Here is a 228,896-nt window from a genome sequence, read left to right as displayed (position 1 = left end):
CGCGCCCAGATAGCTCGCGATGAAGCTTGCGAGGCTGTCCAGCCTTGCACCTGCCAAGAATGCCGCGCGCTCGATCGCGCCTATCCGCACGAGGGCGTCCAGCTTCCACTTCTTCACTGCGAGCAGTCCGATGCGACACGCCAGTCCGCAACGCCCAGGGGAATCGCAGAATGACTGCTCCAATCGTCAAGCTCGATCAGAAACTCAGCCGCGCCGTCGATATTGGAAAGGGCGTGCGCCTGGAGCCGCCCGATCTCGACTTGCTTGCGAGCCTCGGCGTGTTCGAGGTGCTGCAACAGGCGAAGGCCGAATATCTAAAGGAACAGGGACGATGCCGGCACGCGCGGCGCCAATCTATCGGCGGGGGAAATACTGGCTCGATTGGGACCGGAGCGCCGACGGAGTTCTCCGGTCGCCTAATCTCACAATCTTCTGGTACGATCCCGATGCAGGACGTGTCCGCAGCGCTTCTGCGCGCACGGCGGAAGAGGGTGCCGCAATCCTAGCGCTCGATCGCCGCTACCTTGCCGACGCTGAGGAAGCGCCCGCGTTCTGCCACGCGTGCGGCCAGCCGATCGCGCGCGCCGAATCGTATCTGCTGACCGACGCCATCGCAGACTACCGGCTCGAGCACGGCGATCATCTTGCCTCCGCGACATCGATCGAAGCCCGGCTGAAGCACGTGCTCGACTTCCTCGACGCTGAGGAAGCGCTCGGAGGCGAAGGGCGGTTCGGCATCGCGACGACGTGTGCAGCCGCGTGCACGGCGACCTTTGCGAAGACGTTTCGCGCCTGGTCGGCGAAACAGCCCGCCGTGTGGCGCAACGGCAAGGGCGAGATCACAGTTTCGCGCCCGCGTTCCGCATCATCGACTGAGATGTCAATCGCGCAGGTCGCGGCGGTGCTCAACCACGCCGCTAACGCCGATCCGCCGCGCTCGGACAAGCGGCCGGTCTTCAAGCCGAAGGCGAGCGAGAAGGTTCAGCGAACGCGGCGATCTAGGATTGGCCTTTCTGAGCTGGCGACGATGCTGCGCTACGCGGCCGAGCCGGGCAAGTCGCGCGAATCGCTGCACGCATTCCTGATCGGCTCGATCTGCACGATCGCGCGGCCCAGCTCGGTGACAGACATCTGCGTCGATCCGGAGCGATCGCAGTGGGCTCCGGGCCTGCCGTTGATCGATCTCAATCCCACCGGGCGTGTGCAGACGAAGAAATTTCGGCCGACACTCCCGGTGCTGCCGCTGCTGAACCGCTGGCTCGATGAAGACTACGCGACGTACATGGCGCTCGCGCCGGAGAAGCGCGTCGGCCGAGGCTGGCTGGTCAACTACCACGGTCGCGCAATCAAGTCGGTCGATCGAGCTTGGGATACGATGCTCGCCGAGCTCGATCTCCCGACCGGCCGCGAGTGGCGCTCATACATTCTACGGCACAGCCTGGCGACGATCGTCCGCAATCGCGGCGCTTCCGCCTGGGATCTGCAGGGCTTCATGGGGCATCGCAGCCCCAGTCAGACCGAGGTCTACGCAATCGGCGAGTTTGGCACCGTCGTGACGGCGCTGAATGAGGTGATCAGCGAGCTTGAGCGCCTTGCGCCCGGCACGTTGCACCGGAAACACACCGGAACCGCTCCGCGCACGATGGCAGTAAAGGAGGAAAAAATGTCACCATAAACCAACGCCTTGTGGGTTGGTGGAGCTGAGGGGAATCGAACCCCTGACCTCTGCAGTGCGATTGCAGCGCTCTCCCATCTGAGCTACAGCCCCGTTCCACCCGGTGGACGCGGTAGATCGCGTTTACCTGCGGTTTCCGGACGATGCAACCAGTCTCACGCGCAAAATGCCTTGCGGCAGGCTGCATCGCTCATGCGGCGGCGTGCGCGACGTTCGCCACTTGATCTGGAACAATCGGCGCGCTCATCCCTTCTTTTCGTAGCACCTGGCAAACAGGCGATGATGCCGGGCCAGACGCCAGGACCGTCTCAGGAGGACGCCATCATGGGTTACGAACGCTACCCCAACAACAGCAACGCCGACGATTATTACACGCGCCCCGATCCCGATATCCAGGGTCGCGACTACGGCTCAGGCCGCGACTATTCCTACTCCAGCGCCCGCGACTACCAGGCTGCCGGCGCATATGATCGCGACCGCGGTGCGGGCTATGGCCAGCGCGGCGGGCAGGATCGCAACCGAGATTACGGACGCGACTCGTATCCGCAGCAGGGCTATGGCCGTGACGGCGGTTACGCGCGCGGCCAGCGTCAGGGCGGCGGTGAGTATCGCGGCAGCTACGGCAGCGGCGGCCACCGCTACGTCGAGGAACGCGATCGCCCGGCGACTGGTCGCGACTATGGTCGTCAGCCGCAAGGCTATGACTATGAGGATCGCGGTTTCTTCGATCGCGCCGGTGACGAGGTTCGCTCGTGGTTCGGTGACGAGGAAGCCGAGCGTCGCCGCAACATGGACGCGCGCTATGACGGCCGTGACGACCGCAGCAGCAACGATCATAGCCGCTATGGCGCGTCGGCACATGGACGCGACGACGACTACCACCAGTGGCGCCGCAGCCAGATCGACGCGCTCGACCGCGACTATCACGAGTATCGCACCGAGAACCGCTCCAAGTTCGAGAACGAGTTTGGCAGCTGGCGTACCGAGCGCCAGACGCAGCGTAGCGCGCTGACCAAGGTCGAGGAGCATATGGATGTCATCGGCTCCGATGGCGAACACATCGGCACCGTTGACAAGGTGCGCGGCGATCGCATTCTGCTGACCAAGAATGATCCGGCAGCGGGTGGCCATCACCATTCGATCCCGTCGCGCTGGATCGACTCGGTTGACGGCAAGCAGATCACCGTCCGCAAGACAGCGGCCGAAGCCAAGGCGCACTGGCGCGACGAGGAACGCAACACCGCGTTCTTCGGAGAGGGCAACGCGCAAGATCGCAATCAGAGCGGTGATACGGCGCAAGGTCCGCGCGGGCTGAATCAGAGCTTCTCGGGCACGTACTGAGAAGCGCCCGGCGTCTGGTGCGCCGGGGATTGCCTAGTTACCGAAAGCGGGTGCCGTTCGCGGCGCCCGCTTTTTTGTTGCAGATTGCAAACGGGGCAGTGCCAATTCGGCGACGTTACGTAATGTAAATCGTACGGCTACGGCAGGCTATCGTGTCACATCACGGCGATTAGCGTTCGCAAAGTGCCGTTTGGGCGAGGCTACGCCAAGCTATATACGACTACGCGATAGCAATTTTCAGCTAAGGTTCGCGAACGGAACGTTAAAACGGCGGTCAGTGAGCAGTATTCGTCCCGCAACCGGCACGAACACCGCTCACTCTTTGCGGCGATACAAGTTCGGCAGCGTGTAGGCCATCGGCCGGACACGCTTGTCTGCTCAAATATCTCCAGAGAAGGTATCGCACTGCGCGGGGTCGCCGCTGTCGAGACCGGTCTTGAGCCAATGCTGACGCTGCGCCGACGTGCCGTGGGTGAAGCTGTCCGGCACGACCCGGCCTTGCGACTGCTTTTGCAACGTATCGTCGCCAATCGCCTGCGCGGCGGTCATGCCCTCCTGCACGTCATCCGGATCGAGCCGGTCGCGGTTGTGCGCGGCCCATACGCCGGCGAAGCAATCCGCCTGTAATTCGAGCCGTACCGACATCCGATTACCCTCGGTCTTGCTACCCTGCCGCTCGGCCTGCGCAACCTTGTCGGAAGTGCCGAGCAGGTTCTGGATGTGATGGCCGAATTCGTGTGCGATCACGTAATCCTGCGCGAAATCACCCTTCGCGCCGAAGCGATTGGCAAGTTCGTCGAAGAAGCTGGTGTCGAGGTATATGCCGCGATCCTCCGGGCAGTAGAATGGCCCCATCGCGCTTTGCGCGGCGCCACAGCCCGACCGGCCGTTGCCGGAATAGAACACCAGCTTGGGTTGCGAAAACTGCTGGCCGGACTGCTGGAAGATCGCCGCCCAAGTCTTGTCGGCGGAACTGAAGGCGTTGCATGCCACCTTGCTGCCCGCATCGAGGGTGCAGCTCGATTTGGTATCGGTGCCGTGGCTCGCACTCTGCTCGCTCGGCGCGCTGGAGTGCCCGCCACCGCCGCCGAGGCCGCCCAGGCCGCCGAACACCGCCATCACGATCAGCAGCACCACTACGCCGCCACATCCGAACCGGCTCATCACGAGGGGCAACAGGCCGAACAGCATGCCGCCGCCACCGCCGCCGAAACCACCAAGGCCACCACCGCCCTGCCCACGCTGATCCTCGACGTTGATGTTGGGATCGAAATCGTCGAGACGCATCGCGCTGGCCCTCCTCACGCATGACATTCGTTGCGGGCTGAATGCGCGGATGCCAAAGACGTTGCAAGGGCGTGACGAATTCGCGTCCACGCCAGCCGTTCGCGCGCCGCCCTTTCATCACATGAACGACGGAAGATGACATACTTTACATCGGAACGGTGCCGTAATTGGATCGTTTCGGGCCTATCCATTTTGGAGTGCTCACAATGAAGGCCTTTCTGACGCTCGCCGTCCTGCTGCCACTGGTTGCAACTGCCGCGCAGGCACAGTCCAGCCCGCAGACCACGCAGTCCGCCAATGCCGAGGCTGCGGCGCACGCGGCGATGCCGACCGCCGCCGACGCGATCAACGCAGCGAACCAGGCGCAATATCAACGCGACGTTGCCGCGTACGAACGCTCGGTGCGCGCGAACCACCGAGAGGCGATGCGCGATCAGGCGCATTATCAGCATCAGCGCCGCGCTTACGCCGATGCGATGGCCGCGTGGCGGGAACAGGTCTACGCCTGCAAGCATGGCCGGACCCGCGCCTGCAATGCGCCGACGCCGAACCCTGCCGATTATTACTGATCGAACGGCGAATCAGGACATTGCCGCCTGTGCCGTGAGAATGACGCGGTTGTCATCAAACTGTCGTTGATCGCCGCGTCGCTCCGGCGCATGCCCCCGCCATGGCCGATCGCGAACCCCACCAGCGCCCGAAACGCCACGCCAAGGCACTGCCGCTACCCGAGACGGTGGCGCTGGTGTTGCAGGGCGGCGGCGCGCTCGGCAGTTACCAGGCCGGCGTGATCGAGGGGCTGGCCGACAGCGGTATCGAGATCGACTGGGTGGCGGGCATCTCGATCGGCGCGGCCAATGCCGCGATCGTCGCGGGCAACCCGCCGGGCAAGCGCGTCGAGCAGCTTCGCGCATTCTGGGCGCTGCTGACCAGCGGCCTGCCGAGTTTCCCGATCTTCCCCAACGATCACATCCGCGAGGCACTGCACGAATGGTCGGCCGGGTTCGTGCTGGCGACAGGCGTGCCGGGCTTCTTCGCGCCGCGCGCGGTATCGCCGGTGTTCGCCGCGGCCGGAACGGCGGAGGCGCTGAGCTTCTACGACTCAGGCGCTCTGCGTGATACGCTCGATGCGTTCGTCGACTGGGATCTGCTCAACCACGGGCCGGTGCGGCTGTCGGTCGGCGCGGTCGATGTCGAGAGCGGGAACTTCCGCTTCTTCGACACCGCCACCGATACGATCGACGCGCGGCACATCATGGCATCGGGCGCGTTGCCGCCGGGCTTGCCGCCGGTCGAGATCGACGGTCGACTGTGGTGGGATGGCGGCATCGTCTCCAACACGCCGCTGTCCTACGTGCTAGACAACCAGACGTCTGACCTGCTGGCGTTTCAGGTCGATCTGTTCTCCTCGATCGCGGAGCGGCCGCGCACCATTATGGACGTGATGGCGCGGCAGAAGGAGATCCAGTTCTCCAGCCGCACCCGGCAGGTGTCCGACCAGTATCTGCGCATCCGCAAGGACCGTGAACTGGCGCGCAAGGTGCTCGCCAAGCTGCCGACGGACCTCGCCTCCGATCCCGATGTGCTCGCGCTGGCGGCACGGTCGCAGGAGGATGCGGTCAACCTCGTGCAACTGATCTACCGTGCCAACGCGTGGGAGGGTGGCTCACGCGATTTCGAGTTTTCCGCGCGCACGATGGAGGAACATTGGCGCGCCGGGCTGGCGGCGGTGCAGGAGACGATGGCCAACGCCCGCCTCGTCGCGGAGAATATCGAGACCGGCAAAAGCGCCGCGTTCGACCTGACCGCCCACCCGCAACATTCCCTTAAGACAACGGAGAAAAGCTGATGTTCCTCAAGGGCAAATCCGCGATCGTCACCGGTTCCACCTCGGGCATCGGCCTCGCCTATGCCAAGGCGTTCGCGGCGGAAGGCGCGAGCGTGGTCATCAACGGTTTCGGCGATGCCGGCGACATCGAGAAGGAGCGCGCCGCCCTGGAGGCGACCAGCGGCGCCAAGGCGCTGTACGACGCCGCCGACATGACCAAGCCGGACGAGATCGCGGCGATGGTCAAGCGCTGCCACGACGAGATCGGCGGGCCGGACATCATCGTCAACAACGCCGGCATCCAGTACGTTTCGCCGATCGAGGATTTTCCGATCGAGAAGTGGGACGCGATCATCGCGATCAATCTCACTTCCGCGTTCCACATGATGCGCGCCGCCGTGCCGCTGATGAAGGCAGCGAAATGGGGGCGGATCATCTCCACTGCCTCGGCGCACTCGCTGGTGGCTAGCCCGGGCAAGTCGGCCTACGTCACCGCCAAGCACGGCCTCGCCGGCCTGACCAAGACGATCGCGCTGGAAACGGCGACGTTCGGCGTGACGGTGAACTGCATCTCGCCGGGATACGTGTGGACGCCGCTGGTCGAGAAGCAGATCCCCGATACGATGAAGACACGGAACATGACGCGCGAGCAGGTGATGAACGACGTGCTGCTCGACGCGCAGCCGACCAAGCAGTTCGTGACGGTGGAGCAGGTCGCCGCGTTCGCGCTGTACCTATGCCGCGACGAGGCGGCGTCGATCACCGGCGCGAACCTGTCGATGGATGGCGGGTGGACGGCGGCCTGATCGTTTCCCCGCCCCCTGCAGCACCAGTCGGAACCACGCACGCGGCCTTGGCAAGCTGCCGCGTGCGTGGTTAGGTGCTGGGGTGATGACAGGAAAGACGGTCGCTTGAAGACAGCCACGCTCGCCACCCTTCTCTGCGGCTGCGCGGCGCTGCTCGGCTGCGGGGCGAAGACGCGCGTCGAAACCGCATCGTCGGCCGCGCCCACTGCGCCGACGGTCGCGCCGGATGAGAACTGGCAACTCGTCGCCACCGACGAGGATCGTGATCGCGTACGCGGCTGGCGCGACACCTGGCTCGCCGCCGTGGCGAAGGCGCGCAAGGGTGGACGCGGCGCCGATATCGACCGGCTCGGCGAACTGGTCGATCCGGACCGTGCCTTGACCGATCCGCTGCCGCCCGCCGGTGCCTATCGCTGCACCGTGTACAAGATCGGCGCGGCGGGAACCGCGATGGCGGATTTCACCGCCTTCGAGCCGTCCGACTGCGAAATCGCGCCTGCCGGCGCGCTCACCGCATTCCGCAAGACCGGGGGCGTGCAGCGCCCCGCTGGCCTGCTCTATGCCGACGGCCCGCGTGCGATCTTCCTCGGCACGATGGTGTATGGCGACGAGATCAAGCCGTTCCGCTATGGACAGGACCGGTTGCGCGACATGGCCGGCTATATCGAGCGGATCGGTGACAGGCGCTGGCGGCTGGTGCTGCCCGCGCCGCGCTTTGAATCCATGCTGGATATCATCGAGATCGTGCCGGCCTAGGCGTTCCCGCTTGCTGGCGCATCGACCGGCAACATCGCGGCGTTTTCGCGTTTCTCCGGCCGGATGTAGATCGACGACAGCATCGGCAGGCGCGTCTTGAGATCGGTTTCGATCGTCTCGATGATCGTCTCGGCGTCACCCATCGTGACATGATCCTCGAAATCCGCGCTGATCGCGACGAACACGCTGTCGGGCGCGGTGTGGATGGTGCGGACATGGTTGACGGATGTGATGGCGGGATAACCGTCGACGATCTTGCGCACCTCCGCCACGATCGCCGGGTCCGCGCCCTCTCCGATCAGCAGACCCTTCGCCTCGCGCGCGAGCAGCATCGCGATCAGCCCGAGCAGCACGCCGATCAGCACCGAGGCGACGCCGTCGATGCGCGGATCGTTGAAGTGGTGGCTCGCCCACACACCCGCGGCGGCGATGACGAGACCGGCGAGCGCGGCGGAATCCTCGAACAGCACGATGAACCCGGCCGGATCCTTTGATCGGCGGATCGCCGACCACCAGCCACGCCCGCGATTGTCCGCGCTGAACTCGCGCATCGCGAGGACCCATGATGTCCCCTCCAGCGCAAACGCCACGCCCAGCACGATATAGTTGACCAGCGGGTCCAGCAGCGGCTCCGGCTCCTGGATGTGGACGAAGCCCTCGTACACCGACACGCCGGCGCCGACCGCGAAGATCAGGATCGCGACGACGAAGCTCCAGAAATACAGCTCCCGGCCATAGCCGAACGGATGATCGACATCGGGCGGGCGCTTGCCGCGATGCTGGCCGTAGAGCAGCAGCACCTGATTGAGGCTGTCGACGACCGAGTGGAACCCCTCCGTCAACATCGACGACGACCCGCTGACCGCCGCCGCGATGAACTTCGCAACCGCGATGCCGAGGTTGGCGGCCAGCGCCGCGAAGATGACGAGGTTCGATTCCCCCTGTTTGGACGACGACATGCAGTTCTCCCGGTTGCACGCCCGGGGTAGCGGGTCGGCAGAGCTTGTCCAGCGCCGCGGCGCAGGCGGCCGGGTTGAGGATTTCCCCAACTGCTTTAACGAACAGCGGCCATGTCGATCCTTGCCGCCCATGTTGACGATCTTGCCAATCTCGCCGCGCGCGACCGGCTGCGCGCTCTGATGCCCCGGCGCGGTGCCGACTTCTCCTCGAACGATTATCTCGGCCTTGCCGACTCACCCCGGCTACGCACCGCGATTGCGGAGGCGCTGGCGCGGGGCGTGTCGGTCGGATCGGGCGGGTCGCGCTTGCTGCGCGGTAACGATCCCGAGCATGACGCGCTGGAGGCGGACGCGGCAGCGTTCTTCGGCTGCGAGGCGACTTTGTGGTTCTCGAGCGGCTATGCCGCCAACGCCGCGCTGCTCGGCACCTTACCGCAGCGTGGCGATCTGGTGGTGCACGACGCGCTGATCCACGCCAGCGCGCATGAGGGGATGCGGCTTGGCCGGGGCGAGGCGGTCGCGGCGGCGCATAATGATGCTGGCAGCTTCGATGACGCGATCACCGCGTGGCGCGCGCGCGGCGGCACTGGCCGGGCGTGGATCGCGGTGGAGAGCCTGTACAGTATGGATGGCGACCACGCGCCGCTCGCCGAACTCGCCAGCGTGGCGGCCCGGCACGACGCATTCCTGCTGATCGACGAGGCGCACGCGACCGGCGTGTTCGGGCCGGGCGGGCGTGGGCTGGCGGCAGCGTACGAGGGGCGCGAGAACGTTGTCACCTTGCGCACCTGTGGCAAGGCGCTCGGCTGCGAGGGTGCCTTGGTCTGCGGGCCGGCGACGGTGCGCGACTTCCTTGTCAATCGCGGGCGCGGTTTCATCTTCTCGACCGCGCCGTCGCCGCTGATGGCGAGCGCGGTACGCGGCGCGCTGCGCATCCTCGTCGACGAGCCTGAACGGCGCGACCGGTTGCATGCGCTGGTCGCTTACGCCGAGCATAGGCTGGCGGTGTGCGGGGTTGCGGCTACCGGATCGCAGATCCTTCCGCTGGTGTTGGGCGATGACGCGACGACCATGCGCGTGGCGGGCGCGGTGCAGGCCGCCGGCTACGACGTGCGCGGCATCCGCCCGCCGACGGTGCCGGTGGGCGCGGCGCGGCTGCGGATTTCGGTGACGCTCAACACGGATGAAGCGGCGATCGATGGGCTGGCGCGCGCAATCATGGAGGCACTGGCATGAGCACGATCGTCGTTACCGGCACCGACACCGATGCGGGCAAGACCGTGTTCTCCGCGGGCCTCGCCGCCGCGCTCGGCGCGACCTACTGGAAGCCGGTTCAGGCGGGGCTGGACGACGGCACCGATGCTGCGCGCACCGCCGCGCTTGGCGTGACGAAGATCCTGCCCGAGGCGTACCGGCTCAACACCCCATGCTCCCCGCACCGCGCCGCCGAGATCGACGGGGTGACGATCGATCTCGACCGGCTCACCCCACCTGTGGTTGACGGCCCCCTTGTGGTGGAAGGCGCTGGTGGCGTGCTGGTGCCGGTCACGCGCACGGTGCTGTTCGCCGATCTGTTCGCGCGCTGGGGGCATCCGGTCGTGCTGGTCGCCCGCACCGCGCTCGGCACGATCAACCACAGCCTGCTGTCGATCGAGGCGCTTCGCGCTCGGCGCGTGCCGATCCTCGGCATCGCGTTCACGGGTGATGCCAACGAGGATAGCGAGGCGACGATCACGGCGATCGGCAGGGTGAAAAGGCTCGGGCGGTTGCCGCGTCTCGATCCGCTCGACCCCGCTACGCTGCGCGCAGCATTTGCACAGCATTTCCAGCTGGAGGATTTCGCGTGACCGACTCCCCCGTCTGGCACCCCTTCACGCAGCATGGCCTCGGCGAGCCAATCCCGCTCGTCACGCATGCCGAGGGGGCGGCGCTCTACACGGCGGACGGGCGGCGGATCGTCGATGCGATCTCGTCGTGGTGGGTGACGACGCATGGCCACGCCCACCCGCGCATCATGGCGGCGATCGCCGAACAGACGACGAAGCTCGATCAGATCATCTTCGCCGGCTGGACGCACGAACCCGCCGAGGCGCTCGCACGCGGCCTCAACGACCTGCTGCCGGACGCGCTGACGCGGGTGTTTTATTCCGATTCCGGGTCGACCAGCGTCGAGGTCGCGCTGAAGATGGCGCTGGGCTATTTCGCCAATCGCGGCGAAGCGCGCAGCCGCATTCTCGTGCTCGAACACAGCTATCACGGCGATACGATCGGGGCGATGTCGGTCGGCGCGCGCGGTGTGTTCAACCGGGCCTATGCGCCGCTGTTGTTTGAGGTAGGCACGATCCCCTTCCCCGCCGCCGGTCACGAGCAGGCGACGCTAGACGCGCTGGAGGCGGCGTGCCGCGAGCAGCCCGCCGCCTTCATCGTCGAGCCGCTGCTGCTCGGCGCGGGCGGCATGCTGATCTATTCGCCGCAGGTGCTGGCGGCGTTGCGCGACATCTGCACAGCGCACGGCGTGCTGTTCATCGCCGATGAGGTGATGACCGGCTGGGGCCGCACCGGCACGCTGCTGGCGTGCGAACAGGCGAGCGTGGTGCCCGACATCCTGTGCCTGTCCAAGGGGCTGACCGGCGGCGCGGTCCCGCTCGCGGTGACGATTGCGAGCGAGGGGGTGTACCAGGCGCATCTCTCACAGGACCGCGCGGCGATGTTCTTCCATTCGTCAAGCTACACCGCCAACCCGATCGCCTGCGCCGCCGCGCTCGCCAATCTTGGTGTTTGGCGCGACGAGCCGGTAGCCACCCGCATCGCCAGCCTGAGCGCGCGGCAGGCTGCGCGGCTGGCGGCGCTCGACCATCCGCGTATCTCGGCGAAGCGGCAGATCGGCACCGTCACCGCGCTGGAGATCGCCGATGCCGGCGGCGGGTACCTGTCCGCGCTGGGCCCGCGTCTGCTGGCGTTTTTCGGCAGCCGCGACCTGCTGTTACGGCCGCTCGGCAACACCGTTTACGTGATGCCCCCCTATTGCATCGACGATGCCGACCTCGACGCGATCTACGCGGCGATCGGCGAGGCTTGCGAGACGCTGGACTGAGGCGCGCTGAGCGTGCGGGTGCCTCACTTCCCCGCCGCCGGCACCGCGAAGCTCGGGTTCTGCCCCTTCACATAGGCTTCCCACGACGCCGGATCATGGAAGTCGCGGCCCTTGCTCCACGTCGCACCCATATAATAGACGAATGGCTTGCCCGGCGTGACCTTCACCACGACGAGGTAGTTGTCGGCATCCTCGGTCACTTCGGCGATCTGGCCGGGGTCGACCATCAGCGCGACACCCATCGCGCCCTTGTCGGGATCGGTCGGCCCCCAGAAGGTGAAGCGGCCGGTCGCCTTGTCGGCGACGTAGCGCGCCGGTGCGTTGGCGGTGGGACGCTTCTGGATGCCGATGCCGACCAGCAGCGGTGCGGGACTGTCGGATTGGAAGGTCGACACCATCCGCGTGAAGTTGGTGCCGGTCGGCAGCGTGAAGCGACGCGACTCCCACACCTTGCGGCCGACATCGACCGGCCACGGCGCATAATCGACGCTGAAGTCCGCCACATCTGGCCCATCCTTCAGGATCGTGTGGTGCGCCCAATTGCGCGAGGTCCACAGTTTGTGATCGTACCACACGCCAAGGCCGCCGGCGCCACGGAAGGTGTTGACGTTGTAGAAGTCGATTCCCTCGCCGTGGAAGTCATGCTGTTTGCCGGTGGCGAGCTGGCGTTCCATGAACGGCCACGCCACCAGCTTGCCCCACGCATCAATGCCGGAGCTTGACGGCGGCTCCTCGGCCTCCAAGGCGGGGCCGTAGATGCGATGCGCGGTGCGGTCGTTTTCCCACAGGATATCGTCGAAGCGGTACGGCGCGAACCGCACGGTGGCGCGCGCGGCCTGCTGGTCGGGGGGCGGCGTCTTCAGCGGCAGCGAGATGCGCGGATTGACGATGCCGTCCGCGCGCGGTGGCTGCGCGCCCGGCATGTCGCGCGACGGCTCGAACGCAAGGTCGGCGACCGCCTGATGCTCGGCGATGCGGCGTTGATAGGCGGCGCGCTGTTCGGGCGTGGCATCGGCGGGGACCGGCGGCGGCGCCCATGCCGGCGGCGCGGGCTGGCGGCGCGGCTCGGCGAGCGGCAGCGCCGTGACCGGCTGACCAAGCTTCATCACCTCGAGCCCGGCGAGGATCAACCCGGCGGTGCCGTACATCGCGTGATCGTCCGCCTTGGTTGGCCACGGCTGATCGCCCGGCAACTGCACATAGCCGAGCAGACCGTCGGGCTGCACCGCCCCCGCCAGCGCCGACCAGCCGCGCAGCACCACCGGCAGGTAGGCTTTGCGATCGAGCAGGCCGTGGTTGATCCCCCAGGCCATCGCATAGACGAAAAACGCAGAGCCAGAGGTTTCCGCGCCGGGAGGATCCTGCGCATCAAGCAGATTGGCGCTCCACAGGCCGTCGGGGCGTTGCAGCCTCGCAAGACTGGCCGACATGGCGCGCAGCGTGTCGACATACTTGTGGCGGCTCGGGTAATCGGCCGGCATTGATTCGAGCACGCGCGCGATGCCGCCGACTACCCAGCCGTTGCCGCGCGACCAGAACACGCGCTTGCCGTTCTTGCTGCGGCGATCGATGAAGCGCGCGTCGCGGAAATACAGGCCATCGGCGGGCGACCACAGCCGCTCGGTCTGCCGCCACCACTGCGTATCGGCGGCCTTGAGATAGGCCGGATCGCCGGTCAGCACCGACATGCGTGCGAACACCGGCGGCGCCATGAACAGCGCGTCGCACCACCACCACACCAGCCGGTTCGGCGCGGGATCGAGTTGGAGATACGGCGTGACGTAGTCGAGCCGCTGCTTGAGCGGCGCGAGTTCGCCTTCCCAGCCGCTGCGTGCGTACAGTTCCTGATAGGTTTCGCCGAGCGCGATGTTGTCCGCATCGAGCATCGAATGTGCGGACTGATTGCCTTGCAAGGCGAAGTTGAAGTGCTGCGCGGTATCTTGCAGCATCGCGTTGCCGCCCGACGCATCCGAAACGCGCGTGAGCCGCGTCAGCGCGGTGAGGAACGCGGCGGAGATCCAGTTGGCGGTGAGCGTCTGCACCACATCGCCGGTTAGCGCGAGTTTGCGATCGCGCAGAACGGCGATCTGCTTGGCCGCCGTAGCGTCGAGCAGCGCGAGCACCCGCGCAGGCTCGGGAATGTGCTTGGCATCGAACGTGGTTGCCGTCGCCGGCGGCTGCACCGGGGCGGCATGGCCCAACGCCGGTGAAAGGAAAACCAGCGGCGCGGCCGCCGCCAGCAGAACTGCGTGCCTGAACCCGTGCCCCGTTGTCACATGCCTCTCCCGCTGGCCGGGCATCGCTGTACCCGGTGTCATTCGGGATAGTGTTGCATATTATGGCAATGCGCAACACACTTCGGGATGAAGTTCTACAAAGCGAGCGAGGTAGATCAGCCTATCAAGCGCGCGTGCGGCATCACCCATACGGGCTGACTGCGGCACGTGCGCCGTCCTGCTCCAGCACGTCGAGGTGTGCGACGATCGTCTGACGCAGGTCCGCGTCGGCGGCGAAGCCGAAGAAGCCCAGCAAGGCATCGACGCGCTCAGCCGCATCGGCCGCGCCAGCCGACAAGGCACCAAGGTGCGCGGCGGCCGGATCATCGACTGTAAAGCGCTCGCCGACATCCGTTTGCCCGGACTGCCAGCGCATCCACGCCGCCACCGCCAGCGCCAGCGCATCGGCGGACTGGCCCGCCGCGCGCCGCCCGGCGATGGTCGCGAGCAGGCGTTGCGGCAGTTTCTGCGATCCGTCCATCGCGATCTGGCGGGTGCGGTGCTGGAGCGCGGAGTTCGCGAACCGGCCCATCAGGTCAACGCGATAGGCAGCGATGTCGAGCCCGTCGGGCGAGTTCAGCGTCGTCTGCGCCTCATCCCACAACGCCTCCACGAAGCCACGCCCGGCGGGGGTGGCGACGAACTGGTGGACGAAATCGTCGCCGGCCAGCGCGCCGAGATAGGCAATGCCGGAATGCGCGCCATTGAGCAGGCGCAGCTTGGCGTCCTCCCAAGGCGCGACCGATTTGGTGAGTTGCACGCCAAGCGCACTAAAGTCGGGCCGTTCGGTCACGAAAGTGTCTTCGACCACCCACTGCGTGAAAGGTTCGGTCTTGACCATTGCGCGATCTTCAACACCGAGATCGGCGGCAAGCGCGGCAATATCCTCCGGCGTGGTGGCCGGCACGATGCGATCGATCATCGAGGCGGGGAACGCCACTTCGTTCGCGATCCAGTCTGCCAGCGCGGGATCATTGGCCCGCGCCACCGCCAGCACCGCATCGCGCAGCAGCTTGCCGTTGTGCGGCAGGTTGTCGCACGAAATCACCGTCAGCGGCCCCAAACCTGCCGCCCGACGCGCGGCGAGGCCGGCGGCAAGGAAGCCCGGCGCGGTACGCGGCGCCGCGAGCGAGGCGCAGTCCGCCGCCACATCCGGATCGTCCGACAGGAGCGTGCCGGTGGCGCGATCAAGCTTATAGCCTTTCTCGGTGATCGTCAGCGTGACGATCCGCGCGTCCGGGTGGGCGAGCGCGTCGATCACCGCCTGCGGATCTTCGGGCGCGACCAGCACCGCCTGTTCCGCACCGACAATCGCGGTGGTGCGGGCATCACCATCGCGCACCACCAGCGCATACAGGCAATCCTGCGGCGCCAACTGGTCACGCACGCCCGCCGAGCGCAGCGAAACCGAGGTGATGCCCCAGCGCAGATCGCCCGCCGCAAGCGCCGCCTCGAAATACGCCGCTTGGTGCGCGCGGTGGAACGCGCCGATGCCGAGATGCACCACGCCGCGCTTTACGCCCGCCCGGTCATAGGCCGGGTGGGCTACGGTGGCGGGGACGCGCCCTAGCGTTTCATTCGACAACCTCACAGCTTGTACGCCGCCTTGGCGAGATCATAGGCAAGCGCGTGGACGACTTCGTGCGCCTCGTCCTCGGGCAGGCGATGTTCGGCGACGAGCTGCGCGAGCCACACGCAGTCCATCCGCCGCGCGACATCGTGCCGCGCCGGGATCGACAGGAAGGCGCGGGTATCGTCGTTGAAGCCGACCGTGTTGTAGAAACCGGCGGTCTCGGTGGTGCGCTCGCGGAAGCGACGCATCCCCTCCGGGCTGTCGTGGAACCACCATGGCGGGCCGAGGCGGAGGCAGGGATAATGGCCGGCGAGCGGCGCCAGTTCGCGGCTGTAGGTATCCTCATCCAGCGTGAACAGGATCAAGGTGAAGCGCGGATCGGTGCCGTAGCGGTCGAGCAGCGGTTTGAGCGCATCGACGAACTCGCCCTCGGTGGGGATATCGGCGCCCTTGTCGCGGCCGAAGCGCGCCAGCACGGCGGCGTTGTGGTTGCGATGCACGCCGGGGTGAAGCTGCATCACCATGCCGTCCTCGGTGCTCATCCCCGCCATTTCGGTGAGCATTTGCGCACGGAACAGCTCGGCGTCCTGCGGGCTCGCGCCGGCCAGCACGCGCAGGTACAAAGCGGCAGCATCCTCGGGCGACAGGTCGGCGGTGCGGGCCGAGGGGTGGCCGTGATCGGTCGAGGTCGCCCCCGCCTCGCGGAAGCGCGCACGATGGAAGCGATGCGCGGCGAGATAGCCGTCCCAGGTCGATACGTCTTCGCCGGCGGTTTCGCCGAAGCGGCGCACATTCTCGGCGAAGTTGGCGGCCTCGGGATCGACCACCGGATCGGGGCGATAGGCGGTGACGACGCGCCCGCCCCAGCCGCTCGCGCGGATGGCGGCGTGGTGGACGAGCGGATCGAGCGGGCTTTCGGTGGTGGCGATCGCCTCGATATTGAAGCGTTCGAACAGCGCGCGCGGGGCAAACTCGGGCGTCTTCAGCGCGGCGTCGATCGTGTCGTAGTAGTGGTCGGCGGTTTCGGGATCGAGCAGCACGTCGAGCTTGAACACCTCCGCGAACACCCAGTCGAGCCACATACGTGACGGCGTGCCGCGGAACAGGTGATAGTTCGCAGCAAGCAGATGCCAGATTTTCCGCGAATCCGTGCTCGTCAGGCTGCCGTCGACGGTCGGCACGCCGAGCTGCTCCAGCGCGGTGCCCTGGCTGAACAGCATGCGGAACACATAATGGTCGGGCACGATCAGCAGCGACGAGGGGTCGCTGAACGGTTCGTTGTTGGCGAACCACGACGGATCGGTATGGCCGTGCGGGCTGATGATCGGCAGATCCTTGACGCCGGCATACAGCCGCCGGGCGATGTCGCGGACGGTCGGCTCGGCCGGGAACAGCCGGTCGGGGTGGAGCGTGAGCGGTTTGGTCATGCAGGCGGGCCGTTTCGCGAAGAGGAGCAGGAATGCGCCATCCTTAGTGGGACGGACGCGGTGCGGAAAGGGTGGTGCCGTTCAGCGCCTGACGCGGCGGCAGGCCGAATGCGTCGGCGATGTGGCTGCCGACGACGGCGGTGTTGTTGGCGGCGCTAGTCTCCGTCGGCGTACCGTCGAGCGTGAGCGTCACGCGCAGGCCGTTCGCCGCGACGCCGCGTGGCAGCGGCAGCGCGACGGTCGCGGTCTTGGGGAGGAGGTCGAGCGGCGCGGCGAGGCCGGCAAAGCGCGCGCTGCCGATCGTGCGGCCGGTTGCGTCGGTCAGCGTGGCGGTGCCGGGCGGCGTCGGCTTCGCACCGAGGCTGTGCACGGTGACCGAGAGCTTGCCGCGCGCAGGCGTAAGGTCGTCCGCCGACAGGCCGATGTCGGGGCGGGTCGCGGGTTCGTCGCCGGCGCGAATCCGTTCGAACGCATAGGTCGCGGTCTGGCGCGAAGGCAGTGTGAGCGCCACACCGCGACCGTGTTCGAGCGTCACCTCCCGCACCACCGGCGCGGCATCGCCGTCGCGCTCGGTCAGCCGCCAGGTGCCGGCGGCGAGTTGGTCGCCGGTCATCGTCGCGCTAGCCGGGGTCGCCGCCATGTTGAAGGTGGTGACGGTGAAGCGTTCGGGATCGCCATTGGGAATGAGGATGCCGACCTGCTCCGCCGACACTGCGCCATCGAAGCGCCAGCGCACCAGATTGCCCGGGTAATAAGCATTGCGGCGATGCGCGACGCCGCCAAGCCGGGTGCGTTGCAGGATCTCGCTCGGCACCGCCACGCGGTCCGACCACAGATGCGCATCGGTGAGGACCGGCATACGGTGGCGATCGGCAAGGATTTCCGCGCCGTACAGATCGGCGAGGATGCCGGTGTCGCCGCGCTGCTGCCAGGTCACGAAGCGTGCGAAGTCCTTGTCGGTCGATCCGCCGAGATTGCGGTCGATCGCGCCACCCTCGCCCGCTACCTTACCCGCCGCCACAGCGGCCGCGAGCGCAGGGCCGTCCGGCGTGCGCGCCATCAGATCGGCGTTGAGCGCCGACACCGCACTGAGGTCATGTCTCGCCATGTCGCTGGCCATCGGCCGCAGATAGCGCGCGTCCCCAGTCCAGTCCCATGCTGCCCAGAACGCATTCGCGGCGCTCGCCACGCCATTGCCGGTGGCAGCGTCGGTCTTCCATTCGATCTCGGCAGGGAAGCGCCAGTTGCCCTTATTGTCCTGCTTGCCATGCGCGAGCCAGCCGTCGAGCACACCCAGCACGGTGGTCTTCACTGCCGGTGCGCCGTTGTAATCGACCAGCAGCAGCCCGGGGTGCAGCACCAGAAGGCTGTACGGCTTCTGCCACCCCCACACGCCTTCGCGGACGATATCGGTGCCGCTGTAATAGGAGGTGACGAAGTGGCGGTGCCCGGCGGGATTGACCTCGGTCAGCCGCTGATAGTTGCGCGCCACCGCCATGCCGCGCTCGATCGCGCTCGGGTCGCCCCAGTCGAGCTGCATCGCCTGCGCGACGGTGTTGATACCATCCTCGTAGCTGTGCAGTTCGTCGGCGCGGATGCGGCTGAGCCCGTCCGACCACATGCCGTTCTCGAACGTTGCGTCGAGCACCCGCCGCTGCGAGGCGGCGAGCCGCTCCGGCTCGACCCCCATCAGCGCGAGCGGCACCCACTGGTTGACGAGATCGGTATCGTCGGACAGCCCGCCGCCGAACTCGCCATCGGCAATCTGGCGATGGTCGATCCACCAGTCGACGAACTTGCGGTAGAGCTTTAGGTCCTCGGTCTGGCGGAACGCCCATAAAGGCACGCCGGCGGGAGCTGGCTCCAGCGCGAGCGGGGCGTAGGGCTGATCGGGGTTCTTCTCGACCCAATAGGCGCGCGCCACCGCGTTGTCGGGCTCGACCCGCAGCACGTCGCCGATGTCGCGCGCGTAGCGGGTGAAGATCGGATAGGTGTCGGTGTTGGGCTGTTCCTCGACCAGGAAGGCGAGGTTGTCGCGCGCCTGCTCGAGCCGGTCGGCGACGTGTTCCGGCTTTGCGGCGGCGGCCGGTTTGTAGACGAGGCGGACGTGTGTGCCGGCGAGTGCTGCGGCATCGAAATCGGGCGCGGCCGAGGCGATGACGATGTGCAGGCTGGCGCCTTCGGGCAGGATACGGTCGCGCGTGTCGAGCCACAGCGTCCGCGCCTCGCCCGGCTTCACCGCGACGTTGATGTCGAGCAGGTCGCGGTCATCCCACGTCGGGTCCTTGACGCGGATGTTGAGCGGCACGAGGCCGTCCACCCCCGCCGTCACCTTCAGCGCGGGCAAGTCGATCGCCACGCCGTCGAGGCCACCGCCGAGATTGACCGCACCGTAGGAGAACCGCCCGCCCTGCCCGATCCGGCTGGTATCGCGGAAATCGCCGGGGACGAGGATGTGAACGATCGGCATCCCGTCGCTAGCGCTGGCAACGACAGGCCGCCGCAGCGCACCGGCAGGCAAAGCGACGGCGATGCGGCGCTCGTCCGCGACGAAGCGGCCGGCGATATGCGCGCGCACATCGTCGAGCGGCGGATAAGCCGACGGGTCGGCGGTGGGGTCGACCACATAGTCGAAGCTGGCCAGACCGGCGGGCACTTGGCCGGGTGCGACGTGGTAGACGCCGATCTCCTCGATCGGAGTTTCCTGCGCGGTGTTGTCGAAGCGGATCACGCCGCCGTGGCGTTCGCCGCCAAGCTGGGTGGAGGTGCGTTCCAGCCCGGCGGCGCGGGTCAGCACGGTGGCGGCGCCGTCGCCGCTTTCGCGCGCCAGCGTGCCATAGGCGGGGCCGTTGATCTCGACGCGGTTCCACGCCTCGTCGGGCAGGGTCAGCGTGTAATGCTGGCCGCCGGTCGCGTAGACGTTCCAGTCGGGCAGTTCGAAATAGTCATGCCGGCCGAGCAGACGCGAACGGTTGTAGACGCCGGGCCATGTCGTCTCGCGGATGCCATCGGCGCCGCGGAACATCTTTTCCTTCTGGTCGCGCGTGTCGGTGAACTCGACCTTGCGGATCGCGGTGACCGGATCGGCGAGGTACAGCGGCGCGCTCGGTTGGTTCCAGCCGTAACGCTGCGCCCAGTCGGCCCGCACCGCCGCATCGGCGAGCGCGCGCGGCGGCGCTGCGGCGGCGGGCGTCTCGGCTTGGGCGAGTTTCGCGACGGCGGCGTCGTCGAGCGCATGGTCGTAGACACGCACCTCGTCGATATCACCGGTGCGCAGGTAATTGTACGCGCTCTGCACCTGATAGGGGGCGATGACGCGCTGAAACGGGCCGAAGCCGAACAGCCCGGCGTCATACACCGCCTTGCGCTCGTTCCGCGCGACCGGCTTGCCGTCGATCCACAGCCGAACGCCGCCCTGCTCGTCCCACGCGAAGGCGATGTGCGTCCACGCATCCGGCGCGGGCGGCGTGGCGACCCGGAACGACACGCGGGTGCGCGCGAGGCCGGTGTCGGTGACAAAGGCGTCGAAGCCGTGGCCGTTCCAGTCGATACGCAGGAACGTCATATCCCAGCTCGTCCCGTCCGCGCTGCCCGCGCGGAAGATCGGGAACGGGGTGGTGCCGACCGGCGTGCCGGCGCGGAAGAAGAACGACAGCGTACCAGCTTGCGCATACATGTTGCCGGGCGCCGGCCACGCCAGCGCGAAGCCCGACGCCGGACGCAGCGCCTTGCCGACGCGCCCGTCGGGCGTGGTGCCGACCTTCCTGACGATCAGCGGCGCGGTGCCGCCACGCCCGGTCTCGGCGGTGGTGCCGTGTTCGCCCGACAGCGAGAACAGCAGACCGTCTTCGGCGGATTGCGCCATCGCCGCGCCGGACCAGCAGGCGGTGGCGAGGATGGCGATGCGAAGCGTGCGAGCGAACATGGGCACCCCTTCAGCGATGGTGTCAGGCGGGGATCGTCACCCGCGCGAGGCGTGGCGAGAGGACGTGCACCACCAGCAGCGCGACGAAGTACGCGGCGGCGGCGACCAGGAAGATCGGCGCGTAGCTGCCGAGCTTGTCGAGAACCTGCCCGATGTACAGCGAGAAGATCATACCCCCGACCCCGCCGAGCGCACCGCCGATGCCGATCACCGATCCGACCGCCGAGCGCGGGAACAGATCGGAGGGCAGCGTGTAGAGGTTGGCCGAGAATGCCTGATGCCCCGCCGTCGCCAGCCCGATGATGCCGACCGCCACCCACAGATTGTCGACCGACTGAACCGCGAAGATCGGCAGGATCGCGAACGCACAGATCAGCATGGTGGTTTTCCGCGCGGAGTTGACGCTCCACCCCGCCTTCATCAACCGTCCCGACAGCCAGCCACCCGCGATCGAGCCGATATCGGACAGCAGATACACCACCACCAGCGGTGGCCCGAACGATTTTAGATCAAGATGATAGCGGTCGCCGAGATAGCCCGGCAGCCAGAACAGATAGAACCACCACACCGGATCGATGCAGAACTTGCCAATCGCGAACGCCCAGGTTTCCCGAAAGCGCATGATGTCGCGCCAGCGCATCGGCGTGGTCGGGTCGGCCGGGTCCTGCTCGATCCACGCCAATTCTTCCGGCGTGACGCGGCTGTGCTTGGCGGGCGAACGGTACATGATGACCCAGGCGATCAGCCACACGAAGCTGACCACGCCGGTGATGACGAACGCCGGGCGCCAGTTGCCGCCGTAGATCGCCACCAGCCACGGCACCAGCAGCGGCGTAACGATCGCGCCGACGTTGGAGCCGGCGTTGAACACGCCGATCGCCAGCGCACGTTCACGCGCGGGAAACCATTCAGTGACGGCGCGGATCGCGACCGGGAAGCTGCCCGATTCGCCGATGCCGAGCGCGAAGCGCGCAATCGCGAATTGCGTGATGGTGTTGACCGCGCCGTGCGCGATGTGCGCCAGCGTCCAGATCGTGAAGGCGACGGTATAGCCGATACGCGCGCCGACCACATCGACGAAACGCCCGAACCCGATATAGCCGATCGCATAGGCGCACTGGAACCAGAACACGACGTTGGCATAGTCGATCTCGGTCCAGTGGAGATCGTTGGCGAGCACCGGCTTCAGCACGCCGATCATCTGGCGATCGACATAGTTGATCGCGGTGACTGCGAACAACAGGCTGCATATTACCCAGCGGTAGCGGCTGGACGGGGGCGCCATTGCGGCAGCACCATTGCCGGAAACCGGTGTCAATGCTTCATCGGCCGAACTGCTCATCCATCTCCCTTCCACGTGTCTGGTCGGTTCTGTGTCGAAAGCTGTTCGCCTCGATCTGCCGATTCATCAGTGATTTCCAATATATGGGCTGTTCGCCAGATACTGCTGTTTTCCGGCGCTGTATAGCCGTTTCACCGGCGTCAGGCGCGCGTCACAGCGTAACGCCACGTTTCCAGATTGCCAGCCCGCGTTCCTCATTCCGTTCGTTGCGGGTCGGTTCTCCGGAGGCGATTGCGACGATCCGATCGAGCAAGCGATCTGCGGCGACGTCGAGCCCGTCGTCGAGCACCGCGCCCGCATCGAAATCGATCCAGCCGGGCTTGGCGGCGGCGAGCGCGGCGTTGGAGGCGATCTTGACGATCGGCACCGGGCTGCCGAGCGGCGTGCCGCGCCCGGTGGAGAACAATGTCAGCGTCGCGCCAGCCGCTGCCAGCGCGGTGGTAGAGACGGCATCGTTGCCGGGCGCCTCCAGCAGCGTCAGCCCCGCACGTCGCACCCGCCCGGCATAGGGCAGCACGTCGGTGACGGGGACGTGGCCGCCCTTCTGCACCGCGCCGAGCGACTTCTCCTCCAGCGTGGTGATGCCGCCACGGATGTTGCCGGGGCTGGGATTCTCCGACACCGGCTCACCGTTGCGGACGAAATAGGCTTTGAAATCATTGACCAGATCGACCAGCGCATCGAACGTCTCGCGGCTGGTGCAGCGGTCCATCAGCATCTGTTCAGCGCCGAAGATCTCGGGGATCTCGGTGAGGATGACGCTGCCGCCCGCATCGCCCACCCGGTCGGCGATGCGGCCGATCACCGGGTTGGCGGTAAGACCGCTCAAGCCATCCGAGCCGCCGCACTTCACCCCCAGCGTCAGCCGGGAAAGCGGCACCTCCGTGCGCACATCCTGCGCGGCCAGCGCGACCAGTTCGGCGATCGCGGCCTGCCCCTCCGCCATCTCGTCCGCCGAGGCCTGTGCGCCGACCACGCGGATGCGGTCGCGCCGTTCTGCCGGGATCAGATTGAGCATGCCGGTCAACTGATTGGATTCGCATCCCAGTCCGACCAGCAGCACACCCCCGGCATTGGGATGCGACGCCAGCCCGCTGAGGATCCGCGTGGTGCCGGCAAGATCGTCGCCAAGCTGCGAGCAGCCGAACGGATGCGGGAAAGCGACCACCGCATCCACCCCGGCGGGCAGTCCCTCGTTCGCGCGCGCGGCGATCCGTTCGGCGGTGCGACCGACGCAGCCGACCGAGGGGATGATCCAGATTTCGTTGCGCGTGCCGACCGATCCGTCGGCGCGGACATAGCCCCGGAAGGTCGCCGTGCTCGGCGCCTGCACCGGCGCAGGCGGCGCCGGATCGTAGCGATAGCTGCCGTTGGTGGCGAGCGCGGTGGCAACGTTGTGCGTGTGAACGTGCATGCCGGGCGCGATGTCGGATCGCGCGGTGCCGATCGGGAAGCCATAGCGCAGCACCGGCTGACCAGCTGCCACCGGTGTCACGGCGAACTTATGGCCGGCCGGAATTGCATCGGTCAGCACCACGTCGGCGTCGTGCACGTGGATCACCTCGCCCGCCGCGAGCGGCTCCATCGCGACTGCGACGTCATCCTCGTTCTTGACCTTGATCGCCCGCATTTCGCACCTCTTTTGTCTGAGTAATCCGAGTAGCCCTGGTTTTCAAGCAGCGCGGTCATGCACCCAAGACGGTTCGCGTATCGTCCAGCGCGAGCGACACCAGTGTCGTCATCGTCTCACGCGCTTGTGCGGCGTCCCCCACCGCGATCGCTTCGAACACCGCGCCATGATCGTCGATCGGACTGCGCGGAATCGCGTTCTTGCGATACTTGAACACCGTGGTCCACCGCACCGCCGCCGTGATCGTACTTGACAGTGCGGCGAGCGGTTCGTTGTCCGCCGCGAGCAGGATCAGATTGTGGAAATCATGATCGGCCTGACGCCCCGCCGGCGTGGAAAGGCCATGCCGCCCCATTTCTTCCAGCGCATGACCAAGCTTTGCGAGCTGCGCCGCGCTGCGACGCGTCGCCGCCAGTGCCGCCGCCGCCGGTTCGATGATGAGCCGCAGTTCGAACAGGCTGCGCACGAATGCCTCAGGCGGCTCGTTGACGAACGCCCAGGCGAGTACTTCGGGATCGAGCATGTTCCAGCGCGCCCGTTCGCTAACGCGCGTTCCGGTCTTGGTGCGGCTTTCGACCAGCCCCTTGGCGGCGAGGATCCGCACCGCCTCGCGATAGGCGCTGCGCGATACCTTGAGTTGCGCGCTGAACTCGACCTCACCGGGCAGGATATCGCCCGGCTGATGCTGACCGCTAACGATCGCCACGCCGAGGTCGCGGGCGATGGTGGTGTGGATACGCGTAACCGGCTGCCTGCCGGACGCGCCCAGTTCGCGCCCGCTCGACCTGTCCGTCACGTCCGATTCCTCGCCATGCCCCGCTATGACCATGCCGGAACCGGCTGTCGAGGCCACCGCGCAGGCGGTGCCCTCGACGCCGGCGGAGCGCGGTCGATCAGAAGCGGTACGATGCACCGAAGCTGATCGTGCGGCCGATGTTGGTCTGGAACAGCGTGTCCTGCCGCACGCTGTCGGTATACAGGTTGTTCTGTTCGTTGGTCAGGTTCTGCCCCTCGACGATCACCTTGATATGGTCGTTGAGGTTGTACGAGGCGGAGGCGTCGACATAAAGCGTCGGCGCATTGCCTTGCAGATCGCTGCCGGTCGAGGCCGGGATGCCGCGGATGAAGCGGTCACGCCAGTTGGCCGTGCTGCGGATGCTGAACTTGCTGTCCTCGTAATAGATCGTGCCGGACGCGGTATTGCGCGACAGGCCGACCAGATCGGCGGTGGTGGTGACGGTCGGCACGCCGTTCACGCTCGCCAGGATGTAATTGATGTTCGAGGTGACGTGCGTGTAGTTCCCCAGCACGCCGAGGTTGTGCAGGAAGCCCGGCAGGAAGGTGAGCGGCACCTGCGCGTTGATCTCGACACCCTTCAGCTTGCCGCCCGGCGTGTTGAACGGCTGCGTCACCGTGAACAGTTCGTTCGGCGAGGTGTTGGTGTTGTTGAGCAGCGCCACCGGCAGACCGAGCTGCGTGAACGGCACCAGCGACGTCACGTTCTGCACGAAGCTGCCGATGTCCTTGTAGAAGAACGCCGCCGACAGCAGGCCGCCCGGCCGGTAATACCATTCCAGGCCGGCGTCGAAGGTCTTGGCGCGGATCGGGTTCAACTGCGGGTTGTTGATCGTGCCGGTGCGCGTCACGCCGTTGACGCCGCTGGTCGGGGTGAGCACGCCGAGTTCCGGCCGTGCCAGCACCTTTGACCCCGACAGGCGCAACAGCACGTTGTGGATCGGCTCGATCACCAGATTGGCAGAGGGCAGCCAGTCCTGATAATCCTTCTGCGCGGAGGCGAACTGGCCAATCACGCCGGTCGGCGACGCCGCATTGGCCACGTTGATATAGCCGGACGAATGCATCTCGGTCTTGATGTAGCGCACGCCCGCGTCGCCGCGGATGCCCCAACCGATCACGTCGCCGAGGTTGAACTCAGTCATCGCATAGGCGCTCGATTCCTTCTCGAACACGCGTGAGCGCACCCCGCCGCAGCGGTAGTCGCAGTAGCGCACGCCGGCGAAGTTGAACGCCTGTTCCCACTTGGTGTGGTCGATCACCGCCCAGCTTGCCGGTGCGCCATTGCCCCACAGGTTGTTGACGCCGCTGACCTGCGTGGTGATGCTGGCGAGCGACGTGCCGGCCGGCAGCGCCTTTACCGCGAGATCGGCGGTGTATGGTGCCAGCGAGCTGGCGAGATAGTTGCTCGACCGGTACTGGCCGCCGAACTTCAGCTTCACGACCGGCGAGAACGTCCAGATGCCGTTCAGTTCGCCGGTCAGGCCGGTGGTGCGGTTCTTGGCGGGACGCGCCTGGAAGCTGAACCCGCCCAGGACGGTGCCATCGCTCCGACCCGGCGCATAGTTGAAGTTGTTCGGGTTGGAGACGTCGAAACCGAAGCCGAGCAGCGGGGTGCTGCCGCCATTGCGGTAATCCAGCGTGAACGGCTGGTCGATCGCATCCATATAGGTTTGCAGCCGCTCCTTACCATCGAGCAGCGACTCGTTCATGCCGAACAAACCTGAAATCTCGAGGTGCTCAGTGAAGCGGTGATAGAAGTTGAGGTTGGCCTGTTTGAAGGTCGAGACGAAGTGATCGTACAGGCTCTCCGCGCGGACATCGACACCTTTGAACGCGCCGTACACGATCGAGCCGTTCTTATCGAACTGCACGTCCGTCACCGACGTCATCGGCTGGCCGTTGTTCGAAGCCGAGCGACCGAACGACACCGCCTCGATGTAGCTGTCGGTGCGCTTCACGTCGAAACGCGAATAGAGCAAGTCAAGCGAGATGTCGGTGTCTTCGTCCGGCTTGAACTGCAACGAGACCGTGCCACCGATGCGCTTCTGATCCTGCTGCGAGTTGAGATACCGCGGGATGCGCGGGAAGAACGCGCCGCTGCCGGGTGCGCCACCATTCTTGGTCAGGGACCGGATCGTGTTGTACGCCGCGACGCTGCCGCTGCGCGGATTGCCGGTCGAGCAGTTCGCCGCGTCGGTGCCCTTAACCACGCTGGTCACTGGGTTCTGAGGCGTCACGCCGATCGGCGAACAGAAGCCGCCGTTAACCGTCGAGGGCAGTAGATCGACCGCCGAATATCCGACTTCGCGGATGTCACGCTGCTGATAGGCACCCGAAGCGAGGATGCCGAAGCCGGAATCGCCGAACTTCTTGGAGATCAGCCCCGAAAAGCGCGGGTTCACCTGCTTGGAGAGCGTGTTGTAGACGCGCTTGCCGGTGGCGGTGAACACGAAGTCCTGCTTGCTGTCAAACGGCTTGGGCGCCTTCAGATCGACCGTCGCGCCAAGCGAACCCTCTTCCACGTCGGCGGACGGCGTCTTGCGCACCGAAAGCTGCGAGAAGATCTCGGACGGGAAGACGTTAAAATCAAAGCTGCGGCCGACCGCGCCGCCGCCGTAAATATCCGACGATCCGGTCTGCGACGTACCTTCCATGCCGTTGATGCGGATGCGGGTGAAGCCGGCGCCAAGGCCGCGCACCGAGATGTTCTTGCCCTCGCCGCCGTCACCGCGGGCCAGCGCGATGCCGGGGATGCGCTGCATCGATTCGGCGAGGTTAGTGTCGGGGAACTTGCCGATGTCCTCGGCGACGATGCTGTCGATCGCAGCCGTCTCAGTGCGCTTCTCGTTGAGCGCGGCGTTGAGCGAGGCGCGGAAGCCAGTGACGATGATGTCCGGGGTCGCGGTATCGGATGCTGGCGGTGCGCCGTCCGCTGTCGGCGGAGCAGGTTCGGCAGGCACCTGCGCCGGGCCGGTCTGCGCGACAGCCGGATTGGCAAGCGCGATCATCAACGCGAAACCGGAGACGGCAGCGCAATAGACGGCAGACGACGTGACTTGCTTCGACACTTGCAGATCCTCCCCATGTAATCCCGGCGTTTTCGCCGGCGTGCCATTCACGTCTCGTGACAGCAGGCGCCACTATGCCGAGCCAACCATCCCGATCAATCATGTTTTGCAACCAAGTACCATAAAGTGGTACTAAACGTGACAAAATAGTCACGTATGGCAGCCTCTCGGAAAAATTGTGCCGGATCGGCTCGATTCGTGCTCAGCCCAGCCCGACTGCCGCCACTGCTTGACCACTGCCTAGCCAAGGACTTCGGGACCTAAGTTAGCGCAGGTGCCGAGCGGAATATGTCAATCGAGCACCAACTGCTGTTGCCAGGACCGCAGACGTAGCGCTGGCATTTTGCGAGGTCGTGTTCCTACAATATGGCGGACTCGTTCAAAACGTGAAAACAAGCTGACGGCTACGAGAGGAAATCCATGGGCTTCCCTGCTGCAATCGCATCTGTGCTGCTCATGCTGGCGGGGGTCACCCCTCCGGTCAGCTTCGCGCTCGATGGAAAAATCAGCGGCCCTGCTTACGAAGCCGGTACCGCCGGGTTCGAACCAGGCGGCGATGCGGGCGGCTTCCTGTGGTCGGCGCCGGTCGCGGAGGGCAACTACCGCGTTACCGTGACACTTGGAGATCCGCGACACGCCTCGCTGACAACGATCAAGGCGGAATCGCGGCGGTTGATGCTGCGAAACGTCGTTACCCGACCGGGCCAGATCCTGACCCGCAGCTTCATCGTCAACGTGCGCCGGCCGGAACTCGCGCCACCGCCGCCGACCGCGCCGGGCGGCACCGGCGTCCGCCTCAACGCGCGCGAGGATGGCAGCTATGATTGGGATGAGAAACTGACGCTTGAGTTCCTCGGCAATCCCAAGGTGCAGAGCATTTCAATAGTGCCCGTCGACGTGCCGACGGTTTACCTGGTCGGTGATTCAACGGTGACCGATCAGCGTTTCGAGCCGGCGGCAAGCTGGGGGCAGATGCTGCCCGCCATGTTCGACACATCCGTCGCGGTCGCCAATCACGCGGAATCGGGGGAGACGCTGAAGTCGTTCATCACCGAACTACGGCTCGACAAGGCGCTGTCGCGGATGAAGGCAGGCGATTACCTGTTCATCCAGTTCGGCCACAACGACCAGAAGCAGCAGTGGCCGCAGACCTATGCCGATCCGAAGCTCACCTACCCCGCTTATCTGCGTGCCTATATCGCCGAGGCGCGGCGGCGCGGGGCGCAACCTGTCCTGGTGACGCCGCCCGATCGCCGCAACTTCGATGCGGCCGGCAAGATCACCTCGACACTGACCGAGTATGTCGCCGCGATGAAGCGCGTGGCGGCGGAAGAGCACGTGCCGCTGATCGACCTCAACGCCGATAGCCGCATGCTGTACGAAGCGCTCGGTCCAGCGGTGTCGCCACGCGCGTTCAACGATGGTGGTGCGGACAAGACGCATCACGACAATTACGGCGCGTTCCTGCTGGCGAACGCGGTGGCGACGGACATCAAACGTCAACTTCCGTCGCTCGCCGGTCACATCATCGCCGCACCGCTCGATCCCGCACACCCGCCGTTACCCGACGCGCTGATGATCGCGCCGAGCCTAGCGCGTAGCGCACAGCGCCCGGCGGGAAGTTGAGCCCGATCGGCAACAGTTCGTGACAAAAGCTTCATCAATCCACATTGACGCACCCGAACCATTGACCTACAAATTATAGAATATAATCCCATTTATTGGGAGACTAAGGAGGGGCAATGTCGATTCACGCCTTCAGGATGCAGCTCAAGCCGGGCGTGCTCGACGAATATCGTGCGCGCCACGATGCGATCTGGCCCGAACTCTCCGCCCTGCTTACGGCAAGCGGCATCTATGATTACTCGATCTTCCTCGACGAACAGACGCTGAGCCTGTTCGCAGTTCTGAAACTGGCCGAGGACAATGATCGCGATGCGCTGCCTGACCATCCCGTGATGAAACGCTGGTGGGACTATATGGCGCCCTTGATGGAGGTCGAGCCCGACAACCGGCCCAAGGAATGGCCGCTCCCGCTGATCTTCCACCACGCATGAACGCGCGTCGCATGCTAACCGCCGCATTGCTCGCCGCAAGCGCTCTGCCCGGCATCGCCACCGCGCAGGTCGCCCGACCGGTGTTCAACGCGCACGCACCGGTCAAGACGTTCGGGCGCGTGTCGTACGACAGCCGCTCGCTGATGATCGACGGCAAGCGCACGATCATCTGGGCGGGCGAGTTCCACCCGTTCCGCCTGCCCAGCCCCGACCTGTGGCGCGACGTGTTGCAGAAGATGAAGGCGAGCGGCTTCAACGCAGTGTCGCTGTACTTCGACTGGGGGTATCACAGCCCCAAGCAGGGCGTGTACGACTTCAGCGGCATCCGCGATATCGACCGGCTGCTCGACATGGCGGCGGACGAAGGGCTGTATGTCATCACCCGCGCCGGGCCGTATGTGAACGGCGAGCTGACGCGCGGTGGCTTCCCCGGCTGGCTGGTCAACCAGAAGGCGCGGGCGCGCACCGACGATCCCACCTACATGGCGGCCGCCGACGAGTGGCTGCACCGCATCGACGCGATCATCGCGCGCCACCAGATCAACGGCGACGGCAAGGGCCACAAGGGCACCGTCATACTCCACCAGATCGAGAACGAACTGTCGGTGACGGGCGCGTCGCAGCGCCGCTACATGGACCACCTCTATGCCGGAGCGCGAGCGGACGGCATCAGCGTGCCGATCTTCCACAACGACCAAGGCCGCAACGGCTATTGGACGCCGCAGAGTAGCACGGTCGACAAGGTGGTGACCGGCCCCAACGACCTGTACGCGTTCGACGGCTATCCCGGCGGCACCTGCACCGTCGGCGGGCAGCCGACACGCGGATCGGCCGCGCCGGACTGGGGCTATTACGGCCCCGGCGGCGCGAAGGGCGGCGCCTCCGCCTCGCCAGACACGCCCGGCTATCTGGCCGAATTTGGCGGCGGCTGGTTCGATTACTGGGGATCGAACGGCGGGTACGAATGCAACGCGGTGCAGCGCGGCAAGCGTTTCCAGCGGGTGTTCTACGGCACCAATCTCGCCAACGGCATCGGCATGCAGAGCTTCTACATGACCTATGGCGGCACCAGCTGGGGCTGGTTGCCCGCGCCAGTGGTGTTCACCAGCTACGATTACGGCGCGGCGATCTCCGAGGCGCGGGTGCTGCGACCCAAGGCGGCGGAGATGAAGCAGCTCGGCGAACTGATCGCGGCGGTGCCCGATCTCGCCGGGATCGTGCCGGCGGCGCCCGTCGCGGTGAGCGGCGGCGCGGTGCAGGTCTATCACAACCGCAATCCCGAGAGCGATGCGCGCTTCCTGCTGGTGACGCACAAGCCGTCTAACGGACCGAGCAACGACGCCTTCACCATAACTGCCGATCTGCCGGACGGGCATTATGCCTTCCCGATGCAACTGAACGGCTTCGACGCCAAGTGGCTGGTGGCGGGGGTGAACCTCGGCGGGCAGCGGCTGGTCTACTCGACGTCGGAATTGCAGACCGCGCTAACTGTCGATGGTGGCGATGTCATGCTGCTCTACGGCCGCGCCGGTGAGCCGGGCGAGACGGTGCTGCGTTACAAGACCGCGCCGAACGTCACCGTGCTGTCTGGACAGGTGACCAGCGCGTTCGATGCGGCGAACGGCGATCTCAAGCTCGGCTACACGCACAGCGGCCTCGCCCGCGTGCGGATCAGCGGCGGCGGGCGTCCTGCGCTGACGCTGCTGCTCGGCGACGAGGCGGCGGGCGTGCAGTTCTGGCGCACCGACAGCAATGCCGGGCCGGTGCTGGTGCGCGGACCGACGCTGGTGCGGCATGCGGTCGCCACCGGCGGCGCGCTAGCGCTGACCGGTGATACCGAAGGAGACAGCCCGCTCGAAGTCTGGGCGCCGAAGCTCGCGCGCGTGACGTGGAACGGCGCGGCCGTGGCGACCGCACGCACCGCCTCCGGCAGCCTAGAAGCGACCACGCCCCTGCCCGGCCCCGCCGCCGTCGCGCTGCCGGCGCTGACCGGCTGGCGAAGCGCACCCGGCTCGCCCGAGGCGGCACCCGGATACGACGACAGCGGCTGGCAGTCGATCGACCGCCGCGCCAACGCCTCGACCACCGCCGCGCCCGATGGCCAGCCCAATCTCAGCATGGACAGCTACGGCTTTCACGACGGCGACGTGTGGTATCGCGGGCGCTTCACCGGCACCACCGACGCGCGATCGGTGAAGTTCACCTATGGCGGCGGTGGTGCCGGCATGATGCAGGTGTGGATCGACGGGGTATTCCTCGGCCAGCATGAGATCCCCACCGGTCTGCCCCGCCCGATGACGCTCGGCGCGGCCGGGTTCGATCTGCCGCCTTCCGCGCAGACCGGCGCGCATGTGCTGTCGGTGACGGTGCGATCGAACGGGCATAACTGGGATCTCGACGCGGACGACTTCCACAAGGAACAGCGCGGGCTGATCTCCGCCTCGATCGAGGCACCGGGCGGGCGGTCGTTCGGCGTGCCCATCGCGTGGAAGATCCAGGGCAATCGCGGCGGCGAGGATATCGCCGATCCGGTGCGTGGCGTGCCCAACAACGGCGGCCTCGCCGGCGAACGGCTCGGCTGGTATCTGCCCGACTTCGACGATGCGCGCTGGGCGAGCGCCACCATACCCGCCGCCAGCGCGAGCGCCGGCACCACCTGGTATCGCACCGGCTTCGACCTTGCCGTGCCGACGGGGCAGGACGCGACGATAGGCGTCAGCTTCGGCGATGCGAGCGTACCGCGTTCGGTGGCGCGCTACCGGGCCTTGATCTTCGTTAACGGCTGGAACATGGGCCAGTTCATCGCCCATATCGGCCCGCAGCGGACGTTCCCTATCCCGGAGGGCATTCTCAATCATCACGGCCACAACAGTATCGCGCTGGCGGTAACGTCGGACGGTGCCGCTGGCGATGCGCTGGAGGCGGTCAGGCTGGTGACGCTACACAACGCCCGCGGCGGTGTGCCGGTGAAGATGGTCGCTGCACCCCGGACACCCGCCGACCTTAAATAACCCTCAAGATTTACCCCCAGGAGACCCGATAGTGGCCGCGCTCACGCACGACATCCCCCGTACCGAAATTACCCGTCAGATCGCCAAGCTGATCGACAACCTCGTCAACATCAAGGACGAGACCGGCGAGTTCCTGCTCCGCCTCGAAGACGGCCGAGTAATCGACACCAAGGGCTGGAACGACTGGGAGTGGACGCACGGCGTCGGCCTGTTCGGCCTGCTGCGCTATTACGAGCAGACCGGCGATCTCGAAGCCTATGACGTGATGGTCAACTGGTTCGAGGATCGCTTCGCCGCGGGCACCCCGACCAAGAACATCAACACGATGGCGCCCTTCCTGACGCTCGCCTACCTGTACGAGCAGAGCGGCGAGCAGCGCTATCTGCCGTATCTCGACACCTGGGCCGAGTGGCTGATGGCCGACGACGGCCTGCCCAAAACCGAGGAGGGCGGCTTCCAGCACATCGTCTTCAACGACGAGAACCCCGGCGAGCTGTGGGACGACACGCTGATGATGTCGGTGTTGCCGCTCGCCAAGATCGGCCAGTTGCTCGGCCGCGACCATTATATCGAGGAGGCCAAGCGCCAGTTCCTCATCCACATCAAGTATCTCTACGACACCAAGACCGGGCTGTGGTTCCACGGCTGGGACTTCACCGAGCGCCACAATTTCGCGGGTGCACTGTGGGCGCGCGGCAACTGCTGGGTGACGATCGCAATCCCCGAGATTCTCGAAATGCTCGATCTGCCGGGGGGGGATGCGTTCCGCACCTTCCTGATCGATACGCTGAACGCGCAGGTCAAGACGCTCGCCAAGCATCAGGACGAGAGCGGGCTGTGGCACACGCTGATCGTCGATCCGACCAGCTATCTTGAAGCCTCCGCCACGGCGGGCTTCGCCTATGGCATCCTGAAGGGCGTGCGGAAGGGCTATCTGCCGCGCGAATACGAGCAGGTCGGCATCAAGGCGGTGCGCGCGGTGCTCGCCAATATCGACGACGCGGGCGAGCTGAAGCAGGTCAGCTTCGGCACCGCGATGGGCAGCACGATGCAGTTCTACAAGGACATCGCGCTCACCTCGATGCCGTACGGCCAGAGCCTTGCGATCTGCGCGCTCGGCGAGTTCCTGCGCAGCTACATCTGATACCGACTGCCCCTGCCCCGCCGCCGCGCGGGGCAGGGTTTGCAAAGGCTCCGCAACGAGGGCCGACGCCACAACCACAGAGGAGAGAGCGCCGTGATCGATCGTCGTCTGCTGTTGGGAGGGGGCGCCGGATTGCTCGCCGCCACCGCTTTACCCGCCTTCGCCAAGCGCAAGCCGCTCGTCGCGGCGCTCGGCTTCGTCGATGTGCGCGATCATGGTGCCAAAGGCGACGGTGTGACGATCGATTCCCCAGCGATCGACCGCGCGATTGTGTTTGCGGCGGCGCGCGGCGGCGGCACGGTGTATTTCCCGCCCGGCACCTACGCCAGCTATACCATCCACCTGATGAGCAACATCACGCTGCACCTCGATCGCGGTGCGGTGCTGCTCGCCGCGCCGGTGCCGATCGAGGGCACGACCACCGGCGGCTACGATCCCGCCGAACCGCAGGACGCAAGCATCGAGCCGTTCCAGGATTATGGCCACAACCACTGGCGCAACAGCCTGATCTATGGCGAGGGGCTGCACGATATCGCCATTACCGGCGAGGGGCTGATCTGGGGCAAGGGGCTGAGCCGGGGCCACCCCGATCCCGGCGTCGCCCGCGCAGAGATGCCCGGCGTCGGCAACAAGGCGATCGCGCTGAAGACATGCCGCAACGTGCAGTTGCGCGACTTCTCGGTGTTGAAGGGCGGGCATTTCGCCTTGCTCGCCACCGGCGTCGATAACCTCACCATCGAGGGGCTGACCGTCGACACGAACCGCGACGGGTTCGACATCGATTGCTGCCGCAACGTGTTCGTGTCGAACTGCCGGCTCAACACACCGTATGACGATGCGATCTGCCCCAAATCCTCGTTCGCGCTTGGCTATGCGCGCGCCACCGAGAATGTCGCGATCAGCAACTGCCATGTGACGGGCGCGTATGAGGTCGGCTCGTTCCTTGATGCGAGCTACCGCCCGCTGGTCAAATCACGCGACACCTGGCTGACCGGGCGAATCAAGTGCGGCACGGAAAGCAACGGCGGGTTCAAGAACATCACCGTCAGTAACTGTGTGTTCGAGAAATGCTGGGGCCTCGCTCTCGAATCCTGCGACGGCGCGGTGATCGAGGACGTGGCGATCAGCAACATCACCATGCGCGATTGCCAGAGCGCGCCGATCTACATGGTGCTCAACAAGCGGATGCGCGGGCCGCAAGGTGCTGCGATAGGCGCGATCAGGCGGGTGCTGATCGACAATCTCACCTGCATGAACGCGTCGGCGTACCCCGCGCTCATCACCGGGCTGGAAGGCCATCCGATCGAGGACGTCAAGATCGCCAACGTCTTCGTCGAACAGGCGGGCGGCGGCGACAAGGCGATGGCGGCGCTCGTCCCGCCCGAGCTGAAGACGACCTATCCTGATCCGGATCGCTACGGGCCGCTGCCCGCGACCGGCTTCTTCGTGCGGCACGTCCGCAATCTCGAGATGAGCCATGTCGAGGTGCGCACCCGCGCGGCGGATGCGCGCGCGGGCTTCTGGTTGCGCGACGTGGACGGCTTCGACGGGTCGTTCCTCAAGGTGCCGGCTGGGGCGGCCGCGTTTTACCGCGAGGGCGTGCACGATTTCCGCGCGGTCGCGAACGGGGCGAGCGTATGACGATCGACCGGCGTGCGGCGCTGCTCGCGCTGGCGGCGGCGGGTGTGGTGCCGATGCTGCCGGCGCAGGCGGCGCCCGGTGGCCGGCGCTTCCTGCTCGGCGCGGACGTGTCGTGGCTGCCCGAGGACGAGGCGGCGGGCGCGGAATATTGGTACGGGGGCAAGCGCTGGGATCTGCTCGCGCTGCTCGCCTCGGTCGGCTTCAACGAGATCAAGGTGCGGGCGTTTGTCGATCCGTCCGCGCCGGACGGCTATTCGGCGGATGCGCCCAAGGCGGGGTGGACCAGCCTCGCCCACGCGATCGCGCTCGGCAAGCGCATCACGCGCGCCGGCATGGGCTTCACCCTGTCGCTCAACTTCGCGGATAGCTGGGCCGATCCGCAGGGCCAGCCCAAACCGCTGGCGTGGCGCGATCTGCACGGGGCGGCTCTCCAGCAGGCGGTGCACGATTATGCGCGCGCCACCCTCGCCACGGTGCGGCGCGCGGGGCTGCGGCCGACGATGGTCTATGTCGGCAACGAGACCACGTTCGGGATGCTGTGGCCGGACGGCCGCGTGCCGCTGTCGCGCGCCACCGGCAACCCGGTGACCGACAAGACGCATCTCGACCCCGGCAAGGTGGGCGGGATGGAGGGGTTCGCCGCGCTGCTCAAGGCGGCGATCGCCGGCATCCGCGCCGCTGATCCCACGACGAGGATCGTCGTGCATAACCACCTCGGCCGGCACTGGCTTATCCTGCGCGACTGGGTGGATGCGCTCCGCGCCCACGGAGTACCGTTCGATGCGGTGGCGCTGTCGTGTTATCAGCAGGCGGCGGAGGGGGATTGGGCGACGAGCTTCACCAACTTCTGCACGCGCTATCCCGGCACCGGGCTGATGGTGGCGGAATATTCGAGCCGCAAACGCTACCTTAACGATCTCGTCCATGATCTGCCGAACGGTCAAGGCTGGGGCACGTTCATCTGGGAGCCGGTGCACTATCAGGAGGCGCTCTTCGACAAGGACGGTCGATCGGCTGGCGAAGGCCCGCGCCCGAACCTGATCTCGCAAGGCATGAACAGCGCTGAGGCACCCGGCGGCGGCGCGCCCAAGCCGGTGAAGCCGGAGCCGAAGCATTTCGGCGTTGGTGGCCGGTTCGAGGGGAATGCATTTCTGGACCTGTATCGGCGCATTGCCACGGATTATGGTTTGCGGACCGCTTCATGAGCCTTCCGTCGAGTAACGAGAGGAGGAGCGTCGCCCCCCGCTTGCACATGTTCCACATATTGCTAGTATGCGCCACATAATGACGGCTTAGCCGTACATCATACGCAGGGTCCTGCGTGAAATCGCAAAGCGCGGGAGCGGACGATGGCAGAGCCACACGGTATGATAGCGGCCACCGGCCCCCGGCCGGTCAAGCTGGTCAACTACCTCGCCTACGGGTCGAACGACGTGCTCGGCGCGGGATCGATGGCGGTCATCTCCGGCTGGGTGCTGATCTTCTACACGCAGTTCTGTGGGCTTAGCGCGGGTGAAGCGGCGACGATCTTCGCGGTGGCGCGCGTGCTGGATGCGTTCGCCTCGCCGATGCTCGGCTACCTGTCCGACAATTTCGGCGGCACGTGGCTGGGCCGCAAGTTTGGGCGGCGGCGGTTCTTTATCCTCGCCGCGATTCCGCTGTTGCCGAGCTTCGCGCTGATGTGGCTGCCGGGACAGACGTTCTGGTATTATCTCGTCAGCTACGTGCTGTTCGAGCTGGTCTATGCGATGGAGATCATCCCCGTCGAGACGCTCGCCGCCGAGATGTCGAGCGATTACAGCAGCAAGGCGAAGTTCGCCGGCTGGCGTATTTTGTTCGGACAGGCTTCCGCGATCCTCGCCGGGTTCCTGCCGCTGTGGCTGATCGGCTATCTCGGGCGCGACAGTGCCGACACGTTTTTCTACATGGGCGTCCTGTTTGCCGCGCTGTTCATGGCGACCGCCACCTTCCTGTACCTGTTCAGCTGGGAGCGGCACATGCCGGGCGGCATGGCCCCGGCGCGGTCGGGTGCGGCACCGACCAGCGCGTTCGCGGCGTTCAATGCTTTGTATCGAAACCTGTTTTCGACCATGCGGATCCGGGCGTTCCGGCTGCACCTCGGCATGTATCTGGGCGGTTACATCAGCCAGGACGTGTTCAACGCGGCCTTCACGTTCTTCGTGATCTTTGCGCTCGCCGGCACGACCGCGCTCGCTTCGGGCCTGCTTGGGACGATGTATATCCTCCAGTTCGTGTCGGTGCTGCTCGCGATCAATCTCGCTTTGCGCACCTCGCCCGCCATCGCTTATCGGTTGGCGGCGGGGTGTTTCGCGGTCGGCGTGGTAGTGCTGCTCGGCCTGTGGGCGGCGGGCGTGCTGGCGTCGAGCTGGCTGCTGTGGATCCCGATCGGACTTGCCGGGCTCGGGCGCGGCGCGCTCAACTACATCCCGTGGGCAACCTACAATTACATGGCCGACGTCGACGAGATCGTCACCGGGCAGCGCCGCGAGGGCAGCTTCGCCGGCGTGATGACCTTCGTGCGCAAGGCGACGCAGGCGGTGGCGGTGGCGGGCGTCGGCTTCATCATGGAAGCGGGCGGGTTCGTCTCCAAGGCGAGCGTGCAGACACCGCAGGCGATCCTGACGATCGCGCTGCTGCTCGGCATCGGCACGATCGGACTGCTCGCGTTCGGCGTGATCGTGTCGCTGCGCTTCCGCCTCGGGCCGGTCACGCACAGGATCCTGATGGAGGAGATCGAGCACCTGCGCACCGGCGCGACCAAGCCGACCGATGCCGCACACCGGGCGGTGGTGGAAGATCTGTCGGGCTGGCGCTACGATCAACTGTGGGGCCGCAATTCGGTCGCCGCGCCTGTCGCATGACGCTGGGGAGGAAGTCCATGAAAGCCGGATGGCCATTGCTGATCGTTGCCGTGGGCGCGCTGCCGATGCCTGCCGCCGCGCAATTCTGGTCCCGCAGCTGGGCGGTGGCACCGCAAGCCGCCTCCACGCGCGACCCGCTGCCGGACCTCAAGGGCAAGACGCTGCGGCAGGTCGTGCGGATCAGCAGCGGCGGCACGCGAATCCGACTGCGGCTGAGCAACGAACTGTCCGCCACCGCGCTGAAGATCGGTAGCGTGCACGTCGCGCTGGTGGACGCCGGCGGCGGGATCGTACCCGGCAGCGATCGTGCGGTCACGTTCGGCGGCGTCGCCGCGCCGGTGGTACCGGATCGCGCGCCGCTGGTGAGCGATGCAGTCGCGCTCCGCGTCACCCCGCTCGCGCATATCGCGGTCAGCCTGTACTTCCCGGACGGTGCCGCGGATGCGACCGTGCACGGCTATGCCGCCGCCACCGCCGCGATCGCAAGCGGCGACCAGACCGCCGCCGCGACGCTGACCGACGGGACGCCGTTCAAGCAGCGCATGGTCGTCGACGGAATCGATGTCGAGACTGCGCGGCCCGGATCGACGGTGGTGGCGTTCGGCGATTCGATCACCGATGGCGTGCGCGCCACAGCGGATGCCGACACGCGCTGGCCCGATGATCTTGCCGCCGCGCTTCAGAAGGCGGGGCGCGCGGATGTCGGCGTCGCCAATCTCGGCATCAGCGGCAACCGCGTGCTGGCGGAGGGCGCGGGCCCCAACGCGCTCGCCCGGTTCGATCGCGACGTGCTGGCGACCCCCGGCGTCAGCCATGTCATCGTGCTGGAGGGCGTCAACGACATCGGCGGCGCAACCCGTGACAAGAAGCCGATCCCGACCGCCGCCGACCTGATCGGCGCGTATCGCCAGATGATCGCGCGCGCGCACGACCGGCATGTGAAGATGATCCTCGCGACGATCCTGCCGTACAAGGGCGCGGGCTACTGGGGCGCCGAGGCGGAAGCGGTGCGCAAGCAGGTCAACGCCTGGATCCTCACCAACCACGAAGCGGACGGCGCGGTCGATTTCGCGCACGCGGTGGCCGATCCGGTCGATCCCGACAGGTTCGCGCCCGCGTATAACAGCGGCGACGCGCTTCATCCCAACGATGCGGGCTTCCGCGCGATGGTGGCCGCGATCGACCTCAAGCTGCTGCGCTAGTCCAGAAAGCCGACCTGCCGCAGCCATGCCTCGCATAATGTAGGCCATACCGAAACCGGCAGCCCCGGCGTATCGAGCGCAAAGCCGTGCGGCGCATCGCCGAACACGTGGAGTTCGGCCGAGCCGCCTTTCGCCTCGAACGCAGCATGCAGCCGGCGTGCGTTCTCGACCGGGACGACGGGATCGCTGCCGGCATAGACGATAAACGCCGGGGGCGGATTATCCAGCAACTGCGCGTCGGGCTGGAGCCGGTCGTACATCGCCTGCTTCTCGAGCGGCGGCAGCGGCGGCTTGTCGGCGACGATTTGCCGCCCGGCGGCGTTGGTGGAGATAGGGGCGTAACCGATCACCAGCACGTCGGGAGGCGCGCTCGGTGCCCCGCCCCACTCCGGCGGGTATTCCGCCGCGAGGCATGCGGCGAGATGCCCGCCCGAGGACAGGCCAACCACGCCCAGCCCCTTCGCCGCCGTGCCGCTCGCGCGGATCGCCGCCAGTGCCGCGCGGGCATCTTCCAGCGGCGCGGAGAGGCCGTGTTCTGTGTTCGGGAAGCGATGCACCAGCACGTACGCGACATAGCCGAGCCGGTTCAGCCAGCGCGCCACCTGCACACCCTCGCGCCCGACCATCAACTCGACGTAGCCGCCCCCGCCGAGCACCAGCATCGCACGGCCATTGGGTCGTTCGGGCAGATAGCCGAACAGGCGTGGCTCCGCGACCGTCTTGACCACCGCCGCCGTGGGTGCGGCATCGGGATCGGCGAGCGTGAAGGCGACGGGAGCGTCGCCCGCGCCGTCCATCCGTAGCGTCAGATCCGCGCCGAGCCGGTGTTCCATCGCAATCCCCTTCGTTTGGTCGGCCTTATGCGGCGAGGCTGTTGCCGTAGCCGATCACCACCGTCGCCAGCACGAGCAGGCCGATGCCGCCCCACACCATCGCACGCACGCGCGGCGCCGCCGCCTTCCACTCGTTGAACGCGAAACCCCACAAGGTGCCGAAGATGATGATGCTCGCCATGTGCAGCGTCCAGCTCGAAAAGCCGAAGCGGCCCATCTGGCTCTCGCCCATCGTGTAGAAGAAGAATTGGAAATACCACATCGTCCCGGCCAGCGCGGACAGCAGGTAATTCTTGGCAAGCGGCGCACCGGCAGCGACCGCGCCGCGCCCGAGCCACTGCCCGGCGCTGCGGTTCTTGGCGATCAGCCACGCGCACCACAGTCCGTTGGTGACGAGCCCACCGAACATGACGAGGCACAGGATCGGCAGCCCGGTCCACAGCGGGCCGGTGCCGGCCTGCGCGGAGATCGCCTTGATCGGCTCGCCCGCGGCAAGGCCGAACGCGAAGCAAGACGACATGATGCCGGAGAACACCGCCACCGCGACGCCCTTGCGAAAGTTGAATTCGGCGACCGTCTCGGCCTTCTCCGCATCGCTCAACGCCGCATCCTTGCGCGCACCGGCGAAGGCAACCACGCCGATCCCGGCGAGCGTGATGGCGAGGCCGAGCAGCACGATCAGCCCGGATGGCGTATCGAGCAGCTTGGCGGCGAAATCGCCCTGCACCAGCGGCGGGATCAGCGTCCCGAACACCGTGCACAGCCCAAGCACCACCGCCATGCCGAGCGATAGGCCGAGATACCGCATCGTCAGCCCATAGGTCAGCCCGCCGAACCCCCACAGCAGCCCGAAAACCACCGGCCACAGCAATGTCGGCGTGGGCGCGCGTCCCAGCACGCCGAGCAGATCCTCCGTCTGGACGGACGCGAAGAACCACGGCGCAAGCAGCCAGGAGAAGATGCCCCCGGTCAGCCAGTAGATCTCCCACGACCAGCGCTTCACGCCGCGATACGGCACGTAAAAGGTCGCCGACGAGAAACCGCCGAGCCAGTGGTAGATCACGCCGATCAGCGGGTTCGGAGTGCCGTTCATAGTGTCAGGCCCAGTCGATAGATGCGGTTGGCGTTGGCGGCGAACAGCGCGTGCTGTTCGTGCGGCGTGAGGTCGGCGACGATGTCGGCGTAGGTGTCGAGGTGCTGGGCGAAGCTGCCGAACAGCTTGTCGGTCGGGAAGTCGCTGGCGAACATCGCGCGGTTGCTGCCGAACAGGTCGATTGTGGTACGGATCTGATCGCGCGCGAGGTCCGCCGACCAGCGGCGATCGCTGAAGCCGATGCCGGAGAGCTTGACCGAAACGCTGGGCAGCGCGGCGAGCGCGGCCATGCCGGCGCGCCACTCGGCTTGCTCGCCCGGCACCATCATGCCCATGTGGTTGATGATGACCGGCGTTTCGGGGTGACGCTCGATCAGCGGCACGAGACCTGCGAACTGCCCGGCATATCCTTGCAGATCGAAGCTGAGGCCATGTCTGCCGAGCGCTGCGAAGCCCGCCGCCCACGCCTCATCCTGCGTCACGTCGCGCGGCGTGTACGTGCGGTTGGCCTCCGCGTGCCAGTTGACGATGTGGCGAATGCCGCGAACGTTCGGGCGCTTCGCATGCGCCGCCAGCAGCGCGTCCACATCGGGATCGTCGAGCGCGGCAAAGGCGACGATCGCGTTCGGCATGCCGCGTTCATCGGCGATACCCTGCAACCAGTCGGTTTCCGCCAGCGCATCGTCCGGGTGCGCGCCGGCATCGATATGGACGATACCGCGCACGTCCCAACCTGCCGCATCGGCGAGGTAGTCGTCGAGCCGGTACGTCTTGGCGATCGGCTCGACGCTGCCGTTCGGCCCGGCGTCGCTGAACGGCGGGGTCAGCCACGCATAGCGCAGATGCGCCAAATCCCACAGATGGACATGCGCGTCGACGAAGGGCCGTGTGTCAGGCAATGCGCTCTCCCGGGGAGCTTAGGGCGCGCCGTCTCTTGGCGGACGGCTGCGCCCGTGTCGGTTAGAAGGTAGTGCGGCCGCCCGACGTGTCGAACGTGGAGGCGGTGGTGAAGCTGCACTCCTCGCTCACCATGAAGCACACCATCGCCGCGCTCTCATCGACTTCGCCGAGGCGCCCCATCGGAATCTTGGAGCGCATGTAATCGACCTGGCTTTGCGGAAGCTGCGCGAGGATCGGACTCTCGAACGTGGCGGGCGTTAGCGCGTTGGCGATCACGCCCTTTTCGGCCAGTTCCTTGCCGAGCGACTTGGTGAGACCGATCACGCCCGCCTTGGAGGCCGAATAGGCTGAGGCGTTCGGGTTGCCTTCCTTGCCCGCCACCGAGGCTAGGTTGGCGATGCGGCCGTAGCCGTTGGCGATCAGGAAAGGCACCACCGCGCGGCAGCAATAGAACAGGCCGTTGAGGTTGATGTCGATCACGCGCTTCCAGCTATCGAGCGGGAATTCGTGGACCGGCGCGGTCGCACCGGTGATGCCGGCCGAATTGACGAGGATGTCGATCTTGCCGAGCGCGGCGTTCGCGGCGGCGGCCGCTGCCTCGACCTGCGCCTGATCCGACACGTCGAGCGCGTACACGTCGGTCGCGCCGGTTTCGGCCTTGGCGGCTTCCAGCGCATCGGCGTTCACGTCCCACAACACGGCCTTGCCGCCCTCCGCGACGATGCGCTTGGCGACAGCCTTGCCGAGGCCCGACGCGCCGCCGGTGACGATCGCGCAGCGACCGTCGAAACGTCCCGCGTAGTTCATGCCAGCGTCTCCGCGCCGAGCTGCTTCCACGCCACGACCTGCTGGCGCTGCATGCCGAGCTTGTCGATCGCCAGTTCCATCACGTCGCCGGCCTTGAGATAGATCGCTTCCGGCTTCTTGCCCTCGCCCACGCCCGGCGGGGTGCCGGTGATGACGAGATCGCCCGGATACAGCGTGATATATTCGCTGACATAGGCGATGAGCTGCTTCACGTCGAAGATCATCGTCTTGGTGTTGCCGGTCTGCATGCGCTCGCCGTTGACGTCGAGGCTCATGCCGAGATCCTGGTGGTCACCCACCTCGTCCGGCGTGACCAGCCACGGGCCGGTCGGGCAGAAGGTGTCGTGGCCCTTGCCTTTCGACCATTGGCTGCCGCGCTGCTTCTGGTTGAAGCGCTCCGACACGTCGTTGACCAGCGTGAAGCCGGCGACGTGATCGAGCGCCGCATCCTCCGACACGTAGCGGCAGGTCTTGCCGATGATAACGCCGAGTTCGACTTCCCAGTCACCGTGCGTCGAACCCTTGGGCAGCATCACGTCGTCGTTCGGGCCGGACAGGCTCGACAATGCCTTCATGAACATCATCGGTTCGGTCGGGATCGGCAGGTTCGATTCGATCGCATGGTCACGGTAGTTGAGGCCGATCGCGACGATCTTGCCGATGCCCTTGATCGGCACGCCGTAGCGCGGCGTCCCCTCGACGACCGGCAGCGACGCGGCGTCGGCGGCGAGCGCCTGCGGCAGCGTCTCGATCGTCAGTTCGGGGATCACGCCCGACAGGTCGCGGATGGCGCCATCGGCATCGACGATGCCCGGCTTTTCCTGGCCCAGCGGGCCGAAGCGGCAGAGTTTCATGTGTTAGGTCTCGCTGTCTGTAGATCAGTGTGTGTAGGGGCGGTGCTTGGCGATCTCGGCGTTCCATTCGACGCCAAAGCCCGGCTTGTCGAGCGCACTTGCCTTGAGGCGGCCGTTCTGCGGTACCGGTTCGCCGAGCAACTGCGGCGCGAACATCGGCACCACCTCGGTCGGTCCGGGGTGCATCATCAGGAACTCGGCGAACGGCGAGTTGTGGCGGGTGATGACGAAGTGGTAGCTGTAGACCGACGATCCGTGCGGCACGACCATCTTGCCCTTGGCATCGGCGAGCGCGCTGATCTTTAGCAGCTCGGTGATGCCGCCGCACCAGCCCACGTCCGGCTGAATGATGTCGCAGCAGTCCATCTCCATCAGCATGCGGAAGCCCCAGCGGGTCGCCTCATGCTCGCCGGTGGTCACCAGCATGCCCTTCGGCACGTTGCGCTTCAATTCGGCATAGCCCCAGTAATCGTCGGGGCTGATCGCCTCCTCGATCCACTTGAGGCCATATTCGTGCGCGGCGATCGCGAGGCGGGTGGCATACTCCACGTCGAGCGCCATCCAGCAATCCCACATCAGCCAGAAGTCCGGCCCGACCTTCTCGCGCATGTCGGCGAGTTCGGCGATGTTCCTCTTGAGGCCCTCGACGCCCTCCGCAGGTCCGTGGTGCAGTGCCATCTTGCCGCCGATGAAACCGAACTCCTTGGCGAGATCGGGACGCGCGCCGGTCGCGTAGAATTGCAGCTCGTCGCGCACCGCGCCGCCAAGCATATGGTACACCGGCTCCTGCCGCAGCTTGCCGAGCAGATCCCATAGCGCAAGATCGACGCCCGAGATCGCGTTGATGACGAGGCCCTTGCGCCCGTAATATTGCGTCGAGAAGTACATCTGATCCCAGATCTTCTCGTACTCGAGCGGCGAACGCCCTTCTAGGAAGCGCGCGAGGTGTTTCTCTACGATGTAGCACGCCGGCTCGCCGCCGGTCGTCACCGCGAAGCCGACCGTGCCGTCCTCCGCCTCGATCTCCACCACCAGCGTGCCGAGCACGTTGATGCCGAAGCTCTGCCGGCTCTGACGGTATTCGGGATAGCGGCTCATCGGCGTGGCGATGTGATTGTCGATCCAGTGGCCTTCGCCCTGATCGTGATAATCGGCACCGCCGCCGCGCACCGTGAAGGCGCGAACATGCTTGATCTTCGACAGGGTCTTCAAGGTCACCAGCTATCTCCCGACAAGGGCAATGTGTTCATATCCAGTATGTGAAAGGAATCGCCAGCCGGTTTCACATTATGATACATTGATCCCGCAAGTGGACGTTGCGGGACCGTGTGGATCAAAAAGCGGCTCTGCTCCCCCGGTTTACTGTTTACTTTCTCACTTTATGGGATAGGATATTAGGTGATGAGACAAGGCGCGTCAAACGAAGAATCCGAAGGCGGCGAGGAACGCTCCAAGATTCAAGGCAGTCAGACGCTGTTGCGTGGCCTCGACATGCTCGACAAGGTGATCGACGGGCCGATCAAACTTGCCGATCTGTCGGCAGCGATGGGGCTGACCCGCTCGACCACGCACCGGCTCGCCAATGCGCTCACCGATCGCGGCTTCCTCACCTTCCTGCCGCGCGAGGGGTATCAGCTCGGGCCGAAGCTGTTGCAGCTCGGCTTCCTCGCGCAAAGCCAGGCCGACGTGGTGCAGATCTCCCGCCCACGGCTGGAGGAGCTTGCCGCCAGGAGCGAGGATACCGTGCATCTCGGCCGGCTCGACGTCGATCTCGCGCTGTACCTCGACAAGATACCGGGTCGCCGCCGCGTCGATATCTCCAGCCGGATCGGCGATCGCCACCCGCTCACCTCCACGGGGCTTGGCAAGGCGCTGCTGCTCGACACGCCGGAGAGCGCGTGGCGCGGACTGTTCGAAACCTCGCGGCAGCACGGTGCGCCGGTCACCGATTACGATGTCTGGGCGGAACGGATGCGCGGCTATGTCGCCAGCGGCCACGCTTACGATCTTGAGGAAAACGAGGATCTGGTCCGCTGCGTCGCCGCGCCGGTGCGCGATGCGTCGGGCCGGATCATCGCCGCGATCAGCCTGTCGAGCGCGGCGCAATATCTCGACGACGACCGCATGAGCGCGATCAGCCAGGACGTGCGTGAAACCGCCGAGCAGATCAGCGCCGACCTCGGCTGGATCGCCGGCACCCGACCTCCCCGCCGCCTCCCGCGGCGCTAAACACCCGAGAAGGAACGCGCACCCATGAAGCTGCTCGAAGGCAAGACCGTCCTCGTCACCGGCGCATCGACCGGTATCGGCCGCGCCGCCGCGATCGGCGCGGCGCAGCATGGCGCCGATGTCGTCATCAACTATCACAGCCGTGACGACGATGCCGAGGCGTGCGTGGCGGCGATCGAGGCGACCGGCCAGCGCGGCCTCGCCGTGAAGGGCGACGTGGCCGAGCCTGAAACCGCCAAGGAGTTCGTTGCCAAGGCGGTCGAGCGCTTCGGCAAGGTCGACGTGATGGTCAACAACGCCGGCATCTGCCCGTTCCATGCCTTCCTCGACATGCCGGTCGAGACGTTCGAGCGCACCATGCGGGTCAACATGCACGGCGCGTATTTCATGGTGCAGGCCGCCGCCAACCAGATGGTCGCGCAAGGCAATGGCGGGTCGATCGTCGCGGTGTCGTCGATCTCCGCACTCGTCGGCGGCGAATACCAGACGCATTACACGCCGACCAAGGCGGGCGTGCATTCGCTGATGCAGTCCACCGCGATCGCGCTCGGCAAGCACAAGATCCGCTGCAACTCGCTGCTGCCCGGCACGATCCTGACCGAAATCAACAAGGAAGACCTCGCCGACACGAAGAAGCGCGAGGCGATGGAAGGCCGCGTGCCGCTCGGCCGGCTGGGTCAGCCCGAGGATATGGTCGGGCCGATCGTGTTCCTCGCCTCCGACATGGCGGCCTATGTCACCGGCGCGGCCTTGCTGGTCGATGGCGGCCTGTTCGTGAACCTGCAGTGATGCGCGCGCGCCGCTTCGCCCTGCTCGCCGCCGCTGCCGCGTTGCTGGTCGGCGCGGCGCCAGCACCCGACCCTGCCCCGGCGCCGGTGCTACCGGGTTTCGGCAAGATCCTGATCGCGAGCGACTCCACCGCGTCGGTCTATGGCGAGGATCGCTATCCGCAGACCGGCTGGGGGCAGATGCTGCCCTGCGGCCTCGACGCCGGCACCGAAGTGGTCGACCTCGCCATGGCGGGACGCAGCACCAAGACGTTCATCGGCGAGGGCCGCTGGGACGGGCTGATGGCGCGCGTCCAGCCGGGTGACGTAGTACTGATCCAGTTCGGCCATAACGACGCCTACAAGGCAAAACCGGAACGCTATGCCGATCCGGCGACCACCTATCGCGACAATCTGCTGCGCTTCATCTGGCAAGTGCGCGGCGCGCGCGCGATCCCCGTACTGGTGACGCCGGTCGGCCAGCATATGTTCGGACCGGACGGCAAGGCCAAGGCGAACTTCGCCGACTGGTCGGCGGTGATGCGTGAGCTTTCCACCCCCACGCAGACGCCGCTGATCGACCTAGAGGGATTGTCGCGCGCGTGGCTGGACCAAACCGGTGAGGCGGCATCGCGCGGCTATTACCTCCACGCTCCCGCCGGTGCGTTCCCCGGCTTCCCCAAGGGGATCGACGACGACACGCATTTCAGCGAACTGGGCGCGCGACGTATCGCCGATCTCGTCGCCGGTGCGTTGAAGGAGCTGAACCTGCCGCTGTCCGGGCATGTGCTGGCCGAGCGCCCGCTGTTGCTGCGCACCACGCCGCTAGGCCGCCGGGGATGCCAATGACGATTGATCGCAGGACGTTGATCGCCGGCGGCGCAGCGCTTGGCCTTGCCGCCGGTGCCGCACGCGCCGCGACGCCGGCTCCGGGCGAGACGCTCAGGCTTTGGCCGGCGGGGCCGCCGGGGGGCGTGCCGGCCGGCCTGAGGCAGGAGGACACCAACCCGCTCAACAAGGCAGGCGTGCCGCAGCTGCACGTCGCGCATACCACCAATCCGACACTGACCGTACAGCGCGCGGCCAAGCCAAACGGCGCGGCGCTGCTGCTGATCCCCGGCGGCGGCTACCGGTTCGACTCGCTCCAGCACGAGGGGTTCGACGTCGCCGCACGGTTTGCGCAGGATGGCTATACCTGCTTTTCGCTCACCTACCGGATGCCCGCCGATGGCTGGAAGGCCGGGCCGGAAGCGCCTTTGCAGGACGCGCAGCGCGCACTGCGGATGATGCGGTCACTCGCCGGCCGATACGGCTATTCGGCGGACCGGATCGGCGTGGTGGGTTTCTCGGCGGGCGGGCATCTCGCCGGCTGGCTGAGCACGCGCCAGTCGCTCGCCACCGAGGCGGTGAACGATGCGATCGATCGCGAACCGCTCTCACCCCGCGCCACCGCGTTGATCTACCCAGTCATCACCATGACCGGGCCGTTCGGGCATAGCGGCTCGCGGATCGAACTGCTCGGGCGCGATGCCAGCGTAGAACAGCGCCGCGCCTATTCGCTGGAAAACGGCATCGAGCCGACCACCCCGCCGACCTTCCTCGCGCAGGCGATCGACGATCAGACGGTGCCGGTCGAGAACAGCCTGATGATGCTCGCTGCGCTCCGTGCCGCGAAGATCCCGACCGAGGCGCACCTGTTCGAAACCGGCGGGCACGGCTTCGGCCTGACGCTGCCCGACGGCACCGCCTCGCCGTGGCCCGACCTGTTCAACATCTTCGCCAAACGTCACGGATTGCTGTGACGACGCCTGCCCCCTCCCCACGTGTCGCGCTGTTCGTGACGTGTCTGGTCGATCTGATCCGCCCTCAGGTCGGCTTCGCCGCGCTGCGCACGCTGGAGGCGGCGGGCTGCACCGTGATGGTGCCGAGCGGGCAGACCTGTTGCGGCCAGCCTGCGCTCAACTCGGGCGCGCGCGACGAGGCTGTCGCCATCGCCAAGCGCACCATCTCGCTGCTGGAAGGGCATGACGCGGTAGTCGTGCCCTCCGGCTCCTGCGCGGCGACGATCCGCGTGCATTACCCCGAACTGTTCGAGCATGACACCGCGTGGTTGCCCCGCGCCGAGGCGGTCGCGGCGAAGACCTACGAGATCATGGCCTATCTCGACGAGGTGCGCGGCTGGCGGCCCGACACCACGCTCGCCGCCACCGCGACCTATCACGACAGTTGCTCGGGCCTGCGCGAACTCGGCGTCAAGGCGCAACCGCGCCGATTGCTGCGCGGGGTCGAGGGGCTCACCCTCAAACCGCTCAAGGGCGAGGAGACGTGTTGCGGGTTCGGCGGCACATTCTGCGCGAAATATCCGGCGATCTCCAACGCGATCGTCACCGAGAAGGCCGATGCGATCGATGCGAGCGCGGCGGACCTGCTGCTGGCCGGCGATCTCGGCTGCCTGATGAACATGGCGGGCAAGCTCCACCGCGAGGGATCGGGCGTGCGCGCGTTCCACGCGATCGAGGTGATCGCCGGCATGGGCGACGGCCCCGCGATCGGCGAGGACGCATGAGCGCGACCGCCTTCACGCGCCGCGCCGATGCCGCGCTGGCCGACCCGATCCTGAAGATCGCGGTCGAGCGTACCGCCGGCAACGCGGTGGCGAAACGCGCCATCGCGGTGGAGAACTTCGCGCATTTCGAGGAGGCGCGCACCCGCGCCGCCGCGATCAAGGATCATGTCGTCGCGCACCTCGGACACTATCTCGAACAGTTCGAGGCGGCGGCGACGGCGGCGGGTGCGCAGGTGCATTGGGCGCGCACCGCCGATGAAGCCTGCAAGATCGTCGTCGACATCTGCAAGAGCGCTGGCGCGAAGACGGTGGCACGATCCAAATCGATGATGGGCGAGGAGATCGGCCTGCCGCACGCGCTGGCGGAAGCGGGCATCGGCCGGATCGAAACCGACTTGGCCGAACATATCATCCAGTTGGCCGACGAGCGCCCCTCGCACATCGTCTGGCCGGCGATGCACAAGACCAGCGAGCAGGTCTCCGCGCTGTTCAAACAGCATCACCTCGAACCCCATGTCGAGGAGACGATCCCGGCGATGGCGGAAAGCGCGCGGCGCCACCTGCGTGACGGGATGCTGGCGGCGGACGTCGGCATCTCCGGCGCAAATTTCCTCGTCGCCGATACGGGCGCGGTGTGCACCGTCACCAACGAGGGCAATGCCGAGCTGTCGCTGGTGCCGCCGCGCGTGCATATCGTCACGGCGGGGATCGAGAAGCTGGTGCCGTCGATGGGCCATGCCGTACAGTTGCTGCGGCTGCTCGCGCGCTCCGCCACCGGCGCGACGCTGACGCAATATACCACCTTCTACACCGGCCCCAAGCGGCCCGCCGATGCGGATGGCCCGGACGTGATGCACATCGTGCTGATCGACAACGGTCGCTCGGCGATGCGTGACGACGGGCTGGCGGAGATGCTGCGGTGTATCCGTTGCGGGGCGTGCATGAACCATTGCGTGGTGTTCCGGCAGATCGGCGGCCATGCCTATGGCGGCACCTATCCGGGGCCGATGGGCGCGGTGCTGACGCCGGCGCTCGATGGGTTGGCGAAGAACCGCGATCTGCCCAACGCCTGCACGCTCAACGGCAAATGCCAGGAGGTCTGCCCGGTCAAGATCCCGCTGCCGACGCTGCTGCGCGGCTGGCGCGAGCGGAGCTGGCGCGAGGGGCTGGAGCCGGTCAGCGTGCGGCAGGGCATCACCGCCTGGGCATGGGTGGCGCAGCGGCCCCGGCTGTACCGGGCGGCGGTGCGCGCGGCGATCTTCGGAATGCGGCGGTTCGGGCGCGGCTGGATACGGGCGTTGCCGATGGCGGGCGGCTGGACCGCGCACCGCGACCTGCCCGCGCCGGCCCGTGAGAGTTTCATGGCGCGCTACGCCAAGGGCGAGCGATGAGCGCGCGGGGTGACATTCTCGCAAAGCTCGGCACCACCGCGCCACCGCCGGGCGCGGCCGACGCGTTGCTCGCCGGTCCGGTACGGCCGCTAGTGGCGGGCGATCTCGTCGCGACCTTCCTCGCCGCGCTGGAACTGCCGGCGAGCGGCGCGACGCACGACCGGATTGCCGACCTCGCCGATCTACCGCGCGCGGTGGGGGCGTATCTCGACGGGCATGGGCTGGCACGCGCGGTCTATCTGCCGCCCGATCCGCGTCTTGCCGCCGATTGGTCCGGCTTCACGCTCAGCCCGGCGATCGCGCCCAACGAGCCGACCGTGCTGGCGGTGGCGCGGCTTGGCATTGCCGAGACGGGGTCCTTGGTGTTCGAGACGGGTGCGAGCGCGCCGATGCTGCCGAACTTCCTAGGGCTGCATCATATCGTGATGCTGCCGGTGGCGGCGGTGGTCGCGCATCTGGAGGATGCCGCGCTGCCCGGCGAGCAGCCGCGTGCGCATTACTGGGTGACCGGCGTCAGCGGCACCACCGATATCGAGGGGCAGTATATCCGCGGCGCGCACGGGCCACGGTTTCTGCACGTGGTGCTCGCAGGGTAACGCCTTCCCCGGCGCGGACGGGGAAGGCGAGGTGATGGCTTCAGCGGCGAACGTCGAACTCACCGGACAGAAAAGCATCGATATCGCCCTGCCCGAACAGGCTGGCATCACCGGGCAGCGAGTGTTTGAGCGCGGTCAGCGCGAGGCCGGATTTCGCAGCGCCGTCGAGATCGTCCGCGCTGCGCAGCAACCCGTGCAGCACGCCCGCCGCGAACGCATCGCCCGCGCCGATCCGGTCGACGATGCCGGATACGGCGATCTCGTCGGTCTGCGCGACGCGATCGCGGGTTTCGACACGGGCGGAGAGCAGGTGCTGGTCCGCCGCCGCGACATGGCGTGCGGTCGAGGCGAGCACCTGGACGTTGGGGAAGGCGGCGAACAGCGCCGCCGAGGCCGCGCGGCGGCGTTCCTCGCCGTCATTGTCGAACGACGTGCCGAGCAGCAGCGCGATATCGCGGTGGTTGCCGAACATGATATCCGCCAGCCCGACCAGTTCGCTGAGCGTCGCGCGCGGGTCGCTGTCCCAGGCCGCCCACAGCAGCCCGCGATAATTGCCGTCGAAGATCACGCTTAGCCCGCGCGCCTTGGCGGCCTTTGCCGCCGCGATCGCCAGCGCCGACGATACCGGCCCGAGTGCGGGGGTGATGCCCGACAGGAACAGGTGCGTCGCGCCGCCCAGCACGGCGTCCCAGTCGAAATCGTCGGCGCTGGCGCGCGCGAACACGCTGCCGGCGCGATCGTACACCACCTCGGACGCGCGCAGACCAGCGCCAGGGGTGAGGAAATACAGCCCCATTCGCCCCTCGCCCTTTGCGACGTGTGCGCAATCCACGCCTGCGCCCATCAACACCGATCGTGCCATCTGACCGAGCGGGTTGGCGGGTAGTCGGCTGATCATGCGCGTGGCACGGCCAAGGCTGGCGAGGCCGATCGCCACGTTCGCCTCCGCGCCGCCGACCGCGAGATCGAGGCTGCGCGCGCTGCGCAGCAACATCTTGTCAGGCGGCGACAGCCGGACGAGCAATTCGCCGAAAAAGGCGAGGTTCGGCGCGGGCGTGGATGCCATCAGCGTGCCAGCCAGCCGCCGTCGACCGCGAGGATGTGGCCATCGACATAATCCGACGCCGACGACGACAGGAACACCGCCGCCCCACCGAGATCGGATGCTTTGCCCCAGCGTCCGGCCGGGATGCGGCCGAGGATCGCGGCGTTGCGATCCTGATCCTCACGTAAAGCCGTCGTATTGTTGGTCTCGATATAGCCCGGCGCGATCGCGTTGACGTTGACGCCCTTGGCCGACCATTCGTTGGCGAGCAGCTTGGTGAGCCCGCCCACGCCCGACTTGGACGCGGTATAGCTCGGCACGCGGATGCCCCCCTGAAAAGTCAGCATCGAGGCGATGTTGATGATTTTGCCGCCACCTTGCGCGATCATGTGCTTGCCCGCCGCCTGGCACAGGAAGAACACCGATTTCAGGTTGGTGTCGATCACCGCATCCCAGTCCGCTTCGGTGAAATTGACCGAATCGGCGCGGCGGATGATGCCCGCGTTGTTGACGAGGATGTGCAGCCCGCCGAGCTGTGCCACCGCCTGTTCGACGATGCCGTTAACCGGCGCGATCGTCGACAGATCGGCCTGCAGGAACACCGCTTTACGCGCCAGCGCCTGCACCTGCGCGACCGTCTCGTCGCACGACGAGCGGCCGACTGCGGCGATGTCCGCACCCGCACCGGCCAGCGCGAGCGCGATCGCCTGGCCGATGCCGGTGTTGGCACCGGTGACAACCGCGACCTTGCCCGAAAGGTCGAACATCCCGCTCATGCGAGCTGGCAGATGTCGAGGACGTTCATATCGGTATAGTCCTGGTTCTCACCCGCCATCGCCCAGATGAAGGCATAGGCCTTGGTGCCCGAACCCATGTGGATCGACCATGGCGGCGAGATCACTGCTTCCTCGTTCTGCATGACGATGTGGCGAGTCGCCTCCCCTTCGCCCATGAAGTGCATGACGCGATCCTTGTCGAGATCGTCGAGCTCGAAGTAGAAATAGATCTCGCTGCGGCGCTCGTGGATGTGCGGGGGCATCGTGTTCCACACCGAGCCGGGCTTCAAGACGGTCAGGCCCATGACGAGCTGCGCGCTGTCGCACACGCCGGGGATGACGAGCTGATAGATTGAACGCTCGTTCGATTCCTCGAGGCTGCCGCGATCGAGCTTGTTGGCGTCCGCGATCGACAGTTTCCGCGTGGTGAAGCCCTTATGCGCGGGGCACGAGGCGAGATAGAAGCGCGCGCCGTCGCCAGAGAATTGCACGTCCTTTGCGCCCATCGTGACGTAGAGGCAGTCCTTGTTGCCAAGCGTGAACGTCTCGCCATCGACGGTGACGGTGCCACTGGCCTTGCCGACGTTGACGATCGCGAGTTCGCGGCGTTCTAGGAAGGGATGGCCGGCGGCGGAGGCCGGCTCGGTCTGGTCGGGCAGCTTGACCGAACCCGACGCGACCGCGACGCCACCGATCACGAAACGCTCGGCATGCGTGTAGTTCAGCACGCATTCGCCGTCGCGGAACAGACCCTCGATCAGGTAGCGGTCGCGCAGTTCGTCGTTGCTCACGCATTCCATCATATCGGGGTGCGTGCCGTAATAGGTTTTCTCGAACATGGGCATTCCTCGCATTGGCCTTTGTGGCGGCATAGCGGCAAAGCCGCACGACTGCCAACCCGAGCCGACCGGATTTCGGGTGAAATCGTCCGATTTCTGGCACCCCGTCCCAAAAACAGAGAAACCGGTGTCAGATTGCAGGCAGCGATTCGATCCTGCCGGCTAATCCTGCATTCACACCACGGCATGCACCGGTGTGCCCGCTAAGAAGGAGCCGCACCATGCCGTTGTTGAGCCTGATGATCGCCGCCCAAGCCCTCTCCGCGTCGGCGGCGCTGCCGCCCTGCCGCCTGTCCTACCTGCGCGTGTCGGTGGGCGGGCGTGACGGAGACTTCAACGGCATGTCGCATTCCGGCACCGCGCTCATGATCCGCAACCTCGGCGCGGACTGCATGTTGCCGGCGCTTCCGGTGATAAGCCTGCGCGATGCGCACGGGCGCGCACTGCCGGCCATGCGCCGCGCACCCGTCGGCATGCATCCCGGCCCAGTGATGTTGCCGGTCCGCCTTGCCGCCGGTCATCAGGCGGAGACGGATTTGCGCTGGGTGGCGGGTCCGGTGTTCGCCCACAACCGCGCGGTGAAGCCGACCCGCCTGACCGTGCAGATCGGCGCGGGCACGCTGCACACGCCGATCACGGCGACGCTGTACGGTGAAGCCGGCAAGCCGGTCGCGTTCGAGCAGACGCCGCTGCACGTCGTCGAGGGCATGCCTGCGAGGTAGCGATCCGGAGATTGATATGTTGTAACATCGTCTGCCATGCGCTAGGTCGCCGCGCATGGCGGGCGGCACGGACATGGCGGGAGGTATAGCGCACACGGCGGCCAGGCGACGGCGCTCCGTCCATGCGGTCGTGCTGTTCGTGCTGCTGCTGGCTTTGTCGTGGCAAAGCTTTCTGGTCGGCACCCACGCGCATCGGCCCCCGGCGTTATCGGCGACTCCTGGCGAGACGCTGCACCGCGCGCCGACGCAGGACCGCCGCCCGCCACTCGCCCCCGATTCCTGCCCGATCTGCCAGCAGATCTCGATCGCAGCCGCCTATCTTCCCGCGCCGCCGGTCGACTTCGCAGCGCCGGCGCGAGCCGTCGCCTGGTATGGGGCAAGGGCGGCGCTGGATGCGCTTCCCCGCCAGCGGTCGCATGGCTGGCGCAGTCGCGGGCCGCCGTCCGCTTCGATCCCACTCTCCTAACGCGCCGGGGCGGCTTCCGCCCGGCGCACCCGGCCGCCGGCACTTTAAGACCGGCGCCGCTCCAAGGTTCCCGGAGTTTTCCCATGCGACACATGCTTCTCTCGGGCGCGGCCTTCGCCGCGCTCCTGCCCGCCGCTGCCTTTGCGCAGAGCGATACGCCCGCGCACGATCACACCACCGCGCACGCCGCCGGTGCCGCCGCCGTGCCGCCGGTGCCGCGCGACATCATCGTCACCGCCTCCCCCTTCGCCCTGTCGCGCGATGACGTGCCGACCATCGTCGCCAAGGTCGACCGGCAGCAGATCCTGCAATCGGGCGGGTCGAGCATCGCCGATTCGCTCGCCACCGTGCCCGGCATTTCCGCGACCGGCTTCGCGGCCGGCGCGAGCCGCCCGATCATCCGTGGCATGGACGCGCAGCGCGTCCGCATCCTGGAGGACGGACTGAGCAGTTCCGACGTGTCCGACGTCGGACCCGATCACGGCATCCCGATCGATCCGCTGTCGGCGCGCAGCATCGAGGTGGTGCGCGGCGCCGCGACGCTGCGTTACGGCAGCCAGGCGATCGGCGGCGTGGTCAACGCCATCAACGATCGCGTGCCGCTCTCGCTGCCGTCGCGCGCGCTCACCGGTGAACTGGTCGGCAGTTACGGGACCGTCGCCAACACCGGCGAAGGCTCGGCGCTGATGGACGGTCGCGCCGGGGACATCGCGGTGCATGTCGACGGTTTCTACCGCCACACCGACGATTACGACACGCCGCTGGGCACGCAACAGAACTCGTTCTTCCGGGGCTATGGCGAGACGGTTGGCGCGTCGTATTTCTTCGGACCCGACAAGGCGAGCCACGTCGGCGCGGCGATCATCCAGTACAATGCGCAATACGGCATCCCCAGCGACGACACCTATATCGACATGCGCCAGACCAAGGTGCTCACGAAATCCTCGTTCGAGCTCGGCTCGGGCGCGGTGCGCACGCTCAACATCGACGGGAGCTACGCCGACTACACGCACAGCGAGGACGAGCCGGACGGCACCGTCGTCACCACGTTCCGCAACAAGGAGTTCGACGGACGCGCGGAATTGTTGTTCGGCAAGCTCGGCTTTATCGACAACAGCGCGCTTGGGGTCGAGGTGCAGAACCGCAAATTCCAGGCGATCGGCGAGGACAGTTCGTACCTGTTCCCCACCGAAACCCAGTCCGAGGCCGGCTATCTGTTCACCGAGACGCAACTCGTCAAAGGGCTGAAGGTGCAGGCGAGCGGCCGGGTCGAGCATGTCCGCGTCACCGGCACGCCGCTGTCGGACCAGTTCACGCGCGTCGGCTATACGCCGATCAGCGGCGCGATCGGCGCGCTGTACGATGTCGGCAGCGCGGTGAAACTCGGCCTGACCTTCTCCAGCACCGGTCGCGCGCCGGGCATCACCGAACTGTTCGCGCGCGGTGGGCACGACGGGCCGCAGACGTTCGAGACGGGCGATCCCACGCTGAAGATCGAACGTGCCGATTCGATCGAGGGCACGCTGCGGTTCAATAGCGGCCGGTTCCGCTTCGAGGGCAGCGCGTACAGCACGTGGTTCAACAACTACATCTACGGCGATCTGACCGGCCGCACCTGCGACGATGACGGCGTCTGCACGCTCGGCGACGGCGGTGAGTTGAAGGAACTGTTCTACCGCCAGCAGGGCGCGCATTTCCGCGGGCTGGAGGGTGAGGCCAATTACACCTTCTTTGACACCGGCACGGGCAAGCTGGAGGGCCGCGCGATCGCCGATTACACACGCGCCACGCTGGACAACGGCGGCAACGTGCCGCGCATTCCGCCGTACCGGTATGGCGGCGGGCTGACATGGACCAGCACTGCGTTCGACCTGGGCTTCCTGATGCTGCACTCGGGACGGCAGGACAAGTTCGGTGCGTTCGATACGGCGACGCCAGGCTTCAACGCGCTCAACGCGCATGTCTCCGTGCGGCCGTTCAAAGCCTATCCCGGCATCGAGCTGGCGGTGGTCGGCCAGAACCTGACCAACGACGTGCAGCGCGACGCGGCGGCCCTCAACAAGGATCTGGTGGTGCTGCCGGGCCGCAACATCCGCTTCGTCCTGAAAGTCGCAACCCTGTGAACACCATGCCGCCGCCGCCACGCACAGGCGGCGGCGGCATGGACCAGCATTACTATTGTGGCGTTGACCTTGCCCGGTTAAACCAAGCGGCTGCCGTGCCTGCGACAGGGCCGACGTTGAAGTGGTGGTTCGCAGAAGTTTTAGGGGGAGAAAAGCCGCCCCTGCGATGGCAACCGACCGCAGCACTCCGACCCGCGCCATCTTGCCAAATCCCGGCCATGGCGTACTCAACGCCGACACAGCAATCCCTGGAGGCCGCGTGGACAAACCCGATCGTCGGGCGCGAAGTGCCACGATCATCGACGTAGCAGCACGCGCGGGCGTTTCCGCGATGACGGTCTCGCGCGTGATCAACAATCGCGAAGGCGTCCGCCCCGAAACCCGCGAGGCGGTGGAAAGCGCGATCCAGGCGCTGTCCTATACCCCCAACGCCGCCGCGCGCAGCCTCGTCACCTCGGCCGAGCTGCGGATTGGCGTCGTTTATTCCAATCCCAGCGCCGCGTTCATGAGCGAGTTCCTGACCGGCATCTTCGAGGAAGCGTCGACACGCGGCGCCCGCCTGATCCTGCTGAAAGGCGACGGCGGCGCGCCGCCGCACCGCGACGCGCTGGAAAAGCTCGCCAACGCCGGCCTGTCGGGCATCATCCTGGCGCCGCCGCTGGGCGAGGCGGCGATCGTCCGCAATGTGCTGCGCGGCATCGGCCGACCGCTGGTGGCGGTCGGTGCCTATGACGTGGCCGACGCGACCTGCGTGCGCATCGACGATCGCCGCGCCGCCTGCGAGATGACGCGCCACCTGCTCGAACTCGGCCACCGCCGGCTGGGGTTCGTGCTGGGCAACCCGGATCAGGCGGCCAGTGCCGAGCGGATGGCCGGCTTCTACGATGCGGTGCGCGAGGCGAGCAACGTGGAGGTCAAGGTGGCGCAGGGCGACTTCAGCTACGCCTCCGGCCTGATCGCGGGCGAACAGCTCCTCGACGGGCCGTCACCGCCGACCGCAATCTTCGCCAGCAACGACGACATGGCGGCGGCGATCGTCTCGGTCGCGCACCGCCGCCAGTTGCACGTGCCCGAGGCGCTGAGCGTGGTCGGCTTCGACGATACCGTCGCGGCGGTAACGCTGTGGCCGCCGCTCACCACCGTCCGCCAGCCGCTGCACCAGCTTGCCGCCGAGGCGCTGGCGGCGGTCGTGGCGGGTGGCGACGTGATCGCCCGCAAGGCGCGTCGCCAACCGGACCGCGTGCTCGATCACAGCATCGTCACGCGCGCGTCGAGCGCACCGCCCGGCAGCTAGGTCGCCGCCGCGTCCGTCGCTTCGTAGCGGAAGCTCTCGAAATCGGCCGCCAGTCCGGTGCCGGACACATCCTGGCACGCCATGCCGATGAAGGTGCCGGTGAAATTGGGCAGGCCCGGCGCGGTCACCTCATCCGACAGGATGCTCGCGTCATAGACCTTCGCCACGTTTTCCCACACCTCGGCACCGGCAATGCGCCACGCGAAGGTCAGCGCGTCCGCCGCGATCGTCGCGCGCAGATCCATCACGCCGTCGGGCAGCGCCGGCACGATCACGCTCGCCTCGCACCCGGCATCCGGGCTCGCGCTCAGCATCTGGAGCTGGCGAACGCCGTCATCCACCGTCACGTTCAGGTAGAAGAACTTGCTTGCGTTGTAATAGCAGATCAGCCCCGCCGCCTGCTGGAACGTGACCGGCACGAACGCCATGCGCGTGGTCGCGACGCAGTGAAAATGCTCCTGCCGCCGCGCGATTAGCGCTTGCCGGAAGTGGCTACCGACCGTCTCGCGCCCGTACAGGCGCAGCCAGCCCGGTCGCTCGGTCAGGCTGAACAGCGCGGACGGATCGGGCGTGCGCAGCCACTGGAACGCTTCGGGCAAATCGGGCTGGTCGAACCGCCCATCCCACGCGCGCTGCGGCCACGGCGCGGCTGGCAGCGCCGGTGCGACCGGCGCCGGATCGGGCGCACCACTGCCGTCAAGCGTGCGCAGCCAGCCGTCCTCGCCCCAAACCACCGGCTGGATCGCGCTCTCGCGACCGAGCACGCAACGCTCCCGCCCCGGCAGCGGCCGACCGCACAGATACGCAAGCCAACTGCTGCCGTCCGCCAGCTCGACGAGATCACCATGCCCTGTCCGCGTGATCGCACCGTCGCGTGCGCCGTTCGCGCTCAGCACCGCGCCATCCGGGTGGACCTCGTACGGCCCGAACAGCGATCGCGATCGCGCCATCACCACGGCGTGATCCCAGCCGGTGCCACCCTCGGCGACCATCAGGTGATACCAGCCATCGCGCTTGTAGAGGTGCGGCCCCTCGGTGAAGCCGCGCTCGGTGCCGGCGAAGATCAGTCGCGCCTCCCCCACCAGCCGCAGCGCCGCGCGGTCGAATTCCTGGAGGACGATGCCCGCGAACCGGCCGCGACCGGGCCGATGATCCCACAGCATGTTGAGCAGCCAGCTACGCCCGTCGTCGTCGTGGAACAGCGCCGGGTCGAAGCCGCTGCTGTTGAGGAACGCGGGATCGGACCATGGGCCTTCGATCCGGTCGCTCGTCACCACATAATTGTGGAAGTCGCGCAGCGATGCGCCCGCCGCACCGTTCACCGTGGTCTGGCCGTAACGCTTTACCTGCGTGTAGATCAGCCAGAACTTGCCGTGGGCGTAGCTGAGATCCGGCGCCCACACGCCACATGAATCGGGGTCGCCGCGCATGTCGAGTTGCGCCGCGCGGTCGAGCGGCCGCGCCGCCAGCCGCCAGTGCACCAGATCACGGCTGTGGTGAATCTGCACACCGGGAAACCACTCGAACGTGGAGGTCGCGATGAAGATGTCGTCGCCGACCCGCACGATCGACGGATCCGGGTTGAAGCCGCGCAGGATAGGGTTGTGAAGTCGGGTCATGCGGGTTTGCGTACCAAAGTCCAAAGCAGGATGGCACCGGCGAGATCGAGCCCGCCGAGCAGGATGAAGAACGGCCCGTAGCCGACCACGTCGACCATCCGCCCGAGCACGAGCGAGAACACCAGCACGCCGAGGTTGCCCGCCAGCCCGGCGAGTCCGGCGGCGGTCGCCACCTCGTTACGGCGGAACAGGTCCGACGCCATGGTGATGACGGTCACCGACAATGTCTGGTGCGCGAATCCGCCCAGGCACAGCAGTGCGATCGCCGCATAGGGGCTGGTGACGGTGCCGACCAGCGCCATCCCGGTCATCATCACCGCGCCGAGCGTAAACGCGCCGCGCCGTGCATTGACCAGCGACACGCCGCGCCGCCCGAGGAACGCCGCCACCGCCGGTCCGAACAGGCAGCCCAAATCTGCCGCGAGGAACGGCAGCCACGCAAAGATCGCCAATTGGGTCAGATCGAAATGGCGTACCCGCACCAGATACAGCGGCATCCAGAAGGACAGCATCCCCCAGGCGGGATCAGCCAGAAGGCGCGGCAAGGCGATGCCCCACAGATTACGTCGCCGCAGCAGCGCGAGGATCGATGGCCGCTCGGTATCCGCCGCAAGCGCCACCTCCTGCCCGGCAAGGATATGCGTGCGCTCCGCGTCGCTCAGGCCTGTGTGGCGCTGCGGCGCGTTGTACCAGCGCAGCCACGCCAGCGACCAGACCAGGCCGAGCAGGCCGGTCACCACGAAGGCGAGCCGCCAGCTCTGTACCGCCACCGCCCACGCGACCAGCGGCGGTGCCAGCACCGCGCCGAACGACGCGCCGATATTGTAGATGCCGCCGGCCGCACCGCGTTCGCGCGCCGGGAACCATTCCGCCACCAGTTTCTGCCCGGCCGGTTGCGCCGACCCTTCGGCCAGCCCCAGCAAGCCGCGCAACGCCGCGAAGCTGACCCAGCCGCCGGCAAAGACGTGCGCCATGGTCACCAGTGACCAGATCGTCGCGCACAGCCAGAAACCGATACGCAAGCCCGTACCGTCGAGCAGATAGCCGGCGAGCGGCTGAAGCATGACGCCGATCTGAAACGCGCCGGTGATCCAGCTATATTGCTGCGTGCTGATCGACTGTTCGGCGAGGATGACGGGAGCGGCCACGCCGAGCACCGAGCGGGCGAGATAATTCAGGATCATCGCGCCGACGAACAAGGCGAGAATCATCCAGCGCAATCTTGGCATTCGCGTCAATCGCAATACCGCCTCCGTTAACGTAATCATCAACATACCCGACTTGGGCACGTCCCGTCCCCTACTTGTCATCAGGCAGGTGTGATCGTCGATATGGCACCGACCTAAACGAGCCCGCATCGTCTTGACAAGTGAAACCGTGGAAACTAACAACAAATATGTTAACGTAAACATTGTGCGTTGCACAAGATAAGCTTCAATGGATCGCCGTCATGGCTGTCGAACGGACAGGCGGAAATCGATCCATTTGAGACGGGGGAGAGTGATCGCTGTCACCGCGCAGCCTGAAATGCAAGATCTACACTTTACCGCCACGTCGTGAACACCACGGCTGGCATGATGATGAGACGAACGGCCCGTCAGAGGCCGAAACGAGGCACCGCCCAAAGGTCGCTCGCACGCGGCTGCCGGGCTGGGGAAATTAACACAGGGGAGATCAAGATGCCGTTGAAAGCTTTGGATTGCCGCAAGTCCCTTCTGCACAGCGCTTCGCTGGCCGCAGTCGCGATATGCCTGCCGTTGCCCGCCTTTGCGCAGGCGCCGGTCCTGCCGACCAACCAGCCGCCTGCCGCCGAGGCTCCCGCCGCGCTCGACCGCGCCGGGCCGGAGGCGTCACGTGCCGATGCAGCAGCCAGCGATATCGTCGTGACCGGCTCGCGGATCGCGACGCGGGGCTTCACCGCACCGACGCCAACAACCGTGATCGGCGCGCAGGACATCGCGCAGAACGCGCAGCCCAACATCTTCAACACGATCGCGCAGTTGCCGTCGCTGCAAGGCTCGACCGGCACGCAGGTCAACACGTTCAGCACGTCGAGCGGCCAGCAGGGCCTAAGCTCGTTCTCGCTGCGCGGCCTCGGCGCGATCCGCACGCTGACGCTGCTCGACGGCCAGCGTGTCGTCGGCGCGAACGTGACCGGCGTACCCGACGTCAGCCTGTTCCCGCAGTTGCTGGTGCAACGTGTCGACGTGGTCAACGGCGGCGCGTCGGCCTCCTACGGCTCGGACGCGGTCGGCGGCGTGGTCAACTTCATCACCGACACGCGCTTCACCGGCATCAAGGGCAACGTCCAGGGCGGCATCACCACCTATGGCGACAACAAGCAGATCCTGGCGCAGCTCGCGATCGGCCACGCCTTCGGAGACGGCCGCCTGCATTTCGTCGCCAGCGGTGAATATGCGCATGACCAGGGGGTCGACGGCGGTGATTACGGGCTGAAGATGGCGGGCGGCCGGACATGGTTCGACCAGACCTCGATGATCGATCGCGGCATCCTCAACGACGGATCGCCGCAGTTCATCATCCGCAACAACGTCCAGTCGAACAGCTTCACCAAATACGGCCTCATCACCGGCGGCCCGCTTCAGGGGACCGCATTCGACGCGTCGGGGCAGCCGTTCCAGTTCCAGTACGGATCGAACGGGACGCCGACGCGCAAACCGACCGGCGGCGTCAACGGCTGTTTCGGTGGCCTCTGCCTGGGCGGCGATCTGTCAGGCAACATCGATGTTGGCCGTTCGCTGCAATCGGCGCTCCAGCGCGTCGGCGGCTACACCCGCGTCGGGTTCGATATCGCGCCGGATAACGAGCTGTATTTCACCGTCAACGTCGGGCAGGTGAAGACCAACAACCAGCCGGTCAACGGCATGAACAAGCCGGGTCTGACGCTGCAATGCGCCAACCCGTACGTCCCCGCCTCGATCCAGGCGGCGTGCGCGACTGCCGGCATCTCCAGCTTCCAGTACGGAACCAGCAACGCCGAACTGGGCAACACCCGGGTCTATACCAACCGGCGGCAGTACCGCTTCGTCGGCGGCGCGAAGGGCAAGGTGCCGTTGCTCGGCAGCGAATGGTCCTACGACATCTATGGTGAGCACGGAACGAACTACACCAGCGTCGATGTGAACAACATCCTGCTCACCCCGCGCTTCAACGCCGCGATCGACGCGGTGCTGCTGAACGGCGCGATCGTCTGCCGCAGCGCGGTCGCACGCGCCAATGGCTGCCAGCCACTCAACATCATCGGCAACAACCCGTCCGCCGAAGCGCTGAGCTATGTCACGCCCGACGCTGGGCCTTACCAGCGCACCCGGCAGACGCAGGACGTGTTGAGCCTCAACTTCTCCGGCGCGCCGGTCAATCTGTGGGCGGGCCCGCTCTCGATCGCGTTCGGCGGCGAGTTCCGGCACGAATTCTACAAGGTCCGTGCCGACCCCTATGGTGCGGGCTTCGCCAACAGCGGACCCAGCAGTGACTATCCGCTCGATCCGATCCTCAACGCCAGCGGCAACGGCAACTGGTATGCGGGCACCTACAAGAACGGGCGCGGCGCCTACAGCGTGAAGGAAGGCTTCTTCGAGGCCAATTTGCCGATCCTCGACTCCGAAGCGCTGGGCAAGGCGAACGTGAACGCCGCCGCGCGCTACACCGACTACAGCACCTCGGGCGGTGTATGGGCGTGGAAGGTCGGCGGCACCTGGGCGCTGCCGATCGACGGCTTCCACATTCGCGCCGTAACATCGCGCGATGTGCGTGCGCCGAACCTTTCGGAACTGTTCGCGGCCCCTGTCACACAGACGCTGCCGAACTTCTTCGATCCATATACGCGGACCAACGTGCTGGTCGTGCAGAACCAGATCGGCAACACGGCGCTCAAGCCGGAAATCGCCCGCAACACGACCGCCGGCATTACCCTGTCCAATCCCAAGTGGTTGCCGGGCCTCAACCTGTCGTTCGATTACTATAAGATCAAGATTAACGGCGTGATCTCGGGGCTTGGCGCCAACGACATCGTCAATTTCTGTTTCCAGAACATCCTCACCTCGACCTGCAATTCGTTCAACCTGAACCCGGCCAACGGCCAGACCTTCATCAACGTGCAGTCGTTCAACCTGGCGTCGATCGACACGGATGGCTTCGATATCGAGGCTAGCTACCGCTGGGCGCGACCGCTTGGTCTGTCGGGCAATTTCACGGTGCGTGCGCTCGCCACCCACGTCATGAAGTTCGTGACCGACACCGGCCTGCCGGGCACCATCCCGGTCGACAGCGCTGGCGACAACACCAGCAACACGCCCGACTGGAAATGGCTGGCGATCCAGAGCTACGATACCGACAAGTTCTCGTTCCTGTTGCAGGAACGCTGGTTCAGCGATGGTACGTTCGGCAACAAATACATCGTCTGCGCACCCGGCTCCTGCCCGGTGTCGAACAACAACCACCCGACGATCGACCAGAACTTCTACCCCGGCCGATTCTACATGGACGTCGGCGGCAGCTACAACATCCGCAAGGATCTGACCGCCTATTTCAAGATCGACAACATGTTCGATGTCGATCCGGCATCGTCGACGATCTTCAACAACCCGTCGCTGTATGATCAGCTCGGCCGGACCTTCCGTCTGGGCGTCCGCTTCAAGATGTAACTCCCCCCGGAGCTTGGGCGCGGCACCCCCGCCGCGCCCTTTTTTTCCCATCTGCCACGGGACCGACGACCATGAAAGCGATCCTCGCCACCGCCTCCGTCGCAGCTCTGGTCGCCGGCACGCCGCTTGCCGCCGCGCCTGCGCCGGTCGCGGTCCACATCGACACCGCCCGGCGCGCAACCCCGGTCAGCGCGCACGAATACGGGATGTTCATCGAACCGATCGGCGGACTGGTGAACCGCACACTTTGGGCCGAACTGCTCGACGATCGTAAATTCTATTACCCGGTCGTGTCGCCATCGCACGACACGCCGCCACCGCTCAACGCGGAGGGCAAGCCCGGCGTCGAATATCGCAAATGGCGCCCGGTCGGCGCTGACGATGCCGTGACGATGGACACCGCCGCGCCGTACGTGGGCGCGCAAAGCCCGAGCGTGACGCTCGCCGGCAGCGCACCGCGCGGGCTGGCGCAGAGCGGCTTCGCGGTGCTGGCCGGCAAACGCTACACCGGCCATCTGTGGATCAGCGGTGATGCCGGCGCGACCGTGCAGGTCGCGCTCGTGTGGGGGACGCGTGCCGACCAGCGGCAGAGCATCGCCCTGCCCGCCCCCGCCGCCGGCTGGCATCAGGCGGACTTCGCCTTTACCCCCACCGCAGGCACCACCGATGCACGGCTGGAGATCACCGGCACCGGCACCGGCGCTTTCCGTATCGGTGCGGTGTCGCTGATGCCGGCGGACAACATCAACGGCTGGCGCGCGGATACGACCGCGGTGGCGCGCTCGCTGAAATCGGGCTTCTGGCGGCTGCCCGGCGGCAACTTCCTGTCCGACTGGGACTGGCACGAGGCGATCGGCCCGCGCGACCAGCGCGCGCCGATGTTCGACCATGCGTGGAGCGCGATGCAGACCAACGACCTCGGCATGGACGAGTGGATGGAGCTGTGCCGCATCATCGGCGTGGAGCCCTATGTCACCGTCAATGCCGGGCTTGACGACGCCAATTCGGCGGCGGAGGAGGTCGAGTATCTCAACGGCGCCGCCACCAGCGACTGGGGCGCCAAACGCGCCGCCAACGGTCATGCCGAACCCTATAAGGTGAAATGGTGGAACATCGGCAACGAGCCGTTCGGCTGGTGGCAGATCGGCAAGACCTCGCTCGATTACTACACGATCAAGCACAACGACTTCGCCGCGAAGATGCGCGCCCGCGATCCATCGATCGTGCTGATCGCGTCGGGCGCGATGCCGGACCAGCTCCATGCCAAGGGTGTGAAGCAAAACTCCACGCTGGAGAGCATCCAGCCCAAATTCGGCACCGAGGAGGATTGGACCGGCGGGCTGTTCGCCAGATCCTGGGGTAATTTCGCCGGCATAACCGAACATTGGTATGATCGCGGCGAGGATCGCCCCAATGCCCCGCCTGCCGACGCGTTGATGGAGTTCGTGCGCTCACCCTCCAACCACATCCGCATGGAGGCGCTGGAATGGGGCATCTACCAACAGCGTTTCCCCAAGCTCAAAGAGTCCGGCGTGTTCCTGTCGATCGACGAATATGCCTATATGGCTGGCCCGCCGACGCTGAAATCCTCGCTCGCCTACGCGACCGTGTTCCAGGAAATGCTTCGCCATACCGATTTCCTGAAGATGGCGGCGTTCACCACCGGCGTCTCGACGATGGACATCACACCCGAAGGCGCGACGCTCAACGCCACCGGCATAGTGTTCAAGCTGTTCGGTGAGCATTTCGGCGAAGGGACCATCCCGGTCGCGCTAGACGGCGCCTCGCCGCAACCGGAACCCCTATACCCGGTCGGCTACGCGCATCCGAAGGTGGTCGCGGGCAGCCCGACCTACCCACTCGACGTGATCGCCGGCCTCTCGCCCGATGGCACGATGTTGCGCGTCGCCGTGGTCAACGCGACCTTCCAGCCGCAGCGGCTCGCACTGTCGCTTGCCGATGCGAAGCTGCGTGGCTCCGGTACGCGCTGGCTGCTCGCCGGCAAGACGCTGACGGCGGAGAACAAGGTCGGCAAACCGGCCGGCGTGACGATCCGCGAGAGCAAGGTGAGCGGCGCGGGTCGCGGGCTGATCGTGCCGCCCACGTCTGCGGCGATCTACGAACTGCCGCTGACGCGGTAACTGGGCGCGGCCTCCCGCCGCGCCCGCGATTTAAATCGCCGTCGCGTACAGCGCGTGATGGGTGAGGATGAACAACGTCCGCCCGTCACGCCCGCCCAGCACCAGCTGCAGCGGCCGCTCGGGCGTATCGATCCGCCGCAGCTCCTTGCCGTCCGCGCCATAGACGAACACCTGCCCGTCGGCCACGTACAACCGGCCATCCGGGCCCTGCACCGCGCTCTCGCCGCCGCGCGGCGCGATGATCTTGAGGTCGCTCAACGCCCCGTCCGCGCCGACCAGCCCGCTATAAGTGCGATCCTCGGAGGAATTGGCCAGCACCACGCGCGATCCGGTCGCCGCCCCGACCAGCCCGTAGGCGTCCAGCGGATCGGACCAGCGCCAGCCCTGCTGATCGTCCGGCCCCTGGTTCCACACCCGGAAGGCCGGCAGCACCAGCGATCCGTCCGGCGACACATATTGCCGTGCCTTCGCCTCTCCCATCTTGGTGGTGAAGAAGTCGGCCAGCGTCGGGTAAACGTAGGTCTTGGGATCGATACGGTCGTCGAATTCGCCGTTCGCCCACACGTTACCGGGCAACAAAGTCGTCGCGCTGGCGTGCGGTGTGGTGTCGGTCGGCGCGATCACGTGCACCTGCGCCGGCTGTTTGGGGTCGATGCTGTACACCGTGCCATCGCGCCCGGCAGAGGATAGCACCAGCAGCTTGCCCGACCGGTCCACCGCCAGGCTGACCGGATCGAGCGGCAGATCGGTCACCGTCGTCAGGCCGGCGGCCCGCGTCCAGCCGTGGATACGGTTATAGAACCGGTCGATGAAGTAGAGCTTGCCCTCGGCATCGACCGCAGCGCCCGCGATCGAGTAGAATCCATCTGCCAGTTTCTCGACGCCCGGCGTGACCGGCACGCCGCTCGCGGTTGCCGCAGCGCCTGCCGCCGGCACGTCCAACTGCGCGAAGTTGCGTTCGCGCACCTGTACCTGGCGGGTCACGTCGGTGATGGCATTCTCGAACGGATATTTGCTCGCCCGCGAAAACGTGCCGCAACCCTTCATGTCGCAACTGGCGAAGCCGCTTTCGGCGTTCACCAGCACGTTGCGGAAGCGGAGGTCGCCCGAGTTGAACAGCCGCACCGCAGTGTCCATCGGCTTGGCGGTGCGCGTCACGCGGTACGAGTGATAATTGGCGAACAGGATGTTGCGGGAATCGTGAAACCCGGTTGAGATCGCATTGACACCGTCGCGCACCTCTTGCTCGGTCTGGGGCGCGAGGAACTCCCAGTTGGCGACATTCTCCAGCACGATCTCGTGCCGGTAGTGATGTTCCGCCGACAGTTCGTAGACATGGCCCGGCGTGGTGGTGTTCGACACCCGGAAGCCGGCCGAGGCAAGCGTGTTGGGCGACCAGATGCCCGAGAAGGTACCACCGCCGCCATCCGTCACCCAGATGCTCGCCTGCTGACCGTCCGGCCGCACGCGCGGATCGCCAGGCTTGGCCTGCGTGGTGCCATCGCGCAGCATCGGACCCTCGATCCGCACGTCATCCACCAGCGAGGCGGCACCCGCCCTCCACACCAAAGCACTCGCACGCGGGTTGATGCTGCCCGCCCACAGGCCGAGGCCGGACACGATCGCAGCGCCGCCCTTCGCGCTTTGCAACAGCGCCTTCGGGCTGCCCACGCCGGCAAACGCGGCCTCGTCGTCGCGCAGGAACAGCCGGGTGCGCGCGGGGTGCAGCGCGATCAGAACGCTGTCCGGCCGTAGCGTCAGCGTATCGCTGATCCGGTAGCGGCCACTCGGCAGGTACAGCACGCGGTGGGTGTCGATCGCGCGCTGGAGCGCGGCGGTGTCGTCACTCTCGCCGTCGCCCCGCACGCCCAGATCGCGCGCGTTCGCCCACTCCGCTACCGGCGGCAGCGGCCGGATCGCCGGTGCAGGCGCGGCCGGCATCCGCGCGAGCGGCACGATGCTCGCCTCCGTCGCGTACGCGCCCATCTGCCCAAGCGCGCCGATCTTCAGCCCATAGGAGAAGTCCCGTACCCGGTATTGCGCACCCTTGCCCGGCACGGTTACGCCGCTTTCCCGCATCCGCGCGAACACCGGCACGCCGCGTGCCACCGCATTGTCGAAGCCGATCTGGGTGTGGACGTTGTTCTCGTTGGAGATCAGCACGGCTGCGTTCGACACGTTGTCGAACCGCACGTCCCTGCCCCAAAGCGAATCCGAATAGCCGCGATCGATCTCGATTCCGACCGGCGTGTTGCTGATGCCGACGTTGACGAGCGTCAGCCCGGCCTCATGCTCGCGTATGGCGGCGTCACGCTGGCCCTCGAAGGTCGTGTCGAGCAGCGTGAACGGCCACATCGGCGCGGTCTTTTCTGTGACGATACCGTAGCGCCCGCCGAAGAAGTGCAGGTCCTGGCAAGCGTTGCCGACCTGATACACGCCCGCGAGACCCGACCCCATGTGGAAGTCGATATGCCGCAGATAGGCGTGCTGCGCGACGCGGAAGCGCACCGCCACCGCGCCGGCATTGCCGCTGCCGACCTCGAAATCGACGTTGGCGAGGGCCGAGTAGAAGGTCGTCTGCGTCGCGTCGAAGATAGTGGGGTCGAACGGCACGGTGGTACGCGGCGGCACGGCGGGTTTGCCGGAGCGGAACTGATCCTCACCGGTAAAGGCGACCATCGCGGCGACGCCGCTGCCGAACCCCGGCGTATCGTCCGCCAGCACGATCACCGGCCGCGTCTTGCCAACCCCGAACACGCGGACGCCCGAGCGCAGCAGGATGCTCCGCGTGATCCGGTAGCGCCCGCTCGGCAGGAACACGAGGCCGCCACCGTCCGGCGTTGCCGCCGCGTCGATCGCGCGCTGGATCGCGGCGCTGTCGTCTGTCCGGCCATCGCCGATGCCGTGCACGGTCACCGCGCGCGCATCCGGCGGGGCGGTGCGATAGACCGAACCGGTTTGCGCTGCCGCGATCGAGGGCGTTGCCGCCGCCAACATCGTACACACCAGAAAAGCTGCCTTCATCGTCGTCTTCCCCTGTGACGCCGCGTGAGCAACGCTTTGAACATCCGCCTCGATCTGACACCTAGTCGATGTTAACGTCAACATCTTGTCTGCGACGTCGGTGGGGTTCTGCTGCACCTCGCGGACCCCACGCTTGCTTTCAGTAGGACTAATGAAACACAATTGGTTAGGAACCGCATCAAGGTCAGATCAATGGCCACGAGAGGGAGGGCGACGGATGCTGAGGTTCTGGGCCATGATGGGCGGTGCCGCGCTCCTCGTCGCGCCGATCGCGGCGGCAGCTTCGGAAACGCCGATGGCTGCGCCAGCGCAGAAGCAGCGCTTGATCGTGCTGAGCGATATCGAGGCAGACCCGGATGATACGCAAAGTTTCACCCGCCTGCTCCTGTATGCGAGCGAGATCGACCTGGAAGGGCTGATCGCGACCACCTCGGTCCACATGAAGACGGCGATCCACCCCGATTCCATCCGCCGCATCCTTCACGCCTATGGCAAGGTGCAGCCGAACCTCGCGCTGCACGAAACCGGCTATCCGGGTGCCGATCGGCTGCTCGCGCTCGTGCGCGACGGGCAGCCGGGCTACGGTATGGCGATGGTCGGCGCGGGCAAGGACACCGCCGGCTCGCGCCTCATCATCGCGGCGCTGGAGCGTACCGATCCGCGACCGCTGTGGGTGACGGCGTGGGGCGGCGTGAACACGCTGGCGCAGGCGCTCTACACGATCCGCGAGATGCGCAGCCCCGCCGAGGCGAAGCGGCTGATCACGAAGCTGCGCGTCTATACCATCTCGGACCAGGACGACAGCGGCGCGTGGATCCGCCGCACCTTCCCCGACGTGTTCTTCATCGTCAGCCCCGGCGGCTACGGTGCCGGCACGTGGACCGGCATCAACACGCTGATCGACGGCGCCGACAACACGACGATCAGCAACACATGGCTGCGCGAGCATATCCAGCAGGGCCACGGCCCGCTTGGCGCGGTCTATCCCGATGTCGCTTACGGGATGGAGGGCGATACGCCGTCCTGGCTGTCGCTGATCCCCAATGGCCTGAGCGTGCCCGATCATCCCGATTGGGGCGGCTGGGGCGGCCGCTACGAATATTACACGCCACCGATCGCCACCGTCGATCCGAGCGGGTTCAGCAACGTGCCCATCGAACCGGAGACGCGCCCGATCTGGACCAACGCGATCGACAGCTACATGCCTTGGCAGCAGCGCGAGTATGGCCGCGCGCAAACTCCGTCGGATCGGCAGATCAAGGATTTCCGTGCCGGCATCTGGCGCTGGCGCGACGATTTCCAGAACGATTTCGCCGCACGCATGATGTGGACGACCGAGCCGTTCGCCCACGCCAACCACCCGCCGGCGGTCAAGCTCTCCACGCCCGAGCGGATTACCGTTAAATCTGGCCAGCGCTTCGTGCTGAGCGCGATCGACAGCACCGATCCCGATGGCGACAGCCTCAGCTTCCAGTGGTTCCATTATGCCGAGGTCGGCCATTGGCGCACGGTGATCCCAAATGGCATCGCCGCCAACATCCATACCGTCGATTTCACAGCGCCCAAGGTGACCGAGCCGCGCGAGGCACATTTCATCGTCCGCGTGAGCGACAAGGGCTCGCCGCCGCTCACCCGCTACGCCCGCGTGATTGTCACCATCACGCCCTGATCCGGGAGACTTCTCCATGCCACGCCTCGCCCGCCTGTTCGCGCCCGCGCTACTTGCTGCGGCAGCGCCGCTTGCTACCGCGCAGGCGAGCGCGCCGATCATCCAGACGCGCTTCACCGCCGATCCCGCGCCGGTGGTGCATGACGGCGTGGTCTATCTCTACACCAGCCACGACGAGGACGATGCCGAGGGTTTCAGGATGCTCGACTGGCGGCTGTACAGTTCGACCGACATGGCGAACTGGACCGATCGCGGCGTGGTCGCATCGCTCAAGACCTTTCCCTGGGCGAACCAGACCAACGACGCCTGGGCGCCGCAGGTGGTCGCGCGGAACGGCAAATTCTATCTCTATGCGCCGATCACCGTGGCGGGATCGCCGCGCAACGTGATCGCGGTCGCGGTCGCCGACAACCCCGCCGGGCCGTTCCGCGATGTGCTCGGCAAGCCGCTGATCGCGCCGGGCGAAGGCTATTTCGATCCGACGGTGTGGATCGACAGGCAAGGTCAGGCCTATCTCTACTGGGGCAATCCGGACCTGTGGTACGTCAAGCTCAACCCCGATATGGTGAGCTATTCCGGCCCGATCACCAAGGTACAGCCCCGCATCACCGATTATCAGGAAGGTCCGTGGTTCTACGGCCGCGGCGGCCATTATTATATGGCCTTCGCCTCGACCTGCTGCTCGGAAGGCATCGGCTATGCGATGAGCGACCGCCCTACGGGTCCGTGGACGTACAAGGGGCCGATTATGGATCACGATACGCGTGCGACCGGCAACCACCCCGGCATCATCGACTATAAGGGCGGATCATACCTGTTCGGCTTCAGCTACGAGCTGAACTTCGCGCTTACCCCGGTTCACCACGAGCGCCGCTCGGTCTCGGTCGCGAAGTTCGATTACAATCCGAACGGCACCATCGCGAACCTGCACTGGTGGGACAAGACCAGCGCGCCGCAGATCGGGACGCTCAACCCCTATGCACGCGTCGAGGCGGAGACGATCGCCTGGACCTCACGGATCAAGCGCGACCGTGATCGGCCCTATGCCTGGACGTTCGGCGTCACCACGGCGCAGGACGATAGCGGTACGGTGTACGTGACGCGGACTGCCGATCGTAGCTACATCAAGATCGCGGGTGTCGATTTCGGCGTGAGCGGCGCGAAGGCGTTCCGCGCGCAGGTCGCCCACGGTACCCCAAACGCGACCATCGAGTTGCGGCTCGACCGGACGGACGGGCCGGTCATCGGCACTCTTCCTGTCGCCGATGCGCGCGCATGGCAGGAGAAGACCGCTGCCGTTTCGAGCGCGAGCGGCGTCCATGACCTGTACCTGATCTTCCGGGGCGGCGGCGCGCCGTCGCTGGTCGATATGGATTACTGGCGGTTCGACCGCTGACGTGAACGGAAAAGGAAAACGCATGAAAGCACGCTGGATCGCCACCGCCGCCATGATGGTCGCGGCGAGCCCCACGCTCGCGCAAGGCCCTGCCGCGCCGACGGGGCTCGATCCGCTTGGGCAGATGCAAGCGGTCGCGCCCGCCAAGAATGCGGCGTTCCACTTCCAGCGCTTGCGGAACGGCGTGCAGTTCACGCTTGGCGGGGTGACGAAATCGGTGATCTTCTATGCACCCGGCGTGGTGCGGGTGACCGCCAATCTCGGGCAATCCTACTGGACCGCGCGCAGCCTCGTCGTGATCCGCACGCCCGGCGACGTGCCCTTCACCATCACCGAAAGCGCCGACACTCTCACCCTCAACGGCGCGAAACTGCGCGTCACGATCGACAAGCGCAGCGGCGCGGCCAGCTATTACGATGTCTCCGGTCGCCTGCTCACCCGCGAAAAGGCGGACGCACCGCAGACGATCAGCAAGCGCACGATCTCCAATGCGCCGACCTACGAGGTCGAGAACCGCTTCACGCTGAAACCGGACGAGGGCATTTACGGCTTCGCTTTCACCAGCGACAACGACGTGAACCGGCGCGGCAAGGATCTGCTGCTCGTCCAGACCAACGTCGGCATCATCATTCCCGTCATGGTCTCGACCGAACGCTACGGCGTGCTGTGGGACACCTATTCGCAGATGCGCTTCACGGACGATGCCGATGGCGCGCGCCTGTGGGCGGAAAGCGCGCCGGGTGGCGTCGATTATTACATCATGGCCGGCGACACGATGGACGGCGTGGTCGGCGCGTACCGCTGGCTGACCGGCGACGCGCCGATGTTTCCCAAGCAGGCGTTCGGCCTGTTCATGAGCAAGGAACGTTACCCGACGCAGGATCGCATCCTTGAGGTTGCCCGCACTTTCCGCCGCGAACAGTTCCCGCTCGATTACATCGTGCAGGACTGGCAATATTGGGGCAGCGACAAGGACGGCACCTGGTCGGGCATGATGTGGGATCCGAAACGCTATCCCGACCCGGCGGCGATGAGCCGCGAGATCCACGATCTGCACATGAAACTGATGGTGTCGATCTGGCCGTCGGTCGGCAACGACACGCCGCTCGCGCACGAACTCGACCGCTACGATCTGCGCTTCAAGCCGCTGCACTGGATCTCGAAACAGGCGCGCGTGTACGATGCGTACAGCCCGCTTGGCCGCAAGATCTACTTCAAATATGTGAAGTCCGGCCTGCTCGACAAAGGCGTCGACGCGCTGTGGATGGACGGCACCGAGGTCGAAGTCAGCTCGGCGATGTGGAACCCGGTCGACAACGTTCGCGATACCAAGGCGCTGGGCAGCAACGCGCTCGGCGACTTCACGCGCTATCTCAACCCCTATTCGCTGATGACGACGCAGGGCACCTATGACGGCGAGCGCGCGACCAGCGACAAGCGCGTCTTCACCCTCACCCGCTCGGCCTGGGCGGGCGCACAGCGTACCGCTGCGGCATCCTGGTCGGGCGACATCTACGCCAACTGGAAGACGTTCGCACAGCAGGTTTCGGGCGGCGTCAACGTCACCATTACCGGCAATCCGTACTGGACGCAGGACACCGGCGGCTTCTTCGTCAGCGATTTTCCCGGTGGCGAGAAGAACGCGGCGTGGCGGGAGCTGTTCGCGCGCTGGTTCCAATATGCCACGTTCAACCCGATCATGCGCGTGCACGGCACCAACGTCGAACGCGAGCCGTATATCTTCAAGACGCTCGATCCGGCAGTGTACAAGACGCTGCTCGACAGCGTGCACCTGCGCTACCAACTGCTGCCCTATATCTACAGCCTGAGCGCGAAGGTGACGTCGGACGGCTATACGCTGATGCGTGCGTTGCCGATGGACTTCCCCGATGATCCGGCGGTGCGCAGCATCAACGACAGCTTCATGTTCGGATCGTCGCTGCTCGTTCACCCGGTCACGCGGGCGATGTACAACATCCTGCCTTCCGCAGCGACGACGGTACCGGCGGACGTGCTGCGCACCGCCGACGGCAAGCCAGGGCTTAGCGTGCAGTATTTCGCGGGCGAGAACTTCGAGAAGGCTGCCGGGACCGCGCTCGACGCGAAGATCGACCACACCTGGCCCGACCCGCCGCTTGCCGAAATGCCCGCCGGCCTGACATCGCTCAGCCACTTTTCCGCGCGCTGGCAGGGCGATCTGATCGCGCCCGAGGATGGCGAGTATGAGATCGGGCTGACCGGTAACGATGGCATGCGCCTGTTTCTGGCCGGCAAGCCCGCGATCGACGACTGGAACCGCAGCGCGACACGCTCGCGCGTGGTGCGGTACACGCTCCGGAGGGGCGAGCGACTGCCGGTGCGGCTCGAGTTCTTCCATCCAGAGGGCGGTCGCGTGTTCCGCTTCATCTGGCGCACGCCGAGCGAGTTGAAGCGCGATGCCGCGACGCTCAGCGCACCGCGCGACCTGACGGTGCGGACCTACCTGCCACGCGGCAGCGAGTGGTATGATTTCTGGACCAACCAGCGCTATCGCGGCGGCGAAACCGTCACGCGCGAGGCGCCGCTCGACGTGGTGCCGCTATACGTGCGCGCCGGTGCGATCGTGCCGATGGGCCCAGTGCTGCAATATGCCACCGAACGACCGGATGCGCCCTATGACGTGCGCATCTATCCCGGCGCGGACGGCCGCTTCACCCTGTATGAGGATGACAACGAGACCTACGCCTACGAAAAAGGCCAGTCGGCGCGCTACGATCTGCGCTGGGACGATGCCAAACGCACGCTGACGATCGGTGCGCGGCGTGGCACCTTCCCCGGCCTCGTCAAGCAGCGGATGTTGCGGGTCGTGGTGATGGACCGTCCCGGCGACGCGGCGACGACGCAGCCCGAGATGCGCACCGTCCGTTATGACGGCAACGCGCTCACCCTGCCCTTCGGCAAGGGAAACTGAGGATCCCTCGTCGCGCTGCGGCCCTGCCTCCCGGCAATCGGGATCGCGTCGATGCCAACCGGTCGATCTTCCCGATCGTGCCGCGGCGAAGCTGGCAGAAGATGCAGCGATCGCTGCTGGCCCACGCGTCGACCCGGCGCGGATCTGTACGGGCTGCCCAGCGTCGCAGTCCCCGCGCTCAACCGAGGGCACAATGATGCGTTCCGCTCACACACACGATGCAGCGCAGGTCGAACGTCAGACACTGCGGCCAAATCAGCCCGGTGCAGACGCGACAGCCACGGGCAAACAGCATTTCGAGGTGCTTGACGGCCTGCGCGGATCGGCTGCCCTGCTCGTCGTGCTGTTCCACATCCAGGGGATCACCGTCGGCTGGCAGGGCTCCAAGATCCTGCTGCATCACGGCCCGCTGGCGGTGGACTTCTTCTTTGCCCTGTCCGGCTTCGTGATTGCCTATGCCTATGACAATCGCTGGGGCGGAATGCGCGTCCGCCAGTTCCTTACCTTGCGATTGATTCGCCTGCACCCGATGGTGATCCTGGGCGTGCTGCTCGGCTTTGCCAGCTACCTTCTCGATCCATTCGCCGGCGATGCGCAGGCGGCGTCGTGGCGGATGGTGCTGGTTGCGCTTGGCATGGGGCTGCTGTTGCTGCCGACCTGGTCGCTGCCGAACCGGTTCGGCGATACGCACACCTTGAACGGCCCGTGCTGGAGCCTGCTCCAGGAGTATGTCGGCAACTTGGCCTACGCGCTCGTGCTGCGGCACCTGTCGGCGCGGGTGCTCGCCGTTCTGGCGGTGCTGAGCGGTCTGGTGCTGGTTGCCTGTGCCGGCGCGCTGGGATCGCTGGATCAAGGGTCCGACTGGCGCAGCGTCTGGATGGCACCGGTCCGTCTGTGTTTCCCGTTCCTGACCGGTATGTGGCTCTTTCGCGTGAAGGACCGGCTGCCTTGCGTGCGGCTGGGATGGCTTCCGCTCACCGCGGTGATGATCGGCGTCATGGCGCTTCCCACATGGCCGGAGGTAGGCGGCCTCAAACTCAACGGGCTTTATGAAGCGGCCTGTGTCGTGTTCGTGTTCCCGGCCATGCTTGTCCTCGGCGCGCATTCCGAGCCAGGCAGGGGCATGCTCGGCCTGTGCAAGGCGAGCGGACGCATTTCCTACCCGATCTACATGGTCCATTTCCCGTTCCTGTATGTCTGGATGAACTACGTCGCCAACGAGCACGCCACGTCCGCGCAGTTGGTCGTGATCGGGCTGGCGCTGGTGCCATTGGTCCTGCTCGCTTCCGGGGCGGCCTACGAATATTGGGACAAGCCGATCCGACGTCGTCTCCGGATGTGGCTGCATGATCGCCTTGCGATCACGCAGCGGCCCTGAATGGCGCGTCCGGTACCCCCATCCTGCTTTCGCCTCCCGTTAGACCTGGCGAGCGTGGCAAACTTGGGCTGCTGTTCGACGATATTAGCTGCCGGTTAACATCGATCGGGCATGTAGCACGCAACCTGGAGTGCCTGTGCCGATGTCGGAAGCTAGCTTTGAAACGGTCGCCATCGGCGATCTCGACGGAATGACTGCGGACGAGCGAGACGCCCTGCCCTTCGGGGTTGTCGGCTTTGGCGCAGACACGAACGTTGCGATCTATAACGCAACGGAGGCGCGCATGTCGGGCCTTGACCCCTCGACGGTTGTCGGCGTGCCGTTTTTCGACGCGGTCGGACAATGCATGAACAACTTCATGGTGGCGCAACGGTTCGAAGACGAAGCCGCGATCGACGATATCATACCCTATGTGCTGACCCTGCGCATGCGCCCGACAAAGGTTCGCCTTCGTCTGCTCGCAGATCAGGAAATACCGTATCGTTACATACTGATCGAACGATGAGGCCATAACCATGACCGAGAAATCGAGCGAGGAGCAGCTTCTAGAGTTCCTTTATGCGTGCCCTGTCGGCTTGATCGAATGCGATGCTGCCGGCGAGATCGCGATGATGAACCCGCATGCCATGCAGCATCTGTTGCCGCTCGCGGGTACGCGCGATGCCAGCAACCTGTTTGCCGCGCTTGAGCAACACGCCCCGGAGTTGCGCAGCCTTTGCGCCGCCTACACGCCGGCCGCCGGCAAAATTTGCGACGGGCACCGCATTTTCGTCGATCTGGGTGGGGGCCGGGGCAAAACGGCGCCAAAAGTGCTCGCATGCACGATGGTCAAGCTTGGGGCCGACCGTCTGATGGTGACCTTGTCGGACATCAGCCAGCAAGTTGCCCAAGAGGAACGGCTGCGACAAGCCGATACGTGGTTCGCAACCCTGCTGGACGGCGTGGCGGAATATGCCGCACTTTCCATCACCCCGGACGGCCTCATCACCTCCGCCAATCCCGGCTTTACGCGGCAAACCGGCCACGACTGCGCAACGGTCATCGGCCAAAAGCTGGCAGAGGTCCTGCAAACGGACCCAACGGGCGGGGATTTGCGCCTTGAGGAGCAGGTCGAGATCGCGCAGCGAGACGGCTGGCATCTTCAGGAGGGATGGCAGCAGCGCCGCAATGGGGGACGTTACTGGTGCCAGCGCCTCGTCGTGGCACGGGCGGATGATGCCTCATCGCTCCCGACCGGCTTTTCCGTCGTGCTCCGCGACGTGCCGAGGCGTGAAGCCGCTGCCGAGGATATTCGCCGCCTGCTGACCTGCGATCACCTCACCGGCGCGTCGAACCGGAGACATTTCAGCCAGGTAATGGAACGCGAGCAAGCGCACTGGCGCGAGTTGCGCCATTCGCTGGCGCTGGTGGTCCTCGACCTGGACCATTTTAAAATCGTCAATGATCGATACGGGCACCCCGTCGGCGACGCGCTGCTCTGCAAAGTCGCTGAAGCCTGTGCGGCACTCCTGCCGCCGCGGGGCATCTTTGCCCGTCTTGGCGGAGAGGAATTCGGGGCACTGCTGCCGCGTTTCGACCTCAATCAGGCTCTGAACCTCGCCGAAGACATGCGGGCGGCAGTCGCGGATTTGTGCATCGATACACCGATGGGCAAGCTGGGCGCGACGGCAAGTTTCGGCTGCGCCACATTGGAAGAAGCCAACGGTTCGATCGACGCCTTGATCGCCTTGGCCGATCGCCGGCTCTACGCGGCGAAACACAGCGGTCGGAACCAGGTGCATCGGCCCCAAGCCCGCGCGGCATGAGTTCGGCGCTTCCCCGCTCGGCGGTACAGCGGATCGCCCGCGCCGTCGTCATGGCGGAAGTCGGGCGCTTGCGCGAACGCGGCCAGCCGGGCCTGCCAGCGGATATTTGGCCTGATGCAATGCCGATCGGTGACGACGGCCTCGGCCTGGACTCTCTGGAGCAATTAGGCGCGCTTGGCGCCTTGGCGGAGATGTTCGGGCTGGACGACCACCTGCTCGGGCCGGAGCCACCGCGCGTGGTCGGAGCGTGGGTGGACTGGATCATGGCCCGCCACGACCCTGGCGACGACGAACTGACGGTGATGACCTCCGGTTCGACCGGTCAACCCCGGCCATGTGTCCATGCCATCGCGGACCTCCTGACGGAGGTTCGGTTTCTGGCGACGCAGCTCGGCGGCCGGCGTCGTGTCGTGGCCTTGGTGCCTGCCCATCATCTTTATGGCATCATCTGGACGGCGCTCCTGCCGACCGTGCTGAAGGTCCCGGTGGTGGCGCGCACGTTGGGCGCCCCCCTCGATCTCGCCTCGGGCGATCTGGTGGTCGCTGTTCCCGATCAATGGCGCGCCATGGCTCGGCTGGTCCGCTCGTTCCCGGAAGACGTCGTGGGATGCAGCTCGGCCGGCCCGCTCGACGCAGCTCTCGCAACGGACCTGCTCGCCGCCGGGCTGAGCCGGCTCCTTGATGTCTATGGATCCTCCGAAACCGGCGGGATCGCCGTTCGCGATCTACCTGACGACGCCTACGATCTGCTGCCGCGTTGGCGGCTGGCGCCCGCGGGCGAAGATGATTGGCAATTGTACGATGCCAAGGGGCGCAGCTACAGCCTCCCCGACCATGTCGAGCGGATCGGAGAGCGCAGGCTCCGGCCGATCCGTCGACGGGACGGTGCGGTCAAGGTCGGTGGCGAGACCGTGTGGCCCGCTCGTGTAGCCGACACGTTGCGGCAGATCGATGGAGTCGCCGATGTGGCCGTCCGGCAGCATGACAACGGCCGACTGAAGGCCTTCATTGTGCCGGATGGCACCCGGGAACCGACCGAACTCTCCGCTGTGATCGAAAACATCTGTGATGTTCGATTGTCCCCTGCCGAACGTCCGCGCAGCGTCCGGTTCGGCGCTGCGTTGCCCCGCAACATAATGGGCAAACTGGAAGACTGGGCATGATGCCGGCCACCGGTCCTGCGCCGGCGCCCCGCTCTTTTCGGCCCCCTAACCCGCCGCTCGTTCAGATCACGACACCATAGCCTCCGCGTGCGAAGACCGCGCGTCGATGACCCTGTGCCGTTGCGGCCCCGTCAGGCTTTCGCAGGCGCATTATCGCCAATTTTCCAATAGGTTGCGTAATGTTCATGCGCCACCTGATGGTAGGGCTTGAACTCGACAGGCTCGCCCCGCGCATCCGGCATGGTGAAGGTCAGCGGGTCGGCGCCCGGCCGGACTGCCCGCGCGATCGCCTCCGGATCGCCGTCGCCCAGAGACGGGACGGGAACCGGCGTGTTGAGGTACTCGCCGTATTTCCGCTCGTTGACGACAAGGTCGCTTCCCGCAGGAATACCGGCGTTCCCGAACGCTCCCGCCAGCACCAGCGGGCCATAGGTGAGCGCGAAAATGTCCGGTGCGGACGGCAGCGGCGCCGCTGCGACGTGCATCGGCAGGGACAGGTCGATCGTGTCGCCGCTGTGCCAGACCCGGTCCACCGTGACATAGCTGCCCGGTCGGTCCGCGTGTGCCACCACCTCGCCGTTTACCCGCACCTCGACGGCCGGCGCCCAGGCGGGATGCCGCAGGTGCAGCGCCAGCGACGTCGGCCGCGCGAGGGTCCAGCGCAGCCGCGTCGAGGGCGCCTCGGGGAAACGCGTGGTCTGCGTCAGCGTGGCGTGTTGCTGCCGCCAGGTCACCGCAGACGGGATGAACAGGTTGACCCACAGCGCGCGATCATTGTGGAAGTAGATCGCCTCGCCGTATTTGGCATGGTTTTCCATGCCGGTACCGGTGCAGCACCAGAAGGAATCGACGGCCGTGCAATACAGCTTCACATAGCCCGGCCGCGCGCCCTGGAAGTAGGTAACCATCCCGCTCTTTGGGTCCTGCGACGCCAGGATGCCGTTGTAGAGTGCGCGCTCATAGAAGTCGGCGTACGCAGCGTCCGGCCGCTGCAGGAACAGCATCCGGGTCAGCTTCAGCATGTTGTAGATGCCGCACGTTTCCGAGCCTTTGGCGGAGAAAACGTGCTGTGCCGCATCCACGACCGGGTAGAAATGCTCGGCATCGCCGTGCCCGCCGGTCGCATAGGAACGGGTCTGCACAACGGTGCGCCAGAAGAACTCGGCAGCGCTGTGATAGTCCGCGGCACCCGTCACCTCGGCGACCCGCTGGAAACCGACGATCTTGGGGATGGTCGTGTTCGCGTGCACCCCGTCGAGGTGATCCTGCGCCTTTTCCAGCGGCACCAGCGTCGCCTTGTGCGAGAAGCGCGTCGCCATCGTGCGGTAGTCGGGATTGCCGGTCAGCGCGAACAGGTCGGCGAAGATCTCGTTCATGCCGCCATGCTCGACCCCGAGCATCGTCTCGAAGCGTTCGTCCGACAAGGAACGGGTCGCGACCACCGCCCAGTCCGCAAAGCGGATCAGAACGTCGCGCGCCTGCGTGCTGCCGGTTTGCTGATAGGCGTCGCGCAGGCCCGCGTAGACCTTGTGCAACGTGTACCAGGGCACACCCGTCACCTTGCTGTCGTCCGCGATGAACGCGGCGACGAGACCCGGCCCCTCCGGGAACGCGCAGAGTAGCCCGGTGTCACCCGCCTTCTGACAGGCGGCGAGCTCAGCGACGATATAGTCGACCCGCTGGCGCATCCGCTTGTCGCCCGTTGCGGCACTCATGAACGCGACGCCGGAGAGATAGTGGCCGAGCGAATGCCCCTGACAATGGATGTCGGTCCACGTCGGGGCGGACTCCCATCCGCCGTAGATCGGCGCTTTGGGCGGCAGACCGGCATTGACGCGGAAGCTATGCAGCAGCCGGTCGCAATCCAGGCTGAGCAGATAGGCAGCGCTCAATCGCTGCGCCTGCAAGAAGGGGCCATCGAGCAAACGGACATCGCGAAGTTCAAAGCCGCTCAGCGTGCTGCCCGTCGCTGTTGAACCGGTATCGGCGGCAAGGCTGGGGGTGGTGCCAACAGCCATCCAGGCTGAAGCGAGGCCAAGTACGCTGGCTGACCCAAGCTCACGGCGGTTTAAGCCGCCATGCTTGCAACACGGCTGATCGAACACGCTCTCTCTCCCAAACGGCTTTGCGGCCTTATCCGGTTGCGCCCACGATTTGGCAACCGCGACGACAGAGCGAAGATCAAGCCGCCTAGCCGAGCCCTTGCGCCTGCGCCCAGACGGCGAACATGTCCTTCCAGTGCCGCGCGGGCTCTCCTGCCGCGCCCGGCAACCCCAGGCCGTGCCGGCCGGCGGTGAACAGATGCGTCTCAACCTTGACGCCCGCCATCTTGAGCGCGGCGCGCATCTCCACGGTATTCTCGACCGAGACGGTCGTGTCATCCTCGGCATGGGCCATGAAGACGGGCGGCGTCGCTGCGGTCACGTTATGCGCCGGGCTATGCGCTCGCTGGGTCTCGACCGACGGGTTTGGACCCAGCAGCATGTCGCGCGAACCACCATGTGCGAGCGGCGCGCTCATCGACTGGACCGCATAGATCGGCGCCGCGATCGCTGGCCGCGCGCTCAGCCGATCCGCCGCATCGACCGGCGCATACACTGTCGCGTCATAGCGGGTGGCGAGATCGCCGCAGACATGACCGCCAGCCGAAAAGCCGAGCGCGCCCACCTTGGCGGGATCGATGCCGTAGGTCGGCGCGCGCGACCGGATCAGTCGCATCGCGCGCTGCGCGTCTGCCAGCGGCACATCCGCGCGGTGCGCCCAGCCTTCGCCCGGCAGCCGATAGTATAGGACGAACACCGTCCAGCCGCGCTCGGCGAGCCAGGGTCCGATCTGATACCCTTCCACGTCGATGACGATCACCGAATAGCCGCCGCCGGGCGTCACCAGCAGCGCCGCGCCGTTGGGCCTGGAAGGCCGGAACACCTTCATGCGCGGGCGAACGATGCCCTTGACCATGCGGCCGTGATGCTGGGCGTCGCCGGTCTCGATCACCTGTTCGACCGGCAGGATGGCGGGGGCACCAGGCGGGATGCCGGGCCACACGTCGATCTCCTCCGTGGGGTAAGCGGGCCAGGCGCCAGGGACCGCCGCGCGGGCCGCAGAGCTTAGCAAACCGGTGGCCATGCCGGCCAGCAGCGTTTCGCGACGATTCAACATAGGCGCTCGTTGCCCCTCTCCGACACGATCATCACTGCCAGATCGGCACATGTCAAAGCCAATGCTGCTCCTCGCTGATGCGGCGACGGCAACACGCTTGCCGTTCGGGGGGCTTTTCTAACGGCTGAGGAGACGCATTGCATTGGCGCCCCCGCTAGTGAACCCGCTCCCTTGTGTCCTGTACGTCTGTCTCCGAAGCTGGCTCGCCCGCACACGTGTGCTCCACGGCACCGCAGGGCCGGAGGAACCGGGCAGGTCGATAGGCCGCAAAGCGCGCGGTCGGCCCCGCTGATCGATTCAGGCTCGATGCCAAAAGCGCGGCGTCGTCCCAACGGCCGGTCGAAATGCGCCGGTCTAACACCGTGATCGCGGCCACGGTCTCAGCGGCATTGAAGGTGCAATGGCCGGTCGCCTGAACATACACCTGGCGCAGCATCTGCCCGGAGGCAGCGCGGCGCACGATGTCCTGATATGCCTGCTCATACGTCACCATCGTCGCGCCGTCTCCGATGGTATGCAGCGTCAGGACAGGGCGAAGAAGCTTGCCGGTCGGAACGAAATTCGCGCGCATATAGGCGACCGCCTTCGGATCGGCGGCGATGCGCGGTGCTTTGGCAAGCGTCGCGAGATCGGCGGCAAGCGATAGCCCCGCGCGCCGATACAACGCCTCCACCATCGCCCGCTTGCCCGAGGCTGCAAGTTGCGCCGCGTAATCGACGTCGATGTTCCACGACGCGTTGCCACCGGCGCGGCGCTCCTGTTCGAAGCGGGGGAAGAAGACCCCCATCGCGAACCAGCGCGCATAGGCATCGACCCGCCCGTCGAGATCGGACGAGCCCGCCGGCGGTGCCTTCGCATCGGGCCGGTCGGGCAGTTGTGCGAACACCGCGGCAAGCGCGAGGCGGGCGCGGCCTGCCGGCGTGGCAGTCGCTTTGGCGAGCAGCGCGTCCACCGCCGGGCCTTCCTCGCGGATCGGGGGTTGCGGGGCGCCGGGATGCCAGACGCCCACGATGCGAAGCGGTGCGCCGGGATCGACCAGCGTCCTCAGCGCCCATGCGCCGTCGAGCGCCTGGTTCTCCATGCCGAGCGTGCCCGATAGCGACGCGCACATCGGCATCGCCCCGTCGATCCGGTCCGGATGGCGCTCGACCAGCGCGGCGGTGACGAGGCCGCCCATCGACTCGCCATAAGCGATGACGCGACGCGGTTTGCCGACGGCGCGCGCAAACGCGTCGAGCGCGTCGATCTGGTCCGGTACGGCTTTCTCGACCGCCCAGCCGGTTTCGCGGTACGAACTGCCGAGCAGCGCATATCCGCTTGCCAGCAACGCCTCCGCGCCTTCGTGCGGGCGATCGCGCGGCGGGTTGGCCGGGCCGGCGCTGAAGCCATGGCTGAACAGCAGCACCGTGCCGTTCCACTGCGCCGGGATGTCCGCCGCCCAGACGTTGCCGGTATCGAGCCGCGCCTCGACATGCCGCACAGCCGGCGCCGGAGCCGGAGCCGGAGCTGCGCCGATCGCCAGCAGCGCTGCCAGCGCGATCATCGTGCGAGGCATGTCATTCTCCTTCAATCGCGCGCCAGCAGCATGGCGACGTTCGTATCGCCGCCAAGCGACAGCAGTCGTTCCGCCAACGCCCCCGCCGCTGCCGCACTGTAGGGCAGCGCCGCCTCCCCCGCACATGCCACGAATTTGTCGATCAGCGCCGCGGTCGCGATCGGGCGGTCAGGATGACCGAGCGGGACCATCACCGCCTCGCGCAACACGCTGCCGTCATCGAGCGTGACGGTGACGATGCCGCCGAACGCGGTCGCCACCTGCGCGGTGTCATGGATCGCCGCCATGCGGGCGGTGAGCGCAAGCAGATCGGCATCGGCCCGCGCGCCACCGTCGAAATCCTGCAGTCCGACCGCGCCGCGCACCAGCGCGCACGCCACCGTGTAGAAAATACTGAACTTGGCGTCGATCGCGGTGGCGGGCGCCTGCTTACGGGCCGGCGGCTCAACCAGCATGCGCTGCACGTCGCCGACCGTGATGGTGATCCCCGCAATGCGCTGCCACGCGCCACCAAGCCGCTCGCGCAGGCGCAGCGCCGCCTCGATATAGGCGTGCGTGCCGCGACAGGCCGGCCAGCGCTTGAAACTGAGCTGTTCGCCGTGCACCCGCTCGCCCAGCCCGTCGAGCAGTACCGCTTCATCGAACATGCCACCCGCATAGAGGCGATAGAAGCCACCTTCCCCCTCCAGCGGCGACTCGAAACCGATCACGCCGCTTTGCGCCAGTAACGCCGCCGTCACCGCCGCCTGCGCCGGGAAAGCCTCCCGCACGGCACGTATCGTAGTGGCGACGCTATGCTTGATCTCTCCGGGCGCGGTCGCCTGACACAAAGCGAGCGACAGCGCCGACCGGGTCTGCGCCGCATCGAGGCCGAGCAGCCGCGCCGCGCCTGCCGTCGCGCCGAACGCGCCCAGGATCGGCGGCGGATACCAGCCGCCTGCCTCCATCGGTACGCCAAGCGCGAGTGCCATGCGACAGGTCAGGTCACAGCCGATCGCCATCGCCGCGAGAAACTCCGTGGCGGTGACGCCGCGCGCATCCGCCAGCGCGAGCAGCGCGGGCACCAGCGCGGCATTGGGGTGGCAGGGCGCACGGTCGAACGCATCCTCAAAATCAAGCGCATGGGCGAGCGCACCGTTGGCGAACGCCGCTGCGGTCGCCGGCACCCGCTTCGTACCGCCGAGCAGTAGGCTCGGCCCGGTGCCGCTCGCCAGCGAGAGATCGCGGAACGGCGTCGCCTCCGGGCTCAGCCCGCTTGCCCCCAGCATGACGCCGATCGCATCGAGCAACGCCAGCCGCGTCATGTCGAGCGCGTGCGGCGACAGCGCCGCGTACGACATCTCGGCGATGTGCGTGGCGATGCGGTCGCTCAGCATGTCAGCGGTACGCCGCCAGCACGGGATCGAGCACACATCGGTACGATCGCGCATCCGCCTGATCGCCGCCGGTATAGCGCGCGCTCTGTGGGAACGCGCACAGCTTGCGGGTGAACACCGGCACGCCCGCCGACAGGCGCGTGCCGATGACCGCATCGGGCGTGCGGCCATGCTCGACCCAGTCGATCACCGACCACAGCACGTCGCCCTGCGGATCGCCGGGTGCGGTGGCCTGCCCCGAGCCCCCGAACTGGTCGACACCGGGGCCGCCCTGACAATGGTACATGCCCGGCACCATCATCAAACGCACCGATTGCCGAAGCGCGGCCATCCCGCCCTGTGCGGCGGCAAGCCGGCGGTAGAAGTCGATCGTCGGCCCGGCGATGACCGAAGGGTCCTGCCAACCCTGATAGATGATCGCCTTGCCACCGCGCGCGAGGAACGGGGCGATGTCGGTACGGTCGGCGCGCAACTGCGGCATCGCAGTATTGGCGGCGGCGAGATCGGCGCTGCGCCGGAACGTGTTCTCGTCCCAATCCGGGTTGTTGTGCACCGCATCCGCCCACATCTGGCGCAGCAACGGCGACGGCGGGCCAGGCCGCGTCCGCACGCCCGGCAACAGGCCGCGGTCCATCGGCCGTCCGTGTTCATCGGGCATTGCGCCGACGATGGTGGCGAGCATCCTCACCTTCGGCGCGGACAGGCAGCCGCCGCTCTGGCCGGGCTTGCAGGCGAGCGCGGCCGGCTTGAACCCGCACGTCAGCGGGTTCTCGACCACGCCGTCGCGCACTCCGTCCTTCGCGTCGCAGGCTGCAAAGGTCGCCTTCTCGTACAACGACCAGTCGGCGTCGCTCAGCGCCGCAGCCGGTTGCTGCTTCTGAAGCAGCGAGGACCACATCATCCGCACCGAAATCAGCGGCATGTACGGCCCCGGCGCACCCGCGACGATGCCGTCGTAATCGGCGGGATATTCCTCCAGTTCCTTGAGGCCCTGCCGCCCGCCGCCCGAACAGCCGAGGAAATAGCTGTGCGTCGCCGGCCGCGCGTAGAAGCGCGCGACGATGGCTTTGGCGGCCAGCGTGGCGAGGTGCGTGGCACGGTGTTCGTAGTCGGTGCGCACCTTCGGGTTCATCATCCAGTGCGGCTGGCTGCTCCTGTGGCCGCTGTCGGTGGTGACAGCGGCGAACCCTTCGGTCACGCGGCGGCTGAGGTCGTTATAGTTGAACACGCCGGCATCCCCGCCGACACCGGCGCCGAGCAGCCGGCCGTTCCACGCACCCGCCAGCGGCAACCATAATTCAAAGCCGATATCGCCCTCGATCGTACCCGCGACCCGACATAGCGGTACCCGGACGGGCAACGACTTGTACCCGCCCGGCGTATCCGGCTGGAACGGCTGCGCAGCGTTCGCATGAACCGCCGCCGCGTTGGTGACGACGACCGCGCCGGCGTATGTTCCCGCCAGGCTCGCGCAATCCTGTGCCGCCGCCGGCACCGCCCAACCGGCCGCGACCAGGCCGGCGAGACACCAGCGGCGGCGCATCAGAACTTGACCCCGGCGGTGACCGAGATCAGCCGCGGGATTGGGTTGGTGGATTGCGGATCGTAGCCGCGCACCTGATCGACGAACGGCGGGTTGCGGTTGAACAGGTTGCGCGCATCCACCGACAGCGTGAAGCGCGGCGTGATGTCGAAGCCGAGGTACAGGTCGACCGTGTCGTAGGCGCTGATCCGCTGGTACGGCGTCACGCCGGTGTTGGCGTAACCGCTCAGATGGTTGAGCGTGACACGCCCGTGCACCGCGCCCACCGTCGCGCCGACATCCGCCTGCATACGGAATTTCTGCGGAAAGTTGATGGTGTTGACGACGTTGGTGAAGGCGGCACCCGGCACCGGGATGTAGCCGTAATGCGTGAAATAGGTGCCCTGCACGCCGCTGTCGATCTTCACCGCGCCGAAGCTGTGCGCATAGTTCAGCCCGAAATCGAGCCCACGCACCAGCGCCTCGCCAAGGTTCTGCCGTCGCCCGTCGACGATGAACGTCACCGTTGATGCATTGATCGCCTGGTTGATCGGCAGGCCCGAGCCGATCAGGGCCGCGACCTGCGCCGCACTTGGGTTCAGCGTGACGAACGGCGCGTAGAGCGGGTTGGTGAGGATGCCGGACGTGCCGCGCAACGCGTTGATCTGGTTCTTATAGTCAATGTCGAAATAGGTCGCGGTGGCGACCAGCCCGGGCACGAACGACGGCGCATATTCGAAACCGGCCGACCACGTCGTTGCCGTTTCCGGTTTCAGGCCGGGGTTGCCGCCGGCGATGCCGATGCCGGTCTGGTTGCCGGCCGCGCCGGGCAGCGTATCGTAATACAGGCCGGCGCCGCCAGCGACCTGCGAGATTTCGGTGAAGGTCGGCGCGCGGAACGAGGTGCCGTAGCTGCCGCGCACCGTCAGATTGTGGATCGGCTTCCATGTCACGCCGACCTTGGGGTTCTTGGTATCGCCGAAGTTGCTGTAATGCTCATACCGGCCGGCGAGCGACACGGTGAGTTGCTGGAAACCGGGAATGGCGTTGGCCGCGCCGAAGATCGGCACGTACAATTCGGCGAACACCGCCTTCACGTCGCGGCTGCCGGCGTCGGCGATCGTCCGCTGCGCGGCGCTGTTGCCCATCACGAGGCTGGTGAAGGTATATTCCTTGCGATATTCCCCGCCGATCGCGGTGCGGACGTTGCCGCCGGGTAGGTGGAACAGCGACCCGGTGAATTGCAGGTTCGCGACGTCGAGCCGGGTCGCGCCGACGATCTGGAAATAATTGTCGTGGATGCTCGCCAGCGTCGCCGGGTTGTTCGGGCCGCCGAACACGTTGAGCGCGGTCGCCGGGTTGGGGTCGGCCAGCGCCGTCGCCAGCGCCGCCGCGTTCACGCCGACACGCCGGTCGGACACGTCCTTGGACTCGCCGTGCTGGTAATAGGCCGTGGCGGACCAGTCGCCGAACAGCTTGGCCTCCGCGCCGCCGGACACGTTCCACGAATAGCCGTGGTACGGGTTCTGGTCCGCGCCGAGTTCGGGCAGCAACGAATAGGCGACCGTCTCCGATGTCACGCCAGCGGCAGGCGCGACGAAGAACGGGTTGGTGTTGCGCACGGTCGCGGTGAACGTGTCGTTGATGCCGGGCGTGATCCCGTCGCGGTAGGAATAGAAACCGTCCGCGAAGATGCGCAGGCGCGAACCAACATCCTGGCTGAAATTGACGACCGTGCTGATCCGCTGCTGTTCGGGGATGACCGCGTCGTAGCCATTGTAATCGCACTTGTTGCTCGTTCCCGCGATCAGCGAAGCGGCGTTTGCGGTGGTGACGCCGCCGGCGGGAATGGCATAGCTGCGGCCACCGGCGGTGATCGTGCCGGGGTTGCAGAACGTAGTGCGCAGATCGCGCCCGCTGCGGTCGCGATTGTCGTCGCGGTACCAGGGCAGGCTTGCGCCGTAGAGCGCCGAATTGTGCGTATATTCGGCGGCGAAGGTGAGATAGCCCCCGTTCCACTTCTTGCCGAACAGGCCGGCGACCTGCTGTTCGCCGTAAGCGCCATCATCGGTGAAGCCGCTGCGCGCGCGCAGTTCGGCACCGTCGAAGTTCTTGCGCAGGATGAAGTTGACCACCCCCGCAATCGCATCCGACCCGTAGATCGCCGATGCGCCGTCCGCCACCACCTCGACCCGGCTGAGCATGATCGACGGGATCACCGACGGGTCGGTATATTGCCCCTGCGTGCCCTGCGGCGGCAGGCGCTTGCCGTCGTACAGCACCAGCGTCGCGTTGGTGCCGATCCCGCGCAGGTTGATGCCGGACCCGCGCGTTGCATTGGCCGCGCCGTTCTGCGCGGTGCCGCCGTTGCGGTTCTGCCCCAGCCCGACGACCTGCGGCACGCGGCGCAGCAGATCCGCGCTCGACGTCACCGGTTCCTGCGCGATTTTTGCCTGATCGACCGAGATCACCGCCGAGCCGACCGCCGCGACGCCCTTGATGCGGCTGCCGGTGACGACGATGTCGCTGTTGGTCGCACTGCTGGCGGACGCCGGCTGCGTCTCGTCATCCGCCAGCGCCGTGGCGGGCGCGGAGCCGGTGGTCGGCGTTGGATCGGCCTGTGTCACCGGCTGCGCGGTCTGCGCGGCGGCAGGCGTCGCAAGGGCGATGGCCCAGCGCGCCACACGCGATGCCCGACAAGGTGTGCGCAAGACGTCGTTCGACGAACGAAAGCATGTCAGTCTCCTCTCTCTGAACCGGTCGCGCCTTCCATCGGGCGCGTACCGGAGGGTGTGTTCGAGCTATTGTGCCTCCGCGCGTGCGGGCTTCAGCGCGCGTGAAAACCGCGGCGCCAGCGACAGCAGAACGATCGCGGCGATCAGGATGGCCGCGCCGACCAGATCGGGCGTGCTCGGCGCGGGAAGGCCCCAGCCGACCGCCAGCAGGATCGCGCCGCCGATGCCGGCGACCAGGCTGGAGGCGCGCTCCAGCGGCACGCAATAGGCGTTCTCGCGCGCGTCGAGCAGGATCACCGCCGAGAAGATCGAGATGATCGTCAGCGTCACTGCGATCGCGACTAAGGACCAGATCACCGGATCACCCCACACGCCAAGGAAGCCGATACCGAGTTGCCCCGCCTGCCCGCCGATCCCGCTTGCCGACAGCACCGCCAGCGCCACCACCGCAAGCGGCAACGCGACGATCTTCTCCTCGACGAAATAGCGGCGGATCGAGGCGGGCTCGCCGGTTTTGGAAACCCGCGTCATCACCGCCAGCCGGATGAAGTAGCCGAGCGTGTACAGCACCACGTCGAGCAGCGCGAGCGGCGGCAGCGCGAGGCCGCCACGCGCATGGATGGTGATGAACAGCGCCACCGCCACCATCACCAGCGCGGTCCAGCTCCACCACCGCACCTTGCGCCCGAACATCAGGTCGACCAGCGGCGCGATGATGAGGATGTCGCCGCGCATCAGCAACTGGATGAAAGGGATACTCACGCCCTGGAACGTGAACGACAGCGGCACGGTGAACAGCACCAGCGCGGTGCCGAACGCGGACAGCAAGGTGTAGCGGGTCGGGAACGGTACCCGCAGCCCGGCGACGGCAACCGTGTTCGCCTCGCGGTACCAGCCCGACAACCAGATGAAGACGTACGTCATCACCAGGTTGAGGATCAGCGAGGCGGGCAGCGTTTCCAGCCCGGTGAGCGGCCCACCGAAGCGCGCGTTGGGCTGCGTCGTCACCAGCTTGGTGATGATGACGTTGGGTAGGTACGCGAGGAAATAGAGGAAGACGATCCCCTCCAGCGGGAAAGCGCGGCGGCTCACGCGACGATCTCCACCATGTCGCCCGCAATGACATAGCGGGCGTTCAGCCCAGCCTCGCGGGTAATATCGGCCACGTACGCAACCACCTCCGCATGATGCGGATCGTCCTGCCCGACGATGCGCGGCACCGCGTCGCGGCCGATGTAGAGCGGCAGGAAGCCGCTACGCACGATGCGCCCGCCGGCGACTTCGAAGCGCGCCACCATCGACAGGCGTGACGCGGTCGGGAAGTTATACAGCCCCTCGAAATCCGGCTCCCATTCCTCCGCGAGCACGCGGATCTCGTTCCAGCTTTTCGACGCTGCGTGGGCTGCGCCCATCTTGAGATCGGTCGCGAAGTTGCACAGCGAATGGAACACCGGCCGCCCGTCGATCAGCTCGCACCCTTTAAGGATGTGCGGATGCCCACCGAGGATCGCGTCCGCCCCCGCCGCGATCGCCGCGCGGGCGACGTCGCGCGCGTAATCGGGGATGCTCGCCCGCACGAAGTGGATACCCCAGTGCAGCGAGACGAACACCACGTCGGTATCGGCCTTGGCGGCGCGGATATCCGCCTCCAGAGCGGCGAGATCCTCGCGATGCGGGAAGCTGTGCGTCCGTGGCGGCGTGCCAGGCTGGTCGTGCTCGATCTGCTCGTACACAGTGAAGGCGCGCATCGGCGCGCAGCCGGGGCGACGCTCGTCCGCCCAATAGTTCATCGGCAGGATGCTCGAATAAGCGAGGAAGGCGACCGTCGTGCCGTCCGCTAAAGTATAGCGGGCGGGCTTGCGCGCCTCCGCGATGTTGGCACCGGCGCCGACCACCTGCATGCCGGCTTCCTCGATATGCGCCTTGGTCTCGAAGAACGCGTCGTTGCCCCAGTCGAGCACATGATTGCCCGCCATCGAGATCAGGTCGAACCCCGCGCGCGCCAGTGCAGCGGCCCCCTCCGGCCGCGCCAGCACCGCATGGCGTGCTTGCGGTGCGCGCACGCCCGCCGCCGCGAAACTGGTTTCGAGTTGCCCGAACGTCACCTCGGCGTCGGCGAGCACGTCGCGCGTCGCGACGAAGCTCTCGTCATAGTCGGCGCGGTCCATCGCGAGATCACCGACCGCGAGGACCACGCCGCTCATGCCGCCACCCCGAACCGGATCGGCGCCGACAGCGCGCCGATTTCGGGAAAGCGCGTCGGCTTCGGCTCGCCCGCCAGCGTGAACGACGGCGCGGCGGCGAGCAGTTCCTCGATCGCCACGCGCAATTCCAGTCGCGCCAGGGCGGCACCGACGCAATTGTGCGGCCCGCGACCGAACGCGAGCGAATCCTTCATGTTCGGCCGGTCGATACGGAAGCTGTCGGGCTCGTCGAACACATCGGCATCGCGGTTGGCGGAGGCATAGACCAAAGCGATCGGCTCGCCTGCGGGGATGGTGCGCTCCCGAATCGTCACCGGGCACGTCGCGGTGCGCGCGAAACCGCGATACGGCGCGTACAATCGCAGGAACTCCTCGATGGCGGCCGGCATCAGCGACGGGTCTGCGCGCAGTTCCGCCTGTAGATCGGGGTGACGCGACAGATGCACCGCGATGGATCCGATCACCACGCTCGGCGCGATCAGCCCGACCACCAGCACCTGCCGGATCGTACCGACAATCATCTCCTCAGGCAGCGGCTCGCCATCGACCCGTACCGCCAGCAGCGCGCTGGTCGCATCCTCGTCGACCGGCAGCGGCGTGGCGCGACGGTCCGCCACCACCTCACGCGCCATGTCGTAGAGCAGTGAACTGGTTTCCTTGGTGGTGTCCATGTCGGCGGACTGCACCGCGACATTGTAACGCCGCCCGGCATCGACCAGCGCGTCGATGGCGTCCGAATCGAGGTTCATCCAGTGCGCGAACACCGCCACCGGCATGTGCGCGCCATAATCGGCGCAGACGTCGCCGCCGCCATTCGCGACCATCCTGGCGACGAGATCGCGGCAGATCGTGCGCACCACCGGTTCGAGCCGCGCGATGCGCCGCTCGGTCAGCAGCGGGCTCAGCGCGCGGCGATACGGCGTGTGCTCCGGCGGATCTAGATGCAGCGGCGGCCGACGGCCGGTGAACGCGACCTTGGGTACGACGTTCTGCTGCGAGGTGATGTAGGTCTGCCACTCGGTCGCTGCGGTAGCGACGTCGTCGTGCTTCATCAGCGCCCAGAAACCGCCCCACGTATCGCTATGCACGACCGGGCACTGCTCGCGCAGCCGCGCATAATCGGCATGAGCACTGTCGAAGCTTTCAGCGGCGAGCGGATCATAGTCATGAGACATAACAATCTAGCTATGCGGCGATGTAAGCGCTTGCAAGCGCTTTCTTGCACAAAGCTTGCGCAAGGGTAGAAGCGGCGCATGATCGCTCGGGCTCCCCGTCTCGAAGACGTCGCTGCGCTCGCCGGCGTGTCCACCGCGACCGTCTCGCGCTTCCTCAACAACCCCGGCGTCGTCGCCGCCGCGACGGCGCGGCGGATCGAGGCGGCGGTCGCGCAGACCGGCTATCTCCCAAACCTCAATGCCGGCGCACTCGCGTCGAACCGCTCGCGATTGATCGCGGCGCTGGTGCCGGACATCGCCCAATCGATCTTCAACGACACGATGGAGGCGATGATCGAGCAGCTCTCCGACGACGGCAACAGCGTCGTCATGTCGCTGACGGGTGCTGACAACCGCCGGCTCAACGCGCAGATCAACGCGGCATTGTCACGCCGGGTCGATGCGATCATCCTCACCGGCATCGTGTCCGACCAGCACACCCGCGAGCGCCTGCGCAGTCACCCGATCAGCGTCATCGAGACATGGGGCCTGCCGGAGGATCCGATCGACGTTGCAGTCGGCTTCTCGCACGCCGCGGCCGGGGCGGCGATGGCGGACTTCCTGCACGAGCGGGGCTACCGCCGGCCGCACCTCATCGTGCCGCGGTCGGCGCGCTCGGAACGGCGCGCTTCGGGGTTCGAGAAAAGCTGGTGCGCCACAGGGGCCGAGCCGCCGACGCGGTTCGAGGTCGCCGTGCCAAGCCACTTCGGCCAGGGTCGCACCGCGTTCCTCGCCCTGGCTACACTGCCCACCCGGCCCGACGTGGTCGTCTGCGGATCGGATTGGATCGCCCAAGGCCTCATTGTCGAAGCGCAGGCGGCGGGCGTGCGCGTTCCAGAGGCCCTTGCCGTCACCGGGTTCGGAAATCTTCGGCTTGCAGACGACATGCGTCCGACGATCACCTCGGTCGATATCGATGGGTCGCGGATCGCAACCGAGGTCAACCGTATCCTACGTCGCCGGGCCGCGGGGGAGACGGGTATCGAAAGGCATGTCGATGTCGGCTTCAACATCGTTCCTCGGGAGAGCGCCTGAAATCCGCCAGCGAGCACCGGCGATCGATCAGGTCTAGGCGAGAGCAGGATACTCCATCACGGCGAGATCAGTGAGGAGGTCGGGGCCAGTCGGCTCCCACCCCAGCCGTGCCCGCGTCCAGGCGTTCGATGCGATCATGTCAAGCGCTGCGAAAGGCGCCATCCACCCAAAATAATGCTCGACCTCTTCGGTCGCGACCGAACGGACCGGCAACCCCGTACCCTTGCCGATCGCCTCGGCGATGGCCCGTGCGGTGACGCCCTCCTCTACCGATGCATTGTATCGCGCTCCCGGCTCACCCTTCTCCAAAGCCAGGACGTAAAGCTTCGCCACGTCGCTGACATGGGCTGCGGACCAGCGGGTCTGCCCCTCGCCCACATACGCTACTGCGCCGGCACGCCGCGCCTCGGCGACCAGCGGCGTGATCAACCCGGCCCTGGTGGTGTCGTGCACCTGCGGCAGCCGGATGGTACGCACGTCGATGCGTCGCGCGATCAGCGCTGCGCCCGCAAGCTCGGTCGCGATGCGCGGATTGGCGTGGCGCGGGTTGAGCACGTCCTCGGTCGCCAGACCACCGCCCAACGGTGTGCCGATGCCGACACCCGAGGTAATCAGGAACGGCTTCTGCGTGCCTTCCAGCGCCTCACCCATTGCGGCGATGTTGCGTTCGTCCTTCTTGGTATTTTCGAAGAAGGTCTCGAAGTTATGGTCAAACGCGCAGTGGATCACCGCATCGACCGCCGCTGCGCCGCTGGCGAGCGTCTCCGGCTGGTTGAGGTCACCGCGATGGACCTCCACGCCGGCCTCTTCGAGCCGACTGGCGCCAGCGTTGGAGCGGGTGAGACCGAGCACCTGATGGCCGCGATCGAGTAGCTCGGGAATTACGTGCGAGCCGATGAAGCCGGTCGCACCGGTCAGGAATACGCGCATGGGGATCTCCTTCTTGCCAGCGCGGCGTATCCCGACCCGATCGGACATGGTAAAGTAGTGTCGTTATCATGGTATAGTCTGCAACAGGATCGATCATGGCAAGCGATGCGCCTAATCAACTCGGCACCTATCTGCGTGATCGACGCACGCGTCTCGATCCGGTCGCATTCGGTTTCGCCGGGGGCCGAAGGCGCACGCCAGGCTTGCGCCGTGAGGAAGTGGCAAGCCGCGCGAACATCAGCGCGACTTGGTATACGTGGCTGGAACAGGGGCGCGGCGGCGCGCCATCGGCCAACGTGCTTGATCGCATCGCCAAGGGCCTGATGCTGACCGAGCCGGAACGCGAGCACCTCTACATGCTGGGGCTCGGCCACCCGCCTGAGGCACGCTACCAGCCGGTCGACGGCATTAGCCCCCGACTACAGGGCGTGCTCGACGCAATGCTGCTGAGCCCCGCCATCATCAAGACCGCGATGTGGGACGTCGTCGGCTGGAACAGGGCGGCTGCGGTGGTGCTGACGGACTATGCCAAGCTGCCGCGCGAAGGACGCAACATCCTTCGCCTCATGTTCGGCAGCGACCACGTCCGGGCTCGCAACGAGGATTGGGACAGCATTGCCCGCTTTGTCGTCGGCGCCTTCCGCGCAGACGTCTCGCGCGCGGGCGCGAACAACAGTGCGGCGGCCAGCGAGCTCGTTGCCGAACTTTGTCGCCTCAGCCCCGAGTTCGAGAGGCTGTGGCAGGATAACGACGTGGTGGCGCACGGTGAGGGTGTGAAACGCATCCACCACCCCGACGCGGGGCTGCTCGCGATGGAGTTCTCCTCGTTCGCAGTGGAAGGGCGGCCGGAACTCGGGATGATCGTCTACAATCCCGCATCGTCAGCCGATGCCGAGCGATTGCGCGCGCTGCTGGACATGCGCGAAGCCTGATCGGGAGACGGCGCCGAGGGCGCTTGGCAGTGCGCCTAGACCGTGGAGGAGAAAGCAGCGCTGCTACGAACGTGTCGGCATCGATCGACGTATGCACTGGCGGAGACGGAGGGATTCGAACCCTCGATACGGTTTCCCATATGACGCTTTAGCAAAGCGTTGGTTTCAGCCACTCACCCACGTCTCCGGCGCACGGCAGAGCGGGGCTATAGCGGCGCTTTTCGGAAGGATCAACCGCATGTGTTGCGCGCATTTGCCGTAAAATCGACTCGCCTCGGCGTGCGGTTCATTGTGGATAAAGCAAAACAGGCGCTACGCTCCCGCGACTTGAGTTCGGGGGAGTTGCGCGATGCGCGGTGGTTTTGTTCGTTGTTCGATGATCGCGGGTGCGCTCGCCACGGTGGTGGCACCCGGCTTCGCGCAGGTGCGGACGGTCGATCCCAACGAGGCGATCGATAGCGACCTTCGCAATGCTGGCCCGCGTACGCCGACGATGAGCAACCCGGCCGCGCGTACGCAACCGGCGCCGGAGCGTTACCCCGACACGCCGGTTCCCGCCGAAACCGATTCGCGCGTGTCGGCCGGCACCAGCTACGACGCACCGCCCGCGCGGCGCGATACCCGGCCGCCAGCGGCACCGGCTGAGGGCGGGTTCGACACGCGCGACCGGGCCGAGGCCGCTGCCGCCCGCCCCGATACGTTCAAGCGCGAGGAACTGCTCAGCGCAGCCGAGGGCACGTTCGGTAAGGGCGCCGCCGGCCTGTCCGGCATCCTTGAGCGCACGCTCAAGGAACAGGGCGAACCCAATGCCTATATCGCCGGCAGCGAGGCTTCGGCGGCGGTGGTGCTCGGCCTGCGCTATGGCAAGGGCAAGATGTTCCATAAGATCGAGGGCGAACGTCCGATCTACTGGACCGGCCCGTCCGTCGGTTTCGATCTTGGCGGCGATGCCAACAAGGTGTTCGTGCTGGTCTACAATTTGTATGACAGTGAGGAAATCTATCATCGCTTCCCCGCCGCCGAGGGGCGCCTATATTTCGTCGGCGGGTTCGCCGCGACATATCTGCGCTGGGGCAACGTCGTGCTGATCCCGATCCGGCTCGGCGTCGGCTGGCGGCAGGGCGTCAATGTCGGTTACATGAAGTTCAGCCACAAACAGAACTGGTTCCCATTATAATCCGGTCGCAGCCAACGCTGCCGCGCCGCCTGGAGCGGATGCGGACAGGCGCGCGCTGGGTGCTGGCGGCGGTGTACCTGACAGCGGGCGTGCTGCATCTGCGCGACCCCGCGCCGTTTCTGACGATCGTGCCGGCGTGGGTGCCTGACCCCGCGGGTACGATCGCGGTCACCGGCCTATGCGAAATCCTCGGCGCGATCGGGCTGCTGGTGCCGCGCCTGCGCTGGTGGGCAGGGGTGATGCTCGCGGCGTATGCGGTGTGCGTGTTCCCCGCCAACATCAAGCACGCGGTCGATTACGTGACCCTTGGGCGTGGCGGGTTGAGCCTATGGTATCACGTGCCTCGCCTGCTGTTGCAGCCGGTGATCGTATGGTGGGCGCTGTTCGCCGGGTGCGTGATCGATTGGCCGCTGCGCCGGCACAGCTATCCGCGCAGTTCCGCGTTCCGATAGCGACGCGGCGGTGGCGAACGAACGGTTCGCACGGTAAGGCATCGCCATGACCGACGATCCCTTTGCTCTGTTCGACGCCTGGTACGCCGAGGCCCGCGAAACCGAAATCAACGATTCGAACGCGGTGGCGCTCGCCACCGTCGACGCGCAGGGCTGCCCTGCGGTGCGGATGGTGCTGTTGAAGGGGCACGGGCCGGAGGGCTTCGTGTTCTACACCAACCGGCAGAGCCGCAAGGCGGATGACATCGGCGCCAATGCCAACGTCGCCTTGCTGTTCCACTGGAAATCGCTGCGCCGCCAGATCCGCATCGAAGGCGCGGTGACGCAGGTGTCGGACGCGGAGAGCGATGCCTATTTCGCCAGCCGTGGCCGCGATTCGCGGCTCGGCGCATGGGCGTCCGACCAGTCCCGCCCGCTTGACGCGCGCGAGACGTTCGAGGCACGCTTCGCCGAGATGGAGGCGCGCTTCGCAGGCGGCGACGTGCCGCGCCCGCCGCACTGGGGCGGCTACCGCGTCGCGCCGGAGCGGATCGAATTCTGGCAGGACCGCGCTCACCGGCTGCACGAACGACGGCTGTTCACGCGCACGGCCGGTGGCGGCTGGAACGAGGGTTTGCTCTACCCGTGAGCGTGGACTCGCGCCTTTCGCTCAGCAAACTGCCGCTGGCGGCGCGCGGAGCGCTTGCCAGCGTGGGGACCGCGTGTTTCCTGCTGGCGTTGAAGGGCTATGCGGCATGGTCCACCGATTCGGTGGCGATGCTGGGGTCGCTTGCCGATACCGCGCTCGATCTCGTTGCGTCGTGCGTCACCCTGTACGGGGTCCATGTCGCGACCATCCCGGCGGATCATGACCATCGCTACGGCCACGGCAAGGCGGAGGCGCTCGCGGCGTTGTTCCAGGTCGCGTTGATCGCGGTGTCGGCGGTCGGCATCCTGTGGGAGGCGATCCGCCAATTCGGCGCGCCCGCCACCACGCATGATGCCGGCACCGGCATCGGCGTGTCGGTCGCGGCGATCGCCGTGACGCTCGTGCTGGTCGCCTATCAGCGCCGGGTGATCGCGCAGACCGGCTCGGTCGCGGTCAGCGCGGACAATGTGCATTACCAGTCCGATCTGCTGCTCAACGTCTCGGTGATCGTCGCACTGGTACTCGATCAGGTGATGCACCTGCGCGGCGCCGATCCCGTGTTCGGCGTCCTGATCGCGCTATGGCTCGGCTGGGGGGCGCTGCGTTCGGCCGGCAGCGCGATCGAACTGCTGATGGACAAGGAATGGCCGGTCGAGGAGCGCGACCGGCTGATCGCGCTGATCGCGGATCATCCCGAACTGCGCGGGCTGCACGACATCCGCACGCGCCGGTCGGGCACGCACGATTTCGTGCAATTCCACATGTACGTCGCGCCAGAGATGACGGTGGCGGACGCGTACGAAGTCGTCGAATCGGTGACCGAGCGGATTCACGTCGCCTACCCGAAGGCGGACGTGCTGATCCACGTTGATCCGGGCTGGCGGCTCGATGCCAATAATCCGCTGATCGAGCCCGACGTGATCGGCAAGCCCAAGGAGCGCGCATGAGACTCCCCTTCACCCAAATCGACGCCTTCGCCAGCACCCCGTTCGAGGGCAACCCGGCGGCGGTGATGCCGCTGTCCGAGTGGCTCGACGACGATGTGCTGCTGCGCATCGCCGCCGAGAACAACCTGTCCGAAACCGCCTTCCTCGTCCCCGATGCGAGCGGCGACAGCGACTTCGAATTGCGCTGGTTCACGCCCACCAACGAGGTAGTGATGTGCGGGCACGCCACACTGGCGAGCGGCCACTTCGTATTGAGCGCCGACCGCAATCGGGAGCGCGTCACGTTCCGCACGCGGCAGGCGGGCACGCTGGCGGTGGCGCGTGCCGGCGCCGATTACCAGTTGTCGCTGCCGGTGTGGGCGCCCTCACCCAAGCCGCTGCCGGAGATCGTCGCCGCGCTCGGCGTGACCCCGGTGGAGACGCTGTGGCACGAACATCGTTACGGGCTGATCGTGCTCGAGAACGAGGCGCAGGTCCGCGCGGTCGAGCCCGACTTCCGCAAGCTGGCGCGCGAGGGCGATTGGCTCACCATCGTCAGCGCGCCCGGCGACACGACCGATATCGTCAGCCGCGCCTTTGCGCCGGGCGGCGGCATCGACGAGGACCCGGTGACCGGCTCCGCCCACGCGGTCGCGGTGCCGTATTGGGCGAAGCGGCTTGGACGCGATACACTGACCGCCTATCAGGCGAGCGCGCGCGGCGGGCGCCTGACCTGCACGCTCGATGGCGATCGCGTGGTGCTAGGCGGCGCTTGCGTGACGGTGATCGAGGGGACGTTCTTCCTGTAACCGGCGGACCTGCGGTCGCGCTGGCGCTATGCCGCGACCAGCGCCCGCTCGGTTTCCTCGATCCAGCCGCCGCCCAGCACCCGTTCGCCCGCATAAAGCACCGCCGCCTGCCCCGGCGCGACGCCATATTCGGGCGCATCGAACCGCACGCTGTCGCCGTCGAGCCATGCGGGCACCGGCTTGGCGAGCGAGCGCACCTTGGCGGTCAGCGGCCCGGCGAAATCGCCGCCCAGCCAGTTGATCCCGGACAGCCGCGCCGCGCTGACGCCGAGCGCCGCGCGCGGACCCACCACGACCTGCCGCGACGCCGCGTCCAGCCGGATCACGTACAGCGGCTCGGGCGTGCCGCCGATCTCCAGCCCGCGCCGCTGGCCGACGGTGAAGTGGATCAGCCCCTTATGCCGGCCGAGCACACGCCCGCCCTCGTCGACGATCTCGCCGCTGGTATCCGCCTCCGGCCGGAGTTTTTTTACGAGCGAGGCGTAATCGCCATCAGGCACGAAGCAGATGTCCTGACTGTCCGGCTTCATCGCCACGCCCAGCCCAAGTTCCGCAGCCAGTTCGCGCACGCGCGGCTTGGGCAGGCCGCCCAGCGGGAAACGCAGATAATCGAGCTGACTTTGCGTGGTCGCGAACAGGAAATAGCTCTGGTCGCGCGCAGGATCGGCGGCACGGTGCAGTTCGGCGCCCTGTGCGCCCTCGACCCGGCGGACGTAGTGGCCGGTCGCAAGGCAGTCCGCGCCGAGATCGCGCGCGATCTTGAACAGATCGGTAAACTTCGGCCCCATGTTGCAGCGGACACACGGGATCGGCGTGCGACCGGCGAGATATTCGTCGGCGAACCCGTCGATCACGTCGGCGCGGAAGCTGCTTTCGTGATCGAATACGTAATGCGCGATGCCAAGCCGGTCGCACACGCCACGCGCATCGCGAATATCCCGCCCCGCGCAACAGCTTCCCGCGCGCCCGACCGCCTCGCCATGATCATAAAGTTGCAGCGTAATGCCGATCGTCTCGGCCCCGGTCCGCGCGGCGAGCGCCGCCACCACCGATGAATCGACACCGCCCGACATGGCAACGACGATGCGACGACCGGAAAGATCGGCGCCAAGCTGGAAATCGGCTTCGGAGATCATGGTCACAAGATAGGCCTTCATACAGGCCGATGCAAAGCACCTCTGCATCGCGACGCGTGCGACGTCCCTGCGAACACGCCCGAACTACGCAACTTTTCTTTGCGAGCTTTACCAGCCCTTTAGACGCCGCGGCTAAAGCTCTCTTCTCGTCGAAGCGATCGGCGTGCGTGACCAGAGGCGTATTCGAGTGGATCTGAGTTTCTCCAGGTTTGAACACGACGGTCGCGTTACGGGCCTGCCGCCGGATCTGGCGGTGCTGATGGTCGGCGTCACCGCGCGGCAGGCCGCCAGCCCGACCGCGATGATCCATGCCCGCCTTTCGTCGCATGTCGTGACGGACACGCCGTTCGCGCCATCGCACGGCGCGTTCAATGCACGCGTCGCCGCGCTGTTTACCCGCTGGAAGGGGACGTGAAGGCAGCGTTTACCACGCTGCTTTAAACGCCCTTCAATCCGGCAAGATATTGCCGTTTCGAGTTTGAGAGGGGGCCCCCGCCCCGATCGAGGTGATGATGATCGAGAACCAGAAAATTCGTCCGGCCAAAGTGATCGGCCCGCTCGGGGAGCCGCTGACGCTCGAGTCGTTGCCCCCGCCCGAGACGACGCGCTGGGTCGTGCGCCGCAAGGCCGAGGTGGTTGCCGCGGTCAACGGCGGGCTGCTGAGCGTGGACGAAGTGTGCGAGCGCTACAACCTGACGGTGGAGGAGTTTGCCGGCTGGCAGCGGGCGATCGACCGTTCCGGCATGCCCGGGCTGCGCGTGACCCGCATCCAGCATTATAAATCGCTCTACGAGCGCCAACAGAAATACTGAGCACGACGGATTGTTGAATCGCAACCGGAACAAACTTCCCGCCCATACGTCTTTGTCTATGTCAACCCCGACGTTGGGGAGCAATGGAGGGACATATGGGATTCATTATCTGGCTCGTAGTTGGTGGTATTGTGGGCTGGCTGGCCAGCATGGTCATGCGCACCGACGCTCAGCAGGGTATCATTCTTAACGTCGTCGTCGGCATCGTCGGCTCGGTGATTGCCTCGTTCATCTTCGGCGGCGGCATCAACGAAGGCATTACTGTAATGACCTTCATCTATTCGTTGATCGGCGCGATCATCCTGCTCGCGATCGTCAATCTGGTGCGTCGCGGTTCGCTGCGTTAAGCGCGAAAGACGGATCAAGCCTGAGAGGGCCGCGCGGTTACGCCGCGCGGCCTTTTTGCGTTATTTCAGCAGGAAGCGCACCGAGAGCGTGGCTGATACCCGCGATTCACCGGCCGCAAGCGGCGTCGGCGCGGCCTTTGCAGCGCGCATGAACACCACCGGACCGGGTGATGTGCCGTCATTGGCGCCATTCTCCGCGATCGACACGATCCGCGCCACCGACATGCCCGCCGCCTTGGCATAGAGCTCGGCACGGGCCCGCGCGATCTTCACCGCATCTGCCCGCGCCTCGTCGAGCGCAGCATCGGGATCGTCCAGCGCAAGCGTCGGCCCGTCGATCTGGTTTGCGCCCACCGTGGCGAGCGTGTCGAGTATCGCGCCCGCCCGCGCGATGTCGCGGAACCGCACCGCCACCGAATTGCTCGCCTGATACCCGGTGATGGCCGGCGCCTGACCATCGGCATAGCGATATTGCGGGCTGAGGCTGACTGTCGCAGTCTGAAGATCGCGTGCCGCCACGCCCGCCTTCTTCAGCGCGTCGATCACGCGCGTCATGCGCTGCGCATTTTCGGAAAGGGTCGAAGCGGCGGTGTTTCCTTGCGTCACCACACCGGCCCGGATCGTCGCGACATCCGGCGTCCGTGTCGTGCTGCCCTCTGCGGTCACGTCCAGAAGCGTCCCCTCGGCCAGGACGGTCGGCGCCGCACTGGTCTGCGCCGCGGCCGGCAGCGGAGCGAACGGCAGCAGCGTCAACGCCGCGACATGAAGAGGAAAACGCATCGTAATAATCTCCCGGTTGAACAAGCGACAAGGCCCGTGGCGGCTCTATTCGCATGCGTCGGAAAAACCGAAGATGAACGGAACGACCGCGCAACAAAATGCTGAAACCACGCGACCGTTGACAATATGTAACAGGATTCGCCGCTGAGACTGTTCGGGAGATATTGCGGCGTCGCGCCGAAACGTTCATTCTACGAGACGTAAAGCGAACGGCGCTTGAGCGTGGTGCATTATTCATGTAACACAGCCCCTAGTGCGCGGGACCGGCCGGGGCGAGGACGTGGCAGAGATGAATTACGAAACGCCGTTGTTGGGCAATGACGGCACGCTTGCGCTGCCCGCGCCGGAGCGGCGCTATCGGCGGACGCTGGTGATCGTGTCTGTCGTCGCGATCCTGCTGGTGCTGGTCGGCGGCTGGTGGTGGATGCACAGCAAGGCGGCCCCGCAGGCTGCCGTGGTGGAGCAATTACCCACCGTCACCGTGTCGATGCCGGGCCGCTCGACCGTCTCGCAGGTCATCTCCGCCACCGGGTCGCTCGCGGCGCGGCGCGACATGCCGGTCGGCGTGGCGGGCGAAGGCGGCATGATTACACGCGTGCTGGTCGAACCCGGCCAGTGGGTCGGCAAGGGCCAGGTGCTCGCTACGATCGACCGTTCGGTACAGACGCAGACCGGCGATTCGCTCGCCGCGCAGATTCGCGCGGCGGAAGCGGATGCAGGCATCGCCAAGTCGAACTACGACCGCGCGCTGGCGCTGGTTGATCGCGGCTTCATCTCCAAGGCCGATCTCGAAACCAAGGCCGCCACGCGCGACGCAGCGGAAGCGCGCGTGAAGGTGGCACGTGCGACCCTGAAGGAGCAGCTCGCCCGCAACGGACGGCTCGACATCCGCGCGCCCGAAGCGGGATTGATCCTGTCGCGCGGTGTCGAGGCGGGTCAGATCGTCGGATCGGGATCGGGCACGCTGTTCCGCATGGCGGAAGGCGGCGAACTGGAGATGCGCGCGCAGTTGAGCGAGGGCGATCTTGGCAGGATCCATGTCGGTTCGGTCGCAACCGTGCGCCCGGTCGGCAGCGCCACCACCTACCCGGGGCATGTCTGGCAGATCTCACCCGTCATCGACCCGCAAACGCGGCAGGGGATCGCGCGCATCGCGCTCGGCTACAATCCAGCGCTGCGGCCGGGTGGCTTCGCGGCAGCGGAAATCGGCGGTGGCACCACGCGCGCACCGCAACTGCCAAACTCCGCGATCCAGAGCGATGATCGCGGCAATTTCGTGTACATCCTCGATCCGAACAACAAGGTGGTCCGCCGCGCCGTGACTGTTGGTGAAGTTTCGGACGATGGCGTCGCGATCGCCAGCGGGCTGGACGGCAGCGAGCGTGTCGTGCTGTCGGCGGGTGCGTTCCTCGCGCCCGGGCAGAAGGTCGTCCCGATCGTCCAGAAGCCGGTCCTCCAGAAAACAGGCAGCTAACCCCCTCATGGGCTTCCGCAACATCTCAGCCTGGTCGATCCGCAACCCGGTCTTCGCGATCGTCCTGTTCTTCATGCTCAGCGTGGCGGGGATCGTCAGCTTCATCAGGATGGACGTCAACAACCAGCCGGATATCGAATTTCCGGTGGTGATCGTCGAGGTGTCGCAGCCCGGTGCCGCGCCGACCGAACTCGAGACGCAGGTCACGCAGAAGGTCGAGGCGGCGGTGCGCAGCCTGCAAGGTATCGACGAGATTGATTCGACCGTTACCGAGGGCCAGTCGGAAACCGTCGTCCAGCTCGCCATCGGCACCCCGATCGACCGTGCGGTGGAGGATGTGCGCGGCGCGATCCAGCAGATCCGCAGCGATCTGCCCGACGGCATTCTCGAACCGCAGGTGATCCGCGCCAACACCACCGGCAACGATCTCGCCAGCTACGCCGCGATCGGCACCGACATGACGGTCGAGCAGCTGAGCTGGTACATCGACAACACCGTTTCAAAGGAACTGCTGTCGGTCCCCGGCATGGCCGCGGTCGACCGCAACGGCGGCGTCAGCCGTGAGATCCGCGTGATCCTCGATCCGCTCAAACTGCAGGCGCAGGGCCTGACCGCGAGCCAGGTCAACCAGCAGTTGCGGCAGGTGAACCTCAACGCCGCCGGTGGCCGCGCGGAAATTGCGGGCTCCGAACAGGCGGTGCGCGTGCTGGGCAATGCCAAGAGCGCCTATGATCTCGGACAAACGCAAATCTCGCTCGGCGACGGTCGCTCGATCCACCTCGCCGACATTGCCGACGTGCGCGATCTGTATGCCGAGCAGCGCTCCTCGTCCGAGCTGAACGGCCGGCAGGTGCTGAGCTTCGACTTCCAGCGCTCCAAGACCGGCTCGGACGTCAACGTGTTCAACGGCGCGGTCAAGAAACTCGCCGACCTTGAAAAGCGCAATCCCAAGGTCAAGTTCAAGATGATCTTCAACTCGGTGAAATACACCGAGGCGCAGTATCACTCCGCGATGGAGGCGATGGTCGAGGGTGCGTTTCTCGCGGTCGTGGTGGTGTTCATCTTCCTGCGCGACTGGCGTTCGACGATCATCTCCGCGCTGGCGATCCCTTTGTCGGCGATCCCGAGCTTCTGGTTGATGGATCTGATGGGCTTCACGCTCAACAATATGACGTTGCTCGCGCTGAGCCTCGTCGCGGGCGTGCTGGTCGACGATGCGATCGTGGAGATCGAGAACATCGTCCGCCACATGCGGATGGGCAAGACCGCCTATCAGGCCTCGATCGACGCCGCCGACGAGATCGGCCTCGCCGTGCTGGCGACGACGATGGCGATCGTCGCGGTGTTCTTACCCGTAGGACTGATGCCGGGGCTGGCCGGTCAGTTCTTCAAGAACTTCGGCCTCACCGTCGTCGTCTCGGTGCTGATGAGCCTCGCGGTCGCGCGCCTCATCACGCCGATGATCGCCGCCTATTTCCTGAAGTCGCACGGTCACGCCAGCCACGGCGAGGGCCCGGTGATGGACCGCTATATGGCCACGCTGCGCTGGACGCTGAAGCATCGCTGGTCTGCGATCGTCGGCGCCGCCGTCGCGCTGGCGCTGACGGTGGTGTGCTTCTCGATGATCCCGCAGACCTTTCAGCCGGACCGTGACAGCGACAGCAGCCGCGCGATGATCGAGATGGTGCCCGGCACCACGCTCGCCGAAACGCAAGTGGTGGTGCGCAGGGTCGCCGACTTCCTCGGCAAACAGCCCGAGGTCGACTCGACCTACTCCAGGTCGCTGGTCGGCAGTGGTCGCGTTACCGCGATTTTGAAGCCGCGTGGCCAAGGACGCGACGTGACCAGCGTGCAGTTCGAACGCTCACTTGCGCCGCAGCTTGCCAAGTTCGCGGATGCGCGCGTCTCGTTCCAGTCGGGCAACGGCTGGGGCAGTTCGGGCCGTGATTTCACCGTCACGCTCGGTGGTGACGATCCCGCGATCCTGCTCAAGGCGGCACAGACGCTCGTCGCCCAGATGTCAAAGGTGCCGAGCCTCGTCGCGCCGCGCATCGCCGGCGATCTCGAACGGCCGGAAATCGTCATCCGGCCGCGCATGGATCTCGCCGCCAATCTCGGCGTGACGACCAGCGCACTGTCGAACGCGATCCGCATCGCCACGCTTGGCGATATTGACCAGAACAGCGCGAAATTCTCTCTGTCGGATCGTCAGGTGCCGATCCGCGTCGCGCTCGCGCAGGATTCGCGTCAGAAGCTGTCGACCATCAAGAACCTGCCGGTTTCCACAGCCTTGGGCAGTTCGGTGCCACTCGGTCTCGTCGCCGACATCGGCTTCGGCGCCGGACCGACCAAGATCGAGCGCGTCGCGCAGCAGCGCCAGATCACGATCGGCAGCGATCTTGCGCCGGGCGTGGTGAGCGGCACTGCGAACAAGCTGGTGCATGATCTGCCGATCATGAAGAACCTGCCGATGGGGGTTAAGGAACTCATCCTCGGCTCGTCGAAATGGCAGCAGGAGATGATCTCCAACTTCATCGTCGCGGTGTTCGCCGGCGTGTTCCTGGTGTTCGCGGTGCTGGTGCTGCTCTACCAGCGGCTGCTGCCACCGTTCGTCAACATGGGCTCGCTGATCCTCGCGCCGCTGGGCGGGCTGATCGCTTTGCTCATCACCGGCTACCCGGTGTCGATGCCGGTCTATATCGGCATGTTGATGTTGCTCGGCATCGTCGCCAAGAACTCGATCCTGCTGATCGACTTCGCACTGGAGGAGATGAAGCACGGCGTTCCGGTGCGCGAGGCGATCCTCGACGCCGGCCACAAGCGCGCCCAGCCGATCGTGATGACCACGGTGGCAATGGTGGCGGGCATGATGCCGACCGCGTTCGGCCTCAACGGCGACACGTCGTTCCGCGCCCCGATGGGCGTCACCGTGATCGGCGGGCTGACGCTGTCGACCATGCTCACGCTGCTGATCGTGCCCGCACTGTTCAGCCTCGCGGTCGGCGTGGAGCGCTGGGCGGGGCCGCGGCTCGGTCGCCGCTTGCTCACCTACCGCCCCGGAGACGATGGCCAGCCGGTGATCGAGCATGACGAGAAGCCGTTGCTGCCGCCGGCCCCGCACGCGGCCGAGTGACGAAAGCCTGAGCGCCGGACTTGAACTATCCGGCGCGTCGGGCTTTTCGTACCCGATGACGAAAGCCCGCCGCCTGAGCACCGAAGCCGCCCCGCCGGGTCTCGTCCGCATGCGGCTGATCGCCACCGGCCTGTTGCTGGCGATGGCGGCGGTGTTCCTGGTTTCCCGCACCTACGATCAGCGCTGGCCGGCGCTCGGCTTCGTGCGCGCCTTCGCCGAGGCGGCGATGGTCGGTGGCCTAGCCGATTGGTTCGCGGTGACGGCGCTGTTCCGCCACCCGCTTGGCGTGCCGATCCCCCACACCGCCATCATCCCCCGTAACAAGGACCGGATCGGCGACACACTCGCCACCTTCCTGCGCGATAATTTCCTGATCCCGCGCGTGGTTGCGCGCCGTATGCTCCGGCTCGATGTCGCTGGCGCCGCCGGACTGTGGCTGGCCAATCCGCTCGCCCGCGACGGACGTATCGCGCGTGGTGCGTCGGCGATGACGATCAGCATGCTTCAGGCGCTCGATCAGCAGCGGCTCGGCGGGATCGTCCGGGGGATGCTCGGCAAGCGGCTCGCCGATCTCGACGTGGCGCCGCTGCTAGGGCAAGCCCTGACCGCCGCCATCGCGGAGGAGCGCCACCTGCCGTTGCTCGACGGCATCGTGCGCTGGGCGGCGCGCATCCTTGAGGCCAACGACCATCTGATCCGTGCGATGGTGCATGACCGCGCCGGGTCTATCATGCGCTGGACCGGCCTCGACGAGACGCTCTCCAACAAGATCATCGCCGGCCTGAATGGGCTGCTCACCGATATGGCGGACAACCCCGAACATCCCTTGCGTGCCAAGGCTGACGAGGGGCTGGCCAGCCTCGCGCACGACCTGATGCATTCCCAAGAGATGCAGGCGCGGGTGGAAGCGATCAAGGCCGAGATCATCGCCAACCCGGCGATGCAGCGCTGGCTCGACGGCGTGTGGGAACAGGCGCGGGTCGGAATGATGAACATGGCACGCGATCCGGACCGGGTGATGCGCGGCCCGATCGGCGACGCGCTGCGTCAGCTTGGCGAAACGCTTGGCCGTGAACCGATGCTACGCGCGACGATCAACCGTTTCGTGCGCCGCGCCGTGGTCGGCATCGCGGCGGATTACGGCGACAACATCGTCCGGCTGGTGTCGGAGACGGTAAAGGGTTGGGACGCCGACACCATCACCAGCCGATTGGAGAATGCGGTGGGGCGCGACCTGCAATATATCCGCATCAACGGCACGCTGGTCGGCGGCCTCGTCGGCCTCGCGATCCACACCGTGGATGTGGCGCTGGGCTGAGGCGGCCACATCTTGCGTCGGCGACACAGGATACGTCACCGCAACGACGCGACTCACCGCTCGAAGTCGAGAATAGTCCATCCCTTCAGCTTCGCCAGCAGCCGCAGCGGCCCATGCGCGTTGACGGCGAATGCCTCGTCCGCCCACTCCAGCGTCGGCGCGTCGGACACATGGTCGGTATAGAAGCGGACGATCGCGTCATCCCGCGCGATCCCCTCGCCTGCCAGCCACGCCTCGATCATCCGCAACTTGGCCGCACCGTAGCAATTCTCGCCCTCGATTCGGGCGCGAACCTTGCCGTTGTTGCGCACCACACAGGTGCCGATCACATCGTCGAAGCCAAGCCGCTCGGCGATTGCCCCTGCGTAGAACGCGTAGGATGCGGTGGCGAGCACGATCCGCCGCCCCGCCGCGCGGTCCGCCGCGATCGCCGCCCGCGCGCCGGTGTAGATACCGTCCGCGATCACACCATCGGCGAAGTCGGCGACCGCGCGCGCGACCCGCGCATCCTGCCAGCCGTTGCCGAGCAGCAGGCGTTGCGTGATCTGCTTTAGCCGCGCGCGGTCCACCAGTTTGAGCGCGTAGCCGAGCGTCGCCACCCCGGCGAGCGGCAGCAGCGCCAGCCGCCACGGCTTCTGCGCCCGGGCGCTTGCGATGAGAAAGGCGGTCCACGTCGGAGCATGGGTGATTGTCTTGTCGAGATCGTATATGGCGATGGCGTGCATCGTCTCACCCTAGCAACAGCGCGGCTTGCCGTTCCAGCGGGATTGTCGCAAAGATGCGCGCGATGAACGACCCAGCCGCCTTCACGCAAGACCGTTCCGGCGATGGCGATGTCTTGCGCTTCACCGGCAGCCTGTCGCTCGCCCAGATCGGCAACCTGCCTGATCGCCTGCGCAGCTATACCGGGAAGGTCGCTACGGTCGATCTCAGCGGCGTCGAACGGATCGACACGGTCGGCGCGTGGCTGATCCACCGTTTCGCCGCGCAGCACGGTGCCAGGATCGAGGGCCTGGATCAGGACGGCCAGCATCTGCTCCAGCAGGTCGAAGCCGCCGATCAGCCGGTCGCGATACGCCCTGCTTCGGTCGGCGGCATCACCCGCGTGATCGGCGAGGTGGGCGACGCCGTCGTCCTCACCGGCAGGACGCTGGTCGGGCTGGTCGGCTTCCTCGGCGCGACGATGATTGCTTTGTGGAACGTCATCGTCCACCCCTCGCGCTTTCGCTTCAACGCGACCGTCACCCGGTTCGAGGTGGTCGGTGTCAAGGCGCTCGGCATCGTAGGGCTGATGAGTTTCCTGATCGGCATCGTCATCGCGCAACAGGGCGCGGTGCAGCTCCGTCAGTTTGGTGCGGAGGTGTATACGATCAACCTGCTCGGCCGGCTCACGCTACGTGAACTCGGCGTGCTGATGACCGCGATCATGATCGCGGGCCGCTCCGGCTCGGCGTTCGCGGCGCAGCTCGGCACGATGAAGCTGACCGAGGAGATCGACGCGATGCGCACGATCGGCGTTTCGCCGATGGAGGCGCTGGTGCTGCCGCGCGTGATGGCGGTGGTGGTGATGATGCCGCTGCTCGGCATCTACGCCTCGTTGATCTCGATCATCGGCGGCGGTCTGCTGTGCTGGGTCTCACTCGGCATTCCGCCCGTTACGTTTGTGCAGCGCCTGCGCGAGGTGGTGCCGATGACCGATCTGTATGTTGGCCTCATCAAGGCGCCGGTGTTCGGCGCAATCATCGGCATGGCCGGCTGTTTCCAGGGCATGCTGGTCGAGGGCGACGCCGAACAGGTCGGCACCCGCACCACCGCCGCCGTGGTGCAGGGCATTTTCATGGTGATCGTGCTCGATGCGTTCTTCGCGGTGTTCTTCACCTGGGTAGGCTGGATATGAGCACACGCCCCCCTGCCGATACGCCTGACGATGTGATCGTCGTGCGTGGCCTGCGCAACACGTTCGGCGAGCAGGTCGTGCATGACGGGCTCGACCTCGAGGTGCGACGTGGTGAGATCTACGGCGTGGTCGGCGGCTCGGGCACGGGCAAGTCGGTGCTGATGCGCTCGATCATCGGCCTGCAAAAGCCCGATGCCGGCGACATTCACGTGCTTGGCGACCCCACGATCGACCGTGAGGAGACCGAGATGGTCGACCTGTCGAAGCGGTGGGGCGTGCTGTTCCAGGGCGGCGCGTTGTTCTCGACCCTGACCGTCGCGGAGAACGTGCAGGTTCCGCTGCGCGAGTTCTACAAGAAGCTGCCGCCCGCGTTGCTCGATGAAATTGCCGCCTACAAGGTGGTGATGACCGGACTGCCGGCCGATGCAGGCCCGAAATATCCGTCGCAGCTGTCCGGCGGCATGAAGAAGCGGGCCGGCCTCGCCCGCGCGCTCGCGCTCGACCCCGACCTGCTGTTCCTCGACGAGCCGACCGCCGGACTCGACCCGATCGGTGCGGCGGCGTTCGATGATCTCATCAAGTCGCTCCAGCGCACCCTCGGCCTCACCGTGTTTCTCATCACGCACGATCTCGACACATTGTACGCGATCTGCGACCGGGTCGCGGTGCTGGCCGATCACAAGGTGATCGCGGTGGGGACGATCGACGAATTGCTCGCGACCGATCATCCCTGGATCCAGGAATATTTCCGGGGGCCGCGCGGTCGCGCCGCGAGCGCGACCTTGGAACATAATGAAGCGAACGAGCCTGCAGGGACGGAAAGCTGATGGAAACGCGCTCGAATCACGTCCTTGTCGGTACTGTCGTGCTGATTCTGATCGCCGTCATGGCGGTGTTCCTGGTGTGGATCGCCCGCTTCGGCGGGGCGAGTGACAAGGAATACGACATCTTCTTCAAACAGTCGGTCGATGGCCTCGCCAAAGGTTCGGCGGTCGCCTTTTCGGGCGTGCCGACCGGTGAGGTGAAGGAGATCGCGCTCACCAACGATCCGCAGTTCGTGCGGGTGCGGATCAGCGTTAAGGACAATACGCCGATTCTGGTCGGCACCACCGCCACCATCCAGGGCAGCTTTACCGGCACCAGCACGGTCCAGCTCGACGGTGCGGTGAAGGGCGCGCCGCCGATCGCCTGCCCGGACACCAACCCGCAGCTCGATTGCCCCAACGGCCTGCCTACCATCCCGGCCAAGGCCGGGGGGCTCGGCGCGCTGCTCAATTCCGCACCGAAGCTGCTTGAACGCATCTCGACGCTGACCGAACGCTTCAACGAACTGTTGTCCGACAAGAACCAGCAGTCGATCACCGGCATTCTCGCCAACACCAACCGGCTCACCGGCGCGCTCGCGGATCGCGGGCCGGAAATCGCCGCCACGCTGGCTGAGATGCGCACCACGCTGAAGCAGGCGAGTGACGCGGCCAAGCAGATCGGCGATCTTGCCGGATCGACCAACGTGATGATCAACGAGGACATCCGCCCGGCGACCAAGAACCTCGGTGCAACCGTGGCGGCGGCGCAGCACAGCATGGAGACGCTCGATTCCGCGATCTCCGATGCGCGGCCCGGCCTGAAGGCGTTCTCGAAGGAAACCATCCCGGAGGTTGGCGCGCTCGTCCACGATCTGCGCAACATGTCGCAGGCGCTGACGGCGGTTGCCGAGAAGCTCGATCGTGGTGGCGCCAGTTCGCTCGTCGGCCAGTCCAAGCTGCCCGACTACAAGCCAAGCAAGTGAGGTCTTCGATGCGTTCCTTCCGTCCGAAAGCGCCCGTCAAATCGTCTCTCGCCCTGCTTGCGCTGGCGTCGCTGTCGGGCTGCATCAGCTTCGCGCCAAAGCCGCCGCCACAATTGCTGACGATCACGTCGACTACGCCCGCAGCGATCGGGCAGGACCAGAGTTCGGCGACGCAGCCGACGATCGTCATCCAGGTGCCGGCCGTTTCGCAGGCGCTTGCCGGTACGCGCATTCCGGTACAGATCAACGAGACTTCGATCGCTTATGTCGCCAAGGCGCAGTGGGTCGAACCGCCCGCGCGTCTCTTCGCGCGGCTGCTGTCGGACACGGTGACGACACGCACCGGCCGCGTCGTGCTGAGCGTCTCGCAGTTCCGCGCCGATCCGGGCGCGCGGCTGTCGGGCGAGTTGCGCAGCTTCGGGATCGATGCGACCTCGAAGCAGGCGGTGGTGGCGTTCGACGGGTCGTTGATCCGCGATGACAAGAACGTGATCGACAAGAAGCGTTTTTCGGCAAGCGTGCCCGTCTCCGTCATCGACGCAAATGGCAGCGCGGCGGCTCTGAATCAGGCCGCCAACCAGGTTGCGGTGCAGGTAGCGGACTGGGTCGGGCGATAACGCGGGAATAACGCGTACCGGAGTTGCGCGGCAAATGCGTTGCTGTGACCAAACTCCGGGTTTGCGGATCGATCGTGTAGCGCCGTGCACGTAATCGCCCGAGGTCGAAACCGAAAGGCGGCGCAACGCCACCCGCAACGACAGTAGACCGACAGCGGGCGGTGTCTCAAGATCGCCCCACCATGGGTTGGGGTCCGGCAGCATCTATCGCGGCGACGTTCGCCGTGGACGTCGACCAACGCAGGTCCGTTATCCTGCTGCCGAAGCACACATGCCACGGCATCCACGGGGTAGCCTTTTAGTCGCGATGCGATCCGCTTGTTGCAGTCACCTAACCGCAGGATCGTACACACGCGGGCCGATAGAAATGTCAGCGCGCCGTCATTTGACCTGCTGCTTCTCCAGCTTGCGCGCCAGTGTTCGGCGGTGCATGCCCAGCCGCCGCGCGGTTTCGGAGATGTTGAAGCCGGTCTCCGCCAGCACCTCGTGGATGCGTTCCCACTCCAGCGTCTTGATCGAGGTCTGCCGCTCGCTGATCGGCGCGTCGATATCACCCGGCACCTTGTGGAATGCCGCTTCGATATCGTCGGTGTTCGATGGCTTGGCGAGGTAATGGGATGCACCGAGCTTGATTGCTTCAACCGCAGTCGCGATGCTCGCGTAGCCGGTCAATACCACGATCAGCATGGCCGGATCATGCGCGTGCAGCGTCTTGACGCACGCGAGGCCTGACGCCTGACCGAGCTTGAGATCGACCACGGCATAGCCCGGCCGGTGATCTACCAGCAACGCGTCGAGCGCCTCGGGGCTGGCGGCGGTCAGCACCACATAGTCCCGTCGCTCGAACGACCGCTTCAGCGTTCGTGCAAAGGCGTCATCATCCTCCACGATGACGAGCAGACGTTCAGCCGTCATGATCCCCCTCCCCAACCGCCCTGACGTCACCCTCGAAGGCCAACGACGCGATTGGCAGTCGCATCGTCACCTCCGCACCACCATCGGCGCGGTTCCTCGCCGCCACCGATCCGCCGAGATTTCGCATGACATTGACCACCAGGAACAGGCCCAGGCCGCCGCCCGGCCGCTGCTTGGTGGATTGGTAGGGCTTGCCGAGGTTGGCAAGCATTTCGGGCGCGAATCCCGGTCCGCAGTCGCTGACGGTCAGGCGGATCGCGTCACCCTCCCGCGCGATCACAAGCGCAATGCCCTGCGGAGAGACTTCGGCGGCATTGTCGAGTACATTGCAGATCACCTGCTTCAACGCGGTGTCGGACACGATCGGCAGATCAGGCCCGAAATCATTGTCATAATCGATCGGGGCGGTGTGGCGCGCCGCCCAATAATCGACCAGATCGTCGAAAAAGCCATGTACGCTGGTGATGGCGGGCGCCTCGCCGCGCGCCTCGCCCGCCGACATCAGGATGCCGGTGACGATCGCCTTGCAGCGTTCGACCTCGGCCTGCATCTCGGCCATGTCTTGCGCAAGCTGCGGGTCGCTGGCGAGGCGCGGCATCCGCCGCCAGTCGCCGAGGATCACCGCCAGAGAAGCGAGCGGCGTGCCGAGTTCGTGGGCGGCGCCCGAGGCGAGTAACCCGATCTGGATGATGTGGTCCTCATCCGCCGCCCGCTGGCGCATATCCGCGACAAAGGCGTCGCGCGCCCGCAGATTGCCGCTGACCCGCGTGACGAACAGCACCAGCAACACCGCCACCAACGCAAAACAGGCCAGCGCGCCGAGGATGTGCAGCCCGAAAGGATCGGTCGCGAGCTTCAGCGGCAGCGCAAGCGGGCTGAACCGACGCATCAGCAGCGCGAACGCTGCCGTGGTGACGAGAACCAGCGCCCAGCTCGACCAACGTTCCAGCAGGATCGCGCCGAGCACCACCTGGAGCAGGAACAGCGATACGAAGGGATTGGTCGCCCCGCCGCTCAGCGACAGTTGCAGGGTCAGTGCCGCCACGTCGAGCAACAGCGCCGCCAGCAGTTCGCTGTTCGAAATCGTGCGACGTTGCCGCACGAGGTAAAGGCTGAACAGGTTGAACGCGACCAGCCCGGCCAGAACCGCGATCATCGCGTGCAGCGGCAAGACCACACCCATCGCGAACTGGACGACCAGTATGGTTGCGAACTGTCCGACGACGGCCAACCAGCGCAGCTGGATCAGCAACACCATGTTCTTGCGCCCGGCGGCATCTGCCGACAGCAGCGCGCTCATCAACGCGGTGCGGGTCGACTCGCGCGGCGGTGTCGCTTCGATCGTCATCGCAAGGAGGCGCGGCGGATGCGCAGTTCCTCGCGGATCACCACACGCACCCCAAGCAACAGCAGAGCGGCGAGCCCGAACCACGTCAGAGCATAGACAAGATGGTTGTCGCTGAACCGCACCACCGTCATGCCGCCGATCGGGCCGCCGCGCTCGGAGGACGCAGCATCAGCGTCGACGAAATATGGAGCGACGGCGCCAATCCGTTTTGCGCGCGCGATGGCGGTGACGTCACGCGAATACCAATGATCGCCGGCGGGATCGTTCGAGCGCAGGAAGCCGCCGCCCGGTTCGCTCACCCGCAACAAGCCGGTGATGTGCATGGCACCGGCGGGCACGGACGCCTTCGGGTGCGCCACGAAGCCACGGTTTACGAGAACGGTGAAGCCACGCACGGTTCGGAACGGCGACACCGCCCAGAAACCGGCGCCGTGAGCGGTAACCGCCTTGACGAAAACGTCACGCCCCGACTGGTAAACACCGTCGAGAGCGACACGCCGATACGCATCGGCAGCGGTGATGTGCGGCCATGCGTCCGGACGCGGCGCAGGCACGGGCGCGGCATGAAGCCTCGCATCGATCTGAGCGATTAACGCGTGCTTCCACGCGCGTCGCTCGATCTGCCACACCCCGAGCCCGACGAGAGCGACAAACACCAGCGCCGCGATGCTGCCGAGCAGCACCAGCGTCGCCAGCGATCGCGGCGGCCGTTCCATCGGGCCGCCGCGTGGCATCACGGCATCTGTCGCATGTCCTCGACGGACATCGGCATCATGTTGGTGTTCATGTTGTACATCACCCATAGCGAACCGCTCAGCGTGATTATGAGAACGACGAGCGTAAACACCAGCGCCATCATGTTCCAGCCGCCTTCGGACTTGGTGTCCATGTGCAGGAACAGGATCATGTGGACGATGATCTGAATCGCCGCAAACGCCATGATGACATAGCCGGTCGCCTGATTGGGCAGCACGTGGCTCATCACCAACCAGAACGGGATGGCGGTGAGCACCACCGAAAGGCCGAAGCCGAGCAGATAGCTGCCATAGGTGCCGTGCGAGGCACCGTCGCCGTGACGATCGTCATGACCATGTGCGACGTCCTGGCCATGGCTGTGCGCGGGTGCGCCGTCCTGCGTGGTCATCGCAGCATTCCCATCAGATAGACAAAGGTGAAGACGCCAATCCAGATGACGTCGAGGAAGTGCCAGAACAGGCTGAGACACATCAGGCGGCGGCGGTTGGCCTGGATCAGCCCCTTGCGGCCGATCTGCACCATCAGCGTGAACAGCCACACCAGACCGAAGGTAACGTGCAGCCCGTGCGTGCCGACCAGCGTGAAGAACGACGACAGGAAGGCGCTGCGCTGCGGCGTCGCGCCTTCATGGATCAGCGAGGCGAACTCGGTCAGCTCGATCGTGAGGAACGCCGCACCGAACAACGCGGTCACGAACAGCCACAGCTGCGTCTGCCCGACCTTGTTCTGGTTCATCGCCAGCATCGCGAAGCCGTAGGTGATCGACGAGAACAGCAGCATCGCGGTGTTGAGCGCGACCAGCGGCAGTTCGAACAACTGCCGTGGGCCAGGACCGCCGGCGTAGCTGTGTCCCAGCACGCCGTAGGTCGCGAACAGCATCGCAAAGATGAGGCAATCGCTCATCAGGTACATCCAGAAGCCCAGCATCGTGCTGTAGCCCTCGGGATGCTCATGCTCGTCGAGGTCGTAGAACACGTCGAGGTTCTCGCCGCCCGCGGTCATCGAATTTGCCGACATGTTATGCCTCCACCGCGAGCGCTTTGGTCCGCTCGGCTTCGGTACGCGCCACGTCCTCGGCGGGGATGTGGTAATCACGCTTGTAGTTGAACGTGTGCGCGATCGCGGTGGCGATCAGTGCGACGAAGCTGATCGCCGCAAGCCACCACACGTACCAGATCATCGCCACGCCGAACACGACGCTGATCCCGGCGAGAACGATGCCAGCCCACGTGCTGCGCGGCATGTGGATCGCCTTGAAGCCTTCGGTCGGACGCATCGCGCCGCGCTCCTGCATGTCCCACCACGCATCCGTGTCGTGCACGACCGGCGTGAAGGCGAAGTTGTACTCCGGCGGCGGCGACGAGGTCGACCATTCCAGCGTACGGCCGTGCCAAGGGTCACCAGTGATATCGCGCAGCTTCTCGCGGTTGATGATGCTCCAGCCGATCTGGATCAGCATGGCGGCGATCCCGGCGGCGATCAGCAGCGCACCGAGTGCGGCGATGATGAACCAGATCTGCAACGACGGATCGTCGAAGGTGCGGGTGCGACGCGTCACGCCCATCAGGCCCATCACGTACAGCGGGGTGAACGCGACCCAGAAGCCGGGAACCCAGCACCAGAAGGCAACCTTGCCCCAGAACACGTCGAGCTTGAAGCCGAACATCTTCGGGAACCAGAAATTCACCGCCGCGAAAACCCCGAACAGCACACCGCCGATGATGACGTTATGGAAATGCGCTACGAGGAACAGCGAGTTGTGCAGCACGAAGTCGGCCGGCGGCACCGCAAGCATCACGCCGGTCATGCCGCCAATGATGAAGGTGCAGATGAATGCGATCGTCCACATCATCGGCAGTTCGAAGCGGATGCGGCCACGATACATCGTGAACAGCCAGTTGAAGATCTTCGCGCCCGTCGGGATCGAGATCACCATGGTGGTGATGCCGAAGAAGCTGTTGACGCTGGCGCCCGACCCCATCGTGAAGAAGTGGTGCAGCCAGACGACATAGGCGAGGATGGTGATGACCAAAGTCGCGTAGACCATCGACGAATAGCCGAACAGCCGCTTGCCCGAGAAGGTCGAGGTAACTTCCGAGAACACGCCGAACAGCGGCAGGATCAGGATGTACACCTCCGGATGGCCCCAGATCCAGATGAGGTTGATGTACATCATCGGGTTGCCGCCGAAGTCGTTCGTGAAGAAATCCGTGCCGACGTAGCGATCGAGGCTGAGCATCGCGAGCACCGCGGTCAGCACCGGGAAGGCCGCGACGATCAGAATGTTGGTGCACAGCGCGGTCCAGGTGAAGATCGGCATCCGCATCAGCGTCATGCCCGGCGCGCGCATCTTCACAATGGTCGCGATGAGGTTGACGCCGGACAGCAGCGTGCCGACACCCGCGATCTGCAAGGCCCAGATATAATAGTCGACCCCGACACCCGGGCTGTAGGCGATGCCCGACAGCGGCGGATATGCCAGCCAGCCGGTGCGCGCGAACTCACCGACGAACAGCGACATCATCACCGTTACCGCGCCGCCGACCGTCATCCAGAAGCTGAAGTTGTTGAGGAACGGGAAAGACACGTCGCGCGCGCCGATCTGAAGCGGCACCACGAAGTTCATCAGGCCCGTGACGAACGGCATCGCCACGAAGAAGATCATGATGACGCCGTGCGCGGTGAACACCTGGTCGTAATGGTGCGCGGGGAAGATGCCGTCATTGCCGTGGAACGCGATCGCCTGCTGCGCGCGCATCATTAGCGCGTCGGCGAAGCCGCGTAGGAACATGACGAGACCAAGGATCATGTACATGACGCCGATCTTCTTGTGATCGACGGACGTGAACCACTCTTTCCAGAGATAGCCCCACAATTTGAACCACGTCAGCGCCGCGACGAGCGCGATGCCGCCCACCGCGACGCCACAGAAGGTGGCGACGAGAATGGGCTCGTGGAGTGGCAGCGAGTCGATCGTGAAGCGACCGAAGATCGGGCTGATCGGAACGAACTGTGGGGCTGACATGGGTTTCGCTTTTTAAGAACGGGGTTGGCTGGCGGCAGCGGCGATCGCCGTTCCGACAGACGTTGCAGTCGGCTTGGGCAGGCCCGCGCCGGTCAGCAACGCGGTGTTCGAATTGGTAGATCGTGACGGCGTGGCGGCAGCACCAGGCATCGGCATCGGGCCGTGTTTCTGCAATTCATCCGGCGTGCTGTCGGACGCCGCATCGCGCCGCATCATATCGTCCGCGCACATCGCACCGGGCTTGACGCACAGATTGACGGCGGCGCGGAACAGGCTTGTATCGACAGCGGCGAACCGCTGGACCGGCACATGCTCGCTCGGCTGTTCCAGCTTCAGGTACGTCGCTCGGTCGAGCTTGGCGCCTGCGGCCTTGTTGCGCGCGATCCAGCCGTTGAAGTCGGCGTTGCTCATTCCGTAGAACCGAAAATGCATGCCCGAGAAACCGGCACCGCTATAATTCGCCGACAGACCCGCATAGTCGCCGGGCTTGTTGATCACGGCGTGGAGCCGCGTCTCCATGCCGGGCATTGCGTAGATCATGCCGGCGAGTGACGGCACATAGAACGCGTTCATCACCGAGGAGGCGGTGATGCGGAACGCGATCGGGCGATCGACCGGCGCGGCCAGTTCATTCACCGTGGCGATGCCATATTCCGGGTAGATGAACAGCCACTTCCAATCGAGCGCGACCACATCGACCTCCAACGGCTTGATGTTGGCGGCGACTGGACGCCCCACCCCCACGCGCTCGATCGGACGATAGGGATCGAGCAGGTGGGTGCCGACCCAGGTCACCGCGCCGAGGCAGATGATGATCATTAGCGGCGCCGCCCAGATCACCAGTTCGAGCTGAGTCGAATGGTCCCAGTCCGGCTCGTAATGCGCATCCTTGTTGGTGGCGCGGTACCGCCATGCGAACAACGCCACCAGCGCGAGCACCGGCACAATGATCAGCAGCATCAGCACGGTGGCGATGATGAGCAGATCACGCTGCTGCGCAGCAACGTCGCCAGCCGGGTGAAGGACGACCATGTTGCAGCCATTGAGCATCATGCTCGTCGCCAAGATCATGATCGGCCGCAACATCGTGCGGACTCGGAATTTCGGAGCACTTTCGGGCATGGGTTGGCGCCTAGCATGTGTCCCGCAGCGCAACATAGGACATTTTGTCCAATCCCGCAGATGCGAGCAATAATCGAGAGGCCGGCTTGACCGCGCGGACCCGATCCGCGATCGACTCGCCGTGCGTTCTTTGCGCGGCGCGCCGCCATACCGGAGTCGTGATATGAGTACGAAGACCATCGGCAACCAATCCGGCAGCGCCCCGCCCGGCGGCCACGGCACCGATGCGCACGCCGATATCGGCAAGCACGGCATCGCGCCGGCCGAAATCGCGATCGGCGTCATCATCGGGCGAACGTCGGAGTTCTTCGACTTCTTCGTCTATGCGATCGCGTCGGTGCTGGTGTTCCCGCAGTTGATCTTCTCGGACGTGGACCGGCTGACCGGCACCTTCTATTCGTTCGCGATCTTCGCGCTGGCCTTCATCGCGCGGCCGATCGGGTCGATGATCTTCATGACGATTGACCGGATCTACGGGCGCGGGACGAAGCTGACGATCGCGATCTTCATGCTTGGCGGCGCCACCGCGCTGGTCGCGTTCCTGCCGGGCAGCGAACAGATCGGCAAGGCGGCCGGCATCCTGCTGGCGCTGTTCCGCATCGGCCAGGGCATTGCGCTCGGCGGCGCGTGGGACGGCCTTGCCTCACTGCTCGCGCTCAACGCGCCCGAGAACAAGCGCGGCTGGTATGCGATGATCCCGCAACTCGGCGCACCGCTCGGCCTGATGGTGGCGAGCGCACTGTTCGCGTTCCTCGTCTCGACGCTGTCGGCGAACGACTTCATCGAATGGGGCTGGCGTTATCCGTTCTTCGTGGCGTTCGCGATCAACGTCGTCGCGCTGTTCGCGCGGCTGCGCATCGTCTCGACGCCGGATTACCGCAACCTGTTCGAGTCCCGCGATCTTCAGCCGGCGCCGGTGTTCGACACCGTAACCAAACAGGGCCGCAACATCATCATCGGTGCGTTCGCGCCGCTTGCCAGCTTCGCGCTGTTCCACATGGTGACGGTGTTCCCACTGTCATGGGTGTTCCTGTTCACCAAACAGAGTCCGGCCCGCTTCCTCGAGATCGAAATCCTTGGTGCGGTCGTTGGTTTCGGCGCGGTGCTTGCGTCGGGGCTGCTCGCCGACCGGTTCGGCCGGCGCTACGTGCTCGGCGTGTCGGCGATGGCGATCGCGGTGTTCAGCGGCTTCGCGCCACAACTGCTCGCCGGCGGCGATGCGGGCGAGATCGTGTTCATGGTGCTCGGCTTCGCGATCCTCGGCGTCGGCTTCGGCCAGTCCTCGGGCGTGGTTGCGGCGAACTTCACCAGCCACCATCGTTACACCGGCTCGGCGTTGACGTCGGATCTGGCGTGGCTGTTCGGCGCGGCATTCGCGCCGCTGGCCGCACTCGCGCTGGCAAGCCACCTCGGGCTGCTCGCGGCGGGTGGGTACCTGCTGTCGGGTGCGCTCGGCACGATCATTGCCCTGTACGTCAATCGCGAGCTTGGGCAGAAATTCTCCTGAGCCTTGGCTGATACGGTCAACAGGCGGCCCGCTCTCCGGCAGGAGGGCGGGCCGTTTGCTTTGGCAGACCCGGACAATAGCGGGCTAGGGCCGCCGCGCCATCCGCGACAGCGCGGCGTCCAGCGTCGCATCCTGTTTGGCGAAACACAGCCGGACCACGTTCGTCACCGGCGCCTCGGCATAGAAGGCACTGACCGGGATGGTGGCGACGCCCGCTTCGGCGATCAGCCATTCTGCGAATGCGACGTCACCCATCTCCACGCCCGACGCGGTCAAGTCGATGTTGACGAAATACGTCGCCGCGCACGGCAGCACCGTATAGCCAAGCGCGACCAACCCGGCCGTCAGCCGATCGCGCGAGCGCTGGTAGTCGGCTCGCATCGCGTCGAAATAGGTGCGTTCCTTGCCGAGACCATAGGCCGCGCCGGCCTGAAGGTTTGGCGCGGTGGTGAAGGTCATGAACTGATGCGCCTTTGCCAGCACCGCCGCGATCTGCGGCGCCGCACACATCCAGCCGACCTTCCAGCCCGTCAGCGAGAAGATCTTGCCCGCCGATCCGATCTTGACGGTGCGCTCGCGCATGCCGGGTTCGGCGATCAGCGAGCGGTGCTGCGCGCCGTCGAACACGACATGCTCCCAGACCTCGTCGCAGATCGCGATCGCATCATGCGCCACGCAGAAATCAGCGAGCAAGGCCCGTTCCGCCGCATTCACCAGCGTGCCGGCGGGGTTGAGCGGGCTGTTCAGGATCACCAGTCGCGTCCGGTCGCTCGCCACCGCCGCCAGCGCATCGGCGGTGATACGCCAGTGCGGTGGTTCGAGCCGCACCAGCTTCGCCACGCCGCCGGCCCGCTCGACCAACGGCAGATAGGCGTCGTAGAGCGGCTGGAACATCACCACCTCGTCCCCGGGGGAGACCAGTGCAAAGATCGCGCAGGCCAGCGCTTCGGTCGCGCCGGAGGTGACGATCACCTCCTCCAGTGCAAGGTCGAGTCCCTGATGCGCGCGGTAGTGATCCACCACCGCCTGTCGCAGCGGCGCGGTGCCGAGCATCGGCGGATATTGGTTCGACTCCTCGATCAGCGCGCGCGCCGCCTCCGCGAGCACATCCTCAGGCCCGCGACCGTCCGGAAAGCCCTGGCCGAGGTTGATCGCGCCGCTCGCCCGCGCCCGAGCCGACATTGCCTCGAAGATGGTGGTGCCGAGCTGGGTATAGACGGGGTTCATGCAAACGCCTTCAGATCTTTGCGGTCGGTAAGACGCGTTACACGAACAGGCGCGGCAGGAAATCCCACCCCACCCGCATGGCCGCATCCGCCGCCGCACTGCCCCAGCGTGTACGTTGCCTCCGCGCGAGCAGCCGCTAAGAACGGGTGCATCATTGCCCCATGGGAAAGACACCGCATGCCCAGCCTCGTCCTGATCCGCCACGGCCAGTCCGCCTGGAACCTCGAGAATCGTTTCACCGGCTGGTGGGATGTGGACGTGACCGAGCAAGGCGCGGAAGAGGCGCGTGCCGCCGGCCGGCTGATGGCCGAAAAGGGCCTCGATTTCGACCTGTGCTTCACCTCCTTGCAAACCCGCGCGATCAAGACGCTCGATCTGGCGCTGGAGGAAATGCGGCGGCTGTGGCTGCCGGTCGAGAAGGACTGGCGGCTCAACGAGCGGCATTATGGCGGACTAACCGGCCTCAACAAGGCAGAAACCGCTGCCAAACACGGCGACGAGCAGGTCCATATCTGGCGCCGCAGCTTCGACGTGCCGCCCCCGCCACTCGAACCGGGCAGCGCGTTCGACCTGTCGTCGGATCGCCGTTACGCCGGCATCGCCATCCCCGCCACCGAGAGCCTGAAGGATACGATTGAGCGCGTGCTGCCATATTGGGACAGCCGCATCGCACCGGCCCTGAAAAGCGGTCAGCGCGTGCTGATCTCCGCGCACGGCAATTCACTGCGCGCGCTGGTCAAGCATCTGTCGAACATTCCGGATGATGAAATCACCGGGCTGGAGATCCCGACCGGGCAACCGATCGTGTATGACCTTGATGACGATCTTGTTGCGACCGACCGCTATTACTTGAACGAGCGGTAACATTCTGACGTAAAGGTCGCTCACCTCGTCTCTTTATTGCCCCATTATGGGGTAATCAGGAGCGAGTTGGCAGTTTGTTCCATAGCTTAGCGTGCCATTATTGGCCACATCGACACTGTCGCAGTGGCCTTAAGTAGTGCAGCGGAATGGTATTCACAGGCACCATCGGATACCAGCAGGCATGACAGACGTGCCCATCTCCAACCCGCAGACGCGTAGCGTTTTCGCGGCGGCGGTGGGTTTTGCGCTGCTTGCTGCGGCAACGGCGTTGGCAACCGCAGGCCTGACCTCCCTCGCCGAGCTGCGCAATATTCCGACACCGCTGTTTCCGGCGATCGGCGTTGCGCTGGCGGGGCTGGTAGTCGGCGGCCGCCGGCTCTGGCCAGCGGTGGTGATCGGTGCCGTCGCTGCGCTGTTGGTTCATCCTCATACCTATCCGCCGATGCTGGAGGTACTCGCCAGCCTAGCGGGCGCGTCTGCGGCGTGGCTTGGTGCGAGCCTGATCCCAGCGGAGGGAGATGTTAGGGCGCTGCAACCGTCGTTGCTCGCGTTGCTCGCCGCCGGTGGCGCGGTGGTCATCACGTGCGCGGCCGGTGCCGTGCTCGGTGCACTGCTGCGTGGTTCTTCGCTCGACAGTACCGATGCCGTCCGGGAGTTCGCGATCACGGCACCGGTCCAGACCATCCTCGCCCTCGCGCTGCTGTTGTGGCCAGCGCGCGCAACGCGCCGCCCCGGGTTAGCACCCGTGCTGCTCGGCGCGATCGGGCTGCCGCTGCTCGCGCTCGCCGCATTGTCGATGCTCGACATCCGGCCGGGCGCGTGGGTCGTTGTACCGCTGCTGTTATGGGCGGGAGTCGCTTACCGCCGTAGCGCGATCGGCGCCGCGCTGATCCTGCTGCTGCTGAGCGGCGCTTCGCTAGTCATTTTCAGCATCACCGCAGGCGCACCGCTCACGGCCGACTTGGTGCCGTTCCTGGCGCTGAGCGCCACCGCCGCGCTGATGATCGATGCGCTGGGCATCGCCGGCCGCGCTACGCTACCGGCCCACACCCGGCGCGCCACCGAGATGACGGCGTTCGTCGCCGACGCGCCGGTCGCGATCGCCGCCCTTGATGCGGAACTACGCTATCGGGTAGTGTCGCGCCGCTACCTGCGCGACCTGCGGCTGGAGAACGAACCCTCGATCATCGGCCGGCGCCCGGCCGAGGTGCTGCCGCCGTACGCCGCGCACCTCGGCGATGGCGCGGTGCGAGCGCTCGCCGGCGAGAAGGTTTCGCGCCCCGTCAGCAAGGTACGGATGGCGGATGGCTCGTGCGAGTATCTGCGGTCCGAATTGCAGCCGTGGCACGATAGTGACGGCGCGATCGGTGGCGTGATGGTGTTCGGCGAAATTGCGACGGAGGCGGTGAGATCACGTGCCGCGCTGGAGGAGGCCGAAACCCGATATCGCGCCGTCTTCGAACAGGCGGCGGCCGGTTTCGCCCGCACCGGGCTGGATGGCCGTTTCCTCGAAGTGAACGACCGCTTTTGCGAGATCGTCGGGCATGATCGCGCCGCACTGCTGACGAAGTCCTATCGTGACATCACCCACCCGCTCGATCTCGGGGCGAGCGACGCGATCTTGCAGGCGATGATCGCCCGCTCCGACGAGCAGTTCTCGGTTGAAAAGCGGTATTGCAGGCACGAGGGCCAGGTCATCTGGGTGACCATGTCGGCCACCATGATCCGGGACCGCGACGGACAGCCACTCTACGCGGCGTCGGCCATACAGGACATCACCGCCCGCAAGGATGCGCTCGCCGCGCTTGCCAAGAGCGAATTGCGGCTGCGGCTCGCGCAGTCGGCTGCGGGCGCCGGACTGTGGGAAATCGATTTCGAGCGTGACGCGATCATCGCCTCCGCCGATATGCTGCGCATGCACGGCGTCGCGCCCGAGCGCACCAACGGCGTACCCCTTCGGGAATGGCGTGCCTTGTTCGACCAGCCGACGCTCGATCTGATCGACAGCAGCGGATTCGCCTCCCGCGAGGTTGCCAATCATGACATCGTGTACCCGGTGGTGCGGTCGGACGGCACACTGCGCTGGATCCATAGCATGGGTCGCACCTATCGGACCACCGACGACACCAAACGCATCATCGGCCTCTCCATCGACGTGACCGCCGCGCAGGCGGCGCAAGCGGAGCTGCGACACGCACAGGCAACGATGCTGCGCGTGTCGCACCTGAGCGCGATGGGCAGCGTGGCAGCAACGCTCGCACACGAACTGAACCAGCCGCTTGCCGCGATCGTCAACTACATCGAAGTGTGCGTTCGCATCCTGAAGGCGCAGGCCGATGGTCACCCGCCGCAACTGCTCGACGCGGTGCTGCAGGCGCAGACACAGGCGATGCGCGCGGGACAACTCGTTCAAAAGATGCGGCAACTGACACCGAACAGCGCCGCCACACGCCGCCGCGAGCCGATCGGCAACATTATCGAGAACGCTTATACCGCCATCGCCCCCGATGCCGTGGCCGAGAACGTCACGGTGCAACGCAATTACGAACACGGCAACGAGGAGATCCTGGCCGACCGGCTCCAGATCGAACAGGTGCTGATCGGTATCTTCCACAATGCCATCGAGGCGATGCGCGGCTACGAGACCAAGCGCGTCGACCTTACCGTCGCGCGGCGCGGCGACACCCTCATCATCCGCATCGCCGACACCGGCGTCGGCGTGGCGGCGGCGGCCATCCAGCAGGTGTTCGAACCGTTCGGCGATCCACGCGATCGCGGCTCAGGACTGGCGTTGCCGGTGTGCCGCACGATTATCGAGAGCCACGATGGCAAACTGACGGCCGAATCGGCGCCGGAGGGCGGCGCGGCCTTCCTCATCGCGCTGCCCTTCGCGCCGGTGCGCGAGGCAGGTCAGCGGCGCGCCTTGCCCGATCCCGTGGCGCGAGCGTGACCGACGACTCTGCCAGCCGACACACGCAAAACTATGGAAAATACGCCGCAATAACGGCAAGCACCGCCGCCGGATCAAGCGCATCGATAGGGATCTGCTTGTCTGGCTGCGCACTATACCCCGTCATCATGCCGTTACGATCAACCCCGATCGAGACGACGCGAAACCCCGCGTCTTCCCGCAGCACGGCGAGCGCGCCTGGCGCGGGAAACACGTCGGGATCGACCACCAGCACCGCATGCGCCGGCATGCCAGCGCCCAGCGTCGCGCGGCACATCCGCAGGCCGAAGCTTGCCGGGCCGGCCGCAGGCGGCGCCGCAATGGTGGAACCGGCTGGCGTCGCCGCGATCAGCCCGTCGGCAAGTGGCGCACCATACACCGTAAGCAGCGCGCGCGCGTCCGCTGCCGGCGTGGGCGCGGCCTGCGGCACCGGCGTAGCGCTATCTAGTTGCTTGCGCAGATCGGCCACGCGTTCCGCAGTGCGGTGACGACGACTCGCCTCGCCGGGCAACCGCTCGATCCACGTATCCAATGCGCCGGCGGCATGCGCCTCGCGCACGGTCTGCACCAGCGCGTCGAAATCCGCGACGTCCATGACCGCGCAGATGGCGCGCAACGTCGTCGCGTTCCAGCGATCGGGTGTCTTCACCGCATTCTCGATCCGCGACACGATCACCGGCGGCAGACCATAGGCGCTCTCCAGCACCGCCAGCGGCAAATCACGATCGACCTGCCGCGTCTTGCGGAAGGCGGCAGCGAGCAGGATCGCCAGTTGCTCAGCGGGCGGGTCAAATTCAAGTTGCTGGCCGCGCTGCGCCACCCAGTGCGACATGTCGAAGGCGGGATCTTCGATGTCGAGCAGCAGATCGACCGGGGCGATGCCGAGAAGGTCGGCAATCGCCTGAAGCTCATCGGCGCGGGCGACGACTTCACCACGTTCGATTTTCGACAGCCGGATATAGGGGATCGCCGGTAGCGCGGCGGACAGCCCGAGCAACGCGGAGAACCCATGCAGGCGGCGCTGTTCGCGCAAATGGTTGGGGAACACGATGCTGCGATACGGGTCGAGCGGGATCGCGGGGGCGTCATTGCCGGCGCTCGCAATCAGAGCACCACGTGCGCGGGGCGCACCGCGGCGTGCGGTTGCATCAATCATTCCGGCTTGTTTGCGAACCGCCACTTCACCCTCCGGCTCCGGCAACAGAAGCCGGTGCGCTGTTGCGGCCTGATAGCAAGCGTTCGCGGAAGGGAACAGGCGATTATGGCGGGCCTAGTGCGCCCGGCTTCCCTGTTGCAGCACCGAAAGTTTGGCCCAGCGCCCATCGGCAGCGAAGGGCGCGATGTCGACGCACAGCACGGCACCGCTCAGCACCGCGCCGAGCCAGTCCCCTGCGGCCACCGACACCTGGTCGAGGCTGAACGCCGCACCGCTTCCATCGGTCATCAGCCCGACCCGATTGCGCGCGGTCTCCGGCAGCATCGTGGCAAGCTGGCGCAGCGTGGCATTGGCGGCATAGCAAAGCGCGTGCATCGCCGGATCATTGCTGCGGGCGATCCCGTTGGTGCGGCTACCATCGGCAGCGATCTTGTCGATGCGGATGGCGACCTTGCCGGCACGCACCGTCCGCTCGATCAGCAGCATCGTGCAGTCTTGCGCGGCGATCAGCGCGCGGGCGTGGGCGATCAGGTCGGCCGTCGGGATCGCCGGCATGGCCGGTGCCGGTTCGCGCGTGCAAACCGGCCGATGCCGCGAACCGCATTGTGCCGAGAGATGCCGCATGACTGTTCCTCCAAGTCCCTACTAGACCTTATAGGAGGAGTACGTACTCCGACAAAACAGCTCTCAACGATTAGTTGAGACGGGCACCGCGTGGTGCGAGCGTCTGCTCACGCGGCAGGAAAGCGGCATCGGCGGCTTCGAAATCGGCGGGGACCGAGGCGATCGCCTTGACGCGCACCATCTGGCTCTGGCGCTGCGCCGGGCTCGGCAGCAGCGAGCGGCTGCGGTCGGCCGGGCGGCTGCGCAGGTGGGCACCGTCCTCGGCGAGTTCGCTGATGATCTTGCTGGCGCGGCGCGTGATCTGGCGTAGCCGCTCGCGGGTCAGGTCGCTTGGCAGTTCGGCGGATTCGTCGGCGTTGAACAGGTGATGCTCGACGATCTCGCGGTCACGCTGGATGCGCTCCTCCAGCTTCGCGGACTCGCCTGCATCGAGCGTCTTGGCGCGGGTGCCGGTCTTGGCGCGGGCGCGCAGCAGGTGGCTGGTGCCAACCTCGCGAAGATGGTCGACATAGGCATCGAGCAGCGCCTGCGCGGCACCCTCGGCCATGAACGACGATGCGGCGGCTTCGGTGGAGGGTAGCGCGCTCTCGTCCTCGATCAGGAATTCGTGCACGCCGTCCTCACCGTCCATGCCCATCGCCAGAGCGTCGAGCGAAACGGTGGCAGCGGAGACTTTCTTCGCGGATGGACGCTGGTCGGCCATCAGACGGAAGCGCAGGCCCTGCAACTCGCCGCGGATCTGCCAGTTGACGAAGGTGGTGAACTTGGCCTTCTCCGGATCGTATGCGGCGATGGCGCGGTGCACAGCAATCGCGCAGACCTGCTCGGCATCGTCCCAATGCGCGACCAGGCCGTACTGGCGGATGAAGTGGCGGATGCGGGGCGCGATCAGCGTGAGGATGCGGGCGAACGCCTTGTCGACATTGGCGCGCTGGCGGTTGGTCTGACGGACCTCGCCGGCCGGCGTGTTCTCGATGACGACGGCAACGGCCACTTCCAGCAGATCGGTGGTCTTCGACATGATCTTCCCCTTGTTTCGATGCATCCGTCGCATCGCCTGAGGACATTAATGCCGTTCGAAGACTTAAGGGATCGTTGTTAATCCTATAGGTGTCTCCACCTAATCCTATATTACGTAGAGTCCCGCAGCCGCCGAGGCCGGCAGCGGCACACCGCGCCAGATCACCGAGGTGCGATTGGCGCGGAACCGCCCTTCCCCGTAATATCGGCGGGTCGGTACGCCGTCTCGTGCTTGCCCGAAGTGAGAGGCGCGCGTGTTTGTGAGCAATGCCTCACTCCCCTCGTTATAGGCCGATTCGGTATACTCGGCATCGAGTCGAAGTGTTTTCATCACCACCGCAGTCAGGCGCGCCACCCGCCTCCCCCGTGCGGGCTGGAAGCCGCGACTGGCGTGTTCGGCAGCGATCGCGCAAAACCGTGTCGTGACAATGCCGTGATCGGCGGCCAGCCAGTGCGGACAGAACCCGAGCCGGCGGTGCATCGTTGCGATCGCGCGGGCCGAGTCCGCATAGCTGGTATCGGAACGTCCGGTGAAAAGGGTGATCCAATGGCGTGCCTGCGCGTGAATCAGGTCGTTGATGTCGGACCTGTCCGCACGGCAGCGAGCGGCGGCAGGACTGGCCTGGATCTGGGCCTTGCAAGCCGCGATGATAGCCGGCACATCGCGTTCGAACGCCGGCGCGGCATCGCGCAGCAGAGCGTCATCGGCTGCGTCAAGATCGCGGATAGCAAAGACCTCGCTGTAATGCGCGCGGATCGTCACGATGGCAGATGCAGGTGTGGGAGGCATGTCATCCTTTATAGGACGACCAGCCGCGCCACGGCTTTAGGATTGCAGCGTCGTCGCCTTCACCCCCGACAGGACGTAGCGTGCCGGGCGCACGTTGCGGCTGACGTGGCTGGCAAGCCACATGCGGTGCGCGTCGGCCGCGTTACCGGCAGCAGCGATATCGCGTCCGGCCTTGGCGGTGCCGATCTGCGCGGCGAGCAAGGTGCGGGCGCGACCGCTGTCGAGTTGCCCGCGCAAGAACTTCGCGGCGTCGCGCGGACCCATGTAATGCGCGAGATAGGCGGTCTTGCTGATCTCCTCCACGCTGTTGCCGACGGTGATGCCGCACTTCTTCAGCGTGTCGAGATTGCAGCGCGAATAGTCCGCGATCGTCTGGATCGAAGCTTCGGCGTCATACCGTAGTGCAAGCACCTTGGCACGCGCCTCGGGCAGCACCTTGCCGCTCGCGCACAGCCAGCCGTTACGTTGCGCAACGCTGTGCAGGAAACTGCCCGCCTGCTCGGCCATGCCGACCCAGGTACCGCTGATGAACTGGCCGAGCCCCGCCGCGCTCGATCGCGGGTTGCGCGAATAGACGTTCCACCGCCCGTCCGATCCTTTCGCCGCCTCGGCATCGATGATCGAGGCAAGCGACGCGGCGGGAATGCCGCTGCGGACGGAGGCCTTCTCCAGCGAGGTGCGATGGCGTTCATTGGCGCCAAGACCGTCGATGTTGGCAGGTGCGGGATCGTCGCTCGGCACTCTCGCGGTCTGTTTCGGAACTGCCGGCTGCGCGATCGGGCCGGATACGATCGCCGAACTGCGGTCGAACCGGGCGAGCATCGCCTCGAACCCGCGCGCGAGCGGTGGCGCGTCCGCAACGGCGGAGGTCACGCTGCCCTCACCGCCGATCGCCGCCTGCCATAGCCGGCTGGTGATCTGCGACTGCGCCTCGGCGTAGATGGCGCGCGCGCGCGCCTCACGCTGGATATGGGTGGCGGCAATTGTAGCAGCATCGATGCGGTGGCTCATGCGCGGCGCTCCGCGCGGGCGGCGGCGGCTTTGCGCGCGACGAAACGGCCGAGCGCGAAATCGTCGGCGGCGTTCTGTTCGGCAAGCGCGATCGCTGCGTTAGCCTCGTCGCGGAAGCGTTCGGCGGCGCCTTCGGCGGCCTTCAGCTTGCCATAGGCTTCCGCCGCCTCGCCGCGCAGGCGGTCCAGCCGGGCCACCGCGTCGCGACGTTGCGCTTCCAAGCGGGACCGATCGGCGCGGCGACGCTGCGCGAAACCGTGCATCGGCATCGTCCAATCACCCGCTACGATGCGATATTGCGCGGCTACGTCTGCTTCGACGGCGGCAAAGGCCGCGTCGATCTCGCCCAGCCGCGACATCTCGCCGCTGATCTGCCCGCGCAGATCATCGACCGAACGGCGCTGGAGCCGCACGACCGGATCGACCGGCGTCTTCATGCCGCCACCGCCAATGTCGCGTCATCCTCGGCAAACAGGTCGGCCAGCGCCGCGAAATCGCCGCCGCCGCCGCCCTGTTGCTGCTTGCCCTGCTTGAGCATGTCTTCAATGCGGGGCGCGAGCCGCATCGCGGCATCCACCGCCGGGTTGGCGCCCGCCTTGTACGCGCCGAGCCGCACCATTTCCTCCATCTCGCCGAAGGTAGCGAGCAACCCGCGCGCGCGGATGCGAAGTGCGTTTTCCTCGGCGGACTGACAATGCGGCAGCGTGCGCGACACCGATTTAAGGATATCGATCGCCGGATAGCGTCCCCGCTCGGCGATGCGGCGGGTGATGACGACATGGCCGTCGAGGATGCCGCGCACGGCGTCCGCCACCGGTTCGTTATGATCGTCGCCGTCGACCAGCACGGTGAACAGCCCGGTGATCGAGCCGTGGCCGTGCAGGCCCGGTCCGGCGCGTTCGAGCAGGCGCGGCAGTTCGGCGAAGACGGTGGGGGTATAGCCCTTCGACGCAGGCGGTTCGCCGTTGGCGAGGCCGATCTCGCGCTGCGCCATCGCGAAGCGCGTCACCGAATCCATCAGGCACAGCACGTTGAGGCCCTGATCGCGAAAGTGCTCGGCGATGGCGAGCGTGGTCCAGGCCGCCTGCCGACGCATCAGCGCGGGCGCGTCGGACGTTGCCACCACCACAACGCTGCGCGCGAGACCGTCGGGTCCGAGATCATCCTCGACGAACTCCTTCACCTCGCGGCCGCGTTCGCCGATCAGGCCGATCACCGCGACGTCGCAATCGGTCCACCGCGCCAGCATCGACAGCAACACCGATTTGCCCACGCCAGAGCCGGCGAACAGGCCGAGCCGCTGGCCAAGGCACAACGGCGCGAACAGATCGAGCGCACGCACGCCGGTGTCGATGCGGTGGCCGACGCGGCCACGCTCGGCGGCGGCGGGCGGCTCGGCCTTCATCGAGCGTGGTTCGGCGCCGATCGCCATCGGCCCCTTGCCGTCGACCGGGCGGCCGAGGCCGTCAACCATGCGGCCAAGCCACGCATGGCTCGGCCGGATCGAGACCTGATCGGAGACGAGATCGACGCGCGCGCCGCTGGCGATGCCGTGCGGATCGCTGAACGGCAGGCACAAGGCCGCGCCGCGATCCAGTCCGGTCACTTCCGCCTCGACCGGGCCTTCGGGCGTGCGCAGCGCGACGCGCGCGCCGATGCTGGCCGCACCGAGGAAGCCCTCCACCTCGATCAGCGCGCCGCGGACCGCGACGACGCGCCCGTAATGGCGTTCGATCGGGCCGGCGCGCAACGCGCGGGCGGCGGAGGCGAGGCTGTGCATGGCGTGCGCTTACGCGGCCAGCGCCGAGAGGACGCCGGTTTCGTAATCGATCAGCCCACGGCAGTCGGTGAGCGCCCGGTAATAATCGCTCAGCCCGACGTGATGCGCAAACGCGACGCACAACGCGCGTGCCTCCGGTGCTTCAAGCGCTCCCATCAGATCGGCGAGCAGCGTCAGGATGCTGTCGCGGTGCGCGTCGCGGCCCTCCGGATCGAGATAGGCCATCATGCAGGCGAAATAGAGCCGGCGCGCGGGTGTGTTCGCCTCCTCGGGCGCCATCACCTCACGGCCGCGCAGCAGCGCGACGTCGTTCTCGATGACCAGTTCGGTACGGCCGACCGAACGCAGCACCGCGCCGTTGATGACCAGTTTCTCGTCGTTGCGCAGCGTGATCTTGAGCATGTCGGTATCGCCTGATGATCGTGTCCTTGGCTCCGTTATAGGAAGGCCGCGACGGGGAACGGCGCGCAACTAGGAAAATTTTGCCGTTTTGGCCGCGGCCTCACGCCTTCCTACAATGCATCTGAACGGGCGCGCTGCCCGGCGACAGGAGTGTACCCTTGAGCCTCTATTCAGCCTTCTATGCCGGTGTGTCCGGCCTGAATGCCCAGTCGAACGCGATGGCGACGGTGGCCGACAACATCACCAACGTGAACACGGTCGGCTACAAAGCGGTGGATTCGCAGTTCGTCTCGCTCGTCACCGACGGGCGCACCGACCAGACCTATACGGCGGGCGGCGTGCAGCTCGCGCCGCGCCAGCTCATTTCGAAACAGGGGCTGTTGCAGGCCTCGTCGGGCACCAACGATCTCGGTATCGAGGGCAACGGCTTCTTCGTCACGCGCGCCAACTCGCCGAGCGGCGAGACCGTGGCCTACACCCGCGCCGGCGCGTTCGCGCCCGATGATTCCGGCTATCTCAAGAACAGCGCCGGCTATTACCTGCAAGGCTGGAAGCTCGACGCGGCCGGCAATTATGCCAACAACGGCACGGTCACCAACCTCCAGCCGGTTCGCCTCAGCGACCTCAGCGGCAGCGCGGCGCCGACCACCAAGATCGAATTGCGCGCGAACGTCCAGTCGACCACGCCGACGTATGCCGGCACCTACAATACCGGCGACATGGCCGCCGGCACCACGACGCCCGCCTTCACGCGCTCGCTGCAAGTCTATGATGGTCAGGGCAACCCGCACAACCTCACGCTCGGCATGGTGCGCACCGACGCCAACACCTGGCAGACCGAAGTCTATGCCGATCCCAAGAGCGACGTGACCGCTACCGGCGGCCTGCTCGCCAGCGGCACGATGAAGTTTAAGGCGGACGGCAGCCTCGATATGGCCAATTCGTCGCCCGCGCTGTTCGGCTCGCTCACCCCGACCTGGACCAACGGCGCGGCATCGCAGCCGATCAAGCTCGACCTCGGCACCGATGGCGGCATGGACGGCTTCACCCAGTTCGCCAGCGCCTCGGGCACGGTCGCATCGAACATCGACGGCGGGCTTGCCGGCAATGTCTCCTCGATCGACATCACCAAGGCGGGTGTGGTCAGCGCGGTGTTCGCCGACGGCACCAAGCGCGCGGTGTTCCAGCTCCCGCTCGCCACCTTCGCCAATCCGGACGGCCTCACCCGCCTGCCCGGCAACGGCTTCACCGTGTCGGGCGAATCCGGCAACATGCTGCTCAACGCCGCCGGTACGGTCGGCGCGGGCACGGTGCAGGAGGGCGTTCTGGAGCAGTCGAACGTCGATCTGGCGGGCGAGTTCACCAACATGATCCGCTTCCAGCGCGCCTACAGCGCTTCGTCCAAGATCATCACCACCGTCGACGAGATGTTGCAGGAAATCAGCAACCTCAAGCGCTGATCCGTAAACGGGCCGGGGACCACCAACCATGTCACTCAACGAAATCCTCGGCACCGCCGTCTCGGGCCTCGCCGCATCGCAGGCGGGGTTGCGCAGCGTCTCGAACAACATCGCCAACGTCAACACGCCGGGCTACGCGCGGGAGAAGACGGCGATCACCTCCAACGCGTACGGCGGCGTCAGCATCGGCGAGCCGACGCGCGTCGCCGACCGCTTCCTGGAGGAGACCGTGTACCGCCGCGCCGGCGACACCGGCCAGGCCGACGTCCAGGCCAATTACACCAGCCGACTGCAGGCGCTGCTCGGTACGCCGGGTGACGCCTCCGGCCTGCCCGGGCGGATCGATGCGATCTCGGCGGCGGCGATCGACCTGACCGGCACCGCCGGCGCGACGCAGAAGAAGGCGGTGTTCGTAGCCGCCGTGCAGGATGCGATCGGCGGACTGAAGCAGACCCAGGCCGACACGCAGGCGCTGGCGAGCGACGTCGCGGGCGATCTCAGCGCCAGCGTGGACCGCGCCAACGTGCTGCTGAAGCAGATCTACACGCTCAACGGCACGGTTTCGCAGGCGCAAGGGCAAGGTCGCAGCACCGCCGCCGCCTCGGACCAGCGCAACAGCGCGATCGAAGAGTTGAGCGGGCTGATGAAGGTGACGGTGCGCAACCAGTCGGACGGGCGCGTCACCATCGAAACGTCGAACGGTACCGCCCTGCTCGACGACCGGCTGCGGCAACTGTCCTATCCGGTCGGCGATCAGGCCGCCGCGCAATCAAGCTATCCGGCGATCACGCTGCGCTTCGCGGATGGCGATCTGGCGGCGGGGGCCTCGACCGGCGAGAAGATCGATACCGGCACGATCGGCGGCAAGATCGGCGGCCTCGTGGCCTTGCGCGACCAGACGCTGCCGGCGTTTCAGGAGAAGCTGGGCGCGCTGTTCACCGGCCTCGCGGGCACGCTGAACGCCGCCAGCAATGCCGCCACCACTGTCCCCGCGCCCAACAGCCTGGAGGGTCACGCCACCGGGCTGACGGCGGGCGATCGGCTCGGCTTCACGGGTGCCGCCACCTTCGCCGTCACCGATGCGAGCGGCAAGCTCGTCGCCAAGACCAGCCTCGACTTCTCCACGATGAGCGCGAACGCAACCGTCGGCGATGCACTGTCGGCGATCAACGCCGGCCTGAACGGCGCCGCGACCGCCTCGCTGGACGCCACCGGCACGCTCACCTTCACCGCCGCCGCCAGCGGCAACGGCGTGGTGGTCGCGCAAGGCACGCCGGCGAGCGACCGCGGCGGCGCCGGCTTCTCGCAATATTTCGGGCTCAACGACGTGGTGCGCAGCGATACGTCGCCGCTCGTCCCGACCGGTTTCACCGCCGGCGATGCCAGCGGCTTCGCGACCGGACAGACTGCGGAAATCGACCTGCGCGACGGCAACGGCCGCATGCTCGCGGCCCATGTGCTCACCCCGGCGACTGGCGGAACGGTCGGCGATCTCGTCACCGAACTGAACGGCAGCGATCTCGGCCAGTACGGCAGCTTCGCGCTTGCTGCGAACGGCCGTTTCCAGTTCACCCCCAAGGCATCGGTCGGTGGCGCCGCCATCTCGATCCCGTCGGATTCGACCGACCGGCTCGGCACTGGCGTGTCTTTCACCGCGCTGTCCGGGCTGACCGGTGCGGCCGATGCGCTGACGAACGGCGCGGTGCGGGTCGATCTCGCCGGCGATACGCGCAAGCTGCCGGTGGCGACCTTCGACGCGAGCGCGGGCATCGGCAGGCAGGCGCTCGGCACCGGCGACACCAGCGGCGCGACCGGCCTCGTCAACGCGCTTGCCGGCACCACCGATTTCGGCACCGGCGGCAAGGCAGCCCTCGACACCTATGCCGCAAACCTCGTCAGCAGCGCCGGCATCGACGCCAACCAGGCCGCCTCCCGGCTCAGCGTCGCGAGCGCCAGCCAGACCGACGCGATCAACCGCCGCGACAATTTTTCCGGCGTAAATCTCGACGAGGAACTGTCGCAGATGGTGGTGCTGCAAAACAGCTATTCGGCCGCCGCCCGCGTCATCTCTACGGCGAGCCAGATGTACGACACCCTGCTGAACATGATCAAGTGAGAGAGACATCATGACCCGCGTCGCCACCATTCCGCTCCAGTCCGTGCTGATCTCCGGCATACAGCGCGCACAGTCGCAGATCGCCGTGTCGCAACAGCAGCTCGCCTCGGGCAGCAAGGCGCCCGATTACGCCACGCTCGGCACGGATGGCGTGCGTACCGTGTCGGCGCATTCGATGCTCGCGCGGCAACAGGCGGAATCGACCGCGACCACGCAGGCCGGCACCACGCTGGCGCTTCAGGACACCGCGCTGACCGCGATCGACGGCAGCGTTAGCGACCTACGCACGCAATTGCAGACCGCGATCGGCAGCGGGCAATCCTCCGGCCTGCAAAGCACGATCCAGGCCGCGTTCGATCAGTATCGCAGCGCGCTCAACACCACCGAAGGCGGCATCGCCGTGTTCGGCGGCGCGCAGACCGATACGCCGCCGTTCACGCCGGCCACGCTCGCGGATCTCACCACCACCGATGCGCCGGCCGCGTTCGCCAATGACCAGAAGCGCGCCACCGTCCGCGTCGGCGAGAACCAGGATCTGACGGTCGGCGTGCTGGCGAGCGATGCCGGCGGCGGCCTGTTCGATGCGTTCAAGGCGCTGGCGCAGGCCGGCACGATCGGCACCACCCTCACCGATGCGCAGAAGACCGCGCTTAGCGATGCGGTGAAGAAGCTCGATTCCGGCATCTCGCAACTGCGCGACGTCAACGCCGAGAACGGCCGCAAGATGGCGCAGGTCGACACGCTCGGCACACGCGCGGAGGCGCGCAACACGCTGCTGAAGGGCATCGTCAGTGATAACGAGGATGCCGATCTCGGCCAGGTCGCGATCGATCTCGCCACCCGCAAAAGTGCGCTGGAGGCGAGCTATTCGGTGTTCGGGCAGCTCTCCCGGATGAGCCTGGTCAGCTACCTGCAATAGACATCCGCCGATTTTGCTAACGCGGGCTTAACCCAGTGCCGCTACCGCTCGGCTGCGTATGGAAGTAGGCATATCGATGAGCGAACGGAACGACGATCTGCGGACGGCGGCGGCCTGGAATGCGATCTGCCGTTCTCAGGCAGTGATTGAGTTCGACACCGGCGGCCACGTGCTGTGGGCAAATGCGATCTTCCTCGACCTGATGGGCTATACCCTCGACGAGATCGTCGGGCGGCACCATGCGATCTTCTGCGACGCCGATCTGATCCGCACCCACGCTTACGCCGCGTTCTGGGCCAAACTCGGCAGCGGCGCGTTCGATGCGAACGTCTACCGCCGCGTTGCCAAGGATGGCCGGGATGTGTGGTTGCAGGCAACCTACACGCCGGTGCTCGACCGCGAAGACCGTCCGGTCAAGATCATCAAGTTCGCCACCGACATCACCCGCCAGGTCAAGCTCGAACAGGAGGTTCAGCTTCGCCTCGACCACGGCGAGCGTTTCCAGAACCAGTTACAGGATCGCAAGCAGCAGCTTGAATCGACGATGCAGGAACTCTCCGCCATCGTGCAGGCGATCGGCGACATCGCCGCGCAAACAAACCTGCTCGCGCTGAACGCCACGATCGAGGCGGCGCGCGCCGGCGAGGCCGGGCGCGGCTTCGCGGTGGTGGCGAGCGAGGTCAAGAAACTCGCCGGCGACACGCGCCAGGCGACGCAACGCGCCGCTGACATGATGAAGCGCGGCACGGAGCGCGCGCTCGCGGCCTGACGGCTGCACGCGCGTCCGGCGCTACGCCCCGAGCAGTGGCGCCAGTTCCGCCAGCACCGCCGCACGGCGCGCGGCGGCATCCAGCACCACCCCGCCGCTATCCCACGCGATCTGCGCGTCGCCGGGTGCGAGCGTGATATCCTCGATCACCACCAGTGCCAGCCGACGACGGTCGCGACTCTGCCGGTCGGCGATGCGGGCCTCGATATCGGTGACCAGATCGGGGTGCACGCGGATCACCACTTCCTGCCCGCGCGCCACCTGCCCGAGCACACGCGCGATCGCATCGTCGATCGCCTGGACCGGCGCGAGCGCGACCGCATGGCCGGCGAGCATGTCCGCCGCCGCCAGCGCTACCTCGGCGGCATCCTGCGCAAGGCCGTCGAGCACCGCGCCGTGGCGTTCCGCAATGTCCTCGATGCCGGCCTGGAGCGCATCCGCCGCCGACAGCAGCGCTGTGTCGCGCTCCTGCCGCCCCTCGCGCAGACCTGCCTCGAACGCCTCGGCATAGGCAGTGGCGAGCGCGGCGGCGTGATCCGCGCGCAGCGCCGCAAGCTGCGCTTCGGCCGCCGCGAGGCGCAGCGCGAGTTCGCCCGCCGATCCCGACAGATCGGGTTCGGCGATGGCGAACACGCGGTCGAACGCGAAGGGCCGCGCCTGGAAGCTCATGTCCGCCATCATCAATACACCATCGCTTCATCGTCCTTGGGATCGACCAGCACGATCTCGCCGCGATCGGCGAGTTGCTTGGCAAGCCGGACGAGCTGGCCCTGCGCCTCTTCGCATTCGCGCGCGCGCACCGGCCCCATGCCGGCTATGTCCTCGCGCATCATTTTGGCGGCGCGTTCGGTCATCGAACTGAGGAACAGCTGCTTCATCGCGTCGGGCGCGCCCTTCAGCGCCAGCGCCATCATGCGCTTGTCGGCGTTCTTGACGACGGTCGCGATCGCGGTGGGTATCAGGTTCGACAGATCCTCGAAGGTGAACATCAGCGCGCGAATGCGGCTGGCGGAATCGGGCGAGCGGTTGTCGAGCGCGGTGAGCATCGCTTCCTCGGTCGATCGGTCGAGCGCGTTGAACAGTTCGGCCATGCTCTCGTGCGGATCACGCCGCTGCGACCGCGACAGGTTCGACATGAACTCACTGTGCAGCGTGCGTTCGATCTCGCCGACGATCTCCTGCTGGACGGGCTCCATGCGCAGCATCCGCTGGATCACGTCGATCGCGAAATCGCGCGGCAGCGCCGCCATCACGCGGGCGGCGTGTTCGGTCTTCAGCTTGCTCATGATGACCGCGACCGTTTGCGGATATTCGTTGCGCAGATAGGCGGCGAGCACGGTTTCGCTGACGTTGGAAAGCTTGTCCCACATCGTCCGGCCCGAAGGCCCGCGAATATCCTCCATGATCGCCTTGGCACGCTCCCCGCTCAGCACGTTGCCGAGCAGCCGCTCGGTCGTTTCGAACGAACCGTGCAGCGAGGAGATTGTCGACACCTCGGAGGAGAATTGCAGCAGCAGATGTTCGACCACCGGCGCGGCCACGCTGCCGAGCTCCACCATCGCCGCCGACAGTTCGCGGATCTCATCGGCGCTGAGCTGTTCCCACAGCGCCGCGCCATTGTCCTTGCCGAGCGCGAGCAGCAACGCCGCCGCACGCTGCGGGCCGGAATAGCGCTTCAGCTCCGGCGGTTCGATGATGGGCGCCGTCATCGGCATCTGCGTCCCCTTTGCAGCCGTTCCCAAAAAAACTGTCCCCGCGCCGTCCGGCACCGGTTTCACGCTCTATTATAGGATTACCGATGCGCGGTCGGTGAAAGGCGGTAAAGAAAGTGTCGATAAACTCTTCCAGCGGATTGATCGGGCTGTCGCTGCTCTCGGGCGACACCAGCCTGTTCGCCTCGGCCAACAGCAGCGCCGCCGCGACATCCGAATCGCTCGCCGTGCGCAAGGCCAAGGCGCAGTTCACGCTCGCCGCCACGACGCCACCGTGGAAGGCGCCCGCGTCCAAGGCATCCGACAGCGCGCAGGTCGCCACCGTCAAGGCGATGAAGACGATCATCGACGCCACCACCGCGCAGAGCAGCACCCTGCCCGACGACGTGAAGACCAGCTTCACCGCGTACAAAGCGCTCGATTCGCTGCGCATCCTGGCACAGGCTGCTACCGCCGCCACGCTCAGCGACAGCCAGCGCGCCAGCATCGACAAGAGCTTCGCGAAGGGACTGGCCGATCTCCAGACCTATCTCGGCACCGCGCCGACCTCGAAGCTCGATCTCGCCTTCGCGCAGCCGACCCGCCGCGGCGAGAGCGAGACGCTGCCGTCGCTTGCGGCCAATACCGGCACCGTCACCGGCAGCACCGTCGCCGCCGCACGCGACGCGGCGCTGACCGGCATGACCGGCAGCGAACAGTTCTCGATCGCGATCACATCCGGCTCGAGCAGCGCCACCGTGCATGTCGATCTGGCGGGGACGCAGCAGCCGCCGACGCTCGATTCCGTCGCCGCCGCGATCAACGCCGCGATCGCCGCGATCCCGGCGAAGAACGCGGACGGCACCGTCGCGCTGGATGACAATGGCGATCCCAAGCCGCTTTACTCCGTCAAGTTCGCGCCCGTGAAGAACAGCGACGGCTGGACGATGGGCATTACCGCGCCGCGCCTCGAACAGGTCGCGATCACCCAGGACAATGCGCCCGACGCGCTGATGATATCGGTCGGCAGCAGCGCGCTCGACGCGCCCTCGGCTGTGCGGATGCTGCGCTTCGACGATCCCGCCAACAACGGCGCGCAGCACAGCTATGACAGCGTCACCGCGCTCGACACCGATGCCACCGCGCGCGCGGCACTGCTCCCCTCGACGACGGTAGCGGTAAAGGGCGTGGCGCCGCCGCCGCCCGCGCAGGTTAACGCCAGCCTCACCGCCAACGCCAGCGTCACCGCACCCGATGGCAGCACCTATGTGGTCGGCACCGCCGCCGGCGATGTCGGCGGGCAGACCCTCGCCGGCAGCCAGGACCTGCTGCTCACCAAGCGCGACAGCGAGGGCAAGGTGGTGTGGGAGCGGATGCTCGGCGCGGCCGGCAGCGCAACCGGCGCGGCGGTCAGCCTCGCGCCCAACGGCGACGTGGTGGTGGCCGGCACCGTGACCGGTAGCTTCGATACGCAGAACAGTGACGGCGATGTGGTGGTGTCGCGCTACAACGCGACCGGCGAGGAGCAATGGTCGACACTGGTGCGCGCGAACGGCGCCGACACCGCGAGTGCGATCACCACCGCGCCGGACGGTTCGATCTACGTTGGCGGTCGAGCGGCGAGCGGCGACGGCGATGCGTTCGTCGCGCGGCTCGATGGCAATGGCCGGTTACAGGAACGCCGCGTCATCGACAGCGGCGGCAGTGACGGGGTGAGCGGCCTCGCGGTCGACGGCGACGGCAACGTCCTCGCGCTGATGCATGCCGGCGCCGACACGCAGGTGCGCAAGCTGCAAGGCGGCGCGCTTTCCACCGATCTCGGCCAGATCAGCCTCGGCACCGTCGAGGCGCGCGCGATCGCGGTCGGTGCGGACGGCACGGTCGCCGTCGCCGGTGCGGCCAGCGCGGCGGTGGCGGGCACGCAGACCAACGCGATGTCAGGTGGGCGCGACGGTTTCGTCACGTTGCTCGACCCGGGGCTGACCAGCGCCGCCACGTCTTACGTCGGCACCGCCGCCGACGATCAGATCGACAGCATCGCCTTCGACGGCACCACGCTCTACGCGGGCGGCCGCACCACCGGTACGATCGGCGCCACCAAGACCGGATCGACCGACGGTTTCGTCGTCGGCATCGACACCGCGACCGGCGCGGTCGGCAGTGTGCGCCAGTTCGGGCAACTTTCCACGCGCACGGACTCAGTGCAGGTCAGCACGGCAAAGGGCGGCGCAAGTGCGCTCGGCGCGATCGGATTGAAGCTCGGCGTGCAGGGCGCGCAGGACTCCACGCTGCTCACCGCCAACACCTCGCTGCGCGCGGGCGATGAATTTTCGATACAGGTAGAGGGCGGCGCGGTTCGCAAGGTGACGATCGCCGCCGACGACACGCTCACGTCGCTTGCCAGCCGGATCAACCGGCTGACCGGCGGCAAGATCACGGTTTCAACGCCCAAGGTCGGCAGCGGCAACGTGCTGCGCATCGAAGCAAAGGCCGGCGCTTCCGTCGAGCTGATCGCGGGCGCTACCGGCAAGGACGCGCTCGCCAAGCTGGGCCTGCCGGCCAAGCGGCTCACCGTGTCCGATCCGGTACCGACGGGCGCGCCCAAGGTCCGGCCGGGTGGCACCTACGGCCTCGGCCTATCCTCGGCGCTGCGCCTCGATAGCGTCGCCGATGCCAAGGCAGCGCTCGGCCAGCTTACCTCCGCGCTGTCGATCACGCAGACCGCCTATCGCTCGCTCTATTGGGATGCGACCAAGGCGGCTACCGTCGATGGCCCGTCCGGCGGCGGGTCAAGCGTGTCGGCTTACGACAAGGCCAAGCTCGCCAGCTACACCGACGCGCTTGCGCGGCTGACCGGCTGATCGCGATCAGCCTCCACACCCTCACCCTTCGGGATCTGACATGAGCCAGCAACTTCCTTCGCTGCTCGCCGGCATCGGCGATGCGATGCGGTATCTCGATACGCGCAAGGACGTGATCGCGCGCAACATCGCCAATGGCGACACGCCCGGCTTCAAGGCGCGGGAGACCGCACCCGCCAGCTTCGCCGGAATGGTGCAGAACGGTGCGCCAAGCGTCGCCGCACCCACCGTCGAACTCAGCAGCACGATGGTGTCGCTCGGCGCACGCAACGTTAAGGCGGGCAACATCGTACTCGACCATGACGTGACCGAGACGAAACCTGACGGCAACAACGTCACGCTGGAGGACCAGTTGCTCAAACTCGGCAACATCCAGCAGGATTTCGCGACGCTGACGAACCTCTACCGCAAGCAGATGTCGCTGCTGAAAACCGCGCTCGGCAAGAACGAGGGCTGACGCAGGCCGCGCGCAAATGCGGCGAACGGGCTGAACAAAGCCGCGCTCATGCGTTGTGTACCCGGTTGGCCTGCATGACAGGCCGCACAATCGGGAGTTTCACCATGAAAAAGCTTATCGGGTTCGCCCTGCTCGCCGCCACCGTCGCCGCACCCGCTGTGGCGCAGGACCACCGCGATCACCGCCGCAGCGAGCGGACGTATCGTCAGGATTGCAAGCGCAGCAGCGGCACCACCGGCACGATCGCGGGCGGTGCGGGCGGCGCATTGGCCGGCCATGCGCTGGGTGGCGGTACGCTCGGCACGGTCGCGGGCGGGGTCGGCGGTGCGCTGCTCGGCCGCCACCTCGACAAGAAGCACGACGCCGCGCAGAACCGCAAGAACGGCTGCTGATCCGGTTCGGGCCGGCGCGGTCCCCGCGTCGGCCCGTTCTTTACAGACGGTAGTTGATCGACAGCGGCGCGTTCACCTCGCGCAGCGATACCTGTCCCTGTGCGCTATAGGCCTCGGAGCGACGCCCGGTCAGCCGCTGCATCTCGACGCCGACCGCCGCCATCATTTCGGCCGTCAGCGCGATCTGCCGCGTCAGCACCTCCGCGTTGACCGCCGCCGCATCACGCAAGAGGCCGACACGCGTCGTCAGCATCCCCCGCTCGTCCGCCGCCAGCGCCTCGATCCAGTCGGGCGACTGCCGGAACAGTTGCGCGGTGGCACCCTCCAGCATATCGACCAGCCGCGATTTCGCTTTGGCGAGCTCGGCGATACCGGGGCAACGGCCATGCAGCGCTAGGTTGTCGCTTTCCTCCTCCATCACGCCGACCAGCGAATCGATCGTGTCGATCAACGTGCCGAACAGGGTGTCGGTCGGGCCAAGCTTCATGACTGCGTTCACGACTTCGATCCTTGCTGGAGTTTGATGATCTGATCCATCACTGCGGGGGCGAGACCGATCCCGCCGACCTTCGCCATCTGCTTGCCGAGTTTTTCGGCGAGAATGCCCTTGAACATCTCTTCGCCGTGGCCGCCGCCGAACTGCTCATCGGTCTGCACGTTCTCAAGCATCAGATTTGTCATCTGGCCGAGGAACACCGCCTCGAACTCCTGCGCGCTGTCCTTCGCCTTTTTGTTGGCGGCGAGCGCCTGCGCGGTCGGCACGGCGGGGGCGGCGGGGGAAGCGGCAACGTCCATCATTGCACCTCGATTTCGGCCTGGAGCGCACCCGCCGTCTTCAGCGCCTGAAGGATGGTGATGAGATCGCGCGGCGACACGCCCAGCGCGTTCAGCCCGCCGACCAGCGACTTGAGCGACGCACCCTCCAGCATGGCGAGCGATTTGCCGCCCCCGTCATCCACGTTGATCTGCGTGCGCGGCAACACCTGCGTCGTCCCCGACGACAAGGGTGCCGGCTGCGAGGCGACCGGGCTTTCCGCCACGCTGATCGTCAGCCCGCCCTGTGCGATCGCCACCGGGCTGACGCGCACGTCGGCGTTCATCACCACCGTGCCCGCCGCTTCGTTGACGACGACGCGCGCCGGCTGATCGACATCGACCGGCAAATTCTCGACGCGGGTCAGCAGATCGACCACCCCACCCGGCACCGCCGAGGTCGGGGTGAGCTGGACGGTCGCCGGATCGAGCATCTGTGCGGAGCCGGGGAAATTCTTGTTGATGACGTCTGCGACGCGCTGCGCGGTGGTGAAATCGGGGTTGCGCAGCGCCAGCTTCAGCGTGTTGGCGGAGCGCAGCGCATAGGGCACCTCGCGTTCGACGATGGCACCGCCGGCAATCCGCGCCGACGTCGACACGCCGCGGCTGATGTTCGCCGCCGCGCCCTGCGCCTTGAAGCCCGACACCGCGACCTGCCCCTGCGCCACCGCATAGGTGTTGCCGTCGAGCCCGCGCAGCGACGTCGCGATCAGCGTGCCGCCCTGCAGGCTGGTGGCATCGCCCAGCGCCGCCACCGTCACGTCGATCGCCGAGCCGGCGCGCGAGAACGCCGGCATCGTAGCGGTGATCGACACCGCCGCGACGTTCTGCGTCTTCATCTGCGCCTGGCGGATGTTGACGCCCATGCGCTCCAGCATCGCCTGCATCGATTCCTCGGTGAAGGGCGAGTTGCGCATCCGGTCGCCCGTGCCGGCGAGGCCGACGACGAGGCCGTAGCCGATCAGCTGGTTGGGACGGACATTCTCGAAATCGACGATGTCCTTGATACGCGACCCCGCCCACGCCGGCTGTGCACTGAATGCCAGCACGGCGGCGAGCCCGCCCAACAATGTCCGCAGATTAGCCACGCGCATCCTTTGAAAACATCGGCGTATCCGCCTTCATCTTTCTTATAGGATGATTGGGTACGAGGTGGCGTGAACGGGAGGATTGACGTGCGGATCGACGGGCTTGGTGCGATAATGCCGCAATTGCTGGTGCAGGCGATCGGCCGGCCCGCGCCCGCGATGGCCACGCTCGGCGATCAGGCGCCCCCGCCCGATACCGCGCTGCAACCCAATGCGCTCGCCAACCCCGCGATCGGATCGGTGCAGATGCTCGTCGCGATGAGCGCCGCCACGCCGCCCGAAGAACGCCGCCGCCGCGTCGTACAACGCGCCACGCGCGGGCTGGACGCGCTGGCGGCGCTCGATGCCGCAACGATTGTCGACGCGCCGCGCGCGGCGGTGGTGGAGACGCTGGCCGACTGGTCACGCGAACTGCACGAGACGGGCGACCCGGCGCTGGATGCGCTGATGACGGAGATCGAGCTGCGGGTACAGGTGGAACTGGCGAAGTACGATCGGGAAGTTTGAGCGTACGCCGCAATCGTTATAGTGTTAGCGTCACGTGGAGATTGCCTGAACGCGCGCCTCCCGGCGTCCGGCACAAGCCAGGCGAGTCACGGATCTATTGTGACGCTGCTGGATGTTTTAACAATTGTGGTCGACCCGACTTTTCTTCCGTCCCGCACGTACGGGCGGCTAACCCTGAAGCCGGGTTTGAAATTTCCGCACGGATCCGGCGCTTCGCCCGATCTCGATATCGTGCGGCATGTCAATCCCATACCGGCCCCATCGGCAACGATCTGAGCCTCATACGCCGAACTCACAGTCGCCTTGTTTGCTTCCACGGCAGGCACTTCATCTGGAAGCATCCAATTGATCGGCAGCTTGTAGGTGGACGTGACGGGCTTCCCGTTGCGATCGATCGCCGGGTTAAACCTGGCGTGCGCAAGCGCGATATCACATGTCGCCGTGTCCAGGCTGGTTGTGCCGCTGGATATTTCGATGCTGCAACCAGTGGCTGTTCCGGTGAGGTCGACGCTGATGTCCGCAACGACCCGACCTTGTCGCTCTGCACGCAGGGCGTCCTTGGGATACTGATCAGGGCCGAACCACTCGCCGGGGTTTCCGATGATGATCGCAGGCATGGCGTGACGCGCCGCTTGCGCCGAACTGTCACTTGGAAACAGTGCCAAACCTAGCCCAACCAAGAGCAAACTGCGCATCGCAAACCTTCCGAACCAAACCGGGTAATCTGTTCCTATGACCCGCGACCTTGTCAAGTTTCGTGCTGCTGGTCACCCGCCGTTGAATAAAGGTTGGCTTTTCTACAGCAAAGCTATGCGCTTCCCTTCTTCCCCAGCTTCATCACGAAGCTGACGATCTCCGCCACCGCCGTGTAATATTCCGGTTTGATCGGGTGGTCCAACTCCACCGTCGAGTACAGCGCGCGGGCGAGCGGCGGGCTTTCCACGATCGGTACGTTCGCGCGTGTCGCCACCTCGCGGATGTTGAGCGCGACCGCGTCGACGCCCTTCGCCACCACCACCGGCGCTGCCATCGCGCCGTGATCATATTGCAGCGCCACCGCATAATGCGTCGGGTTGACGACGATCACGCTCGCTTCGGGCACCTTGGCCATCATGCGCTGGCGTGAGCGCTGCATCTGGATCTGGCGGATCTTGCCCTTGATCTTGGGGTCGCCCTCGCTCTGCTTGTGCTCGTCCTTGATCTCCTGAAACGACATCATCATCCGCTTCATGAAGCTGCGCCGCTGGTACAGGTAATCGGCGGCGGCGATCACCACGACGAGCAGCGCCGCCGCCTTGACCATCGCCAGCACGAGGCCGGTCGCCGCCGCGCCGATCGTCGCGGCGGGCGCGCCGATCAGCGTGTCGAGCCCGGCGATGCGCGGCCATACCATCCAGCCGACCACCACAATCACCATCACCAGCTTGGCGAAGGTCTTGGCGAACTCGACCAGCGCGCGCATGCCGAACAGCCGCTTGGCCCCCGCCATCGGCGAGAGCTTGTCCCATTTCAGCTTGAGCCGATCGGTGGCGAGGCGGGGTTTGCCGGACGAGAACATCGTCAGCAGCGCGAAGGCGAACAGCACGGCGAGCATCGGCAGCACCGTCATCGCCGCCTGCGCCATCAGCGCGGACGCGAGGTGCTGCGCGCCGGCGGGCGTGATCGCGACATCCTCGCTATGCCCCCACATGCCGGTCAGCAACACGCCGAGCCGCGAGGCGGTCCATGTCCCCAGCATCAGCAGCACGGCGAGCGCGCCGACGAACATCACCGCATGGCGCGCCTCGGCAGCGGTGACGACGTCGCCCTTTTTGCGCGCGTCCTCGAGCTTCTTTTCTGTTGGTGCATGCGTCTTGTCGTCGGACATGCCGCTATCCCCAGATTGACCGGGTCCAGGCAGACATCGCCTGTGCGAAGCCGCCGAGCATCGCCGCCATCAGCAGCGCGGTGATTCCCATCCCGAGCAGCAGGTTGAGTGGCTGCGCGATAAAGAACACCTGGATCTGCGGCGCCAAACGCGCGGCGAGGCCGAGTGCGACGTTGAAGACGATGCCGTACACGATCAGTGGTGCTGCAAGGCCAAGCCCAAGCTCGGTCGCGCGCGACACGGTGGCGACGACGAGTTGCGCAAAGTCGGCGGAGGACGGCAGCACGCCGACCGGGAACATCGCATAGCTGTGCACCAGCGCACCGATCCAAACGTGGTGGACGCCCATGCTCATGCACACGATCGCCGCCGCCACGCTCATCAGTTTGGAGAGCACGGTCACCTGCCCGCCCATCGCCGGATCGCTCACCAGCGCGGAGGTCAAGCCGATCTGGAGGCTGATGAGGCCGCCCGCCATCGACACGGCGGTGAACATGATCTTGACGAGCGTCCCGAGCGCGAGGCCGATCATCAGCTCGACCACTACCATCGCCGCATAGGCCGCCTGATCGTCGGGCGCGTGCGGCAGTTTCGCCGACAGCAACCCGAAGAGCCCGAGCGTCAGGCCGAGCGACATCAGCAGCCGGATTCGCCCCGGCACCGCGTCTTCGGAAAACACCGGCAAGCACATCAGCATCGCCCCGACCCGCGCAAACAGCAGCAGGAAGGCGGTGGCGAACGCCGGCAACTGGCCGATGAGGGCGAGACCCTGCACGTTTGGATCAGCCGGCGATGATGCGCTGGCTGAGCTCGGCCATGAAGCCCGCCATCGCGCGGCCGATCATCGGCAGGCACATCAGCATGACGAGGCCGATGCCGAGCAGCTTCGGCACGAACGTGAGCGTCGCTTCCTGCACCTGCGTCAGCGCCTGGAACAGTCCGATGACGACGCCGAGGATCAGCGAGGCGATCAGCATCGGCCCGGCGATGGTCAGCACCAGCAGCAGCCCAGCGCGCGCGATCGCCATCGCATCGGCCGCGTCCAGCCCGTGCATCAGATCTGCATCCGCATGATTTCACCGTACGCGCTCACGACCCGGTCGCGCACCGCCACCACCGTGTCGAGCGCGGTCTCGGCCGCACCGATCGCTGTCACCACATCGATGAGGTTGCCCTTGCCGGCAACCTGCGCCGCGCTCGCCTTTTCTGCGCCGTGCAGGCTGGTGGTGGCGGAGCCGACCATCTGGCCGACCATCGCGCCGAAGTTCGGGCCGGCGCTCTCGCTGCCGCCACTTTCGGTGAGCGGCGCGGAGGGCAGCAGCGAGCCGCCCTTTGCTCCGGTAATCGCGCGGCCATAGGCCATGCCTGCGTCAAGTGCGCCAATCGACATATCAGGGCGTCCTTATTTGAGGAGATCGAGCGTACGCATCGTCAGGCCGCGCGCGGCCTCGATCGCGTTGAGATTGGCTTCGTAGGATCGCTGCGCCGCCTTCATGTCGGCGGCTTCCAGCAGCGGATCGACATTGGGGGTCTGCACGTATCCGGTGGCATCGGCGGCGGGATTGCCCGGCTGGTAGGTGCGCCCGAACGCGGATTTGTCGGCCGTCACGCCGGTCACCTCGACCTCGCCGCCCTTCTGCTTGCCGTCGAGCACCGCGCGGAACGTGGCGATCTTACGCTGGTAGGGCGCGCCGCCGGGCGATGCCGCCACCGAATCCGCATTGGCGAGGTTTTCCGCGATCACCTTCATCCGCACCGCCTGCGCGCGTAAACCGGAGGCGGAAATCCCGATCGAGTCCGATCCCATGACGTATCCCATAAGAGGCGCGACATCTTTGCCGCTCACAGCCATCTTATAGGCAAAATTTTCCCACCCCGGCCGATCGCCCCCGGATTTTTCCTATAACTTTGGGGAACGGTTAAGGGGAACGGCACGTGGCCGGATTGAACGATATCGATGTTGAACTGGCGGTTATGCTCGGGTCTACCAGCATGCCGATCCGGCAGATCCTCAAGATGAGCCGGGGCGCGATGATCCCGCTCGATGCGCGTCAGGACGATCCGAGCGTGGTGATCGTCAACGATCAGGCGATCGCGCACGGGCAGATCCTGGTCGACGGCGATGTAATGTCGCTGGAGATCACCAACGTCATCCGCACCGGGCGCTGACCGATATGGATCTGTTCGCCGTCATGCGGATGCTCGCCTCGCTGGGCGTGGTGCTGGGAATACTCGCCGGGGCCTTGTGGGTGGTCAAGCGCTTCGACGTGAAGCTGCCCGGCCGGATCGGCGGCGGCGCCTCCCCGATGCGCCGGCTGGAGATCGTCGAGCGGCTCAACATCGACCCGAAGCGTTCGCTGGTGCTGCTGCGGCAGGACGGCCACGAACATCTCGTACTGATGAGTCCGGAGGGGCATGTCGTGCTGGAACGTAAGAGCCTCGCCGCCGAAGCCGCCGACGGCAGCGTGCCACCCTATGCCGCGCTGATGGCGCAGGCGATCGAGCGGCTGTGGACGCGGGTGTCGGACGAAGCCGACGCGTTGCGCCAGCCGGTCATCGCGCACCATGCGTAAGCGCGTAATCCTGGGCGCGGTGGTGGCGTGCGCGCTCGTCGCGCTGCCGTCGGTGGCGATCGCCGCAACGCAGGCCGCCGCCGCGCATGGCCCGACCATCAACCTCGGTGGCGAAGGCAACATGACCGGGCGCATCGTCCAGCTCGTGCTGCTGATGACGGTGCTGAGCCTTGCGCCGGGCATCCTGATGACGGTGACGTCGTTCACCCGCATCGTCGTCGCGCTGTCGCTGCTGCGCACGGGGCTCGGCGCACAGGGCGTGCCGCCCAACCCGGTCATCATCAGCCTCGCGCTGTTCCTGTCGTTCTTCGTGATGGCCCCGACTTTCAACAAGGCGTACACCGAAGGGGTGAAACCCTATACCGAGGGCAAGATCACCGAGGCCGTCGCCTTCGACAAGACCGCCGCGCCCTTGCGTACCTTCATGCTCGGCCAGGTTCGTAACGAAGACCTCAAGCTGTTCGTCGATCTCTCCAAGCAACCGCCCACCCCGCGCGCGGACACGCCGCTGCCGACGCTGATCCCCGCCTTCATGATCTCCGAATTGCGCCGCGCGTTCGAGATCGGCTTCATGCTGCTCGTGCCGTTCCTGGTGATCGACCTTGCCGTTTCCGCCGTGCTGATGGCGATGGGCATGATGATGCTGCCGCCGCCGAGCATATCGCTGCCGATGAAGATCATCTTCTTCGTGTTGGTCGACGGCTGGGCGCTGGTCGCGGGGTCGCTGGTCAAGAGCTTCCACGGCGGCTGACACGGTGCCATAGCCGCTGCCCATGTTCACCATCGATTCCGTCCGCGCCATCTATCAGGGCTGGCTCAACCTCGTCATGGTGCGGCTGCGCGCGCCAGACGGTACCACCTTCGACCGCCACGTCGTCGAGGTCGGTCGCGCGGTGGCGGTGCTGCCCTACAACCCGACGACCGGCATGGCGCTGCTCGTCTCGATGCCGCGCGCGCCGGTGATGTTGCTCGGACAAGCCGACCTGCTCGAAGCGATCGCCGGCAAACTCGACAGCGACGATCCGGAGGACTGCACCCGTCGCGAGGCATTGGAGGAGGCCGGCGTCCGGCTCCGCACGCTCGACCCCGTCGGCCAGTTCTGGACGATCCCGGCGATCGCCACCGAACGGCTCGACTACTACCTTGCGGAATATGCGGATGCCGATCGCGTCGGCCCCGGCGGCGGCCTGGCACAGGAACACGAGAACATCACCGTCCACGAGCTCCCGCTTGCCGAACTGTGGGCGCGCTACGAGCGCGGACACCTGCCTGACGCCAAGCTGGTGACATTGCTGTTCGCCCTGCGCCTGCGCCGCCCGCACCTGTTCGGCTGAGCAAGGCGGAAGCGGAAAGGCCGGAACCGCCCAGACTCGGTCATTCGCGGGCCCATCGATTATCTATGTAGCGGACACGCTGACCTTCGAAGGTGCGCCTCCTTTCGGCCGTAAACATCTTACATTTTCAGGTCCGTCGTAGTTCAGAAGCAGCTGCGCAGTCGGACCGCTGGTGGGAAGTTGAGGCTCTTGAATGCGCAAACAGGTTCGAGCCTCTTTGTGCGTGGGGCTACTTTTTACCGCCACCTCCACTCCCGCAGTTTGGGCAAGAGAGGCGATCCGCAATGCGGGCGACATTTTTCCAAAGCGGATTGCTAAACCGGCTTATCGAGGGCGCTGGCAGCCGATAGTCAAAGGGCGTCTCAGGAATGGCGATCGCTATGCCATTCTTCCGCGCCAAGGTCACGAGGCCGGAGCAGGGCTCCTGTTACGCAACGACGGTGGCTTCATCGCCGAGCGACGACCGGGAGAGCGCGGCTTGGCCCATTTGATCGAGCATGTTGCTTTTCTCAGCCCAACAACTGGATCGCCGAATGATCGCAACCATTTTCCCCACGTAGGCCTGTCGCTGTCGTTGCCCGCACCCTCCGCTGGAACAACCAGCTGGAGCGAAACGAATTATTTTGTTTCCAGCAAAACGACCAAACCCGAAGACCTGGACAAGCTGCTCGGTCTCTTCCGCGAGGTCGTCAGCGATCTGACCTTGCATACTGATGCGGTCGACGAAGGGCGGACTCAAGTCATAGACGAGATGGCCCGCAGGAAACCCGGCAACGACATCTACGCTAGCTACATTGCCGCGGTAGCGCCCGGCTCGCCGACCGACGTGATAAACGGGCAAAACTCGGATGACGTACCCACTGCCAGCGTCGCTACGATACGCGCACTATATCATCGCCTTTACCGACCTGAAAACATGATGATCGTGATCGTCGGCAACGTAAACGCGACGAAGATGAAGGCGCTGATCACACAGCGTTTCGGCTCGTGGCAAGACGTCGGACCGGCGCCGGTGCATGCGCCCGTCCCGACCTTCAAGGCAGATCGCATCGCGCCGATCAGCTACGCGTCGTTGGCGGAGGGCCGCAGGGGCGTTTTTATGACGGTGGTTTCGCCGTTGCCCCAAGTGCCACTAACGCGGAAGCGACAGGCCGAGATGGCGCTGATGGACATGGTGATGGTGCGCGCGGTCAATAAGCGGCTCGCGCTGGCGCATCCGATAGCCCGCCAAACGCAATCGGCATGTGGATCGAGCATGGTGAGCAGGGGCACCGGCTGATCATGCTGTGGAACAACTTCACTGGCGATCAATGGCGATCGGCTGTCGGCGAACTGAAGCAGCTCACCTGTAACCTTAGCACGGGCGGCTTCTCCGAACAGGAGTGGAGTGCCGCCAAGCAGGACGTGATCAATGATCTTGCCGCAAGCTCCGACGCTATGGCCGAGATGGCGAATGTCGAACTGGCCAAGGATCTGTCCCATGCGTTGGCGGCCGGCAGAGACCTGATCCCGCCGGATGAGATGCTGGGTTATGCCAAGGGCTGGTTTCCCGCGATCGGCACCATCACGGCCAATCGCTGGTGGAACGAACAATGGGTCGCCGGCGCCGAGCACATCCGCGTCGAGGCGCCCGAGCTTGCCATGGTGAAAGACCCTGTCGCGGCAATACGCACGGTTGCCGACAATGCCGTGCCGGCGGGATGCAAAGTGCGACCATAATCACCGTCGTTGAAGGAGGTTGGCATGACGTTCGCTGTAGCCGCGGTATCGCTGCTCGGTTCGGTTGTTCCTACGCCGATCGCGACGCGTGTCGAGGATTTCGATCTTGCTACGGTGCAACGCCAGGAGGCGACGTGCGCCGAGCATGATCCATCTGACGACATCGTTGTATGCGCCCCCAAAAACATGAACTTCGCGATTTCCGGCCTCGGGCAGTTTCCGGAAAAGCCCGTACGGGCGAAGTTTGTCGGCCCCCTCAACGCAGAAGCCACCGTTCACGCCATCAAGACGGACAATCCGTTTGCCAGCACCCCGGCGGCAGCGGTGACCCTCAAGTGGCACTTCTGAGATCAATTGCTGGTGGCATGCTGCCGGCTTAAAAAGCTACAGGCATGCCTCAATCAGATCGCGACCGTTCGCTGACTCCGACCTCCGGTAAGCAGACGTGCCGGAAACCACCACCTCCAGACAATCCAAAGGCGCAGCCGGGTGTGATCCTTGTGCCTGACCTGGCGCGGATAACCAGCGCACCGGGTCAGGCCGGCGCTGCCGCCGTCACGATCGCGCGTTTCACGCCGTCCTTGGCCAGCGCCTCGCCCGCCGCTGCCATCAGCACCGTCTCGAACACCTTCAGGTCCGGCAGCACGCCTTGCGGGCCGCTCGCCATCGGTGAGCGGTAAGTGCGCATGTTGACCGCGTTGAGGAACAGCGGCAGCTTTTCGGTCACCTCCGCGCTCTTGTCCTGCAGCACCTCCAGCGACACGTCGAAATTGGCATAGCCCGACAGCTTGCCGTCGCTCGCCACGATCGGCGCGAGGATCTTGCCGGCAGGTACGAACACCGTCGCCACCGGTGCGGCGCCTTTGGCGTGCGCCGCCTGCGGCTTGAGGAACAGCATCGCCGCATAGCCGCCGCCCGCGCCGAACACGATGCCGCCGATCACCATCAGCAGCGGGATCAGGATCTTCTTCATGGCCGCCCCTTAGTAATTGAAGCTCAGGTCGCGCGGCAGCGCCGATGCGTCGGCGATCAGCACGATGGTGATGCGGCGGTTCTCCGCGCGCTTGGGCTGATCGGGGTAGAGCGGGCGGGTATCGGCGAACGCCACCACCTCACCCATCCGGTCCGCCGACAGGCCGCTGGCGACAAGCGCCTGACGCGCCGCCAGCGCGCGTTCGCTCGACAGCCGCCAGTTCGCGTCACCGCTGCCGCCCGAGGCGTCGGTATGCCCCTCCACCGCGACCTGCACGCGCGAGGTGGCGATCTTGGACGCCACGCGCGCGAGCAACCCGCGCCCGTAGGCGTTGAGCGTGGCGGTGCCGCCGTCGAACATGCTGTGCTTGTCATTGTCCATCAGGTTGATGCGGTAGCCGTCGCGTGTCTGCTCGACGTCCACCGTCTTGCCGCCATCGCTGCTCGATCCCGCCACTGTGTCGAGCGCGACCTTGAGGTCCTGCGCCGCCACCCGCATCGACGCGTCGGGCATGTCCGCACTGCCGCCGCGCGCCACGCCCGCCGATGCCGCCTGGATCGCGGGGACGCCCGCCGCCGTGCTGCCATCGCCACGCATCGCCTGGGTATGGCCGCCCGCGTTTTGGGTGGTGCTGGCGCCGCTGGTCTGCCCCTGCGCCTGCGGCGAGTTCGGTGGTGCCGGCGAGAAATACTCGGCGAGGCCTTTGAGCTTTTCCTTGTCCGGGTTGGAGATCAGCCACAACAGCATGAAGAATGCCATCATCGCCGTCACGAAATCGGCATAGGCGACTTTCCACGCACCGCCGTGATGGCCGCCGCCGGACACCTTCTTCACGCGCCGGATGACGATCGGGCGCAGGTCGTTGCTTCGCGTAGCCATGGCTTAGCCCTCCGGTAGCGCGCGGGCGAGACGCGCCTGCAAGCCGCCCAGCCCGACTTTGCCGAGCGCCTCGTACGTCGTCATGCCGTCCGCCATCCGGCCGAGCAGCCGGCCGCATTCGTCGACATGTTGCGAGATGATGTCGAACTGCTGGAGCTTCTCCAGATGCTTGTCGATCATGTCGACGTCGCAGACCAGCTCCTCGGCAAGCCGCTCGAGCAGGGTGCGCACCTCGCCGAGTTCCTTCGCCATGGCGAGCATCAGCTTTTGCCGGTGTAGCGTTGTGGGCATATCGTCCTCAGAACAGGTCTATGTCGCCGGCGCGCGGCAGGTGCGGCACGGGTGCGGGCGGCGGTGCGTCGTCGGCGCGGATCGAGCGGACCTGGCCCTCCCACGGCCGGAACTCGACCCGGCGCGCGGTGGTGCCGCCGAGGTCGCACGCGCCGGTCGCGATCCCCTCCACCGCCATGAAGCGCCGGGCGAAGGCGGCGTTATCGCTGCCGATCCCGCCCAGCCCGGCGACGATGTTGGCGCCGCCGAAAATACGCGCGCGCAGCCGTTGCCGCACCGCGCCGCGCGCCATCATCGCGTTGATGAGCAGTTCCATGGCGTGAACGCCGTAGCGGGACATCTCGTCGTCGCGCAGCAACTGCTCCGCTCCCGGCTCGCCAAGTAGAAAATGGTTCATGCCGCCGACCCGCGCGACCGCATCGTGCAGGCACACCGCCACGCACGACCCGAGCAGCGTCGTGATGACGACACCCGGTTCGGCGACGACGGCGTGCTCGCCCTGGACGATCGCGAGGCGGTGCATGAGCTCAGCTCAGCGCCCCGAACACGCGCTCGATCTTTTCCTTCAGCGCGGCCGGAGCGAACGGTTTGACGACGTAGTTGTTGACGCCGAGCTCAGCCGCCTTCTGCACCACAGCGCGTTCCGCCGAACCGGTCAGCATGATGAACACGGTCTTGCCGATCACCGGATCGCCGCGCACCGCCTCCAGAAAGGCAAGGCCGTCCATGTCCGGCATGTTGTAGTCCGAAATGATGAGGTGCACGCGATCCTCCCGCACGGCGGGCAGCGCCTCAAGCGCGCTTGGACGGTCGCGCACGTCGCGAAAGCCGAGATCCTGCAGCGTGCGACGGATCATCGCCCGCATGCTGGTCTGATCGTCCACGACCATGACCTTTATGGCCGATGCAGCCGGCATCTCAACGCTCCCGTTTGATGCGCTGGCAGGCCGACAGGATCGCCCGCGGCAGCGCATTCAGATGATGTTCGTGTTCCACGGCCCCCGCCTCGCACGCGGCACGCGGCATGCCGTAAACGATGCAGCTCGCCTCGTTCTGGCCCAGCGTTCTCGCGCCCGCGTCGCGCATCGCGCGCAGGCCCTGTGCGCCGTCCGCGCCCATGCCGGTCAGGATCACGCCGGTGGCGCGTGCGCCCAGCCCCGCGATCGACCGGAACAGATGGTCAACCGACGGGCGATGCCCCGACACCGGCGGCGCATCGCTCAGTTTGATGCGCCCGTGCGACAGCCCCATGTGCCGCCCGCCCGGCGCGACATAGGCGGTGCCGGGCACGATAACCGTGCCGTCCAACGCCTCGACCACGCGCATCGGGCAAAGCCGGTCGAGCCGGGACGCGAAACCGGCGGTGAAGGCGGCGGGCATATGCTGGACGATCAACACCGGCGGGCAGTCGACCGGCAGGGCCGACAGGATGGAGAACAGCGCCTCGACGCCGCCGGTCGATGCGCCGATCGCGATCATGCAATCGGTACACAAATCGGCTGCCGCGACCGGCTGCGCCGGGCTCGGCGCACGCGGCCGGGTGCGGGCGGCGGCCTTCACCGTGTCACGCAGCATCTGCCCGTCGCGCGCCAGTTCCCTGACCCCGCCGACCGGCTTGGCGATGCAATCCACCGCACCCAGCCGCAGCGCCTCGACACTCACCTCGGCACCGCGCGCGGTCAGCGTCGAACACATCACCACCGGCATCGGCCGCAGCCGCATCAGCCGTTCGAGAAAGGACAACCCGTCCATCCCCGGCATTTCGACGTCGAGCGTCAGCACGTCGGGATCGAGCGCCTTGATCATCTCACGCGCGGCATGCGGCTCGGGCGCGCCGCCGACCACTTCGATCTCCGGGTCGGCGGACAGGATCGCCCGCAGCATCGCGCGCATCGAAGCGCTGTCATCGACGATCAGGACGCGGACGGGGGTAGCGGGGGCGGGCGCGCTCATGCGACCGGTCCGCCATGTTTGCGGTAGATCGTCTGCCCGCACGATTCCATCTGCGCGCACGCCGGGCCGACCAGCCGCTCGCTATGGCCGATATACAGGAACCCGCCCGGCACCAGCTGCTCTACCAGCCGCGCCTCGAGATCGGCCTGCGCGGCCTTGTCGAAATAGATCATCACGTTGCGGCAGAAGATCGCGTCGAACTGGCGCCGCATCGGCCATGGATCGAACAGGTTGAGCACCCGCGCGGTCACCAGCGCGCGTGCCTCCGCGGCGATCTCGATGCCGTCCGCCGTCGCCTTCGTCCAGCGCGTGCGGTGGGCAGCGGGGATATGCTTTGCGGCGGCAGCCGGGTAGCGGCCCGCGGCGGCGGCGACCACCATCGCGGGCGACAGATCGGTGGCGAGCAGCAGCAGCTTGCCGCCCTGCGTCCACGCCGGATCGCGACCGAGCAAGGTCATCGCGATCGTGTAGACCTCCTCCCCGCTCGATCCGCCTGCCGACCACACCCGCACCGGCTCGCGCCGCGCCTTCTCCCGCATCAGCGGCAACGCCACGCCTTGAAGATGATCGAAATGGTGCTGCTCGCGGAAGAAGTGGGTGTGGTTGGTGGTCAGCGCCTCGACCAATGCGGCGCGCTCACCCGCGTCGCGCTCGACCAGCGCGATGTAATCGGCGAACCGCGCCAGCCCAAGCGTGCGCAACCGCCGGCTCAGGCGCGAATGCACGAGCGTCGCCTTGCTCTCGGCAAGGTGGATGCGCGCATCGGTCTGCATGATCGCGGCGACCCGCGCGAAGTCGGCGGGCGTCAGGTCGGCGGCGAGGCTCCATGTCTCGCCCCCGGTCTGCGGGATCGGTGCAAGATAGCTCACGCGGCAAGATCCATCGGCCGCGACAGGCGCAGCGCGTCGAGATCGAGCAGCGACACCATGATCGGCTTGCGTTCGGTCGTACCATCGCCGCCCCGAGCCGCGATCGCGATCAGGCCGAGGATCATGCTGTCCTCACCGGTGTCGACGTCGGGCGGCGGCTGAATCGCACCATCGGCGATCACGACGATGTCGTTGACCTCGTCGACCAGGAAACCCGCGTGCTTGCCACCGATGTTGCACACCAGAATGCACGAGCGCGCGTGCAGCCTGCTCGGCTCCCAGCCAAGCCGTTCGGCAAGGCCGACCACCGGCACGACGCTGCCGCGCAGATTGGTGACGCCCTTGATGTACGCCGGCACGCCCGGCAGCGGCGTCGGTTCTTCCCACTCGCGGATTTCGACAAGGGCGTGCATGTGGATGCCGAACGTCTGCCCACCCAGCGTGAAGGTGACGATCTTCTGTTCGCCCTGCGTCTCGCGCGCGCTCATGCTGCCAATCCTTTCATCGTGTATTTCGCCGTGGCGACGGGCGCGGCCGCCACTAGCGCATCGACATCCATGATCAGCGCGATCGACCCGTCGCCGAGGATCGTCGCACCGCCCAGGCCGCGGATGGGATAGAGATGCCGGTCGAGGCTCTTGATGACGACCTCGCGCCGCTCCTCGATCGTGTCGACCATCAACCCGACCCGACCGGCGACATCGCTGTCGACCATGATGACAATCGATTCCTCCGGGGTAGGCGCGGCCTCGCGCCGCATCGCGAACAGATCGCCGAGCCGCTTCACCGGCACGAACTCGCCTCGCAGCTCGATCACCTCGGCGGCGGGCGTGACACGGCGGACCTGTCCTGGCTCGGGCCGCACCGATTCGACCACGCTGGCGAGCGGCAGCACATAACGCTGGCCGGCGAGGCGGATGATCATGCCGTCGAGGATCGCCAGTGTCAGCGGCAGGATCATCGTGAAGACGGTGCCGACGCCCGGCTCCGACTCGATCTCGATCCGGCCGCCGAGCGCCTCGACGTTGCTGCGCACCACGTCCATGCCGACGCCGCGCCCGGAGATGTTCGACACCTTTTCCGCGGTCGAGAAGCCCGGCGCGCAGATCAACTGGTCGATCTCCTCATCGGTGAGGACCGCGTCGGGCGCGACCAGCCCCATTTCGATCGCCTTTGCCAGCACCCGCGCGCGGTCGATGCCACGCCCGTCGTCGCGCACGCGGATGATGATGCGCGCGCCGCGCTGCTCGGCGGAGAGCGTGAGGCGGCCCTCGGCGGGTTTGCCGGCGGCAATCCGGTCCGCGCACCGCTCGATCCCGTGGTCGACGGCATTGCGGATCATATGGGTCAGCGGGTCGCCGATCTTTTCGATGACGCTCTTGTCGACCTCGGTATTCTCGCCGCTGATCTCGAGCGCGACGCGCTTGCTGGTTTCCGCGCACAGGTCGCGGAGCATGCGCGGCACGCGCGAGAACGACTGGCGCAGTGGCTGCGCGCGCAGCGACATGACATTGTCCTGGATCTCGCGCGTCAGCCGGGTGAGCTGCGGCAGCTCGGCACGCTGCTGATCGACCGGCGCAAGCCGGTCGGACAGAATCGAATTGCGGATCACCAGCTCGCCGACGAGGTTGAGCAACATGTCGAGCTTGGCGACGTCGATACGGATCGTCTGCGTCGGCGCCTCAGCGGCGCGCGACTCGGTGGCTACCGACGGCGGCTCGGGCGGCAGCGGCGGGCACGAATCGCACTCCACCACGGCAACGACCGGTGACAAGGGCGGCGGTGCGACCGACGCGGGAGGTGCCAGCGGCGCAGGAGGTGCAGCCGACACTTCGCGCACGATGTCGACCACGGCGTCGGGCACGACGAAATCGAAACACTCGGCAATGTCCTGCTCGGCAACGCTGGCGGGCAGCGCAATCGTCCATCCGATATACGCATCCTCCGGATCGAGGTCGCGTAGCGGCGGCACGGCCATCGGCGTGACAACCGTGGCGATCCCCCCAAGCCGCTCGAGTTCGCGGATCACCAGCAGCGGCTCGCCTGCGTTGGCGAGCGCCGCGCGCGACGGCACGAAGCGCACCCGCCAGCCCGGTTCGGAAGCCGTATCGACAGCAGGTACGGCAAAATCGTCGAACAGATCGAAATCGACGCCGACCGGAACGAAGCCGAAATCGTCGTCGGCCGGCGCGGTGACCGGCACCACGACGGTCGCGGCCGCCGGTGCGGCAGCCGCCGCCTCGCCACCCGCCAGCACCGCCTCCAGCGCCGCAAGCGCGGTGGCGTCGTCGGGAAGCGGCGCTTCACCGCGTGCTGCGGCGACGTGATCGGACAGCACGTCCAGCGCCGCCAGCATCACCTGCGCCACCGCCGGCGTCGCCTCGATCCGGCCGCCGCGCACCGCATCAAGCAGATTCTCGAAGCTGTGCGAAAAGGCGAGCAGCGCGTCATGCCCGAACGCGCCCGATCCGCCCTTGATCGAATGCACCGCGCGGAACACCGCACCGACCACGTCGGCCGACGCCGCGCCTGCCGCCATCTCCGTCAGCCCCTGTTCGGCGCAGGCCAGTCCCTCGGCGCATTCCTCAAAGAAGATCGCCTGGATATCGTCGAAACCGTCGCTCACGGGCAGACGCGGCGGATCGCCGCCCCCAGCTTGTCCGCGTTGAACGGTTTGGTGATCCAGCCGGTCGCGCCGGCGGTGCGGGCGCGCGCTTTCTTCTCGTCGGAGAATTCTGTCGACAGCACCAGGATCGGCGTACCCCGGAAACCGTGGATGCCGCGCACCGCCTCGATCAGCCCGAAGCCGTCTAGCTTGGGCATGTTGATGTCGGTGATGAGCAGATCGGGCGTCACCTCCTGAAACCGCTCGAAGCCGTGTTCGCCATCGTTCGCGGTTTCGATGTGGAACCCTTGCGCGGTGAGCGTCGCCTTGAGCAGCATCCGCATGCTCGCCGAATCGTCGACAGTCAGGATTGTCTTGGTCACAGGTCGAAATCCTTTCCGAGCCCGAGCGCACCGGTGAGGCCGAAGCCGGCAAGGCGCGCGGCGAGCGTGGGATCGAGATGGTCGATGGCGAAAGCCTGGCCGGTCACCACTGCCTCGGCGCGCGCCGCGACGAGAAGTTGCAGCACCGCCTGGCCGATGGTCTGCGTATCGGTGGCATCCACGACGATGCCGTCGCCCTGGTCGGCGGCGATCACCAGCCGGACGCGCAGATCCTCGGCATCTTTGGTCAGGCAATGCACCGGCAGGCGCAGTACGGTGTCCATCATCATGCCCTTACGCCGCCGCGCTCAGTGCGCTCTTGGCTTCGTCGAGCGCGGATTCGAGCTGCTGGAAGGTCGGCGCGGACGACGACGGCGTCATGCGCCGGGCGATCTCGACCGCAACCTGCGTGGGCAGGCCCTGCGCGTAGCCGATGATCGCGGTCTTCGCGATCATATAGACCTTGCTGTCGCCCTCGATCACTTGGAGCAGCTTGGAGGCGAGCGGACCGATCACGCAGTACGAGAGCAGCACGCCGAGGAAGGTGCCGCAGAGCGCGCCGCCGATCATGCCGCCGAGGATCTCGACCGGCTGATCGATAGAGCCCATCGTCTTGATGACGCCGAGCACGGCTGCGACGATGCCGATCGCGGGCAGGCCCTCCGCCATCGCCTGAAGCGCGTGCTGCGGCTCCAGCTCCTCGTGATGATGCCGGTCGATGTCGTTCTCCATCGCCTCGGTCATCTGGTTCGGGTCCTCGAAATTGACCGTCATCATGCGCAGGTAATCGCAGATGAACTCGATCAGGTGATGATCGGCGAGCAGACGCGGGAAGCGGCTGAACAGGTTGCTTTCGTGCGGGTTGTCGAGATGCGGCTCGATCGCGGTGGCGCCGCCTTTCTTGAAGGTGGTCAGCACCTGGAACAGCAGGGTGAGCAGGTCGCGATAATCGGTGTCCTTCCACCGGCTGCCCTTGAAGGAGCGCATCAGCCCCTTGCCGGCCAGCTTCACCGTGCCCATCGAATTGGCAACGATGAACGCGCCGACCGCAGCGCCGCCGATCGCCATCAGCTCGTGCGGCAACGCCTCCATGATGACGCCGAGCTTGCCGCCGCCAAGCAGGTAACTGCCGAACACGCAGCCGAGAATGATGAGGAACCCGACACCGTTGAGCATGATCGCCCCTTAACCACCCGAGAAATGCTTCTGGTCGGATTATAGGAAAATATTGCCGCCCCTTTGCGCGCTGCGAAAGAAAGTGGCGAAGCGCCCGGAAAAGCGTGCGCCCTGCTATTATGGGAGGAGTTTACCGCGCAGGCGCCGCCCTTCGGCGCGCCGGTGCGCCCAGCAGGAGTGCAACACAGTCATGTCGGTCCATGCCTATCAAAAAGCGCGCAACATCATCGAAACGCCGCGCTCCACCGAACATCGCCTGATGGGTCAGGTGACCGGCGAGATGATCGCCGCCGCTGCCGCCGGCAAGAGCGGTGTCGCGCTGGCCGGATGCCTGCATCACAATCGTGAAGTTTGGTCGGCGTTTTCCAGCGCGTGCGCAGCACCGGGCAACGAGCTTCCTGTCGCATTACGCGGACAGATCATCTCGATCGCTTTATGGGTCGACCGGCATAGCAGCGCGGTAATCGGCGGACGCGAGACGATCGACGCGCTAATCGACGTGAACCGATCGGTCATGGATGGCCTCGCCGCCAGCAACGACGCCGCCACTGCGATGGCGGCGAACGCCTGACGCCATCGTATGGTGGTGCGGTTTCGTTAACGAGGTTGGTACGGAGCGCAATGCTACGGAAATGACGAGGAGTCAGCGGAAGCGTAAAGGTAGGTCCATAATGGAGTTATCATCTCTTGACCCGACCGCTTCGCTTTGATCCCTGTCGCTTCTTAAGAGTCGTCGCCTGGCAACCGAGCCGGTGCGAGCGGACGGCCGTGCGGCATAGGTATTGTCGCATGGGGTTTGGAAGCGGGCGCCTCGATACACTCCCGACTCGGCGGGAGAAGCCATAATGACAGACCTTACTTCTGCGCTAGGACGCGCGGTCGTTGTCGCCTCGCCCGATGCCAGGCTGCGCACGCGCTGCGTTGCGCAACTCGCGCAACGTGGTGAAACGGTGGTATCGGCAGCGGACTTCAAGACGCCGGCGATCGGCGACGCGCTGCGGCGTACCGCGTCGATCGCAATCGCCGAGTCACTGCTCCCGGCCGATCCAAGCCAGTGGTGCGAGATCATCGAGGATCATGGCTGGTGCGGCCGCGTGTTGATCCTCGGCACCGCCGGCAGCACGGTCGATCCCGCCGCGACCGAACTGCCCTACTTACCGGCACCATTCGACATCGCCCGGCTGGTCGCGCTGCTGTAAGGCGGCGCGGTCAGTCCGTAGTGATCATCCCTGCGGTGAACGCGAGACGCAACGCTTCCGACAAGCTACCGACCTTCAGCTTATCCATCAGATTCGCCCGGTAGATCTCGACAGTCCGCGGGCTGATGTCGAGATCGATCGCGATCATCTTGTTAGACCTTCCCTCGATCAGCCCCGACAGCACGTCTTTCTCACGCGGCGACAACAGCGCGATCAACGCTTGCGCCTGATCCATGCGTGCCTGCACCCGGCCGTCCTTTTCCAGCCGGGAGAATGCAAGATCGATCGCGGCGTTCAGCGCCTCGAACTCGTAGGGTTTCTCGATGAAGTCGACCACGCCCGATTTCATCGCCGTGATAGCAAGCTGTATATCGCCGCGCCCGGTCAGGATGATGGTGGCGAAACGGCCCGACCCCTCGATGTCTTTCAGCACCTCCATACCACTGACGCCGGGCATATGAATGTCGAGCAACAGACAACCCGGTAATAGATCATCTTTCGCGCCAAGAAATGCATCGCCGGTTCTAAAGCTTTGTATGACCGTATTCGAGGCGATCGATAAAAGACTGTGCAACGATGCCCGAACGACGTCATCGTCATCAACGATATAGATATTTCGGCTCGCCACCACAAACTCCCCTAGTTCGCACCCCTGATATAAGAACGCTTTTGCAGCTATATCAATACGCTATCGCGCCATTGTGGCCGGGTTTGACGTAGCCGGCTGTTACCGGAGGTCTGCATAACCGGTCGTGCGGTGTGCCCGTACCCCGACGCAAGTCATGTCCGCGAATCCAAGCCATAGATGCCGACCTCGCCAAGCACTTGCGTCATACTTTTCGTCTAGGGTTTAGGGCAGAGAGCGGAACAGTCAACAAGTCGTGGTGACGCTTACGCTAACTAATATATGATGGCGATCGGACAGTAGCTCGATTTTCAATGCCGCCGCTTTGTATCGCATCTCTGCCGCAAACACGTCGATACGCACGTGCGAAAGCCACTACGTGCCGTTTTGGCGCTGACCTTGGCACGCCAAAGATGCCAGAATGCTGCACTTGCGTGAGCGTCTCCCAACCTAGATCAAAGATCTTCACAAAAAAACTTTGAATCTGGCTCAATAGATGGCCTATTCTAGAGCTGGAATGTCAGACACGCGTAACCGAGTATCGGCTGAAAGAGCCTTGTGGGAGGCAGAAGCCCAACTTGCATTCGCGGCCGAAACGACAGCGCTTGGCCTGTTTGAATGGGATCTGGTGACCGGCGCGCTGACCTGGTCATATGGCGACGAGGCGAGTCTTGGGCTGGCACCGGGCTCAATCGTGAGTTTTGAAAGCTGGAGCCAGCGGGTCTTTCCGGAGGATGTCTCAGCGACACAGACGCTGATCGCCAACGTCGCTGCGCAGAAGCTCGACAAGTTCACCTTCCGATATCGAATTCGCTGTGATGACGGCAAGGCTCGCACGATCGAAGGTGCGGCGCGCTGCATCTACGACGCGGGCGGTACGCTGGTGAAAACCACTGGCGTCAACGTTGACGTGACCGAGCGGGTCGAGCGGGAGGCGGCCCTTCGCGACCGTGAAGCGCAGCTCGGTGCGATCATGGCAACGATGCCAAGCGCGATGGTAGTGATCGATGTGGACGGCGCGATCCACATGTTCAGCGCCGCGGCCGAGCGGCTTTTTGGCTATGCCGCCGCCGATCTGCTCGGCCAGAACCTGGCGCTGCTGGTGCCGAACAGCGCGCGAGAGAGCCTGAGCGCGAAATTCGCAGGCTACCGCGCAGCGCGCGCGAGCGGCGATGCCGGCGAGCTTTTCGAACTGGTCGCACGCTGCAACGGCGGTGCGGAAATTCCGGTCGAATTCAGCATCGCCGAGATGATCGTCGCGGGGGAGCCGCGCTATACCGTGTTCATCCGCGACCTGTCCGAACGCGCGGCGGCGGAACAGGCCGCCGCCGACCTGCGCAACGAGCTCGCCCAGGTCGGGCGTGGCGCGGCGATGGGTGAGCTGGCGGCGAGCCTCGCGCACGAACTCAACCAGCCGCTGTCCGCCACCGCCAATTTTCTCGCCGCGACGGTATTGCTGGTGTCGCGCGGTGGCGACCGCGACAAGGTCGCCGAACTGGTCACGCTCGCCAACGATCAGATCCAGCGCGCCGGCAGCATCATTCGCAACATCCGCGAGTTCATCGTCAAACGCGACGTCGAGATCGGCATCGAACCGATCGAGAAGACGGTGCGGGATGCGGTGTCGCTGGTGCTGGTCGGCTCCGCGCGGGTTGATGTCGAGGTGCGGTACGCGTTCGAGCAGCCGGGCCAGTTCATGCTGGCCGATCGGGTGCAGATCCAGCAGGTGCTGGTCAACCTGCTGCGCAACGCCGCCGAGGCGCTGCAGGACCAGCCCAAGCACCGTCGCACCATATTGATCGCGGTGCGCGGCAAACCCGGCGATATGATCGAGATCAGCGTCAGCGATACCGGCGCGGGCATCGACGCGCGCATTCTCGAAACTCTTTTTACGCCGTTATCCTCGACCAAGGGGAGCGAAGGCATGGGGCTGGGCCTGTCGATCTGCCGGCGCATCATCGAGGCGCACGGTGGCACGCTGAGCGCGGAGAACCGCTCGGCCGGCGGCGCGACCTTCCGCTTCACGCTGCCAGCGGGCAGCTTCGAAATGCCGGACGACGACCGCTAGCATCGGACACGGACGCGCTCGCAGGGATGCCGCAAGCCCGTGCTCGCGGCATCCCTGCGCGATCAGGCCATGATCTTGTCGAGCGCCATGCAGAACTCCTTCATCTCGGCTGCAGAACCGACGGTGATGCGGCTGACGGTCGGCCAGATCGGCCACGACCGGCCGATTTCGATACTCTGCTTGCGGAACGCCGCCTGCACGTCACGCGCAGGCTTGGTCTTCCAGTCGATCATGAACATGTTGGCCTCGGTCGGCTTAACCTCCAGCCCCTTGTACTTCTTGAGGTGGTCTAGCGTCAGGCCGCGCGCGCTTTGCATCTCGGCGCGGCGCTGCGCGATCAGCGGCGCGGCGGTCAGGCTGGCGGTCGCACAGGCAAGCGACGGCAGCGGCAATGCGCCGGACTGCATGCCGCCATCGTAGCGCATCATCTTACCCAGATTATCCGGGTTGGTCATGATGAAGCCCATCCGCATCCCCGCCATCCCGAAGATCTTCGAGAAGGTGCGCATGACGATCACGTCCTTGCGCTTCGCGGCAAGGTACGACGCGGTCGGTACGCCGGCGAAGTGGGTGTATGCCTCGTCGATCAGCACCATCGCATCGGCAGGCTTGTTGTCGAGCAGCCATTCGATGTCTGCGAGTGGCGTGATCGTGCCGGTCGGGTTGTTGGGCGTGCAGATGTAATAAAGGCCGGCGTTCGGATCGGCGGCGAGCATCGCCTTTACGTCGTGCGTGTAGGTCTTGGTCAGCGGCACCGCCTTGACCGGCACCTTCAGCCAGGCAGCGGTCCGGCCAGCCAGTTCGAACGTCGGATCGGCGGTGACGAGACCGCGCGTCGGCGAGCAGAAGGTGACGACCGAACGGCACAGCGGATCACTCGAACCCGGCCACGGCGCGACGTGATCGTACGGTACGCCCTCTACCGCCATTACTGCCTTGATGAAATCGCCGCGCTCGTCATGCGGCGCGTAGCGGTTGCCGCTGGCGATGATCGCGGCGGCGGCTTTCTGGCCCGGCATGAACGGCCCGGTCCAGCATTCGTTGGCACCGATCCGCACCTTCGCGGTCGGTGCGGGATCAGGTATGCCGCCCGACGCGAACGCGGGCCGCCCGAGCGTGGCGGCGGCCGCGCCGACCCCGAACACGGCGGCGATCCGCGCAAGATCGCGCCGCGCGAAACCACGACCAAGCAGGTCGTCCTGCACGTCTTCCTTCACCAGCATATCCGACATGATTCCAGTTCCCCGATTTTGTTAAAGTTCGAATGATCAGTGTGCGTGCAGCGCCTTTGCGAACATCGTGAACGAGATCACGATGAGGTACAGGCCGAAGATCTTCTTGAGCGGTGCCGCCGGCAGGTTGTGCGCGACCGCGACGCCATAGGGCGCGGTCAGCACCGACATCGACGAGATCGCCAGTGTCGCGGGCAGGTTGACATAGCCGAGCGAACCCCACGGCAGGCCCCGTTCGTTCAGGCCCGTAATCATGAAGCCGATCGCGGTAGGAATCGCGATCAGCACGCCGATCCCCGCAGCCGTCGCGATCGCTTTGTGGATCGACCGACCGCACAGCGTCATCACCATGATCGCGATGCTGCCGCCGCCGATGCCAAGCAGCGAGGAGAAGGTGCCGAGCCCACCGGCGATCGCCACCCGTGGCGCAAGGCCGGGCATCGTGTCGGACACGACATAGTTGCTGAGCTTCGGCACCAAGAAGTTGACCGACATCAGCAGCACACCGATCGCGAAAATCAGCAGCAGCACATGGCCATCGACGTGATCCGCCAGCACGACGCCGATCGCGTCACCCGCGACCAGCCACGGCGCCCATGTCCGCAGCACCTCCATATCGACCGCGCCGCGCTTGGAGTGCGAGCGGAACGAGCGGATCGAGGTGACGATGATCGTCGCCGCCGACGTGCCGATCGCGACATGTGCATATTGCAGTTTGTCGCCGCCGAGCAGCGGCAGCAGGTACACCAGTGCCGGCACCACGATGAAGCCGCCCCCGACCCCGAATATCCCGGCGGTAAAGCCTGCGGCGAGCCCCGCGAGCAAGAGCGCCACCAGCGGGACAAGCCACGCCGTCATTGTCACATCCATCGACCAACCCCCTTTTGCTGCGCCCGCGTGGTCACACGCACAGCGCACTCGCACCCCACAACAAAGCTTCCGAGAACACCCCGCCGATATCATCCGGCAACTTGTTTTCCCGTCACGACCTTCTTTTGCCGCACAGCAGCAAAGTCAACTCAATAAGTTTGCCTGCGAAGAAAAGGTGCTTTTGATGCGTCGGCTGTTGCGAATTCGGCACAGCCCGCATTGATGCGCTTGCGGCCGGCGTGGCCGCCACATAGCGTCTGCTCATGCCGATCTCCCTCGCCACGCTCGCCCTGCTCGCTGCATCGCCGGTGCCGGCCGACGCCGACCTCCTCCGCGCGCGCGGCGAAGCATCTCGCGTCACCATCACGCGGGACGATTGGGGGATCGCCCACGTCCATGGGCGCAGCGACGCCGATGCGGTGTTCGGCGCGATCTACGCGCAGGCCGAGGATGATTTCGCGCGCATCGAGGCAAACTATCTGACCGCACTCGGCCGCACTGCCGAGGCGGAAGGCAAGGCGGCGCTGTGGGCCGATCTGCGCCAGCGACTCTACACCGATCCCGTCGATCTTCAGGCCCGCTATGCAAGCGCACCGGCGTGGCTGCGCACGCTGATGCAGGCGTGGGCGGACGGGCTCAACTTCTACCTAGCGACGCACCCCGCCACGCATCCGAAGGTGCTGACGCATTTCGAACCGTGGATGGCGCTGTCCTTTACTGAAGGCAGCATCGGCGGCGATATCGAGCGCATCTCGCTAAAGGATCTCGCCGCGTTTTACGGCGACACGTCGGTCGCGCTGACCGAGGCGCAGCGCGGCTTCCGCCCGGAGGAACCGCGCGGATCGAACGGCATCGCGATCGCGCCCGCCAATACCGTGGGCGGGCATGCGCTGCTGCTCATCAACCCGCACACCAGCTTCTACTTCCGCGCCGAACTTCAGATGACCAGCGATGCCGGCCTGAACGCCTATGGTGCGTCGACCTGGGGGCAGTTCTTCATCTATCAGGGCTTCAACGCGCACGCCGGCTGGATGCACACCTCCTCCACCGTCGATAATGTCGATGAGTTTGCGGAGACGATCGTCGGCCAGCGCTATCGCTACGGCACCGCGCTGCGCCCGCTCACCACCCGCGCCATCACCATCAAGGTGCGGCAGCCGGACGGCAGCCTCACCGAACGGCGTTTCGCCACCTATGCCAGCCACCACGGCCCGATCGTCGCCAAGCGCGACGGCAAGTGGATCGCGGAGGCGCTGATGTGGAAGCCGGTGCCCGCGCTCGAACAGAGCTGGCTCAGGACCACGACCAGCGATCTCGCCGGCTACCTCAAGGTTGCCGCGCTTCAGGCCAATTCGTCCAACGACACGTTGTTCGCCGATGCCAAGGGCGAGATCGCCTATCTCCACCCGCAGTTCGTGCCGATCCGGTCCGCGAAGTTCGACTATACGCACGCGGTCGACGGCAGCGACCCCGCGACCGACTGGCACGGGCTGCACCCGGTCGCGACCTTGCCAAACGTCATCCGCCCCAAATCTGGCTACGCGTTCAACACCAACAACTGGCCGTGGACCGCCGCCGGTCCGGACAGCCCGAAGGCCGCAGACTACCCGAAATACATGGATCAGGGCGGCGAAAACGCGCGCGGCGAACATGCGTTGCTGCTGCTGCCCGGTCGCCACGACTTCACGCGGGAGCGGCTGCTGGCGGCGGCGTTCGACAGCTATCTACCGGCGTTCGCGCGACTGATCCCGCAACTGCTCTCCGCGTACGACGCGCTCGCGCCGGATGACCCACGCCGTGCCAAGCTCGCCGAACCGATCGCGGTGCTGCGCGGCTGGAATGATCGCTGGGGTGCCGATTCGGTGGCGACCTCGCTCGCGGTGTTCTGGGGCGACACGCTATGGCATGAGGTCGGTCCGTTCGCGCAGGCCGAGCGGATCAACGTGCCCGACTATATCAGCACACGCCTTGCGCCCGCGCAGAAGGTCGATGCTTTCGCGAAGGCGGTGGCCCGGCTGTCCGATGATTTCGGGCGCTGTCAGGTACCGTGGGGCGAGATCAACCGGTTCCAACGACTCGACGACAGTATCGCGCCGCATTTCGATGATGCCAAACCAAGCTATCCGGTGCCGTTCACCTCTTCACAATGGGGTTCGCTTGCTTCGTTCGGCGCGCGTGCCTATGACAACACCAAGCGCTGGTACGGCACCAGCGGCAACAGCTTCGTCGCGGTGGTCGAGTTCGGCGCACGACCCAGAGCGGTGGCGGTGATGGCGGGCGGCGAATCGGGCGATCCCGCCTCGCCGCACTTCGCCGACCAGATCGCGCGCTACGCCGGCGGCACGCTAAGGCCGGTGTATTTCGAGCGGGCGGACCTGACCGGCCACATCGAGCGCGTCTACCATCCCGGCAGCTAATGTGCGTGGAACGTGGCGGCGAAGACCAGACCGGAGCGATCATCTCGCCCCGGCCTGGCCCCACCACCACAAATGGAGTGTCCTCCGCCTCGGCTGGCGCAGCAACTATATATAAAAAATCTGTCATCCCCGTATATTTTGTTGCTTACGATTGGGCCGCCTACCCGGTCTGAGTACAGCCAAAATGGTCCGAGCGTATGCCATTCAAAACGGCCCAGCGGTCCGCGCCGACATTCTCATGCAAGTATCAGCTTGCGTTCACATCCGCGGTGGCAATGCTCCACATACCACCCTTGGATGGATCTTCCCGACATGCCGCTGACCGCTTCCCGCATGCTTCTCGCCGCCAGCACGATGACCCTGGCGTTCAGCCCAATCGCCAGCGGCATCGCCGCCGCGCAATATACCGGCAACGCTGACGATGCGCCGCCGGCCTACACCAACGCGGCACCCGCCGCACAGGATCGCCAGGCGCCGTCGCGCTATGACGATCGCGCGCAGCCGCCTTACGATGACCGTGCGCCGCAGACGTACGACGATCGTGGGTCGCAACGCTATGATGATCGTGCGCCACAGGCCTATGCCAGTGCGCCCCAGTCCGACCTGCCGCCGCCACCGGATTATGACGGCACCCGCCCGCCGCCGCCACCGCCCGGTTACCAGCCCGGCCCGGGTGACCTCGATCAGCGCGACAGCCGCTACGCCGCCAATGTCGAGACCTGGTCGCGCGAGAATTGCGTCAAGTCGCACAACAACACCGCCACTGGTGCGGTGATCGGCGGCGTGCTCGGCGCGCTCCTCGGCAACGGTCTTGCCGGTCGGCACGACCGCGGCGCGGGGACCTTCGCAGGCGCGGCGATCGGCGCGGTCGGCGGTGCTGCCGTCGGCAACAGCACCAGCAACGATACCAGCCCCGGCTGCCCGCCCGGCTTCGTCGTGCGCCGCGATGCGCAGGTCTACACCTATGCGGAGCCGGACTACGAATATGCCGCACCGGGCTGGTATCGCCCGTGGGTCTTCGTCGGGGGCACGTGGGCGTACCGTCCTTACCCATACCACAGCTGGTACTATCGCACCTACCGGCCCTATTATGGGCATTACGGCTACTACGGGCGACCCGGCTATGGCCGTGGGCCGCGTTGGGGCGGCCATTACTGGCGCTGACCTTTGAACGTGCGGGCCGCCACATCGCGGTCCGCACGTTCGATGACGGGGATAAGGTCCCGGCGATCGACCACGCGCCGGGGACGGCGAGCGCCTGTTTCGCCTTTTCTCAGGTGTCTGTAGGGAGCATCCGAACAGATTTCTCTTGCCATTCCGGCGTGTTCCCCGCTTCGTTACGCGACACAGGGGAACCACATGTCGCAGGCAACACGGATTTTGCTGTCGCTGGTCAGCGGCCTGTTGATCGGCATCGCGCTGGTCGCGGTCGATGCGAGGGTGGCGATCGGGGTGACGCAGATCACCCAGCCGATCGGCCTCGCCTGGCTTCACGGGTTACAGATGGTGATCGTGCCGCTCATCGTCGGCCTGCTGGTGACCGGTGTCGGCGCGGCGGCGGATGCGGCGCGTGCGGGCAGGCTTGCCCTGCGCGGGGTGCTGACGATGGTCGTCATTCTGTGGGCGACGACGATCCTGTCGGCGGTGGTCACGCCGCTGCTGCTCGATCTTTGGCCGCTGCCGTCGGCATGGTCTGACGCGCTGCGCAAGGCGCTGAGCGGTGCGCAGCCGGTCGGCACGGTGCCGACGCTCGGCCAGTTTTTCGAGACGATCGTGCCGTCCAACGTGGTCAGCGCCGCCGCCAGCGACTCGTTCCTGCCACTCACCATCTTCACGCTGGCGCTTGCCTTCGCCATCACGCAGCTCGCGCCCGAACCGCGCGAGCGCCTCACCGCCTGGTTCGGTGCGATGACCGATGCGCTGCTCATCATCATCGGCTGGGTGCTGAAGCTCGCACCGGTCGGGGTGGGCGCGCTCGCGTACGGGGTCGGCGCGCGCACCGGCGCGGCGGCGTTCGGCGCGCTGCTGCATTATATCATCGTCGTCTCGTCACTTGGTTTCCTCGTGCTGCTGTCTGCCTATCCGGTGGCCGCGCTGTTCGGCCGCGTGTCGATCGCGCGGTTCGCACGCGCCGTGGCGCCTGCGCAGGCGGTGGCGATCTCGACGCAATCCTCGCTCGCCAGCCTGCCGACGATGCTGGCGGCGAGCGAATCGCTCGGCGCCGCACCCGCTGCCGCCGGCATCGTGCTGCCGATCGCGGTCGCCATCTTTCGCGCCACCAGCCCGGCGATGAACCTCGCGGTCGCGCTGTACATCGCGCACTGGCTGGGCGTGGCGATCGGGCCGGGCGCGCTGCTGGCGGGCATCTGCACCGCCGCGATCACGACGATGGGCGCGGTCAGCCTGCCGGGGACGATCACCTATTTCTCGTCGGTCGCCCCGGTCGCGCTCGCCATGGGCGTGCCGATCGAGGCGCTCGGCCTGCTGATCGCTGTGGAGACGATCCCCGATCTGTTCCGCACCGTCGGCAACGTGACGATGGACGTGGCGATCACCGTCGGGCTTGGGCGGCAGCGCACACGCGAAATCGCTTCCGTTTAAAACGCCGGCTTCGGCGTCCGCTCCGCATTCAGCTTGTCCGCCACGTAACGCTGGCCGTTCTCGCCCTTGAAGATCTCGAACGCCTCGGTCGCCTCGAACAAGGCGGGGAAGTTCTTGCACCCGTAATTGCGCGGGTCGATCGGCGCCTGCCGCTTGGCGGTGCTGCCCGCCGCCGACATCGACGCCCAGCCGTCGTCATAGGCCGATGCCTCGACCGCACCGCGCAGCAACGCGACCAGCTTGGCGTCCTTGGCAAGCGGTTCGGCGGCCTTTTTGGCGACGGGCTGGTCGGCCGCTTTATCGCCCGATTTCTCACCCGCCTTTTCCGATGCTTTCTTGCTGGTCTTGGGCTTGGCCGAAGGTTCCGCCACGCGCTCCTTCGCGGCGCTCCCTTCCAGCGTATCGAGATACAGGAACGTCGTGCAGGCGTTGACGAACGGCGACGGCGTCTTGCGCTCGCCAAACCCGTAGACGTCGTGGCCGTTCGCCTTCAACTGCATCACCAGCGGCGTGAAATCGGCATCGCTCGATGCGATGCAGAAGGCGTCGGGCTTTTGCGTGTAGAGCAGCTCCATCGCATCGATCACCAGCGCGATATCGGTCGCGTTCTTGCCGGTCGAATAGCTGAACTGCTGGATCGGCCGGATCGCAAATTCGTGCAGCTTCTCGCGCCAGCCCTTCAGACCCGGGCTGCCCCAGTCGCCATAGGCACGGCGAATGTTGGCGGTGCCGTATTTCGACAATTCCGCCAGCATCGCCGCGATATTGGCGTGCGACACGTTGTCGGCATCGATCAACAGCGCGATGCGGCGGTCTGGCCCCGGCGAGGCGGGCTGGTCCTGGTTCAAGAAACGTCCTTGTAATTGACGGACTTGCGGCAATGCCCCAAGCGCCGCGGCGATGTCCTTTCGCCACCATAGCAACAAAGCGCGCGCGATGCGCCTCCCCTTGATCGCGCTCGGCCTGGTCGCGCCGGCACTCGCCGCCGCGCAGGCGGTCGATCCGGCGACAGGCGACATCGTCGTGCTGGGGCGTGGGCTCGACCTGCCGCCCGGCACGCCCGCCTATGGCTCGGTGGTGATCGACCGCAAGCGGCTCGCCAACGATGCTTCGGGCCGGGTCGAGGACGTGCTGCTCGACGTCGCCGGATTCCAGCAGTTTCGCCGTTCGGACAGCCGCTCGTCCAACCCGTCAAACCAGGGTGCGACGCTGCGTGCGCTCGGCGGCAACGCGTCGAGCCGGACTTTGGTGCTGCTCGACGGCGTTCCTATTGCCGATCCGTTCTTCGGCTATATCCCGTTCAGCGCGCTGGTCCCCGATCGCCTCGCCGGCATCCGCGTCACGCGCGGCGGTGGATCCGGGCCGTTCGGCGCGGGCGCCGTTGCCGGCACGATCGAGATGACCAGCGCCGGTCGCGCCGATCTGCCGGTCCTGTCGGGACAGGCGCTGTACGGCAGTCGCGATGCACAGCAGGTCAGCGCCACGCTCGCGCCATCGGTCGGCGGCGGCTTCGTCGCGCTGTCCGGCCAGTTTGAACGCGGTGACGGCTTCCAGACCACGCCCGAGGATCAGCGCACGCCGGCAACCGTGCCGGCGCGCTACCGCGATTGGTCAACCGGCCTTCGCGCGGTCGCGCCGATCGGGCCTGAAACCGAAGTGCAGTTCCGCGGACTGGTATTCGGCGACAACCGTACGCTGCGCTTCAAGGGCGCGGATTCGGCGTCGTCGGGCGAGGACGCCAGTGTGCGTCTCGTATCGCGCGGGGACTGGCAGGTCGACGCGCTTGCCTATGTGCAGGCGCGCAATTTCGCCAACAAGGTGATCTCCTCCTCCACCTTCAAGCTCACGCTCGACCAGCGCAACACACCCTCCACCGGGATCGGCGGCAAGATCGAGCTGCGCCCCCCGGTCGGGGGGACACACGTACTGCGCATCGGCGGCGACTTCCGCCTCGCCGACGGGCAGTTGTTCGAGGATGCCTATAGCGCGGCCGGTGTCGTCACCGCGCGCCGCAATGCGGGTGGCAACACCAGCGTGGCGGGCCTGTTTGCGGAGGACGACTGGACGCTCGGCCGGCTCGTGCTGACCGGCGGCGCGCGGGTCGATCGCTGGACGATCACCGACGGCTTCTTCCGTCAGCGCAGTACGGCAGGCGTGCTCACCACCAATACACTATATCCGGACCGCGACGGCACCGAGGCGACCGGAAGGGCCGGCGCCTTGCTGAAACTCGGCTCCGTCGATCTGCGGGTGGCCGGCTATACCGGTTTCCGCCTGCCGACGCTCAACGAACTGTACCGTCCATTCACCGTCTTCCCGGTGACGACGCAAGCCAATGCCAACCTCGCCCCCGAACGGCTGCGCGGAGTGGAAGGCGGTATCGACGCGCATCCGCTCCCTGGTGTGACGCTCAGCCTTACCGGCTTTTATAACCGGCTGGAGGATGCGATCGCAAACCTGACGATCACCACCAACCTGCGGATGCGCGGCAACGTCAACGCGATCGTCGCCAAGGGGTTGGAGGCGACCGGCGACTGGAAGCTCGGCGCGGTCGATCTGTCGGCGAGCTATGCCTTCAGCGATAGCAAGGTCGATGCGCCCGGCATGGCCTTCGACGGCCTGACACCTGCGCAAAGCCCACGCCACACCGCCAGCGGCACGCTCGCCTGGGCGCCGCGCTCCGGGTTCCTCGCCTCGCTGACCGCACGCTATGTCGGCAAGCAGTATGAGGATGATCTTCAGACCGACGTGCTGCGCGCCGCCACCACGCTGGATGCATTCGTGAAGGTGCCGGTGCACAAGGCGGTCGCGGTGATCGCCCGCGCGGAAAATCTGTTCGATGCGACGGTCGTGACGCGCAATCAGGCAGGTTCGATGGATCTTGGTACGCCGCGGACTCTGTGGATCGGCGTGCGCTTCGGCGGTTAGAAGATCTGGCGGCGCGGCGTCACCGCTTCGCCGCGTTCTTCCGCCGCGTGTCCCAGCCCTTACGCGCCGCCGCCGAGCGCTGCTCGGCTGAGCCGGATGCGTGTGCCCGCCCGCCGCGCGAAGAGGCATCGTGCGTATCGGGCTTGCCGCGCCCGGAGCCGGATTTGTTGCCGCCGCCGGAGTCCTTGTTCACCGTCGCCCAGGCGCGCGCCTCAGCCTCCTTTTCCGGCATGCCGCGATCCTCGTAGCCCTGCTCGATATGTGCGGCCTTGCGCTTTTGCTTGTCGGTATAGGCGTCCTTGTCTCCACGCGGCATGTCGGTTCTCCTTTTCCTCGGAAAACGCATGAGAGTGTGACGCGGTTCACCCGCTCCCCAGCTCCACGCCCTGCCCCAGCGTGGCGACCAGCGCCCTGATATCGCTCGATTCCGCCTCCCCCGGCGCCCAGCGCCCGGCGTAGAACGCGACCAGCCGGTTGACGAAATCGAGCTTCAGCACCACGCCCGGCGACAGCCGGAACGGGTAGAGATCCGGCTGGCCCATGCTGCGGTTGATCTCGTTGATCGCGAAGGCGAACGGGATCCAGTGGGCGGTCAGCGTGGCGGTATCGGCGGTATACGGTTCGAAATCGATAACGCTGTCGGGCGTGTCCGGCACCGCCGCCGGCATCGGGTCGAGCCGGGTCCCGAACCCGCCGATCGTCGCCAGCGTATCGACGATGTGCGAATGGTGCGCGAACGTCTCGGCGAAATCCTCCCACGGATGCATGGTCGCGTAGGCGGAGACATAATGGTCCTCCCAACCACCCGGCGGCGGCGTCGCGTAATGCGCCTGCAACGCCGCCTGGTAATCGGCACGCTCGTCGCCGAACAGCGCGCGGAACGGCATCAGGTCCGGCCCGAACTGCACCAGCCGCGACCAGAAATAATGGCCGATCTCGTGCCGGAAATGGCCGACCAGCGTCCGGTACGGCTCTCCCATCTCGCGACGGATGCGCTCGCGCTGCGCATCGTCCGCCTCGACGAGGTTGAGCGTGATGAGGCCGTTGTCATGGCCGGTATAATGCTGCGGCGAGGCACCCTGCTCCGCCGCCGGATCGTACAGGAAATCGAAGGCGAGACCGTGGATGTTCTGCGCCTTGGTCTGCAGCGTCAGGCCCAGGCGCATCAGGCCATGCAGCACGCGGCGCTTGGCATCCTCGATGCGGGTCCAGCGTTCCAGCACGCCCGCCACCGCCAGATCGGGGATGATGCGATTGTGGCGACAGGCGAGGCACATCCGATTGGGATCGTCCGCGTCCACGACCCAGTTGCACACGCCGTAGCGGGCGTTCGCGCATGGCAGTACATTTTCGGAAACGCGCTGCGCATCGCGCCACACACCGCCCTGCGTATCGAAATGCAGGAAGCCACCGCTGACCGGCGCAAACCCGAGCGCGTGCGCGCAACTCGGGCAGACGCGCGTCTCGAAGTGGAGAAGCTGCCGGCAATTAGGGCAGGAATACGCGGCCACGCGCCGTCTCCTTTGCGAGTTAACTTCAACGCCGACAGCGCGGCGACGGTTTCGCCGTTACCCCGGACGGGGACGATTTAGATGTTGCATAGCAGCAACGCATGCCGTCTGTTTACGTTTATGCTCAAAGCCGGCCTGCATCACCTCACCGCGTATCGATACAACCGGCCGATCCGTCTCGGCCCGCAGGTGATCCGCCTGCGCCCGGCGCCGCACAGCCGTACCAAGGTGCCGAACTACGCGCTGAAAATCGAACCGGCCGGGCATTTCATCAACTGGCAGCAGGATCCGCATGCCAACTGGCTGGCGCGGATCGTCTTTCCCGATCCGGTCGACCATTTCTCGATTCAAGTCGATCTGCTTGCCGATCTCGACGTCATCAACCCATTCGATTTCTTCGTCGAAGGTTATGCCGAGACGTATCCGTTCCAATACGACGAGACGCTGAAGACCGACCTCACCGCCTATTTCGATGTCGAGCCGCAGGGGCAGGCGTTCGAAACGCTGGTCGCGCAGCATGCCGGTCACACCGGCCGCACGATTGACTTTCTGGTCGACATCAACGCCAAGATCCAGCAGCGCATCGCCTATATCATCCGCATGGAAAGCGGCGTGCAGACGCCGGAAGAAACCCTCGACGTCGGCTCCGGCTCGTGCCGGGACAGTGCGTGGCTGCTGGTGCAGTTGCTGCGTCGGCTGGGCTTCGCGGCGCGCTTCGTCTCGGGCTATTCGATTCAGTTGGTCGCGGACGTCGAGCCGGTCGAGGGGCCGAAAGGCGTCACGCAGGATGTGGTCGATCTCCACGCCTGGGCGGAGGTGTACGTGCCGGGCGCAGGCTGGATTGGGCTCGACGCGACCTCGGGCATGTTCGCGGGCGAGGGGCATATCCCCTTGTGCGCGACGCCTCATTATCGCTCCGCCGCGCCGATCAGCGGCATGGCCGAACCGGCCGAGGTCGATTTCCATTTCGAAATGAGCGTCTCGCGCATCGCCGAGGCCGTCCGCATCACCCGCCCCTTCACCGACGAACGCTGGGCGGCGGTGAACGCGCTCGGGCGACAGGTTGACGCCGACCTGACGGCGCAGGACGTGCGCCTGACGATGGGCGGCGAACCGACCTTCGTCGCGGCGGACGGCGGCGAAGCCGGCGAATGGAACGGTGACGCGGTCGGCCCGACCAAGGCAGGCTACGCCGACACGCTGATCCGCGAACTGCGCGCCACCTTCGCGCCAGGTGGTTTGCTCCATCACGGGCAGGGCAAATGGTACCCCGGCGAAACGCTGCCGCGCTGGGCGTATGCCGCCTATTGGCGGGGTGACGGCGTGCCCATCTGGCACGATGCTTCGCTGATCGCGGGAGAACACGGCACCGGCAAGCCGTTGGTCACCGCCGCGATGGCGGAACGCTTCCTCGACGTGATGGCCGAAGGGTTGGGCCTGCCGCCCGGCCATGTCGTTCCTGCTTATGAAGATCCGGCCGGCTGGGCGCTCAAGGAGGCCGAACTCCCGGTCAACACCACCCCCGACGACCCCAAGATCGACGATCCCGAAGCGCGCAGCCGCATGGTGCGCGCGTTCGAACGGGGCCTGGGCAATCCGGTCGGCTATGTCCTGCCGGTGCAGAAATGGCAGACGAAACAGCAGGGTAGCTGGCTGACCGAACAATGGGCGCTCCGGCGCGGCAAGCTCTACACCGTGCCCGGCGACAGTGCGCTCGGCTACCGGCTGCCGCTCGGCTCGCTGCCTTATGTGCCGCCGTCGGAGTATCCCTATATCAACCCGCGCGATACCAGCGAGCCGCGCGAACCGCTCGCCGACGCGCGCACGCAGCGGCCCGAAATCGCGGCCGCGCCGGTAACCGAACAGCGCATCACCGAACGCGCGCCCGTGTCGGGCGCGCAGCCGCAGGAACGGGTAGAGCAGGAGATCGTCGCCGGCGCGGTGCGCACCGCCGTCACGGTCGAGCCGCGCGGGCATTTCCTGTCGGTGTTCGTGCCGCCGGTGCGCGAACTCGAGGATTATCTCGAACTCATCACCGAGATCGAAGCCGCCGCCGCGCGGCTCGGTGCGCCGGTGCGGATCGAGGGCTACCCGCCGCCGCCCGATCCGCGCCTGAAGGTGCTGAAGGTCACGCCCGATCCCGGTGTGGTCGAGGTGAACGTCCACCCGGCGGCAAGCTGGGCCGAAACAGCCGCCATCACCGAAGGCGTTTACGATATCGCCCGCCACGCCGGCATGACGGCGGACAAGTTCATGCTCGACGGCCGCGCGATCGGCACCGGCGGCGGCAACCACATCGTGTTGGGCGGACCGAGCCTGTACGATTCGCCGTTCGTGCGCCGGCCCGATCTGCTCAAAAGCTTCGTGCTGTACTGGCAGCGGCATCCCTCGCTCAGCTACCTGTTCTCCGGCCTTTTCATTGGCCCAACCAGCCAGGCGCCGCGCATCGACGAAGCGCGGCACGACGGGCTGTACGAACTCGAAATCGCGCTGGCGCAGGTGCCGGGGCCGATAGCGGGTGAACAACCGCCAGCGTGGATCGTCGACCGACTGTTCCGCAACCTGCTCGTCGATGTGACCGGCAATACGCACCGCACCGAAATCTGCATCGACAAGTTCTTCTCGCCCGATGGCCCGACCGGCCGGCTCGGCCTGGTCGAGTTCCGCGCGTTCGAGATGCCGCCCGACGCGCGCATGAGCCTCGCGCAGCAGCTCATCCTGCGGGCGCTGACCGCGTGGTTCTGGCGCGAGCCCCAGCACGGGTCGCTCACCCGCTGGGGCACGACGCTGCACGATCGCTTCATGCTGCCGCATTTCGTGTGGGCGGATTTCCTCGACGTGCTCGGCGATCTCGGTGGCGCCGGCTATGCGTTCGATCCCGCCTGGTTCGAGGCGCAGCGCCAGTTCCGCTTCCCCGTCCACGGCACGATCGACGCTGGCGGCGTCTCGCTCGAGATCGCCCATGCGCTCGAACCGTGGCATGTGCTGGGCGAAACCGGCGCGATTGGTGGCACGGTCCGCTACGTCGACAGCTCGACCGAGCGGTTGCAGGTCAAGGCGAGCAACGTCACGCCCGGCCGCCACGTGCTGACCTGCAATGGCCGTCGCGTGCCGATGGTCGGCACCGGCGTGCCCGGCGAAGTGGTTGGCGGCGTGCGGTACAAGGCGTGGGCGCCGGCGGACTGCCTGCACCCGCGCCTGCCCGCCAATGCGCCGCTCACCTTCGACGTGATCGACACGTGGAGCGGGCGGTCACTGGGCGGTTGCATCTACCACGTCGCGCATCCGGGCGGCCGCAATTACGACTCGGTGCCGGTCAACGCCTATGAGGCGGAGGCGCGGCGAAAAGCCCGCTTCCAGGATCACGGTCACACGCCGGGCGCGGTGCCGGTGCCGCCCGAGGAACTGCCGACCGAATTCCCGCTGACGCTCGATCTCAGGCGCCCGGCGTACCTGCGCTAATCAAGGCTCGCCACTCGCGTGGCGAGCCTTTCGACTATACTATTTCCAGCGCCACCGCCGTCGCCTCGCCCCCGCCGATGCACAGGCTGGCCACACCGCGCTTCAGCCCGCGCGCCTCAAGTGCCGCCAGCAACGTCGCCATGATGCGCGCGCCCGACGCGCCGATCGGATGGCCGAGTGCGGTCGCGCCGCCGTTGACGTTGAGCTTGTCCGCCGGAATGTCGAGATCACGCGCCGCGATCATCGCCACCACCGCGAACGCCTCGTTCACCTCGAACAGGTCGACGTCGGCCACGCTCCATCCGGCCTTGTCGAGCACCTTGCGGATCGCCGGCACCGGCGCGGTGGTGAACTTCGCCGGTTCGTGCGCGTGACCAGCCGTCGCCACCACGCGCGCAACCACCGTCAGGCCCAGCTTCTCCGCCACGCTTTGCCGCGTCATCACCAGCGCCGCCGCACCATCCGAAATCGACGACGCGTTCGCGGCCGTGATCGTGCCGTCCTTTGCGAAAGCGGGCTTCAGCGACGGGATCTTGTCCGGCTTGGCGCGACCCGGCTGCTCGTCCACCGCCACCACCGATTCGCCACCACGCAGCTTGACCGTAACGGGCGCGATCTCACGCGCGAACGCGCCGCTGGCGATCGCTTCGTTGGCGCGCGTCAGCGATCGGATCGCATAGTCATCCTGTTCGGCGCGCGTGAACTGATAGTCGCCCGCCGAGGCTTCCGCGAACACGCCCATCGCCTTGCCGGGCTCGTAGGCATCCTCCAGCCCGTCCATCGCCATCGTGTCGATGATGACGTCATGGCCGAAACGCGCGCCGCCGCGATGCTTTGGCAGCGCATAGGGCGCGTTGCTCATGCTCTCCATGCCGCCGGCGATCGCCAAGTCGATCGCGCCTGATGCCAGCGCCTCATGCGCCATGATCGCCGCCTGCATCCCCGATCCGCACATCTTGTTGATCGTCGTCGCTTCGACCGAGTTGGGCAGCCCGGCGCCGATCGCCGCCTGCCGCGCCGGCGCCTGACCGAGACCCGCCGGCAGTACGCAACCCATATAGATACGCTCGATCGCATCACCCGACACGCCAGCGCGCTCGACCGCGGCGGCGACCGCGATCGCGCCCAATTCGGTCGCCTTCAACGGCGCGAGCGCACCCTGGAACGCGCCCATCGGCGTGCGCGCGTAACTGACGATGACGACAGGATCGGACATAAGGCTTCCTCGTGTTGATCGTTACAAAGCGCGCGCGATCACCATGCGCTGAATATCGGACGTGCCTTCATAGATCTGGCACACGCGCACGTCGCGGTAGATCCGCGCCACGCCGAACTCCTCCAGATAGCCGTAACCGCCGAGCGTCTGGAGCGCGCCCGAGACCACGCTCTCCGCCGTTTCCGAGGCGACCAGCTTGGCCATCGATGCCTCCTTCAGGCACGGCAAACCGGCATCCTTCATGCTCGCGGCGTGCAGTACCAGATGCCGCGCCGCCTCCAGCTTGGCGGCGAGATCTGCGAGCCGAAAGCCGACCGCCTGATGCTGGATGATCGCCTGCCCGAAACTCTTGCGGTCCTTGGCGTAACCGATCGCAATCTCCAGCGCCGCCTGCGCCATGCCGATACACTGCGCGGCGATGCCGATGCGGCCTGCCTCGAGGTTGGACAGCGCGATGCCATAGCCCGCCCCTTCGGCACCCAGCCGCAAGTCGTCGGCGACGAACACATCGTCGAACCGGATCGCGCAGGTGTCGGACGCCGCCTGCCCGAGCTTATGCTCGACCTTGTCGACATGGTAGCCGGGCGAGTCGGTTGGCACGATGAAGCCGGTGATGCCGCGCTTTCCCGCCGCGGGATCAGTGACGGCATAGACGATCGCGATACCGGCAATGCTCGCGCACGAGATGAACTGCTTGGCCCCGTTCAGCCGGTAGCCACCGTCCACCTTCTCGGCGCGGGTGCGCATTGCTGCGGCGTCGGAGCCGGCATCGGTTTCGGTCAACGCGAATGCGCCGAGCATGCGGCCGGCGATCAGGTCGGGCAGGAAACGCGCCTGCTGTTCCGCGTTGCCGTCCTTGACCAGCCCCGACACGATCAGGCTGTTCTGGATACTGACGATGGTGGAAAGCGCGCCATCGGCAGCAGCGATCTCGATCAGCGCAAGCGCGTAGGACACATAGTCCGCCGCCGCCCCGCCGACCGATTCGGGCGCAGTCATGCCCATCATGCCGAGCGCCGCCACCTCCTCGAATAGCGCGCGCGGATAGCCTTTCGCCGCCTCGAACACGGCGCTGTGCGGGCGGATGCGCACCTGTGCGAAGTCGCGCACCACTTGCTGGATCGCGCTTTGCGTCTCGTTAAAAATCATAGGCTTTCCAAAGCATGCTACTCGTGAGTAGGATGCCTTCTTACCAGTTTGCCGTCAAGCAGGACGCCGATGAACACGTCCCCCTTTCCCTCACCCGAGCAACGCCGGGCGGATCGCGCCGCCAAGCGCCACGCGGTGCTGGCGGCGGCGGTGGCGATGTTCAACGAACGCGGGTTCCACGCGACCTCGCTGGATGACGTGGCGGCCAGCCTCGGCATCTCGAAGCCGACGATCTACCACTATCTCGGCAACAAGGATCAGGTACTGCTCGAATGTCTGACTATGGGCCTTCAGCAGTTGATCGCCGCCGCCGACGCCGCGCATGCCACGCCAGGTCGCGGGCTCGACCGCTTGCAAGCGTTCCTGCGCCGTTATGCCGAGGTCAATATGGACGCGTTCGGCGCCTGCGTGATCCGCACGCCCGAGGAAGCACTCAGCCCGGATAGCGCGGACCGGCTGCGTGCGATGAAGCGCGAGATAGACGCGGCGATGCGCGGATTGATCGCGGAAGGCATGGCGGACGGGTCGATCGCGCCGGCCGACCCCACGCTGCTCGCCTTCACGCTGGCGGGCGCGCTCAACTGGCCCGCGCGCTGGTACGACCCCGCCGGACGGTTCGACGCGCCCGACGTGGCGGCGCAGATGGTCGACATCCTCACCGCCGGCATTGCGCCTCGCTGAGCGGCGGCAACGCTTCATCCGCAAACAGACCGGGCCCTGCTGATACGTTACCCCACGGCGCTGCGTGGGCCACGATCAAGTGCGGAGCATGGTGGCCTGAGTGCTGATAGCTTTGCCGCCCGCGCATGCCTGTCGGCGCCGCGATCAAGCCGCAGCTAGCCGCCCACCCCCGCCTGCCGCAGCAGCGCCTGCGCGCGAGCGAGGTGCGGCCGGTCGAGCATTCCGCTCACGTCCGCAATCGTGCCAACGCCGGGATTGGCCGCGAACAGATCGACGATCCGCTTCGCCGCCGCAATCTCCTCGGCACTCGGCGAGAAGGCGGCGTTTATGACCTCGACCTGTGCCGGATGGATCGCCAGCATCCCGCGATAGCCGTCACGCCGCACTTTCTCCGCGCGCGTCCGCAAGCCGTCGAGATCGCGGAAATCGGCCTGGATCGTTTCGATCGCCGCCACGCCCGCCGCCGCCGCGCCGAGCAGGCACAGGCTGCGTGCGAGTTCATAGGTGAAGCCGTAGCCGCCATCGTCATTGCGATTGACGCTCGCGCCGAGCGCATCGGCAAGGTCCTCCGCGCCCCAGGTCAACGCCACCAGACGCGGCGCGCCGGCATAATCGCCGGTCCGGAACATCGCCGCCGCCGTCTCGGTGACCAGCACGATCACCTTGGTAGCACCGACGTCGATCCCATGCGCCGCCTCGAACGCTGACAGGTAATGGTCGAGCCGCTCGACATCGTCGCGACCGTTCGCTTTCGGCAGCATGATCCCGCCCGGCCGCCCCGGCATCACCGCCGCGAGATCCGCCAGCGTGTGCGGCCCGTCGAGCGGGTTGACCCGCACCCACAGCCGCTCGTGCCCATCAGCCTGCGCCGCGAGGAAGTCGCGAACGGCAGCGCGGGCGCACGGTTTCTCGGCCTCCGCCACCGCATCTTCCAGATCGATCAGCACGATGTCGGCCGCGCTGGCGGTGGCCTTGGTCATCTTCTTCGCGCTGTCGCCGGGCGCGAACAGCCACGAACGCGCGCCGAACACCTCCGCCGTTGCCGTCATCCGATTTCCTTCCCTGCGCGTAAGCCCATGATGGCGCTACCGGCTCAAGCGTCTGCGTACATCGCCAACCAAGCACAAGCCGCGATGGGCACCAAGCATGTTGTTCTGGGCGATCGCGAGAAAGGTAACGACCAGATGTCCGTTCTGGTAAGGCGCGTCGCCACGCAACCGTTTACGCTGGATCGATCAACCAGCTAGCGATACATGACAGCCCATCAAAATACTCGGAGACTTTGTGATGCCGCTTTCTACCTCGATCACGCCTGTCATCCTGTCCGGCGGGTCGGGAACGCGGCTTTGGCCGATGTCGCGCCCGGAGCGCCCGAAGCAGATGCTCGCGCTGACCGCCGAGGAGACGATGCTCCAGCTCACCGCCATGCGTGCCAAGGGCGAGCATTTCAGCGGCCCGATCGTGGTCGCCAACGCACGCCATGCCGACATGGTCGACGAGCAGCTCGACCACATCGGCGCCAATGCGCAGGCGATCATTCTGGAGCCGATCGCGCGCAACACCGCACCGGCGATTGCGCTTGCCGCGCTCGCGGCCGAGGGTTCGAGCCCGCTGCTGGTCATGCCGTCGGATCACGTCATCGCCGATGTCGCTGCGTTCCACGACGCGATCCAGGCCGCGCTGCCGCTCGTCGCGGACGGCTGGCTGGTCACGTTCGGCATCGCTCCCGACGCGGCCGAGACCGGCTACGGCTGGATCAAGGTCGGCGAGGAAATCGGCGGCGGCGTGCACCGTGTCGCGCACTTCGTCGAGAAGCCGCCGCGCGACAAGGCGGAGGCGATGCTGGAGGCGGGCGACCACACCTGGAACGGCGGCATCTTCCTGTTCCGTGCCGACACGTATCTCGACGCGCTCTCGACCCATGCTCCGACGATGCTCGCCGCCTGCCAGCTTGCGATGGCGAAGGCTAACCACGACGGCAAGCGCATCTTCCCGGACGTGGAGGCGTTCGCGGGCTCGCCGGACAATTCGATTGACTATGCGGTGATGGAGAAGGCCGAGCGCGTCGCGGTGGTGCCGGTCAGCATGGGCTGGAACGACGTCGGCAGCTGGGACGCGCTCCACGCGATCAGCGATCTCGACGCCGCCGGCAACGCGCATTCGAGCGGGGCCGCCGGTGAGGTGATCGCGATCGAGACGACCAACTGCCTAGTGCGCACAGACGGCGTGCGTGTCGCCATCGTCGGGGTGGACGATCTGATCGTGGTGGCGAGCGGCAATGACGTGCTGATCCTGCCGCGCGGCCGCAGCCAGGAGGTCAAGAAGCTGATCGAGGCGATGAAGAACCAGCAACCGGTCGCGTGAGAGAGCAACGATGAGCGCCTACATCCTCTTCATCCGTGACGAGCCGGTTCACAATTCCGCTGAGATGGCGGAATATGAGCGGATGAACCGCGAACGCGGGAGCGAGGGGTTTCCGGTCAAGCGGCTCGCCTTCTACGGCACGGTGGAAGCGCTGGAGGGCCCCGCGCCGGACGGTGTCGTCGTGCTGGAGTTCCCGAGCGTCGAAGACGCGCGGGCATGGTATCATGGACCAGGCTATCAGGCGGCGATGCAGCACCGCCTGAAAGCCGGCGAGTATCGGGTCATGATCGTCGAAGGCGTTCAGGGAAGAGGATCCCCCTCGGCGTCTTCCGACGCTGAACGGGGTCCGTCGGCGAGACGATGACGACGCGGGGGTTACGCCCCCGCGTCGCTCAACCGGTCGATTTGCTCCGCGCTCAGCACGAGCCGCGTCGCGCCGAGCAGATCCTCGACCTGTGCGACGCTCGTGGCGCTGGCGATCGGCGCCACCACGCCCGGTTGCGCGGCGAGCCAGGCAAGCGCGATCTGCGCGAGCGTTGCGCCGGTCTCCGCCGCGACGCCATCCATCGCGGCGAGAACGCCCGATTTCTGAGTGATGAGGTCGGCCATGCCGCCGCCGCGCGCGCTCTTTTTCATATCATCGGCCGAGCGATACTTGCCGGTGAGAAAGCCCGACGCGAGCCCATAATAGGGCACCACGCCGATGTTGTTCTCGACGCAATAGTCCTGCAACTGCCCCTCGAAATGGTGGCGGCTGACGAGGTTATATTCGGGCTGCAACACCTGAAAATGCGGGATACCGGCAGCGCGCGCGGTATCGACCGCGGCCTTCAGCCGCATGGCGTGGAAATTGGACGCGCCAAGCGCGCGCACCTTGCCCGCCTTGACCAAGGAAGCGAACGCCTCGGTCATTTCGTCGAGCGGTACGTCCGCGTCATCCTTGTGCGCGTAATAGAGGTCGATCGTATCAATGCCGAGCCGCTGTAGCGAGGCGTCGCACCCGGCGACGATCGCCTGTGCCGACAAGGACGAGCCGTTCTCGACCGGGAGCATGCCGACCTTGGTAGCGATCACCACCGAATCGCGCTTACCCGAGGCTTTCAGCCATTCGCCGAGGATGGTTTCCGATTCGCCGCCGTGATGCCCCGGCACCCAGTTGGAATACATGTCGGCGGTATCGATCATCGTGCCACCGCCGGCAACGAACGCGTCGAGCACGGCGAAGCTGGCGGTGCGGTCGGCGGTCCAGCCGAACACGTTGCCGCCGAGTACCAGCGGCAGGATGTGGAGATTGGTTGCCCCCAAGCGGCGGAGTTCGGTCATTCGCTGTTATCCTGCGTATTGTCGTCGACGATGGTGGCGGCGTTGGCATCCATGCTGTTGGCGTCGAGCATCATCGCCGCGTCATTGAGCTGCTGCGCCTCGCTGCCGCTCATCGCGCCCGGCGTGGTGTTCGATCCGCACGCGACGAGCGCCAGCGGGAGCGCACACGCAACTACGAGGGCAAAACCGCGGCGCACCGCGATCAATTCTCGACCGTGTTGCCGGCATCCTTAAGCGCCTGGCCGGTCTTGTCCTTGGCCTTGTCGGCGGCGTTGCCGATCGCATCGCCGGCATTGTCCATCGTCGCCTCCGCCGATCCGAACGCCTTGTCAGCGGCGGCTTCGGTGCTGTTGGCGGCGGTGCGCATGGTGGCGTTGGCATCGGCGGCCGTGGTGTCGGCGGCCTGCGCGCTTTCATCCTGCGCCTTCTGGCTGCACGAGGCGAGCGCAATGGTGGCGGCGAGAGCAAGGAGAAGGGTCTTCTTCATGGTGACGGCTCCGTCAGGATGAATGCATGAGGGGATATTGAAACGCGACAACGCCTGCAATCGAGGGAAAGGTCCACCGCCACGCGATCGCGTGATTGACCGCATATAAAGATATCTTTATGTCTCGTTCCCACGATGACCATCGCCCTCGACATCTTCCGTGCGCTTGCCGACGGCACGCGGCTGCGCATCTTGGCGCTGCTGCGCACAATGGAGCTGTCGGTCGGCGAACTCGCGCAGGTGCTCGGGCAGAGCCAGCCGCGCGTCAGCCGCCACGTCAAGATCCTGTGCGATGCGGGTTTGGCGGAACGACGCAAGGAGGGCAGCTGGGTGTTCGTGGCCTTGGGCGCGGCGGACCGGGTAACGCCGGTGGCGGACGCGCTGGATGCGTGGAACACGCTCGCGCCGGATCATTGGGCGACGGCGGATGCGGCGCGGCTGGCGGCGGTGCGCGCCGACCGCGCGGCCTCGGCGGCGCAATGGTTCGAGGCGAATGCGCGCGAATGGGATGCGATCCGCTCGCTCCACATCGCCGAGGAACAGGTCGAGGCGGCGATCGGCGCGGTGCTCGGCGAGAACAAGGTGCGGCAGATGATCGACATCGGCACCGGCACGGGCCGCATGCTCGAACTGTTCGCAGGGCACGCCGAGCAGGCTTTGGGAATCGACCGAAGCTCCGAGATGCTGCGCCTTGCCCGCGCAAAACTGTCGAGCCACGGCATCGACAATGCCGAACTGCGGCAGGCCGATCTCTATGCGCTGCCGCTTGGCGATGGTGCGGCCGATCTTGCCATCGTCCACCATGTGCTGCACTTCGCGCAACAGCCCGGCGCGGCGATCGCGGAGGCCGCGCGTGTGCTGGGTAGCGGCGGACGGCTGCTGATCGCCGATTTTGCGCCGCACGATTGCGAGGAATTGCGCACGCGCGACGCGCATACCCGGCTTGGTTTCTCGGACGAACAGATGACGACATGGTTCGCCGCCGCAGGCCTAGCGCCCGAGCGGATCGAGACGCTGGAAGGCGGCGAACTGACGGTGAAACTCTGGCTGGCGCGCAAACGCGCTTCGGCCGAACAGACGGTACATGAGGTGAAGGCGGCATGACGATCTCGGTTTCGCAGCTTGAGGAAGCGCGCCGCGCGCTGGAGGCGCCGCTGTTCGCCGACGTGGCGGGCGATACGTCGGTGTCGTTCGAGTTCTTCCCGCCCAAGACGCCGAAGATGGAAGAGGCGTTGTGGGAGACGGTGAAGACGCTCGAGCCGTTCCGCCCCGAGTTCGTCTCGGTCACTTATGGCGCGGGCGGTTCGACGCGGGAGCGCACCCACGCCACCGTCGCGCGCATCCAGGCGGAGACGAGCATGCCCGCCGCTGCGCATCTCACCTGCGTCGAGGCATCGAAGGGCGAGATCGACGAGATCGCCGATGCCTATTGGCAGGCCGGCGTGCGGCATATCGTGGCGCTGCGCGGCGATGCGCCGGGCGCGGACGGGTTCGTGCCGCACTCGCAAGGCTACACCAACGCCGCCGATCTGGTGGCGGGGCTGAAGCGGCTGCATCCGTTCGAAATTTCGGTCGCCGCCTATCCGGAATGCCACCCCGATTCGCAGGGCCTCGCGCACGATCTCGATAACCTCAAGCGCAAGATCGACGCAGGCGCGACACGCGGCATCACGCAGTTCTTCTTCCAGCCCGAAACGTTCTTCCGCTTCCGCGATGCCGCCGCCGCCGCCGGGATCACCGCGGAGATGGTGCCCGGCATCATGCCGGTCACCAATTTCGCCAGCATCGTCAAGATGTCGAAACTGTGTGGCACCGAGGTGCCGGCGTGGCTGGGGCGGCTGTTCGACGGGCTGGAGGATCATGCCACCGCCCGCCAGTTGATCGCCGCGACGCTCGCCGCCGAACTGTGCCGCAAACTGTATGCGGGCGACGTGCGCTCGCTGCATTTCTACACGCTCAACCGCGCCGAACTGAGCTTCGCGATCTGCCACCTGCTCGGGCTTCGCGCAAAGGCACCGGTCGCGGCTGCGGTTGCGGCCTGAAGGATATCATGATGACACCACGGGAATCCCTGCTCGCGCAAGCCGCCGAGCGTATCCTCATCACCGACGGCGCGTTCGGCACCGAGATCCAGAACTGGAAGCTGTCCGAGGCCGATTATGCCGGTTCGCTCGGGCTGCTGAAGGATCAGAAGGGCAATAACGACATCCTCGCGCTGTCGAAGCCGGAAGTGCCCGAGACGATCCACCGCGCCTATTTCGAGGCGGGTGCGGATATCGCCGAGACCAACACGTTTTCCGCCAACGTTATCAGCCAGGCGGACTACGGCGCGGAGGCGCTGGTCAAGGATATCAACATCCAGAGCGCGCAGCTCGCGCGTCGTATCGCCGACGAATATCAGGCGCGCGACGGCCGCCCGCGCTTCGTGGCAGGCGCGATCGGGCCGACCAACAAGACCTTGTCGCTGAGCCCGGACGTCAACGATCCTGGCTACCGCGAGATCGACTTCGATTATCTGAAGGACGTGTACCGCGAGCAGACCGACGCCTTGCTGGAAGGCGGCGCGGACTTCATCCTGATCGAGACGGTGTTCGATACGCTCAACGCCAAGGCCGGCATCATGGCGGCGATCGAGGCGGGTGATGCACTGGGGCGCGACGTGCCGATCATGCTGTCGATGACGCTGACCGATCTGTCCGGGCGCAACCTGTCGGGCCATACGGTCGAGGCGTTCTGGCATGCGGTGCGCCACGCGCGGCCGGTGACGATCGGGCTGAACTGCTCGTTCGGGGCGGAGCAGTTGCGCCCGCACGTCAAGACGCTGGCGGGCATCGCCGATACGCTCATCATGGTGTACCCGAACGCCGGGCTGCCCAACGAGCTTGGCCAGTATGACGAAATGCCGGAGACCACCGCCGGCCTCGTCAAGGAATGGGCCGATGCCGGGCAGGTCAACATCCTCGGTGGGTGCTGCGGATCGACGCCCGCGCATATCGCCGAGATCGCGCGGTCGGTGCGAGGTCTCACCCCGCGCGCGCTGCCGAAGCCGCCGGTGGTGACGCGGCTCGCCGGGCTGGAGCCGATGACGATGGCGGGGTAAGCCCGCACCCGCCTCCGCGATACTGCAAGACCCCGGCGTGCCGGGCGACGATGGGAACTGCCTTGACCAACCTCTCCACCTCTTTCGTCAACATCGGCGAGCGCACCAACGTCACCGGCTCGGCGCGCTTCAAGAAGCTCATCATGGCGGGCGACTATCCGGCTGCGATCGAGGTGGCGCGCCAGCAGGTCGAATCGGGCGCGCAGGTGCTCGACGTCAACATGGACGAGGGGCTGCTCGACGCCGAGCATGCCATGACCACCTTCCTTAAGCTGATCGCCGCCGAGCCGGATATCGCGCGCATCCCGTTCATGGTGGACAGCTCGAAATGGTCGGTGATCGAGGCGGGGCTGAAGTGCGTGTCGGGCAAGCCGATCGTCAATTCGATCAGCATGAAGGAGGGCGAGGCCAAGTTCCTCCACGAGGCCAAGAAGTGCTTGGCGTACGGCGCCGCCGTGGTGGTGATGGCGTTCGACGAGGCAGGCCAGGCCGACACCCAGGCGCGGAAGATCGAGATCTGCGAACGCGCGTACAACGTACTGATGACGATCGGCTTTCCGCCCGAGGACATCATCTTCGACGCCAACATCTTTGCGGTTGCGACCGGCATCGAGGAGCATAACAATTACGGCGTCGACTTCATCGAGGCGGTGAAGGAGATCAAGGCGCGATGCCCGCACGTCCATTTCTCGGGCGGCCTCTCCAACCTTAGCTTCTCGTTCCGCGGCAACGAGCCGGTGCGCCGCGCGATGCATTCGGTGTTCCTGTACCATGCGATCCCCGCCGGGCTGGATATGGCGATCGTCAACGCCGGCCAGCTCGACATCTACGACGATATCGACCCCGAGCTGCGCGAGGCGTGCGAGGACGTCATCCTCAACCGCCCGCAACGCAAACCCGACGAGACGCCGACCGAACGGCTGATCGCGCTCGCGGAAAAGTTTCGCGGCACCGATGCGGTGGCGGAAAAGGCGGCGGAGGAATGGCGCGGCTGGCCGGTCAACAAGCGGCTCGAACATGCGCTCGTCAAGGGCATCGACATGTACGTGGTCGACGATACCGAGGAATGCCGCCAGATGTTCGCGAGGCCGATCGAGGTGATCGAGGGGCCGCTGATGGACGGGATGAACGTGGTCGGCGATCTGTTCGGATCGGGCAAGATGTTCCTGCCGCAGGTGGTGAAATCCGCGCGCGTCATGAAGAAGGCGGTGGCGCATCTGCTCCCCTTCATCGAGGCGGCGAAGGAGCCGGGCGCGCGCGGCAAGGGCAAGATCATCATGGCGACCGTGAAGGGCGACGTGCATGACATCGGCAAGAACATCGTCGGCGTGGTGCTCCAGTGCAACGGCTTTGACGTGGTCGACATGGGCGTGATGGTGCCGTGGAGCGACATCCTCAAGGCCGCCAACGAGAACGACGCCGACATGATCGGCCTGTCCGGCCTCATCACGCCCTCGCTCGACGAGATGGTGACGGTGGCGGAGGAGATGAAACGCGCCGGCTTCACCATGCCGCTGCTGATCGGCGGCGCGACCACCTCCAAGGTGCACACCGCGCTGCGGATCGCGCCCGCCTATGACGGCCCGGTCGTGCATGTGCTCGACGCCAGCCGCGCGGTCGGTGTCGCCTCGACGCTGGTGAGCGATACGCAGAAGGACGCCTTCGTCACCAAGACGGCGGAGGATTACGAGGCGGTGCGCATCGCCCGCGCCAACAAGGGCAACAACGATCTGCTCCCGCTCGCCAAGGCGCGCGCCAATCCGTTCGTGGCGGATATGGCGCTCAAGCCGCCCGCCCCGCTCAAGCCCGGCGTGCACGTGTTCCGCGACTGGGACCTGACCGACCTGCGCGAGCTGATCGACTGGACGCCGTTCTTCCGCGCGTGGGAACTGGCCGGCAACTACCCGGCGATCCTCACCGATCCGGTGGTCGGCGAAAGCGCCACCGCGCTGTTTGCCGACGCGCAGAAGATGCTCGACCGCATCATCGACGAGAAGTGGCTGACCGCGCGCGGCGTGGCCGGGCTGTGGGCGTGCGCGCGCCATGACGACGACGTGATCGTCGATACCAAGGGCGACTTCAACGCCGGCGAATTGATCGGACTCGATGCGCTTGACGTGGTCGACGGCACCGATGTGTTCCGCCTGCCGTTCCTGCGCCAGCAAATCGCCAAGCGCGAGGGCCGCGCCAATATGTGTCTGGCCGATTTCATCGACCCTGCCGGCGATTGGCTCGGCGGTTTCGCGGTGTCGATCCACGGCATCGAACCGCATCTCGCCAAGTTCAAGGCGGCGATCGACGACTATTCCGACATCCTGCTCAAGGCGCTGGCCGACCGTCTCGCCGAGGCGTTCGCGGAGCGGCTGCACAGCCACGTCCGGCAGGAGCTGTGGGGTTACGCGCCCGACGAGCAGCTCACCAACGAGGCGCTGATCCGTGAGCAATATCGCGGCATCCGCCCCGCCCCGGGCTATCCCGCCTGCCCGGAACACAGCCTCAAGACGATGCTGTTCAAGATGCTCGACGCGCATCACAACACCGGCGCAAGCCTGACCGAGAGTTTCGCGATGCTGCCAACCGCGGCGGTGTCGGGCTTCTACTTCGGCCATCCGCAGGCGGAATATTTCGGCGTGGCGCGGATCGGCGAGGATCAGGTGAGCGACTATGCGGCGCGGCGCGGGGTCGATCTCGACACCGCCAAGCGCTGGCTGCGCCCCAATCTGGACTGACCGCGCGATCTGAGCGGAAAGATTACCGCGCCGTAGCGTTTGCCTATCGAATGCCGCTCCGGCAGGGACGGCAGCGCAACGAATTCGCGGGGTTCTCGATGTCGAAGGCGTCTCTCTCGGTCGGTCCGAAATACCCTCAGGTGGTGGTGCTGATCGGCGCGACCGGCGATCTGGCGCGGCGCAAGCTGCTGCCGGGCATGTTCCACCTCATCAGCGAGGGGTTCATTCCGGATTGCCGGATCATCGGCATGTCGCTCGACGAAATGGATGCAGATGCGTTCCGCAGCTTCGCGCGCGCCGCGCTCGACGAGTTCGGCACGCGGCCGGTGGCGGATGCCGAATGGGACGCATTTGCCGCGTTGCTCGATTATCTGCCGATCGCTGCCGGGCCGGAGAAGCTACGCGAAGTCGTGCTGGCGGCCGAACAGAGCCTCGGCACCGAAAGCCGCCGGCTGCACTACCTCAGCGTACCGCCGAGCGCCGCGCTGTCGAGTGCGCGAATGCTCGGGCAGGCCGGATTGATCGAGCGGTCGCGCGTGGTGATGGAGAAGCCGTTTGGCGTCGACCTTGCCAGCGCGGTCGAGCTGAACGCCAAGCTGCACGAGATTTTCGCGGAGGAGCAGATCTTCCGCATCGACCATTTCCTTGGCAAGGAACCCGCGCAGAACATCCTCGCCTTCCGCTTCGCCAACGGCCTGTTCGAGCCGATCTGGAACCGCAACTTCATCGATCACGTCCAGATCGACGTTCCCGAGACGCTGGGCCTGGGCAAACGCATCGGCTTTTACGAAAGCACCGGCGCGTTCCGCGACATGGTGGTGACGCACCTGTTCCAGATCCTCGGCTTCATGGCGATGGAGCCGCCGACCTCGCTCGAACCCGGCCCGATCGGCGAGGAGAAGAACAAGGTGTTCCGCTCGATGCTGCCGCTTGACCCGCATGACGTGGTGCGCGGGCAATATGTCGGCTACCGCGACGAGGAGGGCGTCGATCCGCAGTCCGATACCGAGACGTTCATCGCGCTGAAGTGCCAGATCGACAACTGGCGCTGGGCGGGGGTGCCGTTCTACCTGCGCACCGGCAAGAAGCTCGCCGAGGGGCAGCGGATCATCTCGATCGCGTTTCGCGAGCCGCCCAAGAGCATGTTCCCGGCCGGCTCCGGCGTCGGCTCGCAGGGGCCGGATCACCTGACCTTCGACCTCGCCGATGCCTCGCGTGTATCGCTGTCGTTCTACGGCAAGCGGCCCGGACCCGGGATGCGGCTCGACAAGCTGTCGATGCAGTTCGCGTTGCAGGAGACCGGGCGGATCGACGAGGTGCTTGAGGCATATGAACGCCTGATCCTCGACGCGATGCGCGGCGACCGCACCTTGTTCACTACCGCCGAGGGCATCGAAAGCCTGTGGCGCGCCTCCGCCCCGCTGCTGGAGAACCCACCCCCGGTACGGCTGTACGAGCCGGGTTCGTGGGGACCGAAGTCGATCCACCAGCTCATCGCGCCGCACGCCTGGCGCCTGCCGTTCGAGCGGGCATGGCGCGGCGGGGATACCTCGGGGAAGAAGTAATCGAGCGGGATTGGGAGAGGCGGCACGAGGTTAACCCTCTATTCGCCTTCCCAAGCCGCCCGCCCGCGCGCATCTCAACGCCCCAAAGGAGCCGTTCCGATGCGTCACATCCTCGCCCTCGCCTTCCTCTCGCTGGCAGCACCGGTTGCCGCGCAATCCGCGGGCGGACCGTTCACTGTGCAGGGCGGGCAAAACTTCGCGCGGCTCGACGAGGCGCTGATGGCGATCCGCGGGCAGGATGCGACGATCGTGATCGCACCCGGCACCTATCACGAATGCGCGATCCAGCAGGCCGGGCACATCACCTTCAAGGCGGCGGTGCCGGGCCGGGTGATCTTCGAGCAGACCGCGTGCGAGGGCAAGGCGGCGCTGGTGCTGCGCGGTACCGGATCGACCGTCGACGGCATCGTCTTCCGTGGCTTCAAGGTCGATGACGGCAATGGCGCCGGCATCCGCATCGAAACCGGGCCGCTGGTGGTGCGCAATTCCATGTTCCTAGACAGCCAGGAGGGTATCATCGGCGGATCGGGCACCGACATCCCGATCACGATAGACCACACTACTTTCTCCGGCCTCGGCCAGTGCGACCAGAGCCCGAGCTGCGCGCATTCGGTGTATTTCGAGACCAAGGGCCTCGTCACCATCACCAACTCACGGTTCGAGCGTGGTCGTGGCGGGCATTACGTCAAGGTGCGCGGGCCTCGCGTGTCGATCACCAACAACAGCTTCGACGATACCGCCGGGCACAAGACCAACTACATGATCGACCTGCCCAACGGTGCGACCGGGCTGATCCAGGGCAACACCTTCGTGCAGGGCCGCGACAAGGAGAACTGGACCGGCTTCATCGTGGTCGCCGCCGAAGTGCGCGAGCAGAGCGCGGCGGGTCTGCGGATCGTCGGCAACACCGCCAGCCTTGCGCCGGGCGAAACGCGCAGCCCGGCGTTCGTGGCGGATTACAGCCACGAGCGGTTGGCGGTCGGCGACAACCGGCTCGGCAAGGGCGTGCGCGCGTTCGAGACGCGCTAGCCCTACAAGGTTGCGCGCCCTGCGACAGCCGCTAGGGTCTCCGGCAAACAGGGAGATGCACCATGCGGATCGGTATCGTCACGGCCAGCCTCGTCGCCACGCTCACGCTGGCGGCGTGCGACCATAGCAAGACCGAACTCGGCACGCCGACGCCCGGCGGCGCACGCGCCGTGGCGATGCTGCACACCGCCGACGGCACCGATGTCGGGCGCGCGACCGCGACCGAGGTGTCCGGGGGGCTGCGCATCACCGTTGATGCCAACGCGATGCCGCCCGGCATGCACGGTGCGCATATCCACATGACTGGGCGCTGCGATGCACCCGATTTCGCCAGCGCGGGGGGCCACTGGAACCCGACGGGCATGAAGCACGGCGCGATGAACCCGCAGGGGCCGCATGAGGGCGACCTCCCCAATCTGGTGATCGGTACCGACGGGCGCGGCACGATCGGCGTGACGGTGCCGGGTGCGACCATGGCGGGGCTGCTTGATGCGGACGGTTCGGCGCTGGTGGTGCATGCCAAGCCGGACGATCTGATGACCGATCCGTCCGGCAACAGTGGCGGGCGGGTGGCGTGCGGGGTGTTTGGGACGAGTTGAGGGGCTGGGTTAAGGCAACGCCGCGGCGAAGCCGCGTCGTCGGTCGGCGCTGTAGCGCCGCCGGCCGGGCTAGGCTCCGGCTGCGCCGGGCTTGCGATTAGCTTTGCTAATCTCTCGCGCGCCTGGCCTAGCCGGAATTCCTGAGCGCCGTAGCAATCGCATTGATCGACAGCAGGATGCCCTGCCCGACCCGCTCGTCCTCCTCACCGGCACGGCGGCGTTTGATGAGCTCGATCTGGAGCATGTTGAGCGGCTCGATATAGGGCAGCCGCAACCGGATCGACGCGTCGAGCGCGGGGTGCTTTTCGAGCAAATGCGATTGCCCCGTCGCCGTCAACAGCGTGTCGTAGGTCACCTGCCAGCCATCGCGGATGCGCGGGAAGATCGCGCTCGCCAGCGCGGGGTCCTCGACCAGCGCGGCGTAGCGTTCGGCGATGCCCATGTCCGACTTCGCCATCACCTGCTCCATGTTGCCGAGCATCGCCGCGAAGAACGGCCAGCTCTGCGCCATCTCGACCAGCAGGCCCTTGTCCTCGAAGCTGCTGAGCGCCTGCCCGACGCCGTACCAGCCCGGCAGCATCACCCGCGCCTGCGCCCAGCTGAACACCCACGGAATCGCGCGCAGATCCTCGATCCGGTCGGACTTGGTGCGGCTCGCCGGGCGCGAGCCGATGTTGAGGCCGGCGATCTCGGTGAGCGGCGTCATCTGGCGGAAGAAGGTGCGGAAGCCCTCGGTGCCGTAGACGAGATCGCGATAGGCGGTGAACGCCGCGTCCGAAATCCGGTCCATCGCCGCCGAGAAGCGCGCCTGATCCGCCGGCGCGATCGGATCGGGTTCGAGGCTGGCGAGCAACGCCGCCGAGGTCATCGCCTCGAGGTTTATCATCGCGCTTTCGCGGGTGCCGTATTTGCCGGCGATCACCTCGCCCTGTTCGGTGATGCGGATGCGGCCCTGCACGGTGCCGGTCGGCTGCGCGCGGATCGCCGCGAACGACGAGCCGCCGCCACGCCCGACCGCACCGCCGCGCCCGTGGAACAGCTGCATACCGATGCCGGCGCGCTCGAACACCGCTTTCAGCGCGGTCGACGCTTTCGACAGCGACCACGTCGAGGTAAGATAACCGCCATCCTTGTTCGAATCGGAATAGCCGATCATCACTTCCTGATAGCCGCGCGCGCGGGTGATCGCGCCGGCCTCGGGCAGCGCGAACCATTCGGTCATGATCGCGGGCGCGGCTTCGAGATCGCCGATCGTCTCGAACAGCGGCACCGCCATGATCGCGGCGGTGGGCGCGTCGCCTGGGCGGTACAGGCCGACCTCCTTGAGCAGCACGTTGATTTCGAGCAGGTCCGACACCGACTGCGCCATCGACACGATATAGTTGGTGATACAGCCCGGCCCGTATGTCGCGTGCGCCTCGGCGGCGGCGCGGGCGATCGCCAGTTCGGAGTTGGTCTCGTCCGAATAGTCGGCAAATGGGCTGGTCAGCGGGCGCGCGTTGGAAAGTTCGTGGCGCAGCAGCGAGACCCGCTGCGATTCCGACAGCGCGAGGTAATCCGCCTCGACCCCGGCGACCTTGAGCAGTTCCGCCACCACGCGTTCATGCACCGCGCTGTTCTGGCGCATGTCGAGGGTGGCGAGGTGGAAGCCGAACGTCTCGACCGCGCGGATCAGCCGGCCGAGCGCGCCACCGCTGGAGAGCGCACCCGATCCGCCGGCGCGCAGCGCGCGCGCGATCGCGACGAGATCGGCGCGAAACGCCTGCGGGTCGGGGTACGGCTCGCCCTTGACCGCGGCGGGACGGGCGGCGGGTTTGCCGGTGAGCGCGAGGTGCGTCGCGGCGAGGCGCGCGTACACGCCGGTCAGCGCACGGCGATATGGCTCGTCGCTGCGGCTCGGACCGGTGTCGCCGCTCGCTTCCGCCAACGCGATCACCGAGGCATCGACACTGGCGAGGTCGCTGGAAATCGACAGTTCCGCGCCGAGCCCGCTGAGCGCCTCCAGATAGTAACCGATCACCGCCTCGCACGATTTGCCGAGCGCGGTACGCAAGCTGTCGGCGGTGACGAACGGGTTGCCGTCACGATCGCCGCCGATCCAGCTCCCCGGGCGCAGGAAACTCGGTGCGCGTTCGCCGAGCGCCCGGTCCCAGCGCTGATAGAGCGCGGGCAGCGTCGGCAGGAACACATCGCGCAGATAGCTGAGCGCAGTTTCGACCTCATCGGTGACGTAGAGCCGTTCGCGGCGCAGCACGCGCGTCTGCCACAGCAAGGCGATCTGGCGATAGATCGCCTCGTCCACGTCGTCGCCATCGGGCGTTTCGGACAGGCCGGCATCCTTCAGCGCCATCAGCTCGGCGATGCGATTGCGGTGGTCGATCATCGACTTGCGACGCACTTCGGTGGGGTGTGCGGTCAGCACCGGCGCGATCAGCGCGTGGTCGAGCAGCGCCATTACCTGCGCCTTGTCGATCCCCTCGCCCTCCAGCCGCGCGAGCGCGGAGGCGACATCCGCGCCCTGTTCCGCCGTCACGCCGTGGCGATCCTCGGCAAGGTTGGCGAGCATCGAGAACAGCATGAAGCCGCGCACGAAATCGAGCGTCTCGTCGAGGCTGAGGCTGCCCAGGCCGAGATCAACCTCGCCCCCCGCCACGCCGCGATGCCGGTCCACCGAGGCGGCGCGGATATATTCGGTGCGCTTGAACAGCAGTTCCCCGCCATAGGCGCGGATGACGTCGCCGAGCATCTTGCCGAGGAAGCGGACGTCGGGATTGTTCGCGATCGAGGGGAGGTCAGCCATGGCGCGATGCTGCATCGCGGTGGAGGCAGGGTCAATGGCGAAGCCGCGGGAGCGACCATCTTGCCGCCATGTTCTCAAGCGAGGTTCCCGGATCGGTCCCGCAGGAGGCGACACGCGATGCTCGGATGGACGGCGATGTTCCTGCAAGCGGCGACCCTGCCCGATGCCGCGCCCGCCGCGCCGCCGGCGCGCACCAGCGTGCTGCCGCCGCCATGCCCGAGCGATGCGAACGGCGACATTGTGGTGTGCGGCCGGGTGGACGCGCAGGAAACCTACCGGCTGCGCGCCCTGCCCGAACGTTTCGTGAAGGACCCGCGATTTCGGATCAACCTGCCCGGCGGCAGCACGATCACGCCGCATATCGACCAGGGTCGGCTCGGCGATGCGCAGGCGAAGGTTACGTTGAAAGTGCCGTTCTGACGACGCCGCCGACCTTGGCTTCCTTCGGCGACGGCGGGAACCGAGGAACCTTCAAGCCTCCAGCTCGACGTCCCAATAGAGCCAGTCGCGCCAGGTCGCGTGCAGGAAGTTCGGCGGGAAACGCCGGCCGTGTTCCTGCAACTGCCAGTTGGTCGGGCGGATCGCCTCCAGGTACAGCGGCATACCGGCCTGTTTGGGGGTGCGGCCGCCTTTCCTGAGGTTGCACGGCGCGCAGGCGGTGGCGACATTCTCCCACGTGGTGCGGCCGCCCTGCGCGCGGGGAATGATGTGGTCGAACGTCAGGTCATGCCCGGCGCCGCAATATTGGCATTCGAACTTGTCGCGCAGGAACAGGTTGAAGCGCGTGAACGCCGGGAATGCGCTCGGCCGGACATATTGCTTCAGCGCGATCACCGAGGGCAGTTTGATCTTCGCGGTCGGGCTGCGCACCTCGCGCTCGTATTCGGCAACGATCGCGACGCGATCGAGGAACACCGCCTTGATCGCGGTCTGCCACGGCCAGATGCTGAGCGGATAATAGCTCAGCGGCGTATAGTCGGCGTTCAGCACCAGCGCCGGGCAACTGTCCGGGTGGCGGATCAAGTCGGGATGGTACACTTGCGCGTTCCCCTCGCTTCCTTGTGCGGCAATCGCCCACTAGGATGACGGGGTGATGACAGCACAGCGCACGACTCGCGGTCAAGGCCCAGTGGAGATTCGGTGATGACCGTCACCCGCTTCGCGCCCAGCCCGACCGGGCGACTGCACCTCGGCCATGCCTGGTCCGCGATCCTCGCGCATGATCGTGCGCGGGCGGATGGCGGGCGGTTCCTGCTGCGGATCGAGGATATCGACGGCACGCGGAGCCGGGCCGAATTCATTGCCGGTATCGAGGAGGATCTGCGCTGGCTCGGCCTGACGTGGGACGGGCCGGCGGTGCGGCAATCGACCCGGCTCGACGCCTATGCGCACGCGCTCGGCCAGTTGCGGGACATGGGCCTGCTCTATCCGTGTTTCTGCACGCGCGCGGAGATAGCCGCGAGCCTCGCCGCGCCGCATGGCGGTCCGGAGGGCGTGTATCCTGGCACCTGCCGCGCGCTTTCGGCGGCGGAAGCCGGCGCGCGTATGGCGGAGCCGCATTGCTGGCGCCTCGACATGGGCAAGGCGGTCGCGCGCACCGGCACCCTCGGCTGGCTGGACGAGATCGCCGGGTCGGTGCCGGCAAACCCGCTCGCGCACGGCGATGTCGTACTCGCGCGCAAGGATGCGCCCGCAAGCTACCACCTTGCCGTCACCATCGATGATGCATGGCAGGGTGTCAGCCACATCGTGCGCGGCGCCGATCTGTTCGCCGCCACCGATGTCCATCGTCTGCTACAGGCGCTGCTCGCGCTGCCGACGCCAATCTACAGCCACCACGCGCTGCTCACCGACTCAGGCGGCAAGCGCCTGGCCAAGCGCGAAGGCGCGCCATCGCTGGCAGCACTTCGCGAGTCGGGTCAGGTCGGACCCGAACTCGCGGCGACACTGCGCGCCGGTCGGCTTCCCATTGGCATCGCCGCCGCAAGAGCGTAGGCTCCGCCGATGAGCACGTTCCTTTTCCTCCTGCTGATCGCCGCGATGATCGCTACGGTGGTCGTGCTGGTGCGGGGCCTCGCCGCGTTCCTTCTCAACGCCAGTGCCGACGCGCGCGGCGATGGCGATCCGAACGTGCCGAACGACTCGGCGATCAAGTCCAACAAGATGATGCAATACCGCATCTTCTTCCAGGCGATCGCGATCTTCATCATCGTGCTGATCCTGTTCATCGGCAGCAGCAAGAGCTGATCCTTGGTCAAGCTCAACAAGATCTACACGCGTACCGGAGACGGCGGCACCACCGGGCTGGTCGATGGTTCGCGTGTGTCCAAGGCCGATCCACGCATGGCCGCGATCGGCGATGTCGATGAGGCGAACAGCGCGATCGGCGTGGCGGTGGTGGCGCTCGGCAGTGCCGAGCCAGTCGCGGTCTTGACGCGGATCCAGAACGATCTGTTCGATCTTGGCGCCGATCTCGCCACACCGGGGGAGGATTTCACCCCCGGCGAGATGACGCTGCGCATCGTGCCCGCGCAGGTGACGCGGCTGGAGGATGAGATCGATGCGATGAACGCCGATCTCGAGCCGCTCACCAGCTTCATCCTGCCTGGCGGCAGCGGCGCGGGTGCGGCGCTGCACCTCGCGCGCGCGATCGTGCGTCGCGCGGAACGCGCTGCCATCGCCGCTGGCGACCATGTGCCGCTCAACCCTGCGGCGCTCGCCTACCTTAACCGACTGTCGGATTATCTGTTCGTCGCGAGCCGTTACGTGAACAAAATGGCCGATGGGGACGTTCTGTGGGCTCCAGGTGGGTCGCGCCCATAAACGCGTGCCTGCCGTTCGGCCGTTGACACCCAGTCAGAGGTCGATACGAAGGAACGTTATGAGAACACGCCTCGGTTTATCTCCGTCTCCCGAGGCGCTCTGCGCACGCTATGACTCCGTTCGCCGGCTCAGCGTTGCACTGGTCGGGCCCTTGTCGGACGCCGATGCGACGGTGCAGTCGATGGAGGATGCCTCCCCGGCGAAATGGCATCTCGCGCATACCACCTGGTTCTTCGAAACCTTCGTGTTGCGCGATTTCGTACCCGGTTACCGTCGCTTCGATGAGCGTTTCCCGTTCCTGTTCAACAGCTATTACGAAGCGGAGGGTCGCCGCCACAGCCGCGCACGGCGTGGCATGATCACACGCCCGACGCTCGACGAGGTTTTGGCCTATCGCGCGCATGTCGACGCGGAGATCGAACTAGCGCTGCCCGACCTGCCGCAAGACGCGCGCGAATTGATCCGGCTCGGCTGCCATCATGAGGAGCAGCATCAGGAACTGCTGCTCACCGATATTCTCCACCTGATGTCCGAAAACCCGCTCGAGCCGGCGCTTTGGCCGGGTGCGCGCAAGGTGCCGGTGGCAATGCCGGGGCCGGTCGGCTGGATCGAGCGCGATGGCGGCATCGCACAGATTGGCCATGACGATCCGCATTTCGCGTTCGATTGCGAAGGCCCGCGCCATGCGGCGTTGCTCGCCCCCCATGCGCTTGCCGATCGCACCGTCACCAACGGCGAATGGGCGGCGTTCATCGCCGATGGCGGCTACACGGATCCGCGCCATTGGCTGTCGGACGGCTGGGCGTGGGTGAAGGCCAACGCGATTGACGCGCCGATGTATTGGGAGCGTCGTGAGGATGTCTGGACGCGCTTCGGTCTCGACGGGCGCCGCCCGATCGACCCGGCCGCGCCCGTCACGCACGTCAGTCTCTACGAGGCCGACGCCTATGCAAGCTGGGCCGGCGCGCGCCTCCCGACCGAATTCGAATGGGAAGCCTCGGCCGCCGGTCAAGACGCGGGTGCTGGCAACCAGCTCGATGTGGCCGGCCCGGTCGAGCCGCGCCCGTCGGCGGACGGTCCGGCGTTTTACGGCGACGTATGGGAATGGACTGGCAGCGCGTTTCGTCCTTACCCGGGCTTTCGCGCCATCGAGGGCGCCGTCGGCGAGTACAACGGCAAGTTCATGAGCGGCCAGTTCGTGTTGCGAGGCGGCTCGTGCGCCACCCCGCGCGGCCACGCCCGCGCGAGCTACCGCAACTTCTTCTATCCCCACCAGCGCTGGCAGTTCACCGGCGTTCGGCTGGCAAAGGATCTCTAGATGCTCAAGCCCGAAATCGAAGACGGTCAGGCCAGCCTCGCCGATCCCGCGTTCCGCGCGGACGTTTTACGTGGCTTCGAGATACGTCCGCGCGCCATCCCGGCGCGGTGGTTCTATGATCGGCGCGGTTCGGAGCTGTTCGAAGCGATCACCGATCTGCCCGAATATTATCCAACGCGCGCCGAAACCGCGATCTTGCGCCGCATCGCGCCCGAGGTGGCGAAGCTGGCCGGTCCGGGTCGCGCGGTGGTCGAGTTTGGATCGGGATCGTCGATGAAGACACCGCTGGTACTCGCGGCGGTGGCGCCGGCCGCGTATGTGCCGATCGACATTTCCGGTGACTTCCTGCGCGAATCCTCGGCCGCGCTGGCCAGCGCGTTCCCCGGCCTGGCGGTGTTGCCGGTCGAAGGCGACTTCATGAAGCCGATCGCGTTACCCAACGAGATCGCAGACGCACCCAAACTCGGGTTCTTCCCCGGCTCCACGATCGGCAACATGGTGCCGCATTCCTCGGTCGATCTGCTGCGTGCGATGAAGGCGTCGCTCGGAGAAGGTGCGATGCTGCTGATCGGTATGGACCGTATCAAGGACGCTTCGATCCTCACCGCCGCCTATGATGATGCCGCAGGTGTCACGGCCGCCTTCAACCTCAACCTGCTGGAGCGCATCAACCGTGAATTGGGCGGCACGATCCCACTGGATCGTTTCCGCCACGTCGCGCGCTGGAACGACGACCGCGCCCGCATCGAAATGCATCTCGAAGCGCAATCCGACGTGGACTTTACCATCGAGGGCCACGCGTTTTCGATGGCGACGGGCGACACGGTCCACACCGAGAACAGCCATAAATACGGCCTGCGCGATGCTCGCATCCTGCTACGTTCCGGCGGCTGGACACCGATCGCCGATTGGACCGACGAAGACGAGCAGTTCGCGGTAATCCTCGCCGAAGCGCAGCCAAGCCGCCTTGCGCCCTGAGCCGCGCGCTATTTCGACTGCAACCGCACACGCCACGTGTTGAGGAAACTCTCGTTACCGCGACAGACATCCATCTGCGCCTGCTCGATCAACCGAAACATGCCGCCGTCCCACAGGTAATGCTGTGAGACGCCGCAGTCTCCGTCATGCGCTTTGCGCACGTAGCTGTAGAGCGATCCGTTCGCGTAGCTGCCGTTACTGAGACGCGGGATGCGCGACCAGTTGAGGCCCGGCACCGAATCGAACAGCGCAGGCCGCGCCTTGCCCTTGCTGTCGATCAGGAACACCGCTTGGGTAGGGTTGTCGCCGCCGGTACGGCACGGCACCAACGCGACGTTTCGCGTCCTGTCGAGCGAATGGATCTGCGCCTTGGCGAGGCCGCGCGTGACCGGGCATTTGGCGCGCCGCTGCAACACCTTGATACGGGCCGATGTGAGCGTGGGCGCATGACCGGTCGGCCGTGCGACCGTCACGATCGGTAGCACAGGTGCCGGCGGCACCGCGCTTGCGGATTTGCGACCCCGCGCACTCGCCGCCGTTACGGTGCCGGCGCGGCCCTGCACATCGTCGACATAGCGCAGCGCCTCGTCGAGGCCGTCGGTTGAAATCCGTGCAAGATCGCGCCCCGTCCCGTCGACCACCGCGATACGACGCGCGGCAGCCAAAGCGGCGGCGATGGCGCGCGCGGTGGCGCCTTCGATCGTCGCGCCGTCGGGCGTCGCGCGAAACGGCCCGCCGATCTGCACCCCGCCGATCTGAACCGCGAACGGGTCCTCATCGGTACGTGCGGTCAGCCACATCTTCCACCGGCCATCCGGCCCCGCCTCGCGCATGACGGTGAACACCTCGCTTGGCGGCAAGCCGTCTACCGGGTCGAGCGTGGTCAACGCACAGCGCTTCGCATTATCGCATGCGACGGCCCAGTCCCCGAAGGTGACGAACCGGCCGGGCTTGACGGTCGCAGGTGCCGTGGCAGGAAGCGCCGCCGCAAGCAGAAGCGCGAAAGCAAACATCGGTTACAGGCTCCCCTCATGGCGGCTGGCGGGCGGGTGAATTGCCGCTAAAGCACGAAGCGACAAATCTTTAGGCGAAGGAACGAGCGATGCAAACAGTAGGTGTGGTCGGCGCAGGCCAGATGGGCGCAGGGATTGCGCAGGTGTCCGCACAGGCCGGCTACCGCGTATTGCTCGCCGATGTGTCGCGTGAGCGGGCCGAGTCGGGGAAATCCAGCATCGCCAAGCAGCTCGAGCGTGCCGTCACCAAGGAGAAGATCACCGCGCAGGCCCGGGACGCCGCACTCGCGCTGATCGTGCCGGTCGACAGCGTTGCCGCAATGGCGGATTGCACATTGGTGATCGAGGCGGCAACCGAACGCGAGGAGATCAAGCGCGCGATCTTCGCGGAGATCGGCAAAGTGCTCGGGCCACAGGCGATCCTCGCATCGAACACCTCCTCGATACCGATTACTCGGCTGGCGCAGGCCGCGCCCGATGCCGGCCGCTTCGTCGGCGTCCACTTCTTCAATCCCGTGCCTGTGATGGGCCTGATCGAGTTGATCCGTGGCCTCGCGACGTCTGACGAAACCGTGCAAACGGTCGAGGCGTTCGCGCAGAAACTCGGCAAACAGGTGGTGCACGCCAACGATGCGCCGGGCTTCATCGTTAACCGCGTGCTGATGCCGATGCTTAACGAGGCGTGCTTCGCGCTGGGCGAAGGCGTGGCCGGCGTGCGCGATATTGATCTGGGCTGCACGCTGGGCCTCAACCAGCCGATGGGGCCGCTGACGCTCGCGGATTTCATCGGGCTGGACACCTGCCTGGAGATCCTGCGCGTGCTGCACACCGGCACCGGCGACCCTAAATTCCGGCCGGCGCCGCTACTGGTGAAATATGTCGAAGCAGGCTGGTTCGGCCGCAAGTCCAAGCGCGGCTTCTACGACTATACGGGTGCGGAGCCCGTGCCGACGCGCTGAACGCTCGCGCCGCGGTGCGCGCGGTGGTAAGGTCGCGCGATGCTTCAATGCCGCGTGACCTTGCCCGACGTGCCCTATTTCAGTAATACACGCCCGGGCTGCGTATCGGCCCGCGCGGAGTGAGCATGCGGCATTTCCCCTTCGGGTCGGGCGACGATGGAGAACGTCCGTTCGAGCTGACCGACAGCATCCCGGCCCGCGACCGCCGGTACGATCCGCGCAACCCCTATGATGCGCGCGTGCGCGGCGACGCCTACCGCGACGACGAGGGGGACGATCCCCAAGACGACGCGCCGGAACCACCGCATCGCCGGATCGCCTGGGGCAGCTGGATCATGCGTGGGTTCGCCACGCTGATCGTACTGTTCATCCTCGCGGTGGCGTGGCTGGCGATCACCGCGCCGCTGTCGAAGTCGCTTCAGCCGCCAACGCCGCCGAGCGTCACGCTGCTCGCCGAGGACAACACGCCGATCGCGCGGCGTGGCGCGATCATCGGCGCGCCGGTCGATGCCACGAAACTGCCGAAGAATGTCACCAACGCCTTCATCGCGATCGAGGACCGACGCTTTCGTAACCATTGGGGGATCGACCCGCGCGGCATCCTGCGCGCGATGTTCCACAACATCCGCGGCGGCGGCGTGCGCGAGGGCGGCAGCACCATTACGCAACAGCTCGCCAAGAACGCATTTCTCGATTCGGATCGCACCGCCGCGCGGAAAATTCGCGAGGTGATGATCGCCTTCTGGCTGGAGGCGTGGCTGAGCAAGGACCAGATCCTGTCGCGCTATCTGTCCGCTGTCTATTTCGGTGACAACGTGTACGGCCTGCGCGCAGCGGCGAAGCACTATTTCAACCGCGATCCGAAGGACCTGTCGATCGGCCAGGCGGCGATGCTGGCGGGATTGGTCAAGGCGCCGTCGCGGCTCGCGCCGACAGGCAATCTGAAGGGCGCGCGCGACCGGCAAAAGCTGGTGGTGCGCGCGATGGCGGACGCTGGCTTTATCGATCGCGACACCGCCGACGATGTCCGGCCGGCGCGGCTTGCCGCCAGCCGGATCACGCCGCTACCGAACGGCACTTATTTCGCCGACTGGGTGCTGCCGGATGCCCGCGACCGCGCCGGCGAGATCGTTACCGAGACGACCGTGCGGACCACGCTCGACCGTCGCCTGCAACGGCTCGCCGAGCGCGCCGTCGCACACGCCGGCCTCAAGACCGCGCAGGTCGCGCTGGTGGCGATGCGGCCGGACGGGCGCGTGGTGGCGATGGTGGGCGGCAAGAACTACGCGGCCAGTCCCTTCAACCGCGCGACGCAGGCGCGGCGCCAGCCCGGTTCCGCGTTCAAGCTGTTCGTGTATCTGGCGGCGATGCGCGCCGGCATGACCCCCGACACACTGATCGAGGACGAACCCGTCACGATCGGCGACTGGAGCCCGAAGAACAGCGATGGCCGCTACGAAGGGCAGATCACGCTGCGCCACGCCTTCGCCAAATCGAGCAACGTGGCGGCGGCACGGCTGATCCAGAAGGTCGGCGTGGCAAACGTCATCAAGGCGGCGCGCGACCTCGGCATCTCCACGCCGATCCCGAACGAAGCGACGATTGCACTCGGCACGTCGACGGTCTCGCTGCTGGAGCTGACCGCCGCCTATGCCGGCATCGCTGCGGAAACCTACCCGGTCCGCCCGCATGGTCTTGAGGCGGAACCCGAGGAGCATCACTGGTACGATGCCATCTCGGGCAAGACACACGCGCTGACCAGCACCGAGCGCGCCGAAATGCTCGATCTACTGTCCGCCTCGGCGGAAACCGGCACCGGCCGCCGCGCCGCGCTGTCGATCAAGACCTATGGCAAGACCGGCACGACGCAGGACAATCGCGACGCGTTGTTCATGGGGTTCGCCGACGATCTCGTCGTCGGGGTGTGGGTCGGCAACGACGACAACACGCCCAATCCCGGCCTATCGGGCGGTGGCGTGCCGGCGCGGGTTTGGCGCGAATTCATGACGCAGGCGCTCGGCGTTGGTTCGGCGACACCGCCTGATGCGGTTCCGGCGGCGGTGGACCCTGATGCGCTCGACAATGATGGCAACGCCATCTTGCCGACGGGCGGCGATCTGGACGGCATGGGCCTGCACCTGCACGTCGGCCCCGATGGCAGCATCTCACTAGGCGGGCCGGAAGGCGATGATCGCGACCGTCCGCGCGATCGCCCCCGCGATCGTTACGACCGTGACCGTTACGACCGCGAGGCGCGGCCGGATGACGAAGGTGGCGATTACGAGCAATAGCGGCTGATCCCGCCCGCAGGCTGAAAGCCGGTTGACGCTCGCGTAACCGATCCGCCATGCACAACCCATGCGTTTCTTCTCCGACAATGCCGCCCCGGTCCACCCCGCCGTGTTCGACGCGATGGCCGCCAACAACGCGCTCGACACCGCGTATGATGGCGATGCGCTGAGCAAGAGCCTCGACGGGCGTTTCTCCGACCTGTTCGAGACGCCGGTGAAGGCGCTGTGGGTGCCGTCGGGTACCGCCGCGAATTGCCTCGCGCTGGCGGCGCTGTGCCCGCCGTTCGGCGGTGTCGTGTGCCACCGCGACGCGCATATCCAGAACGACGAATGCGGCGCGCCCGAATTCTACACGCACGGCGCCAAACTGATGATCGGCGAAGGCGATGGCGCCAAGCTGACCCCCGACAGCATCCGCGCGGTGACCGACATCATCGCCAACGACGTTCACCGCGTGCAGCCGCACGCCATCTCGATCACCAACGCGACCGAATACGGCATGGTCTATTCGCCCGCCGAAGTCGCCGCGATCGGCGATCTCGCGCGCGAACGCAGGCTGGGTTTCCACATGGACGGCGCGCGCTTCGCCAATGCGGTGGCGACGCTCGGCTGCTCGCCCGCCGACCTGACATGGCGCGCCGGCGTGGACGCGCTCAGCTTCGGCTTCATCAAGAACGGCGGGATGACGGCGGAGGTCCTGATCTTCTTCAAGCCCGACCTCGCCGCCGATACGCTGCGCCGTCGCAAGCGCGCCGGGCTGCTGCTGTCGAAGGGGCGCTACCTTGCCGCGCAGATCGTCGCGCTGCTGGACAACGATCTGTGGATCGCCAACGGCGCGGCCGCGAACGCCGCCGCGCGACTGATCGCCGATGCGGCGGCGGCGCGGCTGATTTACCCGACGCAGGCCAACGAGGTGTTCCTGCGCGTCACCCCGGCGGAGGCCGCAGCGTTGCGCGCGCTGGGCTTCGACTTCTACGATTGGGCACCGGGCGAGATCCGGCTGGTGACGTCGTGGAACCACACGCTGGCCGAAGTCCGCCCGCTTGCCGAGGCGATCGCCGCGCTTCCATAAGCGGAGCTTGTAACCGGGCGAGCAAATCGCGCTTGCCCCGACGCGCTGCCACGATACTGCGGCTTATGACAGTCGTTCCGCCCTCGGCCACTCGCCTTTCCGTGCTGATCCCGTTCGCGATCGTCACGCTGATCTGGGGTTCGACCTGGCTGGTGATACGCGGGCAACTGGGTGCGGTGCCGCTCGGCTGGTCGGTCACCTACCGCTTCACCGTCGCGGGGCTGGCGATGCTGGCCTATACGCTCGCGCGGGGCGAGCGGATCACGCTCGATGCGCGCGGCTGGGGCTTTGCGGCGGTGCTCGGGCTGTTCCAATTCTGCCTGAACTTCAACTTTATCTACCGCGGCGAGCAGCACGTCACGTCTGGGCTCGTCGCGGTGGTGTTCGCGCTGCTGCTGTTCCCCAATGCCGTGTTCGGGCGGCTGTTCCTCAAGCGCAAGCTCGGCGTCCAGCTCCTGTTCGGCTCGGGCGTCGCGATCGGCGGCATCGCGTTACTGTTCGTCCATGAAGCGCGGGTCGATCCGCACGGGCCACGCGAGGCGCTGACCGGAATCGGCCTGACGCTGATCGGTACGCTCGCCGCGTCGGTCGGCAACGTCATGCAGGGGACGCAGGCGGCGAAGCGCTATCCGATGGTGCCGATGATCGCGGCGGCGATGTTGCTCGGCGCGGTCATCAATGCCGCGTTCGCCTGGGTGAGCTTCGGGCCGCCGGTGTTCTCGACTGCGCCGGCCTATCTGCTCGCCACCTTGTACCTCGGGCTGGTCGCCTCGGCACTGGCGTTTCCGCTCTATTACGGCGTGATCCGCGCGATCGGGCCGGCCAAGGCGGCGTATTCGAGCGTGCTGGTGCCGGTCATCGCGATGGCGCTGTCGACTGCGTTCGAGGGCTATCGCTGGGCGCCACTGTCAATGCTGGGGGCGGGGCTGGTGATTGTCGGGCTGATCATCGCGCTGACCGAACGCAAGCCGGCGCGGTAATCGCGGTAGCGCGGCGTCCAGCCGAGCAGGCGTTTGGCCTTGCCGGCGGCGATGCGGCGGTTCTCGGCGTAGAAGCCCCGCGCCATCGGCGGCAGATCGGCAAGCGCGACCAGCGGCGGCGGTGGCAGGCCGAGCAGGTGCGCGGCGAAGCTGACCACCGCGTCCTGACTGGCCGGGAAATCGTCGGCAAGGTTGTACGCGCCGGGCGGCCCGTCGAACCCGGCGATCACGCCGGTGACGATATCGTCGACATGCGCGCGGCTGAACACTTGTTCCGCAAGGCCGGTTCGATGCGCGCGGCCTCCTGCCACCCGATCCAGCGCGGAACGACCGGGGCCGTAGATGCCGGGCAGGCGAAACACGCGCGCGCCGATCGCTAGCCACGCCGCATCGGCGGCGGCGCGTGCGGTGCGGCGGCCGGTACCGGTGGGCGCGCTTTCGTCGACCCACGCGCCGCCGGCATCGCCGTAGACGCCGGTTGAGGAAAGATAGCCGAGCCACCGCGCGGACTCGCCCGCGACATACCGCTCCAGCACCGGGTCGAGCCCATCGACCGGCGGCACCGACGACAGCACATGCGTCGCCGCCGCCAGTTCGCGGCGCACGGCGTCATCATCCCCGAAGTCAATCGTCCCGCCGCGCCCGGTGCCCACGACGTGCCAGCCGGCCCCGCGCAACCGCGACGCCAGCACCTGCCCGGTATAACCGAGCCCAAAGACGAACAGCCGGCTTATTTCGCCCCTGGCCCGTCATAGAGCAGCCCGAAAAAGTCGCCCTTGTTCCAGCGCGGCCGGTCGGGCGCGTCGGCGATCGCACGGGTGATCGCGCAGTTCGCCGCGACGAAGCGCAACCCTTGCGCCCAATCGATCGGCTGCGACAGATCGTCGGAGGGCTGGTGATAGCGGTGTTTGAGGAAGTTCTCGAACGCCGCCTTGCCCGGCCCCGCCTGCCCCGGCCACAGGAACACCGAGGGTATGCCCTGCTGCACGAAACGATAATGATCCGACCGCACGAAAAACCCCTCGGCAGGGTCCGGGTCGAGCGACATCGTCACGCCCAGTGCTGCCACCGCCTGCGCCACGATCGGCCCGAGCGAGGACCGGTTCGCGCCGAACACGGTCATGTCCTGAAAAGCGTATGACAGGATCGGCATGTCGAAATTGACGTCGGCGACGATCTTCGCCGCCGGCATGGTGGGATGGCGCGCGAAATAGTCGGAGCCGATCAGCCCCTCCTCCTCTGCGGTGACGGCGAGGAACAGGATCGAGCGGCGCGTCGGCATGTCGCTGGCGCGAAAGCGCTTGGCCGCCTCGATCAACGCGGCGATGCCGACCGCGTTGTCCTCCGCCCCGTTATAAATTGAGTCGCCGTTGACCGGCGGGCCGACGCCGAGATGATCGAGATGCGCGGACAGCACCACGACCTCGCGCGACAGCGTTGGGTCGGTGCCTGGCAACAGCCCGGCGACGTTGGCGCTTTCGAGCGGTTCGGATGACGTCTTGAGCGCCACCGTCAGGACGGACGGCAGTTGCTCGGCCTTGAAGATGGCGGTGGGATCGTCGGCGCGCGGCGCAATCTTCTCCCACGGTGCGCGGGCCTGCGCGAACAGCTTGCTCGCGCCCGCGCCGCTCACTGTCGCAATTAACGGTACGCCCGCCACGTGGCCGGTGCCGTCCGGATAAGCCCAGGTCATGCGCGCCCGGTCCCACCCGGCTTCGCTGACGCTGCCCGGCTCGATCAGGATCGCGCCGACCGCGCCGTGTTCGGCCGCGATCGTGGTGCGCGTGGCGGGGCTGGCGAAATGCGCGCGCTCCTCGCTTTGGAAGCTGGTCGGCGTCTCGCCTAGGAACGCGACGATTTTGCCGCGCACGTCGACACCGGCATAATCGTTGCGTTTGTATTTGGGCGCGACGATGCCCTGCCCGACGAACACCACCGGCGCGTCGAGTGCGAATTGCGGCTTGCCCGGCACTGCGCCTGGTACGAAATCGCGCCCGAACACCAGCGGCATCGGCGCACCGCCCTTCGCGGTCAGCACCAGATCACCGTGATCGGCCGGTTGATAGCGCAGCAGCGGCACGCTCTGGAGATAGCCCCCCTTGTCGCCCGCCGGCTTCAGGCCCGCCGCGAAGAAGCGCGAGGCGACATATTCGGCGGCGATGCGATATTCCGGCGTCCCCGCCTCGCGCCCGCGCAGCGCGTCGGAGGCGAGGAACATGACGTGCGCCTTCATCGCCGCCTGATCGTCGGGGAGTTGCGCGGGCGACGGCGCCGCTGCCTGCACCTCGACAACGCGTGCCGCCGCCGGGGCCGCGAACGCGAGCGCCACCGCCGCCAATACTCTGCACACAACGCTGTCCCGCATGTCACCCGCGGTACCACAGCCGCCGACATGCGCAAAGGCGGCGATTTGTCTGGCACCGCGCGGAGGGGCTGCCTACATCCTTGGGGATGCTCGATATCCACACCGCCACCGCCCAGCCGCATGTCACCCGCCGCGCGGACTATACCCCGCCCGAGTGGCAGGTGCCCGACATCGCGCTCGACTTCGATCTTGCACCGGAGCGCACGGTGGTGCGCGCGACGCTCGACGTGGTGCGGAACGCCGGTGACGGACCGCTGCGGCTCGACGGTGCCGGGCAGACGTTGCTGTCGGTCAAGGTCGACGGCGTCGCGATCAACGACTGGCGCTTCGAGGGCGAGGCGCTGGTGGTGCCACTTTCCGGCGACGCGCATGTCGTAGAGACCGAGGTCGAGATCCAGCCCGACCGCAACACGCAGTTGATGGGGCTGTACGCATCCGGCGGCAATCTGTGCACGCAGTGCGAGGCGGAGGGCTTCCGCCGCATCACCTATTTTCCCGACCGGCCCGACGTGCTCAGCCGCTATCGCGTGCGCATGACCGCGGACAAGGCGCGCTTCCCGGTGCTGCTCGCCAATGGCGATCCGATCGCGCAGGGCGACGGCGACGGCGGCACCCATTGGGCGGAATGGAACGACCCCTTCCCCAAGCCATGCTATCTGTTCGCGCTGGTGGCGGGAGATCTCGCCTGCAATGCCGGCACGTTCGTCACCATGTCGGGCCGTACCGTGCAGCTCGGCATCTGGGTGCGCGCCGCCGATGTGCCCAAGACGGCGCACGCGCTCGAAGCGCTCAAGACCTCGATGGCGTGGGACGAGCGGGTCTATGGCCGCGAGTACGATCTCGATGTGTTCAACATCGTCGCGGTGGACGATTTCAACTTCGGCGCGATGGAGAACAAGGGGCTGAACATCTTCAACAGCCGCTACATCCTCGCCGACCCGGATACCGCCACCGATTACGATTTCGACGCGATCGCTGCCGTCGTTGCGCACGAATATTTCCACAATTGGTCGGGCAACCGCATCACCTGCCGCGACTGGTTCCAGCTTTCCTTGAAGGAAGGCTTCACCGTCTACCGCGACCAGGGTTTCTCGGCCGATCAGGGCTCGGCGGCGGTCAAGCGCATCGAGGATGTGCGGGGCCTGCGCGCCGCGCAATTCCCGGAGGATGCCGGCCCGCTCGCGCATCCGATCCGCCCGGACGAATATCAGGAGATCTCGAACTTCTACACCGCGACGATCTACAACAAGGGCGCGGAGGTGATCCGCATGCTCGCCACCATGCTGGGCGCGCACGCCTTCCGCGCCGGCACCGACCTGTATTTCGACCGGTTCGACGGCACGGCAGCGACCTGCGAGGACTTCGTCGCCTCGCTGGAAGAAGCGAGCGGCATCGATCTGACCCAGTTCCGCCGCTGGTATTCGCAGGCCGGCACGCCGCGCGTGAAGGCGCAACTCCGCCACGATATTGGCGGTGGCCGCGCGATCCTCACGCTGTCGCAGCGCGTACCGCCGACGCCGGGCCAGCCGGTCAAGGCGCCGATGGTGCTGCCGCTCAAGATCAAGCTGTTCGGTGCCGGCACTGCGCGGGCGCTGAGCGAGGAGCGGCTCGTCCTGCTCGAGGACGACGCCGCCGAGATCGCGTTTGAAACCGTTACCGAACGGCCCGTCCTGTCGATCAATCGCGGCTTCTCCGCGCCGGTGGTGATCGAGACCGATCGCACCGCCGCAGACCTCGCCTTCCTGTCCGCGCACGACGACGATCCGTTCGCGCGCTACGAGGCAATGCAGCAGTTGATGCTCGATACGCTGGTCGCCAGCGCATCCGGCATGCGTGCCGATACCGACGCGGTAGTGGCGGCGATTGCGGGCACGCTCGACGATGCCGCGCTCGACCCGGCCTTGATCGCCGAAGTCGTGCTGCTCCCGTCGGAAAGCTTCGTCGGCGATCAGATGGCGGTGGTCGATCCCGAGGCGATCTTCCGCGCGCGCGAGGCGCTGCGCCGCGAGATCGGCCGCACGCTGGAGGCGCGCTGGCGCGCCGCTTATGCACAGGCGGCGGCGACCGGCGCGTACGTCTACTCGCCCGAAGCCAAGGGGCTGCGGCGGATGAAGACGGTGGCGCTGGGGTATATCGCGGCAAGCGGCGCGGCCGATGCCGGCGCGCTCGCCTTCGCGCAGTTCGAGGCGGCGGACAATATGACCGACCGGCAGGGCGCACTCACCACGCTGGTCAGCAGCGATGCGCCCGAGCGGGTGGCGGCGCTCGACATCTTCTACAACCGCTATTCGGACAATGCGCTGGTGCTCGACAAGTGGTTCCAGGCGCAAGCGTTGTCGCAGCGTGATGATACACTTGCGGGGGTGCAGGAACTGGCGCAGCATCGTGCCTTCACGCTCGCCAATCCCAACCGCGCGCGTTCGCTGGTCGGGGCGTTCAGCGTCAACCAGCGCGCGTTCAACGCGGCATCGGGCGCAGGCTACCGCTTCGTGGCGGATCAGTTGATCGCGCTCGACAAACTCAACCCGCAGACCGCCGCCAAACTGCTGCCGCCGCTCGGCCGCTGGCGCCGGTTCGACGCTGCCCGCGCCGCGCTGATGAAGGCCGAGCTGGAACGCATCGTCGCCACGCCGGGCTTGTCAAAGGACATGTTCGAGCAGGCATCGAAAAGCCTCGCCGGCTAATCGAGCCGCATCGCCTCGCCGGCGAGCGCCTCCGCCTCGATCAGCAGATCGTCGTCGGCGGCGCCTTGCGACACCCGCTCGCGGCCGATCAGCGTCAGCACCGGCACCGCGAGCGGCGAGACGCGCGGCAGGTCGACGTGCAGCATCGTCGCCGCCGCGCGGTCAAGCAGGCCGCCGAGCCGCCCGACATCGGTCATCCGCGCACGTGCGTCGTCCCATGCGGCGCGCAGCAGCAGGTGGCCGGGCTCGTATTTGCGCAGGACGTCGTAGATCAGATCGGTCGAGAAGGTCACCTGCTTGCCGGTCTTGCGCTTGCCCGGATGCTGGCGCTCGACCAGCCCGCCGATCACCGCCACCTCGCGGAACGCGCGCTTGAGCAGCATTGACCCTTCGACCCATTCGACGAACTCGTCCTCCAGGATGTCGGCGGAGAACAAGGCTTGCGGATTGGTGATCGGCTTCAGCGCGTGGCAGGCGATCGCATAATCGTTGGCGACGAAGCCCATTGGCTTCAGTCCGAGCGTCTCCATGCGCCGCGTGATGAGCATGCCGAGCGACTGGTGCGCGTTCCAGCCCTCGAAACTATAGGCGACCATATAATGCCGCCCCTCACGGGGGAACGTCTCGACCAGCAACTGGCCCGGACGCGGCAGCACTGAGCGCACCGCCTGCACCTCAAGCCATTCGCGCACATCGTCGGGGAAGCGGTGCCACGCCGCCGGATTGGCGAGGAAGCCACGCACACGGTCGGCGAGGTTGGTAGAGATCGGCATCCGCGCGCCGCCGTAACTCGGGATGCGCGCGGGCTTCGACGTGGCGCGGACCAGCAGATCCTCAATGCTGGTCGATATCACCTCAAGACTGAGGCCTGCGAAAAAGAACGTGTCGCCCGGCGAAAGCGTGGCGGCGAACCCCTCCTCGACTTTCCCCAAGCTGCGGCCGTTCTTGAAGCGCACCGTCAGCATCGTCGCCTCGACGATGATGCCGGCGTTGAGGCGGTGCTGCGTCACGAACTGCGGATGGCTCACCCGCCACAGCCCGTCAGGCCCCTGCGTCAGCCGCTTGAACTTGTCGTATGCCTTGAGCGCATACCCGCCATCGCGGATGAAGCCGAGCACCTGCGCGAAGGTTTCCTCGGTCAGCGCGGAATACGGCAACGCGGACCGCACCTCGTCCAGCATGACGCTTTCCGCGAACGGCGCGGCGCACGCACAGGCCATCACGTGTTGCGCCAGCACGTCGAGCGTGCCGGGGCGGAACACGTCGGGATCAAGTTCGCCCGCCTCGACCGCGTCCAGCGCGGCGCGCGCCTCGAGATATTCGAAGCGGTTGCCCGGCACCAGCAACGCCTCCGACGATTCATCAAGCCGGTGGTTGGACCGCCCGATGCGTTGCAACAGCCGCGACGATCCCTTGGGCGCCCCCATCTGGATCACGCAATCGACATCACCCCAATCCACGCCAAGATCGAGGCTGGAGGTGGCGACCAGCGCGCGCAACTTCCCGTCCGCCATCGCGCCTTCCACCTTGCGCCGCGCCTCCAGGCTAAGCGATCCGTGGTGGACGCCGATCGGCAGGCCGTCTGCGTTCGCTTTCCACAGATCCTGAAAGATCAGCTCGGCGAGGCTGCGCGTGTTGCAGAACACGATGCTGGTGCGGTGCGCGGCAATCTCCGCCATCACCTGCGCGGCAGCGTAACGGCCCGAGTGGCCCGCCCACGGCACCTTCCCCTCCGGCAGCACGATGGTGATGTTGGGATCGGCGCCCGTCTCGCCTTTCACCAGCGCGACTTGGTCGATGTCGCCATCGGGCGCGACCCACGCGCGATACCCGTCCACGTCGTCCACCGTCGCCGATAAAGCGACCCGGCGCAGACCCGGCGAGATCGCCTGTAGCCGCGCCATGCACAGCGACAGCAGATCGCCGCGCTTGCCGGTGGCGAAGGCATGCACCTCGTCGACGATGATCGTGCGCAGGCCCGCGAACATCGTGAAGCTGTCCGGGTAGGACAGCAGCAGGCTAAGCGATTCGGGCGTGGTCAGCAGGATCTGCGGCGGGCGCACCCGCTGGCGCGCCTTGCGATCGGACGAGGTATCGCCGGTGCGCGTCTCGACGCGGATATCGAGTCCCATCTCCTCGATCGGCGTAAGGAGGTTGCGCCGCACATCGGTCGCCAGCGCCTTGAGCGGCGAGACGTAGAGCGTGTGCAGGCCGTCGGTCGGACGCTCGATCAGCTCGACCAGCGTCGGCAGGAAGCCCGCGAGCGTCTTGCCCGCGCCGGTGGTGGCGACGAGCAGCCCGTGCTGCCCTGCCCGCGCGACATCGAGCATCTCGCGCTGGTGGCGGCGCGGCGACCAGCCACGCAGCGCGAACCAGTCGCCTATCGCTGCGGGGAGCATCAAAGGGATTGGGAACCAAGCGGCATCCCACCCATATAGGTACGATGGCAAAGCTAGGCGACTGGATCGATCCGCAACCCACCGGCATCTTCGTCAAACCCGCCGGCGTGTGGGTGGACCCGTCGCAGCCGGTCGACCGGGCGCTCGTCACGCATGGCCATGCCGATCATGCGCGCGGCGGCCACGGCGACGTATGGGCCACGCCGGAGACGCTGGCGATCATGGATGCACGTTATGGCGAGCAGACCGGCCACCCGGTCGGTTACGGCGAGACGGTGACGTTCGGCGACGTCACCGCGCGGTTCGTCCCCGCCGGGCATGTGCTCGGCTCCGCGCAGATCGTGCTGACCTACCGCGGCGAGACGATCATCGTGTCCGGCGATTACAAGCGCCGCACCGATCCGACCTGCGCGCCGTTCGAGCCGGTCAAATGCGACGTCTTCATCACCGAGGCGACGTTCGGCCTGCCGGTGTTCCGCCACCCCGAAACCGGCGACGAGATCGACAAGCTCACCGCTGCGCTGCGCGCCAACCCGGATCGTTGCGTGCTGGTCGGCGCCTATGCGCTCGGCAAGGCGCAGCGCGTCATCGCCGAGTTGCGCGCACGCGGGTTCGACGATCCGATCTACCTGCACGGCGCGCTGCAACGGCTGTGCGACCTCTATATCGCGCACGGCGTCAACCTCGGCGAGTTGCGCCCGGCGCTGGTGGCGAACAAGGCGGACATGGCCGGGCGCATCGTCATTGCGCCGCCCTCCGCGCTGGGCGACCGCTGGTCGCGGCGGCTGCCCGATCCAATCACGGCGATGGCGAGCGGATGGATGCGGGTGCGGCAGCGCGCGGTGCAGCGCGGGGTGGAACTGCCGTTGATCCTGTCAGACCATGCCGATTGGGACGAACTCACCGCCACCTTGCTGGAGATCGCGCCGCAGGAGGTGTGGGTCACGCATGGCCGCGAGGAGGCGCTGGTGCATTGGTGCGCGACGCACCAGATTCGCGCCAAGGCGCTCGCGCTGCACGGCTATGAGGACGAGGACGACTAATCCGCGCCGGCCAGCGCCCGCGCGCGGCGACGCTGCACCGATGACCCCAGCCCAAGCGCCTCGCGGTATTTTGCCACCGTGCGACGTGCGATATCGAAGCCCTTGGCATTGAGCAGATCGACGAGGGTGTCATCGGACAAGATCTTGTCGCCCTCGCCAGCGATCAGCGCCTTGAGGGCTGCCTTCACCGCCTGCGCCGACACCGCATCGCCACCGTCCGCCGATTGGATCGCCGAGGTGAAGAAGTATTTCAGCTCGTAGAGCCCACGCGCGCAGCTCAGATATTTGTTGCTGGTGACGCGGCTGACGGTGGATTCGTGCATCTCGATCGCGTCGGCGATCTGGCGCAGCGTCATCGGTTTCAAATGCGCGACACCGTGGAGGAAGAACGCCTCCTGCTGCTTCACGATCTCGGTGGCGACCTTGATGATGGTGCGTTGGCGCTGGTCGAGTGCCTTGACCAGCCAGTTGGCGCTGGCGAGCATGTCGGACAGCCACGCCTTCGATGCACGGTCAGTCCCCGCCGCGTTGAGCTCAACATAGTAACTGCGGTTGACCAGCACGCGCGGCAGCGTCGCCGCGTTGATCTCGATGCCCCAGCCATCTTTCCGCCGCGCGACGTAGAGATCGGGCACCACCGCTTGGCTCGGCTCGCCACCGAAGCGGCAGCCGGGCTTGGGATCATAGCCGCGCAACTCGCGAATCATGTCGGCGAGGTCTTCGTCATCGACATGGCACAGCCGCTTCAACCGCCCAAGTTCGCCGCGCGCGACGAGATCGAGATGGTCGATCAGCCGCGCCATGCATGGATCGTAGCGGTCTGCCTCCTTGGCCTGCAACGCAAGGCATTCGGCGAGATCGCGCGCGCCGACGCCGGTCGGCTCGAACGTGTGGATCACCGCCAGCACCGCCTCGACCCGCGCGAGCGGCACGCCGAGCCGGTTGGCGATCTCCAGCAGCGACACGGTGAGGTATCCGCATTCGTCGATCTGGTCGATCAGGTGCGCGGCGATGAACAGGTCGGGGCCGCTAACCGCCGTGCCGGCCTGCGCGAGCAGATGATCGGCAAGGCTGATGTCGGCGCTGGCGAACCCATCGAGATCGGGCAGATCTTCGCCACCCGCACCGCCGCTCGCGCCGTTGAGGCCGAGCGACCCGTCCATGCCGCTGCCGCCGATCGAATCAGCCGCGCTGTCGTGATGGAAGCTCTCGCTCGCGAAATCCACGTCGAGCGATTCGGCATCGCCGCCGCCCTGCATCACCAGTTCGTCGGCGCTGGCCGGTTCGTCGCGCGGCGGCGCCTCTGCCTCGCGCGCCTGCGTCGGCCCGTCATCCTCGGGTGCACTGGCGTCGAGCAGTGGATTCTTCTCGATCTCCTCGGCAATGAAGCCTTCGATCTCGAGGTTGGACAGCGCGAGCAGACGGATCGCCTGCTGCAACTGCGGCGTCATCACCAGCGATTGCGACTGGCGCAGATCGAGGCGCGGCGCGAGGCTCATCGCGTCAGAGCGAGAAGCCCTCGCCGAGGTACAGCCGGCGCACGTTGGCGTCGGCGACCAGTTCGGCGGGTGATCCGGTGAACAGCACGCGGCCGTCGTAGATGATGTACGCGCGGTCAACGATTTCGAGCGTCTCGCGGACGTTGTGATCGGTGATGAGTACGCCGATGCCGCGCTGTTTCAACTCGCGGATCAGGTCGCGGATGTCGGCGATCGACAGCGGATCGATGCCCGCGAATGGTTCGTCGAGCAGCATGATCGACGGGTCCGCCGCCAGCGCGCGAGCGATCTCCGCACGACGGCGCTCGCCGCCCGACAGCGCCATCGCCGGCGCATCGCGCAGCCGGGTGAGGCCGAACTCTTCCAGCAACTGGTCGAGCCGCTCGCGGCGCTTGGCCGGATCGGGCACGCTCAGTTCGAGCACGGTCATAATATTCTTTTCGACCGACAGCCCACGGAAGATCGAGGTTTCCTGCGGCAGATAGCCCAGCCCCAGGATCGCGCGGCGGTACATCGGCAGCCCGGTGATATCCTCGCCATCGAGCATGATGCGGCCCGAATCGGGCTTCACCAGACCCATCACCGAGTAGAAACACGTCGTCTTGCCAGCACCATTCGGCCCGAGCAGGCCGATGGCCTCACCGCGCCCGACCGTGACCGACACGTCGGTCAGCACCGGGCGTTTGTCGTAGGATTTGGCGATCGACACGACCGACAGGCCACGCATCGCGGGCTGTTCGGTGATCGGCTGAACCGCTTCAAGGGTGGTCGCGTCGCTCATCTGTCGTCCCGTGCTCGCATGAAGTGGTTACCGCGTGGTTAACGATGCGCCACTTGGCAGGCTTCGTGCATGATCATGCCGCATCGCTCCGCTCGAGGGAAGCCGCCAAAGGCAGGCGGTTACGAAAATGCCCCTTAGTTGCGCTTCGGCACCGAGAAGGTGCCGGTCACGCGACCACCGCTCAGCGTCGCATGTGGCTGCGCCTGCGCGAGGTTGAGCGTAAGTCGCTGGCTGTGCGTCACGTTGCTCCCTTGCGTCAGCGTCACGTCGCCGATCATCAGGATGGTGCGCGCGTTGAGATCATAGATCGCATACTGGCTGCGCGCGGTCTGGTCGGGCCGCGTCACCACCACGTTTCCGGCGGCGTCGAGCCGCGACACCTGCGGCGATCCGTCTACCACCTGGCCGGTATAGGCGACCGTCATCCGCGCCGAATTCAGCGTCAACTCCGCCTGCTTGACCGACACGTTGCCGGTCAGGATCGCGCGATTGGCCTTGTCCTGCAACTCGATATGGTCCGCGCCGAAATTGATCGGTGCGTCCGAATCATGCTTCTGCTGGGCAGACGCGGGGGCTGCGGCCAGCAAGGCGACGAGCGGGAGCAGAAGGATCTGACGCATCCGCGCTATCTCGTCTTTCGCGGAACGATCCGCAAGCGCGCATTGCCGTCCAACCGAACGATGTGATTTTCCAGATCCGCGGTAAGATGCGAGGCGCTGAAACTGCCCTGCGGCACGTTGCCGGTCACGGCGCCGCCGCTCTGCAACTGCCGCGTTTTGAGGTCGATGGTCGAATCCGTCGTGTCGAGTTTGTAGCCGTCCGCCGAGACGACGTTGACCGGGCCGACCAGCGTCACGCGCTGGCTGTCCATGTCGTAGCGCCCCTTTGGTGCGACCACCTTGGCCGGGCCGTCGCTCAGTTGCAGGCGCGCGGCGAGGCTGTCGATCCGTACCACCGGCTCGGCCGAACTCTTCTGCACCGCCGACCCGGCGGTGAGCGTGAACGGCTGCCCCTTGCCATCGGTGCCGCGATACAGCGCGCTTTGCAGCCGCAGCCGTTCCTTGGCGACTTCTACCTTGTTCTTGTCGAGCAGGAAGCTGACGTCCCCTCCGGTGGTGAGCGGCATCAGCACCAGGAACGCTGTCAGCACCCCGACCGCGATCGGCAACACGATGCGAAGCAGCGCCACCGTGCGGTCATGGCTGCTACCAGGCGCCGCCCAGGTTTGGCGCGGCGTACGCGGCGGAAGGACGAAGCCGGCCACGGATCACATATGCGCGAAGATGTCGATCTCAGGCCATCCGGCGAGATCGAGCTCGGCGCGCGTCGGCAGGAAGTCGAAGCACGCCTGCGCGAGCGCGGTCCGCCCTTCGCGCGCGAGTCGCCGGTCGAGCTCCTCGCGCAGCGCGTGGAGGAAGCGTACGTCGGAGGCGGCATAATCCTTTTGCGCGTCGGAAAGCACCGGGCCGCCCCAATCGGACGATTGCTGCGCCTTGGAAATATCCTGACCGAGCAGTTCGCGCACCAGTTCCTTCAGGCCGTGACGATCCGTGTAAGTACGGATCAGCCGCGAGGCGATCTTCGTGCAATAGACCGGCGCCGCCGTCACGCCGAGATAGTGGCGGATCGCGGCCAGATCGAAGCGACCGAAGTGATACAGCTTCACCCGCGCCGGATCGGCCAGTACCGCCCGCAGATTGGGCGCAGCATAGTCGCTGCCCGGTGAAAAGCGGACGAGATGCTCGTCAGGGCCACCGTCTGACAGTTGCACGACACACAGCCGGTCGCGGGGGGTGATGAGCCCCATCGTCTCGGTATCAACGGCGATATCCACGCCGGGCGCGAACACGTCGGCGGGGAGGTCTTCTTCATGGAGATGAACGGTCATGGTGCCGCCCTAGCCGGGAAGCGGGTCCGCCTCAATGGCTGCCGCGCGCCTTGCGGGTCTTGGCACGCCGCTGCCAGATGTTGAGCCCTTCGATCGCGCCCGAAAAGCCCATGGCGGTGTAGATATAGCCCTTCGGCACATGCGCGCCGAAGCCTTCGGCGACCAGCACCATGCCGACCATCAGCAGGAAGCCAAGTGCGAGCATTACCACGCTGAGGTTCTTGCCGATGAAGTTGGCCAGCGGGTCCGCGGCGACCAGCATCACGCCGACCGCAATGACAACGGCGACGTACATGATCGCGACATGTTCCGTCATGCCGACCGCGGTGAGGATCGAATCGATCGAGAACACAATGTCGAGCGCGATGATCTGGAGGATCGCGGCAGTGAAGGTCAGCTCCGCCGCCTTGCGCACGCCACCTGCCACCGAGTCGGTCTCGACCGCCGGCGTGTCGACGCTGTGGTGGATTTCGCGAGTCGCCTTGTACATCAGGAACAAACCGCCCGCGATCAGGATGATGTCCTTCCACGACAGCGCGGTTTCGAACGACGGCTCGCCGTGCGCGCCGGCAGGACCGGTGATTCCCAGATCGATCACCGTCGCCTGCAGGCCGATGATCCACGCGATCGCGGTGAGCAGCAACAGCCGCATCGCCAGGGCAAGGCCGATTCCGGTGCGTCTTGCGCGCTGGCGGGTGTTTTCGGGCAGCTTGTTCGACAGCACCGCGATGAAAATCAGATTGTCGATACCGAGCACGATCTCCATCACCACCAGCGTGGCGAGCGCCGCCCAGGCGGCCGGATCGGCGAGGAGCGCGACGGCGGACATGGCCCCGCTGTGCCGTCCGCGCCACAGTGTTGCAAGCATCTCGTACGGAACCTGCCGCAATTTCGACGAATTTGTTTTCAGCGCAGGCGATTTTAGGTTAGGTAGGCTCGTGGCGCGATTGGTTTGGTGCCCAAAGACCTGCGTTTTCGTCCGGCGCATGTTTCTTGGATGGTGATTTGGACGAGCCGGGAAGACGAACAGGGCATGAGTTTCGATAAAGGACGCCGCGGAGAGCGCGGTGGGCGCGGACGCGACAAGCGCGATGGTTTCGGCGGCGACGAGTTCGGCGGCGGCAGCAGCTTCGGCGGCGGTGACCGGTTCGGCGGCGGCGGCGATCGCTTCGGCGGCGGTGGTGATCGCTTTGGCGGTGGCGGCGGCGGTGGCTTCCGCAGCGGCGGTGGCGGCTTCGGCGGCGGCGGTGGTGGCGGCTTCGGTGGCGGCGGCGGCGGTGGTCGCGGCATGCCTCCCCAGGTTGTTGGCGAAGGCACCGGCACCGTAAAGTTCTTCAACGGTCAGAAGGGCTTCGGCTTCGTCGTTCGCGATGACGGCGGCGAGGATGTGTTCGTGCATATTTCGGCAGTCGAGCAGGCCGGCCTGACCGGTCTGGCCGAAGGCCAGCAGCTCGGCTTCACGCTTGTGGATCGTGGCGGCCGCATTTCGGCAACCGATCTCAAGATCGAGGGCGAACCGCTCCCCGTCACCGACCGCGGCCCGCCGCGTGAGCGTGATGCGGCTCCGGGTGGCCCGCGCGGCGCAGCCGGTGCCGGTGGCCCGCAGCGTCAGCTGACCGGCGAGAAGTCGACCGGTACGGTCAAGTTCTTCAATGCGATGAAGGGCTTCGGCTTCATTCAGCGCGACGATGGCCAGCCCGACGCGTTCGTGCACATCTCGGCTGTCGAGCGTGGCGGCATGTCGACCCTTAACGAGGGCGACCGGCTCGAGTTTGAGCTCGAGGTCGATCGTCGCGGCAAATATGCAGCGGTGAACCTCACCTCGATCGCCTGACCTTTTCGGTCAGTCGAAAAAATCAAGACCCGG

At 66.3% G+C, this 228,896-nt stretch carries 204 protein-coding genes and 2 tRNA genes; 104 read left to right on the top strand and 102 right to left on the bottom strand.

The window, feature by feature from the left end; genetic code table 11:
* Positions 1–170: 170 nt before the first annotated feature.
* A complete protein-coding gene (locus L8F97_RS09620) occupies positions 171–506 on the top strand; it encodes a hypothetical protein (protein WP_242148875.1) in 336 nt (111 codons plus the stop codon).
* On the opposite strand, the gene L8F97_RS09615 is transcribed toward L8F97_RS09620, so the two are convergent.
* Positions 503–643, bottom strand: a complete 141-nt coding sequence (locus tag L8F97_RS09615; RefSeq protein ID WP_242148874.1) for a hypothetical protein — start codon at positions 641–643, stop codon at positions 503–505. The genes L8F97_RS09620 and L8F97_RS09615 overlap by 4 nt on opposite strands.
* Before the next feature lie 39 nt (positions 644–682).
* Between L8F97_RS09615 and L8F97_RS09610 the strand changes: the two genes are divergently transcribed.
* Positions 683–1,675 (top strand): tyrosine-type recombinase/integrase, encoded by a 993-nt coding sequence (locus L8F97_RS09610; RefSeq protein WP_242148872.1) that lies wholly within the window; start codon positions 683–685, stop codon positions 1,673–1,675.
* A 17-nt stretch (positions 1,676–1,692) separates the two neighbouring features.
* On the opposite strand, the gene L8F97_RS09605 is transcribed toward L8F97_RS09610, so the two are convergent.
* Positions 1,693–1,768, bottom strand: a tRNA-Ala gene (locus L8F97_RS09605).
* A 231-nt stretch (positions 1,769–1,999) separates the two neighbouring features.
* Between L8F97_RS09605 and L8F97_RS09600 the strand changes: the two genes are divergently transcribed.
* Positions 2,000–3,016 (top strand): DUF2171 domain-containing protein, encoded by a 1,017-nt coding sequence (locus L8F97_RS09600; RefSeq protein WP_242148870.1) that lies wholly within the window; start codon positions 2,000–2,002, stop codon positions 3,014–3,016.
* A gap of 378 nt (positions 3,017–3,394) precedes the next feature.
* Here the strand turns inward: L8F97_RS09600 and L8F97_RS09595 are convergent, their stop codons facing one another.
* Complete coding sequence (locus L8F97_RS09595) at positions 3,395–4,303, bottom strand: neutral zinc metallopeptidase (RefSeq protein ID WP_242149096.1); 909 nt, start codon at positions 4,301–4,303, stop codon at positions 3,395–3,397.
* A gap of 206 nt (positions 4,304–4,509) precedes the next feature.
* On the opposite strand from L8F97_RS09595, the gene L8F97_RS09590 reads away from it, so the two are divergent.
* From L8F97_RS09590 to L8F97_RS09575, 4 genes are all read left to right on the top strand, one after another.
* Positions 4,510–4,872 (top strand): hypothetical protein, encoded by a 363-nt coding sequence (locus L8F97_RS09590; RefSeq protein ID WP_242148868.1) that lies wholly within the window; start codon positions 4,510–4,512, stop codon positions 4,870–4,872.
* A 101-nt stretch (positions 4,873–4,973) separates the two neighbouring features.
* Entirely contained in the window at positions 4,974–6,152 is a 1,179-nt protein-coding gene (locus L8F97_RS09585) for a patatin-like phospholipase family protein (RefSeq protein ID WP_242148866.1), read from the top strand.
* Positions 6,152–6,937 carry a 3-hydroxybutyrate dehydrogenase gene (locus tag L8F97_RS09580; RefSeq protein WP_242148865.1) on the top strand — a complete coding sequence of 262 codons (786 nt, stop codon included), beginning with the start codon at positions 6,152–6,154 and terminating at the stop codon, positions 6,935–6,937. Before L8F97_RS09585 ends, L8F97_RS09580 begins: the two co-directional genes overlap by 1 nt.
* Before the next feature lie 105 nt (positions 6,938–7,042).
* Positions 7,043–7,693, top strand: a complete 651-nt coding sequence (locus L8F97_RS09575) for a DUF4893 domain-containing protein (protein ID WP_242148862.1) — start codon at positions 7,043–7,045, stop codon at positions 7,691–7,693.
* Here L8F97_RS09575 and L8F97_RS09570 read toward each other — a convergent pair.
* On the bottom strand, positions 7,690–8,652 hold the full coding sequence (locus L8F97_RS09570) for a cation diffusion facilitator family transporter (RefSeq protein WP_242148860.1): 963 nt from the start codon (positions 8,650–8,652) through the stop codon (positions 7,690–7,692). The two genes, L8F97_RS09575 and L8F97_RS09570, sit on opposite strands and share 4 nt — an antisense overlap.
* A 111-nt stretch (positions 8,653–8,763) precedes the next feature.
* Here L8F97_RS09570 and L8F97_RS09565 point away from each other — a divergent pair, with 111 nt between their 5' ends.
* From L8F97_RS09565 to L8F97_RS09555, 3 genes are read left to right on the top strand one after another with little or no spacing between them, the layout of a single operon-like run.
* On the top strand, positions 8,764–9,888 hold the full coding sequence (locus L8F97_RS09565) for an 8-amino-7-oxononanoate synthase (protein ID WP_242148858.1): 1,125 nt from the start codon (positions 8,764–8,766) through the stop codon (positions 9,886–9,888).
* Positions 9,885–10,499 carry a dethiobiotin synthase gene (gene bioD, locus L8F97_RS09560; RefSeq protein ID WP_242148856.1) on the top strand — a complete coding sequence of 205 codons (615 nt, stop codon included), beginning with the start codon at positions 9,885–9,887 and terminating at the stop codon, positions 10,497–10,499. Before L8F97_RS09565 ends, bioD begins: the two co-directional genes overlap by 4 nt.
* Positions 10,496–11,746: an adenosylmethionine--8-amino-7-oxononanoate transaminase gene (locus L8F97_RS09555; RefSeq protein WP_242148855.1), complete on the top strand. Its 1,251-nt coding sequence runs from the start codon at positions 10,496–10,498 to the stop codon at positions 11,744–11,746. Before bioD ends, L8F97_RS09555 begins: the two co-directional genes overlap by 4 nt.
* A gap of 23 nt (positions 11,747–11,769) precedes the next feature.
* On the opposite strand, the gene L8F97_RS09550 is transcribed toward L8F97_RS09555, so the two are convergent.
* From L8F97_RS09550 to L8F97_RS09515, 8 genes are all read right to left on the bottom strand, one after another.
* Positions 11,770–14,022, bottom strand: a complete 2,253-nt coding sequence (locus tag L8F97_RS09550; RefSeq protein WP_242148853.1) for a glycoside hydrolase family 88 protein — start codon at positions 14,020–14,022, stop codon at positions 11,770–11,772.
* A gap of 142 nt (positions 14,023–14,164) precedes the next feature.
* The gene (locus L8F97_RS09545; protein WP_242148851.1) at positions 14,165–15,613 is read right to left on the bottom strand and encodes a mannitol dehydrogenase family protein; all 1,449 of its coding nucleotides are present in this window, start codon (positions 15,611–15,613) and stop codon (positions 14,165–14,167) included.
* Complete coding sequence (gene uxaC, locus L8F97_RS09540) at positions 15,610–17,022, bottom strand: glucuronate isomerase (RefSeq protein ID WP_242148849.1); 1,413 nt, start codon at positions 17,020–17,022, stop codon at positions 15,610–15,612. The genes L8F97_RS09545 and uxaC overlap by 4 nt, the downstream gene beginning before the upstream one ends.
* A 43-nt stretch (positions 17,023–17,065) precedes the next feature.
* Positions 17,066–20,947, bottom strand: coding sequence for a LamG domain-containing protein (locus L8F97_RS09535; protein ID WP_242148847.1), 3,882 nt, complete (start codon positions 20,945–20,947; stop codon positions 17,066–17,068).
* 22 nt (positions 20,948–20,969) lie between these two features.
* The gene (locus L8F97_RS09530; protein ID WP_242149095.1) at positions 20,970–22,232 is read right to left on the bottom strand and encodes an MFS transporter; all 1,263 of its coding nucleotides are present in this window, start codon (positions 22,230–22,232) and stop codon (positions 20,970–20,972) included.
* Between the two features lie 208 nt (positions 22,233–22,440).
* Positions 22,441–23,919 (bottom strand): UxaA family hydrolase, encoded by a 1,479-nt coding sequence (locus tag L8F97_RS09525; protein ID WP_242148845.1) that lies wholly within the window; start codon positions 23,917–23,919, stop codon positions 22,441–22,443.
* 55 nt (positions 23,920–23,974) lie between these two features.
* On the bottom strand, positions 23,975–24,748 hold the full coding sequence (locus L8F97_RS09520; RefSeq protein ID WP_277924883.1) for a FadR/GntR family transcriptional regulator: 774 nt from the start codon (positions 24,746–24,748) through the stop codon (positions 23,975–23,977).
* Positions 24,749–24,812: 64 nt separating this feature from the next.
* Positions 24,813–27,785 carry a TonB-dependent receptor gene (locus L8F97_RS09515; protein ID WP_242148842.1) on the bottom strand — a complete coding sequence of 991 codons (2,973 nt, stop codon included), beginning with the start codon at positions 27,783–27,785 and terminating at the stop codon, positions 24,813–24,815.
* A 420-nt stretch (positions 27,786–28,205) separates the two neighbouring features.
* Here L8F97_RS09515 and L8F97_RS09510 point away from each other — a divergent pair, with 420 nt between their 5' ends.
* From L8F97_RS09510 to L8F97_RS09475, 8 genes are all read left to right on the top strand, one after another.
* On the top strand, positions 28,206–29,411 hold the full coding sequence (locus L8F97_RS09510; RefSeq protein ID WP_242148840.1) for a rhamnogalacturonan acetylesterase: 1,206 nt from the start codon (positions 28,206–28,208) through the stop codon (positions 29,409–29,411).
* Positions 29,412–29,527: 116 nt separating this feature from the next.
* Positions 29,528–29,842 (top strand): L-rhamnose mutarotase, encoded by a 315-nt coding sequence (locus tag L8F97_RS09505; RefSeq protein ID WP_242148838.1) that lies wholly within the window; start codon positions 29,528–29,530, stop codon positions 29,840–29,842.
* Positions 29,843–29,853: 11 nt separating this feature from the next.
* Positions 29,854–32,853: a glycoside hydrolase family 35 protein gene (locus tag L8F97_RS09500; RefSeq protein ID WP_242148836.1), complete on the top strand. Its 3,000-nt coding sequence runs from the start codon at positions 29,854–29,856 to the stop codon at positions 32,851–32,853.
* Between the two features lie 31 nt (positions 32,854–32,884).
* Positions 32,885–33,997: a glycoside hydrolase family 105 protein gene (locus L8F97_RS09495; RefSeq protein WP_242148834.1), complete on the top strand. Its 1,113-nt coding sequence runs from the start codon at positions 32,885–32,887 to the stop codon at positions 33,995–33,997.
* A gap of 93 nt (positions 33,998–34,090) precedes the next feature.
* Entirely contained in the window at positions 34,091–35,638 is a 1,548-nt protein-coding gene (locus tag L8F97_RS09490; RefSeq protein WP_242148832.1) for a glycoside hydrolase family 28 protein, read from the top strand.
* Positions 35,635–36,843 (top strand): glycosyl hydrolase 53 family protein, encoded by a 1,209-nt coding sequence (locus L8F97_RS09485; protein WP_242148830.1) that lies wholly within the window; start codon positions 35,635–35,637, stop codon positions 36,841–36,843. Before L8F97_RS09490 ends, L8F97_RS09485 begins: the two co-directional genes overlap by 4 nt.
* Positions 36,844–36,987: 144 nt before the next feature.
* Positions 36,988–38,520, top strand: coding sequence for an MFS transporter (locus L8F97_RS09480; RefSeq protein WP_242148828.1), 1,533 nt, complete (start codon positions 36,988–36,990; stop codon positions 38,518–38,520).
* Between the two features lie 17 nt (positions 38,521–38,537).
* Positions 38,538–39,722, top strand: a complete 1,185-nt coding sequence (locus L8F97_RS09475; RefSeq protein ID WP_242148826.1) for an SGNH/GDSL hydrolase family protein — start codon at positions 38,538–38,540, stop codon at positions 39,720–39,722.
* Here the strand turns inward: L8F97_RS09475 and L8F97_RS09470 are convergent.
* The 6 genes from L8F97_RS09470 to rhmD form a co-directional block, all read right to left on the bottom strand.
* The gene (locus tag L8F97_RS09470) at positions 39,719–40,555 is read right to left on the bottom strand and encodes an alpha/beta hydrolase (RefSeq protein WP_242148824.1); all 837 of its coding nucleotides are present in this window, start codon (positions 40,553–40,555) and stop codon (positions 39,719–39,721) included. The genes L8F97_RS09475 and L8F97_RS09470 overlap by 4 nt on opposite strands.
* 25 nt (positions 40,556–40,580) lie before the next feature.
* On the bottom strand, positions 40,581–41,648 hold the full coding sequence (rhaT, locus tag L8F97_RS09465) for an L-rhamnose/proton symporter RhaT (RefSeq protein WP_242148822.1): 1,068 nt from the start codon (positions 41,646–41,648) through the stop codon (positions 40,581–40,583).
* The gene (locus L8F97_RS09460) at positions 41,645–42,547 is read right to left on the bottom strand and encodes an amidohydrolase family protein (protein WP_242148820.1); all 903 of its coding nucleotides are present in this window, start codon (positions 42,545–42,547) and stop codon (positions 41,645–41,647) included. The genes rhaT and L8F97_RS09460 overlap by 4 nt, the downstream gene beginning before the upstream one ends.
* Before the next feature lie 61 nt (positions 42,548–42,608).
* Positions 42,609–43,355, bottom strand: a complete 747-nt coding sequence (locus tag L8F97_RS09455) for an SDR family NAD(P)-dependent oxidoreductase (RefSeq protein ID WP_242148818.1) — start codon at positions 43,353–43,355, stop codon at positions 42,609–42,611.
* The gene (locus tag L8F97_RS09450; protein ID WP_242148816.1) at positions 43,352–44,209 is read right to left on the bottom strand and encodes a fumarylacetoacetate hydrolase family protein; all 858 of its coding nucleotides are present in this window, start codon (positions 44,207–44,209) and stop codon (positions 43,352–43,354) included. Before L8F97_RS09450 ends, L8F97_RS09455 begins: the two co-directional genes overlap by 4 nt.
* A 24-nt stretch (positions 44,210–44,233) precedes the next feature.
* The gene (rhmD, locus tag L8F97_RS09445) at positions 44,234–45,427 is read right to left on the bottom strand and encodes an L-rhamnonate dehydratase (RefSeq protein WP_242148814.1); all 1,194 of its coding nucleotides are present in this window, start codon (positions 45,425–45,427) and stop codon (positions 44,234–44,236) included.
* 183 nt (positions 45,428–45,610) lie between these two features.
* On the opposite strand from rhmD, the gene L8F97_RS09440 reads away from it, so the two are divergent.
* From L8F97_RS09440 to L8F97_RS09410, 7 genes are read left to right on the top strand one after another with little or no spacing between them, the layout of a single operon-like run.
* Positions 45,611–46,438: an IclR family transcriptional regulator gene (locus tag L8F97_RS09440; protein WP_242149093.1), complete on the top strand. Its 828-nt coding sequence runs from the start codon at positions 45,611–45,613 to the stop codon at positions 46,436–46,438.
* A 24-nt stretch (positions 46,439–46,462) separates the two neighbouring features.
* Complete coding sequence (locus tag L8F97_RS09435) at positions 46,463–47,227, top strand: SDR family NAD(P)-dependent oxidoreductase (protein ID WP_242148812.1); 765 nt, start codon at positions 46,463–46,465, stop codon at positions 47,225–47,227.
* Entirely contained in the window at positions 47,227–48,054 is an 828-nt protein-coding gene (locus tag L8F97_RS09430; RefSeq protein ID WP_242149091.1) for a rhamnogalacturonan acetylesterase, read from the top strand. Before L8F97_RS09435 ends, L8F97_RS09430 begins: the two co-directional genes overlap by 1 nt.
* Positions 48,051–49,007, top strand: a complete 957-nt coding sequence (locus L8F97_RS09425; RefSeq protein WP_242148810.1) for an alpha/beta hydrolase — start codon at positions 48,051–48,053, stop codon at positions 49,005–49,007. The genes L8F97_RS09430 and L8F97_RS09425 overlap by 4 nt, the downstream gene beginning before the upstream one ends.
* Complete coding sequence (locus tag L8F97_RS09420; RefSeq protein ID WP_242148808.1) at positions 49,004–49,771, top strand: (Fe-S)-binding protein; 768 nt, start codon at positions 49,004–49,006, stop codon at positions 49,769–49,771. Before L8F97_RS09425 ends, L8F97_RS09420 begins: the two co-directional genes overlap by 4 nt.
* Positions 49,768–51,162 (top strand): lactate utilization protein B, encoded by a 1,395-nt coding sequence (locus L8F97_RS09415; RefSeq protein ID WP_242148807.1) that lies wholly within the window; start codon positions 49,768–49,770, stop codon positions 51,160–51,162. Before L8F97_RS09420 ends, L8F97_RS09415 begins: the two co-directional genes overlap by 4 nt.
* Positions 51,159–51,758: a lactate utilization protein C gene (locus L8F97_RS09410; RefSeq protein WP_242148805.1), complete on the top strand. Its 600-nt coding sequence runs from the start codon at positions 51,159–51,161 to the stop codon at positions 51,756–51,758. The genes L8F97_RS09415 and L8F97_RS09410 overlap by 4 nt, the downstream gene beginning before the upstream one ends.
* 40 nt (positions 51,759–51,798) lie before the next feature.
* Here L8F97_RS09410 and L8F97_RS09405 read toward each other — a convergent pair whose 3' ends face one another.
* The 3 genes from L8F97_RS09405 to kduI are packed head-to-tail and all read right to left on the bottom strand — an operon-like array spanning position 51,799 to position 54,418.
* Positions 51,799–52,824 carry a sugar kinase gene (locus L8F97_RS09405; RefSeq protein ID WP_242148803.1) on the bottom strand — a complete coding sequence of 342 codons (1,026 nt, stop codon included), beginning with the start codon at positions 52,822–52,824 and terminating at the stop codon, positions 51,799–51,801.
* Positions 52,824–53,579, bottom strand: a complete 756-nt coding sequence (kduD, locus tag L8F97_RS09400; protein WP_242148801.1) for a 2-dehydro-3-deoxy-D-gluconate 5-dehydrogenase KduD — start codon at positions 53,577–53,579, stop codon at positions 52,824–52,826. Before kduD ends, L8F97_RS09405 begins: the two co-directional genes overlap by 1 nt.
* Positions 53,576–54,418: a 5-dehydro-4-deoxy-D-glucuronate isomerase gene (gene kduI, locus L8F97_RS09395; RefSeq protein ID WP_242148798.1), complete on the bottom strand. Its 843-nt coding sequence runs from the start codon at positions 54,416–54,418 to the stop codon at positions 53,576–53,578. The genes kduD and kduI overlap by 4 nt, the downstream gene beginning before the upstream one ends.
* 221 nt (positions 54,419–54,639) lie before the next feature.
* Here kduI and L8F97_RS09390 point away from each other — a divergent pair, with 221 nt between their 5' ends.
* The 4 genes from L8F97_RS09390 (at position 54,640) to L8F97_RS09375 (ending at position 59,023) form a co-directional block, all read left to right on the top strand.
* A complete protein-coding gene (locus tag L8F97_RS09390) occupies positions 54,640–55,140 on the top strand; it encodes a DUF4232 domain-containing protein (RefSeq protein ID WP_242148796.1) in 501 nt (166 codons plus the stop codon).
* 73 nt (positions 55,141–55,213) lie between these two features.
* Positions 55,214–55,606, top strand: a complete 393-nt coding sequence (locus L8F97_RS09385; protein ID WP_242148795.1) for a hypothetical protein — start codon at positions 55,214–55,216, stop codon at positions 55,604–55,606.
* Positions 55,607–55,689: 83 nt separating this feature from the next.
* Positions 55,690–57,729 (top strand): TonB-dependent receptor, encoded by a 2,040-nt coding sequence (locus L8F97_RS09380; RefSeq protein WP_242148793.1) that lies wholly within the window; start codon positions 55,690–55,692, stop codon positions 57,727–57,729.
* A 259-nt stretch (positions 57,730–57,988) separates the two neighbouring features.
* Positions 57,989–59,023: a LacI family DNA-binding transcriptional regulator gene (locus tag L8F97_RS09375; RefSeq protein WP_242148791.1), complete on the top strand. Its 1,035-nt coding sequence runs from the start codon at positions 57,989–57,991 to the stop codon at positions 59,021–59,023.
* On the opposite strand, the gene L8F97_RS09370 is transcribed toward L8F97_RS09375, so the two are convergent.
* Positions 59,020–60,642: a glycoside hydrolase family 43 protein gene (locus L8F97_RS09370; protein ID WP_242148789.1), complete on the bottom strand. Its 1,623-nt coding sequence runs from the start codon at positions 60,640–60,642 to the stop codon at positions 59,020–59,022. The two genes, L8F97_RS09375 and L8F97_RS09370, sit on opposite strands and share 4 nt — an antisense overlap.
* On the bottom strand, positions 60,639–61,853 hold the full coding sequence (locus tag L8F97_RS09365; protein WP_242148787.1) for an MFS transporter: 1,215 nt from the start codon (positions 61,851–61,853) through the stop codon (positions 60,639–60,641). Before L8F97_RS09365 ends, L8F97_RS09370 begins: the two co-directional genes overlap by 4 nt.
* A 468-nt stretch (positions 61,854–62,321) precedes the next feature.
* On the opposite strand from L8F97_RS09365, the gene L8F97_RS09360 reads away from it, so the two are divergent.
* Both L8F97_RS09360 and L8F97_RS09355 read left to right on the top strand, forming a co-directional pair.
* Positions 62,322–65,306 (top strand): TonB-dependent receptor plug domain-containing protein, encoded by a 2,985-nt coding sequence (locus L8F97_RS09360; RefSeq protein ID WP_242148785.1) that lies wholly within the window; start codon positions 62,322–62,324, stop codon positions 65,304–65,306.
* A gap of 71 nt (positions 65,307–65,377) precedes the next feature.
* A complete protein-coding gene (locus L8F97_RS09355) occupies positions 65,378–67,447 on the top strand; it encodes an alpha-L-arabinofuranosidase C-terminal domain-containing protein (protein ID WP_242148783.1) in 2,070 nt (689 codons plus the stop codon).
* A gap of 30 nt (positions 67,448–67,477) precedes the next feature.
* Here the strand turns inward: L8F97_RS09355 and L8F97_RS09350 are convergent, their stop codons facing one another.
* Positions 67,478–70,471, bottom strand: coding sequence for a glycosyl hydrolase family 28-related protein (locus tag L8F97_RS09350; RefSeq protein ID WP_242148781.1), 2,994 nt, complete (start codon positions 70,469–70,471; stop codon positions 67,478–67,480).
* 217 nt (positions 70,472–70,688) lie between these two features.
* Between L8F97_RS09350 and L8F97_RS09345 the strand changes: the two genes are divergently transcribed.
* The 7 genes from L8F97_RS09345 to L8F97_RS09315 all read left to right on the top strand — a co-directional run bounded on the left by L8F97_RS09345 (position 70,689) and on the right by L8F97_RS09315 (position 80,832).
* Positions 70,689–72,140: a DUF1593 domain-containing protein gene (locus L8F97_RS09345; RefSeq protein WP_242148779.1), complete on the top strand. Its 1,452-nt coding sequence runs from the start codon at positions 70,689–70,691 to the stop codon at positions 72,138–72,140.
* A 16-nt stretch (positions 72,141–72,156) separates the two neighbouring features.
* The gene (locus L8F97_RS09340; RefSeq protein WP_242148777.1) at positions 72,157–73,536 is read left to right on the top strand and encodes a glycoside hydrolase family 43 protein; all 1,380 of its coding nucleotides are present in this window, start codon (positions 72,157–72,159) and stop codon (positions 73,534–73,536) included.
* 22 nt (positions 73,537–73,558) lie between these two features.
* Positions 73,559–76,486: a TIM-barrel domain-containing protein gene (locus L8F97_RS09335; RefSeq protein ID WP_242148776.1), complete on the top strand. Its 2,928-nt coding sequence runs from the start codon at positions 73,559–73,561 to the stop codon at positions 76,484–76,486.
* Between the two features lie 193 nt (positions 76,487–76,679).
* A complete protein-coding gene (locus L8F97_RS09330; protein WP_242148774.1) occupies positions 76,680–77,864 on the top strand; it encodes an acyltransferase family protein in 1,185 nt (394 codons plus the stop codon).
* A 142-nt stretch (positions 77,865–78,006) separates the two neighbouring features.
* A complete protein-coding gene (locus L8F97_RS09325; RefSeq protein ID WP_242149090.1) occupies positions 78,007–78,369 on the top strand; it encodes a phosphonate transporter in 363 nt (120 codons plus the stop codon).
* 10 nt (positions 78,370–78,379) lie between these two features.
* The gene (locus L8F97_RS09320) at positions 78,380–79,669 is read left to right on the top strand and encodes a sensor domain-containing diguanylate cyclase (RefSeq protein WP_242148772.1); all 1,290 of its coding nucleotides are present in this window, start codon (positions 78,380–78,382) and stop codon (positions 79,667–79,669) included.
* Complete coding sequence (locus tag L8F97_RS09315; RefSeq protein ID WP_242148770.1) at positions 79,666–80,832, top strand: AMP-binding protein; 1,167 nt, start codon at positions 79,666–79,668, stop codon at positions 80,830–80,832. The genes L8F97_RS09320 and L8F97_RS09315 overlap by 4 nt, the downstream gene beginning before the upstream one ends.
* A gap of 131 nt (positions 80,833–80,963) precedes the next feature.
* Here L8F97_RS09315 and L8F97_RS09310 read toward each other — a convergent pair whose 3' ends face one another.
* From L8F97_RS09310 to L8F97_RS09270, 9 genes are all read right to left on the bottom strand, one after another.
* A complete protein-coding gene (locus tag L8F97_RS09310; protein ID WP_242148768.1) occupies positions 80,964–82,850 on the bottom strand; it encodes a glycoside hydrolase family 127 protein in 1,887 nt (628 codons plus the stop codon).
* 172 nt (positions 82,851–83,022) lie between these two features.
* Positions 83,023–83,991, bottom strand: coding sequence for an alpha/beta hydrolase (locus L8F97_RS09305; RefSeq protein ID WP_242148766.1), 969 nt, complete (start codon positions 83,989–83,991; stop codon positions 83,023–83,025).
* 154 nt (positions 83,992–84,145) lie between these two features.
* Positions 84,146–85,546 carry an alpha/beta hydrolase family protein gene (locus L8F97_RS09300; protein ID WP_242148764.1) on the bottom strand — a complete coding sequence of 467 codons (1,401 nt, stop codon included), beginning with the start codon at positions 85,544–85,546 and terminating at the stop codon, positions 84,146–84,148.
* Between the two features lie 11 nt (positions 85,547–85,557).
* Complete coding sequence (locus tag L8F97_RS09295) at positions 85,558–86,976, bottom strand: MmgE/PrpD family protein (protein ID WP_242148762.1); 1,419 nt, start codon at positions 86,974–86,976, stop codon at positions 85,558–85,560.
* The gene (locus L8F97_RS09290; RefSeq protein WP_242148760.1) at positions 86,924–88,465 is read right to left on the bottom strand and encodes a tannase/feruloyl esterase family alpha/beta hydrolase; all 1,542 of its coding nucleotides are present in this window, start codon (positions 88,463–88,465) and stop codon (positions 86,924–86,926) included. The genes L8F97_RS09295 and L8F97_RS09290 overlap by 53 nt, the downstream gene beginning before the upstream one ends.
* Positions 88,465–91,128 carry a TonB-dependent receptor plug domain-containing protein gene (locus L8F97_RS09285; protein WP_242148759.1) on the bottom strand — a complete coding sequence of 888 codons (2,664 nt, stop codon included), beginning with the start codon at positions 91,126–91,128 and terminating at the stop codon, positions 88,465–88,467. Before L8F97_RS09285 ends, L8F97_RS09290 begins: the two co-directional genes overlap by 1 nt.
* A gap of 117 nt (positions 91,129–91,245) precedes the next feature.
* The gene (locus L8F97_RS09280; protein ID WP_242148757.1) at positions 91,246–92,271 is read right to left on the bottom strand and encodes a hypothetical protein; all 1,026 of its coding nucleotides are present in this window, start codon (positions 92,269–92,271) and stop codon (positions 91,246–91,248) included.
* A complete protein-coding gene (locus L8F97_RS09275) occupies positions 92,268–93,383 on the bottom strand; it encodes a CapA family protein (RefSeq protein WP_242148755.1) in 1,116 nt (371 codons plus the stop codon). The genes L8F97_RS09280 and L8F97_RS09275 overlap by 4 nt, the downstream gene beginning before the upstream one ends.
* Positions 93,380–94,558, bottom strand: coding sequence for a cytochrome P450 (locus L8F97_RS09270; protein ID WP_242148754.1), 1,179 nt, complete (start codon positions 94,556–94,558; stop codon positions 93,380–93,382). Before L8F97_RS09270 ends, L8F97_RS09275 begins: the two co-directional genes overlap by 4 nt.
* A gap of 78 nt (positions 94,559–94,636) precedes the next feature.
* Here L8F97_RS09270 and L8F97_RS09265 point away from each other — a divergent pair, with 78 nt between their 5' ends.
* Positions 94,637–95,632, top strand: coding sequence for a LacI family DNA-binding transcriptional regulator (locus L8F97_RS09265; protein WP_242148752.1), 996 nt, complete (start codon positions 94,637–94,639; stop codon positions 95,630–95,632).
* A 33-nt stretch (positions 95,633–95,665) separates the two neighbouring features.
* Here the strand turns inward: L8F97_RS09265 and L8F97_RS09260 are convergent, their stop codons facing one another.
* Positions 95,666–96,562, bottom strand: coding sequence for an SDR family oxidoreductase (locus tag L8F97_RS09260; RefSeq protein WP_242148750.1), 897 nt, complete (start codon positions 96,560–96,562; stop codon positions 95,666–95,668).
* A 95-nt stretch (positions 96,563–96,657) separates the two neighbouring features.
* On the opposite strand from L8F97_RS09260, the gene L8F97_RS09255 reads away from it, so the two are divergent.
* The gene (locus tag L8F97_RS09255) at positions 96,658–97,494 is read left to right on the top strand and encodes a helix-turn-helix transcriptional regulator (protein ID WP_242148749.1); all 837 of its coding nucleotides are present in this window, start codon (positions 96,658–96,660) and stop codon (positions 97,492–97,494) included.
* Positions 97,495–97,591: 97 nt separating this feature from the next.
* Here L8F97_RS09255 and L8F97_RS09250 read toward each other — a convergent pair.
* Positions 97,592–97,681 (bottom strand) — tRNA-Ser (locus L8F97_RS09250).
* A gap of 162 nt (positions 97,682–97,843) precedes the next feature.
* On the opposite strand from L8F97_RS09250, the gene L8F97_RS09245 reads away from it, so the two are divergent.
* The 5 genes from L8F97_RS09245 to L8F97_RS09225 are packed head-to-tail and all read left to right on the top strand — an operon-like array spanning position 97,844 to position 101,486.
* The gene (locus tag L8F97_RS09245) at positions 97,844–98,671 is read left to right on the top strand and encodes a DUF1134 domain-containing protein (protein WP_242148747.1); all 828 of its coding nucleotides are present in this window, start codon (positions 97,844–97,846) and stop codon (positions 98,669–98,671) included.
* A 38-nt stretch (positions 98,672–98,709) separates the two neighbouring features.
* Complete coding sequence (locus L8F97_RS09240; RefSeq protein WP_242148745.1) at positions 98,710–99,123, top strand: DoxX family protein; 414 nt, start codon at positions 98,710–98,712, stop codon at positions 99,121–99,123.
* 46 nt (positions 99,124–99,169) lie between these two features.
* Positions 99,170–99,751 carry a pyridoxamine 5'-phosphate oxidase gene (gene pdxH, locus L8F97_RS09235; RefSeq protein ID WP_242148743.1) on the top strand — a complete coding sequence of 194 codons (582 nt, stop codon included), beginning with the start codon at positions 99,170–99,172 and terminating at the stop codon, positions 99,749–99,751.
* Positions 99,748–100,698: a cation diffusion facilitator family transporter gene (locus L8F97_RS09230; RefSeq protein ID WP_242148741.1), complete on the top strand. Its 951-nt coding sequence runs from the start codon at positions 99,748–99,750 to the stop codon at positions 100,696–100,698. Before pdxH ends, L8F97_RS09230 begins: the two co-directional genes overlap by 4 nt.
* Positions 100,695–101,486 carry a PhzF family phenazine biosynthesis protein gene (locus L8F97_RS09225; protein WP_242148739.1) on the top strand — a complete coding sequence of 264 codons (792 nt, stop codon included), beginning with the start codon at positions 100,695–100,697 and terminating at the stop codon, positions 101,484–101,486. The genes L8F97_RS09230 and L8F97_RS09225 overlap by 4 nt, the downstream gene beginning before the upstream one ends.
* Before the next feature lie 26 nt (positions 101,487–101,512).
* Here L8F97_RS09225 and mnmA read toward each other — a convergent pair whose 3' ends face one another.
* Positions 101,513–102,643 carry a tRNA 2-thiouridine(34) synthase MnmA gene (gene mnmA / locus L8F97_RS09220; protein WP_409929027.1) on the bottom strand — a complete coding sequence of 377 codons (1,131 nt, stop codon included), beginning with the start codon at positions 102,641–102,643 and terminating at the stop codon, positions 101,513–101,515.
* A gap of 166 nt (positions 102,644–102,809) precedes the next feature.
* Between mnmA and L8F97_RS09215 the strand changes: the two genes are divergently transcribed.
* From L8F97_RS09215 to L8F97_RS09205, 3 genes are all read left to right on the top strand, one after another.
* On the top strand, positions 102,810–103,037 hold the full coding sequence (locus L8F97_RS09215) for a hypothetical protein (protein ID WP_242148736.1): 228 nt from the start codon (positions 102,810–102,812) through the stop codon (positions 103,035–103,037).
* Positions 103,038–103,134: 97 nt separating this feature from the next.
* Positions 103,135–103,434: a DUF1153 domain-containing protein gene (locus tag L8F97_RS09210; RefSeq protein ID WP_242149087.1), complete on the top strand. Its 300-nt coding sequence runs from the start codon at positions 103,135–103,137 to the stop codon at positions 103,432–103,434.
* Between the two features lie 95 nt (positions 103,435–103,529).
* Complete coding sequence (locus L8F97_RS09205) at positions 103,530–103,781, top strand: GlsB/YeaQ/YmgE family stress response membrane protein (RefSeq protein WP_242148734.1); 252 nt, start codon at positions 103,530–103,532, stop codon at positions 103,779–103,781.
* 60 nt (positions 103,782–103,841) lie between these two features.
* Here the strand turns inward: L8F97_RS09205 and L8F97_RS09200 are convergent, their stop codons facing one another.
* On the bottom strand, positions 103,842–104,561 hold the full coding sequence (locus L8F97_RS09200) for an SIMPL domain-containing protein (protein WP_242148732.1): 720 nt from the start codon (positions 104,559–104,561) through the stop codon (positions 103,842–103,844).
* Positions 104,562–104,850: 289 nt separating this feature from the next.
* Between L8F97_RS09200 and L8F97_RS09195 the strand changes: the two genes are divergently transcribed.
* From L8F97_RS09195 to L8F97_RS09185, 3 genes are all read left to right on the top strand, one after another.
* A complete protein-coding gene (locus L8F97_RS09195) occupies positions 104,851–106,035 on the top strand; it encodes an efflux RND transporter periplasmic adaptor subunit (protein WP_242149085.1) in 1,185 nt (394 codons plus the stop codon).
* 7 nt (positions 106,036–106,042) lie between these two features.
* On the top strand, positions 106,043–109,168 hold the full coding sequence (locus L8F97_RS09190; RefSeq protein WP_242148730.1) for an efflux RND transporter permease subunit: 3,126 nt from the start codon (positions 106,043–106,045) through the stop codon (positions 109,166–109,168).
* Positions 109,169–109,277: 109 nt separating this feature from the next.
* Positions 109,278–110,486, top strand: coding sequence for a DUF445 domain-containing protein (locus tag L8F97_RS09185; RefSeq protein ID WP_409929032.1), 1,209 nt, complete (start codon positions 109,278–109,280; stop codon positions 110,484–110,486).
* 53 nt (positions 110,487–110,539) lie between these two features.
* On the opposite strand, the gene L8F97_RS09180 is transcribed toward L8F97_RS09185, so the two are convergent.
* On the bottom strand, positions 110,540–111,211 hold the full coding sequence (locus L8F97_RS09180) for an HAD-IB family hydrolase (protein WP_242148727.1): 672 nt from the start codon (positions 111,209–111,211) through the stop codon (positions 110,540–110,542).
* Between the two features lie 62 nt (positions 111,212–111,273).
* Between L8F97_RS09180 and L8F97_RS09175 the strand changes: the two genes are divergently transcribed.
* From L8F97_RS09175 to L8F97_RS09160, 4 genes are read left to right on the top strand one after another with little or no spacing between them, the layout of a single operon-like run.
* A complete protein-coding gene (locus tag L8F97_RS09175) occupies positions 111,274–112,383 on the top strand; it encodes an ABC transporter permease (protein ID WP_242148725.1) in 1,110 nt (369 codons plus the stop codon).
* Entirely contained in the window at positions 112,380–113,210 is an 831-nt protein-coding gene (locus L8F97_RS09170) for an ABC transporter ATP-binding protein (protein WP_242148723.1), read from the top strand. The genes L8F97_RS09175 and L8F97_RS09170 overlap by 4 nt, the downstream gene beginning before the upstream one ends.
* Positions 113,210–114,172: an MlaD family protein gene (locus L8F97_RS09165; protein WP_242148721.1), complete on the top strand. Its 963-nt coding sequence runs from the start codon at positions 113,210–113,212 to the stop codon at positions 114,170–114,172. Before L8F97_RS09170 ends, L8F97_RS09165 begins: the two co-directional genes overlap by 1 nt.
* Positions 114,173–114,180: 8 nt before the next feature.
* On the top strand, positions 114,181–114,789 hold the full coding sequence (locus tag L8F97_RS09160) for an ABC-type transport auxiliary lipoprotein family protein (RefSeq protein ID WP_242148719.1): 609 nt from the start codon (positions 114,181–114,183) through the stop codon (positions 114,787–114,789).
* 381 nt (positions 114,790–115,170) lie between these two features.
* On the opposite strand, the gene L8F97_RS09155 is transcribed toward L8F97_RS09160, so the two are convergent.
* The 7 genes from L8F97_RS09155 to cyoA are packed head-to-tail and all read right to left on the bottom strand — an operon-like array spanning position 115,171 to position 121,904.
* Positions 115,171–115,704 (bottom strand): response regulator transcription factor, encoded by a 534-nt coding sequence (locus L8F97_RS09155; RefSeq protein ID WP_242148717.1) that lies wholly within the window; start codon positions 115,702–115,704, stop codon positions 115,171–115,173.
* On the bottom strand, positions 115,694–117,052 hold the full coding sequence (locus L8F97_RS09150; protein ID WP_409929026.1) for an ATP-binding protein: 1,359 nt from the start codon (positions 117,050–117,052) through the stop codon (positions 115,694–115,696). The genes L8F97_RS09155 and L8F97_RS09150 overlap by 11 nt, the downstream gene beginning before the upstream one ends.
* Positions 117,049–117,786 carry an SURF1 family protein gene (locus L8F97_RS09145; RefSeq protein WP_409929025.1) on the bottom strand — a complete coding sequence of 246 codons (738 nt, stop codon included), beginning with the start codon at positions 117,784–117,786 and terminating at the stop codon, positions 117,049–117,051. Before L8F97_RS09145 ends, L8F97_RS09150 begins: the two co-directional genes overlap by 4 nt.
* Entirely contained in the window at positions 117,786–118,196 is a 411-nt protein-coding gene (gene cyoD, locus L8F97_RS09140) for a cytochrome o ubiquinol oxidase subunit IV (RefSeq protein WP_242148716.1), read from the bottom strand. The genes L8F97_RS09145 and cyoD overlap by 1 nt, the downstream gene beginning before the upstream one ends.
* Positions 118,193–118,810, bottom strand: a complete 618-nt coding sequence (cyoC, locus tag L8F97_RS09135; RefSeq protein ID WP_409929031.1) for a cytochrome o ubiquinol oxidase subunit III — start codon at positions 118,808–118,810, stop codon at positions 118,193–118,195. Before cyoC ends, cyoD begins: the two co-directional genes overlap by 4 nt.
* Before the next feature lie 16 nt (positions 118,811–118,826).
* Positions 118,827–120,833 carry a cytochrome o ubiquinol oxidase subunit I gene (cyoB, locus tag L8F97_RS09130; protein WP_242148711.1) on the bottom strand — a complete coding sequence of 669 codons (2,007 nt, stop codon included), beginning with the start codon at positions 120,831–120,833 and terminating at the stop codon, positions 118,827–118,829.
* Positions 120,834–120,845: 12 nt separating this feature from the next.
* Positions 120,846–121,904 carry a ubiquinol oxidase subunit II gene (gene cyoA / locus L8F97_RS09125; RefSeq protein ID WP_242149078.1) on the bottom strand — a complete coding sequence of 353 codons (1,059 nt, stop codon included), beginning with the start codon at positions 121,902–121,904 and terminating at the stop codon, positions 120,846–120,848.
* Positions 121,905–122,118: 214 nt separating this feature from the next.
* Between cyoA and L8F97_RS09120 the strand changes: the two genes are divergently transcribed.
* On the top strand, positions 122,119–123,462 hold the full coding sequence (locus tag L8F97_RS09120) for an MFS transporter (RefSeq protein ID WP_242148709.1): 1,344 nt from the start codon (positions 122,119–122,121) through the stop codon (positions 123,460–123,462).
* Positions 123,463–123,546: 84 nt separating this feature from the next.
* Here L8F97_RS09120 and L8F97_RS09115 read toward each other — a convergent pair whose 3' ends face one another.
* A complete protein-coding gene (locus tag L8F97_RS09115) occupies positions 123,547–124,689 on the bottom strand; it encodes an aminotransferase (RefSeq protein WP_242148707.1) in 1,143 nt (380 codons plus the stop codon).
* A gap of 177 nt (positions 124,690–124,866) precedes the next feature.
* Between L8F97_RS09115 and gpmA the strand changes: the two genes are divergently transcribed.
* Positions 124,867–125,553, top strand: a complete 687-nt coding sequence (gene gpmA / locus L8F97_RS09110; RefSeq protein WP_242148704.1) for a 2,3-diphosphoglycerate-dependent phosphoglycerate mutase — start codon at positions 124,867–124,869, stop codon at positions 125,551–125,553.
* A 181-nt stretch (positions 125,554–125,734) separates the two neighbouring features.
* A complete protein-coding gene (locus L8F97_RS09105; RefSeq protein WP_242148703.1) occupies positions 125,735–128,503 on the top strand; it encodes a PAS domain-containing sensor histidine kinase in 2,769 nt (922 codons plus the stop codon).
* A 31-nt stretch (positions 128,504–128,534) separates the two neighbouring features.
* Here L8F97_RS09105 and L8F97_RS09100 read toward each other — a convergent pair whose 3' ends face one another.
* From L8F97_RS09100 to L8F97_RS09065, 8 genes are all read right to left on the bottom strand, one after another.
* The gene (locus L8F97_RS09100) at positions 128,535–129,659 is read right to left on the bottom strand and encodes a helix-turn-helix domain-containing protein (RefSeq protein WP_242148701.1); all 1,125 of its coding nucleotides are present in this window, start codon (positions 129,657–129,659) and stop codon (positions 128,535–128,537) included.
* 114 nt (positions 129,660–129,773) lie between these two features.
* The gene (locus L8F97_RS09095) at positions 129,774–130,214 is read right to left on the bottom strand and encodes a hypothetical protein (protein WP_242148699.1); all 441 of its coding nucleotides are present in this window, start codon (positions 130,212–130,214) and stop codon (positions 129,774–129,776) included.
* A 139-nt stretch (positions 130,215–130,353) separates the two neighbouring features.
* Positions 130,354–131,304: a sigma factor gene (locus L8F97_RS09090; RefSeq protein WP_242148697.1), complete on the bottom strand. Its 951-nt coding sequence runs from the start codon at positions 131,302–131,304 to the stop codon at positions 130,354–130,356.
* Positions 131,305–131,409: 105 nt separating this feature from the next.
* Complete coding sequence (locus L8F97_RS09085; protein WP_242148695.1) at positions 131,410–132,093, bottom strand: protoglobin domain-containing protein; 684 nt, start codon at positions 132,091–132,093, stop codon at positions 131,410–131,412.
* 36 nt (positions 132,094–132,129) lie between these two features.
* Complete coding sequence (locus L8F97_RS09080; RefSeq protein WP_242148693.1) at positions 132,130–133,104, bottom strand: peptidoglycan-binding protein; 975 nt, start codon at positions 133,102–133,104, stop codon at positions 132,130–132,132.
* Positions 133,101–133,541: a hypothetical protein gene (locus L8F97_RS09075; RefSeq protein WP_242148692.1), complete on the bottom strand. Its 441-nt coding sequence runs from the start codon at positions 133,539–133,541 to the stop codon at positions 133,101–133,103. Before L8F97_RS09075 ends, L8F97_RS09080 begins: the two co-directional genes overlap by 4 nt.
* On the bottom strand, positions 133,538–134,884 hold the full coding sequence (fliI, locus tag L8F97_RS09070; RefSeq protein ID WP_242148690.1) for a flagellar protein export ATPase FliI: 1,347 nt from the start codon (positions 134,882–134,884) through the stop codon (positions 133,538–133,540). The genes L8F97_RS09075 and fliI overlap by 4 nt, the downstream gene beginning before the upstream one ends.
* Before the next feature lie 9 nt (positions 134,885–134,893).
* Positions 134,894–135,286 (bottom strand): flagellar biosynthesis repressor FlbT, encoded by a 393-nt coding sequence (locus tag L8F97_RS09065; protein WP_242148688.1) that lies wholly within the window; start codon positions 135,284–135,286, stop codon positions 134,894–134,896.
* Positions 135,287–135,444: 158 nt separating this feature from the next.
* Between L8F97_RS09065 and L8F97_RS09060 the strand changes: the two genes are divergently transcribed.
* The 4 genes from L8F97_RS09060 (at position 135,445) to L8F97_RS22595 (ending at position 140,550) form a co-directional block, all read left to right on the top strand.
* Complete coding sequence (locus tag L8F97_RS09060; RefSeq protein WP_242148686.1) at positions 135,445–136,746, top strand: flagellar hook protein FlgE; 1,302 nt, start codon at positions 135,445–135,447, stop codon at positions 136,744–136,746.
* Positions 136,747–136,774: 28 nt separating this feature from the next.
* Entirely contained in the window at positions 136,775–138,862 is a 2,088-nt protein-coding gene (locus L8F97_RS09055; RefSeq protein ID WP_242148685.1) for a flagellar hook-associated protein FlgK, read from the top strand.
* Between the two features lie 10 nt (positions 138,863–138,872).
* Complete coding sequence (locus L8F97_RS09050; RefSeq protein ID WP_242148683.1) at positions 138,873–139,781, top strand: flagellin; 909 nt, start codon at positions 138,873–138,875, stop codon at positions 139,779–139,781.
* A 76-nt stretch (positions 139,782–139,857) separates the two neighbouring features.
* Positions 139,858–140,550: a methyl-accepting chemotaxis protein gene (locus L8F97_RS22595; protein WP_277924849.1), complete on the top strand. Its 693-nt coding sequence runs from the start codon at positions 139,858–139,860 to the stop codon at positions 140,548–140,550.
* A gap of 21 nt (positions 140,551–140,571) precedes the next feature.
* Here the strand turns inward: L8F97_RS22595 and L8F97_RS09035 are convergent, their stop codons facing one another.
* Positions 140,572–141,231, bottom strand: coding sequence for a FliH/SctL family protein (locus L8F97_RS09035; RefSeq protein WP_242148681.1), 660 nt, complete (start codon positions 141,229–141,231; stop codon positions 140,572–140,574).
* Positions 141,231–142,265 carry a flagellar motor switch protein FliG gene (locus tag L8F97_RS09030; RefSeq protein WP_242148679.1) on the bottom strand — a complete coding sequence of 345 codons (1,035 nt, stop codon included), beginning with the start codon at positions 142,263–142,265 and terminating at the stop codon, positions 141,231–141,233. The genes L8F97_RS09035 and L8F97_RS09030 overlap by 1 nt, the downstream gene beginning before the upstream one ends.
* A 113-nt stretch (positions 142,266–142,378) precedes the next feature.
* Here L8F97_RS09030 and L8F97_RS09025 point away from each other — a divergent pair, with 113 nt between their 5' ends.
* From L8F97_RS09025 to L8F97_RS09015, 3 genes are all read left to right on the top strand, one after another.
* Complete coding sequence (locus L8F97_RS09025; protein ID WP_242148677.1) at positions 142,379–145,102, top strand: hypothetical protein; 2,724 nt, start codon at positions 142,379–142,381, stop codon at positions 145,100–145,102.
* A 40-nt stretch (positions 145,103–145,142) separates the two neighbouring features.
* Positions 145,143–145,559 (top strand): flagellar basal body protein, encoded by a 417-nt coding sequence (locus L8F97_RS09020; protein ID WP_242148675.1) that lies wholly within the window; start codon positions 145,143–145,145, stop codon positions 145,557–145,559.
* A gap of 104 nt (positions 145,560–145,663) precedes the next feature.
* Positions 145,664–145,951 (top strand): glycine zipper 2TM domain-containing protein, encoded by a 288-nt coding sequence (locus L8F97_RS09015; RefSeq protein ID WP_242148673.1) that lies wholly within the window; start codon positions 145,664–145,666, stop codon positions 145,949–145,951.
* A gap of 40 nt (positions 145,952–145,991) precedes the next feature.
* On the opposite strand, the gene L8F97_RS09010 is transcribed toward L8F97_RS09015, so the two are convergent.
* From L8F97_RS09010 to L8F97_RS09000, 3 genes are read right to left on the bottom strand one after another with little or no spacing between them, the layout of a single operon-like run.
* A complete protein-coding gene (locus L8F97_RS09010; RefSeq protein ID WP_242148671.1) occupies positions 145,992–146,450 on the bottom strand; it encodes a flagellar protein FlgN in 459 nt (152 codons plus the stop codon).
* On the bottom strand, positions 146,447–146,749 hold the full coding sequence (locus L8F97_RS09005) for a rod-binding protein (protein ID WP_409929024.1): 303 nt from the start codon (positions 146,747–146,749) through the stop codon (positions 146,447–146,449). The genes L8F97_RS09010 and L8F97_RS09005 overlap by 4 nt, the downstream gene beginning before the upstream one ends.
* On the bottom strand, positions 146,746–147,858 hold the full coding sequence (locus tag L8F97_RS09000; protein WP_409929023.1) for a flagellar basal body P-ring protein FlgI: 1,113 nt from the start codon (positions 147,856–147,858) through the stop codon (positions 146,746–146,748). Before L8F97_RS09000 ends, L8F97_RS09005 begins: the two co-directional genes overlap by 4 nt.
* A 63-nt stretch (positions 147,859–147,921) precedes the next feature.
* Between L8F97_RS09000 and L8F97_RS08995 the strand changes: the two genes are divergently transcribed.
* The gene (locus L8F97_RS08995; RefSeq protein ID WP_242148669.1) at positions 147,922–148,359 is read left to right on the top strand and encodes a flagellar assembly protein FliX; all 438 of its coding nucleotides are present in this window, start codon (positions 147,922–147,924) and stop codon (positions 148,357–148,359) included.
* Between the two features lie 86 nt (positions 148,360–148,445).
* Here L8F97_RS08995 and L8F97_RS08990 read toward each other — a convergent pair whose 3' ends face one another.
* From L8F97_RS08990 to flgC, 6 genes are all read right to left on the bottom strand, one after another.
* On the bottom strand, positions 148,446–149,054 hold the full coding sequence (locus L8F97_RS08990; protein ID WP_242148666.1) for an energy transducer TonB: 609 nt from the start codon (positions 149,052–149,054) through the stop codon (positions 148,446–148,448).
* A gap of 113 nt (positions 149,055–149,167) precedes the next feature.
* Positions 149,168–150,226 carry a flagellar biosynthesis protein FlhB gene (flhB, locus tag L8F97_RS08985; protein WP_242148664.1) on the bottom strand — a complete coding sequence of 353 codons (1,059 nt, stop codon included), beginning with the start codon at positions 150,224–150,226 and terminating at the stop codon, positions 149,168–149,170.
* Positions 150,227–150,230: 4 nt separating this feature from the next.
* On the bottom strand, positions 150,231–151,001 hold the full coding sequence (fliR, locus tag L8F97_RS08980) for a flagellar biosynthetic protein FliR (protein WP_242148662.1): 771 nt from the start codon (positions 150,999–151,001) through the stop codon (positions 150,231–150,233).
* Positions 151,002–151,008: 7 nt separating this feature from the next.
* A complete protein-coding gene (locus L8F97_RS08975) occupies positions 151,009–151,272 on the bottom strand; it encodes a flagellar biosynthetic protein FliQ (RefSeq protein WP_409929030.1) in 264 nt (87 codons plus the stop codon).
* A gap of 8 nt (positions 151,273–151,280) precedes the next feature.
* Positions 151,281–151,616 (bottom strand): flagellar hook-basal body complex protein FliE, encoded by a 336-nt coding sequence (locus L8F97_RS08970; RefSeq protein WP_242148658.1) that lies wholly within the window; start codon positions 151,614–151,616, stop codon positions 151,281–151,283.
* A gap of 12 nt (positions 151,617–151,628) precedes the next feature.
* A complete protein-coding gene (flgC, locus tag L8F97_RS08965; RefSeq protein ID WP_242148656.1) occupies positions 151,629–152,033 on the bottom strand; it encodes a flagellar basal body rod protein FlgC in 405 nt (134 codons plus the stop codon).
* Between the two features lie 128 nt (positions 152,034–152,161).
* Here flgC and L8F97_RS08960 point away from each other — a divergent pair, with 128 nt between their 5' ends.
* The 7 genes from L8F97_RS08960 (at position 152,162) to L8F97_RS08930 (ending at position 156,200) form a co-directional block, all read left to right on the top strand.
* Entirely contained in the window at positions 152,162–152,395 is a 234-nt protein-coding gene (locus L8F97_RS08960) for a FliM/FliN family flagellar motor switch protein (protein WP_242148654.1), read from the top strand.
* A 5-nt stretch (positions 152,396–152,400) separates the two neighbouring features.
* A complete protein-coding gene (locus L8F97_RS08955; RefSeq protein ID WP_242148653.1) occupies positions 152,401–152,799 on the top strand; it encodes a FliO/MopB family protein in 399 nt (132 codons plus the stop codon).
* A complete protein-coding gene (fliP, locus tag L8F97_RS08950; RefSeq protein ID WP_242148651.1) occupies positions 152,792–153,550 on the top strand; it encodes a flagellar type III secretion system pore protein FliP in 759 nt (252 codons plus the stop codon). Before L8F97_RS08955 ends, fliP begins: the two co-directional genes overlap by 8 nt.
* Before the next feature lie 22 nt (positions 153,551–153,572).
* Entirely contained in the window at positions 153,573–154,133 is a 561-nt protein-coding gene (locus L8F97_RS08945; RefSeq protein WP_242148649.1) for an NUDIX domain-containing protein, read from the top strand.
* Positions 154,134–154,326: 193 nt separating this feature from the next.
* Positions 154,327–155,412, top strand: coding sequence for an insulinase family protein (locus L8F97_RS08940; protein WP_242148647.1), 1,086 nt, complete (start codon positions 154,327–154,329; stop codon positions 155,410–155,412).
* Positions 155,376–155,852, top strand: a complete 477-nt coding sequence (locus L8F97_RS08935) for a hypothetical protein (RefSeq protein ID WP_242148645.1) — start codon at positions 155,376–155,378, stop codon at positions 155,850–155,852. Before L8F97_RS08940 ends, L8F97_RS08935 begins: the two co-directional genes overlap by 37 nt.
* Positions 155,853–155,876: 24 nt before the next feature.
* On the top strand, positions 155,877–156,200 hold the full coding sequence (locus L8F97_RS08930; protein WP_242148643.1) for a hypothetical protein: 324 nt from the start codon (positions 155,877–155,879) through the stop codon (positions 156,198–156,200).
* A gap of 187 nt (positions 156,201–156,387) precedes the next feature.
* On the opposite strand, the gene L8F97_RS08925 is transcribed toward L8F97_RS08930, so the two are convergent.
* From L8F97_RS08925 to motA, 12 genes are read right to left on the bottom strand one after another with little or no spacing between them, the layout of a single operon-like run.
* The gene (locus L8F97_RS08925) at positions 156,388–156,825 is read right to left on the bottom strand and encodes a hypothetical protein (RefSeq protein WP_242148641.1); all 438 of its coding nucleotides are present in this window, start codon (positions 156,823–156,825) and stop codon (positions 156,388–156,390) included.
* A gap of 9 nt (positions 156,826–156,834) precedes the next feature.
* Positions 156,835–157,704, bottom strand: coding sequence for a flagellar motor protein MotB (locus L8F97_RS08920; protein ID WP_242148639.1), 870 nt, complete (start codon positions 157,702–157,704; stop codon positions 156,835–156,837).
* Between the two features lie 3 nt (positions 157,705–157,707).
* Positions 157,708–157,995, bottom strand: coding sequence for a hypothetical protein (locus L8F97_RS08915; protein WP_242148637.1), 288 nt, complete (start codon positions 157,993–157,995; stop codon positions 157,708–157,710).
* Between the two features lie 7 nt (positions 157,996–158,002).
* Entirely contained in the window at positions 158,003–158,518 is a 516-nt protein-coding gene (locus L8F97_RS08910) for a chemotaxis protein CheD (RefSeq protein WP_242148635.1), read from the bottom strand.
* A 4-nt stretch (positions 158,519–158,522) separates the two neighbouring features.
* Positions 158,523–158,912, bottom strand: coding sequence for a response regulator (locus L8F97_RS08905; RefSeq protein ID WP_242148633.1), 390 nt, complete (start codon positions 158,910–158,912; stop codon positions 158,523–158,525).
* Between the two features lies 1 nt (position 158,913).
* Positions 158,914–159,948, bottom strand: coding sequence for a chemotaxis response regulator protein-glutamate methylesterase (locus tag L8F97_RS08900; RefSeq protein ID WP_242148631.1), 1,035 nt, complete (start codon positions 159,946–159,948; stop codon positions 158,914–158,916).
* Positions 159,945–160,817, bottom strand: a complete 873-nt coding sequence (locus L8F97_RS08895) for a CheR family methyltransferase (protein ID WP_242148629.1) — start codon at positions 160,815–160,817, stop codon at positions 159,945–159,947. The genes L8F97_RS08900 and L8F97_RS08895 overlap by 4 nt, the downstream gene beginning before the upstream one ends.
* Positions 160,814–161,305, bottom strand: a complete 492-nt coding sequence (locus tag L8F97_RS08890; protein ID WP_242148627.1) for a chemotaxis protein CheW — start codon at positions 161,303–161,305, stop codon at positions 160,814–160,816. Before L8F97_RS08890 ends, L8F97_RS08895 begins: the two co-directional genes overlap by 4 nt.
* Positions 161,302–163,443 (bottom strand): chemotaxis protein CheA, encoded by a 2,142-nt coding sequence (locus tag L8F97_RS08885; protein ID WP_242148625.1) that lies wholly within the window; start codon positions 163,441–163,443, stop codon positions 161,302–161,304. Before L8F97_RS08885 ends, L8F97_RS08890 begins: the two co-directional genes overlap by 4 nt.
* On the bottom strand, positions 163,440–163,805 hold the full coding sequence (locus L8F97_RS08880; protein WP_242148623.1) for a response regulator: 366 nt from the start codon (positions 163,803–163,805) through the stop codon (positions 163,440–163,442). The genes L8F97_RS08885 and L8F97_RS08880 overlap by 4 nt, the downstream gene beginning before the upstream one ends.
* Entirely contained in the window at positions 163,802–164,095 is a 294-nt protein-coding gene (locus tag L8F97_RS08875; protein ID WP_242148622.1) for a hypothetical protein, read from the bottom strand. Before L8F97_RS08875 ends, L8F97_RS08880 begins: the two co-directional genes overlap by 4 nt.
* 4 nt (positions 164,096–164,099) lie before the next feature.
* Complete coding sequence (gene motA, locus L8F97_RS08870; protein WP_242148620.1) at positions 164,100–164,981, bottom strand: flagellar motor stator protein MotA; 882 nt, start codon at positions 164,979–164,981, stop codon at positions 164,100–164,102.
* 190 nt (positions 164,982–165,171) lie between these two features.
* Between motA and flaF the strand changes: the two genes are divergently transcribed.
* Together flaF and L8F97_RS08860 are read left to right on the top strand one after the other, a co-directional pair.
* On the top strand, positions 165,172–165,552 hold the full coding sequence (gene flaF / locus L8F97_RS08865; protein WP_242148617.1) for a flagellar biosynthesis regulator FlaF: 381 nt from the start codon (positions 165,172–165,174) through the stop codon (positions 165,550–165,552).
* Between the two features lie 274 nt (positions 165,553–165,826).
* Positions 165,827–166,180, top strand: a complete 354-nt coding sequence (locus tag L8F97_RS08860) for a hypothetical protein (protein WP_242148616.1) — start codon at positions 165,827–165,829, stop codon at positions 166,178–166,180.
* A gap of 10 nt (positions 166,181–166,190) precedes the next feature.
* Here L8F97_RS08860 and L8F97_RS08855 read toward each other — a convergent pair whose 3' ends face one another.
* Complete coding sequence (locus L8F97_RS08855) at positions 166,191–166,808, bottom strand: response regulator transcription factor (RefSeq protein ID WP_242148614.1); 618 nt, start codon at positions 166,806–166,808, stop codon at positions 166,191–166,193.
* A gap of 514 nt (positions 166,809–167,322) precedes the next feature.
* On the opposite strand from L8F97_RS08855, the gene L8F97_RS08850 reads away from it, so the two are divergent.
* Positions 167,323–168,873 carry a PAS domain S-box protein gene (locus L8F97_RS08850; protein WP_242148612.1) on the top strand — a complete coding sequence of 517 codons (1,551 nt, stop codon included), beginning with the start codon at positions 167,323–167,325 and terminating at the stop codon, positions 168,871–168,873.
* Positions 168,874–168,935: 62 nt separating this feature from the next.
* On the opposite strand, the gene L8F97_RS08845 is transcribed toward L8F97_RS08850, so the two are convergent.
* The 3 genes from L8F97_RS08845 to L8F97_RS08835 form a co-directional block, all read right to left on the bottom strand.
* Positions 168,936–170,096, bottom strand: a complete 1,161-nt coding sequence (locus L8F97_RS08845; RefSeq protein WP_409929029.1) for a pyridoxal phosphate-dependent aminotransferase — start codon at positions 170,094–170,096, stop codon at positions 168,936–168,938.
* 45 nt (positions 170,097–170,141) lie between these two features.
* Positions 170,142–170,963: a sulfite exporter TauE/SafE family protein gene (locus L8F97_RS08840; protein ID WP_409929022.1), complete on the bottom strand. Its 822-nt coding sequence runs from the start codon at positions 170,961–170,963 to the stop codon at positions 170,142–170,144.
* Between the two features lie 124 nt (positions 170,964–171,087).
* Entirely contained in the window at positions 171,088–171,240 is a 153-nt protein-coding gene (locus L8F97_RS08835) for a hypothetical protein (RefSeq protein WP_242148606.1), read from the bottom strand.
* Here L8F97_RS08835 and L8F97_RS08830 point away from each other — a divergent pair.
* The 3 genes from L8F97_RS08830 to L8F97_RS08820 all read left to right on the top strand — a co-directional run bounded on the left by L8F97_RS08830 (position 171,239) and on the right by L8F97_RS08820 (position 175,993).
* Positions 171,239–173,392, top strand: a complete 2,154-nt coding sequence (locus L8F97_RS08830) for a penicillin acylase family protein (RefSeq protein ID WP_242148604.1) — start codon at positions 171,239–171,241, stop codon at positions 173,390–173,392. The two genes, L8F97_RS08835 and L8F97_RS08830, sit on opposite strands and share 2 nt — an antisense overlap.
* A 312-nt stretch (positions 173,393–173,704) precedes the next feature.
* A complete protein-coding gene (locus L8F97_RS08825; RefSeq protein ID WP_242148602.1) occupies positions 173,705–174,556 on the top strand; it encodes a hypothetical protein in 852 nt (283 codons plus the stop codon).
* A 195-nt stretch (positions 174,557–174,751) separates the two neighbouring features.
* Positions 174,752–175,993 (top strand): dicarboxylate/amino acid:cation symporter, encoded by a 1,242-nt coding sequence (locus tag L8F97_RS08820; protein WP_242148599.1) that lies wholly within the window; start codon positions 174,752–174,754, stop codon positions 175,991–175,993.
* Here L8F97_RS08820 and L8F97_RS08815 read toward each other — a convergent pair.
* A complete protein-coding gene (locus L8F97_RS08815; protein ID WP_242148598.1) occupies positions 175,990–176,841 on the bottom strand; it encodes an NYN domain-containing protein in 852 nt (283 codons plus the stop codon). The two genes, L8F97_RS08820 and L8F97_RS08815, sit on opposite strands and share 4 nt — an antisense overlap.
* An 88-nt stretch (positions 176,842–176,929) precedes the next feature.
* On the opposite strand from L8F97_RS08815, the gene L8F97_RS08810 reads away from it, so the two are divergent.
* Positions 176,930–178,921, top strand: coding sequence for a TonB-dependent receptor plug domain-containing protein (locus tag L8F97_RS08810; RefSeq protein ID WP_242148596.1), 1,992 nt, complete (start codon positions 176,930–176,932; stop codon positions 178,919–178,921).
* A 19-nt stretch (positions 178,922–178,940) separates the two neighbouring features.
* On the opposite strand, the gene L8F97_RS08805 is transcribed toward L8F97_RS08810, so the two are convergent.
* Together L8F97_RS08805 and L8F97_RS08800 are read right to left on the bottom strand one after the other, a co-directional pair.
* Positions 178,941–179,237, bottom strand: coding sequence for a plasmid stabilization protein (locus L8F97_RS08805; RefSeq protein WP_242148594.1), 297 nt, complete (start codon positions 179,235–179,237; stop codon positions 178,941–178,943).
* Between the two features lie 46 nt (positions 179,238–179,283).
* Positions 179,284–180,432, bottom strand: coding sequence for a putative zinc-binding metallopeptidase (locus L8F97_RS08800; protein ID WP_242148592.1), 1,149 nt, complete (start codon positions 180,430–180,432; stop codon positions 179,284–179,286).
* Positions 180,433–180,552: 120 nt separating this feature from the next.
* On the opposite strand from L8F97_RS08800, the gene L8F97_RS08795 reads away from it, so the two are divergent.
* Positions 180,553–183,894 carry a DUF2126 domain-containing protein gene (locus L8F97_RS08795; protein ID WP_242148590.1) on the top strand — a complete coding sequence of 1,114 codons (3,342 nt, stop codon included), beginning with the start codon at positions 180,553–180,555 and terminating at the stop codon, positions 183,892–183,894.
* A 34-nt stretch (positions 183,895–183,928) separates the two neighbouring features.
* Here L8F97_RS08795 and L8F97_RS08790 read toward each other — a convergent pair whose 3' ends face one another.
* Both L8F97_RS08790 and L8F97_RS08785 read right to left on the bottom strand, forming a co-directional pair.
* Positions 183,929–185,110, bottom strand: coding sequence for an acetyl-CoA C-acyltransferase (locus tag L8F97_RS08790; protein ID WP_242148589.1), 1,182 nt, complete (start codon positions 185,108–185,110; stop codon positions 183,929–183,931).
* A 21-nt stretch (positions 185,111–185,131) separates the two neighbouring features.
* Positions 185,132–186,259 (bottom strand): acyl-CoA dehydrogenase family protein, encoded by a 1,128-nt coding sequence (locus tag L8F97_RS08785; protein ID WP_242148587.1) that lies wholly within the window; start codon positions 186,257–186,259, stop codon positions 185,132–185,134.
* A gap of 69 nt (positions 186,260–186,328) precedes the next feature.
* Between L8F97_RS08785 and L8F97_RS08780 the strand changes: the two genes are divergently transcribed.
* Positions 186,329–186,940, top strand: a complete 612-nt coding sequence (locus tag L8F97_RS08780; RefSeq protein WP_242148586.1) for a TetR/AcrR family transcriptional regulator — start codon at positions 186,329–186,331, stop codon at positions 186,938–186,940.
* Positions 186,941–187,095: 155 nt separating this feature from the next.
* On the opposite strand, the gene L8F97_RS08775 is transcribed toward L8F97_RS08780, so the two are convergent.
* Complete coding sequence (locus tag L8F97_RS08775) at positions 187,096–187,989, bottom strand: HpcH/HpaI aldolase/citrate lyase family protein (RefSeq protein ID WP_242148585.1); 894 nt, start codon at positions 187,987–187,989, stop codon at positions 187,096–187,098.
* Between the two features lie 304 nt (positions 187,990–188,293).
* On the opposite strand from L8F97_RS08775, the gene L8F97_RS08770 reads away from it, so the two are divergent.
* Both L8F97_RS08770 and L8F97_RS08765 read left to right on the top strand, forming a co-directional pair.
* Positions 188,294–189,304, top strand: a complete 1,011-nt coding sequence (locus L8F97_RS08770; RefSeq protein ID WP_242149073.1) for a sugar phosphate nucleotidyltransferase — start codon at positions 188,294–188,296, stop codon at positions 189,302–189,304.
* A 10-nt stretch (positions 189,305–189,314) separates the two neighbouring features.
* Positions 189,315–189,668: a DUF1330 domain-containing protein gene (locus L8F97_RS08765; RefSeq protein ID WP_242148584.1), complete on the top strand. Its 354-nt coding sequence runs from the start codon at positions 189,315–189,317 to the stop codon at positions 189,666–189,668.
* An 11-nt stretch (positions 189,669–189,679) separates the two neighbouring features.
* On the opposite strand, the gene L8F97_RS08760 is transcribed toward L8F97_RS08765, so the two are convergent.
* From L8F97_RS08760 to L8F97_RS08750, 3 genes are read right to left on the bottom strand one after another with little or no spacing between them, the layout of a single operon-like run.
* A complete protein-coding gene (locus L8F97_RS08760; protein WP_242148583.1) occupies positions 189,680–190,627 on the bottom strand; it encodes an aldo/keto reductase in 948 nt (315 codons plus the stop codon).
* Positions 190,624–190,824, bottom strand: a complete 201-nt coding sequence (locus L8F97_RS08755; protein WP_242148582.1) for a hypothetical protein — start codon at positions 190,822–190,824, stop codon at positions 190,624–190,626. The genes L8F97_RS08760 and L8F97_RS08755 overlap by 4 nt, the downstream gene beginning before the upstream one ends.
* Before the next feature lie 5 nt (positions 190,825–190,829).
* Complete coding sequence (locus tag L8F97_RS08750) at positions 190,830–191,114, bottom strand: hypothetical protein (RefSeq protein WP_242148581.1); 285 nt, start codon at positions 191,112–191,114, stop codon at positions 190,830–190,832.
* A gap of 135 nt (positions 191,115–191,249) precedes the next feature.
* Between L8F97_RS08750 and L8F97_RS08745 the strand changes: the two genes are divergently transcribed.
* From L8F97_RS08745 to L8F97_RS08715, 7 genes are all read left to right on the top strand, one after another.
* Complete coding sequence (locus tag L8F97_RS08745; protein ID WP_242148580.1) at positions 191,250–192,218, top strand: ArsR/SmtB family transcription factor; 969 nt, start codon at positions 191,250–191,252, stop codon at positions 192,216–192,218.
* On the top strand, positions 192,215–193,156 hold the full coding sequence (gene metF / locus L8F97_RS08740) for a methylenetetrahydrofolate reductase [NAD(P)H] (protein ID WP_242148579.1): 942 nt from the start codon (positions 192,215–192,217) through the stop codon (positions 193,154–193,156). The genes L8F97_RS08745 and metF overlap by 4 nt, the downstream gene beginning before the upstream one ends.
* Before the next feature lie 11 nt (positions 193,157–193,167).
* Entirely contained in the window at positions 193,168–194,214 is a 1,047-nt protein-coding gene (locus L8F97_RS08735) for a homocysteine S-methyltransferase family protein (protein ID WP_242148578.1), read from the top strand.
* Between the two features lie 50 nt (positions 194,215–194,264).
* Positions 194,265–196,943, top strand: a complete 2,679-nt coding sequence (metH, locus tag L8F97_RS08730; RefSeq protein ID WP_409929021.1) for a methionine synthase — start codon at positions 194,265–194,267, stop codon at positions 196,941–196,943.
* A gap of 98 nt (positions 196,944–197,041) precedes the next feature.
* Positions 197,042–198,508: a glucose-6-phosphate dehydrogenase gene (gene zwf / locus L8F97_RS08725; protein ID WP_242148576.1), complete on the top strand. Its 1,467-nt coding sequence runs from the start codon at positions 197,042–197,044 to the stop codon at positions 198,506–198,508.
* A gap of 99 nt (positions 198,509–198,607) precedes the next feature.
* A complete protein-coding gene (locus tag L8F97_RS08720; protein ID WP_242148575.1) occupies positions 198,608–199,537 on the top strand; it encodes a right-handed parallel beta-helix repeat-containing protein in 930 nt (309 codons plus the stop codon).
* A 62-nt stretch (positions 199,538–199,599) separates the two neighbouring features.
* Positions 199,600–200,136, top strand: coding sequence for a superoxide dismutase family protein (locus L8F97_RS08715; RefSeq protein WP_242148574.1), 537 nt, complete (start codon positions 199,600–199,602; stop codon positions 200,134–200,136).
* A 127-nt stretch (positions 200,137–200,263) separates the two neighbouring features.
* Here L8F97_RS08715 and ppc read toward each other — a convergent pair whose 3' ends face one another.
* Positions 200,264–202,936, bottom strand: a complete 2,673-nt coding sequence (gene ppc, locus L8F97_RS08710; RefSeq protein ID WP_242148572.1) for a phosphoenolpyruvate carboxylase — start codon at positions 202,934–202,936, stop codon at positions 200,264–200,266.
* 117 nt (positions 202,937–203,053) lie between these two features.
* Here ppc and L8F97_RS08705 point away from each other — a divergent pair, with 117 nt between their 5' ends.
* A complete protein-coding gene (locus L8F97_RS08705; RefSeq protein ID WP_242148570.1) occupies positions 203,054–203,356 on the top strand; it encodes a hypothetical protein in 303 nt (100 codons plus the stop codon).
* 51 nt (positions 203,357–203,407) lie between these two features.
* On the opposite strand, the gene L8F97_RS08700 is transcribed toward L8F97_RS08705, so the two are convergent.
* The gene (locus L8F97_RS08700; RefSeq protein WP_242148569.1) at positions 203,408–203,974 is read right to left on the bottom strand and encodes an HNH endonuclease; all 567 of its coding nucleotides are present in this window, start codon (positions 203,972–203,974) and stop codon (positions 203,408–203,410) included.
* A gap of 105 nt (positions 203,975–204,079) precedes the next feature.
* Here L8F97_RS08700 and gluQRS point away from each other — a divergent pair, with 105 nt between their 5' ends.
* The 5 genes from gluQRS to egtD are packed head-to-tail and all read left to right on the top strand — an operon-like array spanning position 204,080 to position 208,055.
* Positions 204,080–204,931, top strand: a complete 852-nt coding sequence (gluQRS, locus tag L8F97_RS08695) for a tRNA glutamyl-Q(34) synthetase GluQRS (RefSeq protein WP_242148567.1) — start codon at positions 204,080–204,082, stop codon at positions 204,929–204,931.
* Positions 204,932–204,940: 9 nt separating this feature from the next.
* Positions 204,941–205,183 carry a twin transmembrane helix small protein gene (locus L8F97_RS08690; RefSeq protein ID WP_242148565.1) on the top strand — a complete coding sequence of 81 codons (243 nt, stop codon included), beginning with the start codon at positions 204,941–204,943 and terminating at the stop codon, positions 205,181–205,183.
* Between the two features lie 3 nt (positions 205,184–205,186).
* A complete protein-coding gene (locus L8F97_RS08685) occupies positions 205,187–205,759 on the top strand; it encodes a cob(I)yrinic acid a,c-diamide adenosyltransferase (RefSeq protein WP_242148563.1) in 573 nt (190 codons plus the stop codon).
* A 58-nt stretch (positions 205,760–205,817) separates the two neighbouring features.
* Positions 205,818–207,077: an ergothioneine biosynthesis protein EgtB gene (gene egtB, locus L8F97_RS08680; RefSeq protein ID WP_242148560.1), complete on the top strand. Its 1,260-nt coding sequence runs from the start codon at positions 205,818–205,820 to the stop codon at positions 207,075–207,077.
* Positions 207,078–208,055: an L-histidine N(alpha)-methyltransferase gene (egtD, locus tag L8F97_RS08675; RefSeq protein ID WP_242148559.1), complete on the top strand. Its 978-nt coding sequence runs from the start codon at positions 207,078–207,080 to the stop codon at positions 208,053–208,055.
* A gap of 8 nt (positions 208,056–208,063) precedes the next feature.
* On the opposite strand, the gene L8F97_RS08670 is transcribed toward egtD, so the two are convergent.
* The gene (locus tag L8F97_RS08670) at positions 208,064–209,068 is read right to left on the bottom strand and encodes a DUF1176 domain-containing protein (RefSeq protein ID WP_242148557.1); all 1,005 of its coding nucleotides are present in this window, start codon (positions 209,066–209,068) and stop codon (positions 208,064–208,066) included.
* 89 nt (positions 209,069–209,157) lie between these two features.
* Here L8F97_RS08670 and L8F97_RS08665 point away from each other — a divergent pair, with 89 nt between their 5' ends.
* The 4 genes from L8F97_RS08665 to L8F97_RS08650 all read left to right on the top strand — a co-directional run bounded on the left by L8F97_RS08665 (position 209,158) and on the right by L8F97_RS08650 (position 214,370).
* Positions 209,158–210,027: a 3-hydroxyacyl-CoA dehydrogenase NAD-binding domain-containing protein gene (locus tag L8F97_RS08665; RefSeq protein ID WP_242148555.1), complete on the top strand. Its 870-nt coding sequence runs from the start codon at positions 209,158–209,160 to the stop codon at positions 210,025–210,027.
* Between the two features lie 125 nt (positions 210,028–210,152).
* Positions 210,153–212,318, top strand: coding sequence for a transglycosylase domain-containing protein (locus tag L8F97_RS08660; RefSeq protein WP_242148553.1), 2,166 nt, complete (start codon positions 210,153–210,155; stop codon positions 212,316–212,318).
* A 67-nt stretch (positions 212,319–212,385) separates the two neighbouring features.
* The gene (locus tag L8F97_RS08655) at positions 212,386–213,390 is read left to right on the top strand and encodes a threonine aldolase family protein (RefSeq protein ID WP_242148550.1); all 1,005 of its coding nucleotides are present in this window, start codon (positions 212,386–212,388) and stop codon (positions 213,388–213,390) included.
* A 65-nt stretch (positions 213,391–213,455) separates the two neighbouring features.
* A complete protein-coding gene (locus tag L8F97_RS08650; RefSeq protein WP_242148548.1) occupies positions 213,456–214,370 on the top strand; it encodes a DMT family transporter in 915 nt (304 codons plus the stop codon).
* Here the strand turns inward: L8F97_RS08650 and L8F97_RS08645 are convergent.
* On the bottom strand, positions 214,280–215,104 hold the full coding sequence (locus L8F97_RS08645) for an NAD(P)-dependent oxidoreductase (RefSeq protein ID WP_242149071.1): 825 nt from the start codon (positions 215,102–215,104) through the stop codon (positions 214,280–214,282). The genes L8F97_RS08650 and L8F97_RS08645 overlap by 91 nt on opposite strands.
* A complete protein-coding gene (locus L8F97_RS08640; RefSeq protein ID WP_242148546.1) occupies positions 215,101–216,735 on the bottom strand; it encodes a M28 family peptidase in 1,635 nt (544 codons plus the stop codon). Before L8F97_RS08640 ends, L8F97_RS08645 begins: the two co-directional genes overlap by 4 nt.
* A gap of 86 nt (positions 216,736–216,821) precedes the next feature.
* Between L8F97_RS08640 and pepN the strand changes: the two genes are divergently transcribed.
* Entirely contained in the window at positions 216,822–219,419 is a 2,598-nt protein-coding gene (pepN, locus tag L8F97_RS08635) for an aminopeptidase N (RefSeq protein WP_242148544.1), read from the top strand.
* Here the strand turns inward: pepN and L8F97_RS08630 are convergent.
* Positions 219,416–221,818, bottom strand: a complete 2,403-nt coding sequence (locus tag L8F97_RS08630; protein WP_242149069.1) for a ligase-associated DNA damage response DEXH box helicase — start codon at positions 221,816–221,818, stop codon at positions 219,416–219,418. The genes pepN and L8F97_RS08630 overlap by 4 nt on opposite strands.
* A 44-nt stretch (positions 221,819–221,862) precedes the next feature.
* On the opposite strand from L8F97_RS08630, the gene L8F97_RS08625 reads away from it, so the two are divergent.
* On the top strand, positions 221,863–222,861 hold the full coding sequence (locus L8F97_RS08625; RefSeq protein WP_242148542.1) for a ligase-associated DNA damage response exonuclease: 999 nt from the start codon (positions 221,863–221,865) through the stop codon (positions 222,859–222,861).
* Here the strand turns inward: L8F97_RS08625 and rpoN are convergent.
* The 6 genes from rpoN to L8F97_RS08595 all read right to left on the bottom strand — a co-directional run bounded on the left by rpoN (position 222,858) and on the right by L8F97_RS08595 (position 227,858).
* Positions 222,858–224,360, bottom strand: coding sequence for an RNA polymerase factor sigma-54 (gene rpoN, locus L8F97_RS08620; protein ID WP_242148540.1), 1,503 nt, complete (start codon positions 224,358–224,360; stop codon positions 222,858–222,860). The genes L8F97_RS08625 and rpoN overlap by 4 nt on opposite strands.
* Before the next feature lie 4 nt (positions 224,361–224,364).
* The gene (gene lptB, locus L8F97_RS08615; RefSeq protein ID WP_242148538.1) at positions 224,365–225,141 is read right to left on the bottom strand and encodes an LPS export ABC transporter ATP-binding protein; all 777 of its coding nucleotides are present in this window, start codon (positions 225,139–225,141) and stop codon (positions 224,365–224,367) included.
* 134 nt (positions 225,142–225,275) lie between these two features.
* Positions 225,276–225,761 carry an LptA/OstA family protein gene (locus L8F97_RS08610; protein WP_242148536.1) on the bottom strand — a complete coding sequence of 162 codons (486 nt, stop codon included), beginning with the start codon at positions 225,759–225,761 and terminating at the stop codon, positions 225,276–225,278.
* Positions 225,762–225,766: 5 nt separating this feature from the next.
* The gene (lptC, locus tag L8F97_RS08605; RefSeq protein WP_242148535.1) at positions 225,767–226,330 is read right to left on the bottom strand and encodes an LPS export ABC transporter periplasmic protein LptC; all 564 of its coding nucleotides are present in this window, start codon (positions 226,328–226,330) and stop codon (positions 225,767–225,769) included.
* 78 nt (positions 226,331–226,408) lie between these two features.
* Positions 226,409–227,029 (bottom strand): ribonuclease D, encoded by a 621-nt coding sequence (locus tag L8F97_RS08600; RefSeq protein ID WP_242148533.1) that lies wholly within the window; start codon positions 227,027–227,029, stop codon positions 226,409–226,411.
* A gap of 31 nt (positions 227,030–227,060) precedes the next feature.
* Positions 227,061–227,858, bottom strand: coding sequence for a TerC family protein (locus L8F97_RS08595; RefSeq protein ID WP_242148531.1), 798 nt, complete (start codon positions 227,856–227,858; stop codon positions 227,061–227,063).
* Between the two features lie 204 nt (positions 227,859–228,062).
* Between L8F97_RS08595 and L8F97_RS22585 the strand changes: the two genes are divergently transcribed.
* Entirely contained in the window at positions 228,063–228,863 is an 801-nt protein-coding gene (locus L8F97_RS22585) for a cold-shock protein (protein WP_277924847.1), read from the top strand.
* The last annotated feature ends 33 nt before the right edge of the window (positions 228,864–228,896 follow it).

Source organism: Sphingomonas sp. BAUL-RG-20F-R05-02, from assembly GCF_022662305.1.
GTDB lineage: Bacteria > Pseudomonadota > Alphaproteobacteria > Sphingomonadales > Sphingomonadaceae > Sphingomonas.
This window is presented reverse-complemented; position numbering and strand designations above follow the sequence as displayed.

What these genes read in the sequence shown, in the direction of transcription:
- L8F97_RS09570 (WP_242148860.1), bottom strand. Translation starts at nt 8,652, where the DNA reads ATGTCGTCGTCCAAACAGGGGGAATCGAACCTCGTCATCTTCGCGGCG.
- L8F97_RS08670 (WP_242148557.1), bottom strand. Translation starts at nt 209,068, where the DNA reads ATGTTTGCTTTCGCGCTTCTGCTTGCGGCGGCGCTTCCTGCCACGGCA.
- L8F97_RS08765 (WP_242148584.1), top strand. Translation starts at nt 189,315, where the DNA reads ATGAGCGCCTACATCCTCTTCATCCGTGACGAGCCGGTTCACAATTCC.
- L8F97_RS09255 (WP_242148749.1), top strand. Translation starts at nt 96,658, where the DNA reads ATGGCAAGCGATGCGCCTAATCAACTCGGCACCTATCTGCGTGATCGA.
- L8F97_RS09415 (WP_242148807.1), top strand. Translation starts at nt 49,768, where the DNA reads ATGAGCGCGACCGCCTTCACGCGCCGCGCCGATGCCGCGCTGGCCGAC.
- egtD (WP_242148559.1), top strand. Translation starts at nt 207,078, where the DNA reads ATGCTCAAGCCCGAAATCGAAGACGGTCAGGCCAGCCTCGCCGATCCC.
- L8F97_RS09155 (WP_242148717.1), bottom strand. Translation starts at nt 115,704, where the DNA reads ATGACGGCTGAACGTCTGCTCGTCATCGTGGAGGATGATGACGCCTTT.
- L8F97_RS09475 (WP_242148826.1), top strand. Translation starts at nt 38,538, where the DNA reads ATGAAAGCCGGATGGCCATTGCTGATCGTTGCCGTGGGCGCGCTGCCG.
- L8F97_RS08915 (WP_242148637.1), bottom strand. Translation starts at nt 157,995, where the DNA reads ATGCCCACAACGCTACACCGGCAAAAGCTGATGCTCGCCATGGCGAAG.
- L8F97_RS09335 (WP_242148776.1), top strand. Translation starts at nt 73,559, where the DNA reads ATGAAAGCACGCTGGATCGCCACCGCCGCCATGATGGTCGCGGCGAGC.
- L8F97_RS08910 (WP_242148635.1), bottom strand. Translation starts at nt 158,518, where the DNA reads ATGCACCGCCTCGCGATCGTCCAGGGCGAGCACGCCGTCGTCGCCGAA.
- L8F97_RS09035 (WP_242148681.1), bottom strand. Translation starts at nt 141,231, where the DNA reads ATGATGGCGGACATGAGCTTCCAGGCGCGGCCCTTCGCGTTCGACCGC.
- L8F97_RS09315 (WP_242148770.1), top strand. Translation starts at nt 79,666, where the DNA reads ATGAGTTCGGCGCTTCCCCGCTCGGCGGTACAGCGGATCGCCCGCGCC.
- L8F97_RS22595 (WP_277924849.1), top strand. Translation starts at nt 139,858, where the DNA reads ATGAGCGAACGGAACGACGATCTGCGGACGGCGGCGGCCTGGAATGCG.
- L8F97_RS09330 (WP_242148774.1), top strand. Translation starts at nt 76,680, where the DNA reads ATGATGCGTTCCGCTCACACACACGATGCAGCGCAGGTCGAACGTCAG.
- L8F97_RS09205 (WP_242148734.1), top strand. Translation starts at nt 103,530, where the DNA reads ATGGGATTCATTATCTGGCTCGTAGTTGGTGGTATTGTGGGCTGGCTG.
- L8F97_RS09385 (WP_242148795.1), top strand. Translation starts at nt 55,214, where the DNA reads ATGGCGGGAGGTATAGCGCACACGGCGGCCAGGCGACGGCGCTCCGTC.
- L8F97_RS08925 (WP_242148641.1), bottom strand. Translation starts at nt 156,825, where the DNA reads ATGAAGAAGATCCTGATCCCGCTGCTGATGGTGATCGGCGGCATCGTG.
- L8F97_RS08795 (WP_242148590.1), top strand. Translation starts at nt 180,553, where the DNA reads ATGCTCAAAGCCGGCCTGCATCACCTCACCGCGTATCGATACAACCGG.
- L8F97_RS08920 (WP_242148639.1), bottom strand. Translation starts at nt 157,704, where the DNA reads ATGGCTACGCGAAGCAACGACCTGCGCCCGATCGTCATCCGGCGCGTG.
- L8F97_RS08745 (WP_242148580.1), top strand. Translation starts at nt 191,250, where the DNA reads ATGACCATCGCCCTCGACATCTTCCGTGCGCTTGCCGACGGCACGCGG.
- L8F97_RS09600 (WP_242148870.1), top strand. Translation starts at nt 2,000, where the DNA reads ATGGGTTACGAACGCTACCCCAACAACAGCAACGCCGACGATTATTAC.
- L8F97_RS08905 (WP_242148633.1), bottom strand. Translation starts at nt 158,912, where the DNA reads ATGCCGGCTGCATCGGCCATAAAGGTCATGGTCGTGGACGATCAGACC.
- gpmA (WP_242148704.1), top strand. Translation starts at nt 124,867, where the DNA reads ATGCCCAGCCTCGTCCTGATCCGCCACGGCCAGTCCGCCTGGAACCTC.
- cyoD (WP_242148716.1), bottom strand. Translation starts at nt 118,196, where the DNA reads ATGACCACGCAGGACGGCGCACCCGCGCACAGCCATGGCCAGGACGTC.
- motA (WP_242148620.1), bottom strand. Translation starts at nt 164,981, where the DNA reads ATGCTCAACGGTGTCGGGTTCCTCATCATTCTCGGCTGCGTGTTCGGC.
- L8F97_RS08720 (WP_242148575.1), top strand. Translation starts at nt 198,608, where the DNA reads ATGCGTCACATCCTCGCCCTCGCCTTCCTCTCGCTGGCAGCACCGGTT.
- L8F97_RS09590 (WP_242148868.1), top strand. Translation starts at nt 4,510, where the DNA reads ATGAAGGCCTTTCTGACGCTCGCCGTCCTGCTGCCACTGGTTGCAACT.
- L8F97_RS08970 (WP_242148658.1), bottom strand. Translation starts at nt 151,616, where the DNA reads ATGTCGATTGGCGCACTTGACGCAGGCATGGCCTATGGCCGCGCGATT.
- L8F97_RS09310 (WP_242148768.1), bottom strand. Translation starts at nt 82,850, where the DNA reads ATGGCTGTTGGCACCACCCCCAGCCTTGCCGCCGATACCGGTTCAACA.
- L8F97_RS09390 (WP_242148796.1), top strand. Translation starts at nt 54,640, where the DNA reads ATGCCGTTGTTGAGCCTGATGATCGCCGCCCAAGCCCTCTCCGCGTCG.
- L8F97_RS09105 (WP_242148703.1), top strand. Translation starts at nt 125,735, where the DNA reads ATGACAGACGTGCCCATCTCCAACCCGCAGACGCGTAGCGTTTTCGCG.
- L8F97_RS09340 (WP_242148777.1), top strand. Translation starts at nt 72,157, where the DNA reads ATGCCACGCCTCGCCCGCCTGTTCGCGCCCGCGCTACTTGCTGCGGCA.
- L8F97_RS08665 (WP_242148555.1), top strand. Translation starts at nt 209,158, where the DNA reads ATGCAAACAGTAGGTGTGGTCGGCGCAGGCCAGATGGGCGCAGGGATT.
- L8F97_RS09195 (WP_242149085.1), top strand. Translation starts at nt 104,851, where the DNA reads ATGAATTACGAAACGCCGTTGTTGGGCAATGACGGCACGCTTGCGCTG.
- L8F97_RS08820 (WP_242148599.1), top strand. Translation starts at nt 174,752, where the DNA reads ATGTCGCAGGCAACACGGATTTTGCTGTCGCTGGTCAGCGGCCTGTTG.
- kduI (WP_242148798.1), bottom strand. Translation starts at nt 54,418, where the DNA reads ATGTTCGAGAAAACCTATTACGGCACGCACCCCGATATGATGGAATGC.
- L8F97_RS09210 (WP_242149087.1), top strand. Translation starts at nt 103,135, where the DNA reads ATGATCGAGAACCAGAAAATTCGTCCGGCCAAAGTGATCGGCCCGCTC.
- L8F97_RS09200 (WP_242148732.1), bottom strand. Translation starts at nt 104,561, where the DNA reads ATGCGTTTTCCTCTTCATGTCGCGGCGTTGACGCTGCTGCCGTTCGCT.
- L8F97_RS09470 (WP_242148824.1), bottom strand. Translation starts at nt 40,555, where the DNA reads ATGGAACACCGGCTCGGCGCGGATCTGACGCTACGGATGGACGGCGCG.
- L8F97_RS09175 (WP_242148725.1), top strand. Translation starts at nt 111,274, where the DNA reads ATGAACGACCCAGCCGCCTTCACGCAAGACCGTTCCGGCGATGGCGAT.
- L8F97_RS08785 (WP_242148587.1), bottom strand. Translation starts at nt 186,259, where the DNA reads ATGATTTTTAACGAGACGCAAAGCGCGATCCAGCAAGTGGTGCGCGAC.
- L8F97_RS08990 (WP_242148666.1), bottom strand. Translation starts at nt 149,054, where the DNA reads ATGCGCAGTTTGCTCTTGGTTGGGCTAGGTTTGGCACTGTTTCCAAGT.
- L8F97_RS09300 (WP_242148764.1), bottom strand. Translation starts at nt 85,546, where the DNA reads ATGCCTCGCACGATGATCGCGCTGGCAGCGCTGCTGGCGATCGGCGCA.
- L8F97_RS08610 (WP_242148536.1), bottom strand. Translation starts at nt 225,761, where the DNA reads ATGCGTCAGATCCTTCTGCTCCCGCTCGTCGCCTTGCTGGCCGCAGCC.
- L8F97_RS09360 (WP_242148785.1), top strand. Translation starts at nt 62,322, where the DNA reads ATGCCGTTGAAAGCTTTGGATTGCCGCAAGTCCCTTCTGCACAGCGCT.
- L8F97_RS09245 (WP_242148747.1), top strand. Translation starts at nt 97,844, where the DNA reads ATGCGCGGTGGTTTTGTTCGTTGTTCGATGATCGCGGGTGCGCTCGCC.
- L8F97_RS08660 (WP_242148553.1), top strand. Translation starts at nt 210,153, where the DNA reads ATGCGGCATTTCCCCTTCGGGTCGGGCGACGATGGAGAACGTCCGTTC.
- kduD (WP_242148801.1), bottom strand. Translation starts at nt 53,579, where the DNA reads ATGAGCGGGATGTTCGACCTTTCGGGCAAGGTCGCGGTTGTCACCGGT.
- L8F97_RS09480 (WP_242148828.1), top strand. Translation starts at nt 36,988, where the DNA reads ATGGCAGAGCCACACGGTATGATAGCGGCCACCGGCCCCCGGCCGGTC.
- L8F97_RS09380 (WP_242148793.1), top strand. Translation starts at nt 55,690, where the DNA reads ATGCGACACATGCTTCTCTCGGGCGCGGCCTTCGCCGCGCTCCTGCCC.
- L8F97_RS09440 (WP_242149093.1), top strand. Translation starts at nt 45,611, where the DNA reads ATGAGACAAGGCGCGTCAAACGAAGAATCCGAAGGCGGCGAGGAACGC.
- pepN (WP_242148544.1), top strand. Translation starts at nt 216,822, where the DNA reads ATGCTCGATATCCACACCGCCACCGCCCAGCCGCATGTCACCCGCCGC.
- L8F97_RS08715 (WP_242148574.1), top strand. Translation starts at nt 199,600, where the DNA reads ATGCGGATCGGTATCGTCACGGCCAGCCTCGTCGCCACGCTCACGCTG.
- metF (WP_242148579.1), top strand. Translation starts at nt 192,215, where the DNA reads ATGACGATCTCGGTTTCGCAGCTTGAGGAAGCGCGCCGCGCGCTGGAG.
- L8F97_RS09050 (WP_242148683.1), top strand. Translation starts at nt 138,873, where the DNA reads ATGACCCGCGTCGCCACCATTCCGCTCCAGTCCGTGCTGATCTCCGGC.
- L8F97_RS08805 (WP_242148594.1), bottom strand. Translation starts at nt 179,237, where the DNA reads ATGCCGCGTGGAGACAAGGACGCCTATACCGACAAGCAAAAGCGCAAG.
- egtB (WP_242148560.1), top strand. Translation starts at nt 205,818, where the DNA reads ATGAGAACACGCCTCGGTTTATCTCCGTCTCCCGAGGCGCTCTGCGCA.
- L8F97_RS08840 (WP_409929022.1), bottom strand. Translation starts at nt 170,963, where the DNA reads ATGACGGCGTGGCTTGTCCCGCTGGTGGCGCTCTTGCTCGCGGGGCTC.
- L8F97_RS08600 (WP_242148533.1), bottom strand. Translation starts at nt 227,029, where the DNA reads ATGACCGTTCATCTCCATGAAGAAGACCTCCCCGCCGACGTGTTCGCG.
- L8F97_RS09505 (WP_242148838.1), top strand. Translation starts at nt 29,528, where the DNA reads ATGTCGATTCACGCCTTCAGGATGCAGCTCAAGCCGGGCGTGCTCGAC.
- L8F97_RS09450 (WP_242148816.1), bottom strand. Translation starts at nt 44,209, where the DNA reads ATGAAACTCTGCCGCTTCGGCCCGCTGGGCCAGGAAAAGCCGGGCATC.
- L8F97_RS09370 (WP_242148789.1), bottom strand. Translation starts at nt 60,642, where the DNA reads ATGACCCGACTTCACAACCCTATCCTGCGCGGCTTCAACCCGGATCCG.
- fliI (WP_242148690.1), bottom strand. Translation starts at nt 134,884, where the DNA reads ATGCACAGCCTCGCCTCCGCCGCCCGCGCGTTGCGCGCCGGCCCGATC.
- L8F97_RS08945 (WP_242148649.1), top strand. Translation starts at nt 153,573, where the DNA reads ATGTTCACCATCGATTCCGTCCGCGCCATCTATCAGGGCTGGCTCAAC.
- metH (WP_409929021.1), top strand. Translation starts at nt 194,265, where the DNA reads ATGGGAACTGCCTTGACCAACCTCTCCACCTCTTTCGTCAACATCGGC.
- flgC (WP_242148656.1), bottom strand. Translation starts at nt 152,033, where the DNA reads ATGGGATCGGACTCGATCGGGATTTCCGCCTCCGGTTTACGCGCGCAG.
- L8F97_RS09260 (WP_242148750.1), bottom strand. Translation starts at nt 96,562, where the DNA reads ATGCGCGTATTCCTGACCGGTGCGACCGGCTTCATCGGCTCGCACGTA.
- L8F97_RS08650 (WP_242148548.1), top strand. Translation starts at nt 213,456, where the DNA reads ATGACAGTCGTTCCGCCCTCGGCCACTCGCCTTTCCGTGCTGATCCCG.
- flhB (WP_242148664.1), bottom strand. Translation starts at nt 150,226, where the DNA reads ATGTCCGACGACAAGACGCATGCACCAACAGAAAAGAAGCTCGAGGAC.
- L8F97_RS08735 (WP_242148578.1), top strand. Translation starts at nt 193,168, where the DNA reads ATGACACCACGGGAATCCCTGCTCGCGCAAGCCGCCGAGCGTATCCTC.
- L8F97_RS09015 (WP_242148673.1), top strand. Translation starts at nt 145,664, where the DNA reads ATGAAAAAGCTTATCGGGTTCGCCCTGCTCGCCGCCACCGTCGCCGCA.
- L8F97_RS09005 (WP_409929024.1), bottom strand. Translation starts at nt 146,749, where the DNA reads ATGATGGACGTTGCCGCTTCCCCCGCCGCCCCCGCCGTGCCGACCGCG.
- L8F97_RS09580 (WP_242148865.1), top strand. Translation starts at nt 6,152, where the DNA reads ATGTTCCTCAAGGGCAAATCCGCGATCGTCACCGGTTCCACCTCGGGC.
- L8F97_RS09350 (WP_242148781.1), bottom strand. Translation starts at nt 70,471, where the DNA reads ATGAAGGCAGCTTTTCTGGTGTGTACGATGTTGGCGGCGGCAACGCCC.
- L8F97_RS09405 (WP_242148803.1), bottom strand. Translation starts at nt 52,824, where the DNA reads ATGGCATCCACGCCCGCGCCGAACCTCGCCTTTTTCGGCGAATTGCTC.
- L8F97_RS09095 (WP_242148699.1), bottom strand. Translation starts at nt 130,214, where the DNA reads ATGCCGGCGATCCCGACGGCCGACCTGATCGCCCACGCCCGCGCGCTG.
- zwf (WP_242148576.1), top strand. Translation starts at nt 197,042, where the DNA reads ATGTCGAAGGCGTCTCTCTCGGTCGGTCCGAAATACCCTCAGGTGGTG.
- L8F97_RS09080 (WP_242148693.1), bottom strand. Translation starts at nt 133,104, where the DNA reads ATGAGCCACCGCATCGATGCTGCTACAATTGCCGCCACCCATATCCAG.
- L8F97_RS09030 (WP_242148679.1), bottom strand. Translation starts at nt 142,265, where the DNA reads ATGCCGATGACGGCGCCCATCATCGAACCGCCGGAGCTGAAGCGCTAT.
- L8F97_RS09320 (WP_242148772.1), top strand. Translation starts at nt 78,380, where the DNA reads ATGACCGAGAAATCGAGCGAGGAGCAGCTTCTAGAGTTCCTTTATGCG.
- L8F97_RS08850 (WP_242148612.1), top strand. Translation starts at nt 167,323, where the DNA reads ATGTCAGACACGCGTAACCGAGTATCGGCTGAAAGAGCCTTGTGGGAG.
- L8F97_RS09620 (WP_242148875.1), top strand. Translation starts at nt 171, where the DNA reads ATGACTGCTCCAATCGTCAAGCTCGATCAGAAACTCAGCCGCGCCGTC.
- L8F97_RS09435 (WP_242148812.1), top strand. Translation starts at nt 46,463, where the DNA reads ATGAAGCTGCTCGAAGGCAAGACCGTCCTCGTCACCGGCGCATCGACC.
- L8F97_RS09325 (WP_242149090.1), top strand. Translation starts at nt 78,007, where the DNA reads ATGTCGGAAGCTAGCTTTGAAACGGTCGCCATCGGCGATCTCGACGGA.
- L8F97_RS09065 (WP_242148688.1), bottom strand. Translation starts at nt 135,286, where the DNA reads ATGCTCAAGATCACGCTGCGCAACGACGAGAAACTGGTCATCAACGGC.
- cyoA (WP_242149078.1), bottom strand. Translation starts at nt 121,904, where the DNA reads ATGATCTTGGCGACGAGCATGATGCTCAATGGCTGCAACATGGTCGTC.
- L8F97_RS09115 (WP_242148707.1), bottom strand. Translation starts at nt 124,689, where the DNA reads ATGAACCCCGTCTATACCCAGCTCGGCACCACCATCTTCGAGGCAATG.
- L8F97_RS09145 (WP_409929025.1), bottom strand. Translation starts at nt 117,786, where the DNA reads ATGCCACGCGGCGGCCCGATGGAACGGCCGCCGCGATCGCTGGCGACG.
- L8F97_RS08790 (WP_242148589.1), bottom strand. Translation starts at nt 185,110, where the DNA reads ATGTCCGATCCTGTCGTCATCGTCAGTTACGCGCGCACGCCGATGGGC.
- L8F97_RS09020 (WP_242148675.1), top strand. Translation starts at nt 145,143, where the DNA reads ATGAGCCAGCAACTTCCTTCGCTGCTCGCCGGCATCGGCGATGCGATG.
- rpoN (WP_242148540.1), bottom strand. Translation starts at nt 224,360, where the DNA reads ATGAGCCTCGCGCCGCGCCTCGATCTGCGCCAGTCGCAATCGCTGGTG.
- L8F97_RS09535 (WP_242148847.1), bottom strand. Translation starts at nt 20,947, where the DNA reads ATGTTCGCTCGCACGCTTCGCATCGCCATCCTCGCCACCGCCTGCTGG.
- L8F97_RS09170 (WP_242148723.1), top strand. Translation starts at nt 112,380, where the DNA reads ATGAGCACACGCCCCCCTGCCGATACGCCTGACGATGTGATCGTCGTG.
- L8F97_RS09165 (WP_242148721.1), top strand. Translation starts at nt 113,210, where the DNA reads ATGGAAACGCGCTCGAATCACGTCCTTGTCGGTACTGTCGTGCTGATT.
- L8F97_RS08940 (WP_242148647.1), top strand. Translation starts at nt 154,327, where the DNA reads ATGCGCAAACAGGTTCGAGCCTCTTTGTGCGTGGGGCTACTTTTTACC.
- L8F97_RS09455 (WP_242148818.1), bottom strand. Translation starts at nt 43,355, where the DNA reads ATGAACTACGCGGGACGTTTCGACGGTCGCTGCGCGATCGTCACCGGC.
- L8F97_RS09190 (WP_242148730.1), top strand. Translation starts at nt 106,043, where the DNA reads ATGGGCTTCCGCAACATCTCAGCCTGGTCGATCCGCAACCCGGTCTTC.
- L8F97_RS09345 (WP_242148779.1), top strand. Translation starts at nt 70,689, where the DNA reads ATGCTGAGGTTCTGGGCCATGATGGGCGGTGCCGCGCTCCTCGTCGCG.
- L8F97_RS09270 (WP_242148754.1), bottom strand. Translation starts at nt 94,558, where the DNA reads ATGTCTCATGACTATGATCCGCTCGCCGCTGAAAGCTTCGACAGTGCT.
- L8F97_RS09275 (WP_242148755.1), bottom strand. Translation starts at nt 93,383, where the DNA reads ATGAGCGGCGTGGTCCTCGCGGTCGGTGATCTCGCGATGGACCGCGCC.
- L8F97_RS09290 (WP_242148760.1), bottom strand. Translation starts at nt 88,465, where the DNA reads ATGCGCCGCCGCTGGTGTCTCGCCGGCCTGGTCGCGGCCGGTTGGGCG.
- L8F97_RS09615 (WP_242148874.1), bottom strand. Translation starts at nt 643, where the DNA reads ATGATCGCCGTGCTCGAGCCGGTAGTCTGCGATGGCGTCGGTCAGCAG.
- L8F97_RS09520 (WP_277924883.1), bottom strand. Translation starts at nt 24,748, where the DNA reads ATGGTCATAGCGGGGCATGGCGAGGAATCGGACGTGACGGACAGGTCG.
- L8F97_RS08830 (WP_242148604.1), top strand. Translation starts at nt 171,239, where the DNA reads ATGCCGATCTCCCTCGCCACGCTCGCCCTGCTCGCTGCATCGCCGGTG.
- L8F97_RS09075 (WP_242148692.1), bottom strand. Translation starts at nt 133,541, where the DNA reads ATGAAGACGCCGGTCGATCCGGTCGTGCGGCTCCAGCGCCGTTCGGTC.
- L8F97_RS09485 (WP_242148830.1), top strand. Translation starts at nt 35,635, where the DNA reads ATGACGATCGACCGGCGTGCGGCGCTGCTCGCGCTGGCGGCGGCGGGT.
- L8F97_RS08705 (WP_242148570.1), top strand. Translation starts at nt 203,054, where the DNA reads ATGCTCGGATGGACGGCGATGTTCCTGCAAGCGGCGACCCTGCCCGAT.
- cyoC (WP_409929031.1), bottom strand. Translation starts at nt 118,810, where the DNA reads ATGACCGCGGGCGGCGAGAACCTCGACGTGTTCTACGACCTCGACGAG.
- L8F97_RS09150 (WP_409929026.1), bottom strand. Translation starts at nt 117,052, where the DNA reads ATGACGATCGAAGCGACACCGCCGCGCGAGTCGACCCGCACCGCGTTG.
- gluQRS (WP_242148567.1), top strand. Translation starts at nt 204,080, where the DNA reads ATGACCGTCACCCGCTTCGCGCCCAGCCCGACCGGGCGACTGCACCTC.
- L8F97_RS09410 (WP_242148805.1), top strand. Translation starts at nt 51,159, where the DNA reads ATGAGCGCGCGGGGTGACATTCTCGCAAAGCTCGGCACCACCGCGCCA.
- L8F97_RS08630 (WP_242149069.1), bottom strand. Translation starts at nt 221,818, where the DNA reads ATGCTCCCCGCAGCGATAGGCGACTGGTTCGCGCTGCGTGGCTGGTCG.
- L8F97_RS09595 (WP_242149096.1), bottom strand. Translation starts at nt 4,303, where the DNA reads ATGCGTCTCGACGATTTCGATCCCAACATCAACGTCGAGGATCAGCGT.
- lptB (WP_242148538.1), bottom strand. Translation starts at nt 225,141, where the DNA reads ATGAGCGACGCGACCACCCTTGAAGCGGTTCAGCCGATCACCGAACAG.
- L8F97_RS09055 (WP_242148685.1), top strand. Translation starts at nt 136,775, where the DNA reads ATGTCACTCAACGAAATCCTCGGCACCGCCGTCTCGGGCCTCGCCGCA.
- L8F97_RS09000 (WP_409929023.1), bottom strand. Translation starts at nt 147,858, where the DNA reads ATGCGCGTGGCTAATCTGCGGACATTGTTGGGCGGGCTCGCCGCCGTG.
- L8F97_RS09510 (WP_242148840.1), top strand. Translation starts at nt 28,206, where the DNA reads ATGGGCTTCCCTGCTGCAATCGCATCTGTGCTGCTCATGCTGGCGGGG.
- L8F97_RS09430 (WP_242149091.1), top strand. Translation starts at nt 47,227, where the DNA reads ATGCGCGCGCGCCGCTTCGCCCTGCTCGCCGCCGCTGCCGCGTTGCTG.
- L8F97_RS08595 (WP_242148531.1), bottom strand. Translation starts at nt 227,858, where the DNA reads ATGTCCGCCGTCGCGCTCCTCGCCGATCCGGCCGCCTGGGCGGCGCTC.
- L8F97_RS09090 (WP_242148697.1), bottom strand. Translation starts at nt 131,304, where the DNA reads ATGTCGAAGACCACCGATCTGCTGGAAGTGGCCGTTGCCGTCGTCATC.
- L8F97_RS08655 (WP_242148550.1), top strand. Translation starts at nt 212,386, where the DNA reads ATGCGTTTCTTCTCCGACAATGCCGCCCCGGTCCACCCCGCCGTGTTC.
- L8F97_RS08690 (WP_242148565.1), top strand. Translation starts at nt 204,941, where the DNA reads ATGAGCACGTTCCTTTTCCTCCTGCTGATCGCCGCGATGATCGCTACG.
- L8F97_RS08845 (WP_409929029.1), bottom strand. Translation starts at nt 170,096, where the DNA reads ATGCTGGTGAAGGAAGACGTGCAGGACGACCTGCTTGGTCGTGGTTTC.
- L8F97_RS09100 (WP_242148701.1), bottom strand. Translation starts at nt 129,659, where the DNA reads ATGATTGATGCAACCGCACGCCGCGGTGCGCCCCGCGCACGTGGTGCT.
- L8F97_RS09585 (WP_242148866.1), top strand. Translation starts at nt 4,974, where the DNA reads ATGGCCGATCGCGAACCCCACCAGCGCCCGAAACGCCACGCCAAGGCA.
- L8F97_RS08890 (WP_242148627.1), bottom strand. Translation starts at nt 161,305, where the DNA reads ATGAGCGCGCGCGAGACGCAGGGCGAACAGAAGATCGTCACCTTCACG.
- pdxH (WP_242148743.1), top strand. Translation starts at nt 99,170, where the DNA reads ATGACCGACGATCCCTTTGCTCTGTTCGACGCCTGGTACGCCGAGGCC.
- L8F97_RS09225 (WP_242148739.1), top strand. Translation starts at nt 100,695, where the DNA reads ATGAGACTCCCCTTCACCCAAATCGACGCCTTCGCCAGCACCCCGTTC.
- L8F97_RS22585 (WP_277924847.1), top strand. Translation starts at nt 228,063, where the DNA reads ATGAGTTTCGATAAAGGACGCCGCGGAGAGCGCGGTGGGCGCGGACGC.
- rhaT (WP_242148822.1), bottom strand. Translation starts at nt 41,648, where the DNA reads ATGAACGGCACTCCGAACCCGCTGATCGGCGTGATCTACCACTGGCTC.
- fliP (WP_242148651.1), top strand. Translation starts at nt 152,792, where the DNA reads ATGCGTAAGCGCGTAATCCTGGGCGCGGTGGTGGCGTGCGCGCTCGTC.
- L8F97_RS09240 (WP_242148745.1), top strand. Translation starts at nt 98,710, where the DNA reads ATGCGGACAGGCGCGCGCTGGGTGCTGGCGGCGGTGTACCTGACAGCG.
- L8F97_RS08775 (WP_242148585.1), bottom strand. Translation starts at nt 187,989, where the DNA reads ATGACGGCAACGGCGGAGGTGTTCGGCGCGCGTTCGTGGCTGTTCGCG.
- cyoB (WP_242148711.1), bottom strand. Translation starts at nt 120,833, where the DNA reads ATGTCAGCCCCACAGTTCGTTCCGATCAGCCCGATCTTCGGTCGCTTC.
- L8F97_RS09085 (WP_242148695.1), bottom strand. Translation starts at nt 132,093, where the DNA reads ATGCCTCCCACACCTGCATCTGCCATCGTGACGATCCGCGCGCATTAC.
- L8F97_RS08860 (WP_242148616.1), top strand. Translation starts at nt 165,827, where the DNA reads ATGACAGACCTTACTTCTGCGCTAGGACGCGCGGTCGTTGTCGCCTCG.
- L8F97_RS09305 (WP_242148766.1), bottom strand. Translation starts at nt 83,991, where the DNA reads ATGTTGAATCGTCGCGAAACGCTGCTGGCCGGCATGGCCACCGGTTTG.
- L8F97_RS09185 (WP_409929032.1), top strand. Translation starts at nt 109,278, where the DNA reads ATGCGGCTGATCGCCACCGGCCTGTTGCTGGCGATGGCGGCGGTGTTC.
- L8F97_RS09500 (WP_242148836.1), top strand. Translation starts at nt 29,854, where the DNA reads ATGCTAACCGCCGCATTGCTCGCCGCAAGCGCTCTGCCCGGCATCGCC.
- L8F97_RS09525 (WP_242148845.1), bottom strand. Translation starts at nt 23,919, where the DNA reads ATGCGGGCGATCAAGGTCAAGAACGAGGATGACGTCGCAGTCGCGATG.
- L8F97_RS09425 (WP_242148810.1), top strand. Translation starts at nt 48,051, where the DNA reads ATGACGATTGATCGCAGGACGTTGATCGCCGGCGGCGCAGCGCTTGGC.
- L8F97_RS08640 (WP_242148546.1), bottom strand. Translation starts at nt 216,735, where the DNA reads ATGCGGGACAGCGTTGTGTGCAGAGTATTGGCGGCGGTGGCGCTCGCG.
- uxaC (WP_242148849.1), bottom strand. Translation starts at nt 17,022, where the DNA reads ATGACCAAACCGCTCACGCTCCACCCCGACCGGCTGTTCCCGGCCGAG.
- L8F97_RS08825 (WP_242148602.1), top strand. Translation starts at nt 173,705, where the DNA reads ATGCCGCTGACCGCTTCCCGCATGCTTCTCGCCGCCAGCACGATGACC.
- L8F97_RS08930 (WP_242148643.1), top strand. Translation starts at nt 155,877, where the DNA reads ATGACGTTCGCTGTAGCCGCGGTATCGCTGCTCGGTTCGGTTGTTCCT.
- L8F97_RS08835 (WP_242148606.1), bottom strand. Translation starts at nt 171,240, where the DNA reads ATGAGCAGACGCTATGTGGCGGCCACGCCGGCCGCAAGCGCATCAATG.
- L8F97_RS08810 (WP_242148596.1), top strand. Translation starts at nt 176,930, where the DNA reads ATGCGCCTCCCCTTGATCGCGCTCGGCCTGGTCGCGCCGGCACTCGCC.
- L8F97_RS09565 (WP_242148858.1), top strand. Translation starts at nt 8,764, where the DNA reads ATGTCGATCCTTGCCGCCCATGTTGACGATCTTGCCAATCTCGCCGCG.
- flaF (WP_242148617.1), top strand. Translation starts at nt 165,172, where the DNA reads ATGTCGGTCCATGCCTATCAAAAAGCGCGCAACATCATCGAAACGCCG.
- ppc (WP_242148572.1), bottom strand. Translation starts at nt 202,936, where the DNA reads ATGGCTGACCTCCCCTCGATCGCGAACAATCCCGACGTCCGCTTCCTC.
- L8F97_RS08770 (WP_242149073.1), top strand. Translation starts at nt 188,294, where the DNA reads ATGTCGCGCCCGGAGCGCCCGAAGCAGATGCTCGCGCTGACCGCCGAG.
- L8F97_RS08625 (WP_242148542.1), top strand. Translation starts at nt 221,863, where the DNA reads ATGGCAAAGCTAGGCGACTGGATCGATCCGCAACCCACCGGCATCTTC.
- bioD (WP_242148856.1), top strand. Translation starts at nt 9,885, where the DNA reads ATGAGCACGATCGTCGTTACCGGCACCGACACCGATGCGGGCAAGACC.
- mnmA (WP_409929027.1), bottom strand. Translation starts at nt 102,643, where the DNA reads ATGAAGGCCTATCTTGTGACCATGATCTCCGAAGCCGATTTCCAGCTT.
- L8F97_RS08750 (WP_242148581.1), bottom strand. Translation starts at nt 191,114, where the DNA reads ATGAAGAAGACCCTTCTCCTTGCTCTCGCCGCCACCATTGCGCTCGCC.
- L8F97_RS08780 (WP_242148586.1), top strand. Translation starts at nt 186,329, where the DNA reads ATGAACACGTCCCCCTTTCCCTCACCCGAGCAACGCCGGGCGGATCGC.
- L8F97_RS08955 (WP_242148653.1), top strand. Translation starts at nt 152,401, where the DNA reads ATGGATCTGTTCGCCGTCATGCGGATGCTCGCCTCGCTGGGCGTGGTG.
- L8F97_RS08935 (WP_242148645.1), top strand. Translation starts at nt 155,376, where the DNA reads ATGTGGATCGAGCATGGTGAGCAGGGGCACCGGCTGATCATGCTGTGG.
- L8F97_RS08875 (WP_242148622.1), bottom strand. Translation starts at nt 164,095, where the DNA reads ATGATGATGGACACCGTACTGCGCCTGCCGGTGCATTGCCTGACCAAA.
- L8F97_RS08760 (WP_242148583.1), bottom strand. Translation starts at nt 190,627, where the DNA reads ATGACCGAACTCCGCCGCTTGGGGGCAACCAATCTCCACATCCTGCCG.
- L8F97_RS09295 (WP_242148762.1), bottom strand. Translation starts at nt 86,976, where the DNA reads ATGCGCGATCGTACCGATGTGTGCTCGATCCCGTGCTGGCGGCGTACC.
- L8F97_RS08900 (WP_242148631.1), bottom strand. Translation starts at nt 159,948, where the DNA reads ATGAGCGCGCCCGCCCCCGCTACCCCCGTCCGCGTCCTGATCGTCGAT.
- L8F97_RS09180 (WP_242148727.1), bottom strand. Translation starts at nt 111,211, where the DNA reads ATGCACGCCATCGCCATATACGATCTCGACAAGACAATCACCCATGCT.
- L8F97_RS09355 (WP_242148783.1), top strand. Translation starts at nt 65,378, where the DNA reads ATGAAAGCGATCCTCGCCACCGCCTCCGTCGCAGCTCTGGTCGCCGGC.
- L8F97_RS09265 (WP_242148752.1), top strand. Translation starts at nt 94,637, where the DNA reads ATGATCGCTCGGGCTCCCCGTCTCGAAGACGTCGCTGCGCTCGCCGGC.
- L8F97_RS09120 (WP_242148709.1), top strand. Translation starts at nt 122,119, where the DNA reads ATGAGTACGAAGACCATCGGCAACCAATCCGGCAGCGCCCCGCCCGGC.
- L8F97_RS09160 (WP_242148719.1), top strand. Translation starts at nt 114,181, where the DNA reads ATGCGTTCCTTCCGTCCGAAAGCGCCCGTCAAATCGTCTCTCGCCCTG.
- L8F97_RS09530 (WP_242149095.1), bottom strand. Translation starts at nt 22,232, where the DNA reads ATGGCGCCCCCGTCCAGCCGCTACCGCTGGGTAATATGCAGCCTGTTG.
- L8F97_RS09365 (WP_242148787.1), bottom strand. Translation starts at nt 61,853, where the DNA reads ATGATTCTCGCCTTGTTCGTCGGCGCGATGATCCTGAATTATCTCGCC.